Consider the following 228,155-nt stretch of genomic DNA (forward strand, 5'->3'; position numbering starts at 1 on the left):
TCGCTTTCCCTCGCGATGGTATCCTCGTCCTCGCACCACAACCTCAAGGCTGAAGGGCGCTCGCTTTGCGATAATACAGTCCGGTGAACTGTTTTAAGCCCGGAACGGTTCAAATCCTCCCCCCGAAACCAAGCTCTTCTAAACATCAATAGATCACCAAATGCCCGCAGCCAGCCGGCCGCGCTGCGTTCCAACGCCCCAATCACCACCGCGGATCTACGCATCTGTCGATGCGGATACGAGTATGGGCAAGTGTGATAAATTTCGAAACGTTGCATGGATCAGTAACTGATCTCTCGCCAAAGAATTGTATGCTCCACGACTACCTTTTCGCGCATATATTTGCTATTCTAATTTAGAAATAACAGTGATACCGTTCCATATCGGCCGCACGCAGCTTTGATCCTATTCAATTTTTGATCCCATTATTTTGGCCGACAGGTTCCCGCGATAGGTACGAAAAGTTTTTCTTTGGGGGGAAACAATGGGGAAATCAGTGTCTTTTCTGGCGGCCGTCCCGCGTGGAAGGCAATATCTCTTGCCGGCATATATTACGCTTTGCGCCTTGTTGTGTGTGCTTGGTCTTTTTGTCGGCGCCGCTCATTCACAACAGCCCACCGATGCGCAACGCAATGCCATCAAGTCGGCCTGCCGTTCCGATTTCATGGCGCAATGTTCAGGCGTGACGCCGGGCGGCATCGAAGCTTTGACCTGCCTGCAACAGCATAGCGCGACACTTTCTCCGGCCTGTCGAAACGCAGTATCGGCGGTGGACACGACCAAGCGGAAGTCCAGTGCCGTTGCGCCCGCCGAGACGCCCGGAACGGCGCCGGCCCAATCTGGCGCAGCCGCCTCCGGTGGAACGCAGGCGCGTCAGCCGACACAGGCGCAGCGCAATGCGGTCAAATCTGCCTGCCGTTCCGATTTCATGGCGCAGTGTTCGGGTGTGACGCCGGGTGGCTCTGAGGCGCTTACCTGTCTTCGCCAGCACAACGCAACCCTATCCCCATCCTGCCAGCAGGCAGTTGCGGCTCTGGGAGGGAGCGCTTCTGCGCCTGCGGCCGGGGGACAGACCCCGGGTGCGGGTGGTGCAGCGGCGGCGGTGCCAGGTGCGGGTGCCGCGATGCCGTCTTTCACGCCACGCGAAGAATTGATCATCCTGCGGCGGTCGTGCGGGCCGGATTTTCGCGCCTTCTGCCGTTCAGTGCCGCTCGGCGGAGGCCGGGGCATTGCCTGCCTGAGGGACAATCTGCAGCGGGTGTCTCCGTCATGCCAGAGGGTATTGACCAGCGGATTATAAGGTCAAGTGCGGGGAACCTCGGTTTCTTTCTGGGCGAAGGGGCGGGCGGCGAATATTTCTTGAGAAAATAGTTCTGTCGGCCGATAGCGAACCAGCCTCCCTCTGTGGTCTGCAGGCATCATCCGAAACTGACATTTCATGCGAGTTTGAGCGATACAGGCCTGCCGAAGCAGGCAGGTTGCATATTCGATGGATCAACGACGACCGGAACGAAAGGCATTGCAATGTCATCCATTTCCTACGTTCAGAAATTCAACCGATTGCTGATTTACGGCTCCATCGGCCTATGCTTCATCCTGCCTAGGGCGGCATGGGCGGATGATGCGACGCATCTTCTGAAAACAATGTCCGACTATCTCGCGGCGCAGAAGACAATGTCGTTTCGCTATCAGTCCTCGCTGGAGGCTGTGACACCGGATTTTGAGAAGCTTCAGTTCGTCAGCTCCGGTACTGCCAGTCTTGAGCGTCCCGACAAGCTCAGGATCACCCGGACGGGCGGGTTCGCCGATGTCGATGTGAGCTTCGACGGTTCGACCCTGACCGTGCACGGCAAAAATCTCGACGCCTATGCCAAGATCGATGCCAAGGGGTCTGTGGACGATTTGCTTGGCCGACTGATGGACGCCGGTGTCGAAGCGCCGGGCGCCGACCTGCTGTCGTCGGATGTTTTCGATCTGCTAATGTCGGACGTGACTGTCGCCAAGCATGTATCCAGTGCTTTCGTCGACGGCGTAGAATGCGAATATCTGACGTTCCGCACGCCTGAAATCGACTGGCAGATCTGGATACAGGCCGGGCCGAAACCAATACCGCGGCGCTACGTCATCACCAGCAAGCATGTCGGCCAGGCGCCGCAATACACGCTGGAGATCAACGATTTCAAGAGCGGACCGGAAGTCGCCGCCGTTTCCTACAATATCGAGATTCCAACCAGCGCGAAAAAGGTCGATCTCAGCGAACTCCAGTCGCTGGATGAGCTTCCCGCGCCTGCCGATACGGGAGAAGGCAAATGAGACATCCCAGATTATTGCTTGCTGCAGGATTGGTCGGCGCTTTCCTTTTCGCCGATGTCAATATCGAGCCGGGCGGATCGATACCGCTGTCGATAAATTTCGGCACACCGGCAGGCGCCGTCATCGGCCGGCCCTTGACCCCGCTGTCCTATGCGGGCGTTGCCCGCAGGACCACGCGCCGCGTTGTCGCGGGAACGACGGCTGCCATCGCTGTTTTGCCGGCGGGCTGCGTCTATGGGGCCTATTATGGCGGTTATTACTATCGCTGCGGATCCGGCTACTATGTCAGGAGCGGCGGTGGCTATGTTCGGGTCGTCGTGCCATAGGTCGGGTCGCGACCATCGAATGATCGTTTGCGGGGCGAAGGAGTGGGTCCCATTGGGCGCGTGGCGCCTGCGTGGAGATTACTTTCCGTGCCCTCAATCCGCAGCTTGCGAAACCGGCTGTGGGGCGGTGCGGCGTTTTCTGTATTCCTCGATGCGTTGCAACACGACGTAGAATGAAGGAACGAAGAGCACGGCAAGGCAGGTCGAGGCGATCATGCCGCTGAAGACCGATATGCCGATCGACTTGCGGGCGGAAGCGCCGGCTCCGGTCGCGAGCACAAGCGGCAGCACACCGAGGATAAAGGCAAAGGAAGTCATCAGGATAGGCCTGAAGCGCAAGCGCGCCGCCTCGACCGCCGCCTCGATAATGGCCATACCTTGCTCGCGTTTCTCCCGTGCATATTCGACGATGAGAATGGCGTTTTTCGAGGCGAGCGCGATCAGCAGGATGAGGCCGATCTGGGTATAGAGATTGTTCGCGACACCGGCAGCGCTCAGTGCGCCCACCGTTCCGAGCAGTGCGAGCGGCACGGCCAGCAGCACGGCTAACGGCAGAATCCAGCTCTCATATTGGCCGGCGAGCACGAAATAGACGAGAAGCATGGCGAGGGCAAAGACGAAATAGATCTGCCCGCCGACAGCCTTTTCCTGATAGGACAAAGCCGTCCATTCGAAGCTCGATCCGGGCGATAGCGTGCGGTCGGCTATCTGCTCCATGACATCAAGCGCCTGCCCGGAACTGAAGCCACTGGCGGCCCCGCCGACGATCGTCGCGGTCGGATAAAGGTTATAGAGGCTGATGAGGGACGGCCCCTGGATGCTGGTAACATCTATCACCGTGCCGAGCGGCACCAAGGTGCCGTCGCCGGCCTTGACCTTCAGGTTGCGGATGTCGTCGGGACGCACGCGAAAATCGGGAGACGCCTGCACATAGACCTGGAAGATTCGTCCGAATTTGTTGAATTGCGTTACGTAGCTCGATCCCACGTAAGCCGAGAGTGTCGAGAAAACCTGCCCAACCGTAATGCCGAGCATCTCCGCCTTGATGCGATCAACGGAGACATAGAGTTGCGGGACGTCGGCCCGGAAAGATGTGCTCAGCCTTTGCAGCGACGATTGTGCGTTACCGTTTTTGACGATGGTATCGGCCAGGCCCTGCAGCAGCGGATAGTCGAAATTCCCGCTCCGGATCTCGACCTGCATAGTGAAACCATTGGCATTGCCGATGCCCTGGATCGGCGGCGGCACGACCACCAGCGTCTTTGCCGCCAATATATCCCGCAGCGCGCCGTTCAAATGCTCGTAGATCGATAGCAGGTCCTGCCCCTTTTCCTTGCCGCGGATATCCCAATCCTTGAGCACGACATAGGCGACGCCGGCATTCTGCAAGCTTGCGCTGTTGTCGAGGATGGAGATGCCGCTAATGGTCAGAACCTGGTCGACGCCGGGCGTCTGTTGCGCAATCTTGCCGACCTGTTCCATGACCGCGTCGGTACGTTCCTTGGAAGCACCGTCGGGAAGCTGTGCGCTTATCAGCACGTAACCTTGATCCTCGACCGGCAGAAAGGCAGTCGGCAGGCGCGTGAGTCCCCACACGGCGACAGCGATCAACGCCAGAGCAACGAGAACGGCAATGCCGCTACGGTGAACCATGCCGCCGATAAGCCTGACATAACCACGTTCCGCCCGATCGTAGACCTTGTTGAAGCCGCGATAGAAAAAGTTGCGTCTCTCAGGCGGCACCGGCGGGCGCAGCCAGAGTGCGCATTGCGTCGGCTTGAGCGTCATTGCGTTGATGGCGCTGATCAGTGCGGTGGCGGCGATGACCAGTGCGAACTGCTTGTAGAGCTGTCCCGTCAGGCCCGGAAGGAAGGCCGCGGGAATGAACACAGCCATCAGGACGAGCGTGATGCCGATAACGGGGCCGAATAGCTCGTCCATCGCTTTCTCGGCCGCCTGTTTGCCGGGCATTCCTTCCTCAATGTGACGTGAGACACCCTCGACGATGACGATGGCGTCGTCGACGACGATACCGATGGCAAGAACGATCGCGAACAGCGTCGAGAGGTTGACGGTGAAACCGAGTGCCGCCATCGCTGCGAATGCGCCGATGATCGTGACCGGTACGGTGGTCGCCGGGACCAGCATTGCGCGCCAGTCCTGAAGAAAGACGAGAATGACGACAAGCACGAGGAGGCCGGCCTCCACCAGCGTTATGTAGACCTCGTTGATAGAAGCCGTCACGAACTTGGTGGTGTTAAACGGGACTTCGTAGGTGAGGCCCGGCGGAAAGCTTTTGGAAAGCACCGCCATTCTCGCGGCGACATCCTTCGCAACTGTGATGGCGTTTGCTTCCGGCAATTGGAAAATGCCGATACCGGCTGCAGGCCGCCCGTTCTGCATGAAGGATTGACTGTAGGTCTGGGCGCCGAGTTCGACGCGACCGATGTCGCGAATACGCGTGATGCGTCCGCCATTCTGCTGGTCGACCTTGACGATAATATTCTCAAAGTCGACCGCGTCGTCGAGCCGTCCGCTGACGTTGAGCGTGTACTGAAAATTCTGACCGGGCGGCACGGGTGGTATGCCCACCTGGCCTGCCGTCACCTCTTGGCTCTGTTCCTGCACGACGTTGATAACATCTTGCGGCGTCAGGCCACGCGCCTGCAGGAGGTCAGGATCCATCCAGATGCGCATGGCATATTGGCCCGCACCGAATACCGACACATTGCCAACGCCCGGCAGGCGAGCCAATTCGTTCTGCAGATTGATGACGGCGAAGTTGGACAGGAAAAGGCTGTCATATCGGCTGTCCGGTGAGGTCAGGCTGACGAATTCCAGAATCGACGTCGATTTCTTTTGTGTCGTGACGCCCTGAAGCTGGACGGCATCCGGCAGCGAGGACATGGCTATGGCGACACGGTTCTGCACAAGGACCTGCGCCTGATCGGGATTGGTGCCGATCGCAAAGGTAACTGTCAGGGAGTAGGTTCCGTCGCTGGCGCTCGTCGACTGCATATAGAGCATGTTCTGCACACCGTTGACCTGCTGTTCGATCGGCAGGGCAACGGTATCGATGAGGGTTTTTGCGCTCGCGCCGGGGTAACGTGTCGTCACCTGTACCGTCGGCGGAACAACGTTCGGATATTGCGCGACGGGTAATTGGAAGAGCGCGACCGCGCCGATGAGGACGAAGACAAGCGCCAGAACATTCGCGAGCACCGGCCGCTCGATGAAGAAGCGTGAAATCATGCTGTCCTCCTCGGATATTGGCGTGAAAACGGGAGCGAGTTCATGGTGTGTCAGACTTTGGTGTGCCGGGTTTAGGCGCATCTGACGTGGGTGCGGTGGCAGCGGGTGCGATATCGTTCGATGCGCTTGCCGTCGCGGCTGCGTCTAACGCGACTTTCTCCGGCGCAACCTTGCTGCCTGGGATGGCCTGCTGAATACCTTCCGTCACGACCCAATCGCCGGCGTCAAGTCCGGATTCAATGACGCGCAGAGGACCTTCGCGCTGGCCGGTTTTCACTTGCTTCTGCTCGATGATTTCATCTTTCCCAAGCACCAGTACATAGTTGCCCAGCTGGTTGCTGCCGATTGCGTCGTCCCTCACCAACAGCGCCTTGTCTTCATGTCCGACCGGCACGCGCACACGCACAAAAAGACCTGGCAGAAGGGCGCGATTCTTGTTGTCGACAATGCCCCGCACCGACAGCGTGCCGCTTGCCGTATCGATCTGCGGCGCGGCGTAGTCGAGATGGCCCTTGAAGGGATAGCCGGTCTCGCCCTGCAGGCCGATCTCAAAGGGAATGGTCGGAAGGTCGGTTTGCCTGAACGTGTGCCCTTGCTTTGCCATATCCTGCTTGATCATCAGCACCTGTGGTTCGCTGACGCTGAAATTGACATAGAGCGGATCCATCTGGACGATAGTTGCGAGCGTGGTTGGGCCGGATACCCCGACCAGGGCGCCCACATCGACGAGATGGGCAGTCACCGTGCCGTCGAACGGCGCCACTACCTTCGTATATCCGAGGTTGATCTTCGCAAGGTCGAGACTGGCCTGTGCGTTGAGGATGGTTGCGTTCGCCTGATCAAGCGTCGCCTTGGCACTGTCGACGGCCGTTTGTGTCGTGACCCTCTGCCTGCTGAGATTGAGCTGCCGCTGGTACTCCTGATCGGCGCCGACCTGCGATGCCTGCGCAGAGGCAAGTGTCGCTTGCGCCTGATCGACTTGCGCTTGGTATGTATCGCTCTGAATGCTGAAGAGCTGGGTGCCCTTCGTGACAGTCGTGCCGTCGCGATAGTCGATCGACTCGAGGAAGCCCTGAACGCGTGCCTCTATATCGACGGAATTGATTGCCGCAGTATTGCCGGTCAGCTCGAAATATCGGGTGACGGCCTGCTGCAGAGGAAGCGCTACACGCACCTTCGGCGGCGGTGGGGCGACGTAGGTGTTGTTGCTTCCGTCGCATGCCTGAAGAGAAATCGTGCAGAAAAGCACGACGCAAAATTGCAGACCTTGAGAAAATCCCCCACGCATTCCTGACGCCCCCATAACTTGCGAGTTCCAGTCTTCATGCGTGCCTCGTCGACAACCAAGCGGTACCGATGGATCAAGGCATGTGGCAATATGAAGCGGCATTGCTAAAAATTGCAATAGCCCGCGCCCTGCAATTAGCGTGGGCTGTATTGGCGGAGGCCAAACCTGATTAGGCAGGCCTCCTTTTTCTGAACGTCATCATAGCAAGAAGCAGGACAATAATAACACCGGCGGCAATCAGGACATGGTGATGGAGGGGGAGGTGGCCGAACGTCTGCTCGATACCCTGTCCGAACAGATAGCCTATTCCGGTGAAGAGCGATCCCCAGACCAAGGCGGCCACGGCGTTGATCGAGACGAACTTTATCGCTGAAACGCCTGACATTCCGATGGCGACCGGACTGATGGTCCTCACGCCATAGATGAATCGGAACGCGAAGATGAAGCCGGTGGGATAGCGCTCCAGAAGATGCGTGACCCGTGCGAAAGCCGGCTTCTCGATGATTTTCTGGATGCGCGGGTAGTGTCGGGCATAGCGACCAGCGAAGAAGAGGGTTTGGTCCGCGATAAAGGAACCGGCGCAGGCGGCTGTCGCCGCGCTCCAATAGGTCATGAGGTGGCGATGCGAAAATACACCGCCGAGGATAACCATGGTTTCTCCCTCGACGGCTGCACCCAGGAAGATCGCCAGGAGGCCATATCTTGCGATCAGAAGCTCGATGGTCATTGTGGGTGGCTCCGGATCGAGGGCGTGACCTTTACCGCTGGAAAATGAGCAACACGTAAGCCAGGAATAGCACAAGGTGAACGGCGCCCTGCATGAGATGGGTCCGGCCGCTGGCGAAAGTGATGATACTGACGGCCAGCGTCAGGATGAGCATCACGAGATCGCTGCCTTGAAGTCCCAGCGTAACGGGGTGTGCATAGATATAGCTGACGGCGAGCATAGCAGGGACGGTTATCCCGATCGTTGAGAGGACCGAACCCAGGAAGATATTGATTGAGCGCTGTAAGTGGTTGGCGCTGGCGGCGCGCACGGCACTGATGGCTTCCGGTGTGGCAACCAACACGGCCATGACGACACCGCCGAAGGCGACGGGCGCTTGCAATGTTTCGATGAAGTAGTCGATCGGCTTGGCGAGTTCTTCGACAAGGAACACCACCGGCCCCATATAGGCGAACAGCAGAATGGTATGAAGCCATATCGATCCGCGTACAGGGCGAGCGTCGTGCTTGACGGGCGGTTCGCTTTCGTCGGCGAAGAAATGGTGATGGCGACCGGCCTGAAGCATCAGGAATATACCGTAGAGGCCGATCGATATGATTCCGAGCACCATCTGTCTTGGCGCGGAAGGGTGCGGGCCTCCGGAAGTATACAGGAAACTGGGCATAATCAGGCTCAGCGTTGCCAGCGGCACGATAAGCCCGAGATAGGCATTGGCGCCCTGAAGGTTGTGCGACTGCTCCGGCCGGCGCCAGGCGCCGAACAGCAACGACAATCCCACCATGCCGTTGAGGATGATCATAATCACCGCGAAAAGCGTATCGCGGGCAAGGGTAGGGTTGTTCGCGCCATGGATCATCACGGCGGAAATAGCCATCACCTCGATCGAGGTGATAGCAAGCGTCAGGATCAATGTGCCATATGGCTCCCCAAGTCGTTCCGCCAGATGATCGGCATGCCGGACAACGGAAAGCGCAGAGCCAAGTACGGCGGCAAAAAGCCCGAGAAAAATGAAAGCGAGCCAAACAGGGTTGGACAATTGTTGAAACAACGAATCTTCAAAGCCAAGGACCACCAGGCTGGTCAGAATGCTGATCGCCAGAAACCATTCCTTGCGTAGAAGACGGGTCAGTCCGAAGGGACGAAATACCAGTGTGTCCGTCATTGGGATGACGGCCGCCCAGTGAACTGTAGCTGCAAAGCGATAACCAATGCCATCATATCATCCCCCCGTTGCCGGACGCCCGCAAACCGTCTGAATCCATCGCTCCGAGTCCAAAATTCTACACGCGTTCGCTGCTTCCCGCGAGAGCAGCCTTTGCTCGTTCGATCGAGGCGTGTACCGGCAGAGCGGTCGCACAGATAGATCGTGCCTTTGACGTGCTACCTCGTGTTAGGTTGCGCAATCCGTCGAGGTAGCCACGAACCATCGTGCCGGACCAGCCAGGTTCCGCCTTTGTGGAAAAGTGGCCGGATCTCGGGATCGCGCAGTCCCTCGAACTTTTTTATAAGCCCGGCTATGGCCGTTGTCTTCTCCGCAAAAAGGGCGACGAGCGGTATATTGCCTGATCCCATAGCCATCTGAAAACGTCCAGTCCATCGTTAGCCTGCCCGCCAACTCGAGCACTTCGCTCCGACCGCGCTGTCAATCGATAGGTATTACTCGCGGCCATAGGTTAGCTTTTTCGTGCATACCGTACCGCATTGGTCGGAACTGACCTCGTGCGGTTTAAACAGTCCTGATTTATTGCTGGCGCCCCCTCCTATTTGAGGGAGCTTTCCCCGCTTGCCCCGCCTTATTCATTTGGCGGGGCTTTTTCATGCGCGGCTTATTTTTGGTGTCTATCTCCATGTTAGAGATGGTGAAAAAAAACGCGAACGAAATTAAGCGGGTCGTTACCTTCGCGGTTTAGCCAAATTTTATTTAGCTATTGACGATATTTAATTATCGTTTAACTTCAAATCGTTGGATACTTGACGCCCGCCTGTCACCGCTTAGCAGGTGGGCGCTTTTTTGTTGCGCAAGCCAATAGATATACTATGATAATATCATAACATTTTAAAAGCCTCGCCATCCCCCCAAGTGGCGGGGTTTTCTTTTCCCAATCGCTGCGATTCTATTGTGCCGGTCGCTTCGGCAACAAGCGCTTCGGCTATGTTATTCCAAGTTCCGTTCAGCTCACCCTAAGTTAAGCGCGCTTTTTACGAGAGAAAATTAAAGCATCGGCGCGGTGCTAGCAACGCGGGGAAGCATATTTTCATGTTTAGCGTTGCCTAAATTATCAAAATGTACAATAAATATACCGAGGCAAAGAATCGATAACTGTGTTGTCTATGACGGAGGGGGCTATGACACTTGCAATCAATGATATTGCGCCGGATTTCGAGGCGGAAACGACCGAAGGCAAGATCCGCTTTTACGACTGGGCCGATAATTCCTGGGTCGTCCTGTTCTCGCATCCGAAGGATTTCACGCCGGTGTGCACCACCGAGCTCGGCTATATGGCGAGGATCAAACCCGAATTCGACAAGCGTGGCGTGAAAATTATGGGTCTGTCGGTCGATCCGCTCGACCGTCATTCCGGTTGGGTGAGCGACATCAAGGAGACGCAGGGGTTTGCACCGAATTTCCCGATGATTGCCGATGTCGATTACACCGTATCGAAGCTCTACGGCATGCTGCCGGCAGCGGTGTCAGGCGATCCGACCAAGCGCACCCCGGCTGACAATCAGACCGTGCGGAACGTCTTTGTCGTTGGTCCGGACAAGAAGATCAAATTGATTTTGGTTTATCCGATGACCACAGGCCGCAATTTCGATGAAGTCCTGCGTGTGATAGACTCGCTTCAGCTTACCGCGAAGCACAGGGTCGCTACTCCGGTGAACTGGAAGCAGGGTGAGGATGTGATCATCGCCGGTTCGGTGAGCGACGACGAAGCCAAGACATTGTATCCGCAGGGGTGGAACGCGCCTAAGCCCTACATCCGGATCGTTCCACAGCCGAAGGCGTAACCACGACGGCCCTTCGTCCGGGGCGAGATTTGCGCAAGGGAGTCGCCGATGATCTTCCGTCAGCTCTTCGACAGCGTGTCCGGTACCTATACCTATCTCATCGCCAGCCGCCGGGGCGGTGAGGCGCTCATCATCGATCCCGTGCTCGAGAAGGTCGACCGCTATCTTCAGCTCGTGGACGAACTTGACCTGAAGCTGGTCAAGGCCGTGGATACCCATCTGCATGCCGACCATATCACCGGATTGGGCGCGCTACGCGACCGCACCCATTGCATCACGGTGATGGGCGAGCAGACACTTGCCGATGTCGTCTCTATGCGTGTCACGGAAGGCGATCGTGTCGCGATCGAAGGTTTGAGCCTCGATGTGCTCTATACGCCGGGCCACACGGACGATTCCTATTCCTTCCTCATGGGCGGCCGGGTGTTTACGGGCGACACGCTCCTCATTCGCGGCACCGGACGCACCGATTTCCAGAACGGCAACCCGCTTCAACAATATGATTCGATCTTCAACAAGCTTCTGAAATTGCCGGACGAGACGCTGGTCTATCCGGCCCATGACTATAAGGGCGATACGGTTTCCACCATCGGCGAGGAGAAGCTATTCAATCCGCGCCTCAGGGTTCGGTCGGCGGACGAGTATGCCGACCTCATGAACAACCTCAAACTCCCTAATCCGAAGATGATGGATGTGGCCGTGCCGGCCAATGTTCATGTCGGTCTTCATCAGGATGAGATTGCACGTAAAGGCTGGGCTGTCTCGGCGGCCGAGGCGCTGGCGTTGCGCGGTCGTCCCGATATTGCGATCGTCGACCTGCGCGAGAAGGGCGAGCGCGAAAAGCATGGAACCATCCCAGGCTCGCTGCATGCACCCTATCCGGATTTGCTGGAAAACATCAGCGCGGGCGGCATGCTGCATGAGCTGGCGGCGGCCACCGGCAAACGGATCGTGTTCTATTGCGCCTTCGGCGAGCGATCGGCGATGGCGGTGCAGGCCGCGCAGGACGTTGGCCTGGCAACCGCCTGTCATATCGAGGGTGGCATCGCCGCGTGGAAGAAGGCGAACGGGCCGGTAGCCCATTGAGCTGTGCACCAGCCAATAGACCGGCAATGAATGGGTGCTCCAACTGACTGCAAGTACGGCGGATACAGGCGCTTGCCGTACAGATGAATGCAGCCGGCCTTACTGCGGAATTGACTGCATCAATATTTCGCTGCGCAGAATAGGTGCTTCATCCCCGAAATAGGTCTTCAGCAGCTTCGGAAAATCATCTGATTGATAAAAAGCCGTGAGCGCCTCATCTGCGAGAAGGCGGAAGGCGGAATCGTCTCGCTGCAAGGCGATCCCATAGGGCTCGTGCGTGAACAGGCGGTTGCCGATCGCAAGTGCGGCGGGATTGCGAGCACGAGCGGCGAGGCTGATGAGGAGAGCCCGGTCGGCGAAATAGGCGTCGATCCTATGGTCTTCGAGGGCTTCGAGCCCGTCCTGATGCGTTGCGAAATCTGCGACCCGCGTTTTCGGTACATCGGGCCCGAGTGCTTCGCGCAGTGTCGCGCCGGTGGTCGTATCCGAGCGGACGCCGATGATGCTGTTTGAAGGCGATTGTGCGTCCACCGCTCGCACCGGGCGCTTATCGAGGAAGAGTATCTGCAGGTATTCGGGCGAATCCTTGCGCAGCAGTGCGCTTGCTCCAGTCAGAAAGATCGGCTGAGAAAAATCGACGCTTTCACGCCTGTCAAGATTGATGGTGATAGCGCCGCACAGAAGATCGATCTGTCCGCTTTTCACAGCGTTGAATCCATCGGCGAGAGTGGTTTCGACATATTCCCGCTTCACGTCGGGAATCTTGTGGCCGATTTCGTCGGTGATCTTTCCGCAGAGATCGATGGTATATCCCGCCGGACTGCCGTCCTTTTTCTTGAAGGAAAACGGTGCCTCGTCGGCAATGTAGCCGATCCGGACGGTTCCCTTTTGAGCGATCTGGTCGAGCGTTTGAATGGCGGCGGCCATATATGCCGAGACGCAAAGGATGAGGCCTGCCAGAACCAACCGTCTCATGCATTTCGCCAGCATGATCTTCATCTCCGAAAGAATGGTGGCGATCGCAAACGCTTAGGCGAAGATTATGGTCTGGGCGTCATTTGTCAACGATGGATTGTTTTCGAAAAGTTTCGCGGAAAAAGAGAGGCGGCCGGCGTGCAAACTCGGTTGCATGCCGTTTGAGCTCCACGGCTGGTTTCATCAAGCGGCCTGGGTAGCCGGTGGCATCCGGCTCCATCAGATCCCCTAACGAAGCTTGTGGCGATCCGCCCATCGGGAGATGGCGGCGGCGATTGCCTCGGGTTGATCCTCCGGCACGACATGGCGGGCCGGGCCGCAATTTTCGATGTCTAGATTGGCGATGTTTGCCCGGCACCAAGCCGTCATCGCCTCACCGATCAACAGGGTTTCCGCCGGACCCTCGAAGGTCAGGAGCAGCTTCGGGACATCCGCGCTCGCCGCCAGCCAGGCATCGTAGGCTTCGATCCGGGCGACGACATCGGCCGGCTCGCCCTCGATCGGCATTGCGCGCGGCCATTCCAGCAACGGCCGCCGGCTTTCGCGGGTTGGGTAGGGTGCGCGGTAGACGGCATGATCCTCGTCGTTCAGCCCACTGAGTACGGTGGCTCGCAGCGCCTGCTCGATAAAGAAGTTCTCGTCAAGAACCTTGGCCTCGCCGCTGCCCGGCGAGCGCAGTGCCTCGTAACGCGGCCTCGAGTTCGGGAGATCGTCCCAGCTCATCGGTCGCATGATGGTTTCCATGAAGGCGATGCCGAGCACCCGGTCGGGATGGCGGGCTGCCCAGTCGAATGCCAGCGCGCCACCCCAGTCGTGGCCGACCAGCACGACGCTGGTGAGTTCAAGAGCGTCGAACCAGGCGTCGAGATAACGGGCATGATCAGCAAAGCGATAGGGAATGTCGGGCTTGCCCGAGCGGCCCATGCCAATGAGATCGGGCGCAAGGCGGCGGGTCGGCGCACCGATATGGGGAGAAACATGCCGCCAGAGATAAGACGAGGTGGGATTGCCGTGGAGGAAGACGAAGGGGGTCCCGCTCCCTGCATCCTCATAGAAGATTGTCGAATCCAGCACATCGATGGAGGGCATGGCGGGTATCCTTTCTTCGAAAGAAATGGTAAGGTACCTGTCTATCTAACACAATAGTCAGGTGCCTGTCTATATCCCATGGAAAACTGTGCTCCCTCCCGTCCGCCCCTAGGCCTGTTGTTGCGGCTTGCGCACCAGCACTGGACACAGGCCGTCGAAGCCGCGCTGGACGAAGCCGGCTTCGGCGACATCCGTCCGCCGCATGCCAACGTTTTCACCTTTGCCCGCCCCGAGGGCATCCAGGTCAGCGAACTCACCAAGCTTGCCCACGTGCGTAAGCAGACAATGACGCAGGCGGTCGAGGAGCTCGAGCGGTTGGGTTATGTCGAGCGCCGCCCAGATCCCAACGACCGGCGTGCTCGACTGGTGTTCCTCACAGAACGCGGCAAGGGTGTCCGACCGATCGCGATGGCGACCGGCCGTCTCGTCGACGAACGTTGGGCGGAAATTGCCGGCTCGGAGGAGATCGAGCAGATCAAGCATGCATTGCAAAGATTGCTCGGTCGGTTGCAGAGCGACGATCAGACCGGTATCGGGGCTGAAGAGCAGGCTGGTTCCTAAGCCGGCGCGTCGCTTTTTCCCGGCACCAATTCCATCGGCCATACTTCGTGGACGAAATCGCTGCGGCCGGTGACTTTTGTCGCGGCGTCCAGCTCGGCAATGATCATTTCGCCGAGGCGGGCGCCGTAGTGTTTGAGATCGATGCGGAAGCTTGTCAGCGACGGCGTCAGGTAGCGGCAGACGGGATTTTCGCGAAAGCCGATGACGGCGAGGTCCTTGCCGGGCTGCAAGCCGCCTTCGCCAAGCCGCTGGTAAAGGCCCATCGCCATTGTTTCCTGGATAAGGAGCACGGCCGTCGGGCGGTCGTCCATGGCAAGCAGCTTGGAGGCCAGTTCGTATCCGCCGGAAATGCGGTCGTGCAGGCGCAGCACCAGCCTTTCATCGAAGGCGAGGCCCGCTTTTTCCAACCCGGCCTTGAAGCCCGCCAGAAAGATGTAGTTGTTGTTCGTCTCCTGCGCAGTCAAGCCGAGCAGGATGCGTTTGTGCCCCCGCGATGCCAACCGCTGCACTGAGGTCTCGGCAACTCCGGCAAAATCGAGATCGAGCGCGGCATAATCGCCCTTGGTCTCGCTGCTGCCGAGCGCGACGAAAGGCATGTGCCATTTCCTCAGATAGTCGATGCGCGGATCGATGCGCTGGACATTGGAGATGATGAAACCATCGGCGAGCCGGCGGTCGACGGCGCGGTAGAGGAATTCGTTTTCATCCTGATCGGAGGCGCAGGGCAGGATCATCAGGTCATAGCCGACATTGGCAAGCGTGCTCTGCAATCCCTCGCTCAGCGCCATGAAGAAGGTTTCGCCTGACATGGTGCGGCCGATGTCTGTACGCATGGTCAGTGCGATCGCCTTGGTCGCGCCGCTACGCAGGCTGCGTCCTGACTGGTTCGGCCGATAGCCCAGCCGCTCGGCCTCGGCGAGAATGCGTTTACGCGTCTCGGGGCTAACTTCGCTGCGGTCGTTCATCGCTCGCGAAACGGTGCTGATCGCCATGCCAAGATGGGCGGCCAATTCCCGGATACCGACTGTCTGCGGTTTCTTCATGCTGCTCCATATCGTCGCGACTCGACGAGATCGTCTTGACATCCCCACATCGTCATGGCAATTCCCGGAAACGTTTCCGGGATTCGATCATCTGAATGCCCGGCGAAGACATAGGCGCTGGCGGGAGGGCCACGGTCCAAAGAGCCCGCAGCGCAAAGGAGATTTTCAGGAGGAGAAAATGGCTGTTTCCGAAGAAACCATTGTTCGCAAGCTGACATGGCGTCTGCTGCCGATTCTTATATTCTCGTATTTCATCGCGATCCTCGATCGTGCCAATGTCGGTGTCGCGGCGTTGACCATGAACCGGGATCTGGGTCTGTCGATGACCGCTTTCGGTTTTGCCGCCAGCATATTCTTCGTGCCATATGTGCTGCTTGAAATCCCGTCGAACCTCGCGCTTGAGCGATTTGGCGCGCGTTGGTGGATTGCCCGCATCATGCTGACCTGGGGACTTCTGGCCGCCGCCCATGCGTTAGTCTGGAATGCCGGCAGCCTTTATGTGCTGCGTGCGCTTCTGGGCGCGGCGGAGGCCGGTTTCTTTCCGGGCGTCGTCTTCTACCTGACGCTCTGGTATCCGTCGGCCTATCGCGGCCGCATCATCAGCGCCTTCATGGCCGGCATTCCGATCTCGCTGGTGATAGGCACGCCGGTATCGACGCTTCTGCTGCAGCTCGATGGCATATTCGGCCTGCATGGGTGGCAGTGGATGTATCTGCTGGAGGGCCTGCCGGCCCTGATTGTTGCGGTGCTCATTCCGTTCATCCTGCCGAGTGGCCCGAAGGAAGCGAAGTTCTTGGAGCCCGCCGAGCGCGACTGGTTGGTGGCGCGGCTCGACCGCGAACAGCGTGAACGCGCGGCGCTGAGCGGCGGAGGCCATGGAAAGCAACTGATGACGGCGTTGCTCAGCCCGCAAGTTCTGCTGTTCTGCCTTATGTATTACGGCCTCACCAATCTCAACGGCGCGGTCAGCACCTTCCTGCCGCTTATCCTGAAGGGTTTTGGTTTCAGCCAGGTGCAGACCGGCTTTGTCGCGGCAATTCCTTATCTCTTCGGCATCGCCGGCATGCTGCTGCTTGGCCGTCTCGCCGATCGCCCCGGCAAGCGCCGCCTGGCCAATTACACAGCGTTGATCATTTCGATCATCGGCCTCGTAGGCTCGGCAGCCAGTGCTGATCCGACGGTCAAACTTCTGATGCTCTGCATTGCCGCCTTCGGGGTTTTCGGCGCCATGCCGGTGTTCTGGGGTCTGCCGACAGCGATCCTCAGCGGGGCTGCGGCAGCTGGCGGCATTGCCCTTATCAATGCGCTCGGCAATATTTCCAGCGTAGTCAATCCCTGGGTGATCGGCATGATCCATGACTCGACCGGCAATTTCGACGACGGCCTCTATTGGCTGGCGCTGATGGCCGCCATGTCGGTCGTCACCCTCATCGTCATTTCAACGCTCTTTGGCCGCATCCCTGAAGCCGGTGCAGTCAAAGCGCGATAAGCCGAGGTACAGTCATGTTAATTACTGAAGTCCGTCTTCGTCGCCTGCAGGGCACGCTGCCGACCAACGGCGATCTTTGGGAGGAACGGCTCGTTCGTCCCATCGATATCTATCCGGAATACCGGGTCAGAAACGATCACGAAGGAGGCATTCAAACTGCCGACGGGTTCAAGATCACCACGCATTTCGTGGAGATCCATACGGATGAAGGCGTTACCGGCCTTGCCGGCCCGATCCCGGAAGGCGCCGCCTACATCATCGCTAAGCACCTGCGCAAATATCTGATCGGTCAGGACGCAATTGCCGGCGAGAAGCTCTGGGATCAGATGCATCGCGGTATGGTGCATGGCCGCCAGGGCGACGCGATGCTGGCGATCAGCGCCGTCGACTGCGCGCTGTGGGACCTGCGTGGCAAATGGCTGAATCAGCCGGTCTACCGGCTGCTCGGCGGACCAACTCAAACGAAGATCCCGGCCTATGCTTCGATGCTCGGCTTTGCCGTGCTCGATGCCGGCAAGGTTCGCGAGCGTGCCATCGAATACAAGGAGAAGGGCTACCGCGCCCAGAAATGGTTCTTCCGCCACGGCCCGATGAGCGGCACCGAGGGCATGAAGAAGAATGTCGAGCTGGTGCGCACGCTGCGTGAAGCCGTCGGCGAAGATTACGATCTGATGTTCGACTGCTGGCAGTCGATGGATGTCGGCTATGTCGTCGATCTCGCAGAGCGGATCGAGCAATACAAGCCGCGGTGGCTTGAGGAATGCGTCATGCCCGACCGCATCGACAGCTATCGGAAACTGAGCGAACGCATTCGTATTCCGCTCTCGGGCGCCGAGCACGAATATACCCGCTGGGGCTTCAAGCGCTTCATCGACTCGGAAGCGCTCGACGTCATTCAGCCGGATATCTACTGGTGCGGCGGTCTGACCGAGACGTTGAAGATCGCGGCCTACGCCACAGTGCATGACCTCATCACCATTCCGCATGGTCATTCCAGCTTCGTCACCGCACATTTTTCGGCGGTGCAGTCGCCGATTCATACGCCCTACCAGGAATATCTGGTGAAGTGGAATGCGGTGCATCAGCACTTCCTCGTCGATCCGCTCGATGTCATCGACGGCATGATCGAAGTGCCTGACAGACCCGGCCTGGCGATGGAGATCGACAAGAGCAAGATCGAGGCGGAAGACATCATCTTCGCGGCTTGATGCCGAAAAATCCCGGCCGGGTGAGCAGATCGTCCGGCCGGGAGTGTTTTATCGGATAACGCCGGGATCACGAAGAGTTTCGTTATCAATCTCCGAGGTTTGACCTATCTAGATTGCAACGTCAGGCCAATGGAACCTATGGGGTTCAGGAGAGCGATTTCATGAGACATATCGGTAGCATAGTGCAAAAAGCGGCCTTCGCTTTCGGCGTCGGATTCATTGGTTTGAGCGCGGCCATAAGTCCCTTCGGAGCTACGCCGGCGTCGGCCCAGACCATCATCGACGATTGGCAGAAGGTGAAGCCGCCGGCGGCACCGGAATTGAAGCCGGTGACGGTCGATCAGAAGACGACGGCACTGCTGATCCTCGATTTCAACGGCGCGCAGGACCCGACCAAGGGGCCGTGCAACAAGAATACCAAGCCGCGGTGCCTTGCCTCCGTGCCGAAGGTCAAGGCAATGCTTGACGAGGCCCGCGCCAAAGGCGTGTTCGTGGTCTACAGCTTGGCCGGCGTGGGCGAACCTCAGGACATCGCCACGGATATTGCGCCGCTAGCAAGCGACCCGATCGTAAAATCCGGCGCCGACAAGTTCATCGGTACCAATCTCCGCAACATCCTCGCCGACAAGGGCATCAAGACCGTGATCGTCACTGGCACGGCCGCCGAAGGCGCGGTTCTCGACACGGCGACCGATGCTGCACTGAACGGCATGAACATCATCCTCCCCGTCGACGGCATGTCGTCCACCGAACTCTACGCCGAGCAATATGTAGCCTGGCATATGGTCAACGCGCCCGGCGTTTCACAGAAGACGACGCTGACCAAGATCGACATGATCAAGTTCTGAGACATTGGCCAGCCAAGCCAAAACGACACCCCGCTTCAGATGGGCGCTGAAGAGGGGTGTCTTTGATATCGCGGCCTCTTTTAGTTCAGGGTCTCGTTGAAGAGGTTCAACAGGCGCTTCCAGTGCCGTTCGGCACCGGTCTCGTCGTAGACGCCGTGGTCGGGAACGGTCCAGCCATGGGCCATGCCGACATAGTTCTCGATCATATGGTCGACGCCGCCTATGCGGAGCGCTTCGGCGAGGCGGCCGGATTGCTCCGGCGGGAAGCTGTTGTCGACACCGGCGACGCCGATATAGACGCTGCCCTTGATGTCAGCAGCCAGGCGATGCGGGCTGTCTTCCGCGTCGCTGGCAAGATTGCCGCCGTGGAAGGTGGCGGCGGCTGCGATGCGGTCGGAATAGGCAGCCGCTGCCGTCAGCGCGCGGGCGCCGCCCATGCAATAGCCGATGGCGCCGACCGGACCGGTGGCGCCTGCTGTGGTCAGCGCTTCGAGGAAGGCGGCGCTGTCGCGCTTGGTCATCTCTTGCGTCGTGCCGCGCAACATATTCATGATCATTTCGCGCGAGGCCGGGTCACCGAAGGACGTGCCATTGAACGGGCCATAGGCGCCGAAGCGATAGAACAGGTCGGGCAGCAGGACGACATAGCCGGAATCGGCAAGCCGCTGCGCCATGTCGTAGAGCGCCTGACGTGGACCCATGGCGTCCATGTAGAAAATGATGCCACGCTCAGCGGAAACACCATTGTCGGGGCGGAAGATGGCGGCTTTCGCGACGCCATCGGCAGCATTGATTTCAATATCTTGTTTCATCGTCAAATTCCTTGCGGTCCTGGTTTGAACGTTCGTTTCCCCGAGACGGCACTCTGGCAAATGGCCGGAGGGCGCTCAATAGCATTTCCCTTTCAAAAAGATGCGACAGGTAAATCGGCGATCAACATCTCTTGAGTTCCCGCTTTTGCTGTCAGTGGAATAGTATCCGAGGCGAAGGCGTCGATGCGCGGGGCCGATGGAGGATACGTAGCATGTCTTTTCGCCAGATCGTTCCAGGCCTTGCGCTGGTCTTTTCCCTCGTCTCGACGCTGGCCTTTGCCGCGCCGCCGGAGCAAGGCCGCTCTTCGGGCGGCGGAGGTGGCGGAAGCGTTCTCTCCCTGTTGCCAGCCGATGCCGTTAGCGACCATGTGCTCAACGCCGATGGTAAGAGCATTCCCTATACGGCGACAGCAGGTACACTTGATCTCTTCGGCCAGGACGGCGAGCGCACCGCGGCGATCTTCTACACCGCCTATGTCGCCAAGAACCGGGATGCCGGCAGACCGATCACCTTCGTCTTCAATGGCGGGCCGGGCGCTGCCTCAGCCTTTCTCAGCCTCGGATTGGTCGGGCCGCGCATTCTCGATTTCGGCCCGAGCGGGCGCGACGGCGCCAACGCGAAGCTGGTCGACAATCCTCAAAGCTGGCTGAACTTTACCGATCTCGTCTTGATCGATCCGATTGGCACCGGCTGGAGCCGCACGGTAAAGTCTGATGATGCCAAAGAGTTTTACAGCGTGCGCGCGGATGCCGAGAGCCTTGCCAAGGCGATCGCGCTTTATGTTGCCCACAACGGACGCGCCGCCTCGCCGAAATATATTCTCGGCGAGAGCTATGGCGGGCTGCGTTCGGCAAAAGTCGCCACCAGCTTGCGGCAGGATCAGGGCATCCTGATTTCCGGCATCGTCATGCTGTCGCCGTTGATCGAAGGGCGGCTCGTCTTCGGAGCCAACGATCTCGCACTCGGCGCGGCGCTCGAATTGCCTTCGCTGGCCGCTGCCGAGTTGGAGCGGAAAAATGCCTTCAACGAGCAGGGGGTTCAGGACGCCGAAAAATTTGCGCTGAACGAATATCTGCCCAGTCTTGCCGGCCCGCCTCCGACCGGCGATGCCGGTCGTGCGTTCTACGACCGCGTGGCCAAGCTGACCGGCATTCCCGAGGATGTCGTTGCTAAGAATCAGGGCTTTCTTGGTGGGGTGTATCAGAAGCATTCCGATGGTGACGGCGCCGATATCGTCAGTTCCTACGACGCTTCGTTCCTGGCGCCGGATCCCTATCCTGAATCGGAGTCAGGCCGCAGCGACGATCCGATCCTCGATGGTTTCGTTCGCGCCTATGGCGGGGCCTTCTCAAGCTATGCGCGCGACGAGCTCGGCTTCCATACCGACATGACCTACAATCTGCTGTCGAGCTCCGTAAACGAGCATTGGAACTGGGGCGGCCGCAACGGCGGTTCGCGCCTGCATGCGAGCGGGACGGACGACATCAAGGAGATGCTGACCCTTGTCCCGTCTTTCCGGCTGCTGGTGGCGCAGGGCTATAGCGATCTCGTCGTGCCCTTCGGCGTCAACAAATATGTGCTCGATCACATGCCGCCGGCCTTTGCCGACCGCGTGGCGCTGAAGCTCTATCGCGGCGGGCATATGTTCTACACGCGGCCGACGTCGCGAGAGCAATTCACGACAGACGCCAAGGCGTTTTTCGCGGCGCAGCCAGCGACACCCCCGCTGCAGTCAAATTAGTCGTGCTGTAGCTGAAACAGATGCTTGATGCGTGAGGTCAGAGAACCGATTGGAGCGCCGTTGACCAGCATGTCGCTGGCGCCGAAAAGATGGCGTTCGGCTTCGATGCGCTTCGACATGATAGCCCCCAGCTCTTCGGCGATGGAAGGCCGGTCATGCAGGAGCGGCGCCAGGCAATCCTCGCCGATTTCATAGGTCACCACGAAGGTCAGCGCCTGGATCGTGCCGACTTCGCCGGCCCCCATCAGCAGACCGCCTTCGCCGAAATAGTCGCCGGGAGCAAGCCGCGTCAATTCGATCTGCCGCTGCGCCTCCCTGCGGGTAACGCTGACAACGCCTGAGCGCACGATGGTCAGCGAGCGCAACCGCGAATCCTGCTCGGCGAGGACGGCATCCTTGTGATAGGTGCGGCGCTGCATATGCGAGGCCAGATGCTCCTTCTCGTCCTCGGTCAGCGACGAGAACAGCGGGATATTGTTGAGCAACCGCCACGGCGTACCGGGATGCTGGGCGGCGTTCGCCGTCTCGGCCTGGGATTCCGACGGCATCGTGATGGCGTCGGGTGGACCCGCGAGCTTCAACCCGCCTGCTTTCGAATGACGATAGATAAGGTCGTTGATCTCATTTTTGGCGGCCGCCGTCTGGGATATGTCACGGATGCGGAAATTCAATTGCAATTCGACCGCCTGTCCGTCGATTGAATCGATCATTACGCTCGGCTCTGGCGTCTTCTGAATTGTGTTGCAACTGATCAGCACGTTGCGCATGACATCAGCGATGACTTTCGGCTGCGTGGTCGGCTGGACGCGGACGGTGATGGTGATGCCGTGGCTTTCGTCCGGGCTCGAGAGATTGGTGATCCGGCTTTTGGCAAGGGCGCTGTTCGGGATGACGACGAGGTCGTTGGTGCCGCTGAGCAAATGCGTGGCTCGCCAGTTGGTTTCGACAACACGGCCTTGAATGTCATTGTCGAGCACCACCCAATCGCCCACAGAATAGGGTCTGCCGAGATTGAGCGCGATGCCGGAGAAGACGTCGCTTAGCGTGCTCTGCAACGCAAGGCCGAGAATGATGGCGAAGACGCCCGAGGTCGCGATCAGCGTGCCGACCGGTACGCTGAAGACATCGGCGACGACGGAGAGAGCCGCGCCGAGATAGATGATGCCGACGACCAGATCCTGCAGCAGCCGGCCTTCGCGCGGCTTGCGCTCGAAGATCAGGAACAGGCGCACGAAAGCGACCAGCACCCAGGCGCCGTTGATCCACCAGACGATCTTGGCGAAGCCGGTGAAGACGCGCAGCGTCACCGTGTCCTGTGCCTGCGCCGGACTGGGCTCATAGGGCACGATGCCGTGATAGAGCAAAAGCGCGGTCAGGCTGACGAAAAAGGCGATCTGTCCGATCAGTCGCCCGGCGCGCCGGTGGCGAAGCAGGAAACGACTGACGAATGTGCCAATGACCACCAAGATGCAGAACTGGACGATCGGATCGGCGAGAAGCGCAATGGACATGAGGACTTGGCCGCGTTCAGTCTTTCGGATGGCCGGTAAATTGGCATGAACTTGGCCGCAATACCATATGGCTAGGTCCGAGCTTTCCTTAGCGCATCCGAAATCTCGGCGCGGGCAACGCCGATCAGGCGTTCCATGGCGCTGCGGGCGTCGTCGGGGCGGCGCATGCGGATGGCTTCCAACACCTCCTGGTGCATTGCGATTGCCTGTTCATGCGATTGGCTGGCGCGGTTCGTCAGGCGGAAGCTCGCGAGCAGTGCTGCGCGGATGGCGGTAGCGAATTGCAGATAGACCCAGTTGCCGCTGGCGCGGATGATCGCGGTATGGAATTCGAGATCCGCCCGGCTCCATGCCTCGTTATCGCGAGCATTGGCTTCTACCATCTCCTCGAAAGCCTTCGATATGCGGAAGAGATGATGAGCATTGGCGTTGGCTGCGGCCTGGGCGGCGGCGGCCGGTTCCAGCAATTGACGGGCCTCGATCAGCGAGGCGTGAAAACGGTCGTCGTTGCCGAGCCGCAGGGTGGCATCGAGGACGAGCGGATCGAGATAGTTCCAGTTTTCCCGCGGCAGCACGGTGGTGCCGGCGCGGGTGCGCGAGCGGATCATGCCGAGCGCCGCCAGATATTGCATGGCCTCGCGCAGGCTGGTGCGGCTGACGCCGAATTGCTCGGTCAGTTCCGCCTCGTTCGGCAACGTCGAACCTTCGACCATTTCGCCGGATATGATCTTGTCGATAAAGCGTTGCAGCAGCGCTTCACGCACGCTGCGCTTGCCGCCCTCGGAAAGGCCGGGCATCGCCGCAGTCAATTTTTTCCCCGTTTTGCCGCTTACCATGCCGTCTCCCTGGTTGTTCCCCACCGTGCACCTGTTGCAATCGTCAATGCAATCACCAAGCGCGGCCATCCCAGACCAACTGTATATAAATCCTACCTATGTTGACAATAAATATGATGAAAACTACCGTCCCCGCGGAATTGCTCAATGCGAACGGGAGGACAATGGCTGGACATGACGGTGGTGGAGCTCACGGGCAGCAGCCTGACAGCGCGGCTTTCCACGCGCGGCGGCCTCGTGCTCGGCCTCTGGTGGGAGCGGGGCGGCATGCGCGTACCGTTGCTGCGGGAAGCATCGTCTGACGACGCCGATGCGCTCTCCTCGGGCTGTTATCCGCTCGTTCCCTTCGGTAACAGGGTGAAGGACAATCGCTTTACCTTCCGCGGCAAGGACTATGCATTCGAGCCCAATACGCCTTGGGATCCGCATTATCTGCATGGTGAGGGCTGGCAGTCGGAATGGAAGGTTCTGAGCCAAAACAGTAGCGAGGCAGAATTCCGCTTTTCGCATGAAGGCCATGACACACCCTACGCCTATGAAGCGCGGCAGCGCTTTGCCATTCATGATGACCGCTTCGACATGCATCTCGAAGTCAGGAACATTGGAGCGGAGGCACTTCCTTTCGGCCTGGGTTGGCATCCCTACTTTCCCATGACACCGGCCACGACGCTCAAGGCACCGGCGCGGCAGTTCTGGACGGAAATAAAGGGCTGGCTGCCGGGGGAGGCGACGGACATTCCCGAGGACCTGGATTTTGCAACGGCCCGCGGGTTGCCGCATCGCTGGATCAACAATGGCTTCGAGGGGTGGGACGACTTTGCGGAAGTCGCCTGGCCCGAGCATGGAGTCCGCCTGCGTCTGACTGCGGATGAGCAGCTTAGGCACTATTTCATCTTTGTCTCCGATGCCGGCTTTGATCCGGACTATCAGCGCGACTATTTCTGTTTCGAGCCTATGTCGCATCTGGCAAACGGCCATAACCTGCCCGACCTCGGTGATCTCACCGTACTGGAACCCGGCGAGGAGATGGCGGTCAGCCTGCAATTGTGTCCGGAAGCGATTGCCTAGCGGCTCCCAGTTCAAGAAAGGATTCTCATGACCAACCGCCTTTCCGGCAAACGCATCCTGATCACCGGCGCGGCGCAGGGTATCGGCCTGGCGATTGCCAAGGCCTGTGCCAAGGAAGGCGCAGGCCTGTTCCTCATCGATATGGATGGCGCATTGTTGGCGCGCGAAGCCGAAGCGCTGAAGGCAGCAGGCGCGGTGCTCGGTTATGCCGCGGCTGACATTACCGATGCCGCAAAGATCGAGGCTGCAGTGGCGCTGGCGGCCAGTGAGATCGGCCGGCTTAATGCGCTGATCAATAATGCCGGAGTCAACGTTTTCTCCGAGCCGCTGGCGACGTCCGATGAAGAGTGGCAACGCTGTTTCGATGTCAATCTCAAGGGCGCCTGGAATTGCTGCAAGGCAGTGCTGCCCGGTATCATCGCCGAGGGCGGCGGTGCGATTCTCAACATTGCCTCCACCCATGCCTTCACCATCATCCCGCACACTTTTCCCTATCCGCTTGCCAAACATGCACTGCTCGGCATGACGAAATCGCTGGGGCTCGAATATGCAGCCAAGGGCGTCAGGGTGAATGCGCTAGCGCCGGGCTATGTTTCGACGCAGAAGGTCATCGACTATTGGAATAGTTTTGCCGATCCGGAAGCCGCCAAGGCGGAGACGATGCGGTTGCATCCCGGTGGCCGCATCGCGACGCCGGAGGAGATCGCGCTCGCTGCCGTCTTCATGATTTCCGATGAGTGCCCCTTCATGAATGCCGCCTGCCTTACCATCGACGGCGGGCTAAGCGTGCAGCAGCATCCTTGATTTCGAGGCGTGGCGGTGCATAAGGTCGCAGCCGTCTTATCTCCTGGGATAAGGCTTGATATTTAGATGACGATCATCATCTTACATTTGTCATTTCATCTTGCTATCTGCTTCTGACGGGCGCAACTCCCAGCGTCCTGGCATCATCAAGGAATACCCATGACACAGTCTTTTGTGATTAGCGGCGATCTGCTGATCGGCGCGGATTCGGCCGGCGACAACAAATCCGTGCGCGCCATCAATCCGGCGACCGGCGCGAACCTGGAACCAGCCTTTGCGATTGCTAGCGAAGCAGATGTTATCAGGGCTTGCGAGCTGGCAGGCCAGGCATTCGATACCTATCGCGCAACCAGCCCGGAAGCTCGCGCGACGTTCCTGGAAACGATCGCGACCAACATCATGGAGATCGGCGATGCGCTGATCGAGCGTGCCACGGAAGAGACTGGCCTGCCGACCGCGCGCCTGCAGGGCGAGCGCGCCCGCACAGTCGGCCAGCTCCGGCTGTTCGCGCAGGTGGTTCGTTCGGGCGAATGGCTCGACCTGCGTGTCGATCCGGCGTTGCCGGACCGCAAGCCGCTGCCACGTCCCGACCTGCGCTTGCGCCAGATTCCGCTCGGCCCTGTCGCCGTCTTCGGCGCCAGCAATTTCCCGCTCGCCTTCTCGGTTGCCGGTGGCGATACCGCCTCGGCGCTGGCGGCCGGTTGCCCGGTTGTCGTCAAGGGCCATCTTGCCCATCCGGGTACCGGTGAGCTGGTCGGCCGCGCCATCCGCGCCGCCGTCGTTGCCTGCGGTCTGCCGGAAGGCACCTTTTCGCTCCTGACCGGCGCGAATGAGACCGGTGCCGCATTGGTGCGCAATCCGCATATCAAGGCGGTCGGCTTCACCGGCTCGCGAGGCGGCGGTCTGGCGCTCGGCGCAATCGCTGCGGCCCGGCCGGAACCGATTCCGGTCTATGCCGAAATGAGCAGCGTCAACCCGGTCTTCTTGTTCCCGGCGGCGCTTGCGGCTCGCGCCGAAGCGATCGGTACCGGTTTTGTCGGTTCGCTGACGATGGGCGCCGGTCAATTCTGCACCAATCCCGGCCTGCTTTTTGCGATCGATAGTCCCGATCTCGATCGTTTCGTCGAGACTGCCAGTGCCGCGCTGACCGGTAGCGTGCCGGCGCCGATGCTGACGCCTGGCATTCATGCCGCATTCGACAATGGCGTTGCAGCCCTTGCCGGCCATGAGGCCGTGAAGACGGTTGCGCGCGGCGCTCCGGCGGAGGGCGTCAACCGCAGCCCCGGCGCCTTCTTCGAGACCGACGTCGAGCATTTTCTCGCTGACGATCGTCTTGGTCACGAGGTCTTCGGTGCCAGCGGCCTGCTGGTGCGCTGCAAGGATATCGACCAGATGATCGCTGTTGCCGAAAAGCTGGAGGGCCAGTTGACCGCGACCTTGCAGCTCGATGCGGGCGATTACGGCATCGCCGCGAAACTGCTGCCAGTGCTGGAACGCAAGGTCGGCCGCATTCTCGCCAATGGCTGGCCGACGGGCGTCGAGGTCAGCCATGCCATGGTGCATGGCGGCCCGTTCCCGGCGACATCAGACAGCCGCACCACATCGGTCGGCACACTTGCCATCCGCCGCTTCCTGCGCCCGGTGTCCTATCAGGATCTGCCGGAAGGCTTGCTGCCGGCGGAATTGCGTGACGAAGGCGTCAAGGGACTGCCGCATCTGCTGGATGGCGTGCGCAAGGGCAACTGAATACTGAGGAGCCCCCTCTATCCGGCCTAAAGGCTACCTTCTCCCCGTTCTGACGGGGAGAAGGGGAGAGACGCATCCGCAACGTTCCTCCCTGTTATCGAGACAGACTAAAAACTAAGCGAATTCGTGCCGTAGGCAGTTGGTGCAGGGGACCGGTTTGCGGTTCATCGATTGTAGGGACATTCAAAGACCAACAATCCCGGCTCTTCTAGAGGAAGCTGCGCCACGACTTGCCCCTTCGGGCTCAAGACAGCTGTTGGTCCCCACGCCACGCGGCCATCACGCTCGCCTGTCACATCAGATGATATTAGCCATAGACCTGTTTCACGGCACCTTTCTCCGCGAACTGCGTTATGCAGTTCCTTGAATGTTTGCGCCCTGTCTCGTCGCATCATGTTATTGGACGGGCATACGATCAAGGATGCTCCAAGGTCCGCAATCTTTCTCGCTGCTTCGGGGAAGTTCGTGTCGAAGCAGATGTTTATCCCAAATTTCAGGCCATCGATTTCAAAGATCGGGCTATCGTTGCCTGCATTGAAGGCCTGTTCGGCACTTAGAAGATGTGCCTTTCGATAACGACCGACAAGAACGCCACGCTCTACGACAATTGCAGTGTTGAATAGTCGTCCGTCTTCGATTTCGATCAGTCCTATGACCATCATAGGACCTGTTTTGGGTAATTGTTCCAGAACCATCCCGAACTTAGGTGATGTGATATCGAGAGCAACGCGTCGCGCCGATGCTTCTTCCGTCAGATATCCCTGAAGAAAACCTTCCGGGAAGACCAGCAAGGCTACACCCTGCGATCCAGCAAGTGCGGCGGTCTCGCATGCATAGTTCAAGGCTGCCCCAATATTCTCGCGAAATTCCGGGGTCTGTGCGGCCGCTATCCTGACACTTTCCACATTGGTCTCCGGGTTAGGGACGTCTCGTAAAGATCCAATCGGTCACCGTGCAGTGCTCTGCGTCGTACCGCAAAAATTCGAAAACGCCCCACTCCCGCGTGTCGGGAGAGGAGCTTTTTTTGACATGAATTCAGCTATTTCACTCAAACCACCGCGTAGACGATCCCCGTGAACGAACCGGCATGGTGCAACAGCTCGCGTTCGCCGGAACCATCGAGGCTTGCGGAATAGAGATTGCCGCCGATATCGGTGAAGAACATGCGGTTGTTTGGGAGGTCCAGCGACAGGCCGATGCCTTCGTCCAGGCCTTCAAGGACCACTTCCGATGTTGCTACCAGGTTGTCCATGCTGGCGCGGTTGACGGTATTGCCGCGCGGAAGATTGCCGCGGTCGGTCCAATAGACGGTGCGAGTGGCGAGATCGAGTTCGAGGTCGATCGGTTCCGGCAGCTTGTCGAGCAAGGTCTCGATATCGCCGCGCTTCGTTGCCGTCTCGCCCAGCGGAATATCGATGCCAGCGCGGAAGATGCGTCCGAGACCGGCATCCGGCGGTCCTTTCTGCGTCCAGTAGATCTGCCCGCGCGGCAGATCGAGGGCGATGCCGACGCACCAGCGTTCGATATTGGCGCTGTCGGCGGGGCTGTCGCCATTCTGGACGAGGGTTTCGATGTCGGAACCGTCGATATTGGCGCGCATCACCCGCATGCCCTCGCGGTCGCACCAGTAGAGCTTGCCACCATCGCGATCGATCTGGATCTGCTTGGGCGTCACCAGCGTGCTGCCCGGCGCAATCAGCGTCACATGATTGCTGCCGTCGAGATCGATGCGTTCGATCGAGCCGTCATGGGCATTGTAGTCCGTGCCCATTTCCGTCCAGTAGAGCCAGCCGTTTTCGCTGTCGACGAGGACGCCGTCCGGGCTGCGGCTTGGGCGTTGGATAATCAGCTTGAGGTCGGTTCCGTCGATGGCGGAGGAGAGAATTCGCCCGTCATTGATATCGAGGAAAAACAGCCGTTCGGTCTTTCCGGGAGAGGCGGCAGGCGTCCGTACTTCTGCTTCAGACATGAGAGCATCCTTTCAAGGATCGGATCTGCGGGTCGTCGCGAGAAGATGATGACATTGCTTGATGACAGCATCATTCGTCTCTGTATTCTCGTCGAGGATCTGCTGCAGCGCAGCAAAGATCAAGAGCCTAGATGTCGCGGATCGTGTCAGCGCGTCGGCGGGCTCTTGATGCCATAACGCCGATCGGGCAACGGCTGGTGGTCAGCATGAATCGGTCTCTCTCAATGCGATCGGTGCCATATCGAAAGCGGCTGATAGTTGTGATTCCCGCCACCGCCCCGGCGTGAGGCCGACGGATTGCGAAAAGACGCGCGTCAGGTGGCTTTGGTCGGAGAAACCACACATCAGCGCGATTTCGGCGAGGGGCGTGCCCGTCCGCATCAGTTCCTTGGCGCGGTCGACGCGGCGTTGCATCACCCAGCGATGCGGCGGGATGCCAGTGCTGCGTGCAAAGGCGCGGGCGAAATGGCTGGTGGAAAGGCCGCAGTCGCTGGCAAGTTGCGCCAGAGACACATCCTGATCCAGTCGGGCGTTAATCGTGTCGCGAGCGCGGCGCAACTGCCACGGCGTCAGGCCACCGATGACGGCGGGTCGCGCCATCTGCATGCGGCCGTAGCGCTGGGCGATATGTGCGTTGAAGGCTTTGCCGACGTGATCGATGAACAATGCGCTCATCCGGTCCGGTTGTTCGATGGCCGGTATCAGGCAGGAAAACAGGTTTTCGATAACGGTGTCGCCGGTAGCGATGCCGGGCGCGAGCGGAAGTTCGACGATACGGTCGGTGCCGAGCGTATCGGCGATCTGGTCGAAGGTCCGACGTGACAGATAGATACTGGTCGTTTCCTCGCGACGCATCTTGCTCGGCGGATCGAGGATCAGGCTGGCGAGCCCGATCGTGCCTTGCGGGAACGGAATGACGGGAACGAAGTATTCGCCGAGCTTCACCCGGTCCAGCGCAGGTTCCTGACGCTGCAGGCCAAGCACGAAACCGACTTCGGTGCGGCCTGAAGCCGTCTCGGGACATTCCAGGTTAATTCCGTTTTTGCATAGAACGGCTTCGAGCGCACACGCTGGCGTGCTCAGCCTGAAATAGTCTTCGGACCCCGCACCATGATGCATCGTTGCTACGCCCCAAGCCTCACAACAGCCGATCCCTCTGAGACCGATGCCAGCGACGATTACCAATTTTTGGAACGCTATCCTAGATAGTGCAGTGCGAAAGCAGCAAATATAGTCTAAATGTGATATAAATCTACTATTTCTAATGTAAGGTCTGCGTCAGCGCCTCACGTTAGGGGACGCTGACGCAATTGATTTTATAACATCGTCTTTTCAGTGGTTTAGGCGATTTTGTAGCGCGCCGCCGGCTTGGTGCGCGACAGATTGGGCATCATGGCCTGGCGCGCACTTTCATAGGCATTCCACTGTGCAATCTCGGGAAGAGCAGGCACGGTCGCGAATTCGCCTTGGTCGAAACCGGAAAGGGCGGAGTCCACCAGATCTTCGGCAGACATGACGATTTCGTTCGGCAGATGCTCGACGGGCGTGCCGGCGATACCCCAGAAATCGGTGGCGGTGGCGCCCGGCAGCACGACCTGGACCTTGATGTTCTTGTCGGCCAGCTCGTGTTTCAGCGACTGGCTGAAGGCAAGGACGAAGGCCTTGCTGCCGCCATAGACGCCGTTGAGGACTTCAGGCGCCACGGCAACGATCGAGGCGATGTTGATGATGGCACCGCCGCCGCGGGCGACGAAGCCGGGCACGACGGCATAGGTCAGCCGTGTCAGCGCCGTGACGTTGAGGTTGATCATCTGTTCCATCTTGTCGATGTCGGAGGCCACCAGCGGTGCGGTGCCGCCGACGCCGGCGTTGTTGACCAATAGGGTGATGCTGGCATCGTCGCGCAAGGTTTCTTCGACACGGGCGAGATCGGCCTTTTCGTTGAGGTCGGCCGAAATGACTTCGACCGTGCGGCCGGTTTCGCCAGTGAGGCGCTGAGCAAGCGTCGTCAGGCGATCGCGATTGCGGGCAACCAGGATCAGGTCATAGCCGCGCTTGGCGAGGCGGTGGGCGTAGAGGGCGCCGATGCCGGTGGATGCGCCGGTGACGAGTGCGGTGCCTTTGTGTTCGCTGGACATTGTCTCTTTCCTTCGTTTTGGTTCAGGGCGTTGGCGTCTGCCGTTCGCTTGGGAGGATTTATAGTCCGACTTGCTCGTGTCTTAAATGTCATATATACCACCTTTTAGGACATCATGGAGATTTCGACCATGCAACGCATCGCCTTTCTTTTGTTTCCCGAGTTTCAGGTCATGATTTTGGCCGCCGCCTCGGTGTTCGAATTCGCCAATCTTGAGGTGAAAGAGCCGATCTACGAGACGCTCTATGTTTCGGAGACCGGCGGAAAAGTTATGAGTTCGCTCGGGTTGGCGGTCGAAACTCAGGCGTTTGACGATCCGACATTCGACACGCTAATCGTCAGCGGCGCGCCGCAGGAAGCCGTGCCGACAGCGGGGGAGCGGCTGTTCATGCAAGAGGCGTTGACGCGCTCGCGCCGTCTCGCGTCCATCTGCACCGGCGCCTATTTCCTTGCCCATGCCGGCTTGCTCGACGGGCGGCGGGCGACGACGCATTGGATCGTGGCTCGCGATATCCAGACGCGGTTTCCCAAGATCAAGATGGAGGAAGACCGCATCTTCATCATTGATGGTTCTGTCTGGACCTCCGCCGGCATGACGGCAGGCGTCGATCTGGCTTTGGCGATGGTGGAGAAGGATCACGGTGCCGATCTGGCGCGTGCGGTGGCAAAGAAACTTGTCGTCTATCACCGCCGCGCCGGCGGTCAGTCGCAGTTTTCGGCGCTTCTGGAGATGGAGCCAAAATCGGACCGGATTCAAAGCGCTCTCGCCTATGCCAAACGCAATCTGCGCACGCCGCTGTCGGTGGAACAGCTCGCCGACGCCGCGCATTTGAGCCCCCGGCAATTCAGCCGCGCTTTCCGCTCGGAGACGGGTCAGTCGCCGGCCAAGGCGGTGGAGAACCTGCGCGTCGAGGCGGCCCGGCTGATGATGGAGGAGGGGCGGCACTCGATCGACGTGGTGGCGCAGGAAACCGGCTTTGCCGACCGCGAACGCATGCGGCGCGCCTTTCTGCGGGCTTTCGGGCAACCGCCGCAGGCGATCCGGCGGAACGCGCAGCGGGAATATGCCGCTTGAAGTAGGGATATCCTCGCTGTGGTGCAGGGATAGATGTCAAGCGGCGTGTGGTGCAAACAGCTCGATCTCTTCGTCAAATCCTTTCAGCGATCGACTGCCGATCGAGATGCAGTCTTGATAGCTGAGCATCTTCGCAAAATCCCGCGACATCAGCAGCGGTTCGCTGCTATCGCTGCATACGCCCTGTATCCGGCTGACGAGGTTGACGTCGGGGCCAATGACGGTGAAATCCAGGCGGCGGCCGGAGCCAATATTGCCGTAGCTGACTTCGCCATAGTGCAGCGCGATGCCCGCCTGCAGGTGTGCGTCGGGGAAATGCAGCGCTTCGAGGCGAGCGAGGATGGCTTTGGCGGCGGCGAGTGCGGCATCGCTGGAGAGGGTTGCGTCATAGCCGGGGAAGACGGCGAGAACGGCATCGCCCATGAATTTCAGGACTTCGCCGCCTTCGTGAGCAATTGCCGGCACGACGGCGTCGAAATAGATATTCAGCAGCTCCAGTACGCGCTCGCCAGGCAGGCGGTTGGAAAGCTCGGTGAAGCCGCGGAGGTCGCAGAGCATAAGAGCGGCCTCCATGGTCTCGATCTCGCCCTTGCGGATATGGCCGGCGAGGATGCGCTGCGCCGTCATCGGACCGATGTAAATATCGAGCAGGCTGAGCTCGACCTGCCGCAGCGTCCGGAGCTCGCAGGCATTGCGCAGCGACGGCATGATGCGTTGGATCACTTGCCGTTCCGGGAGTGTAAAGCCGCCCGGACGTTTGGTGCCGAAGGAAGCGGCGCTGACCGGCCCATCCGCATTGCAAAGCGGCACGATCATCAGCTCCACCAGATCACGGCCGGCGAATGTGTCGAGCTGTTCCCACTGGTCGTTATCGTCACCCCGGCCGGCGATGACGATATCGCGGGTGTTCATGGCCTTCCACAGTGCGCTGTGCAGGAATGTCTGGGTGATAGTGCCGTGCTCGCGGTCGCGGATCTGTATCGGTTCGTTCGGCGACCAGGAGACGGAACGACCGATGATTTCCGGATGCAGGGTCATGAGATGCAATGTCAGCCGGTCGACCGGGACGCCGAGGCTTCTTAGACGGCGGCCAAGGCCGAAGGTCAGGCCGGCCTCATCCAGCGCGTGGGCCTCGTCGCCAGACAGCCATTCGATGAGCGCGAGGATGGCGGCGGGGCTGATGGCGCCTCGCTCGGAGACGGGGTTTTCGATATCGAGAAGATCAGACAATGAAGGCGCTGCTTGGCGGGTCTTGACGGTGGTCATGATCGTAACTCCTTGGGCGAGGGAAGGAGCGGCGCTTAGTGAGCGCCGCCGCCTTCGATGTGGCTGGGTTTCTTGAGAAACAGGCTGGCAATGAGCGCGGCGACAAGGGCGACACCGAGCAGGTAGAAGGTGTCGCTGTAGGCCATGATATTGGCCTGTTGCCGCAGGCGCAGCGCGACGGCGACGATGGCCTTGTGCTGGGCGGTGGCGACATCCGAGACGCCGTGGTTCATGAAGTAGGCGGTCAGTCGCGCGATACGGGTCCGGGTGGCTTCATCGAAGACCGTGACGGAGTCCGTCAGGATGTTCGAGTGGAACTGTTCGCGCTTCTGGGCGAAGGTCTGCAGCATGGCGATGCCGACCGCGCCGCCAAGATTGCGCATCATGTTGAAGAGCGATGAGGCGGAACCGGCATTTTCCTTTTCGATGCCTGAGGTGGCGATGGCCGACAGCGGCGTGAAGACGAGGGCCTGACCGATGGCGCGGACGATGTTCGGCCAGAACAGTTGGTCGCTGGCATAGTCCGCCGTCATGTAGATGTTCATGAAGTTCGAGGCGGCGAAGAGGGCAAAGCCGACGACGATCATGATGCGAAGGTCGATACGCTTCATCAGGCGCGGAACCAGCGGGATCAACAATAGCTGCGGGATGCCGGTCCAGGCGAGTACCATGCCGATCTGCTCGGAATTATAGCCCTGGATGCGGGTCAGGTAGATCGGCAGGATGAAGACCGAGCCATAAAGCGCGATGCCAAGCAGGAAGTTGGCGACGATACCGAAGCCGAAGTTGCGGCGCACCAGCAGGCGCAGGTTCAGGAGCGGATGGGCGGCGCGCAGCTCGATGATCAGGAAGAGTGTCAGTGAGACGGCGGCGACAACAGACAGGCGGACGATAAAGGGCGAGCCGAACCAATCGTCCTTGTTGCCTTCTTCCAGCACGGTCTGCAGCGCAGCGAGGCCGATTGCCATGGTGACGATGCCGGGCCAGTCGCCCTTGGCGAGCAGGCCGAGGTTCATCGGCGCGCGGTCCAGCGAGGCCCACAGCATGCCGACCATGATCGCGCCGGGGACGAGGTTGACGTAGAAGATATATTCCCAGCCCCAGTTTTCGGTCAGGTAGCCGCCGATCGTCGGACCGATGGCCGGCGCGAAAGTGGCCGACAGTGCGAAGAGGGCAAGGCCGATCGGTTGCTTGGCCTTGGGCAGCATCGTGATGATGATGGTAAAGGCCATCGGGATCAGGACGCCGCCGGAGAAGCCTTGGATGGCGCGCAGGATGATCATCTGCTGCAGGTTGGCGGCGAAGGCACAGGCAACCGAGAAGACGAGGAACAGGATGGCGTTGACCAGCAAATAGGTGCGTACCGAGAAAACGCGGGCGAGCCAGCCGGTCAGGGGAATGACGACGATCTCGGCGATCAGGTAGGAAGTTGAAATCCAGCCACCGTCATCCGTGCCGGCGCCGATCGCGCCTTGAATGTCTGCCAGCGAGGCATTGACGATCTGAATGTTCAGGACCGCCATGAAGGCGCCGAGGGTGGAGCCGATGACGGCGGTCCACATCTTCAGCGGGCTCATGGTAGCCGCGCTGCTGGTAGCGGGCGCGGGCTTTGCGGAGGAATTGCTGTTTGCGGCGATCTGAAGCGTAGCCATGACGTTTCTCCTCTGTCTCTCTGGAAGAGACAGTCTCACGGGGAGGTCCGAGTGATAATCGAGGAAGGAAGGGAAGGATCATCCAGTCTGGCTGGATAATCCTACATGTATGAGCATGATCCGATCCGAAAACCGCATCACACTTTTCGGGATCATGCTTCAATGCTGACCTTGAACTGCGGCCTTGGTGTCGATGTCGGGTTCGACCGACATGCCGGAGCGGAGCAGGCCGGCAAGGCTTGCATCGTCGAGCGTGATTTTGACTGGAATACGCTGGACGATCTTGGTGAAGTTGCCGGTGGCGTTGTCCGGAGGCAGCAGCGAGAATTCGAGGCCGCTTGCCGGCGATACGCTGTCGACGTGGCCTTTGATGGCGGCGTCGGGGAAGCTATCAACCTTGATTTCGACCGGCTGGCCGGGGCGGACATAGGTGAGTTGGGTTTCCTTGAAGTTGGCGACGACATAAACCGCATTGAGCGGAACGACGGCCATCAACTGCGTACCCGCGGTGACGAACTGGCCGACGCGCAGCGTGCGGGCGCCGACAGTGCCGTCTACGGGAGCGACAATCTCCGTGTAGGAAAGGTTCAACTCAGCCTGATGGGCGGCGGCGGCGCTGCGGTCACGCTGGGCGACGGCCTGGTCGTGCTGGGTCTGAAGGACGGCGATCTTTTTCTGCTCTGCGACGAGAGCGGCCTGATCGCGTTGGAGATTTGCGGCAGCCTGGTCGCGTGCTGATTGGCTTTGTTCGGCGCGCTGCGTCGTGCCAGCACCATTGCGGATCAGGTTCTGCGAGCGCTGGGAGTCGGCCTCGGCAAAGGTCAGCGAGGCCTGTGTTGCGACGATGGTGGCCCTGGCCTGATCGATGATCGATTGCTGCAGGGCGATCTGGGCATCCAGATTATTGATGGCGGCCCCGGCGGCCTTGACGTCTGCCTGAGCCTGGGTCAGCGCTGAGCGATAGTCACGGTCATCGACACGGGCGAGTACCTGGCCGGCTTTGACGTGGTCGTTGTCGTTGACCAACACCTCGGCGATATAGCCGGAGATTTTCGGGGCGATCGTGGTGTAGTCAGCCTTCACATAGGCGTCGTCGGTCGATTCGATGAAGCGGCCGGTTGTCCAATAGTGGTGGCCATAGTCAGCGACGAAGGCAGCGCCGGCCAGCAATGCGGCGGCGATGATCGTGCGCTTGATAATCTTGCGGCCCGACTTGGGCTTCGAGGTTTCAGCGGCAGGGGTTCCGGTAACCGGAGCCTCGGCGACGACGGGGGTTTTGACATCTGCTTCCAGAGTGGTCTGGAACTGTTCCTTGCGCGGCAACTCAACCATTGTCTCTCTCCATGGTCTCGACCTCTGTGCGGAGGTCGGTGTTTCGATGGCTGGAGAATGCGCCGTGACGCGCCGCGTGATAATGTGCTTATATCGGGAAGGATCATCAACTCAGAGCGGATAATCGAGGGGTCAATATGGATAGGCTGACAAGCCTCCAGGTGTTTGGGCGCGTGGTGGAATGCGGAGGGTTTTCGGCAGCCGCTAGGCGTCTCAACATGTCGGTCACCATGGTCGGCAACCATATACAATCATTGGAGGATCGGCTCGGCGTGCGACTGCTGAACCGCACCACGCGCAAGGTCAGCCTCACCGAAACCGGCAAGCTTTATTACGAGCGTTCGAGCCAGATTCTCGCCGATCTGGAGGAGGCCGACAGCGCCGCGGGAGCTGCGACTTCGACGCCGCGCGGCACGCTGAAATTCTATACCAGCACGCATATTACCCGCTTCCTGTCACCCGTCATCAGCGAGTATTTGAGCCTCTATCCTTCCGTGACGGTCGACTTGAGCATCGGCGAGCGGATGATCGACCTGATCGAGGAGGGCTATGATCTCGCCATCCGCACGACGATGCCGCCCGATTCCAGCCTGGTGGCGCGGCGATTGACGCCCTGGCGGCATGTGCTGGTCTGCTCGCCGGATTATCCCCAGACGCATCCCGCGGTGATGGAGCCTGCCGATCTCGCGAGCCACAATTGGCTGCGCTACGCCTATTATCCCTATGGCGACGAATGGCGCTTTTTCACAGAGGCCAACGAACAGGTCAGCGTCAAGGTCGGCGGCAACATCGTCACCACCAGTGCCGACACCCTGCGCTACATGGCACAGAACGGGCAGGGGATTTTCCTGGCGCCAAGTTTTCTGATCATGGACGATCTGGTTTCCGGCGCCTTAGTGCGGATGCTGCCGGACTACAAGCCGGCGGAATTCTCGATCAACGCCATTTATCCCAACCGCACCTATCTGCCGACGAAAACGCGGATCTTCATCGATCTGGTCGCAGAGCGATTTGCCGAACATCGGAAATGGATGAGCTGAGGCGATAAGAATCCTTCAAACAACTGTCACGGACCTCGGATAAATAGCCGGCTACTCTGGTGGCTCGATATTTTTTTCGTTGCCGCCGGACCTGAAGCCGGAGGTGCGTGAGATCATGTCGACGCTCCAGCAAGTCGCCTTTCGTGCCGGCTGCTCGGTTGCGACTGCCAGCCGGGTTCTTAATCGCAACGGCCCGGTCAGCGACGAGATGGTGCGTCGCGTGCGCCGCGCTGCGGCCGAGATCGGCTACCGCACCAGTGGTCGCGCCGGCAATCGGCGGCCGGCGATCGGCGTGCTTATTCCCAGTATCACCAATCCGGTCTTTGCGTCCTCGCTGTCCAGCATCCAGAATCGGGCCCAGCATGCGGGGCACAGCGTGCTGATCGCGCAATCGAACTACGATCCGGCACAGGAGGCGGATGCGGTCGCTTCACTGCTCCAGCAGCAGCCGACTGGCCTCATCCTCACGGTTTGCGATCCCGAACACAGCCCTGCTCTTTCCTCCGCCCTGCCGCCGACCGTACTGCTCGGCAACCTGCCGACGGCACGCTTCACCGCTGCTGTCGCGACCGACAATTTCGGCGCCGGCAGGGATCTGACCGATCATCTCCTGCACAAGGGGCATCGCCGTATCCTGTTCATCGCCGGTCATTTTGCAGCATCGGATCGAGCCAGGCAGCGCTACCTTGGTTACATCAAGGCGATGGAGGCAGCTGGCTATCCGCCTTTCGAACCATTGGAGATTTCCTTCGTCAACAGTCTGGACCAGCTCGATCTCTCTGATGTCGTATCGCGCCTGAAACCGACAGCGGTCATAGCCTCCAATGATCTACTGGCCATCGGTGTCATGGGCGCGCTGCGGCGGCAGGGGCTTTCGATCCCGAACGACATCTCCGTCGCTGGTTTCGACGGCATCTCCCTTGGCCTGCTGATGGAGGTTTCGCTGACGACGGTGGAGATACCGGAAGTGACGATGGGAGCGGCCGCGGCCTCGTTGCTGCTCGATATGGCGGAGAATGCCGCGCCGCCGCGCCACCTCACTGTGCCCTATCGGTTGCGTCCCGGCGGAACGGTCCGCAATCTCAATGCTATCTCGTAACGCATCGGAAAACGAAAACGCCGCCTCTCGGAAGAGAAGCGGCGTCGGTTTTGTCGTCAAATAAAGTATCAGCTGCGCGGCAGCATGCCTTCGACGTCGGAAGCGGCGTCGTCGAGTGCTTCCTTCGGCGTGGCGGAGCCGTCGACGATGCGTGACAGGTTGTCGACGATCGTCTGGGTGACCTTGACGCCGTTGGCGCCCGGGAAGGCATACCACGGGATCATCAGCGGCATCTGTTCGAGGCTTGCCTGGAACAGCGGGTTCTTCTTGTAGAAGTCGCCGAGATAATCGGCCGACTTGGCGGCGAGTTCGTTGTTCGGGACATAGCCGGTGCCGGGAACGACTACCGATGCGCCATAGGGGCCGGCAGCGAACTTGGCGAACTTCCAGGCGGCGTCTTCCTTGACCGGATCATGCGTCAGGATGACGACGGCGTTGCCGCCGGTCGGCAGGCGGCCGTTGACTGGGTCGATCAGCGGAATCTTGGCGGTGCGCAGGTCGAACTTGGTGCCGACATTCTTGATCGTGTTGATCAGCGCACCGGTGGTCTGGAATTCGAAGCCCACTTTGCCAGCAGCGAATGCCTGTTCGCCGGCAGACTTTGTGAAGACCGGCATGCCGCCTTCCTTGACGAAACGCTCGATCATGTCGACGGCCTTCTGGCCTTCCGGACCATTGAAGGCGACCTTGGTTTCGTCGTCGCTCAGCATCTTGCCGCCGGCGCCGAAGAGGAGGGCGGAGAACATCCAGTCGTCACCCTGCCAGCGGAAATCCATGCCGTCGACGCCATTTCCGAGCGCCTTGATCTTGCCGGCGAGCGCGATGACCTCATCCCAGGTCTTCGGGGGGTTGTTCGGGTCGCCGCCGGCTGCCTTCACGAGGTCGGCATTGTAGTACATGATCGGGTTCGATGTCGCGAAAGCGAGGCCGACCTGCTTGCCCTTGACCTGGGCGAGCTTGAGAATGGTGTCGGAGAAGCCCTGCTCGGCCATGTTGCCGTCCTTCTGGACAAGCGGTCCGAGATCGACGGCGACATTGCGCTCATCCATCATGCGCAGGCGGTTGAGGCCGATGAAGGTGACATCGGGCATTTCATTCGTGCCTGCTTCGCGCAGGATGGTCTGGATGCCTTCCTCGTAGGTGGCCGAAGGAGCGGCGAACTGGATCTTGATGTCAGGATTTTCTTCCATGAACTTCTTCGAGATCGTGTCCATCACGTCCTTGAAGAAGCCGGGCATCGGGTAGTGAACCGTCAAGGTCGTCTCGGCATAGGCCGGGACCGACACGACCATCGAAATGGCCGCGGCGGCGAGAATCTGGGTGATATGCTTCATCGCTCGTTCTCCTGTTTCGAACCGGTCAGCCTTTGAGACCGGTCATGGTGATGCCCTCGACGAAGCGCTTCTGTGCGAGAAGGAATGCGACAACGAGGGGAAGGGTGATAATCAGCGTGGCGGCCATCAGCGCGCCGTAGTCGTCGCCGGCTTCGGCAGCGCGGAAATACATGAGGCCGAGCGGCGGCGTGGCGTAGTCCTGCTTGCTGATGACGATCAGCGGCCAGTAGAGGTCGTTCCAATGCGCCACGACCGAGAAGATCGCAAAGGCGGTGACCGCGGGCCAGGCGTTCGGCACGATGACGCGGGCGACGATGCCGAGCTCCGACATACCGTCGAGGCGGGCGGCATGGATCAGGTCGTCCGGCATGGCGCGGAAGAACTGCAGGAACATGAAGATCGCGAAGACCGAAATCGAGAAGGGCGCCACCAGCGCGGTGTAGCTGTTCAACAGGGAAAGACTGTTGAAGGCGACGTAGAGCGGCAAGGCCGTGGCGTGGATCGGGATCAGCAAGCCGAGCATGATCAGCACCATCATCGTGCGTGCAGCACGGAACTTCAGCTTGGCCATGGCATAGGCGCAGGGGATGGCGATCAGCACCTGGAAGAAGAAGATCAGGCCGCAGACGAGGACGCCGTTCCACAACAGCGTGCCCATCGGCACCTTGCTCAGTGCATGGGTGATGTTCTCGACGTAGAAGAGATGCGTCGGGATCAGCTTCAGCGCGGAGGTAAAGATATCGTCCTGCGCCTTGCCGGCAGTCGATATCATAAAAATGTAGGGCGCGAGGAAAACGAGGGCGCCTGATATCAGCAGCAAGAGACGCAGGATGCGGCCGGGGGTGAAGCCTACGGAGGTCATGTGTAGTGCACCTGCCGGTCGAGGACGCGATACTGCAGGAAGGTCAGCACTACGAGGATGGCGAGAAAGACCGTCGTCATCGCCGAGGCATAGCCCACTTCGAGATAGACGAAACCTTCCTGATAGATGGTGAAGAGCAGCACTTCCGAGGCATGGTTCGGCCCGCCATCGGTCAGCGTCTTGACGGTGTCGAAGACCTTGACCGCGTTGATGATGCTGATTGTGGTGACGAATAGCGTCGTCGGCCCAAGCATCGGCCAGGTGACCAGCCAGAAGCGGTCGAGCGCCGATTTTGCGCCATCCACCTCGGCGGCGGCATAGAGCTCGCGCGGGATGGCGGTGAGGCCGGCGAGGAACAGCACCATGTTGAAGCCGACCGACTGCCAGATGCCGATGATCGACAGGCTGTAGAGCGCCGTTGCCGAAGATCCGAGCCAGTTCGGGCGCGGCAGGCCGATTTCGCCGAGCATGGCATTGATCGGGCCGATGGTCGGATGGAAGAGATATTGCCAGACGGTCGCCATGGCGACGATCAGCGAGGCCACCGGCAGGAAATAGGCGGTGCGGAAGAAGCTGCGGCCAATATTCTCGCTTTCGATCAGCAGCGCCACGCCGAGGCCGAGCGCGATCGAGACGGGCGCGACGATGGCGGTATAGATCGTCGTGTTCCACAGCGATTTCTGGAACGTGCGGTCCCTGAGGAGATGCGCGAAATTCTCGAAGGCAACGAAGCGGAAGCTCTTGTCGCCAAGCTGGAAATCAGTGAAGCCGAGGAAGACGACGGCAACGATCGGCAGGAGAACGAAGAGCACGATCAGGATGATGGCCGGCAGCGCCAGCAGCAGGGCCGTGCGAGCTTCGCTGCGCTCGCGCGCCGCCACCGACTGCATCGGCAATGCCGTGGCGGCGATGCTAACCATGGGCCTTCTCCCTGGCGGCATCGACCGCAACAGGCACAGCTCGCAGGCGACGGCCGTCTTCGGCGAAGACCATGGCCCGTTCGGGCGCCAGCGTCAGTGCAACCGGTGAGCCGGCGGACAGGCCTGTGGCATCGGCAGGGGCGAGCTTGGCGACCATGCTTTCACCGATGGCGTCGAGCCGGGCATGCAGGATGACTTCGGAGCCGAGGAATTCCATTCGCTCGATGTGAGCGGCGAGCGCATCCTGCCGGCTGTCGGCCAAGCGTACGAATTCTGGTCGGATGCCGAGCGTGACGGCGGAGCCGGTAAAACCAGTTTCTTCCAGCGCCAGCCTTATGCCGCCGAATGCGACGGTGCCGTTTTCGGCCAATGCCGGCAGCAGGTTGATGCGCGGCTGGCCGACAAAGCGAGCGACCTCGATATGGGCCGGATCGTCATAGATCGCCTGTGGCGCGGCCAGTTGCAGCAACTGACCGCCGATCATCACGGCGACACGGTCGGCCATGGAAAGCGCCTCGGCCTGGTCATGGGTGACGTAGACCGTCGGTACGCCGGCGCGGCGATGCAGATCGACGATTTCGCCGCGGGCATGGACGCGCAGATTGGCATCTAGGTTGGAGAGCGGCTCGTCCATCAGGAAGACGCTCGGCTGGCGCACCATGGCGCGGGCAAGCGCCACGCGCTGCCGCTGGCCGCCGGACATCTGCCCGGGCTTGCGATCGAGCAGGTGATCGATCTTCAGCGACGTCGCCATCTCGCGGACATCGCGGATGATGCCGGCGCGGACGCTCTTCTGGCCGGGAATCAGCGCGCCGATGAAGGGCAGGCGCTGTATGCGCGTCAGGCGGCGCATGGCGAGCGGCACGGCGATATTTTCCGACGCCGTCAGATGGGGATAGAGCGCGTAGGACTGGAAGACCATGGCGATGTTGCGGTCAGCCGCCGCCACACCCGAGATGTCATTGCCGCCCACCAGGATTTCACCGCTGTCGGCATGATCCAACCCGGCGAGGATGCGCAAGAGCGTGCTCTTGCCGCAGCCGGATGGGCCGACGAGGGCGATGAACTCGCCCGGCTCGACCTCGAGGCTGACGCCTTTGAGGATGGCATTGGCACCGAAAGATTTGGTAAGGCCGCGAAGCGATAGCGCACTCATTCCGTCGGCTCCCGATGGACCTTGTGGGCCTCCTGCGGGTAAACTTCCTCCACGACATCGTCGAGGTAATAGGCGGTCATGCCGGGAACGGCGACGATCTCGGTGGTAACGCCGTCCCCGAGAGTGTGGACGGCGGCGCCGATCAGGCGTTCGCCCGGCATCGGGCGCTCCATCTTGTCGAGAATGAAGGAAGCGGGCGGCGCCCAAACCAACGCTGTGTCGTTGAATTGCCCCTTCCAGGTCCAATGCAGATGGCCGCTGCCGAAAAGGGCAACGTCATGGGCCGCGATCAGATCGTAGAGACGGCGGCGCTGCGCGGGGCGCACGCTCCAATAGCCGGTATCGCCTTCGTCGGACGCATCGACGAATAGCGGCTTGTGGGCGAAGAGCGCTACGCGCCGGCCGCCACGGCTTTCAAGCATATCTTCCAGCCACTGGAATTGGGCCTTCTCTTCGGCATCCTCGAAGCCCATCAGCAGGCTGTCGAGGCCGATCAGCCGCCAGTTTTCCAGATCCTCCGCCCAATAGTCCGGGCCGACCAGTCGACGCCAACGCTCCAGCCGCTCGGCGTTAACGGGCTGGTTGGAGCCCGGCAGATGGCCAACGTCATGGTTGCCGGGAACGATCAGCATCGGCACCGAGATCTGCCGCATCAGGTCCATGGAAAATGTGATATCCTCATCCTTATCGGCGCCGTCGACGCTGAGATCGCCGGTATGGACAACGAGATCGGCCCCGCTCGCCTCGATCCAGTGCGCCAGTGGCTCCCAATTGCCGTTGAAATGCGGCTTGCTCGGGCTGAAATGCGTGTCGGTGATCTGGATGATCTTCAAGGCGCTTCTCCGAAAATCCTAAAAGGAAAGCGCTTGGGGAGGGAATTTCCTTCAAAACCGGCGCTTCTCATAGCCCTGTTTAGAAGGCCCTGATGTCAGTTAGGTAACGGGTCTTTTCACCTGTTTTTCAGTTTTGTCACATCACCGTCAAATGGCGCCGGTGCCTGTCACATGCCTAATTGAGACACTGTACGCTGGCGGTTCGGGTGCTATAGATCGCTGGCGAAGGGGAACAGAGATGTCAGACGAACAAAGCCGCATCACCGCACTCGAAGAACTGGTGGCCCATCAGGGCAAGACGATCGAGGAACTGTCCGATCAGGTGGCGGAGCAGTGGAAAGTGGTCGAGCAGACGCGACAGAAACTCGACCGGTTGACCGAGCGGTTCCTGACGCTGGAGGAGCAGACCCTGGACGCACCGGCCATCACCAAGCCGCCGCACTATTGAGCGGTTCTATCGTCAGACCTAGGCACGGGACTCGTTGATCAGAGCCAGAAGATGACTGTGGCTGCGATGCAAGGCGATGAATGACCGATTGCGACTGAGGCGGTCATTCGGCCTTGGCCTGAGGTCGAGGGCCTATACCTTCGACAACAATCCGGACAATGCGCTTCATCTCGTCTTCATTGAATGCGTTGACGGAAAGGGCGGTCAGCATTGCCTGTCCATATATCCCGAGCAGAACCAGAGCCATGAAATTGGGATCTTCGTCCCTGCGAATGGCCCCCTGGTTCTGGCCGAGGACTAGAACATCCCTCACGATCCGCTGGAACGAAGGGCGATCTGGAGGCGGCTCAAGGCTCGGCCGCGTGTCAGGGCTGAGGGCCAGCCTTGCCAGCGAGGGATTGGCGAGGCACCAACCCGCGCTATCGAGAAGGATCGTTTCGAGCAGGGATAGCGCGCGCTCGTTGTCGGCAATCCGGGAGCGGTACCCCGCGTCATCAGCTTCCGTGCGGGCGATGATCTGCTGGGCGATTTCCTCCTTGGAGCTGAACAGATTGTAAACGGTCTTGCGGGTCAGACCTGCTCCCGTCGCGATATCTTCCATCGTCGTGTCGGCGAAACCCCGTTCCCGAAACGCGCTATCGGCAGCATCGAGGATAAGGCGTTTTGAGCGGTCGGTGCGTTTAGAGATTGCCATATTTATACATTTGTGTATTTTTACACATATGTAAATATTCTGGATTCCCGCCGTGCTGGAAGAATTTGGCTCTGACCTCTGGGTCGCCGACGGCCCGACGCTTATAGCTGCAGCAGGTTTTCACTACCCGACACGCATGGCCGTCATCCGGTTGTCTGGTGGTGATCTGTTCCTGTGGTCGCCCATCGCGATCTCGGACGCACTTCTCGCCGGGGTGAAGGAATTGGGGAGAGTTCGCCACCTTGTCGCCCCCAACATGCTCCACCACACCTATCTGCGCGACTGGCAGCGTGCCTTCCCCAATGCCAGTGTTTATGGGCCTCGCGGTCTTTCGGAAAAGCGCAAGGATGTCACGTTCAACAGCTTTCTCGGCGAATCTCCGGCTCCACCGGCATGGTCGGGGCAGATCGATCTTGTCGCCATTACGAACAATAGAATCACGACCGAGTTTGTTTTCTTTCACCGACAAAGCGAAACGGCGATTTTCACCGATCTAATACAGCATTTTGAACCTGGCTGGTTCACGGGATGGCGCGCGCTTGTTGCCCGGCTGGATCTTATGGTCGCCAGCGAACCTTCGGTGCCACGCAAGTTTCGGATAGCCTTTGCCGACCGGGCTGCAGCTCGCGAGGCGCTGAAGCGCATTCTCGCATGGCCTACGAAGAAGGTGCTGTTTGCCCATGGCGATCCTGTCACGGAGGACGCACAGGCTTTTCTCTGCCGCGCATTTCGATGGCTGTGAGGCCTGTGATCAATCTGCGCTTGCGGCGGATATGCTCGATGGCAGCTATGGTCGGCTTGAAGCGGTTTTGATGTCCGCCTGATTGGTAGCTCCTTACCCCTAGATCAACAGGCCTTGACCGCCGTCGACAAAGATCGGCGTGCCGGTGATGTGACGCGAGCGCTCGGAGGCAAGGAACAACACGGTTTCGGCGATCTCGTCGGCGCTGCAGGGCTGGCCATTGTTCAAGGGAATGTTGCCTTTCGGCCAGACGACGGGAATGGCGGCTTCTTCCTGGTTGCGCTTGACGGTGCTTTCGGAAATGTTGGTAACGACTCCGCCAGGGCAGATCGCGTTGATGCGGATACGGTGTCTGGCAAGTTCGAGGGCGAGATGCTGGACGACGGCGATCTGCGCGGCCTTCGTGGCGCTGTAAGCGGTGGCGCCCGCATTGGTAAAGGTGCGTGTGCCATTGATGGACGAGATGACCACGATGGAGCCGGCGCCCTGGGTTTTCAGATGCGGCACGGCGTAGTGCAGCGTCAGATAGGTGCCCCGCAGATTGACGGCGATCGTCCGGTCCCATTCCGCGGGCTTCAGATCGTCGATCGGTGCCCAGACGCCATTGATGCCGGCATTGGCGAGTACGATATCGAGCCGGCCGAAATGCGCGATCAGGGTGGCGAGGGCGATTTCCATGGCCGCTTCGTCGGCGACATCGGCGATCAATCCCAGCGCCCTACCGCCTGCCGCGACAAGCGCCGCTACAGTGTCGTGGACCTCGTCCGCCCCGTGACCGAGAACGCCGATGGCCGCACCTTCCGCGGCCAGCCGAAAGGCAGATGCTCGGCCGATGCCGGACGTTGCGCCGGTGATCAGAGCGACTTTTCCCGATAGCTCCATTCTATTCTTCCCCTGCCTGCTGCTGATGGCAAACCTGCCGGTGAGGCGATCGTTCCCAAGTTCTAATCCGTTCGATGGCGATTCCAGCTGCGACGCATCATCACGTTTCGGTGTTTCACACGCCTGTGTGTAACAAAAAGCCCTGTCCTCCCGTATCCCCTGGTGACAAGAGATTTTATAATTACTGCCGAGAGGAGATCATCATGAACGGTGCATCGAAAGATACGATCCGCAAGACCCTGTCGCGTGTTGCCCGTCCTGCTGCCTTTGCGGTTGGCGCTGTATTGCTCGCCGGCGTCGCGTTGCAATTCGTTACCAGGGCCTCGGCCGAGGATGCGCGCGTCATTCCGGCGCCGACCGTGGATGAAAAGCCGGGTTCGTCGAACTCGGAAACCGCCGTTCTGGCCGGCGGTTGCTTCTGGGGCGTGCAGGGCGTGTTCCAGCACGTCAACGGTGTGATCAGCGCCACGTCAGGATATGCCGGCGGCAACAAGGACGGGGCTCACTACGAGATGGTGAGCACTGGCGATACGGGGCATGCCGAATCCGTGCGCATCGTCTTCGATCCGCACAAGATCAGCTATGGGCATCTCCTGCAAATCTACTTCTCCGTCGCCCACGATCCGACGGAGCTCAACTATCAGGGGCCGGACAGCGGCACGCAGTATCGTTCGGCAATCTTCCCGACGAATGCTGAGCAGGCTGATGTTGCCAAGGCCTATATCGAGCAGCTCAATCACGCCAAGGTTTTCGATGCGGCTGTTGTCACCAAGATCGAGCCGGCACGGCAATTCTATGCGGCCGAGGACTATCATCAGGACTTCCTGACGACGCATCCCGATTACCCCTACATCGTCATCAACGATCTGCCGAAGATCAAAAATCTGCAGCGCATTTTCCCGAAAGACTATCGCGCCGATCCGGTTTTGGTCGAAGCGAGCGCCTCGGCGAAGTAGCGCCGTTCAGCCTGTGGATCTTCGAGCGATGCCGGACGATCACGGTCGGCTTTGCAGGAAATGCTCGTAACTCTTCCGTTGCCTGGTGTATTGCTCCATTACACCAGGCAATTATCAAGAGTGCTCTTCATTATGATCGTCCGCGACCGGCCAGGTCTCTTCCAGCTTTTCTTCATCGTTCGCGGTTCGATTATCCGACGGATACTGCCGCAGATCGTCGTGATCTTCCTACTGTCGGCGTTGATCGTCTGGGGGCATGAGGAGCGGCCGAACGTGATCCTCTCGTTCAACGGCTCGCCCTTTGCGCTGCTTGGCATCGCGCTTTCCATCTTTCTCGGCTTTCGGAACAATGCCTGCTACGACCGCTGGTGGGAGGGACGGCGTGATTGGGGCCAGCTGGTCTATACGGTCCGCGGCTTCGCCCGTCAGACGCTAATGTTGGAGGCGGCCGGAGAGACTGGTTGCGCGGCGCGAAGGGATCTGCTGCGCTTGACCATGGCCTTCGCACAGGCGCTGGTTTGTCATCTGCGGCCGGGGGGTGACGAGAGTAAGGTCTTGCGTCATCTGGCGCCGAGCGAAGTCGAGTTCTATCGCACGGCTCAAAATCGACCGGATCTCCTTCTGCGCCTTATGTCGGCCGACCTTGCGCGATTGAGGGCCGGAGGCGGAATTTCGGATATCCAATATCAGATGCTCGATGCCAGCGTCGGCCAGATGGGCGCGGTGCAGGCAGCTTGCGAACGCATCCGCAATACGCCTCTGCCCTTCGGCTATACGCTGCTTTTGCATCGCACGGCCTATCTCTTCTGTTTCCTGCTGCCCTTCGGTTTCGTGGATACGCTCGGCTGGGGATCGCCTTTCGTCGCGGCCCTCGTGGCCTACACCTTCTTCGGTCTCGACGCGCTGGGGGACGAGTTGGAGGATCCGTTCAGCAATCGTCCCAATGCGCTCGCAATCGGTGCTCTTGCCGATACAATCGAGATCAATCTGCGAGAAGCGCTTGGCGAAACCGATCTGCCGCCGCTGCCGCAACCGAAGGATTTCGTGCTTATGTAAGCAACCGGCAAAAATATTTGCCGGTCTATGGAATAAGATCGCCTCTGCTTCCGTATATTGGGGTATGGAACGCAAAGGACTGACATTCGATGTTTTGGGGCAGCTCGGTTCGCTGAGACGTTATGCCCGTTCGCTTGTCCGCAATGCGGATGAGGCGGAAGACCTGGTGCATGATGCGCTGGTCAAGGCCTACGAGCGAAAATCGTCCTTCCGGCGCGGCGCGAACCTGCGCACCTGGCTGCTCTCGATCTTGCATAATGCCCATGTCGACCGGCTGCGCCAAGCCCGTTCGCTCAATCGCCGCCATGAAGAGGCTGCTGCTGAATTCGATCAGGCATTGCCGGCTTCTCAGGACCATGCCGTGCGTCTGAAACAGGTGCGCGAAGCCTTCTTCAATCTGCCGGAAGAGCAGCGCGAGGCTCTGCATCTCGTGGCAATCGAGGATCTTTCCTATCAGGAAGCGGCGTCCGCACTGGGCATTCCCGTAGGGACGCTGATGTCGCGCATAGCTCGCGCCCGCGCCAGCCTGAGGAATTTCGAGGAGGCATCGCAGCCGATTTCGCATCTTCGACTCATCGGTGGAGGCGACAATGAAAACAATTGATCCGATCATCGATACCGATCTCGATGCCTATGTCGATGGCGAATTGACTGTCGCGCGCCGCGTCGAGGTAGAATCCTACCTCTCGGAACACCCCGCGATCGCCGCCAAGGTCATGGCCGATATGAGCATCCGCGGTGAGCTGCGCATGGCACTGGCCGGCGAAGGACTGGCGGCGAAAGCGGAAACCCGCGAGGCCGCACGGCGGCTGGAACGCGGGCTGGCTTATGGCCGGGTGCTGAGCTCTTTCCAGCGGGTTGCCGCCGTTGCCATTCTGATGGCGGCCGGCTGGGTCGCGCACACATCCTTCGGCGCCTTCACGGCGAGCGAAGTCAACGCATCCGTTCGAGCGCCCGCTTTCGTCGACGACGCGGTGCGGGCCTACCGGGCGACGGAAGTGCGCAGCCAGATGAAGTCGCAGTCGGCGCATGCAGCTTACAATCCGGAAGAAATCCGCGCATCGACGGCGATCGTCCTGCCGGAATTACCGGAAGGCTGGCGCGTCACCGATGCGCAGATTTATCCGTCCGAATTCGGTCCGAGCGTCGAAATGACGGTCAATGCCGGCGAAGGCCGGCAATTGTCGCTGTTTGCCGTTCGTCCAGGCAATTTCGCCGTCCAGAAGGTCAGTCATGTCAAGCGCGACGACGTCCAGGCTGCCTATTGGCAGATCGGCGAGGTCGCCTACGCGCTGGTCGGCGACGGCAAGGCAGCTGACCTCGACGGCGCGGCCGAAAAGCTCGCCCGTACCTTGTACTAGTTTGAATTAAAGGAGAACGACCATGAACCCGACCAATCCGCGATACGGCTACGGAGCCGCCGCCGGCTCGCAGGCGCTCTTCGACGAAGGCCTGCGCAAGCACATGCTGCGCGTCTACAATTACATGGGTATCGGCCTCGTGGTGACCGGCATCGTCGCGCTGATCGTCGGCACAACGCCCGCACTTTATGTGCCGATCTTCCAGACGCCGCTGAAATGGGTCGTGATGCTGGCCCCGCTCGCCTTCGTGCTGTTCTTCTCGTTCCGCATTCAATCGATGTCGGCGAGTACGGCACAGACGATGTTCTGGGCGTTCTGTGCGGTCATGGGTCTGTCGCTGGCTTCGATCTTCCTGGTGTTCACCGGCACCAGCATCGCGCGGACCTTCTTCATCGCTGCAACGATGTTCGGCGCGACCAGTCTTTATGGCTACACGACCAAGCGTGATCTTTCCAACATCGGCTCGTTCCTGATGATGGGCCTGTTCGGCGTGATCATCGCCAGCGTCGTGAATATCTTCCTGGGTTCGAGCGCGCTGCAGTTTGCCATCTCGGTCATCGGCATCGTCGTCTTCGTCGGCCTGACCGCCTGGGATACGCAGAATATCAAGGAGCAATATGCCGAGAACTACGACCAGGAGTCGTCACAGAAGCTGGCCGTTTTTGGCGCGCTGTCGCTCTATCTGAACTTCGTCAACATCTTCCAGCTGCTGCTGAATTTCACCGGCGAGCGGGAATAGTTTCGAGCTTTTTTGCTCGAGCATGATCCCGAAAACCGTTTCACACTTTTTGGGATCATGCTTCAGGATTGCGTCTCCCTGGGGGTTCAAAGGGACGCAAGACGCGCCTGCGGTATCTGCGCCGATACCGCAGGCGCAACCTTTTTGGGGCTCAGGAACCGGCGCGTTCGTCCAGCCTATCGTGCAGCATGCTCCAGGGGAGCAGCATGTTCGGCGCATGTTTGAGCAGGCTGTGAAACGGGATCGGCGCCGGCGGTGCGAAGGGGATCGGCAGATCGTTCGGCTTTGTGCCCGCAGCCCAGTCAGCCAGCACGCGGCCCATCGCCGTCGTCATCGCGATGCCGCGGCCGTTGCAGGCAAAGCCAGCAATGATGTCGGGGCCGAGATCCACCAGATGCGGCAGAAAATCCGGCTCGACAGCCGCGACGCCGGACCAGCTATAGGCGAGCGGCGGAAAACCCTTGAGATTCAGATGACGGGCGAGACGACGGTGGATGGCGCGCGGCACCCGCTCACCCGCGCCGGGGCCGATGACATGCATGCCGCCCGTAATCAGTCTGTTTTCAGCATCGAAGCGGAAGGTGAAAAGATTGCGCCGCGTATCGGAAACGCATTGGCCGCCCGGCAACAGGCGCTGACGCACCGAGGCGGGCAGCGGCTCGGTCGCGATCTGGAAGACCTTGAGCGGGAAATAGGTGCGCGCCAGCGTCGGATTGAGGTGGCCGCCATAGGCATTAGTGGCGATCAGGACTTTTCCGGCCCGGACTTTTCCGCCTGTGGTCGCCAGAACCCAGCCGTCATCCGCGCGTTGGATCGAACCAACCGGGGAATGTTCGAAGATACGTGCACCGGCCGCTTCGGCTTCGATGGCAAGACCACGGGCATAACCGACAGGGTTTAGCACGCCGCCGGACTTGTCCGTCCAACCGCCGAAATAGCCGTCTGCACCCGTCGTATCTCGGACCGCCTGTCGATCGAGGATTACGGCCGGGCGTCCTCGGCTTGCCCATTGTTCGGCGCGAGACTTGACCTTCTCGAAAGCGGCGGGCGAATGGGCCGGCTGAATCCAGCCGCTCTGCTGCGCATCACAATCGATACCGTGGCGCCTGATCAGATCGAAGACCAGATCGGCGCTCCCGGCTGCCATCTGGATCAGACGCGCGCCACGCTCTGGGCCGAGGAGAGCAGTGATATTGTCCGGGTCCATCTTGGCGAAATTCGGCACCACGAAACCGGCATTGCGGCCGGTCGCCCCCCAGGCGATGATTTCAGCCTCCAGAACAACGACCGACAAACCCCTCTCGGCAGCATGAAGCGCGGTCGACAGGCCGGAAAAGCCACCACCGATGATGGCGAGGTCGGCGTGGATGTCGCTTTCCAGCGGCGGTCTGTCTTTGCGGTTGCGGCTTGTGGCGTGCCAGAGCGATGGCGGGTCCTTTGTGGCATTCATGACGTAGCGTTGCTTTCATCCGCTACCGGCTTTTGTTCGCGCTTGCGGACGCGCGGGCGGCGGGGCATGTCGCCGAAGAGGCCGTTCGGCCTAACGAGCAGGATGACGCAGAGCATGACGCCGATGGCAACGATCTGCAGCGACGCGGCGCGGGCCTGTTGTTCCGGCGTGAAGAGCACGCTGGTCAGCGCACCGGAGCCGGCCCAGATCGCCCAGACGAGGATGCTGCCGATGACTGCGCCCTTGTTGCTGCCGGAGCCCCCGACGATCAGCATCACCCAGACCTGAAAGGTCAGCGTCGGCACGTAATTGTCCGGGGCGATGAATCCGATGAAATGCGCCTGTACCGCGCCCGCAAGCCCCATGATCGCCCCGCCGACGGCAAAGGCCTGCACCCGGTAGAAACGTGCGCTCTTGCCGAGCGAAATCGCGGCGCGCTCATCTTCGCGCAGCGCTTTCAGCACGCGTCCCCAGGGGCTGCGGGACAGATGTTCCAGGGCGAGAAAGACCACCAGCGTCACCACGACGACGACGGCGAGATTAGAGAGGTTGAAGAGCAGTGGCGTCTCCGCAAGAGCGGCAAAGGGGCGCGGAATGAAGCCAACGCCGAAGGGCCCCCCGGTCAGGCTCTGCGCATTCAATGCCACGAGCTGGACGACGACCGCGACACCGAAAGTGGTGATGGCGAGGTAGTCGGACTTCAGCCGCAGCGTGGCGATGCCGGTGATGGCGGCGGCGATGCCGGCGATCACCATGGCTCCGAGCCAGCCGATCAGGATCGGCATGTCGAAACCGCCAAAGCGGCCGGCCGTATCCGGCGTCGTCAGCAGCGCCGACGTATAGGCACCTATGGCGACGAAGCCGGCGAGGCCGACGTTGAAGAGACCGGTCAGGCCCCATTGCAGGTTCAGTCCGAGGGTGATCAGCGAGAAGATCAGCGCCGTGGTCAGGAAGAATGCGCCATAGCCGACAAGATCCATCATCGTTCCTTCACTCCGAAAAGACCGATCGGCCGGACGAACAGCACCGCCATCAGGATGATGAAGGATATGGCGGCTCGCCATTCCGCACCGATCAACTGCACCGCGCCGGCCTCAGCGAGGCCGATGATCAGTCCACCGAGAACGGCGCCCGGCACGCTGCCGATGCCGCCGAGGATGGCGGCGGCGAACATCGGTAGCAGCATGTCGAAGCCCATCAGCGGCCGGATCTGCACGAGAATACCGATCATGACGCCGGCGACGCAGGCGAGCGCGCCGCCGACCAGCCAGGTGACGCGCACCACCTTGGCGACATCGATGCCGACCACGCGGGCAAGCGCAGGGTTCTGGCTCAGCGCCTGCATGGAGCGGCCGGTCTGCGTCCGCGTGATCAACAGGTGCACGCCGAAAACCAGGAGCGCCGTCACCAGCAGCAGCACGATCTGATCGGGGGTGATGCGGATACCGAAACCAATGGGCATGGCGATCTGGATGGCGCGACTGAAATAGGTCGGCCGCGAGGTGAAGAGGAATTCCAGCAGGCTTCGCAGTGCCATCGACGCGCCGAAGCTCGCCATGACGACGATGATCGCCTGCCCCTTGGCTCGCAGACGCGCGAAGAGAACCATGTCGAGGAGCAGCGCCAGCAGGCCGGTCAGCCCCATGGCGATGATGACGGCTACGATCAACGGCCAGCCGAAGGAGAGCGGGCCGATCGGCGCGATCTTGCCGAACATGGTCCCGATAGCGCTGACGACGGCAAGGGTCGCATACGTGCCCCACGCCATGAAGTCGCCGTGGGCGAAATTGGAGAAGCGTAGGATCGAATAGGTGAGCGTCACGCCGATGGCGCCAAGGCCGATCATCGAGCCGGTCAGCAGTCCGTCGACGATGAATTGCAGGTTCATGCGGCGCCTCCTGGCTTGGCATGTAATGGACGCTGGCCGAGATAGAGTTCGGCGACGACAGGGTCGTTCCAGAGTTCGGAGGCAACGCCCTCATGCCGGTCCTTGCCCTCGACGAGGACATAGGCGCGGTCGCCGATCGCCAGTGCCGCCTTGGCGTTCTGCTCGACCAGCAGGATGGTGACGCCCCCTTTGCGGATCTCGGTCAGCATCTCGAAGACCATGGAAACGAATTTCGGCGACAGGCCCGCCGAGGGTTCGTCCAGCACCAGCACCTTCGGATGCACGATCAGGGCACGGGCGACCGCCAGCATCTGCCGCTGACCGCCCGACAGATTGCCCGCGGCAATGCGGCGGTGGCGGGCGAGATCGGGAAAGGTGGCGTACATTTCCTCGATACGGCCGGGGATCTCTCGCGGCTTCAGGACGCCTCCGGCCACTTTCAGATTGTCCTCGACGGACATCAGCGGAAAGACATTTTCCGTCTGCGGCACGAAGGCTAGGCCTAGACGCACCATGGTATGGGCAGGCGCGGCGGTAATGTCCTTGCCATCCAGCAAAACCGTGCCGCCGGAGACCGGTACGAGGCCGGCGATCGCCTTGATGAAACTCGATTTTCCGGCGCCATTCGGGCCGAGGACGACGACGATTTCGCCTTGATGAACCGTGATCGATGCGCCGCGGACGATCGGCACGCCGGGCTCGTAGCCAGCGATGAGGTCGCGGACAAGGAGGGCGGGTTCGCTCATGCCGCACCCCCGAGATAGGCTTCGATAACCCTCGGATCGCGCGCGACTTCATCGGCCGTGCCTTCGCAGAGCAACTGGCCGCTCGCCATGACAAGGACGCGGTGGCAGAGGCGGGTCACCATGTCGATATTGTGCTCGATCAGCAGGAAGGTGATGCCGCGGGCATTGATGTCCCTGATGCGGTCGATGATGACCTCGAGCAGCGTCGCGTTGACGCCGGCTGCCGGTTCGTCGAGCAGGATGATCGCGGGATCGGCCATCATCACGCGGGCAAGCTCCAGGAGCTTGCGCTGGCCGCCGGAGAGTATGCGGGCGGGTTCGTGCGCCAGCCGTGTCAAATTGACGAGCTCCAGCAGCTCCGTGGCCTTGTCGTGTGCGGCTTTCTCCTCAGCCCTGACGTGCCAGGGTTTCAGGAAGTTTGCCAGCAGTCCTTCACCGGCCTGGGCCTGCGCCGCCAGCATGACATTGTCGAGCAGCGTCAGGTTCGGAAAGGGGCGGGGGATCTGAAAGGTGCGGCCCAGACCTCGGCCGATGCGGCGGTGGGCGGCTTCGCCGGACACGGTCACGCCGTTCAGCATGATCTCGCCGCTCGTCGGCTGGACGCTGCCGGCAAGCAGATCGAACATGGTCGTCTTGCCGGCGCCGTTCGGGCCGATCAGTCCGAGAATTTCGCCGCTCAGGACGTCGAAAGACACGTCGTTGACCGCGGCAACGCCGCCGAAGCGTCGCACCACGTTTTTCGCCGTCAGAACCGGCGTTCGGGTGTCCTCTTCCCGCCGTTCGCTCAGTGCACTCATGGATCCCTCTGGCCGAAGACGATCGTTGCCGTCCTCTGATTTTTGATTTGTGATCACACTTGTATTGATCACGCTAATCAGCTTTAATCGCCTCTGCAAGTTAAAAGCGGGGAGGCCATGCAAAAGACCGCCGTCGAGAAAAGCAACGACCCCATCGCCGCTCAGCTCGCGCCGGTCGGTCGCGAGACCGTGCAGGACCGCGTCTATCTGGAGCTTCGCCGAGCTTTGATCGGGGGCCTGTTCGAGCCGAGCCAGGTGCTCACCATTCGCGGTCTCGCCGATGCGCTGATGACCAGCACCATGCCGGTGCGCGAGGCGCTCGGCCGGCTTATCACTGAAAAGGCGCTGGAGGCGCTGCCGAACCGCTCCGTCCGAGTCCCGCCAATTACGCTTGAGCGGATGGACGATCTTTTGCGTGCTCGCATCCTTATCGAGGGCGAGGCGATCGCGCTTGCGGCGACGCGAATGAGTCCGCGGCAAGTCTCCGTCATCGAGAGCATGCTCGGCGAATGGGACGAGATGCGGGCGCTGAAACACAAGAAGGATGTCGACCGCGAGGTTACCCTGAACCAGAGCTTCCATTTCGAAATCTACCGCGCTTGCGGCTCAGCCGTGCTGATCCCGATGATCGAGAGCTTGTGGCTGCAATCCGGCCCCTGCATCCGTGTGGCGATCTATGCTTTCTCCGAGGCCGGCGAGGTCGATACGGCCCATTTCCACCGCAGTATCGTCGCGGCTCTTTCGGTTCAGGATGCCACGGTGGCTCGCGAGGCGCTGGTCGCCGACATCAGCCGGCCTTTCAATTTCCTCCGCAACAAGCTGCAATCCGAAGCGGCAAGCAAAGGTACGTCATGAGCACGCTCGCCATCCGCATCACCGAGCCTCGCTCCACTCTTTCCGTCACCGCCGTGCTGCTCGACGGCAAGGCGCCGGACAATGTGGAATTCCTCTGGACCTATCTGGCCGAGCCGCGCATCGTGCCCGGTATCCATGCCATTTGGACGGGACCGGAAATCTCCTGCCCGATCCCGCCAGACCATCTCGTCGGCAGCGAATGGGCAAACCCCTTGCCGGCGGAAAACGCGACGCTGACGCCGCAGCCGGGCGATATCGTGCTGAGCTATGTGCCGGCGCGCGTTTGGGGCGGTAGCCCCGATCCGATCTTCGATATCGGCCTGTTCTACGGGCAGGGCGCGCGGCTGCTGTTTCCGATCGGCTGGCTGCCGGGCAGCGTCGTTGCACAAGTGCGGCCTGAAGAGCGGGAGCAATTCGCGGCCGCCTGCGGTGTCATCCGCCGCAACGGTGCCTGCGATGTGACATTCACCCGCACGGAGGTGTGAGATGAGCGCGGCAGACGATTCTTTCGAGCTGTTCGACCTGCGTGTCGAAGCCGTCATTCCCAAGGGCAAGCCGATCTATTGCGGCGCCAAGGAGGGCGACTATTTCGAGCTCAAGGGCGAAATGCTGTCGCTGCCGCCGGGGCAGGGTTTCTCCATCTATTCCATTTCCGCCGTATTGCCGCTGCTCGCGGCCAAGCAACGGCCCACCCACAAGAACGACTGGATGACGTCGGACGCCGAGATCGCCTGTCCTGACCCGAACTGCGCGAGCCGCCTGCGGATAGTCAGAACAGGCAAGCGGCGATTCAGCCATGCCGAGACGACGGCGGTGCTGTTGCCCGAGGAGACCAAATAGATGAATGCCAAGACATTCGAACTCAGCCCTGGCTATGCGGTCTCCCGCGTCATCCGCGGCGGTTGGCAGTTGGCCGGCGGTCATGGGGCGATCGACCGCGAGCAGGCCGTCACAGACCTCATCGCCGCTTTCGACGCTGGCATCATCACCTATGACTGCGCCGATATTTATACCGGAGTCGAAGAGCTGATCGGCGCCGCTCGTCTGCGGCTTGCCAAAGAGCGTGGGCTCGACGTCGCGGCCAAGATGAAGGTGCACACTAAGCTCGTGCCAGATCTCGAAGTCCTGTCACGCATCAGTCGCGACTATATCAGGGGCATTGTCGAGCAATCGCTACGACGACTGAAGACCGAGCGACTGGACCTGGTGCAGTTTCACTGGTGGGATTATGCGCTGCCCGGATATCTCGATGCGCTTGGCTGGCTGGATGAGCTGCGACGGGAAGGCAAGGTCCGCAGCGTCGGCACGACGAATTTCGACACGCCGCACATCGCCGAAATTTTGAAAGCCGGCATTCCCCTGGTCAGCCAGCAGCTTCAATATTCCGTACTCGATCAGCGGCCGGCGAACAGTCTCGCGGCGCTTGCGGCTGATAATAACGTCCGCTTCCTCTGCTATGGCTCCGTCGCCGGTGGGTTCCTAAGCAACAGGTGGCTGGGGCAGCCGGAGCCGGAGATGCCGCTCGAAAACCGCTCGCTGATCAAATACAAGCTGATCATCGACGATTTCGGCGGTTGGGAGCTGTTTCAATCGCTGCTTCGGACGCTGAAGGCCATCGGCGATCGCCATGGCGTCGATATCGCCACCATCGCCAGCGCCTGGGTGTTGGAGCAGCCGCAAGTGGCTACCGTTATCGTCGGCGCCCGCAACCAGGCGCATGCGCTCGCCAACGCGAAGATCATGGATATTGCTCTCTCAGTAGAGGATCGGTCTCAGATTGCCGCGATCATCGGACAGAGCAGCGGCCCACTCGGCGATGTCTATACGCTGGAGCGCGACCGTACCGGGCGGCATGGCTCAATCATGCACTACAATCTGAACGCGGGGAAAAAATGAGCACGAGCCCATCCCTCTTCGAGCGCGCCAAGACTGAAATCATCGGTCTGCATCGCTATTTTGCCGACTGGTATAACGCAGCAGACTCCGACCAGACCGATTTCAGCCGGTTCGAAAATGTCTTGGGCGAAGGTTTTCGCATCGTCACGCCTGACGACGGACGCATTATCGACCGCGATTCCATCATCAGCCATGTCCGGGCCAACCATAGCTGCTTTCATGGTGATTTCACTATCGAGATCGAGGATGTCAGGCCTGGCTGGGAGGCCGCCGGCGTCGTTGTCGTGACCTATATCGAGGCACAATGTCGGGCCGGCGTCTGGACCCGTCGGCGGGCGAGCGCCCTTTTTACCGAGAGTTCATCGATGCCGAACGGTGTCGAATGGCGGCATCTGCATGAAACCTGGCTGCAGGCGCCGGAGGCGAAACAGGCTTAACCACTGAAATAGAAGTCGTGTACCTAACAAGGGGAACAAAGATGAAAAAGACGATATTTCAAATCACCACCGCTCTGGCGCTCCTTGCAGCGGCTGGCGTTGCCAACGCGGCAGACTGCAAAATCACCGTCGGACTGGTGATGGAGCTGACTGGGCCTGCTGGCGAATATGGCCAAGCGGGCGCAAAATCAGTCGAAATGGCCTTCCGCGACATCAACGCCGCCGGCGGCGTGCGCGGCTGTGATCTGGTGACCGACACACGCGACAGCCAGAGCCAGGGCAACGTCGCCGTCGACGCTGCGACCCAGCTCGTGCAGGTGAAGAAGGTACCCGTCATCATCGGCGGCATCATCTCGTCGGTCTCGATCCCGATCCTGACGTCGGTCACCGCACCGGCCAAGATCGTGCAGGTATCGCCGGCCTCGTCTTCGCCGACGTTGACGGCACTCGGCCGCGACGGCAAGACCAACGGCATCTTCTTCCGCACCATCACCTCGGATGCACTGCAAGGCGTGGCGGCTGCGAAATACGCGATCGACAAGGGCTTCAAAAAGCTGTCGGTTATCCATGTCAACAACGACTTCGGCGTAAACATGGTGGCGGAGTTCTCCCGCGCCTATAAGGCGCTCGGCGGCACCATCGTTTCCGACACGCCTTATAACGAAAAGCAGTCGAGCTATGCCTCGGAAGTCACCGCCGCCATGGCCGGAAATCCGGACGGCCTTTATCTCGTCAGCACACCGGTCGATGGCGCAACGATCGCTCGCACCTGGATTTCGCAGGGCGGCGTGCAGAAATTCCTGCTCAACGATGGCATGAACAGCCCAGATTTCATTGAATCGGTCGGCGCCGACTACCTCAAGGATGCCTATGGCACTTCCTCGGGCACCAGCCCGACCGCGTCGACCGACTACTTCATGAAGAACTACAAGGAATTCTCGGGCATCGAACCGTCCAATCCGGCGGCTGACCGTTCCTATGACGCCGGTGCCATCGTCGGCCTCGCCATCGCAATTGCCGGTTCGGACGATCCGGGCAAGATCAAGGATGCGATGTTCAAGGCGGTCGATCCCCAGGGCACGCCGATCTATGCCGGGAAGGACGAGTTCGCCAAGGCGCTCGGTCTGATCAAGGACGGCAAGCCGATCCGCTACGAAGGCGTCATCGGCCCGGTCGCCTTCGACAAATATGGTGACATCACCGGCCCGTTCCGTCTCTGGAAGATCACGGACGGCAAGGTGACGACGGACGGTGAAATGTCGACCGAGGACGTCAACAAGCTGCAGGCGCAGTTGAACAAATAAGGCCTAGGGTTCGCATATTTTCGTTTCTAGGGGACGCCCGATAACCTGCTCGGTTGCCGGGCGTTTCTGTCCATGGCGCCCGGTCGGGGCGTGAAAATTTAGATCGTTCCAAATTTTAGCGATGATATTTCTGGAAACCGAAACTCCAATGCCGGGCCCTCTTTTCGTTCACAAAAGACCGGATAACCGCACGATTTCCGCGACGCATCTAGGTATTCTCGTTAAACCTTCATATTTACCCATTGACAAAATTTGGAACGTTCCAAATAATCATCGTCAACAAAGGGTGGAGGCCTCGGCGGAGATTCATGAGCAAGGAACGTGTTACGGTCATCGATATTGCGCATGCCGCCGGCGTATCGAAGTCGACCGTGTCTCTCGTTCTGCAAGGCAGTTCACTGGTCAATGAGGCGACGCGGGCCAAGGTGAACGCGGTGATCCGCGAGCTTGGGTACGTCTATAATCGCGGCGCCGCCAACCTGCGGCAGGCGAAGTCGAAGATCGTCGGCATCGTTGTCAACGATCTCACCAACAGCTTCTTTGCCGAACTGGCCGTCGGCGTCGATATGGTCGTGCAGTCGGCTGGCTATGTGCAGTTCCTGTCCAATACCGGCGAGAGTATTGACCGGCAGCGCGAGGTCGTCGCCTCGATGCGCGAGCACGGCATTTCCGGTCTGATCGTCTCGCCGGCGCGCGGTACGGAAGCGGCCGACTTCAAGTCGCTGACCAATGCCGGCATTCCGGTGGTGATCGTCGTGCGCAATATTCCCGGCGCAAAGGTCTCATCGCTGGTGTCGGACAATCTTGCCGGCGCATCGGCGGCGGTCGAGCATCTGGCTAGCCTCGGCCATCGCCGCATCGCGTTCATGGGCGGCTTCGCCAATACCGCCGTCTTTGCCGAAAGGCTCGGCGGCTATCGCGATGCGCTGGCCAAGGCGGGAATCGCTTTTGACGATGACCTCGCCGTTGCCACCGCCCCGTCGCGCGCCGGCGGCGTCGAAGCGGTCGGGCGCGCCATGCTGCTTGCTGACAAGCCGACAGCGGCGGTGTGTTTCAACGATGCGGTCGCCTTCGGTGTCTGCGACGGGCTGAGGGCACGGCGGCTGGAGCCGGGCGTCGATTTCGCTGTGGTCGGTTTCGATGATGTGATCGAGGCGGAGAGTGCGGTGCCAGCGCTGACGACGATTTCCGTCGATCCTCAGGGCATGGGCCGGCGGGCGGCACAGCTGCTCCTGAAGCAGATCAATTCCGGCAAGGTGGAGGCGGAGGCGATCGTCAGCGCCGTGCGGCTGGTGGTTCGTCAGAGCTCCGGAGCTGGGCTGGACACAACGGCAAGGAGGGCCGTGTCATGACAAATGGCGGTGTAAAATGGGGCCTGATCGGCGCAAGCACGATCGCCCGTGAATGGATGATCGGCGCCATTCGCGCAACCGGCGGCGACGTCATCTCTGTAATGAGCAGGGACGCAGAGCGTGGCCACGCCTATGCGGCTGAGAATAATATTGCCAAATCGGTGACGGATGTCGCCGATCTCGTCAACGATCCGGATGTCGATGCCGTCTATATCTCGACGACCAACGAAATGCACCGGGACCAGACCTTGGCGGCGGTCAAGGCCGGCAAGCATGTGCTTTGCGAAAAGCCGCTGGCGCTGACGCTCGAAGATGCGCGGCTTATGGTGCACGCTGCGAAGGGGGCTGGCGTGGTCATGGGCACCAACCATCACCTGCGCAATGCGGCCAGCCACCGCGCGATGCGGGAGGCAATCGCCGCCGGGCGGATCGGCAAGCCGCTGAGCGCCCGCGTTTTCCATGCCGTCTATCTGCCGCCGCATTTGCAGGGCTGGCGGCTGGACAAGCCTCAGGCAGGTGGCGGCGTCATTCTCGATATCACCGTTCATGACGCCGACACACTGCGCTTCGTGCTGAACGACGATCCGGTGGAAGCGATCGCCCTCGGCCAGAGCGGCGGTATGAGCAAGGCCGGACTGGAGGATGCCGTCATGGGCGCTTTGCGCTTCAAATCCGGCCTCATTGCGCAGTTTCACGACGGCTTCACCACGAAATATGCGGAGACCGGCTTCGAGGTACACGGCACGGATGGATCGCTGATTGGCCGCAATGTAATGACGCAACAGCCCGTCGGTCATGTCTTCCTGCGCAACAGGGATGGTGAGACGGAGCTACCGCTCCATCACCACAATCTCTACGAGACGGCGCTTGCCGCCTTTCATGCCGCGATCGAAGGCCGGGGAAAACCGTCAGCCACTGGCGAAGACGGCGTCTGGTCGTTGGCGGCGGGTCTTGCCGTCGTCAAGTCGGCTGCCACCGGCGAAGCCGCCAAGATCGAACCCGGACTTTGAGCGTCGCGATGAACAAGCACATCACTCCCGCCGAGGCGGCCGCCTTGATCCCTGACGGCGCCATTGTCTCAGTCTCGTCCTCGAGCGGTCTCGGCTGCCCGGACCTGATGCTGAAGGCGATCGGTGAGCGTTTCGACGCGACGGGCCATCCGCGTGACCTAACGACGCTGCATCCGATCGCCGCGGGCGACATGAGCGGCATCAAGGGTGTCGATCATATCGCCAAGAAAGGTCTGCTGAAAAAGATCATCGGCGGCTCCTATCCCTCCGGTCCGTCGAGTTCCGAACCGCCGCAGATCTGGCAAATGATCGGCGGCAACGAGGTCGCGGCCTATAACATTCCCTCGGGCATTCTCTTCGACATGCATCGCGAGGCAGCCGCCAAGCGCCCCGGCGTGCTGACCAAGGTCGGTCTCGATACCTTCGTCGACCCGGAACGCCAGGGTTGTGCGATGAATACGGCAGCCGAGGCTGAACCGGTGGTGAAGCGAATCCGGTTCGAGGATGAAGACTGGCTTTATTTCAAGGCGATCGCGCCGCAGGTGGCGATCATCCGGGCAACGACCGCCGATGAGCGCGGCAATCTCACCTATGAGCATGAAGGCGCGTATCTCGGCGGGCTCGACCAGGCGCTCGCCGCCCGGAACAATGGCGGCATCGTCATCGCCCAGGTCAAGCGCCTTGCCAAGGAAGGTTCGCTGAAACCGCATGACGTGCGCATTCCCGGTGTTCTGGTCGACTACATCATCGTCGATCCGGATCAGAAACAGACGACACAGACCCTTTATGATCCGGCGATCTCGGGTGAGATCTTTCGTCCGCTCGATAGCTTCCGCGTGCCGGAATTCAATATCCAGAAGGTCATCGCCCGGCGGGTGGCACAGGAGCTGCAATCCGGCAGCGCCGTCAATCTTGGCTTCGGCATTTCTGCCAATGTGCCGCGCATCCTGATGGAAGAGGGGTTGCATGGCGCCGTCACCTGGGTGATCGAGCAAGGGGCGGTCGGTGGCGTACCGCTGCTCGATTTTGCCTTCGGCTGCGCATCCAATGCTGACGCCTTCATGCCGTCGCCCTATCAGTTCACCTATTTCCAGGGTGCCGGTTTCGACGCTTCGCTTCTCTCCTTCCTGGAGATCGGCCGCGACGGCTCGGTCAATGTTTCCAAGCTCAGCTTCCGGCCGCATGTAACGGCCGGCGCCGGCGGCTTCGTCGATATCACGGCACGGGCGAAGAAGATCGTCTTCTCCGGAATGTTCAATGCCGGCGCGAAGCTCGCGGTCGAAAACGCCCGACTTGTGATCGAGAAGGAAGGCAAACTGAAGAAGCTGGTGAATGCTGTCGAGCACGTCACCTTCTCCGGGCCGCGCGGCATCGCACAGGGACAGGATATCACCTATGTCACCGAACGCTGCGTGATGAAGCTGACGCCGGAAGGATTGTTGCTGACCGAGATTGCACCCGGCGTCGATTTGGAAACGCATATTCTTGATCAGTCGGAATTCCCGCTGCTCGTCTCTGACCGGCTGAAGGTGATGGATGCGGCTTTGTTCCATGAAGCGCCTGTTGGCCTGACCCTGCCCGCCAAGGCCAAGCGCGTTCTGGAAGGAGCGCGCCATGGGTGAGGTCAAGGTTTCCGTTGAAGGTTTCGTCGCGACGATCACTGTCTCGCGGCCGGAGAAGCTCAACGCCTTCGATATTGATATGCTGAAGGCGCTGGCGGTTGCCTGTGACGAAGTGGAGGCGAACGGCTCCGTGCGTGTCGCGATCCTCACCGGCGAGGGCAAGGCCTTTTCGGCTGGCGGCGACATCAAAGCCTGGGGCGGTATGGCGGCCAATGAGTTCGGTCATGCCTGGGTGCGCTTCGGCCACCGCGTCTTCGAGCGGCTGGCAACGCTCCGCATGCCGGTGATCGCCGCATTGAATGGTCATGCGCTCGGCGGCGGGCTGGAACTGGCGGCCGCGGCCGATATCCGCATTGCGGAAAGCCAGATCAGGATCGGCCTTCCGGAAACCAGCCTCGGCATGGTGCCGGGCTGGTCTGGTACGCAACGGCTTACCAAACGGTTTGGCGCGCAGATCGTGCGGCGCATGGTGTTGGGCGGCGAGATGTTTTCCGCAGAGGAGGCGCGCGGCTATGGTCTTGTGGATGCCGTCGTCGAAACGGGAACGGTGCTTACCGCCGCCAGGGACTATGCTGCGCGCATCGCTACGCGCGGACCGGCGGCGCTGGAGATTGCGAAGCTGATGGTTGCTTCGGCCAATGGCGAAGACAACGGGTCTGCCGTCGAGGCGCTAGGATCGATCCTGGTTGCCAAGACCGGCGACCTCAAGGAGGGCGTTGCGGCCTTTGCCGGCAAACGCGCTGCCGAATTCAAGGGAGAATGGTGATGACGGTCCTTGTGAAGCCACAGGCGCTTCCCGATGTGAAGATACGCGAATTCAAGATGCTGATCGACGGCAAATGGGTCGAAGGCGTCGAGACCGGCACGATCGAGCGTGTCGCGCCAAGCCATGGCGTCACCGTCAGCCGCTATAAATCCGCGACCAAGGACGATGTGCATCAAGCCATCGCGGCTGCGCGCAGGGCGTTCGACCAGGGTCCCTGGCCGCGTATGACTGCGGCGGAACGCTCAAACATCCTGCTAAAAGCTGCCGACATGATCTCGACGCGGGCCGAGGAACTCGCCTATCTCGATGCGATCGAGGCTGGCAAGCCGATCACGCAGGTGCGCGGCGAGATCGCCGGTTCCGCCGACATCTGGCGCTATGCGGCCGCCCTTGCGCGCGATCTGCACGGTGAAAGCTACAATACGCTCGGCGAGGGCACGATGGGCGTCGTGCTGCGCGAGGCGATCGGCGTTGTCTCGATCATCACGCCCTGGAATTTCCCATTCCTGATTGTCAGCCAGAAATTACCCTTTGCGCTTGCCGCCGGCTGCACGGCGGTCGTCAAGCCGTCCGAGCTGACGTCGGGTTCAACGCTGGTGCTCGGTGAAATCCTGATGGAAGCCGGTGTGCCGGCCGGCGTCGTCAATATCCTCGTCGGCACGGGTGCCGATGTCGGTGCACCGATGACCGGGCATCCGGACGTCGACATGATCTCCTTCACCGGCTCGACCGGCGTTGGACGGCTGACGATGGCGAATGCGGCGCAGACGCTGAAGAAGGTTTCGCTCGAACTCGGCGGCAAGAACCCGCAGATCGTCTTTCGCGACGCCAATCTCGATGAGTTCGTCGATGCGGCGGTGTTCGGTGCCTACTTCAACGCCGGCGAGTGCTGCAATGCCGGCTCGCGGCTGATCGTCCATCGCGATATCGCGGAGGATGTCACGGCGCGCATTGCCAGCCTGTCGGAAAAGGTGAAGGTCGGCGACCCGCTCGACCCCTCAACACAGGTCGGGGCAATCATCACCCCGCAGCACCTGCAGAAGATTCAGGGCTATGTTTCCGGCGCGGCAAAGAGTGGTGCGACCATAGCGCATGGCGGCAGCCAGATCGACTTCGGCTTCGGCCAGTACATGGCGCCGACCATCCTTGCCGACGTCAAACCGGACATGGCGGTGGCGAAGGAGGAGGTGTTCGGGCCTGTGCTTTCGGTGCTGACCTTTGATACGGTCGAGGACGCAATCCGTATCGCCAATTCCATCGACTACGGCCTTTCCGCCGGCGTCTGGAGCCGCGATTTCGATACGTGCATGACTATCGGGCGGCGGGTGCGGGCCGGCACGATCTGGATGAACACCTTCATGGACGGCGCCGCGGAACTGCCCTTCGGCGGCTATCGCCAATCAGGACTCGGGCGCGAGCTCGGCCGACATGCGGTGGAAGATTATACCGAGACCAAAACCCTCAACATGCATATTGGCCGACGTACCGGTTGGTGGATGCCGAGGTAGGACTAGATCGATGGCGGTTTGGGCGCGAATGGCACATCAGAACAGCGGCGCGGCGGCGATATCAGCCCGTCGTCGCTGTGGGGAAGCCGATTTGTGGCGGCTGCAACAATTGCAGGTCGTCGGCTTCCGGATTGGCGATGCGCTTCAGCAAGATGCGGCCGAGCTGCTCGCCCGCCGCCGTGAGATCTTCGTAAATCGTGTCGACTTTCGGCTGGATCTGGCTGAGCAGCCGCGAGGTCTGCTTGGCAACGATATCGTAGTTCTTGCTCAAGATTTGCCCGAGATCGCTCAAGGCGCTGATGGCGGCGAGCGCGGAAACCTCGCCCGGACAGATGAAACCATCGGGCGCATCCGATGCTTCGGCCCGGCGGCGAAAATGGTCGCGCACCATGTCGGCCGGCGAATCGAGGTTAATATTCTCCGGGATTTCATAGGCGATGCCGGCTTCGCGAACGGCAGTCATGAAACCATGCAGCATGTGTTGATGAAAGGTGAGGCGCTTCGGCGGCAAGATGATCGTCACCTTGCGCCGGCCCTTGGCGATCATCCGGCGTGTGGCCTCGTAGGCGAAAGCGAAATTGTCGTAGTCGACGAAGGGATGCGGCATCGAGAATTCGGTGCGCCCGTGGCAGACGAAGGGAAAACCGTGTTCCAGCAATCGGCGCACACGCGGGTCGAGCGGCTCGGTTCGCGAGAAGATCAGCCCGTCAGCGAGATTGTTGCGAAGAATGTAGTCGACCGCCTCGACGTTGCTGGTCGCCATGTAGTTGGGCATGACGATCAGATGATAGGGTGTCCTCTGCAGCGCCTTGGTGATGCCGTACATGATCGAGGTGCCGAAGCCCACCACTTCCTCGTGGGGATCGAGGAGGATGCTGATCACATTGGTACGCCCCGTCTTCAAACGCTGGGCGGCTCGATCGGGCATATAGCCGATGTCGCGGGCGACCTGATGCACCCGCTGCCGCGTCTCCAGCGAGATCTGCGGCGCGTCGCTCAACGCGCGCGATACCGTGGTCACAGCCAGGCCGGTCAATTTCGCAATGGTGCGCAAGGTCGGCTTGGCGCTTCGCGCTTTTGTCGCGGAGGAGGGTAGGTCGGTCAAACTCGCGGTCCCGTCTTGAGTAAGTCCGGGCAACTTATCGCGAGTAGAGGCTGCATACAATCCACGAATGAAAACGTTTTAAATCGGGCATAGCTCACCGGAGGCCGAGGGAAAACAGCGCAACATACCTGATTTAAAGGGGTTTTTATGCAGATCAGTAGTTGAACTGAACTCTTGACACGGCCGATTTATAACGTTTTAAACTTGTGTATGACCGTGGGAGGTCATGATGCGTTTGTTCTTTGCAGGGAGTGAAGAACAGGGGGAAGCAGCAGGAGGAGGTCTTGCTGCTCAACTATCTAAAACCGGGAGGAAAATATGCGTAAATTGATGACATCGGTGGCTGCGGCTGCCCTTTTGATGACGGGTACCGTGACCGTGGCGCACGCCGCCGAAAGCGTCGAAGTCCTGCATTGGTGGACCTCGGGCGGCGAGGCGGCGGCGTTGGAAGTCCTGAAGAAGGACTTGGAATCGAAGGGCATAAGCTGGGTCGACATGCCGGTCGCAGGCGGTGGCGGCACCGAGGCCATGACCGTGCTGCGCGCACGCGTCACCGGCGGCAACCCGCCGACCGCCGTGCAGATGCTCGGCTTCGACATTCTCGACTGGGCCAAGGAAGGCTCGCTCGGCAATCTCGATGCGGTCGCCAATAAGGAAGGTTGGGACAATGTGGTCCCGACGGCCCTGCAGAAGTTCTCCAAATATGACGGCCACTGGATCGCCGCTCCCGTAAACGTCCACTCCACCAACTGGGTGTGGATCAACAAGGAAGCGCTCGACAAGGCCGGCGGCAAGGCACCGGCGAACTGGGACGAGCTGATTGTACTGCTCGACAACTTCAAGAAGCAGGGCATCACGCCGATCGCCCATGGCGGCCAGCCCTGGCAGGATGCGACGATCTTCGACGCCGTCGTACTCTCGCTCGGCAACGACTTCTACAAGAAGGCTTTCATCGATCTCGATCCCGATACGCTCGGCAGCCCGAAGATGAAGGAAGCCTTCGACCGCATGACGAAGCTGCGCTCCTATGTCGACGATAACTTCTCAGGCCGCGATTGGAACCTTGCCTCGGGCATGGTCATCGAAAACAAGGCCGGCCTGCAATTTATGGGCGATTGGGCCAAGGGCGAATTCCTGAAGGCGAAGAAGGTGCCCGGCAAGGATTTCGTCTGCATCCGCTTCCCGGGAACACAGGGCTCGGTAACCTTCAACTCCGACCAGTTCGCAATGTTCAAGGTCTCCGCCGACAAGATTCCGGCGCAGATGCAGATGGCGTCATCGATCGAAAGCCCGACCTTCCAATCGGCCTTCAACGTCGTCAAGGGCTCGGTTCCGGCCCGCACCGACGTTCCCGACACCGCTTTCGACGATTGCGGCAAGAAGGCGATCAAGGATCTGGCTGAAGCCAACAAGAACGGCACCCTGATGGGCTCCATGGCTCATGGCCATGCCAATCCGGCCGCCGTCAAAAACGCGATCTACGACGTCGTGACCCGCGAATTCAACGGCGATCTTTCGTCGGATGATGCGGTCAAGGAACTCGCCTCGGCGGTCGCTGCTGCAAAGTAGTGCAGTATTCGTCCGGAGCTCGCGAGAAGTGGGCTCCGGACCTCGAATTCAATCGCATCTCGCCAACGTTGGTGTTCGACCATGAACAGTCGCAGCCGAGTGCAGGAGCTATTACCCAAGCTGGTGCTGGCCCCGAGCTTCGTCATCATCCTGATCTTCGTATATGGCTTCATCGCCTATACCGGCTTTCTGTCACTGACCGACAGCAAGATGCTGCCGTCCTACAACATCATCGGCTTTGCCAACTACAGCAAGCTCTGGGCGCTGCCGCATTGGTGGCGGGCGATCACCAATCTCGGCATCTTCGCCTCGTTCTATATCGTCATCTGCTCGGTGCTCGGCCTCGCTTTGGCGATCCTGCTCGACCAGAAGATCCGCGCCGAAGGACTGCTGAGGCCGATCTATCTCTATCCGATGGCGCTGTCCTTCATCGTCACGGGGACGGCGTGGAAATGGTTTCTCGATCCCGGCATTGGGCTTGAGAACACCATGCATCTCTGGGGGTGGGACAGTTTTTCCTTTACCTGGATCAAGGATTCGAAAATGGCGATTTATTGTGTCGTCATTGCCGCCGTCTGGCAGTCCTCGGGCTTCGTCATGGCGATGTTCCTCGCCGGCCTTCGCGGCGTCGATAACGAGATCATCAAAGCGGCGCAGATCGACGGCGCTTCGGCCGTCACCACCTACCGCCGCATCATCATCCCGCTGATGCGGCCGGTGTTCCTCTCGGCTTTCGTCGTGCTCGCGCATCTTGCCATCAAGGCCTATGACCTGATCATCGCGCTGACCGGCGGCGGGCCGGGGCAAGCGACCGAACTGCCGGCGACCTTCATGTATTCCTACACGTTCACGCGCAACCTGATGGGCATCGGCGCCTCGTCGGCGATCATCATGCTGGCGATGATCTTCGCCATCATCATCCCCTATCTCTATTCGGAAATCGGCGGAGGGAAACGCACGTGAGCAACCCCAATCCGCAAAACGCCATCTCGCACGGCAAGCTGACGCGCGCGCTAATCTATGCGGCGCTGATCTTGTTTGCCGTCTACTACATGCTGCCGCTCTACGTGATGCTGGTCAATTCCTTCAAGCCGCTCGAAGAAATCCGCCAGGGCGGCATGCTGAACCTGCCGCAGACATGGACAATCGAGCCGTGGATTTCCGCCTGGTCGACGGCGCAGATCGGCGTGCAGCCGACAGGGCTCAAACCTTTTTTCATCAACTCGATCCTGATGGTCGTGCCGGCGGTGGTGATCTCCACCCTTGTCGGCGCGCTGAACGGCTATGTGCTGACGAAATGGCGTTTCCGCGGCGCGGAGATCTTCTTCGGCATGCTGCTGCTCTCCTGCTTCATCCCATTCCAGATCGTGCTGATCCCGATGGCGCGCATCCTCGGTTTCTTCGGTATTGCCGGTACTATCTGGGGGCTGATTCTCGTCCATATCGTCTACGGCCTCGGCTTCACGACGCTCTATTTCCGCAATTATTACGAGGCGTTTCCGACCGAGCTAGTCCGCGCCGCGCAGATCGACGGGGCGAGCTTCTTCCAGATTTTCCGGCGCATTTTGCTGCCGTCCTCCGGCCCGATCATCGTCGTTTCGGTCATCTGGCAATTCACCAATATCTGGAACGACTTCCTGTTCGGCGCATCCTTTTCCGGCGCCAATTCGACGCCAATGACGGTTGCGCTCAACAACCTCGTCAGCTCGTCAACGGGAGTCAAGGAATACAATGTCCACTTCGCCGGCGCGATCCTCGCGGCCCTGCCAACCCTCATCGTCTACATCGTCTCCGGTCGGTATTTCGTCCGCGGACTGATGTCCGGCGCCGTCAAGGGATAAGCCCATGTCCTTCCTAAAAATCACCAACCTACGCAAGTCCTACGGATCACTCGAGATCCTGAAGGACATCAATATCGAGATCGAAGAGGGTGGCTTTCTCGTGCTTGTTGGCCCATCCGGCTGCGGCAAGTCCACCTTGCTCAACACCATTGCCGGGCTGGAGCCGATCACCTCGGGCGACATCGCCATTGCCGGCCGCTCTGTCAACGGCTTGCCGCCGTCGCAGCGCGACATCGCCATGGTGTTTCAATCCTATGCGCTCTATCCGAACATGACTGTCGCCGGCAATATCGCCTTCGGCATGGAAATCCGCAAAGTGCCGAAAGAAGAGCGCGAGAAGGCGATCAAACAGGTGGCCGACATGCTGCAGATCGGCCATCTGCTCGACCGCAAGCCGAGCCAGCTTTCCGGCGGCCAGCGGCAGCGCGTCGCCATGGGCCGGGCGCTGGTGCGCGATCCGCAAGTCTTCCTGTTCGATGAGCCGCTTTCCAATCTCGACGCCAAGCTGCGCGTCGACATGCGCACCGAGATCAAGCGACTGCACCAGCGCATGAAGACGACGATCGTCTACGTCACCCACGACCAGATCGAGGCGATGACGCTGGCCACGAAGATCGCAGTCCTGAAGGACGGCGTATTGCAGCAATTCGGAACGCCGGCGGAGATCTACAATCACCCCGCCAATATGTTCGTTGCAGACTTCATGGGCTCGCCCGCCATGAACCTCCTGACGGCGAAGGTGGAGAGGGGGCCGCTTGGATTGCAGGTTTCGCTCGATCGGCCGAACGGCGCAGCCCCCCTGAAGCTGCCGGTCAACGGCAGCGGCGGCGGCCTTGGCGCCCATGCCGGCAAGGATGTGATCTTCGGCATCCGGCCGGAAGCGCTGACCGATCCTGACGGTGCGGACCGCAATGCCCATTCGATCGCCGAGGGTGATTGCCTCATCGAGGTGGTCGAGCCGGCGGGTTCGGATACTTTCGCGATCGTCCGCCTCGGCGGCAAATCCGTAGTTGCGCGATTGCGTGCCGACGCCCGGATCGCCCCCGGACAGACGGCGCGGCTTGCCTTCAATCTCGACAAGGCGGTGTTCTTCGATCCGCAGAGCCAGGTTCGGATAGCGTGAGCAGCGGCATGGCAGAACCGGATATCGTCATCATCGGCTCGGGGATTGGCGGCTCGACCATCGCTTCCGGCCTTGCGGCCTCGGGCGCCAATATCCTGATCCTCGAAGCCGGCGAACGGTTGGAAGACCGGCCGGAGAACCGCGACCAACGGGCGATCTTCCTGCGTGGCTATTTCCGCCCGAAAGAGACCTGGTACGAAAAGGACGGCAAAGGGTTCAACCCCGGCAACTACTACAATGTCGGCGGCAATTCGAAATTCTACGGTGCGGTGCTGATCCGGTACCGGCGCGAGGATTTCGAGGAGATGCGGCATCTGGATGGCGTGTCGCCGGCCTGGCCGTTTCCCTATGAGGAGCTGGAACCCTGGTACAGCGAGGCCGAGCAGCTCTATCAGGTGCGCGGCAGCCTCGGCGACGATCCGTGGGAGCCCGCACATTCGCGACCCTATCCTTTTCCACCGGTGCCCGAGGAGCCGGCGATTGCCAGTGTCCGCAAGCGGTTGAAGGACAACGGCATGCATCCGCATTCCCTGCCGCTCGGCGTCGACATCGACAAGTGGCTCGCCAAGGGGCGCACGCCATGGGATGCGCATCCGAACAGTGTCGACGGCAAGATGGATGCCGAGACGGTGGCGCTCGCCAAGGCTCTGCAATATCCGAACGTCAAGCTGAAGACCGGCGCGCGCGTTACGCGGCTGGAAACCGCCGGCGATGGGCGGGCGATCGCGGCGGTGCATTATTCCGCCTATGGCGAAGCGCGTGTGGTGCGGCCGAAACTGGTCATCCTCTCGGCCGGTGCGGTACAGTCGGCGGTGCTGTTGCTGCGCTCGGCTGACGACGCCAATCCCCGCGGGCTTGCCAACCGCTCCGATCAGGTCGGCCGCAATTTCATGAACCACAATTCCTCTGCCGTTCTGGCGATTTCGCCCTGGTACAGGAACGATTCGGTCTATCAGAAGACTTTCGGCTTCAACGACTTCTATCTTTCGGATGGCGCAGGCGGGCCGCCGCTCGGCAATGTGCAGCTTTTGGGGCGAGTTTCAGGCACGATCCTAAAGGCAAATATGCCGACCGTGCCGGAATGGCTGCTGAACAGCCTTTCCGCCCATGCCATCGATTTCTACGCCATGAGCGAAGACCTGCCGTCGCCGGAAAGCCGGATCATGGTCGATGGCGACCGCATCGTGCTGCAATGGGTGCGCACCAATTGGAAGGCACATCTCGATCTGGTGAAGAAGCTGAAGGGTGTGCTGCGCAAGGCCGGCTTCCCGATCGTGCTATCGCGTCCCTTTGACAAGCGTACGCCGTCGCATCAATGCGGCACGGTCAAGATCGGCAATGACGGTTCGAGCGCGCCGCTCGATATCTTTTGCCGGGCCTTCGATCACCCCAATCTTTTCGTTGTCGACGCTAGCTTCCTGCCGACCTCGGCGGCAGTGAATCCGGCGCTGACCGTGGCTGCTCAAGCACTGCGCGTCGCCGACCACATCGTGCGGGAGGAACTGCGGTCATGAAGGCAAGACGCCCGATCGCCGTCATCACCGGCGGCCGCAAGGGGATCGGTCTCGGCATCGCGCGGGCGCTGGCCAAGAGTGGTTTCGATCTGGCGATCACCGGCGTCGAAAAGGACGCTCCTGCAGCGGTGCTGGAGGAGCTGGAGGCGGCCGGTGGGCGGGCTATCTACCGGCAATCCGATCTCGCCGAGCTTTCCGGCCATGCTGCGACCGTCGATGCGATCTCGGCGGTTTTGGGTGGGATCGATTGCCTGGTCAACAATGCTGGCATCGGCCCCGTCGTGCGCGGGGATTTTCTCGATTTGGCGCCGGAGAATTTCGATCGGATCATCGACGTCAATCTGCGCGGCACGGTGTTTTTTACCCAAGCCGTCGTCCGTTCGATGCTCGCCGCGAAGACGGCGCCGGCGCCGCGTTCGGTGATCAACATCACCTCGGTCTCGGCAGCGCTGAGTTCGCCCGAACGGCTGGACTACTGCATCAGCAAGGCGGGGCTCTCGGCCTTCTCGCAGGGGTTGGCGCTGCGGCTGGCGGAGACCGGCATCGCTGTCTTCGAAGTCCGCCCCGGCGTCATCCGTACCGACATGACGGCGCAGGTCTCGGAGAAATACGACGCATTGATCGACGGCGGGCTGGTGCCGATGAAGCGCTGGGGGGAGACGGGCGATGTGGGCAGCATCGTCGCGGCGCTGGCCAAAGGCAGTTTCGGTTTTGCCACGGGGTCGGTGATCCCTGCTGATGGCGGACTGGGGATCGGGCGGCTGTAAGCCGATGATCCCTGTTAGATTTGAGGACTGGAAATGAGCTACGACTACATCATTACCGGCGCCGGACCCGCAGGCTGCGTGCTCGCCAATCGCCTGAGCGAGGACCCATCGGTGAAAGTCCTGTTGCTGGAAGCTGGCGGCGGTGACTGGAATCCGTTGTTCCATATGCCGGCCGGCTTTGCCAAAATGACCAAGGGCGTGGCCAGCTGGGGCTGGGAGACGGTGCCGCAGAGGCATATGAAAGGCCGTGTGCTGCGTTATACACAGGCCAAGGTGATCGGCGGCGGCTCCTCCATCAATGCGCAGCTCTACACCCGTGGCAACGCCGCCGACTACGATCTCTGGGCACGCGAGGATGGCTGTGAGGGTTGGGACTATCGCAGCGTGCTGCCTTATTTCAAGCGCGCCGAGGACAATCAGCGCTTTGCCGATGACTATCATTCCTATGGCGGGCCGCTCGGTGTCTCTATGCCGGTGTCGGCACTGCCGATCTGCGATGCCTATATCCGTGCCGGCCAGGAACTCGGCATTCCCTACAACCATGATTTCAACGGCAAACAGCAGGCAGGCGTCGGCTTCTATCAGTTGACGCAGCGCAACCGCCGTCGGTCGTCGGCCTCGCTTGCATATCTTTCGCCGATCAAGGATCGGAAGAACCTGACGATCCGCACCGGCGCGCGGGTGGCGCGGATCGTGCTCGAAGGCCGCCGCGCCATCGGCGTCGAGGTGGCGATGGACAAGGGCGTCGAGATCATCCGGGCAGATCGGGAAGTGCTGGTCTCCTCCGGCGCCATCGGCTCGCCAAAACTGCTCCTGCAATCAGGCATCGGCCCGGCCGATCATCTGACGTCGGTCGGTGTGGCGGTGTCGCACGATCTGCCGGGCGTCGGCGGCAATCTGCAGGATCACCTCGATCTTTTCGTCATCTCGGAATGCACCGGCGACCATACCTATGACAATGTCGCGAAGTTGCATCGTACGCTCTGGGCCGGGTTGCAATATGCACTGTTCCGCTCCGGCCCCGTCGCCTCGTCGCTCTTCGAAACCGGCGGCTTCTGGTATGCCGATCCCGATGCCCGCTCGCCGGATATCCAGTTCCACCTCGGCCTCGGCTCCGGCATCGAGGCCGGCGTCGCGCGGCTGAAGAATGCCGGCGTGACGTTGAATTCCGCTTACCTGCATCCGCGCTCGAGGGGCACGGTGCGGCTCTCTTCGTCCGATCCATCGGCTGCGCCGCTGATCGATCCAAACTACTGGAGCGATCAGCACGACGTGAAGATGTCGCTCGAAGGGTTGCGGATTGCTCGCGAAATCATGCAGCAGGATGCGCTGAAACCTTTCGTGCTGGCTGAGCGGCTGCCGGGCGACAAGCTGACGACGGAGGAGCAATTGTTCGACTATGGCTGCGCCAACGCCAAGACCGATCACCATCCCGTCGGCACCTGCAAGATGGGCACGGACGCAATGGCGGTGGTCGATCTCGAGCTGAAGGTGCGAGGCCTCGAAGGCTTGCGCGTCTGCGATAGCTCCGTCATGCCGCGCGTGCCCTCCTGCAATACCAACGGCCCAACGATCATGGTCGGCGAGAAGGGCGCGGATATCATCCGCGATCGCGACCCGCTTCCTCCGACAATTTTCTCTTGGGAGCGCAACGACACGCGGCCGCGAGCGCGGGCGGATGTTCGTTAAAAGTAAAACGCCCCGTGAGGGGCGTTTCGTTTACCGGATGAGAGCTCTTACCACTCAGCCACGCTGCCATCTTCATGACGCCAGACCGGGTTGCGCCAGCGATGGCCTTCCTTGGCACGTTCGATGACGTAGGCTTCGTCCACTTCGATGCCGAGGCCGGGGCCTTGCGGGATGCTGACGAAACCGTCGGCATATTTGAAGACTTCCTTGTTGGAGATGTAGTCAAGGATGTCGTTGCCCTTGTTGTAGTGGATACCGAGGCTCTGTTCCTGGATGAAGGCGTTATAGCTGACGGCGTCAACCTGCAGGCAGGCGGCAAGCGCGATCGGTCCAAGCGGGCAATGCGGCGCAAGCGCGACGTCATAGGCTTCCGCCATCGCCGCGATCTTGCGACATTCGGTGATGCCGCCGGCATGGCTGAGATCGGGCTGCAGGATGTCGACATAGCCGTCCGACAGAACCGACTTGAAGTCCCAGCGCGAATAGAGCCGCTCGCCAAGCGCAATCGGTGTCGAGCTGTGATTGGCGATTTCCTTCAGCGCTTCGCGGTTTTCGGAGAGCACGGGCTCTTCAATGAACAGCAACTTGTAGGGCTCGAGTTCCTTGGCGAGAACCTTGGCCATCGGCCGATGGACGCGGCCGTGGAAGTCGACGCCGATGCCGATATGGGGACCGATCGCGTCGCGGATGGTGGCGATGGTCTCAACCGCCTTGTCGACCTTGTCATAGGTATCGACGATCTGCATTTCCTCGCAGCCGTTGAGCTTGATCGCCTTGAAGCCGCGGGCGACCACATCCCTGGCATTGTTGGCGACGTCGGAAGGACGGTCGCCGCCGATCCAGGAATAAACCTTGATCTTGTCTCGCACCTGGCCACCGAGTAGCGAATGGATCGGCTGACCCAGTGCCTTGCCCTTGATGTCCCACAATGCCTGGTCGATGCCGGCAATGGCGCTCATGTGGACGGCGCCGCCGCGATAGAAGCCGGCGCGGTACATGACGGTCCAGTGGTCCTCGATCAGGAAGGGGTCCTTGCCGATCAGATAGTCTTCCAGTTCATGCACGGCCGCCTGGACGGTCAAGGCTCTGCCTTCGACCACCGGTTCGCCCCAACCCGTAATACCCTCGTCCGTCTCGATCTTCAGGAACATCCAGCGTGGCGGCACGATATAGGTCGTCAATTTGGTGATTTTCATGGGAATGCTTCCGTTTCGGCTTTTGGATCTTATCAGCGGCGCCAGGCCGCGGATTTCGGGATTTCAGGTCTTGTCTTTCTCCGCCCGCCTGATCGCCTTTTCGGCAGTGGCAAGGTCACGGGCGGCAAGATCGAGCATGCGGTGCGCGCTGTCGCGCGCAGCGGTGTGGTTGCGCAGGCGCAGCGCCTCCACCAGGTCGCCATGGACGGCGATTGCCTCGTCGCGGCTGTCGACGGCGACATTCGAAGCATGCAATGCATATTTCAGGCCGGCATGGATGGCGCTCGACAGGCGGCGGAACACCTGGTTGTGGCTGGCGCTCAAGAGCACCGTATGGAACATCACGTCGGCTTCGGTGAAGCGTTCGGGATCGTCGCCGGAATCGCGCATCTGTCGCCAAGCCCTGTCGAGATCGGCAATCTCCTGGGCGGTGGCGCGCTCGGCGGCATATTCGGCGGCCACTGGCTCAATGGCGCGCCTCGCCTCGAGTATGCAGCCGAGAATATCGAATTCGGCGATATAGGGACCCATCCACTCCAGCACGTCCTGATCGAGGATATTCCAGTCATCCTTGTCGCAGACCGTGGTGCCGATGCGCGGCTTGCCGCGCACCAACCCTTTCGATTCCAGGATCTTCAGGGATTCGCGAATGACGGTGCGGCTGACGCCGTAGATGTCGCAGAGATCGTTTTCGCGCGGCAGGGCTGAGCCGGAAGGGTAGTGTTCGGAACAAATGTCCTCGGCGATCGCCGCAGTGACGTTCTTGCGCACGCGCGGACGGCGCTCCGGCGCGCCGTTCAGCCTATGCTCTTGCCGTTCAAACGAATCCAATTGCCTTCTCCGCAGTCGCTCTCCCGCGCGGCCGAGCCTCCACTTAGCGGAATTCGTTCCGCATGGCGATAAGCGTCGGCGCGTTTGGCGGGCCATCCTTCCCAAAAATCACATTATTCGAATCATCATACATTGGCAATTGACTGGTATGATGATTTATCATACTCCAAGAACACTGCCTGGGAGGGCAGGTGCTCCACTTCGGATTTTTTGGGAGAGAATCATGCGCTTTTTCAAAGCAGCTATTCTGGCTGGTACGGTTGCGGTCATCGCCGCTACCTCCGCCTTCGCCGCAGATGTGAAAATCGGCTTCGTGGTCAAGCAGCCGGAAGAACCCTGGTTCCAGGATGAATGGAAGTTCGCCGACATCGCCGCCAAGGAGAAGGGCTTCACGCTCGTCAAGATCGGTGCGGAAGACGGCGAAAAGGTTCAGGCCGCGATCGATAATCTTGGCGCCCAGGGTGCGCAGGGCTTCATCATCTGCACGCCCGATGTCAAGCTTGGCCCCGGCATCGTCGCCAAGGCAGCCGCCAACCAGCTCAAGCTGATGACCGTTGACGACCGTCTGGTCAGTGCTGACGGCAAGCCCCTGGAAGACGTGCCGCATATGGGCATTTCCGCTACCAAGATCGGCGAGAGCGTCGGTCAGGCGATCGTCGATGAAATCAAGAAGCGCGGCTGGGACATGAAGAATGTCGGCGCGATCCGCGTTTCCTACGACCAGCTTCCAACCGCTGTCGATCGCGTCGAAGGTGCGATTTCGGTGCTGAAGGGCGCCGGCTTCCCGGCCGCGAACATCTATGATGCGCCGCAGGCCAAGACCGACACGGAAGCAGCGCTGAATGCGGCGACCACCGTGCTCAACAAGCACGCCGACGTGAAATATTGGATCGCTTTCGGTCTCAACGACGAAGCGGTGCTCGGCGCGGTGCGCGCAACGGAATCGGTCGGTATTCCCCCCGCCAACGTCATAGGCGTCGGTATCGGCGGTGCAGACTCGGCGATCAACGAGTTCAAGAAGCCGCAGCCGACCGGTTTCTTTGGCACGGTCATCATCTCGCCGAAGCGTCATGGCTACGAAACCGCAATCAACATGTACGACTGGATCGCCAACAGCAAGGAACCGCCGAAGCTGACGCTGACCTCCGGTTCGCTGGCGCTGCGCGACGATTATCAGAAGGTTCGCAAGGATCTTGGCATCGAATAATCATCTTCCCATAGATGATCGTATCCGGTGGCATTCGTGCCGCCGGATCTTTTCACAACGGGTTCACGATGACCGCTTTTCTCGAATTCAACGGCATTTCCAAGAGCTATCCCGGCGTTCAGGCGCTGTCGAACATCAGCTTCTCCGTCGTCAAGGGCGCGGTGCACGGATTGATGGGCGAAAACGGCGCCGGCAAATCGACGCTGATCCGCGTCCTTTCCGGAGATCAGTCCGCGGATGCGGGCACGATCGCCATTGAGGGACAGGAACAGCACTACCATTCGGTGCGCGATGCCTTTCACGCCGGCGTCACCGTCATCCACCAGGAACTGCAACTGGTGCCGGAACTGACGGTTGCCGAAAACCTGTGGCTCGGCCGCTTTCCGGCCAAGGCCGGCGTCATTAACGGCAAGATGCTCGTCGACACCGTTCGCGCCAAGCTCCAGGAGATCGGCATCGATGTCGATCCGGGGGCCAAGGTGTCATCGCTGTCGATCGGCGCGCGGCAGATGGTGGAAATCGCCAAAGCCGTCATGGTCGACGCCCGCGTCATCGCGCTGGACGAACCGACGTCGTCGCTGTCATCCCGCGAGAGCGAGATCCTGTTTTCCCTGATCGAGCGGCTGAAATCGAACGGCACCGTCATCCTCTATGTCTCCCACCGGCTCGACGAGATCTTCCGGCTCTGCGACAGCCTGACGGTACTGCGCGACGGCAAGCTCGCGGCGCATCATCCTGACATCAAGAAGGTGACGCGCGAGCAGATCATCGCTGAAATGGTCGGTCGCGAGATCAGTAATATCTGGGGTTGGCGTGAGCGGCCGCTTGGGCCTGTCCGGCTTGAGGTCAAGGGCCTTTCGGGGCCGAAACTGCCGACGCCGATCAATTTTTCCGTCCGCAAGGGCGAAATCCTCGGCTTCTTCGGCCTGATCGGCGCCGGCCGCAGTGAGATGGCGCGGCTGTTGTTCGGCGCCGACCATCGCCATCAGGGCACGGTCGCTATCGACGCCGTCACCGTCGCCCCGAACAATCCCAAGGCGGCGATCCACGCCGGCATGGTGCTCTGCCCGGAAGACCGCAAGCTCGATGGAATCATCCAGGGCCGCTCGATCCAGGAGAATATCGCCATCTCCTCGCGACGGCATTTTTCGCCGTTCGGCATACTGAGCCCCCGCAAGGAGGCAGCCCTTGCCGATCAATTCATCGCCAGGCTGCGCGTGCGCACGCCGTCGCGCAAGCAGGACATCATCAATCTTTCCGGCGGCAACCAGCAGAAGGTCATCCTCGGCCGCTGGCTGTCGGAGCAGGGCGTCAAGGTGCTGGTCGTCGACGAGCCAACGCGTGGTATCGATGTCGGAGCGAAATCGGAAATCTACGAAATCCTCTATGACCTGGCGGCCGACGGCATGGCGATCGTCGTCATCTCCAGCGAGCTGCCGGAGGTGATGGGCATTTCCGACCGGATCATGGTGATGTGCGGCGGCAAGGTCGCCGCCGATGTGGCGCGGGCGAATTTCAACGAGCACCAGATTCTCACCGCCGCACTGCCGGATAAAAACGCCGCAAGCGCATTCTGACTAGGGAAATCGCGACGATGTCTTCCTTGAAAAAAATCCTCCTCGGCGAACAGGGCCTGGTCGTCATCTTCGCGGTGGCCTTCGTCATCGTGTCGCTGACGGTTCCGAATTTCCTGACCGAGCGCAATATGATTGGCCTGCTGCAATCGGTGGTCACGATCGGCATCGTTGCCTGCACCATGATGTTCTGCCTGGCCTCACGCGATTTCGATCTTTCCGTCGGCTCGACCGTTGCCTTCTGCGGCATGATCGCGGTCATGGCCTCGAATGTCACCGGCTCCATCATTCTCGGCCTGCTGGCGGCACTGGTGTGCGGCGCGATCGTCGGCCTCGTCAACGGCGCGCTCATCGCCAAGCTGCGCATCAACGCACTGATCGCGACCCTCGCCACCATGCAGATCGTCCGCGGCCTGGCCTTGATCGCCTCGGACGGCCGCGCCGTCGGCATCAACGACCCGAATTTCTATCAACTGGCGCTCTCGACCTTTCTCGGCATTCCGACGCCCATCTGGATCATGGTGATCCTGTTCATCCTGTTCGGCTTCGTGCTGAACCGCACCATCTTCGGCAAGAACACACTGGCGATCGGCGGCAATCCGGAGGCTTCGCGGCTGGCGGGCGTCAACGTCGCCACGATGCGGATCTGGATCTTCACGCTGCAGGGCTTCATCTGCGCGATCGCAGGCATCCTCCTGTCGTCACGCATCACTTCCGGTCAACCGAATGCGGCAATTGGTCTCGAGCTGCTGGTCATCTCGGCCTGCGTGCTCGGCGGCGTCTCGCTCGCAGGCGGCCGGGCCTCGATGAGCGGCGTCATCGTCGGCGTGTTGATCATGGGCATCGCGCAGAACGTTATGAATCTTCTCAATATTCCGGCTTTCTACCAGTATCTCGTCCTCGGCTCGATCCTGCTGATCGCCGTGACGCTGGACAATATTCGTTCGGCCGCGGCCGGGCGTACGAGGGGATAGCCCAAGGCATTGGCCACGGCCTGCACGTTAATTGTTACGGCGCTGTCGTCTTCGGCGGATAGAGCATTATATTGCCGATTGAGGCAGCCCTAGAGCATCCCGCTTTCAGGTGGGATCACCTGCATGCGGACAAGATGCTCTAGATTCAAAAGGTGAGAGCGACTTTTGTGCGTTCACATGAACGCGCGGCGCTCTGGGGCTGCTTCCTATCGGTCATTACGGGGAGGGCAAGGGGCCCTTTCCGAAGCTCAATCAACGACAAGGAGGACGGCATGCAGATCAATCGTACAGGTTCGGCCCAGTGGTCCGGCGGTCTGAAGGACGGCAAGGGTCAGATCTCGACCCAGAGCGGCGCGCTCAATCACTATCCCTACGGTTTTGCCAGCCGCTTCGAAGGCGTTCCCGGCACAAATCCGGAAGAGCTGATCGGCGCGGCTCATGCCGGCTGCTTTACCATGGCTCTGTCGCTGATCCTCAATGAGGCCGGCTTTACCGCCGAGAGCATGGAAACGACCGCCAAGGTCACGCTTGAAAGCGTCGAAGGCGGCTTTGCCATCACCGCGATCCACCTGACGCTGACCGGTAAAGTTCCCGGCGCCGACGAAGCCAAGTTCACCGAACTCGCCAACAAGGCCAAGGCCGGTTGCCCGGTTTCCAAGGCGCTTGCTTCCGTTCCGATTTCGCTGGAAGTCCACGCGGCCTAAGCGGCCCATTTCGATATGAAGAGCGTCGTGCCGGTGGCACGGCGCTTTGTTTGAAATCTGTTTGAAGTGCTGGGTTTCTACCCCGCTGCATGAACCGGCGAATTTCCGCATATTCTGCCGTAAATGTACAATATCGCATTCATAGTTTGGACTACGCTTTCCGCGCAAAATGCATTGTGCAAAAGGGGATTGCCTGAATGTCCGGACTTACGTTGATTCACGTTATTATCAGCCTGATCGCTATTGTCACCGGTATTGCCGTGGCACGCGGCTTCCTGACTGCCCAGCGCTATGAGCGCACAACGCTGATCTATATGGTCACCACGATCCTCACCAGCCTGACCGGTTTCCTCTTTCCATTCACCGTAGTGACGCCGGGGATCATTGTCGGCACGCTTTGCGTGCTGATCTTTATCCCAACCGTGCTGGCGCTCTACAAGTTCCACTTGGCCGGGATTTGGCGGCTGGTGTACATCGTCGGCGCGCTCGCGCTGCTCTTCTTCAACTGTCTCGTGCTGATCGTGCAGTCGTTCCAGAAGATTCCGCCGTTGCACGCGCTGGCGCCCGCCGACAACGCCCCACCGGTCCTCATTTCGCAGGTGGTATTGCTGGTGGTCATCGTCATCATAGGCTTCCTAAGCGTGCGTCGCTTCCGCCCGCAGCTTCTGGGCGTCTGAGCCGACCAAATCCATCAACGATAACTTTTTTAGCCGCCTCGCTTCTCGGGGCGGTTTCTTGACATTTCTGCCTTGATGATTTACGACTGACGAAAATTGAAAATCGTCAGTCGTAAATTGAAGGTGCGCCATGCTCGATCTTTCTGATGTAAGCGCCGATCCTGCGCGTCAGGAAAACGTAACGCGGATCCTCGATTCCGCCGAAAAGCTGTTTCGCCACTACGGCTACAGCAAGACGACGGTCGCCGATGTCGCCCGCGATCTCGGCATGTCGACCGCGAATATCTACCGTTTCTTTGCTTCCAAGACGGAAATCCACCAGGCGGTTTGCGGCCGCATGATCGCGCAAAGCTACAAGATGGCCTATGACATCTGCCATCAGCCGATCAGCGCTTCCGACCGCCTGCGCAATTATGTGCATGCCCAATACAAGATGACCCTCGAGACCATGCTCGACGAGCAGAAGGTGCATGAGATGGTCGTCGTCGCTATCGAGCGCGATTGGCATGTGATCGAAAAACACATTGACAGCATTCATGACCTTCTTGCCGATGTCATCGCCGAAGGGATCGCCGCCGGCGAATTCCTTGAGCAGGACCCGGGGGTGGCGTCGAAATGCTTCGGTGCGGCGACGATCAACCTCTGCCATCCACAGATGGTCGCACAATGTCTTGCCAAGACGAACCGGGCCGAGGCCGACGATCTCGTCGAATTCGCTATCAGAGCCCTGAAGAAATAACAGTCCACACGCTGGATGATCCGCGTGCCCTTGCATTGCCGTTTGACTAAAGCTGTTTCATCAAGGAGAGCGACATGGTTTCGCTGACGACCACCACCATACGATCCGTTACCGGCGCTGCGCTCTTTGCCGCCATTGCACTCACGCTTTCGGGCTGCAATGAGAAGAAGGAGGAGACGGTGGAAGTGATCCGGCCGGTGAAGGTGGTCGAGATTGCCCAGGCGGATACGACGCGCAAGCTCGACTATTCCGGCTCGGTCAGGGCGCGGACGGATATGAACCTCGGCTTCCGTGTCAACGGCAAGATCGTCGAGCGCAAGGTGGATATCGGCGAGAAGGTCAAGCCCGGCGATGTGCTAGCCCGCATCGATTCCACCGACTATGTTTTGGCCGTGCGCCGCTCGCAGGCAGATCTCGATTCCGCCGAAAAGCAGGTGCAGACCACGGAGCTCGCCCGCAATCGCGCACAGCAGCTCTTCGACAAAAACGTCGCTCCGAAATCGCAGCTAGAACAGGCCGAGCTTTCCTATGACCAGGCCGTATCGACGCGGGATTCCGCCGTGTCAGCGCTGGCGGAAGCGAAGAACCAGGTCGCCTATACCGATCTGACGTCTGATATGAACGGCATCGTGACGACCATCAACGCCGATGTCGGCCAGGTGGTCGGTTCTGGCACGCCCGTTATCACCGTCGCCGTCGACGGCGAGAAGGAAGTGCAGATCGCGGTTCCGGAAATGGACATCGCGCAGTTCAAGGTCGGCAAGGACGTCAAGGCGCGCTTCTGGTCCGACGATGCGCTAGTGCTGGATGGCAAGGTGCGTGAAGTGTCGGGGAGTGCCGATGCGCAGTCGCGTACCTTTGCGGTCCGCGTCAGCCTGCCGAACGATCCGCGCGTGCTGCTCGGCATGACCGCGACAATCGAGGCTCAGGCCGACAATACCCAGCCTTACGTCTCCATTCCACTGAGTGCGCTTGCTGAGAAGGACGGCCAGCAGATCGTCTGGCTGGTCGATCGCAGCGCCGGCACAGTGCATTCCCGCGGCATCAAGGTTGCCGATTTTGCCGATGACGGCGTGCGTGTCGCCGACGGTCTCAAGACCGGCGACGTCGTGGTCGCCGCCGGGACGCAATTCATGACCGAGAATATGAAGGTCAAGGTGCCGAATGCGCAGCAGGCGTCGGCAGAGACAAATGGCAGTGCGGCGGCGGCCGCCGATATCGTGCGCTGAACGGATCGAGGGGCGGGACTATGACCATCAACAGCACCTCCGACGAGAAGAAGCGTTTTAACCTGTCGCGATGGGCGATCGCCCATCCGAGCATCGCGCGCTTCCTGTTTGCGCTGATCATCATCGCCGGCGCGTTTGGGCTCACTCATATGGGCCAGAAGGAAGACCCGGATTTCACCTTCCGCGTCATGGTGGTGCAGACCGCGTGGCCCGGCGCTTCCCTGCAGGACATGGAAGACCAGGTGGTCAACAAGATCGAGCGCAAGCTGCAGGAAACGCCGCATCTCGATTGGGTCAAATCCTATACCCGCGCCGGCTTTGCCATCACCACCGTCCAGATCAAGGGCGACACCAACACCGAACAGGTGAAGGATGCCTTCTATCAGGTGCGCAAGAAGGTCGGCGATATCGCCAATACGCTGCCGGCCGGCCTGCAGGGGCCTTATTTCAACGATGAGTTCGGCGACACCTTTATCACCCTGCATTCGATCAGCGGCGACGGCTACAGCTATCCCGAGCTGAAGAAATTCGCCATCCAAGCCCGCGACATGCTGCTTGCGACGCCCGGCGTCGAGAAGGCTGTCATCATCGGCGACCAGCCCGAGCAGATCTACATCGACGTCTCCTCCAAGGTGCTGGCCGAGCGCGGCCTGACGCTCAACGACCTCAAGAACGCCGTCGTCGGCCAAAACAATGTCGATCCGGCCGGTAATGTCGACACGAGCACGCGCTCGGTGCGCATCTCCGTCGAAGGCGACGTCAACAAGATCGAGGACATCAAGAATCTGCGGCTCAATGCCGGCGGCCAGATCACCCGCCTCGGCGACATCGCAACGGTGAGCGCCGGACTGCAAGATCCTTATACCGCCAAGTTCCTCTATAACGGCCATGACAGCGTCCAGCTTGGCGTCGTGATGGCCAACGGCAACAAGGTGACCGACGTCGGCAAGGCAGTGGAAGAGACCTACAAGCGCTTTACCGCTTCGCTGCCGGTCGGCGTGCAGGTCGATCAGATCTCCAACCAGCCTGAAGTGGTGACCGACGCGATCAGCGAGTTCATGCATGCGCTCGGCGAGGCGCTGGTGATCGTGCTGATCGTCTCTTTCCTGTCGATCGGCTGGCGCTCCGGCCTGGTGATCGCCATCGCCATTCCGTTGGTGTTGGCGGCGACCTTTGCCATCATGTACGAGCTCGGCATCGACCTGCAGCGCATCTCGCTCGGCGCCCTCATCATTGCGCTCGGCCTCCTCGTCGACGACGCGATGATCGTGGTCGAACTGATGGAACGCAAGCTGGAGGAGGGGCTAGTCAAGCTCGATGCGGCGAGCTTTGCCTATTCTTCGACGGCCTTTCCGATGCTGACCGGTACATTGATCACGACAGCGGGCTTCATCCCGGTCGGTTTCGCGGCATCGACTGCCGGTGAATATGTTCGCACGCTGTTCTACGTCGTCGGCATCGCGCTGGTGATTTCCTGGTTCGTCGCGGTCTATTTCACACCGTGGCTCGGCTATATGATCCTGAGGCAGCGACATCATGCCGGCGAGCACCACGATGTCTTCGACACGCGTTTTTATCGCCGCCTGCGGTCATCGGTGAGCTGGGCCGTGCGCCATCGCGTCATCGTGCTGCTTTTGACATTGGCCGCCTTCGTCGGCAGCCTGTGGTCCTTCCAGTTCATCCCGCAGAATTTCTTCCCGCAGTCTTCGCGTCCGGAAATTCTGGTCGATCTCTGGCTGCCGGAGGGCACCAGCATCAAGGAAGTCGAACGCCAGGCGCAGACGTTGCAAGCCCGCATGGCCGATGATCCCGACAAGCGGTTCATCGCCACCTATGTCGGCGAGGGCGCGCCGCGCTTCTTCCTGCCGCTCGATCAGCAGCTCACCAACCCGAACTATGCCCAGTTGCTGATCATGGCCAAGGACGAGCCGGCGCGCGAGCGGCTGATCGTCAAGCTGCGCAGCATGCTTGCCGCCGACTTCCCCTCGGTCCGCGCCAAGGTCGACCGCCTGTTCCTGGGTCCGCCGACCGGCTGGCCGGTGCAACTGCGCGTCATGGGTCCGGACCGGCAGGAGGTTCGCCACATCGCCGACGAGGTGAAGGAACGCTTCGCCCAGAACCCGCTGCTTGGCGCCATCCATGACGACTGGCTGGAGCCGGTGCCGGCAATGAAGCTGGTGATCGATCAGGACCGTGCGCGGGCACTCGGCGTCACGTCGCAGCGTATCCGGCAGATGCTGCAGGCCTCGATGTCCGGCGTCACGCTCGACAACTATCGTGAGGGTGAGGAGACCGTGGGCATCGTCGCACGGGAACCGGACGCCAGCCGTCATCTGCTGACATCGGTCAACTCCATCTATATTCCGACCGACTCCGGCGGTTTCGTGCCGCTGTCGCAGGTTGCCAAGGTCGAGCCCGTGATGGAGCAGAGCATCGAATGGCGCCGTGACCGTCTGCCGACGATCACCGTCAGGGCGACGCTTCCCGACGACGTGCAGTCGAACGACGTCACGGCCAAGCTCTACAACGACATGGCCGACCTTAGAAACAGCCTGCCGGCGGGCTATAAGATCGAGATTCAGGGCGGTGCCGAAGACAGTGCCGAAAGCCAGGCCTCGATCGCCGCCAAGGCGCCGATCATGCTCGTCATCATCGTCGTGTTGCTGATGGCGCAGCTACAGCATTTCGGCAAGGCGATGCTGGTGCTCGCCACGGGCCCGCTCGGTATCATCGGTGCAGCCGGTGCCCTGCTGATCAGCGGTGCCCCCTTCGGCTTCGTGGCGATCCTCGGCGTCATCGCCTTGCTCGGCATCATCATCCGCAATTCGATCATCCTCGTCGACCAGATCGACCAGGATATCGCGGCGGGCATGGACCGGAAGGAGGCGATCATCGGCTCGGCCGTTCGTCGTTTCCGGCCGATCATGCTGACGGCATTGACGGCAGTGCTGGCGTTGATCCCGATCTCGCGGGGCGTCTTCTGGGGACCGCTTGCCTACGCCATGATGGGCGGCATCCTGGTCGCCACTGTACTGACCATCTTCGTGCTGCCGGCCGGCTACGCGCTCTTCTTCGGCCGCGAGCCGAAGAGGAAGGGAGAGGAGCCGGCCGAACAGCAGGTGAGCAACGACGCCGTGGATCATCTACCACCGGCAATGGCAGCGGAATAACAAGCGCGGGCAAAGCGAAAAGGGGTCTCGGCATATGCCGGGGCCCCTTTTATTTTGCGGGATGGTTGCTCAGAAGATCTGCGTGAGGATCGTCTGCTGACCGTCGGCGATCTTGAGGACGGTCAGGCTTCCGCCCATTGCGGCGGCGGTGTCGATGCCGATGCGGTGGTTGCCGAAAACGGGCCGCATGCCCGGTGTATGGCCATGGACCACCAGCATTGGCAATTGCGGGCCTTCGGAGAGGAAGGGGTCGCGGATCCAGATCAAATCCTGGTCGGTTTGTTCGGCGAGAGGTATGCCGGGCCGGATGCCGGCATGGACGAAGAGAATGGGGCCGATGACGATAGCGATCGGCAAAGAGCGCAGCAATTCGACATGCGCGCGCGGGACAGCCTGCCGAACGGTTTCGCAGAGTTCTTCGATGCTCCGACCTTCTTCCAGAAGCAGGTATTCCGCGTCCACGCCATAGGAGGTGAGCGTCTGGACAGCGCCGAACTCCAGCCAATGGCTGTTGGCGCGCGGATCGTCCAGAAACTTCAGGAAGACGTCATCATGATTGCCGCAGAGTATGTAGCGGTCAAAGCCCACGGGCGGCGGCTCGCACAGATGCTGCAGCACTTCGTTCGATCGCGGACCACGATCGACATAGTCGCCGAGGAACATCAGCAGCTTCCGGCCGGGAATCGTGCCGGCATCCTCGACGATGCGCCTTTCCGCTTCGATCAACTCGTCGTAACAGCCATGGATATCGCTCAGCGCATAAATGGCTGCGTAGCCCTCTGCTGTCAGATCGATGCGGGGTCGTCGGTGTTGTTCCATGAACTTCGCCGTTCTCTTGCCGAAAAGCCGATAAAATAGTCCGGTCATGGACATCCGCATACGCCAACACAGCGGGATAATCTTTTGAAAATATTCTAATAATTCCGCGTTTTTGGGGCGGTGCTGCGACGGTAGTCCAGCCGATGGCTCAGCGCAAGATGCGCTGGCGGGCGGGACTTACGCTAAGGTTAAGAAAAACAAGGGGATAAGAGCGGTTACGCTTTGACACGGCCAACGCGGCCCTTGGCGGCAGCCGCGTTGGAGCGTTTTGCGACGGATGAATGCTTGTTCGCCGATGGTTCCGCGATCAATGGAATGTCAGCTATAGGCTCATCCTTCGATGCCTCCGCGACATCCCTTGAAATTGCCCGTGCGGTTGCGATCACCGTGCGGCGAATTTCCTCGATCCGGCGCTCATCGACCCCGGCAACGAAGGGAATGCTGACGGCGGCAATCACCGCGTTCGAGGCATCACGAACCGGGGCTGCAAAGGCATGGACGCCGACCATCTGCTCGCCTGTGTCGCGCGCCCAGTCGCGTTCGCGGAGGAGGGCGAGCTCCTCCAGCATGCGTGCCGGATCCGAGATCGTCTGGTTGGTCAGAGGATCGAGCTTGGAAAGACGCCGGTCGATATCCTCCTGCGGGGAGAATGCCAGCAAGACCTTGCCCGCAGCGCCCGCATGGATCGGCAGGCGCTGGCCGGCGGTCGCCGTCAATGCATATTGGCCGCGGCCCTGGCTGGCGGCGACGACGAGGATCTCGTCGCCCGACAGGACGGTTAGCTTGCCGCCTTCACCCGTGACATCCGACATCTGGTTGAGATGCGGCTGGGCGATCGCCAGGAGGTCGTAACTTGCGACATTCGGCGCCACATGGGCTGCGAGCGTCAACAGCCGCCGACCGAGTGTGTACGTGCCAGCGGGCGAGCGGTGGACGAAATCATGAGCGCTCAGTGTATTCAGCATGCGGTAGACGGTGGTTCGCGACAGCTTCACGGCTTTGACGACCTCACGGATCGTCGCACCTTCCGGTGTCCGTTCGAGCAGGGCAAAGACATCCACCATCCGCTCGATGACCGGAATGCGATATTTCTGCGATGCTTCTTCACTGATCTCAGCCATGCGAAATCCCTAGACGGATGCTGTGTGCGGGCATCCTCCACTCTTATCCCCTGCATTCCTTACGCAAAGCGCCGCTTCCACGCAATGCGCCGTCACCGCGATTGACTTTAGCAGAAAATTACTCCTAAATTCACACATGAACGCATCATAGTTCAAATAAAAACATCTGGCATCATATCCTCCGCAACATATTTGCGATGACGGTCCGATGCCGGCGCTGGAGACATCCGTGGGAGCGGATGCATCCGATGGCTGAGAGGAGATCGCCAGAGCCCAAGGCTTTGGCCGACGAGACAGTCCAAAGAGGAGGTACTGCACGTGAAGAATGTGAAATCGATTGGCCACGTCGCCGTCAGCGTCAAGGATATCGAGCGTTCGCTCGACTTCTACGTCAACAAGCTGGGCTTTGATGAGATGTTTCGCCTGGAGCGCGACAATCGTCTCTGGATCGTTTATCTGCGCATCACCGATACGCAATATATCGAGCTGTTTCCGGATGCGGTCGGCGACAGCGCACCGCCCTTCGCCAATGTCGGCTTCAACCATCTCTGCCTGGAAGTCGACGATATCGACGGCGCGATCGCAGAGCTGACCAGCAAGGGCGTGGTGCTCACCGCGGAAAAGAAGCTCGGTGTCGATCATAACTATCAGGCCTGGATCGCCGATCCCGAAGGCAACCGTATCGAGCTGATGCAGCTCGGTGAAAAGGCCCTGCAGTTACAGGCGATCGCCCGCATCAAGGCCGGAGGCTGATCGCGATGGATCTCTTCAAGCATCTCGGCCACATCGCGTTGCGCGTCGCCGATCTCGATGCGTCGCTCGCTTTCTACAACAAGCTCGGCTTTCGCGAGATGACGCGGCTGTTAAACGACAAGGGCGAAGCCTGGATCGTTTATCTGCGCATCAACGACGACCAATATCTCGAACTATTCCCCAAGGGCGTCGACAGGCCGGAAACCGGGCCGAACAGCATCGGCATCTTTCACATCTGCCTGACGGTCGAAAACATCGATACTACTTTCGCCGAATTGGCGAAAGTCGGCATCCATCCGAGCAAGCCGCGCCCGGAAAAGCCCGGCATCGATCACAATCGTGGCGGCTGGATCGAAGATCCGGACGGCACGCAGATCGAGGTCATGGAAATGGCGCCGAACTGCATCCAGCTTCAGGCGATCGAACGGCTGCGCAAAGAACCGGCCTGAGGGCAAATGTTTCTCCCGGACGCCGTTGTGGGCGACGAAAGTCGCTCCGGCGGTGACCGGGAGTTTCAAGTTCTAAACCTTTACTGACTACCCTTGATAGGCTGCCTGCAGACCGGCGATGTCGAGCTTGACCATCTGCATCATCGCCTGCATGACGCGTGCGGCCCTGACGGGGTCAGGATCGGACAGAAGCTTGCCGAGCACGGTCGGCACGATCTGCCACGAGACGCCGTAGCGGTCCTTCAGCCAGCCGCATTGCTCGATCGCGCCGCCGTCAGCGAGCCCGTCCCATAGCCGATCGACCTCCGCCTGATCCGTGCAATCCACTTCCAGCGAAATCGCATGGGTATATTCGAAGCGCATGCCGCCATTCAGCGCCATGAAGCGCTGACCGGCGAGGGTAAAGTCGACGACCAGCACACTGTCGGCCTTGCCGGCCGGCGTATCGACGATGTTCTTCTGCACGTGGTCGATGCGTGAATCCGGAAACAGCGAAACATAGAACTTCGCGGCCTCCTCGGCCCCGCGCTCGAACCACAGGCATGGCGCAATCTTAGACATGGGTGATCTCCTCTCTCGGGTTGGAATGGTCAGAGGACGGATGCGGAGAGGAAATACCGACAGGGGTGGAGAAATTTAATCAGGTCTGCGGCGGAGTAGCATTATTCGGAGCCATCCTGCTCCGGCATGGAATGTTCTAAAATGGGTATCCACCACCGGAGCAAGCCCCTAACTAAAATGTGGGAATGCTTACAGTAGCGAGAATCATCGTGACTTTTCATCGCGGGTGATTTTGTTGCGAAAGTTAGGGTATTTGCGATTTGGTCGGCCCGCTCACCATGTTCCGATGAACGCCGCACAGGCCAGCAGCGCCCCCGTCAGAATATTTGCCAGGAACAGGCCGAAATTCACCTCCGGGCGAGCAAGGTCAATCCGCCAGGTCTGCCAGGCGAGATGCGCGGCAATTACCAGCATTCCGATGGCGTAAGGCAGCGACATGCCCAACAGCCAGCCCCCGAGCGACCACGCACCGACCGTCAAAGCATAAAACAAGCCGATATAGGTCTTGCCGTTCGGCCCGAACAGGATCGCCGTCGATTTGAGGCCAAGTTGGGAATCGTCTTTCACGTCAACGTAAGCATAGACGGTGTCGTAGCCGATCTGCCATGCGATGGCTCCGGCCCACATGAGGACGGCACCCGCCGGGATATGTCCCGTAACCTCGGCCCACGCCATGAGCATCCCCCAATTGAACGCCGCGCGCAGGACTGCCTGCGGCCAATGGGTGAAACGCTTGCAGAGCGGATAGACGAACACGAGTGGCAGAACGCAAATGGCGACAAGGCGCGTGTAGGGCGTCAGGAAAAGCAGGAGCGAGGCCGCCAATGCGAGCTGGATGACCAGAAAGGCCAATGCTTGTCGCACACCGATCTGTCCGCTTGCCAAAGGCCTAAAGCGGGTCCGCTCAACGTGGCCGTCAAACTTTCGGTCTGCAATATCATTGACCGTGGAACCGGCACTTCTCATCAGCAAAGCGCCCAGAGAGAAGATAGCCAGTTGCCGGAGATCGGGAAGTCCATACGATGCCTGAACCAGCGCAGCCCAACAGGGGAAAAGCGTCAGCCATATTCCTACGGGGCGATCCAGCCGTGCCAACCGTGTGTATGGCCGCCATGCGATCGGCAACCGACGATCCACCCAGTCGCCCCGGTGAATGTCGCTTAAGTCTGGGCGGCCTAGAGTTGTCATGGCGTGATCCAAGTTCTTGTCGCGAAAATCCCAATTAAAGCGAGAATTTTGCGACTGAATTTCGCGGCATAGTAAAAATGGGCATCCTGCGACAGTTAGAATGCTTCACGAAGATATCTTCGGCAAGAAGACGCCCGCAACGCCCATGCCGCAAGCGGATTCGGCACCATTGTCTACTTTGGATCCACATTTCAGTTTGAGGGGCTGCGCGGCCAAAGGTGCTATTCGCCGAAGTACCTCCTGCGCAGCGGCAAAAGAAGGATTGCCGACGCAACTCCCAAAGCGGCGCCGACGAAGGTTTCCCAAACGCGGGCCGCCAGCACCCATACCGAATATTCGCCACTCGCCGCTAAGGTGACAACCAGCGCAAAGGCGAAAGCGGCACTTGCAATGTCGTAGCGTTCCGGCAGAGCCATGGCGTAGATGATCATTGCGATCGCCGCCATGATCCAGATGAGGATTTGGACGTCCGCGGCAATGGGCAGCCAAGCAAGGCCTAGAGGAACGCCGATCATCGTACCGATCAAGCGGCTGCGAGTACGCTCCATTGTGCCGGTGAATGAATTTGTCACGGTATAAGTGCATGCCGTGATGGCCCATGCGGATTCCTCGAGGCCGAACGTGTCGTTCATCGCGACGATGGCGATCGCGACAATCGCAGCCTGCAATCCCGTCATCAATTCCCGCGAGCACCAGCCCAGCTCGGCGCCTTTCGGCATCGCCATGGTGGGCGGAAGAACTGGTCGCTCGGCAGGTCCGCTCAGCAGACGAGGAACGATTGCCGCGACGGTCGCAATCAATCCTGCCGCGACGATAGCCTTTAAGTCCGACGCAGTCAGGCCTAGGCTGTAAGCGAGGAGTTGGCCGATATAGATCTGAGACCCGATTCCGCCGCCGAGAATACCAAAGCGTTTGAGATAGCCGACAAAAAAGGCACCGCTCGCTAATACGATCTCGACGCCGGGAAGTCCGGGTCCGTTGAGAGCGGGGGTACATACTGCCATTACAAACGCCCCGATCGTTGCAAACGCAGTGAGGAGCGCGATGTCCCGGCTCGATTCGAAACGCGACGTCCGCGCCTCCGAAACGCTCGCCCAAAGCGCGATACCGCCGGCGAGCACACTTATGGAAGCCGCGCCGGTAAAGTGCGTCAAATCGTGCAAAGTGCCGAGCAGGGCTGCTATCCCGTAGGCCGTGACAAGCCGCAGGCCTTTGATGCGGCGGTGAACACCAGGATCGATACGGTCAATCCATGAAACGATGCCTGCGGCTACCGTCTTGTAAGTGGGGACCGGATTTGAGTCGCGCGCATCGGCTGAAGCCGGGTGCTCCAGCATGCGGCCTTCGACGTTGGTTTCATCCGGAGTTCTGTCACGCATTGACAAACTCAATCTCAATTGCCCGGCATAACTATAACTATTAGCTGCTTTAAAGTCGCCATGACAATCGCAAAGCGTGGCGGAGTGAAGCCGCAGAGCTGCACCGATGGACACGCGGAAAAGGTCCGCACGAACCATTCTGGCGTCGTGCAGACCATGTATGAATGCCGAAGGTGTTAGACTGTCGGAAGCGGCGGAATAGGGCGTTCCGCAGCGGCATCTGTCGCTCTGGCGATGGCTTCCCAACGATCCGCGTCAGCCATTCTCGCTTCTTCGGCCCGACGGACCATTTGGAATGCATCGCCGCCGAGCACGATATGAGGCGGGAGCGACTCCGCTTCGGCAAGCTTCAAGACAACCTCTGCAACTTTGACCGGATCGCCGGCCTCGTTGCCCCAAATTCCGTCTATCTGCTTCAGGAACGCCCCGACCGACCGCTCATAGTCAGGCCATATCTCTGGCCGTTCCTTGTTGGCCGTCCTGCCAAAATTGGTGCGCATGCCGCCAGGCTCAAGCGCCGTCACCTTGACACCGAACGGAGCGACTTCGAGAGCGACACCTTCCGTGAAGCCGCCGACACCCCACTTCGCCGCAAAATAGGAAGCATTGGCGGGAAACGCCATGCGCCCGCCGATTGAGGAAATCTGGATGATGTGTCCGCTGCGCTGCCGGCGCATGAATGGGAGAACCGCCCTCGTGAGGTTGACGACGCCGAACAGGCAGGTTTCGACCAGCTTGCGGAAATCCTCGGATGGCGTCTGCTCGAAGGGACGCAGATCACCGTAGCCGGCGTTATTCACCAGCACATCGATCCGGCCGAATGTCTCGACCGCCGTCTGCACCGCGGCCTTGCCTTCCTCTTCATCCGTTACATCGAGCCTGACGGCGCGCACTTGCGCCCCATACCGGGCGACCAGATCGGCCAATTGACCGGTGTCGCGGGCCGTCGCGACAACGCGATTTCCGGCTTCGAGCGCCTTCTCGGCGATGACGCGGCGGAGGCCGTTGCCGCTCCCCGTAACGAGCCAAACTTTCGACATTTCATAGTCTCCTTTATCTTGACTGTCCAGTCAGTCATTTATTTCCGTAAGAAACAAACTCCCTCATTGGAGGGTATTCCACAGTGCTTCGAAGCCGGATTCGCAGAGGGCGCTCGCCTTTGCCGGATCGCGGATCATGAAGTCCATCGTCGTTGTCGCCATGGCTTCGACGAGGGCGCCGACATAGGGCGCCGGCGCGTCGTGCAACGCTCCATTGGTGCTCGCCCGCCGGATCAGCTCGAGCGTCGACGCTGCGGCCTCATAAGCCGCTTTGCGGCTCAACTCGGTAATCTGGTCGGAGACGCTGAGCTGCGCCAGCACGCGCCGCTTCAAGGGATGCGATGCTCCCCAAAACGTCCAAGTGAGCCAGAGGTGGCGGAGCTGGGCGCGTGTGTCGTCGCCCCCGGGCATTTCCGCCAGCACCGTCTCGGTAAGTTCTCTCTTCAGCTCCAGATAAAGCGCGTTGAGCAAATCGGTCTTGGTTGCGAAATAAGTGAAGATCGAGCCGTTTGGTACGCCGGCCTTTTTGGCGATTTCAGCGGTGGCCGCACCGAGCCCCTGTTCGGCGACGAGCTCGGTCGCTGCCATTAGTATGGCATTTCGTCTGTCCTCGCTGAGTGGTCTTGCCATGCTATCCCTTCTCGAACCAATTCGGTTATATAGATGACTAACTAGTCACTCATTATCAAGAGGGCGCTAATTTTTTTTTGAAAGCTCGTAGTCGGTGACGTCAAAAAAAGAAGCCCGGCCGAACTGCTCCTGCCGGGCTGCTGTCTGATATATCGAGGCGCAGATCAGAAGATCTGATCGTAAGCATCCTGCATTGCCTTGACGAAATCGTCCTCGGTGCGGTTCGGGTCGCTCCAATATTTGTCGGCCTCCTCCCAGATCGTCCGATACCAGTCGGCATCGGCGGTGTTGAAGGGGTTGGAGACCTGCTTGTTCGGGTCCTTCAGTGTGTCGAGGACGAGTTTGTTGCAGGCGTCGAGATTGGAGGTGTCGACGTCGGTGCGAACGGGGCTTGCGCCCTTCTTCGAGACGAATTCGGCGTTGATTTTTGGATCGACGTCGAGCTTTGCGAAATCCTCCTGCGCCTTTGCCGTATCGGCATTGTTGGTGTTCAGGAAGCCCCAGGAATCAACCGTCACCACCACGGCCTTGGTGCCGGGAATGTTGATGCAGTCGAAATCGGTACCGAGCTTCTGGTTGGCAGCGAGGAATTCGCCTTTCATCCAGTCGCCGTGGATCTGCAGCAGCGCCTTGCCGGTGATGACAAGGTTGGTCGTGTCGTTCCACTGACGGTTGGGTGAGCCCGGATCGGTGTGCTGCTGGATCTGGCGAAAGCGCTTCAGCGCGGTGCGCATTTCCGGCGTGTCGATAACGCTCTTGTCGGGCTTTTCGCCATAGAAGCGGTTGTAGATGTCGGGGCCTTCCTCGGCGGCGATCACCGCTTGCAGGAGATAGGCCTTCTGGAACTGGTCGCCGCCTTGCGCGATCGGGATGTAGCCCTTGGCTTTCACCTTGTCGAAATCTGCAAAGAGATCGTCGAGGGATTTCCAGGACTTGGGATCGACGCCGGTCGCTTCGGCCACATGCTTGTTATAATAGATCATGCCGTCGATATGGACGGTTGCTGGCGCCTTCATGATCTCGCCGTCGACGGTGATGTTCTTCAGCACAGCCGGCGGAAAATTCTTGGTCGCGCCGATGCTGTCAAATAGTTTCGTCAACGGAACGCCCATGCCCTGCTTGGTCAGGTCGCGATAGATGCCGGGGTCGGAGTTCATGAAGATCGCGGGCGGGTTGCCGCCAGTGATCATGTTCATCAGGCTGACATTGGCGCCGGAATCATGGGCGATCGACAGGTCCTTCCACTGGTGTCCGTCCTTGCCCCAGGCGTCCCGCAATACGCCGAGCGCGGCGATTTCAGAGGGTTTCGACCAGGTATGATAGACGACGACCTCATCGGCCGACGCCGTGCCGGCAAGCACCGTGCCCGCAAGCAATGCCGCGGCCAGGCCTAAAGCTTTCCACTTCATCATGCTTCCTTCCTCCCATCAGAATTATCTTCAGAAAATTAGAGGCCTCAAAGCCGCTGTCCCGTCTGCGCGTCGAAGACGTTCAGCTTGTCGAGCGGCAGATAGACCGGCAAATCCGTGCGGCCGCGATAGCGATTGGCATTGCGGCCATCGATGCGAACGGCGACCGTTCGTCCGGCAAGCGTCAGAAATACGAAGGCATCCGCGCCGGATTTTTCGAAATATTCGACGGGGCAGTCGAAGCGCACGGTTTCGCCGCCGTCCTCATGCGGCTCCGTGAAGAAATCCTCGGCGCGAAAGCCGACCTTGACCGCGCTGCCGGCGACGCCTTTGTTCTTCCATTTGTAAGCATTGAGATTGATCGAGACGGCGTTCGGCTCATCGACCGCGACAAGGCCGCTGCCGTTCTGCTTGACCGTGCAATCCAGCACGTTCATGGCCGGGGAACCGACGAAATCGGCGACAAACAGATTGGCGGGCTCGTTGTAGATCTGATCCGGCGTGCCGAACTGCTGGATGACGCCCTTGTCCATGACCGCGATCTTGGTCGCCATCGTCATGGCCTCGACCTGATCGTGAGTGACGTAGACGACGGTGTTCTTGAGCTGGTTATGCAGCTTCTTGATCTCGATGCGCATCTCGTTGCGTAGCTTGGCGTCGAGGTTGGAGAGCGGTTCGTCGAACAGGCAGACGCCATATTGCTTCACCAGCGCCCGGCCGATGGCGACGCGCTGGCGCTGGCCGCCGGAAAGCTGTGACGGCTTGCGGTCGAGCAGGTGCTCGATCTGCAGGAGTTTCGCCGCCCAGGCAATGCGCTTGTCCGCCTCTTCCCTGGATATGCCGCGCGAGGAAAGGCCGAAATTCATGTTTCCACGTACGGTCTTGGTCGGATAGAGCGCATAGGACTGGAAGACCATGGCCAGCCCCCGATCCTTGGGGTCAAGATAGCTGACGTCGCGATCGGCGATCCTGATCTCGCCGCCGTCTATTTCCAGAAGCCCAGCCAGCAGGTTGAGCAAAGTGGTCTTGCCGCAGCCGGAAGGGCCGAGCAGCACGAGGAATTCGCCGTCGCCGATCTCCAGGTTGAGATTTTCGATGACGGTGAGAGCGCCGAATTTCTTGACGATATTATTGAAGGCAATGGTCGGCATTAAGCTATCCCTTGATTGCGCCGGCGGTGATGCCCTGGACGAAGAACTTGCCGAGAACGAAGTAGATGACGAGCGGCGGCAGGGCAGTGAGCAGCGCCGATGCCATGTCGACGGCGTAGTTCTTGGCGCCGGTCGTCGTCACGGTGATGTTGTTCAGCACCACCGTCATCGGCTGCGTGTCCTGCGCGCCGAAGGTGAGGCCGACGAGGAAGTCGTTCCAGATGCCCGTGATCATCAGGATCAGCACGACGACCATGATATTCCCGGACATCGGCAGGACGATCTCGAAAAAGATGCGCCAGAAGGAACCGGAATCGATCATTGCCGCCGCGATAATCTGCGGCGGCAGGCCGCGGAAATAATTGCGGAAGATCAGGGTCAGGAAGGGCAGCGACAGCACGCTGTGGATGACGGCGATGCCGAAGGTGGTGCCGTAGATATGCAGACTGCCGGCGATTTTGATCAGCGGATACATGATGATCTGGAACGGCACGAAGGCGCAGATGAACAGCACGAACAGGAAGCCGTTCGCCCATTTGACGTTCCATAGCGCCAGGCCATAGCCGGTGACGATGGAGAGCGAGATCGTCAGCACCAGGCTCGGCGCCAATATATAGAGTGAATTGACGAAGCCGACGCGCACGCCGCTACAGTTCATGCCGGAGCAGGCCTGCGTCCAGGCATAGGACCAGGCATCCGTGGTCCAGGGCGAAGGCAGGGAGAAGATCTGGCCGAGCCGGATCTGATCCATCGTCTTGAAGGAGGTGACGATCACCACATAGAGCGGCACGGCGAAGAAGGCGGCTGCCATCAGCAGAAAGACGAAGATCACCACCCGGCTGGGGCGGATCAACGGCCGCCGCCGTGCCTTGACCGTGACGGGGGCCGACGTGTTGGCATTGGAACTGATCGCCGTCATGTCGCGCTCCTCTTCTGTCTCCAGACCGTGGCGAGAACGAGCGGCAGGAACAGGACCAGGGTGGTCAGCAGCATGACCGTGGCGCCGGCCGAGGCATAGCCGAGGTTCTGTTTCTGCCAGTAGGCGTCGATGACGAAATAGGCCGGCATGATCGAGGCGCCGCCGGGTCCGGCATTGGTCATGGCGACGATGATGTCATAGGCCTTCACCACGCCGATGCAGAGCAGGATGATGCAGGTGAAGAAGGTGAGCTTCATCATCGGGATGATGACTTCGATATAGAGCCGCCAGAAGGGCACGCCGTCGAGGCGCGCGGCCTGCCAGATCTCGGTATTGATCGACTTCAGCCCGGAGAGCATCAGCGCCATGAAGAAGCCGGTCGACTGCCAGACGGCGGCCAGAATGACGCCGAACATGACGGTGTCCTGGCTCGCCAGCCAATTGAACGAAGCGCTTTGCCAGCCGAACGAATGCAGCACGTTCTCGACGCCGAGGCCAGGATTGAACAGCCAGCGCCAGACAAGCCCGGTGACGATCAGCGATATGGCGAGCGGATAGAGAAAGATGGTGCGGAAGATGCCTTCGCCATGCACTTCCTTGTCGATCATCGCGGCCAGGATGAAGCCGAGGATGATGGAAAACAGGCTGCCGATCGCGAAGATCACCAGGTTCTGCAGGGATAGCAGCCATGACGCGTCGTGAAACAGCCGCCAATATTGCTTCCAACCGACCAGTTCGTAATCGGGAAAGCGCCGGCTCGCCGTGAACGACAGATAGACCGTCCAGGCAATGGCGCCGACAAAAAATACGAGCGTCATCAAGGCCGCTGGCGCAACGGCCAGATGCGGCGTGACACGGCTCCACCGGATTCCCATGAGCCTCCTCCCCAGGTCGTCGCGCGCTTACTCCTCAGAAAGTTCGCGACACCTGTTTTTATATGAACTTCCTCTAGTTCATAACGAATTAAATATTGGGGCGGGTTGCCGCTGTTGTCAATGACGTAAGGGGATTCATTTGTTGTGGAGGATGCAGGCTAGTTTTTATGTGAACAAGTAAGGGAGGTGCTGCAGATGTCGGGCGTGGAATTTGCGGAGAGTGCGTCACCCCCTCTGTCACTGTCGTGACATCTCCCCCACAAGGGGAGATTGATAACCTGTGGCGCTCGCTCGCCTTAAGCAAATATCGAATCCAATGAAACTGCAGGTCCTACTGCTGTGCGTGGAGAACACCCAACGCTCTCCCCCATTGTGGGGGAGATGTCGCGAAAGCGATAGAGGGGGTATCAGAGGCGCGGCATACGGAGAGGCTGCTTGCCAGCAACGAAACCCGCCTCAACCTCCCGTCGCCAACCGCTCCGCAAACTCGATCGCCTCGATCAAACTCCGCTCATTGGCAATCCCTTTGCCGGCGATATCGAAGGCCGTGCCGTGATCGACGGAGGTGCGGACGATCGGGAGGCCGAGGGTGATGTTGACGCCGGAGAGGTCCATCCATTTGCCGGTGGCGGGATCGATCTCGAAGCCCAGCAGCTTGACCGGGATATGCCCCTGATCGTGATACATGGCGACGACGGCGTCGTATTGGCCGGCGCGCAGCTTGACGAAGACGGTGTCGCCGGGGACCGGGCCGACGATATCGAACCCGTCTTCGACCGCCTTGGCGATCGTCGGCGCGGAAATATCGATATCCTGCCGACCGAACAGGCCGCCTTCGCCGGCATGCGGATTGAGCGCCGCGATCGCGATTTTCGGCCTGGCGATGCCGAGGTGCTTGAGCGCCTTGTCGGTCAAGTCGATGACGAGGCGCAGCCGCTCCGGCGTCAGCCGTTTGGGAACATCCTCTAGCGCGACATGGGTGGTGACGTGGCTGACGCGCATATTGCCATGGGCGAGCATCATGACGGAGCCGCGCGCGCCGGTGAGTTCGGCCAGCAGCTCGGTATGGCCGGCATAGTGGAAGCCGGCCTTGTTCAGCGCCTCTTTATTCAACGGCGCAGTGACGATGCCGCCGATCTTTCCGGATAGAGCGAGCTGCACGCCCTTTTCGATCGCCTTGAAGGCCATGCGGCCGCCATCGGCGGAGAGCACGCCCGGCAGGATCGGCTCGCCCTCAGCGTCGGCCTGGATGAAACAGAGGTTTGGCCAGTCGCCGTCCATCTGGGTCTCCGGAATTGCGGTATCGAGGCCGAGCTGTTGCTCCGCGAGCCGGAGCGAGGGGCCGCTGCCGAGGATGGCAAGGCGCAGATCGCAGGCCCCAAGCCTGTCCTTCAGCCGCGCCGCCGCCTTGACGATGATCTCCGGGCCAATGCCGGCGGGATCGCCCATGGTGATTGCCAGATGCCGCTTCATGCCTTGCTTCCTTCGACCATCAATCCGTTTTCGACCAGCAGATCGCGCCATAAATCCGGGCCGCCGAAGGCGCCGGATTTGGAGATGACCTGCACCTTATCCCAATGCCCGCCTGATATGACCGAGCGCGGTAGGCCCGGCGCCACCTGGCCGGTGACCCTGAGCGCCTCCGCGCCAAGCGATGAACACAGGCCGCGCAAAGTCTCGCCGCCGGCGACGATCACTGTGCCCGGCGCTGGCAAAGCTTTTGCGACGCTGCCCAGCGTTTTCCCGATCCGCGCCGCCGCATCGCCGCGATCGAGCCCCGCAGGAAGATCGACGCTGACGAGGGCGACACCGGTCTGATTGAGCCCGTGCTTTACCGCATCCACATCGCCGTCTTCGCGGATCTCCACCCAGGATGACCCGCAGGCTTCAAGCTGCGCCCGCGTGACCGGCTGGTCGGAGCCGAACAGCCCGAGCACCGGCCTCTCCAATATGCGCGAGGCGCCAACCTCGCGGCCACGCGCCAAGGCCCGCGCCAGCCCGCCGGTGCCGCACCAGAGAACCGGTCCGCGCGCCTGCCGGGCAAGCGCTACAATTCCATCGAGATCGGCATCCGTCTCTGCTTCGAAGATGCTGACGCCGTCCGCCAGACCATCTCCGACAGCCGCAAGCGACGCCGGCAATCCCTCAACTTTCAGCGTCTCGGCCAGATCGCCGCTGACGTCCCGCCATGACCCATCCGCCGTCCGCATAATTTGCCGCCCATTGCGCGTCCGCCGCCCATGATGCGGAAAGGCCGGCGCGACGATGCAATGCCGCCAATACCCCAGCCGGAAACAGGCAGCCAGCTCCGCCGCCCAAGGCCCGCGAAACAGGCTGTCCACCTTCTTGAAGGCGATATCCGCCCCCTTCAGCAGCGGCGCAAACCGTTCGACAATGGCGATAGCTTCGGCCGCCGAGCGCTCGCGCGTGCCGCTATCGATGGCAAGGCATGCCTTACCATCCGCTACCAAACCATCCCCCAACCCGATCTCGATCGGCCCGCACAGCCCGACGAATTCGACGGATGTATCGAGCGCGCCGGTGAGATCGTCAGCGAGGAGGCGGAGGATGGGCATGATCGGTGAGAGCCTTCGGCGGGCTTGCCGGGCGGGGGGTGGGGACATGAGAACGAGGCCTCGCGGAGGCGCTTCGTTGGGATGCACTCTTGAGCGTTCGCCGGGGCTTGTCAATGGAATTGCTCCGGCTTCGGGTTTCGCCTCTCCTATCCCGCCACGGCCATAAATAAACCGCCATGGCGCTCATTGCATTTACCAGCCGGTGCCTATGCGACTATGCTCGCATGACAGCGATAGGGCGATGGGGGTTTCATCGCTACAGGGAGAACAGAGTGAGCTACGATTTCCATGTGGGCCAGAAGGTCGTCTGCATCGATGACAAGTTCAAGCATGTCAGCATCGACCAATTGATCCGCAAGGGCACGATCTACACGATCCGCTGGGTCGGCGAATACACGCATTATGTCGATGGCACCTTCATCGGCGTGAAACTCGAAGAAATCCACCGCGGCAACGACGACGGGCCCGAAGGCTACGGCGCCGCAGACATGCCCTACCGCGCCAGCCGCTTCCGCCCGCTGGTGAAGGATAAGATTGCGTCATTGCGCAAGTTGCTGGCCCCGACGCCGGATGCACCGGTGGAGCCGAAGGTGAAGGTTAAGAAGACGGAGAAGGTTTGATTGGGGGTAGCGCGAAACTTCTGCCGCCCTTGTAAGCTAGGCTTTGCTGTGCTCTCGCAAGCCCATGCTCGATCAGTCGGTCGACGAGTTCCGGATAGGAAATGCCTGATGCGCCCATGGCCTTGGGATACATGCTGATATTGGTGAAGCCCGGCATGGCTTCGGAGCAAGCTCTTCTCGCCAGCGAGCATCGATGCTCTTGCGCCAATGGATAACGGAACGGGGTTGCAAGCGACATCGGCGTCCGATAGCACTCATCGGCATTCAGAGACCGTTAAACGCCTTTTGGCTAAACTGCCGCTCTCACGGGGTCGAAGCTGCAATGAAATTGAATGAAGAAGGTCTCAAGTGCCGTCTGCTGGCCAAGTTTCGTAGGGAGCGCACATTAAGGGCGTCCTCAGTTGTTGCTTCAGAGTTCGTTCTCGGACAGACCGGATGCCGCAGTGATCTAGCGATATGGAACGGTAGCTTCATCGGCATAGAGGTGAAGAGTGCGCGGGATTCACTTGCCCGGTTGCCGGATCAAATGAGAGCGTACCGCAAGTTCTTCGATAGCGTTATCCTGCTTTGTGACGAGGCTCACCTAGCAAGGGCCGAAACGCTTTGCCCAAGCGGCGTCGGAATCTATGTCTGGCGGAATAGTGAGCTTGGTCTTTTCCGTGATGCCGCGATCAATCGGGATACTGACAGACGCGAATGCGTAAGGTCGCTCAGTGTCAAGCAGCTTCACTCATGCCTCAATCTGAAAGAAGGGGGCAGGTACTCACGACCGCAACTTGAGGAACGTGTGTTCGCAGACACATCGATTGATGTCAGGTCGTTGGTAGTCGGAGCTTTTGAGGCCACCTACAGAACTACGACAGAGAGATTCTTACGGGAGATCAATGGGAAGCGTATCGCTCCAGATCACCTGACCCATTTAAGTCGGTTTGCCTTAAGCCGAGCTGGGTTGAGACACAGCCACAATGCGCGCGAGAGCTTCTGGAGGCAGTGGGAACAGCAAGCGCAGGCGGTATTCAGCTAGGTTAATCAGTCCAGCCGACTTCCTCGCTCCCGCCTTCGTCTCCGCCTCCGTCTGTAGCCTGCGTATGCAGATGAATATTTATCCTCGCAGCGGTGCATTTCGTGGCAGTGTCGATGATGTCCGTTTCGTCGTCATCACCTGTGCGCTTTATATATTCTGTTCCCCATATCCCCAGGTCATCCCAGCAGTCCGCCTCCATTGCGTTATTAGCCGCACGGCGGAAGCCTTCGATTTTGTCTGCCGCATCATCGACCCTGAAGAAATGCCATCTCGAAATATTTGCAAGGTCTATTCTGGGTGCAGGTGAACCGCCCCCTCCACCTAGGGCCTCGGCACGCGCGCTTCCTCGGTCGCAATAGATAATGTTCTCGGCGTGAAGAGCTTCACTTACGACAGCATGAAAGCGGCGCTCAAAGATGTCCTGATGGCCCAGCCCCACGAAACTCTCAGGGAAGGTTGAGGCACTTACTGAGACTGAACAATCAGGAAGGGCGTTTCTGATGTTCCGAATTGTCCGAAGCGATATTGCGGCCTTGACCAGAATGTCGCGGTTCTGCTTTTCGAAATCGAGGATGAAGTGAATTCGGTCAGAGGGGATAACTCCCTCGAATCGCGCTGCGATATTGCCGGCATATTGCAGCATTGGCTCGTGAAGGCGCACTGCGACATCGCGGTCAAGCTCAGCCAATCGCGCGATCTGGCGATCAATTTGAGTAAGGTCACTGAGTTGGACCGCCGGGATGAAGTTCTCGTTCTCTGCAATGAACTCCACATAATGCTGGTAGCCATCAGCGGAGTTCCGCAGTAGATCGAAGGCGTCATGGACTGGGCGGCGCTTTCCGCCAATCGGCATAGGTTCAGACATATCCGCGATAATCGTTCGGACACCCACAGCAGCGTTAACACGTGCAACTGCACTCGCAAGCTCATTAGCCGACAGCCAAGGTTGAAGGACGATATAAGGAAGCATTGCGTCCTTCGCGTTCGGGGCCAATTCTTCAAGCCCTTTCATCTCGGCCGGGCGGACTCCCAATATAGGAATGTAGCGGTAGTCCATGAACCCCATCGAAGCGACCTTATTTTATGCCGAGACGAATCTTCATTGCTGCTTCTGACACATTAAACTTATCCGCGAGAAATCCAACAATATCTTCGACCTGAAGTGCTCTAGCTTTGTCGATCCATTCGTTCACTAGCTTGTCTGGCATTAACAGGTCTGCCGCTAGCCTGTTGGCCTGTGCTTCACGCGCGTCAGACAACTTGGATCGATATAGAACATCGTCCTCGATGCCCCCACCTATCTGATCCTGATGAAGCAGATAGTGAGCAAGCTCATGCGCAACGGTGAAGCGCTGTCGACGAGCTGAGTCGTGCTTGTTGACCTTGATTAGGAAGTTGCCGGGGCTTTCAGGGTCTGGGCGAATTTCTCCGGAGATACCTTTTGGAAGTGGAGCGGCTACAATCCGCACGCCTCCCACGGTGTTAGCGACCTCCGAGAGTTTAATCGGAGGCTGTTGCATTAGGGGACCGAGGGTAACTCTAATCTCACTAGCGAGGGTGTCCCATTCGCGGCTTGTCACAGTAAACCTCGATTCCATTTATTCGTTGAACGGCGCTTCCATGTCTGCTTTGTCGGCCCCGGCTTGGCGCTTGGCCGCATCCGTGTAGATCATAGTCTCAATTTGCTGACGAAGAAGGTCGCGGAATGGACTGGTTTCTTTGGCTAGCTCGGCGCTCACGTGCCGGATAATCGTCTGATCAACTTCCTCACGGAACTTCCCTGATTGAAGCAGTAGTTCAAGGTGTCTGCTTGAAGCTTCCCTCGTCATTTTTTCGAATTGCGAATAACCCCATATCGCCAACACCGCGACAAATACGCCAAGTATGGTGATGATAGTTGACGTAGCAGTCAGCAAGATGGCGACCAAGTCACTGTAGCTCATGGACAAACCGTTCGTATCTTCCGGAGTTAGGTGGACCGTGAATAACGCGATAACGGCAGTAATAACGCCCGACAGAAGTCCTAACCCAAAGATAGGTAGGTAAGAAGGTTCCTGACGACTCAATTCGTTCCACTCCGCTTGTTCGCATTATGTTCTGCAATCTTGAAAATGGCAATGCGGAATCAACCATAGATAGCCGTCGCGGGGCTGCATAGTTTTGCCAAAAATTTGAGGGGAAAGGGCGGGGCGTTTGAAGAACCAATGGCCACCTCTGTGTACCACCCAGGGGCTTTCAAAACTCTGATAACAGCTAACTATTTGGAAATAAAACAAGGAAAACTGGTGCTGCTAGAGAGATTTGAACTCTCGGCCTCTCCCTTACCAAGGGAGTGCTCTACCCCTGAGCTATAGCAGCAAACCGTGGCGCAGCGGGTGCGCCGTGTTGGGCGAGGCGGCTATTGCCATAGGTCGGAGGTAAGTGCAAGCCGCAAATTTCAAGTTCGGTGAAAGATCGCGGGAAAAATTGTGTCGGTCTTTTGAAGGCCGGGGATTTCGGCTATGGGAAGGACATGGGTGCGGATAAGACGAAAAGTGGTGATGAGCTGATCTCGCAAGGCGGTTTGATAGCCAGCGAGGCGGGGGAGGGCGCGGCTGCGAAGCTGATCACGGAGGCGGACCGGCGGCGTGAGCGGGCGGCTGAGAAGCTGCGCGAAAATCTTGCCCGCCGCAAACAGCAGGTTAGGGCGCGCCGCGCGGGCCAGGCGGACGAGACGGATGGTCTTCCCGCTGCAAATCCAACACCTGAAAAATCCAACACCTGAAAAAACTGCCGCCGCAAAAATGGACGAATCGTAATGATTGATGTCGCCCATCATCAAACAGCCATCAAACGAATTGATGCGTTAATCTATTTCGTCTAAACAGCGCCTTCTCCCAGGCGCACGGAACTTCAGGAAAGGCGGGCCCCGCCCGTAGTCATATATGGATCGTATCAGGATTGTCGGCGGCAACGAGCTTAACGGTATCATTCCGATCTCCGGCGCCAAGAATGCGGCTCTGCCTCTGATGATCGCCTCGCTTTTGACCAGCGATACGCTGACGCTCGAAAACGTGCCGCATCTGGCCGACGTCGAGCTTCTGATGCGCATTCTCGGCAATCACGGCGTCGATGTCGCCGTCAATGGCCGCCGCGAGCGCCAGGAAGACGGCTATTCCCGCACCATCCATTTCACCTGCCGCACCATCGCCGATACGACCGCGCCCTATGAGCTGGTCGCAAAGATGCGCGCCAGCTTCTGGGTCATTGGGCCGCTGCTTGCCCGCGAAGGCCAGGCGCGCGTGTCGCTGCCGGGCGGCTGCGCCATCGGTACGCGTCCGGTCGATCTCTTCATCGAAGGCCTGACGGCGCTTGGCGCCACCATGGAAATCGATGGCGGCTATATCAACGCCACCGCGCCGAAGGGCGGCCTGATCGGCACCCGCTATGTCTTCCCGAAGGTTTCGGTCGGCGCGACGCATGTGATGATGATGGCGGCGACTCTTGCCCGCGGCACGACGGTCATCGGCAATGCGGCGCGCGAGCCCGAAATCGTCGATCTCGCCAATTGCCTGATCGCCATGGGCGCCAAGATCTCCGGCCAAGGTACCAGCACGATCACCATCGAAGGCGTCACCTCGCTCTCCGGCGCGCGTCATCGTGTCCTGCCGGATCGCATCGAGACCGGCACCTATGCCATGGCCGTCGCCATGGCGGGCGGCGATGTCCGCCTGGAAAACACCGACATGGCACTGCTCGATACGGCGCTCGAAAGCCTGCGTCGCGCCGGCGCCGAGGTGTCGGCGACCAACAATGGCATCCGCGTTCAGCGCAACGGCGGCGGCATCAAGCCGGTCGATATCGTCACCGATCCCTTCCCGGGCTTCCCGACCGACCTGCAGGCGCAGTTCATGGCGCTGATGACGCGCTCGTCCGGCACCTCGCACATCACCGAGACGATCTTCGAAAACCGCTTCATGCATGTCCAGGAACTCGCCCGTCTCGGCGCGAAGATTTCGCTTTCCGGCCAGACTGCCAAGATCGAAGGCGTCGAGCGGCTGAAGGGCGCGCCGGTCATGGCGACGGACCTTCGCGCGTCCGTGTCGCTTGTCATCGCCGGCCTCGCTGCCGAGGGCGAAACGATGGTGTCGCGGATCTATCATCTCGACCGCGGCTTTGAGCGGCTCGAAGACAAGCTGACGCGCTGCGGCGCAATGGTTGAACGCATCAGCGACTAGCGCATAACCCCTTAAATCGGAGTGGATTTAAGGGAAGGATTATGCGCCATTTGAAAGTGTTACTGCGTCCTTTGCGCGTCCTATCGGACGCGCGGCGCAGTAATATCCAGCGGTTCATGGGAAGAGACTGGAGAAGCCTATTTTCTCCGGTTGCGTCTTCCGCGCCCGCATCCTATTTCCATCACGGGGAAATGCCGCTATCGGCATTTCCGTGGCGATCGGGGATATCAGGCGAATGACCAATCTTAAGCTAATGGCACTCGACAACGAAGACTTGGGCGTGATCTCCGCGCATATGCAGGACAGTGTCTTCAAGGTTGGCGACATGTCCTATGCGCCGAAGCTCGGGCAGTTTTCGCTTGCCGCCAACCGTTTCGTCTGGGAACTGTCCGATCAGAAGGACAAGCCGTTCGAGCGCCATCGCTCGGCGCTGGTGTTCAAGCGGGTGCTGGCGGTGCGTTCCAACGGCGTCGATCGGCGCCGGCGCGACGAGGTGCTGTCGCTGCTCGCCATCCGCTTCGATCCGAAGGGGGAGGGGCCGGATGGCACGATCGAGCTGACGCTCGCCGGCAACGCGACGATCGCGCTCGATGTCGAATGTATCGAAGTTCAGCTTGCAGATATCGGCGGCGCATGGGAAACGGCTAATAAGCCCAGTCATCCGGATGAAGCCTATTAGCCGGGCGAGAAACGAGTTTCGGTCGCGTGCGGCGGCCTCGATGTAAAAGGATTATCAGCGTTGGCTATCTGGCTGGATCAGGCGTCTGAAGGGTTCGAGCAGCAGTTCGCTGCTTTCCTGACGACCAAGCGGGAAGTGTCCGAAGATGTGAACGCCGTCGTGCGGGCCATCATCGATGACGTGCGGGCGCGGGGCGACGCGGCTCTCGCCGATTATTCCAAGAAATTCGAGGGCATCGATTTCGCCAAGACGCCGATGCGCGTCACCGAAGCGGAGATCGATGCGGCTGTTGCCGCGGTGCCCGCCGAAGTATTGGGGGCGCTCAAAGTCGCCGCCACCCGCATCGAATCGCATCATCGCCGGCAGTTGCCGAAGGACGACATCTATGAGGATGAGCTCGGCGTCGGCCTCGGCTCGCGCTGGACAGCGATCGAGGCCGTCGGCCTCTATGTGCCTGGCGGCACGGCGAGCTATCCGAGTTCGGTGCTGATGAATGCCGTGCCGGCCAAGGTCGCCGGCGTCGAGCGTGTCGTCATCACCGTGCCGACCATGGGCGGTGCGGTCAATCCGGCAGTGCTCGCCGCTGCCCGCATGGCCGGTGTCGAGGAGATTTACCGCGTCGGCGGCGCGCAGGCGATTGCGGCGCTGGCCTATGGCACCGAGACGATTGCCCCGGTCGCCAAGATCACCGGCCCCGGCAATGCTTATGTCGCTGCCGCCAAACGTCATGTTTTCGGCACGGTCGGCATCGACATGATCGCCGGCCCGTCGGAAGTGCTCGTCATCGCCGACAAGCACAACGATCCGGACTGGCTGGCCGCTGACCTCCTGGCACAGGCGGAGCATGACGAGGGCGCGCAGTCGATCCTGATCACCGATGATCCGGCGCTTGGCAAGGCTGTCGAAGGCGCCGTCGAGCGGCAACTCAAGCGGCTTAGCCGGTCGCAGACGGCCGCCGCGAGCTGGCGGGATTTTGGCGCCATCATCTTGGTGTCCGACCTGAGGAAAGCTGTTCCGCTCGCCAACCGCATTGCCGCCGAGCATCTCGAACTTGCCGTCGACGATCCCGATGCGCTGCTTGCCGGCATTCGCAATGCCGGCGCCATCTTCGTCGGCCGTCATACCCCGGAAGTGATCGGCGATTATGTCGGCGGTTCCAATCACGTGCTGCCGACGGCTCGCTCCGCGCGCTTTTCGTCCGGCCTGTCCGTGCTCGATTTCGTCAAGCGCACGTCGATCCTGAGGCTGGGCCCCGAGCAACTGCGGGCGCTTGGGCCGGCAGCGATCGCGCTCGCGAATTCCGAGGGGCTCGATGCCCATGCGCGATCCGTTGCGATCCGCCTCAATCTCGAGGGGTAGGGCATGGCTGATAGCGTCTTCCGGCTGAGCGACGTGGTCCTGGACGACACGATCGGCCGTTCGACGCCCGACGTCGAGCATGAGCGCGCCGTCGCCATTTTCGATCTGATCGAGGAAAACAGTTTCGAGCCCGTCGGCCATGACGGTGGTCCTTACCAGTTGAACCTCTCGCTGGTGGATCAGAAGCTGGTCTTCGATATCCGAACCGAAGAGGGGGCTGTCGTCGCCACCCATATCCTGTCGCTGACGCCGTTTCGCCGGATCGTGAAGGACTACTTCATGATCTGCGAAAGCTATTATGAGGCGATCCGCTCGGCCACCCCCAGCCGCATCGAGGCGATCGACATGGGTCGCCGCGGCATCCACAATGAAGGCTCGCGGACACTGATGGACCGGCTGAAGGGCAAGATCATCGTGGATTTCGACACGGCCCGGCGGCTTTTCACACTCGTCTGCGTGCTCTACTGGCGCGGGTGACGGCAATGGAACAGCCGAAGGCTATCGAACATAGCGGAAAGGCGCCGGGCGCCATTCTCTTCATGTGCGGGCTCAACGCCATCCGCTCGCCAATGGCGGAGGCGATCGCGCGCGGAATGCTGCCGCAGGGCACCTATGTCGCCTCGGCGGGCGTCCGCGCTGGCGAACGCAACCCCTTTGTCGATGTCGTCCTCAATGAAATCGGCCTCTCGCTCGGCCGCAGGCAGCCACAGACCCTGGAGGAGCTGGAGGATGATTTCTTCGACGTCATCATCACGCTCTCTCCCGAGGCGCATCATGCGGCTCTCGAACTGACACGCGCGAATGCCATCGACGTCATTTATTGGCCGACCATCGATCCCTCGGTTGCAGGCGGCACGCGCGAGCAGATCCTCAACGCCTATCGTGAGGTGCGAGACCATCTTCTTGGCCTGATCGAGAGCCGGCTGGTGGAGCATCGCGGCTCTCTTTAGAGTGCCGCGTGAAACAAATGCAGAAAGCCTGATCAACGAGGTTCACAAAACCGCGACGATTGTGTAGTTTCCGCGCAAATTTACGGCGACCTTACTTTTTGTCATGGGCGCCGGCATCAACCCCACAGGAAAAGAAGCTTTAATGCCGAAAGAAGAAGTCCTTGAATTTCCCGGTGTCGTCACCGAATTGCTGCCGAATGCGACCTTCCGCGTGAAGCTGGAAAATGAGCACGAGATCATCGCTCACACCGCCGGCCGCATGCGCAAGAACCGTATCCGCGTTCTCGCCGGCGACAAGGTGCTCGTGGAAATGACACCCTACGACCTGACCAAGGGCCGCATCACCTATCGTTTCAAGTAGTCCGCAGCTCGCATCCGAGCCGGCCCTCCGTCTGCCGCCTGTCACGGTCGAGGTTTTATGGCGCTGAAACACAAGCTGATACTGGCCTCCGGATCGCCGCGCCGCGTCGACCTCCTGCATCAGGCAGGAATTGAACCGGCGCGTCTGATGCCCATGGATATCGACGAGGGCCCGAAGAAGTCGGAACATCCGCGCTCGCTGGCGCGCCGGCTTTCGGCGGAAAAGGGCGAGGCGGCGTTTGCGGCGGTTAAGGGCGATGTTGCCTGGCAGGGAAGCTATATTCTTGCCGCCGACACTGTCGTCGCCGTCGGCCGACGGATCCTGCCGAAGGCAGAGTTCGTCGACGAGGCGTCTTCGGCGTTGCATCTGCTCTCTGGCCGCAGCCATGTCGTCTATACCGGCATCTGCCTGATTACGCCTGACCGCAAACTCCGCCAGAAGGTCGTCGAGACCAAGGTTCGCTTCAAGCGGCTGTCTGGCAGGGACATTGACATGTATCTCGCCTCCGGCCAGTGGCGCGGCAAGGCCGGTGCTTACGGCATTCAGGGTCTCGCAGGCTCCTTCGTCCAGAAGCTGATCGGCTCCTATACGAATGTCGTTGGATTGCCACTTTATGAAACCATGCTGCTTCTCGCGGGCGAAGGATTCGATGTCTACGCGGAATGGCAGGAAGGATGATCGTCATGGCGGACGATGACAAGATCAAGGTGGGTGCAAAAATAGAGCCGCTGCGCAAGACACGGGCTTGTGCAGAATGCGGCCGGCCTTCGGTGCGCGAGCATTATCCGTTCTGTTCGGATCGCTGTCGTTCGCTCGATCTGTCGCGGTGGCTGAACGGCGCCTATGCCATTCCCGTTGCCGACGACGAGACCAAGGCAGACTATCCCGACGAGGAATAGGGAGCCACCGTCTTGGTGTTTGGCCAGGCGAAGCCATTCATTTTATTCGCAAATTGCCGAAAAGCCATTTCCTGTTAAAAAAGAGTCATTTGCGGCTGGACATGGGCGAACAAGATGCTATAACCCCGCTCGCTTCCGGGGCGAACCAACCGCCCAGGGTCTTCCAAGACCTCTCGATCCGCGTGAAGCAGGGATGCCCAGGTAGCTCAGTTGGTAGAGCAGCGGATTGAAAATCCGCGTGTCGGTGGTTCGATTCCGCCCCTGGGCACCATTTAATCTGCTCTCAAAAATGATCGGGATATGCGGAACCGCTGCGAGCCAAATGCGCGGCCCGGCAATGCGGCGCGGAAATTTCTGGCGAGCATCAACATCTGCCAGGGGATCGGCGCCGCGGTGCGAATTCCGCTAAGGTTTTCCGATCCAGAATTTCCCCTTTGTTTCGATCGGAATATCGTGACTTAGGTCGCCTGAAAGGGCAGGCTGGGGTCGCGCTTTCGTGGGGGCTGTCAAGCGCGTCTAATGGTGGAAATTGGGCGGATTTCGCAACTTTAGAGGTATTCATTATTAATTCCGGTGAAAGAACCTTTCAAGATATTGATGGCTGGTGCAATCAAGCGTACGAATTATTGAAGGATCACCTATTGATTCGAAGCGACTATTACCGCACCTTAGATACTAGCGGGGCGTGATCCCGTTAAGTCCGGCGTTTATTGCAATAGCAAGCTATCGAGGCGCCATGTTAAACAACGATGTGCTATTCAACACGTTCGCCCGTTCTTTCGAAGCACGGCGCGAAGTCGAGATGTCATTCTCTGAATACCTGGATGCGTGCCGGGATGACCCGCTCATGTACGCCAATGCGTCGGAGCGCCTGCTGGCCGCTATGGGTGAACCGCTGCTGATCGATACGGCCAAGGATACTCGCCTCGGACGCATCTTCATGAATCGGACGATCCGAACCTACCCGGCCTTTTCCGGCTTTTTCGGCATGGAAGAGACGATCGAGCGTATCGTCGCCTTCTTCCGCCATGCGGCGCAGGGGCTGGAAGAGCGTAAGCAGATCCTCTATCTGCTAGGACCTGTCGGCGGTGGCAAATCGTCACTCGCGGAGCGGCTGAAGTCGCTGATGGAAGTCCACCCCATCTATGTGCTGAAGGCTGGCAATGAGCTCAGTCCGGTGTTCGAAAGCCCTCTCAGCCTCTTTGATCCTGTGACCATGGGCCCAATGATCGAAGAGCGCTATGGCATTCCGCGCCGGCGTCTGACCGGGCTGATGAGTCCGTGGTGCCTGAAGCGACTGGAGGAGTTCGAAGGCGACATTTCCCGCTTCCGCGTGGTCAGGATACAGCCGTCCAGGCTGCGACAAATTGCCGTCGCTAAGACCGAGCCAGGTGATGAGAACAACCAGGACATCTCTTCGCTAGTCGGCAAGGTTGATATCCGCAAGCTCGAAAGTCTGGCGCAGAATGATCCCGACGCCTACAGCTATTCCGGCGCGCTGAACCGTGCCAACCAGGGCATTCTCGAATTCGTCGAGATGTTCAAGGCGCCGATCAAAATGCTGCATCCGCTGCTGACCGCGACGCAGGAGGGCAACTACATTGGCACCGAGAATATCGGCGCTATTCCCTTCTCCGGCATTATTCTCGCCCACTCGAACGAGTCGGAATGGCAGACTTTCAAGTCCAACAAGAACAATGAGGCCTTCATCGACCGCATCTGCGTCGTCAAGGTGCCTTATTGCCTGCGGGTCACCGAAGAGCAGAAGATCTACGAGAAGCTGATCGAGGAATCCGAACTCAGCGATGCGCCTTGTGCTCCGTCGACGCTGGAGACGCTCGCCCGCTTCACGGTTCTGACGCGGCTTGCCAAACACGAGAACTCGACGGCCTTCTCCAAGCTTCGGGTCTATGACGGCGAAAGCTTGAAGGAGACCGATCCGAGAGCACGCAGTGTGCAGGAATATCGCGATTCGGCCGGTGTCGATGAAGGCATGGACGGGGCTTCGACCCGCTTTGCCTTTAAAGTGCTGGCGGCGACCTTCAACTACGATACGACGGAGATCGGTGCCGATCCGGTACATCTGATGTACATGCTGGAGCAGTCGATCCGCCGCGAGCAGCTGCCGCTCGAAACCGAAAAGCTCTATATCGAGTTCATCAAGAGCGAGCTGGGGCCGCGTTACGCGGAATTTATTGGACATGAGATTCAGAAGGCCTATCTGGAATCCTATTCGGATTACGGCCAGAATCTCTTTGACCGTTACGTCGACTACGCCGATGCCTGGATCGAGGATGTCGATTTCAAGGATCCGGACACCGGCCAGCTTCTGGACCGAGAACTTCTCAACCAGGAACTGACCAAGATCGAGAAGCCGGCGGGTATCGCCAATCCGAAGGATTTCCGCAATGAGATCGTCAAGTTCTGCTTGCGGGCGCGGGCAAGCCACGGCGGTAAGAATCCGTCCTGGACGAGTTACGAGAAAATCCGTGAAGTCATAGAAAAGCGGATGTTCTCGCAGGTCGAGGACCTCCTACCGGTCATCTCGTTTGGGTCCAAGAAGGACGGCGAGACGGAAAAGAAACATGGCGAATTCGTCGAACGCATGATGGCGCGCGGCTATACTGAGCGTCAGGTTCGACGGCTTGTGGAATGGTACATGCGTGTGAAACAGGCAGGATGAGCCACCAAGGAAGAAGGAATGCACATTGTTGACCGACGCCTGAATCCAGGCGGCAAAAGTCTAGAAAATCGTCAACGGTTTTTGCGGAGAGCAAAAGCGCTGGTGCAGAGAGCGGTCTATGAATCCTCTCAAAATCGCGACATTCAGGACATTCTGAAGGGCGGCGAAATCAGCATCCCCATTGATGGAACCGAGGAACCTCGGTTCCATCGCGGCCCCGAGGGCGTGCGTGAGCATATCCTTCCCGGCAATAAGGACTTCCTTGAAGGCGATATTCTTCCGCGGCCGGAGAGCGGCGGCGGCAGGGGGCGGGCCGGCGGCGAGGGCAGCGGTGAAGACGCCTTCCGCTTCATCCTGACGCGCGATGAATTCCTCGACCTTTTCCTCGACGATCTTGAACTTCCCGATCTTGCCAAGAAGCGGCTGACGACGACCGATCAGCCCAATCCGGTACGATCGGGCTATTCGGTGACGGGCTCGCCGGCCAATCTTGCCATCAACCGCACGATGCGGCTGGCGATGATGCGGCGTGTGGCGCTGCATCGTCCGAAGCCCGAGACCGTTGCCGAGCTTGTCGCGGAGGCGGCCGAATGCAAGGACGAGGAGCGCCGTGCCGCGCTCGAGGCTGAGATCAAGGTTCTGGAATCGAAGGTCCGACGCATTCCCTATATCGACCCGATCGACATCCGCTATCGCCGTTTCGAGAACGAGCCGAAGCCGGTGGCGCAGGCCGTAATGTTCTGCCTGATGGATGTCTCCGGCTCGATGTCGGAGCATATGAAGGATCTTGCCAAGCGCTTCTACATGCTGCTCTACATATTCCTGACGAGGCAGTATCGTCGCGTGGAGATCGTCTTCATCCGTCATACGGACGTGGCCGAAGAGGTGGATGAAGAGACGTTTTTCCGCAGTCCCGCGACCGGCGGCACGCAGGTGTCGAGTGCTCTCGAAGCCATGCGGCGGATCGTCCATGATCGTTTTCCGCCATCGGATTGGAATATCTACGCGGCGCAGGCGTCGGATGGCGACAATGCCTATTCAGACAATGCGACGGCCGCGGCACTGCTCACCAATGCCATTCTGCCGGTCAGCCAGTATTTCGCCTATCTGGAAGTGGGCGAGGCGCGGAGTGTCGCGATCTCTTCTGGTTCCGCGCTCTGGTCGCTCTATGAGCGCATTCAGGTGGGCTGGCCCGTGCTGTCGATGCGGCGCGTCAGCGATCGCAGCCAGATCTATCCGGTCTTCCACGATCTCTTTCAGCGCCGGGCGGCGGAAACAAGGAGCGGATAATGGCGAAGGCGAAGGCATCGATGGAACGGCTTTTTGACGGTGCGGACTGGGATTTCGCTACCATCCAGCGGATCCACGATGCCTGCGAACGGATCGCCGTCGACGAGCTCGGTCTCAACGTCTACCCCAATCAGATCGAGATCATCACCGCCGAGCAGATGCTGGACGTCTATTCTTCGATCGGCATGCCGCTGTTCTACAAGCACTGGTCCTTCGGCAAGCATTTCGCGCATCATGAAGCTTTCTACCGCAAAGGTCTGCGGGGGCTTGCCTATGAGATCGTCATCAACAGTTCGCCCTGCATCTCCTACCTGATGGAGGAGAATACGGCGACGATGCAGGCGCTGGTGATTGCCCATGCCGCCTTCGGTCACAACCACTTCTTCAAGAACAATTACCTGTTCAAGCTCTGGACGGATGCTGAGGGTATTCTCGATTATCTCAACTTCGCCAAGGGCTATATTGCCCGCTGCGAGGAGCGCTACGGCCACGCCGCCGTCGAGAGGACGCTGGATGCGGCGCATGCGCTGATGTCGCATGGTGTCCATCGCTATGCCGGCAAGAAGACGCCCAGCCTGCGCGATGAGGAAACGCGCGAGCGGGAGCGGCGCGAATATGATGAGCGGATATTCAACGATCTCTGGCGGACGGTTCCGGTCGGAAAGGGCAAGGTGGCGCCCGACCTCGATCTGGAGCGCCGGCGTTCGCTCGCCGGCCTGCCACAGGAAAATCTCCTCTATTTCCTTGAGAAGATGGCGCCTCGGATGAAGCCGTGGCAAAGGGAGATTTTGCGTATCGTCCGGCATGTGGCCCAATATTTCTACCCGCAAAGCCAGACCAAGGTGATGAACGAAGGTACTGCGACCTATGTGCACTATCGCATCATGACGCGGCTGCACGAGCTTGGCGGCATCGGCGATGGCGATTTCCTCGAATTCCTGAAGTCGCACACCAATGTCGTCTTCCAGCCTGCCTTCAATGATCCACGCTATTCCGGCCTCAATCCCTACGCGATCGGTTTTGCGATGATGCAGGACATCGAGCGGATCGTGACGAAGCCGAAGGACGAGGACCGGCAGTGGTTTCCGGATATCGCCGGGAGTGGCGACACTATGGCGGTCCTGCGCGACCTCTGGGCCAATTACCGCGACGAGAGTTTCGTGTCGCAGTTTCTCAGTCCACACCTGATGCGGAAGATGCGCATGTTCCACCTTACCGACGATCCGGAAGAGGAGGAGGGCCTGCTGGTGGCGGCAATCCATGACGAGCGCGGCTACAAGCGTATCCGCCGCGAGCTAGCGCGGCAATATGATGTCGGCTGGATCGATCCGCATATCGAGATCGTCGATGTCGATCTCGCCGGCGACCGGCGGCTCATGCTCAAGCATACGGTGCTGAACGGCGGCCTTTTGGAGGATGTCGACGCCAAACGCGTGCTGCAGCACCTTGCCGATCTCTGGAGCTACGACGTCCTGCTGCAAGAGGTCGACCGCTCCGGTTCGGTGCTCCGCGACCATCTCGTCCATCCGCGTCCGTCTGCCATTGCGGCGTGACGGCGCGAGATTTTAAGCGGCTTCCTTCGATTGGCGATAGTGGCCACTGACCTGCCTGCCGTCTTCCGGCCGCAGCTTCAGGAAGCCCGGCAAGCCCAGCAGCGGGATCACCGCCATCAGCAGGAATGCCATGTGGAATTTATCCGGCGTCAGCGGCGAGCCATCCAGTGTGACCACGCCAAGCAGCATGGCGGCGATGGAGACACCGAAGCTGACACTCAACTGCTGCAGCACACCGCCGAGGCTCGTGGCGCGACTGAGCTGGGCGGCTGGTGTGTCCGAATAGGAGAGCGTGTTCGACGTCATGAACTGTGCGGCCCGCGAGAGGCCGAAGACGAAGACGTAGACGATGATGAACCAGTGTGGCGTCTCCGGCCCGATCAGGGCGAAGCCGGCGACGATGGCGGCGCCGAAAACGGCGCTCCAGATCAAAACGCGGTCGAAGCCGAAAAGACGCAGCGCCATTGATGATACCGGGCGTACGGCGAGAGAGCTCAAGGCGCTGACGAAGGTCAGTGTGCCCGAAACGATCGGGCTCAAGCCGAAACCGACCTGCAACATCAGCGGCAACAGGAAGGGCACTCCATTCAGGCCGACGCGACAGATACCGCCCGCCAATGTACCGACACGGAAGGTGCGCAGCTTGAATAGCGTCAGATCGACGGCCGGCGATTCCGCGGTCTTCGCATAGCGGATGAAGCCGACGAGAAGCAGGCCGGCGGCCGCAAGAACGACGATGATGGCCCAGACGGGAATGGTTGGCCGGCCGATATTCTCGATGCCGTACTGCAGCAACACGCAGCCGACGCCGACCATGATGAAGCCCGGAAAGTCGAATTTGATCGAGGTGTCTCGAACGGTATCTTCGACGTAGCGCAGCGCCATCACCATGCCGATGATGCCGAAGGGCAGGTTGACCCAGAAGATCCAGCGCCAAGAGAGATAGGTCGTGAGAAAACCGCCGAGAACAGGTCCGATCACCGGGCCGATAACGGCCGGCAAAGTCATGTAGGTCATCGCAGTCACCAATTGGCTGCGGGGGAAGCTACGGATCAGGATGAGGCGCCCGACCGGCGTCATCATCGCACCGCCGAAACCCTGCAGGGCCCGGGTGGCGACCAGCATCGGCAGGCTCGTCGCCAGACCGCACAGGATCGAGCCAAAGGTGAAGATGAAGAGCGACAGCGCAAAGATACGTCGCGCACCAAAGCGGTCGGCGAACCAGCCGCTCACCGGGATGAACATGGCGAGCGTCAGAATATACGTCGTGACCGCGAGGTTCATCCGCACGGGCGTGGTAGCAAGGCTTCTGGCGATATCTGGAACAGCCGTGACGAGGATCGTCGAATCGAGTTGCTCCATCAGGAATGCAACGGCGACCACGGCGGGGATGATGTAGCGCAGGCGGGGGTCGCGGTCGATCGCGAAGGTCTGGCCTTCTGGGGCGGTATCTGTCGAATCCATAGGAACGCAATTACTTTCCACGGCCGAATGGGAGGTCCGGCACGTCAATGCTGGCGCATGATCTTATCCAAGAACCGCTTTGCACTTTTGGGAATCATGCTGTGGTTGACCGGCGATTCACCGGCCATCGAGGTCGCATACATTTGACCACTATCGATGGCGCGGTGCAACAAAAAGCAGGCGAATAGTGACTGTTCATCGCAGGCGCGATGTAAAATTTTCGCGAGCGGTTTTGCTACTTGGCAAGCGGCGGCGATCGCAACGTCCATCGCGCCTGGTCGAAGACGATGGCCGTGCGGATCTCCTCCGGCGTTTTTCTCTCCAGCCCCAGCTGAAGGTTGAAACTCCTGTCGTTCCGGAATTCCCGGAAGAAGCTGAGTTTTGCGCCGAACGCTCTCTGCGTCACGTCCTGCAGTTTGCCGATCGCGTCGAGCGCAGTCTGGAAGTCCAGCCAACGGGTTTCGGTCAGCAGCATGACAACGGCGTCGATGAATGTCTCGCCGATTGCGCGGCCGTCGGCATTGTCGGGCATGATCACCTTGATACGGATATTATCGAGCTCTCCGGTTGGCGCGCCGCGGATGATGATGAAGAACGACGCCGCATTGGGGTCACCATTGCCGCCCTTCTGGATCTCGTAGCTGCATTCGAAAGTTCCGGCACCAAGTGCGCTCTGCCTCCATTCGCCGACTGGCAAACCGGATTTGGTGAGATCGGCGCACAGCGCCGGCCCTGTTATTCGCCAGCTTCTGACGAACGCGCCGCGCAAGGCGTCGACGGGCGTATCGAATAGATGAGAGAGCCGGGCGCGTGCGGCTTTCGCCGTCGCTGGGGCTTTGGCTGGTGTGGCCGGCGTTGGCGCGGATGCCTTTGCCGAGGTCGTTGCCGGATTGGCCGTTGTACTCTTCGGAGCGGCGATTTCGCCCGGCTTCGAATTGGCGATTTGGCCGGCGGTGATTTGCGGGGCGGCAGCCGTCACGGTCGGTGTTAAGGGCTGTTGCGCCGACCCGTTGAAAAGGTCGAGATGATACCGGGCATCCAGCGCCCTGAGATTGCGCATATCATTGGCAAGCAGCGCCGTCGCCAAAATGATCGAGCCGATGACGATCGCCGCAATCCAGAAGACAGCCCTGCTTTTCTTGCGAGGTTGCGCCACCGACATGGTTCAGATCTACAGCTACTCCAGAGGAAACCTGCTTAACTGCAATGGGTTGGCATTCCGCAGCCGATCTATAGCTACAGCACATGCGTTTATGAACGATTGATCATTCTACCGTTTCTTTGTCAAATCGCAGCCCGTGCTCATGCGAAATGCGATTTTAGCGCTTTCACGGTCGCTGCGTCGGTGCGGCGCACTGTCTGTGCAGAAAATCCGAAGGCAAGCAGGTGCTCATCCGTCTCCGTCTCGGCAACGGAACAGGAAGCATGGATTTCGTCGATTGCCAATCTTGGCCAGAGTTTGCCGATCGTCCTGGTGTTGACGCCCGAGCCGGGCATGATGGAGATGCGACCGGCGGCGACGGCGATTGCCTGCTCCAACACGGCGAGGCCCTCGACAGCCGTCTTCTCGCAGCCGGAAGTCAGGATGCGCTCGAAGCCGAGCGAAACGCCCAGTTCCACCGCTTCCTCGATGTCCGGAACGAGATCGACGGCGCGGTGCAATGTCTTGCCGAGGTCTTTGGCATGGGCGACGAGAGCGCTGAGCGTATTGCGGTCCAGGCGGCCGTCCGGCAAGGAGGCACCGAGCACGACGCCCGGCAGGCCAGCATCTCGGGCGGCGTCTATGTCGCTTTTCATGACGGCTAGTTCATCGGCCGAGTAAACGAAACTGCCGGCGCGAGGGCGGATCATGGCATAGGCGGGGATGGGCGCGCGCGCTGCTATTGCCATCAGCCCCGCGCTCGGCGTCAGGCCGCCGACCGCAAGGGCACTGCAAAGCTCGATGCGATCAGCGCCGCCGGCGATGGCGGCGTTGAGGCCGGCAATATCCTCGACGCAGACCTCAAGCAACATGGCTTCGCTCTTCGGCAAACTTCAGTCCGAGCAACGCTGCACCGATCAGGCCAGGCTCGACCTTGCATTCACTTGGCACGACGAGTGGGCGGTCGAACTTGCGAAGGATGCGGGCGCGCACCTCCGCGTCCAGCCGAGCCAGCAGGGGTTCGACATTGGAAAGGCCGCCGCCGACGGGGACGATGGTCGCGCCGGTGATATTGACGGTCAGCGCGAGCGGCGAGGCGACGAGATCGACGAGGACATCGATCGTCCGCTCCGCCTTGGCATCGCCATCAAGCCATTGGCTGATGATTTCCTCGCTGGAAAATTCCAGTCCGTGCAAGGTATTGTGCAGGCGCTCGACACCACGGGCGCCGCCCACCGTGTCGACGCAACCTTTTTGGCCGCAGCCGCAGGGATAGGCGGGGATGGCGACCGGCGGGTTGCCGGCAAAAGAGGCGATGATCGGGCCGTGGCCCCATTCGCCGGCAAAGCCTCCGGCAGCGTTGACGAGGCGGCCATCGGCGACGAGGCCGCCGCCGACGCCGGTGCCGAGAATGGCGCCGAAGACGATGCGGTGACCGCGTCCCGCGCCGGACATCGCCTCCGCCATGGCGAAGCAATCGGCATCGTTAGCGATCAGGACGGGATAGCCGAGTTCCGCTTGTAGCTCGGCAGCAAGGCGCCGGCCATGGATGCAGGGAATGTTGGCGCAGGTAAGTGCCTGCGTGTCAGGGTCCACGACGCCGGCGATGGAAAAGGAAATGCAATCCGGCTTCTCGCCGGTCTCGGCAATAACAGCCCGCAAAGCTGCGACGAATTCGCTGAAGTCGTGCTTCGGCGTCGGGCGTCGGGCGAGCGGCGTAATGTCCGTCATGGAGTGGGCGATACCGCCTTTGATGGCGGTGCCCCCGATGTCGAAGGAAACGATCATAAATATTGGCCTGCAGGAAACGTCTTGCGCTTGCTCGCACCCTTTGCCGGTCTTTGCAAGACCAATCCGTAAGCAGCGCCCGTCACGGCGCAATCAGGCCTCCGGCAGAGCGATCCTCGCCTCAAAACCGTCCGCTTGACCGGTTGCGGGCGACAGAAGATCGAGGCGGCCGCCGATCTGCGCGACAATGCGCTCGGCGATGGCAAGGCCGAGGCCGGAGCCGGAAGCTTTGGTCTTGCCGCGCCAGAAGCGCTTTTTCAGACCGGCCAGTTCTTCCTGCGACAGCACGTTGCCACCGTTCAGAACACGAACGACGCCGTCGTCGATCTTGACAGTCACTTCGTCATCAGTCGGGCCATGGATCAGGGCGTTTTCGATCAGGTTGCGCATGACGATGGCGAAGGCGTCGATATCGACGTTGCGGATCAGCTCTTCGTCCGCCCCGTTTTCCAGGAGAATGCGGCCGGCCGTGCCGCTGTCTCGGTCGTAATCGCCGATGATGGTTTCGATGACGGCAATCAGATCGGCGGGCTTGTCTCCGGCGCCAATACCGGCCTGGGCGCGGGAGAGTTGCAGCAGTTTCTCCGCCAGCCGGCCGAGATTGGAGAGCGAGGTCTCGATCCGTCCGGCACGTTCTGCAAGCGCCCCTTGTGGTAGTTCGGCGATCAGACGCTGTGTCTGGGCGAGCGCGCCCGCGATCGGCGTGCGCAGCTCATGGGCGCTGTTGGCGGTGAATTCCCGTTCGGCTTCGAGAGCGGAGCGCAGACGGCCGAGCAGCAGATTGACGGAACGGGCGATCGGTCGAAGTTCGAGCGGCAGCGTGTCGCTCTCCAACGGGGCCATGTTGCCGCCGTCCTTGGTGGCTATTTCCGACCGCAACCGGTCGATCGGCCGAAGAGAGCGGCCGACGATGAACCAGATGGCGATGATGCTGCCCGGAATGAGGGCGAGCAGCGGCCAGAGCAGGGCGACACCGCTCTCGCGCGATGCTTCCCGGCGGTTCTTGAAGGCGTCTGCGACATGCAGGAAGAGCGTGCCGTTCATCGAGGATTCGGTGTAGATCCGATATCGCGGCGTGTTGTGGAATCCGATCTTCAGCGGCACATCGTAGGGCGTCTTCGGCGCATCGTGGGAGTGCAGGATGAGCTTGCCGGTCGCGTCGAGCACCTGGTAGGTCAGGTATTCCCGGTTCAGCCCTCTCTCCATGTTTTCGAGGATTTGCGGATCGGCGGCAGGGTCGCGATCGGCGAGATCGTCGACCACCAGCGGCATCAGCCGTTGGGCGGTTTCCTGCAATGCGCCGTCGAAGGTCTCCGAGAGCTCGTGGTTTACCACGTAGACGCCGATCCCGACCGCGATTAGCCAGAACAGGACGACTGTGCCGGTAAGCGCCGCGATCAGGCGGCGGGTGATGCTGGTGCGGTTGAGGCTCCTGCGCTGCGTCATCTCTCACCCAGGCAATAGCCGACACCGCGAGCCGTGCGGATGCGGTCCCTGCCGATCTTCTTGCGCAGACGGCTGACATAGACCTCCACCGTATTGCTTTCGATTTCCGAGCCGAAGGCATAAAGCGCTTCTTCGATCTGGTCCTTCGAGACGATGGCGCCCGGCCGCGCCACCAGGAGATCGAGAACCGCCCACTCCCGCCCGGTCAGCACGACATCCTTGCCGGAGAGCGAAATGCGGCGCTGCGGCAGGTCGATTTCGAGATCGGCAAAACGGATGGTCGGCTGCGGACTGCCGCTGTAGCGGCGGGCCACGGCCATGATGCGGGCCGAGAGCTCGCCAAGATTGAAAGGCTTCACCAGGTAATCGTCGGCACCGCTGTTCAGCCCTTCGATACGATCGGAGATCTGGTCGCGGGCGGTCAGAATGATGACGGGTGTCTCATCCGGTTTGCGGCGCAGTTTCTTGAGGAAGTCTATGCCGGTGCCGTCTGGAAGCTGCAGGTCGAGCAGGATAAGGCCGTAATGTACGGCGCTAGTGACCTCCGTCGCATCGGCAAGGTTTTTCACCCAGTCAATTGCATGCGGGGTCGCAGCGATATGGTCGCGCACCGCGCCGCCGATCGTGTCATCGTCTTCGACCAGAAGAATCCTCACCTGTCCCTCGCAACTATCGCCGGTGCTTCAGTTAATGCCGCCGAACCTATCTGGTCAATAAAGGCCGAAATAAGCCACAATGAGAAGCACAGTTCTTAACCTTGGGTTCTCCGGCCGATAACGTTCACGGCGGCTATGGACAGAGACCGGAGCCGCGATTACTTCTTTGCTCCCAATGAAGAGCGCGGCTGTGGACTGCCGCCGATCAAAGAGCTGGAGGAGGCTTGTTCATGCTGAAGGGAATTTCGCCGCTATTGAATGCGGATGTACTGCATGCGTTGAAATCGATGGGGCACGGCGACATGCTGGCGATCGTCGACACGAATTTTCCGGCCGACGCAATTGCGCGCCAGACCAGGCTTGGTCACCTTCTACGGATCGACAATGTATCGGCGGCCGAAGCCGTCGCGGCGGTGCTGTCGCTGATGCCGCTCGATACGTTCATCACCGACGCGGCGACGCGTATGGAGGTGGTCGGCGCGGCGGACGAAGTGCCGCAGGTTCAAGGGGAAGTGCAGGCTGCGATCGATCGCGCCGAGGGCAAACATTGGCCTCTGACGCCGGTCGAGCGTTTCGCCTTCTATGAGCGGGCAAAAACCGCCTATTGCGTGATCCAGACCGGGGAGCGTCGCTTCTATGGTTGTTTCACCTTGACCAAGGGCGTCATCCCGCCGGAAACCAAGTAACGCACCGCTTCAGCTCCATCTGGAACAAGAGGTGCTGTTTTTGCAAAGGAATGTGATGGCCAGGAAGTTGGACTCCCAGGGGCGGCTTGACGACGCGGCGCGAGCCGGCTGGCTGTATTACGTTGCCGGGCGGACGCAGGACGAGATCGCCATTGCCATGGGAATCTCCCGGCAATCGGCACAGCGACTGGTCTCGCTCGCGGTTGCCGAACGGCTGATCAAGGTGCGGCTGGATCACCCAATCGCGGCTTGCCTGGAATATGCCGTGGCGCTGCGTGAAAAATTCAAGCTGAGGCATGTCGAAGTGGTGCCGAGCGATCCGGACGGGACATCCTCTACCGTCGGTATCGCCGAAGCGGGAGCTGCCGAAATCGAGCGTTGGCTGAAGCGCAGTGATCCGATCGTGCTGGCGATCGGCACAGGTCGCACGCTGAAGGCCGCGGTCGATCAACTGCCGGTCATCGAGTGTCCGCAGCACCGGATCGTATCGCTGACCGGCAATATCGGTCCGGACGGTTCGGCCGCCTATTACAACGTCATCTTCAGCATGGCCGACGCGATCAAGGCGCGGCACTATCCCATGCCGTTGCCGGTGCTCGTCTCCTCGGCCGAGGAACGCGAACTCCTGCATGCGCAGGCGCTGGTGCGCTCGACGCTCGATATCAGTGCGCAGGCCGACGTGACGTTCGTCGGTGTCGGCGAGATGGGCGTCGAGGCGCCACTTTGTCTCGACGGCTTTCTGGAGAAAGACGAGATGCTGGCGCTGATGAAGCGGGGAGCGGCCGGCGAAATCTGCGGCTGGGTCTTCGACGGCGATGGCAAGCTGATGTCGGACGCGATCAACGAGCGAGTCGCCAGCGCGCCGCTGCCGCCACGCGAAGCCTCATCCGTCATCGGAATCGCCAAGGGCAAACGCAAGTTCGAGGCCATCAAGGCGGCCGTTACTGGCCATCAGATCAATGGCTTGATCACCGACGAAGCGGTTGCTGAATTTTTGCTCAAAGTGTGAGCAAAAAATAACATCATAAAAACAAATAGATGAGCTGCATGTTCTGCAATGCAGCAACGAAACCGCATTGACATTTTGCAGGGAACGGTGAGTAATTGCTCACGAGCAAAGCGAATGCTCATATTTGATCTTCTGGGAGGAAGATATGAAATTGAAAACTTTCCTGCTGGGCGCATGCTCCGCACTGATGTTTGCTGGAATCGCGTCTGCCGAAACCCTCACGATTGCAACCGTGAACAATAGCGACATGATCCGTATGCAGAAGCTTACGGACGATTTCAAAGCTAAAAACCCCGACATTGACCTGCAGTGGGTCACGCTCGAGGAAAACGTATTGCGCCAGAAGGTTACGACCGACATCGCTACCAAGGGCGGCCAATACGACGTACTGACGATCGGCACCTATGAAGTGCCGATCTGGAGTAAGCTCGGCTGGCTCGCGCCGCTCGACAAGCTTACTGCCGATAAGAACTACGATGTGGATGACCTTCTCCCGGCTATCCGCAGCGGCTTGACCTCGGACGGCAAGCTCTACGCTGCTCCGTTCTACGGCGAAAGCTCGATGGTGATGTACCGCAAGGACCTGTTCGACAAGGCCGGCTTGAAGATGCCGGATGCGCCGACCTGGGACTTTATCGCCGACGCGGCCCGCAAGATCACCGACAAGGACCATGAAGTCTACGGCATCTGCCTTCGCGGCAAGGCAGGCTGGGGCGAAAACATGGCGTTCCTGACGGCGATGTCGAACTCGTTCGGCGCTCGCTGGTTCGATGAAAAGTGGAAGGCACAGTTCGATCAACCGGAATGGAAGGATACGCTAGACTTCTACGTCAAGCTGATGAAGGACGCCGGTCCTCCGGGCGCTTCGTCCAACGGCTTCAACGAGAATCTCTCGCTGTTCCAAACCGGCAAGTGCGGCATGTGGATCGACGCAACGGTCGCAGCTTCCTTTGTTTCCGACCCGAAGGAATCGAAGGTTGCCGACAAGGTCGGCTTCGCTCTGGCTCCGGACAAGGGCCTCGGCAAGCGCGGCAACTGGCTCTGGGCATGGAGCCTGGCCATCCCGGCATCTTCGAAGAAGACCGAAGCTGCTGAGAAGTTCATCTCATGGGCAACCGGCAAGGAATACACCAACGTTGTTGCTCAGAAGGAAGGCTGGCTGAATGCACCTCCCGGCACCCGCGCTTCGCTCTATGCGAATGCGGACTACCAGAAGGCAGCCCCTTTCGCGAAGATGACGCTCGACTCTATCAACTCGGCTGATCCGGCCCATCCGACCGTCAAGCCGGTCCCGTATGTCGGCGTCCAGTTCGTCGCTATCCCTGAGTTCCAGGGCATCGGCACTGCCGTCGGCCAGCAGTTCTCCGCTGCCCTTGCCGGCCAGATCTCCGTCGATGCCGCACTCAAGGCCGCACAGCAACTGACCACCCGTGAAATGACCAAGGCTGGTTATCCGAAATAAGAAACCTCCCAAGGTACGGAGCGGAGCGCCACGTAGCGCTCCCTCCCTTAGGTCGCCGAGTGCCCGAACTGCTCTTCGGCGGCCTATTTTATTTTAGCCGGTCCGGTCCACGGCCATTTCCCCCTGCTAAAAGATAGGTCGGTGCTTGCCATGGCAACGTTACACACTCGTTCCACCGCCCGCGTCATGATGGCGCCCTCGGTTTTGCTTCTCTTCGCGTGGATGATCGTCCCCCTGGTCATGACGATCTACTTCTCGACGCTGAACTACAATCTCATGTCTCCCGGTGCGCATGATTTCATCGGGTTTCTCAACTACGAATATTTCGTCACCGACCCAGCCTTCTGGAATTCGCTGCTGGTCACGCTTCTGCTCGTGGGCGGCGCGCTGATCATCACGGTGGTCGGCGGCATTGCTCTCGCGCTCCTTCTCGATCAGCCGATCTTCGGCCAAGGCATAGTGCGCATGCTGGTGCTAGCGCCCTTTTTCGTCATGCCGACGGTCGCCGCCCTTATCTGGAAACATATGTTCATGAACCCGGTGAACGGGCTTCTGGCGCATCTTTTCAAGTTCTTTGGGCTCGATCCGCTGACCTGGCTGGAGACGGTTCCCCTATTTTCGATCATCATCATCGTCTCCTGGCAGTGGTTGCCCTTCGCAACCCTCATCCTGCTGACCGCTTTGCAGTCGCTTGATGAGGAGCAGAAGGAAGCCGCCGAGATGGACGGCGCCGGCGCGGTGTCGAAATTCATCTACATCATCCTGCCGCATCTGGCGCGTGCGATCACCGTCGTCATCCTCATTGAGACGATCTTCCTGCTCTCGGCCTTCGCCGAAATCCTCGTCACCACCAACGGCGGTCCGGGCACGGCAACGACCAACCTCACTTACCTGGTCTATTCGCAGCTCGTTCTACAGCAGGACGTCGGCGGTGCATCGGCGGGCGGCATCATCGCCGTCATTCTCGCCAATATCGTCGCGATCTTCCTGATGCGCGCAGTCGGCAAGAATCTGGAGGCTTAAGATGGCACGCAATATCACTACTCGGCGCAAGGTGGTTGTATCGGTGGTCGCCTGGGTCATCGCGATCCTCATCTTCTTCCCGATCCTCTGGACGTTCCTGACGAGCTTCAAGAGCGAAGGCGACGCCATCGCTTCGCCTCCGCAGTTTCTCTTCTTCCATTGGACGCTGGAGAATTATTTCGAGGTCCAATCGCGCTCGAACTATTTCCTTCACTTCGGCAACTCGGTCCTCATCGCCTTCGGTTCGACGATCCTCGGTTTGATCGTCGCCGTTCCGGCTGCCTGGGCCATGGCATTTTCTCCGACCAAGCGCACCAAGGATGTGCTGATGTGGATGTTGTCCACCAAGATGATGCCGCCGGTCGGTGCCTTCATCCCGATCTACCTGCTGTTCCAGGCCTTCGGTCTGCTCAACAATCAGTTCGCCAGCCGTCTCGGCATGGTCGTCGTGCTGATGTTGATCAACCTGCCGATCATCGTGTGGATGCTCTATACCTACTTCAAAGAAATCCCCGGCGAGATTCTTGAAGCCGCCCGCATGGACGGCGCGTCGCTGGCGAAGGAGATCATCTACGTGCTGACGCCGATGGCGATCCCGGGTCTTGCCTCGACGATGCTTCTCAACATCATCCTCGCATGGAATGAGGCTTTCTGGACGCTGAATCTTTCCGCGGTGGACGCGGCGCCACTCAGCACCTTCATTGCCTCCTATTCCAGCCCGGAAGGTTTGTTCTACGCCAAGCTTTCGGCAGCATCTACCATGGCGATCGCCCCGATCCTGATTCTCGGCTGGTTCTCGCAGAAACAACTCGTTCGCGGCCTCACCTTCGGCGCGGTTAAGTAAGGAAGAGAAACATGGGTAGCATTGTCCTGAAGAAGGTTTCTAAGGTCTTCGGCGAAGCCAAGGTCATCCCTTCCATCGACCTGGACATTGATGACGGCGAGTTCGTCGTGTTCGTCGGCCCCTCCGGTTGCGGCAAGTCCACGCTGCTGCGCCTGATCGCAGGCCTCGAAGATGTTTCCAGCGGCCAGATTTTGATCGACGGCAAGGACGGCACCAATCTGGCGCCATCCGAACGCGGCCTTGCCATGGTGTTCCAGTCCTATGCGCTCTATCCGCATATGAGCGTTCGCAAGAACATCGCCTTCCCGCTCAAGATGGCGAACATGCCACAGGCGGAGATCGACAAGAAAGTGGCGGAAGCGGCCCGTGTTCTGAACCTGACGGATTATCTGGAGCGCAAGCCGCGCCAGCTCTCCGGCGGTCAACGCCAGCGCGTCGCCATCGGTCGCGCCATCGTGCGCCAGCCCGCAGCTTTCCTCTTCGACGAGCCCTTGTCGAACCTCGATGCGGCATTGCGCGTCAACATGCGTCTCGAAATCAGCGAACTGCACCAGCAGCTCAAGACGACGATGGTTTATGTAACGCACGACCAGGTCGAAGCGATGACCATGGCAGACAAGATCGTCGTCCTGAACCGCGGCAATGTGGAGCAGGTCGGCTCGCCGCTCGAGCTGTACCGCAACCCGCAGAACCTCTTCGTTGCCGGTTTCATCGGTTCGCCGAAAATGAACTTCGTCACGGGTGTCTATGCGCAGAACCTCGGCGCCCATACGATCGGTGTCCGTCCGGAACACGTGCTGCTGTCGACCACCGCCGGTGACTGGCAGGGCAAGGTGAATGTTGCCGAGCATCTCGGCTCCGACACGTTCCTGCATATCGATGCCGATGGCATCGGCACCATCACAGCGCGCGGTACCGGCGATTTCCCGGCTCGCGCCGGCGATACCGTCTATCTGACACCCGACAAATCCCGCATCCACCGCTTCAACGAAAGAGGGCTGTCGATCTAAATCGCACACCTTCGCCGAGCTCGACCCACGCAGGCACGGCGAGCGCCATTTAAGCCTGGGCCCGCATCTGCCCATACAGGTAGGCCCAGGTCATCCTAGCCGGAGAGGTATTCCCCAAACTCTCCGGAGCAAAAGACCTTTCAGAAGGACTTGAGACATGACGTGCAAATTATCGCTCGCAACCCTTCAGGAGGCGGCTGCAACGGCTGCTATTCCGGCCTATGATCCGAAGTCGCTGTCGGCGGGCATCGTTCATTTCGGCGTCGGCAATTTCCATCGCGCCCACCAGGCAATCTACCTCGACGACCTCTTCAACACCGGCCAGGACCACGATTGGGCGATCATCGGTGCCGGCGTGCTGCCCTCAGACGCTGCCATGCGCGAAAAGCTTGCCGCGCAGAATTTCCTGACGACGGTGGTCGAGCAGGACAACAATCGCACCGCTGCGCGTGTTACGGCGCCGATGATCGACATCCTGCCGGTCGGCGACGCCAAGACGATCATCGATAGGCTTGCCGACCCTTCGATCCGCATCGTCTCCATGACGATTACCGAAGGCGGTTACTTCATCGACGCTTCCGGCAAGTTCAATCCCCGACATCCGGCCATTGTCGCCGACGGTCAGAATCCGGATGCGCCGAAGACGGTGTTCGGCCTGATCGTCGCCGGTCTCAAGGCCCGCCGCGCTGCCGGCCTGCAGTCCTTCACCGTCATGTCTTGCGACAACATTCCGCATAATGGCGGCGTCACCAAAGCGGCAGTCGTCGGCACGGCGAGGCTTTCGGATCCAGCCTTTGCCGACTGGATCGCCGCCAATGTCGCCTTCCCGAACGGCATGGTCGATCGGATCACGCCGGCAACCGGTATGCGAGAAATCGAACTGCTGAAGGAAATCTTCGATATCGAGGACAACTGGCCGGTCTATTGCGAAGAGTTCAAACAATGGGTGCTGGAAGACAATTTCCCCGCAGGCCGTCCCGCGTTGGAAAAAGTCGGCGTCACCTTCGTTCCGGATGTTTCGCCCTATGAGCACATGAAGATCCGCATCCTCAACGGCGGCCATGCGGCAATCGCCTATCCGGCGGCGCTGATGGACGTACATTTCGTGCACGAAGCCATGGAGGAGCCATTGATCCGCGCCTATCTCGCCAAGCTCGAGACCGAGGAGATCATCCCCGTCATTCCACCGGTGCCGAACACGGTGCTTGCCGATTATTTCAAGCTGATCGAGCGGCGCTTCTCCAATCCGAAGATTGCCGACACCATTCCGCGCTTGGCGCAGGATGGTTCGAACCGGCAGCCGAAGTTCATCCTGCCATCGACCGCCGACCGTCTCCGCCGCAACGAAGATGTCGTGGGCCTGTCGCTGGTTTCGGCGCTCTGGTGCCGCTACTTCGCCGGCACCACCGACAGCGGCAAGGATATCGTCTTCAACGATGCCAGCGCTGACAGGCTGCATGCCGCAGCATTGAAGGCCAAGGACGATCCGAACGCCTTCCTCGTCTTCGACGATATCTTCGGCAACGTCGCCAAGTCGGATCTATTCCGCAAGCGCTTTGCCCATGCATTAAAAACGCTGTGGGAAAAGGGTACCCGCGTCACCTTGCAGCTATACCTCGATAACAAACTCGCGGAATAATTGTCCATCGGCCGGGGCGCCCAAGTTCCGGCCGAATTTTTATAGCCAAAGCCTGCGTTCGAAGTGACGCGGCTGAAAACAGGGTTCGGGTTGGATCTGCGATGACTGATGCGGAGAAGGGACTCGTAATCTTCGATTGCGATGGTGTGCTCGTCGACAGCGAGCCGCTGTCCGTCAGCGTGCTCATCCAGGCTATGCACGATGTCGGTGTGGACATGAGCGAGGAGGACATCTACAGCCGCTTCCTCGGCAAAAGCCTTGCTACGCTGGTCGACACGCTGGAGACCGAATTCGATGTCTTCATCGATCAGGATTTTCTCGATCGCATCCGCAACGACCTGTATGACCGCTTCCGGCGCGAGCTGAAGCCGATCGACGGCATTGCCGCGACACTGGATACGCTGACGATTCCGCGTTGTGTTGCCTCCTCCAGCCAGATAGAGCGCATTCGGTTGTCGTTGGGCGTTACCGGTCTGTTGGAGCGGCTGGAGCCGAACATTTTCAGCGCCAGCATGGTCAAGCGCGGCAAACCGGCGCCGGATCTCTTCCTTTATGCCGCCAAGCAGATGCAGGTCGCTCCGCAAGACTGTATCGTCGTCGAAGACAGTCCAGCCGGGATCACGGCGGCGAGGGCGGCGGGCATGACGGTCTTCGCCTTCACCGGCGGCTCGCATGCCCATTCGCCGAGTTACCGGGCGGAACTGGAGCGGCTTTCCCCCGAAGTGGTGTTTGACGCAATGCCGGATTTGATACACCTTGTCCGCAACAAGACATAAGTGGACGGGGCCCCTTCTGTATGCGTGATCACGTGGTTGCGGTCGATATCGGCACTGGCAGCGCACGCGCCGGCGTGTTTACATCACGCGGCGCCCTGCTGGGCAAGGGCGAACATCCGATCATCATGAACCGCCCGCGTGAGAATCACGCCGAGCACAATTCCGAAAACATCTGGGCGGCGGTCTGCACGGCCGTGCGCGCTGCTGTTGCGGCTTCCGGCGTCAATGCATCCGTCATCGGTGCCATCGGATTCGACGCCACCTGTTCGTTGGTGGTGCGCGACACGGACGGCAAACCGCTCACGGTTTCAACCGGCGGCGAAGACCGGTTCGACACCATCGTCTGGCTCGATCACCGGGCGCTTGCCGAAGCGGATTTCTGCACGGCGACCAAGCATCAGGTTCTCGAACACTCCGGTCACTTCATGTCGCCGGAGATGGAAATGCCGAAGCTGATGTGGCTGAAGAAAAATCTGCCGCAGAGCTGGGCCAGGGCCGGTTATTTCTTCGATCTCGCCGATTTCATGACCTGGAAGGCGACGGGTTCGCTTGCGCGCTCGCGCTGCACGCTGACGGCAAAATGGAATTATCTCGCGCATCGCAAGCCCGGCTGGCAGACGGATTTCCTCAACGTGATCGGCCTTGGCGATCTGCGCGAACGCGGCAGCCTGCCGGAAGAGACTGCACCCGTCGGGGAAAGCGTCGGCACGCTGACGGCCGAAGCGGCGGAGGCTCTGGGGCTCGACCGCGAATGCCATGTCGGCGCAGGAATGATCGATGCTTATGCCGGCGCGCTCGGCACGCTCGCTGGCCATGCCGGCGACCTCAACGCACTGGAGCATCAACTGGCGCTGATCGCCGGTACGTCGAGCTGCATCGTCTCCTTCTCGCGCGAACGCAAGCGCAGCACCGGCATGTGGGGACCCTATTACGAAGCTGTGTTTCCGGACACCTGGCTGGTCGAAGCCGGGCAGTCGGCGACCGGCGCGCTGCTTGATTATATCGTCGGCATGCATGCGGCCGGCGGCGAACCGACGGCGGCGTTGCACGACCGCATCGTGAAGCGCATCGCGGAACTGCGCGCCGTCGAGGGCGATGCCTTTGCCGAGCGTATTCATGTGCTTCCGGATTTTCACGGCAACCGATCGCCGTTTGCCGATCCCCACGCGGTCGGCGTCGTCAGTGGCCTGACACTGGATGCGTCCTTCGATGGCCTCTGCCGTCTCTATTGGCGCACCAGCGTCGGCGTTGCACTCGGTATCCGCCATATTCTCGAGAAGATGCACGACTACGGCTACGTGCCCGATACGCTGCATGTCGCCGGCGGTCATGTGAAGAATGCCGTGTTGATGGAGCTTTATTCCGACATCACCGGCTGCAAAGTGGTCGTGCCGAAGATGAACGAGGCGGTGCTGCTGGGAACGGCAATCGCGGCTTCCGTCTCCTGCGGCCTATACGACAGCCTCGCGGCGGCGGGCGCGGCCATGTATCCCGGCGGTCACGAGCGCTTGCCGGACAAGCGCAAAAAGGCGCTTTATGACCGCGACTACCGACGTTTTCTCGCCATGTATCGTCATCGCGCCGAACTGGACTCCATGGAATAAAAAACGCCGAAGGAATCTCCGGCGGCCATGGCATCGCTTGCCAATCGTTATCGAAGCGGCGTGTGTGCGAACATGCCTTCCAGCTCTTCGATCCTGCGGATGCGGGTCTCTGCCTCCTCACCGGCGGCGTGAATGACCGCTGTGGCCAAGAATTCCAGCAACGCCATCATCGCCGACTGGTTTTCGTGACCGCCGGTGCGCAGGGGTGGCAACGATAGCGTCATATTGGCGAATTCATGTGCCCATTCGGTATATTGGCTGGTGATCAGCAGCACTTTGTAGCCGGAGCGGCGGGCGGAACGCGCAAGCAGCCGTGAGGTGACGAAGCGGGGCGAATCGATGATCACCACCAACGCGTCGGTCGACTGATGGCCCAGCAGCTCGATGTAGCTGCCATTGGCGCCGTCGAGGAACTGCACATGGTCGCGGGCGAATGCGAGGCGGTCGCAGAGATGGCGTCCGAGGCTCGCGAGACTAAGATGTGCGGTGACGAAAACCTCGCTGGCCGACAGGATAGTTGCCACCGCATCCAGCCATTGCGGCTGGCTGGTGAGATTGTAGATATGCTGCAGCATCTCGACCTGCTCGGCGATCTGGCCGGCGATCGGACGTCCCTCGTTGGCATCCTTCTGCAATTGCTCAAGAACGTTCGGCAGTTGCAGCGTCACCGGCGCTACATTTTCTCTTAGGTGCACTTTGATGCCATCCAGGCCCTGATAACCGAGCGACCGCAGAAAGCGTCCGACGGTCATCGGACTTAGTTCCAGTCTGTCGGCGACGGAAGAGGCGGTTTCGAAGGGCAGCTCGTTCAAGTGTTCGGAAAAATACTTGGCGATTCGGCGCTCGGCGGGAGTGCCTGTTTTGATATATTGTCTAAGCTTCTGGCCAAGGTCTTCCAAATGTTACGCCTCGCTGACGGTCTATCCGAAGTGTGATCGCGCCGAATGCAGAAACAATCGGGGCGCTTGCAAATTTTAGATGACCGCTAATCATGTTTAGGTTGTTGTTTTTCGTATAACACTCACCATATATTAGTGGGTACTTTATTACAACAATTCAAATGGGTGATGGTTATTACGCGCTAGGCGTGAAGATATTGATATAAGTGCAATCACTACTTACATATCGGGCTACGACTAAGGAGATATCGGACGAATGATCATCCATGCCGCGCGTCTTTCCATCGCCAATCTCTTTGCAGCCGAAACGCGCAAGGTTTTCTGGAAGGTCCTTGGGCTGACATTGCTGGCGCTGATCGCTCTCTGGTTTGTGCTGCGCAGCACCTTCATCGCCTTTGCATTGCCCTGGTTACAGAGCTTCATGCCACCCGCACCGGACTGGACGAGCTGGCTCACCTTTCTTCTCGCGGTTCTGGCGAGCCTTGGTCTCGCACTGGTATTGGCGCTGCTGATCTCGCCGGTAACAGCGCTGATCGCAGGTCTCTTTCTCGATGATGTCGCCGAGGTGGTGGAGAAACGGGATTATCCGGCCGATGCGCCGGGAAAGGCCTTGCCGTTCGCACGGGCTATGAAGAGTTCGCTGAAATTTCTCGGCGTCGTTGTCGTCGGCAACGTCATCGCGCTGCTTCTGCTGTTCATTCCCGGCGTCAATCTCATCGCCTTCTTCCTGGTCAACGGTTATCTGCTCGGCAGGGAATTCTTCGAATTCGCCGCCATGCGCTTTCGTCCGCCCGAAGAGGCACGGAGGTTTCGCACCAAATATGCCTTCACCGTCTTCCTTGCAGGGTTGGTGATCGCCGCCTTCCTCGCCGTTCCCATCGTCAACCTTTTGACGCCGCTGTTTGCGGCGGGGATGATGGTGCACCTGCACAAGCTGATATCCCATAAGGAAGCGGCTCTCGGCACCTAGGGTTTCATGGATCGTTCAGGCGGGCAGGGCCGAGGTTTCATACATCGCGGCATAGGCGGCGCTCGGCGGAATCGGCTTGATGATATCGATCAACACGCCATTCGGATCGACGGTGATGAAATGCCGCTGGCCGAAGTCTTCATCGCAGAGGGCTTTGAGAATCGGCAGGCCGGCGGCGCGGCAGGCGTCATGTATCGAATCAGGATCTTCGACTTCGAAATTGAGGATCAGGCCGGAGACCTTGCCGCGACGCGCGACGGGGATCGTCTCATGACTGCCGTCGAGAATAGCCAGCGTCACTTTCTCGTCCGCCATAGATTGCAGATGGACATACCAGTCGCTGGTGAAGAGGGCCGCGAAGCGAAAATGGGCGCAATAGAAGGCGGCGGTGCCGGCGACGTCATCGGTCATGATAACGGGATAGTAGCTCGTCGATTTCATCTTTTCCTCCACTCGATTTTTACGTACAATCTGCATGTTTTTAACATGCGTACAGTCTGTATGTAAAGGGAGAATATGAGCCGTAGCAATCGCGAACGAACCGAAGCCACCAAACGAGCCCTGATCGATGCCGCCCGCGTCCTCTTCGTCGAGCGGGGGTATGCTGAGACGGCAACGCCTGACATCGTCCAGATGGCCGGGGTCACGCGCGGCGCGCTCTATCACCATTTCGAAGACAAGAGGGCCCTGTTTCAGGCGGTGGTGGAGCAGGAGGCGGGCGCTGTTGCCGCGACGATTGAGGAAAGATCGCTCCAGTCGGGTTCGGCCTACGACCGGCTTCTTGCCGGCGCCTCTGCTTATTTTGAAGCCATGGCCGTCGCTGGCCGTACCCGACTTCTGCTGTTGGACGGCCCGGCCGTGCTGGGTGTGGAGAGCATCGGTTCGATCGATGGTGAGCATGCAGAGGCGAAGCTGCGGGAGGGTTTGGCGGAATTCCTGGCCGAAGCGGATGGACCGGATGCGTTGCTATACCCGCTGACAAATCTGCTGTCGGCGGCTTTCGATCGTGCGGCGCTGGCGATCGAGGCGGGCGGGAGCCGCCAGGATTACGAACGAGCGATTGCAACCTTAATTGGCGGCCTCCGCGCCGATCAGTTGCGGCGGTAGCGGGACCAGTGGCGCGGGTATATCGCAGGTCTTTTCCGGCGAGCGACAGAGGTCGGCGATGACGCAGCGCTCGCATTCAGGTTTGCGGGCCTTGCAGACATAGCGCCCGTGCAGGATCAGCCAGTGATGAGCGTGGTAGAGATATTGATCTGGGATCACCTTCATCAGCCGCTGTTCGACTTCGTCCGGCGTTTTGCCGGGGGCAAGCCGCAGGCGATTGGCGATGCGAAAAATATGGGTATCGACGGCAAGGGTTGCCTGGCCGAAGGCCATGGAGAGCACGACATTGGCGGTCTTGCGGCCAACGCCCGGTAGCGTCATCAGCTGCTCGCGCGTCTGCGGCACTTCGCCGTCGAAATCCCGGATCAGTTTCTCCGATAGCGCCACGACATTCTTCGCCTTGTTGCGATAAAGTCCGATCGTCTTGATGTAGTCGCGGATGCGGTCCTCGCCGAGGTCGAGCATCTTCTGCGGCGTATCGGCGACAGCGAAGAGCGCGCGGGTCGCCTTGTTGACACCGGCATCGGTTGCTTGCGCCGACAGAGCGACGGCAACCACAAGGGTGAAGGGATTGATGTGCTCCAGCTCCCCCTTCGGCTCGGGTCGCTGGATGGAGAAGCGGCGGAAGATTTCTTCCAGTTCCGCCTTGGAATAGGGGTTCTTGAAAGCCGGCTTGCGGCTTGCCGTCGCATTTGACTTTTTCACGTTTTGCGCGCTGGATTTGATCTTGGGGTTTGCCATGAACGACCTATACTCAAGTCCTATGACCGAACGCAACGCCGACAGCGACATCGATAGCAACAGGCCGATTTTCGCCGCCGAATTGTTTCCTCATCGCTCATTGGGGCGAAGGGGATTCAAGGTGATGTTGGCGCTGATGGGCGTGTTCTGCCTGGTCTATGGTGCTTTGTTCATCATTCGTGGTGCATGGCCGATCGGCATCTTCTTCGGTGCGGATTTCACTCTGCTCTACGGCGCCTTCTGGCTGAACTATCGCTCGGGCAGGGTGCGGGAGGAAGTGACGGTGTCGCGCACCGATGTTTCGATCCGTAAATTCTCGCCCTCGGGTCGCATGGTCGAGCACCGGTTCAATCCGTTCTGGACACGTTTCCTCGTCCGCCGGCACAGTGAAATCGGTGTCGTGTCGATGCATGTCCGCGACCGAAGCCACCACACCGATGTCGGCTCCTTTCTCAATCCGGAGGATAGGGAGAGCTTTGCCAAAGCCTTCAAGCGCGCTTTGGCAACTGTGACGCAACGGATATAAGCGTCCACGCAAGAAACGGGTGGTTTTGCCGTTCTCTTCGTGGTGTTCTCCTTTTCAAGGAGAAAGATTATGAATGCCACTGCACAGTTGAAGACAGACATCACGCCGGAAGGACCGGACTACGATACCGTCCGCCGGGTGATCGAACTCATCACCGAGGACTACCGCGATCAGCCGTCACTGGAGACGATCGCCGAACGGCTTGGACAATCGCCGACCCAGTTGCAGAAGACTTTTACGCGTTGGGCCGGATTGTCGCCCAAGGCCTTCCTGCAGGCCGTGACACTCGACCACGCCAAACGGCTGCTGCGCGAGGAAGACCTGCCTTTGCTGGAAACCTCGTTCGAAGTGGGGCTCTCCGGTCCAAGCCGGCTGCACGATCTCTTCGTCACGCATGAGGCCATGTCGCCCGGCGAATGGAAGGCGAAGGGCGGCGGGCTGGTCATCCGCTACGGGTTCCACATCTCGCCCTTCGGCCTGGCGCTGATCATGGTCACCGACCGCGGCCTTGCCGGCCTTGCCTTCAGCGATTCCGGTGACGAGAAGGCCTGCCTGGAGGACATGACCTGCCGCTGGCCGAACGCGCAATATGTCGAGGACCTGCAGGCGACCATGCCCTATGCGTCGCGGATCTTCGAGCCGTCGAAATGGTCGAGCGAGCAGCCGCTGCGCGTGGTGCTGATCGGCACGGATTTCCAGGTGCGGGTCTGGGAAAGCCTATTGAAGATTCCGATGGGCCGGGCTGTCACCTATTCCGACATTGCCAAGGATATCGGCCAGCCGACGGCGATGCGGGCGGTCGGTGCTGCGGTCGGCCGCAACCCCGTCTCCTTCGTCGTCCCCTGCCACCGCGCGCTCGGCAAGAACGGGGATCTCACTGGCTATCATTGGGGCCTGACACGCAAGCGGGCGATGCTGGGGTGGGAAGCCGGGAAGGCTTGAGAGGTTCTACCGTCGCTGCAGGGGGAGAAGCTAAGAGAGTTAGGCCGCCTTCGCCATTGCCATCTGCAGCAGCGCCGTCGCCGCGCTTTCGTCCGTGATCAACGTATTGCAGCCGATGCGCTTGATGGTGGCGCGGATCGCAAGGGCACGGTGGGCGCCGCCGGAAGAGAGTACGATGTGCTTGGCCTTCTTCAGCGTGTCTAGATCGACGGACATGACGCGCTTGTTGATGGGATGATCGATGGAATTGCCTTCGGCATCGAGGAAATTGAACATGGTGTCGCAGACGCAGCCGGCCTCGATCAACTGATCCAATTCCTGCTTCGAGATGAAGCCCTCCGACAGCGAGGTCGAGCGCGGGCCGATGTCGCCACAACTGACGATGGCGAGGTCGAGGCTTTCAGCCAGCCGGTAGATCGCCTCAAGGCCGCATTTTTCGATCAGATTGCGCTTGGTCTCTATGGAATCGACTAAGAGCGGCGCCAGGAACATATAGCATTCCGCGCCGAGCTGGCTCGCCAAGCGCCATGTATAGTCGATCGGATTAGTCTGCTGGACGGCGACGATGCCGCCGAGTAGCGAGACCACTTTGCAATTGTCGCGGCGCGGCGGGCGGAAGCTTGCGAGCGAGGCCGTCATTGTCCGGCCCCAGCCGACACCTATAGTATAGTTGTCGGGGATCGCTTCGGTCAGAAATTGGCCAAGCGCCAGACCGACGCTTTTTGCCTGGGCGTTGACGTCTGCGCTTGCCGGCGAGGGAACGACGATCGCCTCGTCCAGCCCATAGGCGCGCTCCAGCTTGATCGCCAGTTCGACGCAATCGTCAATGCCTTCATTGATCCAGATCTGCACTTCGCTGCGACGCATCGCCTCGTCCAGGAGGCGGATGACGGTGGTGCGGCTGATACCGAGCTGTTCGGCGACATCCTTCTGTGTCAGGCCCTGATTGTAATAGAGCCAAGCCGCGCGCAGCCTTAAAGACGCCGTCTCGGAATAGGCGGTGTGTGTCCCGCGTCTAAGTTTGGCCACAGGTCCTCCGGCAAGATTTTTGCACGCCCTTTTTGTTTTAATGATCGCAAACCACAAAGGTTGCGGCGATTGCGCATGACAGGGGCGGCGAGATCAGCTCTTCTACTGCCGATATTCTATGGCCTGAAACTTATGTCAATTGAAATGCACAAATGTCCTTGACTTTTCGTTGCGAGATTGATGATAGTCGCCGTGAGGAAGTCGGTCTTTGTCCAGTCGAGGAGGACAATGTGCGAGCGCTGCGCCGTGGACGTGTCTGGCCGAGCAGAGAGCCATATAGGGCGCTCGGTTTCGGTGAAAAGCCTGTCTTTGGCAATTGCTTCGTCGCGGCTTTGACCGTTCACCGGGAATGGAACTTTCGCGCTTTTTCTTCCGTTACCGAGGCATAGGAAAGGAACGGCGCAATCCGCTTGCAGTCTTCGTGTCATCCATCGAACCGGACGGAATTCGCCGGTCAATATCTCCCAATTCCATGGGCCCAATTCAACAAGGATACGTATCATGACATCCAAGCTTGACCAACTCCGCGCTATGACGACGGTCGTGGCCGACACCGGTGATATCGAGGCGGTTGCCCGCCTGAAGCCGGTCGACTGCACGACCAATCCGACCATCGTCCTCAAGGCGCTCGGCACGCCGATGTTCGCCGACGCGATCAAGGAAGCCGTGTCTTGGGGCAAGAAGCAGGGCGGCGCGCCGGATGCTGTCGCCGCTGCGGTTGCCGACCGTCTGGCAATCTCCGTCGGCGCCGCGCTCTCCGGCCTCGTTCCCGGCCGTGTTTCGACCGAAGTCGACGCCGACCTGTCTTTCAACACGGAAGCTTCGATCGCCAAGGCCCGCGCCATCATCGCCGCCTACAAGGAGCGCGGCATTGGCCATGACCGCATCCTCATCAAGCTCGCTTCCACGTGGGAAGGCATCCGCGCTGCCGAAGTGCTGCAGAAGGAAGGCATCGACTGCAACCTGACGCTGCTCTTCAGCAAGGCTCAGGCTGTTGCCTGCGCTGACGCCAAGGTTTTCCTTATCTCGCCCTTCGTCGGCCGCATCCTCGACTGGTACAAGAAGTCGACCGGCAAGGATTATGCTCCGGAAGAAGATCCGGGCGTTCTCTCCGTTCGCGAGATCTACAACTACTACAAGTCCAACGACATCAAGACGATCGTCATGGGCGCTTCCTTCCGTAGCGCCCCTGAAGTCGAAGCACTGGCTGGCTGCGATCGCCTGACGATCAGCCCGAACTTGCTCGACGAACTTGCCAAGGACGAAGGCAAGCTGGAGCGCAAGCTTTCGCCGGAAAACAAGACCTCGGTCGCCAAGATCGCCGTCGACGAAAAGACCTTCCGCTGGATGATGAACGAAGACGCGATGGCAACCGAAAAGCTCGCCGAGGGCATCCGCGCATTCGCGAAGGATCTCGGCACGCTTCGCGCCATGGTCAGCAAGGAACTGCAGCTCGCTGCCGCCTAAGCGGTTGATGAAAACCTTCTCGCTCGCGGGGAGAAGGACGCGCATGGATTAGATTGAGGGGCGTCACTTGTTGGGTGACGCCCCTTTTTTGTTAGAGCCATTCACGCCTGAGACCCCCGTCCCGTCACCGGTTGGTTTCGCGTAACAACGGCGTAAATTTCAGCCATGTTACCGTAACGTACTTACCTGTGGATGCTTCCCTCCGCTATCTGGTTCGGGTTCGCGACACCCGCGACCGGACAGCAGTTGTTACTGAAAGCTGGAGGGGGCATGAACAGCAGACTCATTTCCGCATCGGTGGCCTTTGCCGCTGCCTTGGTGTCTGTCGGGGCCGCAGGCGCTGATGCGGCCGATATGGTCATCGCGATGCCGAATTGGCCTTCCGGGCAAGCGACGGCGAATATCCTGAAGGTCGCGATTGCCAAGGAATATAAGCTCGATGCCGAGGTCCGAGAGCTCGGAACGCTTACCGCCTTCAACGGTCTCGAAAGCGGCGAGGTCGATATCCACCCCGAAGTATGGCGGCCGAACCTCGATAGCCTGATCGAGAAATACGTCGACGAAAAGCATGTCGTCGATATCGCCAAGCGCGGTGTGGAGGCATGGGAGGGGCTTTGCGCGACCCCGGACGCGGTTGCAGCAGGCATCAAGGACATCAAGGATCTGAACGACCCTGCAAAGGCCGCGCTTCTGGATACCGATGGCGACGGGCACGGAGAATTGTGGATCGGCGCCGCCACCTGGTCGTCGACCGGTATCGAACGCGTTCGCGCCAACAGCTACGGCTATGCGAAAACCTTGACCCTGGTCGAGGCCGAGGAGGACGTCGGCATGGCAGCGGTCGATGCGGCAGTCGCGACCGGCCGGCCGATGGTGTTTGCCTGCTACGCGCCACACCACGTCTTCGAGCTGCACAAGATCGTGCGGCTGACAGAACCACCCTATGACGCCTCCAAATGGAAGATGGTGCCGGCGACTGATCCGGACTGGATCAGCAAGTCGAGCGCTCCGGTTGCCTGGCCGGCCACGAGTTTTCATATCGCCTATGCCGCCGCTTTTGCAAAGAAGCACGCCGACATTGCGAGCTTTCTCGAGAAGGTCGAGTTCACGCCCGAGGAAATTACTCACATGACCTATGCCTTGCAGGTGGAGCGTCAGCCGCCTCTCGAATTCGCGAAGAAGTGGGTAGACAGCAATGCATCTCGCGTCGACGGATGGGCAAAGCCATGAGAACAGACCAGACAAAGAGGGCCGAGGCCATGGCTCGGGTGAAAGCAAGACCGGAGCGAAGATGGAGGCGCAATGCAGCCGCCATGGCCATGGCAGCAGTCGTAGGCCTCGGTCCTCTCGTCGCCCTTGCGGCGCAGACGCAGATATTCGACCCGCAAACCCGTACCTGGGTCGACTATGATGCGAGGAAGGCGCGGCAATATTATGCCCGCAACAAGCAGGTGCCGGATGCCTTTCGGCGGCAGGTTGTTCCCTTCCGGACGGCAGAGCAGCCGGGAACCATCATCATCGACGGCAATCAGCATTTTCTCTATCTGATACAGCCGGGCGGCCAGGCGATCCGATATGGCATCGGCGTCGGGCGCGAAGGCTTCGGTTGGGCGGGTATCGTCCGTATCGGGCGCACGGCGGAATGGCCGACCTGGACACCACCCCCGGAAATGGTTGCTCGCGATCCCAATGCCGCGAAATGGGCGAACGGCATGCCGGGCGGTCCCGACAATCCGCTCGGGGCAAGAGCTCTCTATCTGTACGAGGGTGACAACGACACCATCTATCGTATCCATGGCACGCCGGAATCCTGGTCGATTGGCCTCGACGTCTCCTCCGGATGCATCCGCATGAACAACGACGATATTATCGACCTGCACTCTCGCATAAAGATCGGCGCAAAGGTGATTGTGCTGATGCAAGGCGCAGCACTCTATAAGGGCGTATGACCGAAAAATGGGGGATGGAGAATGACGAAATCCAATGGCTGGTCCGCGGCACGATTGCTTTTCCCGCTCGTGCTTCTTGCTCCAGTGACGGCATGTGTATCCTCACCGCCACCCGACCAGATGGCTCGAACGAAACTGCAAACGGCTCCCGCCGATCTGCAGCTTTTATGCGCCGACGCCACGGCGAAATCCGCCAGCCTTGATCGGAGCAAGGTGCTTCCGATGAATTCGCAGCAATTGGATGCAGCCACCTACCGTGTCGAGTTGAATGCGACCGGCCGCAGATTTAATTGCATCATCGACAACACCGGTAAGGTCGCTTCGGTGCAGCCGGCGTGAGGCATCTTCGGGGCCGCTTGCACCGCTAAAGCGGTTCAGCTTTTCACGGAAAAGCAGCACCGCTCTGTCTTTTGTTTGCTCGCAATTCCGGACGGAAAACCGCTGCGCACTTTTCCTGGAATCGCTCTGATGCAAACGGCGTCAGGCAAGGAATTCCGCCCTGATCTTCTCAGACTCGCTGCCGATCGTCGGGGCCGCGAGATCGTTCTTGTGCCTGACACCGTTGACGCGGATCGGACTTGCCGTCGTGCGAACGGAAACGCCGTCGCCACGGGTTACCGTCTGCAACATGTCGAGCTGGTGGAAGGCGGCGGTTTTCAGCAGTTTCGGCCAGTCCAGCACCTCAGCCGCCCAGATATCGGCGGGCTCCAGAATGGCGAGCCATTCCTTCACCGTCTTCTCGTGCAGGCGGCTGGCGATCAGGCTCTTGATCTCGTCACGGCGGGAGAAGGCCTCCTCCGGCGTGTAGTCGGCAAGCGCCGGAAGCTCGAAAAGAGGCGCCAGTTTCGGCAGCGGCGTCATCGCCAGCGCCAGCCAGCCATCGGCGCAGTGATAGACACCATACGGCGCCGAGAGATAGGCATGGGCATTGCGAACGGAGGATTTCTTCGGCAGGCGACCGCCATCGTTCAGATGGGTGGTCAGCACCTCGAACTGGAAATCGATCATCGCCTCCAGCAGGCTGGTTTCGACATGGACACCTTGACCGGTGACGCCGCGTCGCACGAGGCCGGCGAGAATGCCCTGGACGATGAGGTTGCCGGCCAACATGTCGGCAACCGCCAGGCCGAACGGCACAGGGCCGTCGTCGGCTTCGCCGTTCAGCCACATGGCGCCGGAGCGGGCCTGGGCGAGCAGATCCTGCCCGGGAAAGTGCCGCCACTCATTGTCCGGGCCGTAGCCGGTGATGCTGCCATAGACGATGCGCGGATTGATCTTGGCGACCGAGGCGTAGTCGAGACCCAGGCGGTCGATGACTCCCGGGCGGAAATTCTGGATGATGACGTCAGCCTTTCCGATCAGCGTACGCAGATCCTGCAGGTCACCTTTGTCCTTCATATTGACGGCAAAGCTTTCCTTGCCGCGATTGATCGCGTGGAACAGCGTCGAGTCGCCGCCGATCTCGGTATCGCTAAGATAAAGCCGGCGGCAGAGATCGCCGCCATCGGGACGTTCGACCTTGATCACCCGCGCGCCGAGATCACCGAGCCGGAGCGCGGCCATCGGCCCGGCCAGGAACTGGCTCATATCGAGGACCGTGATGCCGGCGAGCAGGCCGTCGTTGTTTCCTTGAGTCATCTCAGCCCTTCAATTCCGGAGCGTTAGCGGGCCGGCCATTCTTGTAGCGTACCGTCTGGATATGCTCGCAATAAAGCACCAGCTCGCCTTCGCCCTTGAAAACTTCGTAGGAAGAGCGGATCAGGCCGAGATCCTTGTATTTCGGCTGTTTGTCGAGATTGGTGCGGATGGTGTAGATCGTATCGCCGATGAAGGTGGGCTTGACGAAGCGCAGCTTGTCGTAGCCGTAGGAGAAGGCGTTGATGCAATTGGTGGCAACGAGCCCAAGGCCGGCGGAGAAGACGAAGGCGCCGGCAACGAGACGCTTGCCGAACAGGCCTTCCGTCTCCGCAAAGATCTGGTCGCTGACATAGGGGTGCATGTCGAGCACTAGGGCGTTGAACTGTTGGGATTCGCCTTCGGAGATCGTCCGCCGCAGCGAACGGATCTTGTGGCCAATCTCGAAGTCTTCATAGAACCAGTTTTCCGAGTTCCAGACGGGGATATCGGCATGGTCCGCCGGCATGGTCTTCGGATGGGTGCTGGAAATGCCGACGGTGGCAGTCATGGCATGGGCTTTCGATGAAAATATCCGGAGCGCTCAGAGAGACCAGAGGCGCTTGGCGTTGAGCTGATAGAGGCTGTTGCGTTCGTCGGCGCTCGCCCCTTGCGTCAGCGCATGCGTGGCAGCGACCCAGGTGGAGAGACCACCGCCCAGCGTGCAGACCGGCCAGTCGCTGCCCCAGATAACGCGATCCCAGCCGAAGCTTGCAATCGAATGCTCGACGAAGGGGCGCAGCGTGTCGACGGTCCAGCTATCGGGATCGGCATAGGCGACGACGCCGGAAATCTTGACGACGACGTTCGGCCGCTTGGCGATTTCGGTCATCCCCGACGTCCAGACCTCGCTGAGGCCGTCCTTGACGGCGGGTACGCCGCAGTGGTCGAGAATGAATTGTACCTCGGGATTGAGATCGGCGATCGCGATCGCCTTGGCGATCTGATGCGGCAGCACGCAGAAATCGAATGTGAGGCGAGTGCCGGCAATCCGCGTCAGGTTTTCCCTGAAAAGCGGACGTTCGGAGAGGTCGTCCGGCACCACATGCAGAACACGGCGGAAGCCCTTGACGAAGGGATCGGCGAGCACGCGTTCGAGATAGGCAGGAAAGCCCGCGTCTTCCGGGCGGCAGGCGGCGATGGCGCCGCGGATCAGGCTGCCGGGCCTTTGACTCAAGTCCTTGACGCAGTCCGTTTCCCGCTCGATATCGCCCTCGGCGACGTCCACTTCCATATGGAGCGTGTCGGTGATCCCCAGGCGGTGTGCCTCGCGGGCATAGTCTTCATAGAGGCTGTCGCGGTTCAGCGCGCCGGCCCCTTCCAGCCAGGGATATCCAAGTTTCTCGCGATCGACGATGTGCAGGTGGCTATCGAAAAGCATGGCGATCCTCCCATCATGCTGATCAACATATACTCACAGAAGAATAGTTTATTCAAATAAAAATTATAGCTCGGCGTTATCCAATGTGCCAGCAACGGTCTCCGACACGTCTTTGGCCGCTTCACGCACATATTGGATTACCTGCTCGTAGGTCGGTGCATTGGGATTGACCGGCTGAATATAGGGGCAGGTGAGCGCGGCCAGTGCATAGCCGTCCAATGCTAGCACAGGTGCTGAAATGTTGCGCACACCATTGGTCTGCAGGCTATCCATCGTCTCGAAGCCTTTCTCCTTGATCAACTGAAGGCGCTCATCAAGATCGGCGGGCATCGGCACATCGTCATCCTGTTGGCGCTGCTGCTCGTTGATCATCATCTTGCGCTGTTTTTCGTCACGGAAAGCCAGCAGGACGTGACCGGAGCCAGTGTTAAACAGGTTGATCTGAGCACCGACACGGATCGAGATGCCCCAATAGGTCGGCGAATCCTGTTGGGCGATGACCACGACCGAGCCGCGGTCGAAAATCGCCAGATGGCAAGCTTGCTCGGCGCGGTTGGAGAATTCGCGCATCAGCGGCGTGGCGAAGGAAACGAGCCGGCGCACCGGCGCGTGATAGTGCGCCAGGCCGAAGAGCTTGAGGGTCAGATAGAAGCGATCGCCATCCTGCCGCTGCACATAACCTCGCCGGACTAGGCGATCGAGCATACGGTAGAACTCGTTCGGGCTTTTGCCGAGCGCCTTGGCGATTTCGGCCTGTGTCAAACCGCCGTCGATTCGCGCCAGCAGTTCCAGGATATCGAGGCCTTTGTCCAGCGCCGGTGCGCGGTATCGGTCGCTATCGTCTTCTATGGTTACACTCATGGGAGGCGCCTCACACCAAAGAAATATAATTCATCATTCATATATGAATGAATACGATTTGCAAGCGCCTGCGATCCCGGCTTGACGGTCAATGAATAAGATGTTTACATATAAATCATTGATCCATATTTGGGTCGTGAGAGGGCGATCGGGCGGGGTGTCCGGTCCTTTAGGGAGGAAATTCAATGAGGAATTTGAAGGCCGGCCTCGCAGCCGGCGTGCTGGCATTGCTCGCGAGCTCCGCGGTCTTTGCTGCCGACCTGCCCGGCAAGTTCCCGGGTGTGACGATCGACGCCAAGCTGATCGGCGGCCAACAATACGAGCCGCTCTATGCGCGTATTTCCGAGTGGGAGAAGGAGACCGGCGCCAAGGTCAATATCCTCTCCAAGAAGAACCACTTCGAGCTCGACAAGGAAATCAAGTCGGACATGGCGTCGGGCGATATTTCCTGGTGCGTCGGTTCGAACCACTCGTCCTTCGCGCCCCAGTATCCGGACCTCTATACCGACCTGAGCAAGCTGTTGCCGAAGGAGGAGATTGCCCAGTTCGTCGATTCGACCATCGAGGCATCCACCATCGACGGTCGACTGATCATGCTGCCGCGCGCTCAGTTCGACGTTTCGGCTCTCTACTATCAGAAGAGCCTCTATAGCGACGAGACCAAGAAGACGGCATTCAAGGCGAAGTACGGCTACGATCTGGCGCCGCCGAAGACCTGGAAGGAAGTGTCTGATCAGGCGACGTTCTTTGCCAATCCGCCGAACTTCTTCGGCACACAGTTCCCCGGCAAGGAAGAGGCGATCAATGGCCGCTTCTATGAAATGCTGGTCGCCGAGGGCGGCGAATATCTCGACAAAGACGGCAAGCCGGCCTTCAATTCCGACGCCGGCGTGCGTGCGCTCGACTGGTTCGTGAACATGTACAAGGCAAAGGCGGTTCCAGCCGGCACGACCAACTATCTTTGGGACGATCTCGGCGCCGGCTTTGCGTCGGGCACCGTCGCGCTCGATCTCGATTGGCCGGGCTGGGCGACCTACTTCAACGATCCGAAGTCCTCGAAGGTCGCCGGCAATGTCGGCGTCGTCGTTCAGCCTGTCGGTTCGTCCGGCAAGCACACCGGCTGGTCCGGCCATCACGGCTTCTCGGTGACGGAAGCGTGCAAGAACAAGGATGCTGCCGCCTCGCTGGTTTGGTTCCTGACCAACGACGACTCGCAGAAGCTGGAAGCGGCCAACGGCACGCTGCCGACCCGCAAGGCGGTCTGGGAATGGGACATCCAACAGGCTGCTTCCGATCCCTATAAGAAGGAAGTGCTGAGCACGTTCCAGGAATCGATGAAGTATGCCTTCCCGGTTCCGCGCACGCCGCAATGGATCGAGATTTCCAACGTCGTCTATCCTGAGCTTCAGGCCGCCATCCTCGGTGACAAGACCTCCAAGGAAGCGCTCGACACGGCCGCGCAGAAGGCAACCGACGTTCTGAAGGACGCCGGCGCTCTCTGATCGCAGCAATCAAAGTCCCGCATCCGGTAGAGGGTGCGGGACTTCTTTGAAAAATGCTTATGACCTGTGCCTTTAGGGGCCGGTCTGTCCGGCCGGACGTCACTCCGGCCCCTCGGCCCCATGCAATCGCATTCCACGCAGTCCGGGCCATGCTGCTGAGGAATGCCGACAGGTGCAAACCATGTTCAAGAAAATATCCCCACCGGTCCTGCTGCTTCTTCCGGCGATCATCGTGCTTGTGGCGGTGGTCCTGTTTCCGCTGCTTCTGTCCTTCTATTCCAGCTTCACGCCGTTTCGCCTGACCCGGCCGGCGACGCTCTTCACTTTCATCGGCTTGCGCAATTATTCCCGCATTCTGACCGATCCGGTCTTCCTGGCGGCTTTCGTGCGCACCGTCGTGCTGCTGACCATCGCGCTCAACCTGGAAATGCTGCTCGGCCTCTGCTTGGCGCTCCTGGTCAACAAGGCGACCCACGGCAAGCGCATCCTGCGTACCCTGATGATGTTCCCGATGATGTTTTCGCCCGTGCTCGTCGGTTTCCAGTTCAAATTCATGTTCAACGACAATGTCGGCATCATCAACAATGCCCTGCAATCGCTTGGTATCACCAACAATGCCATTCCGTGGCTGATCGACGGCAATCTGGCATTGTTTTCGATCATCGTCGCGGAAGTCTGGTCGTCCACTTCCGTCTTCGCCATCCTCATTCTGGCCGGCCTTTTCGCCATGCCGCAGGAGCCGGTAGAGGCTGCGAAAGTCGATGGCTGTACGAGCTGGCAGACCTTCCGATACGTCACCTGGCCGTTCCTGATGCCGTTCGCCTTCATCGCCATGACCATCCGTTCGCTCGACGTCGCTCGTGCCTATGACATCGTCAAGATCATGACCGATGGCGGTCCCGCGCGGCGCACGGAGTTGATCTGGACGCTGGTCGGACGCACGGCCTATGCCGACGCGCAAATGGGGCTCGCCAACGCCATGGCCTATGTCTCGATCATCCTGTCGATCGCCTTCACAGTCTATTTCTTCCGTAAGCTGGCGCTTGCCCGCACCCAGATCGGAGCGGAGTGGTAATCATGGATCGCAACGCCGAACAACGCCTGCGCCGCCGCATCGGAAACGTCGCCTATCTCATCGGCCTTTTCATCGCGATGCTCATCATCTGCCTGCCGGGCTTCTGGATCATCCTCAGCTCGCTGCGGCCCACGGTCGAGATCATGGCGAAACCGCCGGTCTGGATCCCGCATGAGCTTTCGCTCGAAGCCTATCGCGCCATGTTCAGCGGCGCGGGGCAGGGCGGCATCCCCGTCTGGGACTATTTCCGCAATTCACTGGTGATCTCCATCACCTCCACCGCCATCGCGTTGATCATCGGCATGTCCGGCGGCTATGCCTTCGCCCGCTTCCGCTTCACCGGTAAATCGGCGGTGTTTCTCGGCCTGATGCTGACGCGCTCCGTGCCGGGCGTCGCCCTGTCGCTGCCGCTGTTCATGGTCTATGCGCGGCTCGGCATCATCGACACACATTTTGGCTTGATCCTCACCTATGTCGCGTTGAACGTGCCCTTCACCATCTGGCTGATCGACGGCTTCTTCCGGCAGGTGCCGAAGGATCTCGCCGAAGCGGCTCAGATCGACGGCTGCACGCGCTGGCAGGCCTTCTGGCAAGTGGAGTTTCCGCTCGCCGGTCCCGGCATCGCGTCCGCCGGCATCTTCGCCTTTCTCACCTGCTGGAACGAATATGCGCTGGCCTCGCAGCTCACGCGCTCGGTCGATTCCAAGACGTTGCCGGTCGGCCTGCTCGACTATACGGCCGAATTCACCATTGATTGGCGCGGCATGTGCGCTCTCGCGGTGGTGATGATCGTTCCGGCGCTCGCTCTCACCTTCATCATTCAGAAGCATCTCGTGTCCGGTCTGACATTCGGTGCGGTCAAAGGTTGAACCCATGGCTCAGGTTTCGCTCAAAAAACTCGTCAAGCGCTACGGTGCGCTGGAAATCGTCCACGGGATCGATCTCGATATCAAGGACAAGGAATTCATCGCTTTGGTCGGGCCTTCCGGCTGCGGCAAGTCGACCACGCTGCGTATGATCGCGGGTCTCGAAGAGATCTCCGATGGAGCCATCGAGATCGGCGACACCGTCGTCAACGACCTGCCGCCGCGCGATCGCAACATCTCCATGGTGTTCCAGTCCTATGCGCTCTATCCGCATATGACCGTACGTGAGAACATGGGCTTCTCGCTGAAGATCGCCAAGCAACCGCAGGCGGAGATCGACCAACGCGTCAATGAAGCGGCTGCCATCCTCAGCCTGGAAGCGCTGATGGATCGCCGGCCGGCGCAGCTTTCCGGCGGCCAACGCCAGCGCGTCGCTATGGGCCGCGCCATCGTCCGCCAGCCGGAAGTCTTCCTCTTCGACGAACCGCTGTCGAACCTCGACGCCAAACTCCGCACGCAAATGCGCACCGAGATCAAGAAGCTGCATGCCAAGGTGCAGTCGACGGTGATCTATGTCACCCACGACCAGGTGGAAGCAATGACGCTTGCCGATCGTATCGTCATCATGCGCGATGGCTATATCGAGCAGGTCGGCACCCCTGACGAAGTGTTCAAGCGACCGGCCACACGCTTCGTCGCCGGCTTCATCGGCTCGCCGCCGATGAATATCGAGGAAGCTACCGTCTCGGCAGGCGCACTCGTATTCAAGAACGGCGACAAGCTGCCGCTGCCGGGGCAATTTTCAGGCCGCGTCAGGGATGGCGAAAAGGTTGCCTTCGGCCTGCGTCCGGACGATATTTTCCCAAGCGGCCATGGCCTGCATTCGGGCGCCGAAACAGCGGTGCATGAGGTGACGTTGCCCGTCGCCATCACCGAGCCGCTCGGTAACGAGACCCTTGTCTTCGTCGAATTCGCCGGCCGCGAATGGGTGTCGCGCATGCTCAATCCGCGCGGCCTGAAAAGCGGCGAACAATTGAAGATGAGCTTCGACCTCAGCCAAGCGCATCTCTTTTCCGCCGAGACCGGCAAGAGCCTGGCGATCTGAGCGAGGAGACAAGAACATGGCCCGTATCGAAAAAATTGAACTGCGCATGGTCGACCTGCCGCCGAAGGTGAAGCGGACGGATGCGATCCAGAGCTTCGTCAGCCAGGAGACGCCGATCGTCACCATTACCGATTCAGACGGCGCCGTCGGTACCGGCTACAGCTATACGATCGGTACGGGCGGTTCGTCCGTCATGCGGCTGCTGTCCGATCATCTCGTGCCGCTGCTGATCGGCGAGGATGCCGAGTGTATCGAGGCGATCTGGCACAAAATGGAATTTGCCACGCATGCGACGACGATCGGCGCCATCACTGCCCTGGCGCTTGCCGCTGTCGATACGGCGCTCTGGGACCTGCGCGCCAAGAAACAGAACCTGCCGCTCTGGAAACTTGCCGGCGGCGCCAAGGATCGTTGCCCGCTTTACACGACCGAAGGCGGCTGGCTGCATATAGAGAAGGAAGCCTTGGTCGAAGATGCCCTGCAAGCGAAGGCCAAGGGCTTTTCCGGCTCGAAGGTGAAGATCGGCAAGCCGCATGGTTCGGAGGATTATGACCGGCTCTCGGCCATGCGTCTGGCGCTCGGGGCGGGCTTCGAGATCATGACCGACTGTAATCAGGGCTTTTCGGTCGACGAGGTCATCCGCCGTGCTGCAAGGTTGAGGGAACTCGATCTCGCCTGGATAGAGGAGCCGCTCCCTGCCGACGATCTCGACGGTCATATCCGCCTGACGCGCTCGACACCGACGCCGATCGCGGTCGGCGAATCCATCTATTCGATCCGGCATTTCCGCGAATATATGCAGAAGGGCGCGTGCTCGATCGTCCAGGTCGACGTTGCCCGCATTGGCGGCATCACGCCCTGGTTGAAGGTGGCGCATGCGGCGGAAGCCTTCGATATTCCGGTCTGCCCGCACTTCCTGATGGAATTGCATGTCAGCCTCGTCTGCGCGGTTCCGAACGGGAAATATGTCGAATATATCCCGCAGCTCGACGATCTCACCACCAAGGGCATGGAGATCGTTGACGGCAAGGCTATTGCGCCCGCCGAACCCGGCATCGGCATCGCCTGGGACTGGGAAGCGGTGAAGGCGCGCTCGATCGGTGAATTCACGCGCGAGATTCACGCTTAAGGGAGGATGAGGGCCATGCAGCGGATGGGGATGGTGATCGGTCTCGAGCCGGCAAAGGTCGAGGAATACAAGCGCCTGCATGCGGCAGTCTGGCCCGAGATCCTGGCGCTGATCTCTGAATGCAACATCACCAACTATTCCATCTTCCTGAAAGAGTCGGAAAACCTGCTCTTCGGTTATTGGGAATATGTCGGCACCGATTTTGCCGCCGACATGGCCAAGATGGCCGCCAGCCGGAAGAACCAGGAATGGTGGTCCGTCTGCATGCCCTGCCAGAAGCCGCTCGATACCCGTAAAGAGGGTGAGTGGTGGGCGATGATGGAAGAGGTGTTTCATCTTGACTGATCAATTCGACCCCAAGTCTCTTCGTCAGTGGTGGCCTAAACCGGCCACGTCGCGTCCAATCGTTATCTTCGGCGCCGGCAGCATCGTCGGCGACGCGCATTTACCGGCTTACCGGAAGGCGAGCTTCCCGGTCGCCGGTCTCTATGATCCGAACGGGGAAAAGGCAAAGGCCTTGGCGGATCAATGGGGCATCCAGGCTTTTGCGTCCGAGGCCGAGGCGCTTGCCGTCAAAGGTGCGATTTTCGATCTGGCGACCCCACCTGCGGCGCATGCCACTATCCTCGCCAAACTGCCTCGTGGCTCTTTCGCGCTCATTCAGAAGCCGATGGGCAGCGATTTGGCCGGGGCAACGGAAATTCTCAGAGTCTGTCGCGAGCGCGATATCAAGGCGGCTGTCAATTTTCAGCTCCGCTTCGCGCCGATGATGCTGGCGCTCTATGACGCCGTCGAGAAGGGCTATCTCGGCGAAGTGGTCGATTTCGATGCGTGGCTGGCGCTTGCGACACCCTGGGGGCTCTGGCCTTTCCTGAAGGGCCTGCCGCGCATCGAGATTGCGATGCACTCGATCCACTATCTCGATTTCATTCGCGGCCTGCTCGGCAATCCCAAGGGCTTGCATGCCAAGACGATCGGCCATCCGAACCACGAAGTGGCGCAGACGCGCACCGCCGCGATCCTCGACTATGGCGACAAGATCCGCTGCGTGCTTTCGGTCAACCACGACCATGATTTCGGTCGCAAGTTCCAGGCTTGCGAATTCCGCATCTCCGGCACCAAGGGCGCGGCCTATATCAAGCTCGGTGTCAATCTCGACTATCCGCGCGGCGAGCCGGACGAGTTGTGGATTCGTCCCGCCGGTGGCAGCGAGTGGGTCGAGGTGAAGCTCGAAGGCGCCTGGTTCCCGGATGCTTTCGTAAACCGCATGGCCAATCTGCAGCGCTTCGCCTCGGGTGAGGACGAGACGTTGGTCGGCTCCGTCGAAGATGCTTGGCAGACCATGGCACTGGTCGAGGCCGCCTATCAGTCGAGCGCGCAGCCGGCAACACCGATTGCCGAACTTCCAAAGGTGTGAGCCATGGCCGAACAGACGATTCACTTCGAAGACTATGAGCTTGGCCACGTCCGGACGACGACCGGACGGACGATCACCGAGACCGATTTCGTCGTCCATGCCGGCCATACCGGCGATTTCTTTCCGCATCATATGGATGCGGAATTCGCCAAGACCTTGCCTGGCGGTCAGCGCATCGCCCACGGCACGATGATTTTTTCAATCGGCGTTGGGCTGACGGCCTCACTCATCAACCCCGTCGCTTTCTCCTATGGCTACGACCGGCTGCGGTTCATCCGACCCGTGCACATCGGTGACACGATCCGCACGCGGGTGACGATATCGGCAAAAGAGGACGATCCGAAACGCCCGGCGTCCGGCCGCGTTGTCGAGCGTTGCGAAGTGCTGAACCAGCGCGACGAAGTCGTGCTCGCTGCCGACCACATCCTGATCGTCGAGCGCAAAGCGGCAAACTGAGAGAGAATGATGGTGAAGCTAAAGGGAATGACCTGGTCGCATCCGCGCGGCTACGATCCGATGGTGGCATGTTCGAAACTCTGGTTGGAAAAGACCGGCGTCGAGATCACCTGGGAGAAGCGCTCGTTGCAGGACTTCGAATCCTTTCCCGTCGAAGAGCTTGCCGCGGCGTACGACCTCATCGTCATCGATCATCCGCATGTCGGCCAGATCACCCGCGAGGACTGCCTGCTGCCGCTTGATGATGCTGCGCATGGGGATGAGCTTGCCGCGGTCGCTGCCGGCACGGTCGGCCGGTCCTATCCGAGCTATAACTGGCGGGGACAGCAATGGGCTTTCCCGATCGACGCGGCAACACAGGTTCAGGCCTACCGACCAGATCGATTGAGCGGGCCGACAAGCGATCTTGCCGAGATCATACCGCTGGTGGCCAAGGGAAAGGCGATCCTGCCGATGCGGCCGCCGCATTCGCTGATGACCTTCTTCACCCTAGCGGCCCATCTCGGCACACCCTGCAGCGTCGAGGGACCGGAGTTCATTGCCAAGGCGGATGGCGAAATCGTGCTCGACTGGATGGCGCGGATCGTCGATGCCATGGATGCCAGGTGCTACGAAATGGACCCGATCGCCGTCCTCGATCTGATGGGTGAGCCGGATTGCCCCTATGACGTCGCTCCCTTCATTTATGGGTATGTCAGCTATTCCTTTGCCGGATTCAGACCAGCGCGTATTGCCTTTGCCGACATGCCCGTGATCGATGGTCGCGCTCCCAACGGCTCGGCGCTCGGCGGCACAGGCATTGCCGTTTCGGCTAAGACGCAGGCGCCGGAGGAGGCCAAGGCCTTTGCGCGCTGGATCGCCGGCGGCCCGGTGCAAGCGGGCGCCTATGCCAGAGGCAACGGCCAGCCCGGCCATTCCGACGCCTGGGTCAACGATGCCGTCAACGTGGCGGCGCTCGATTTCTACCGGAATACGCGCGCCACATTGGAGGGGGCATATGTCCGGCCGCGTCACGACGGCTACATGGCTTTCCAGAGTGAGGCATCGGACATTATTACCCATGGACTGCGCACCGCCGAGCGGCATACAGTCCTGCTCGACAAGCTCAACCGGCTCTTCGCGCAATCGTTCGAAGGTTAGAGCACGACGGCTCCCGCAGAGGCGTCGCCTAGCTCTAGCTGTTTGTTTTCGCATGATCTTCCAATCGGCGGATTATCCGTTTGAAGATCATGCCATGGAGGAAAGGATCAGGATTATGGGTCACGGATTGGAAGGCAAGAAGGTCGTCATCACGGCGGCAGGACAGGGCATCGGCCGGGCGACAGCGGAGCGCTTCATTTCGCTCGGTGCGCATGTGTTCGCCACCGACATCAACGAGCAGACGCTCTCGACGCTGGAAGGTGCCAGCAAGCATGTGTTGAACGTGCTCGACAGCGCCGCGGTCAAGGCTTACGCGGACGAACTCGGCCCGATCGACGTGCTCTTCAATTGCGCCGGCTTCGTGCATGCCGGCACCATCCTCGACTGCGAAGAGAAGGATTGGGATTTCTCCTTCAACCTCAATGCCAAGGCGATGTATACGACCTGCCGCACCTTCCTGCCGGGCATGCTGGAGAAGGGCAAAGGCTCGATCGTCAACATGTCGTCCGTCGCCTCAAGCGTAAAGGGCGTGCCGAACCGCTTCGCCTATTGCGCCTCCAAGGCCGCCGTCATCGGCCTCACCAAGTCGATCGCGGCCGATTTCGTATCCAAGGGTATCCGCATCAATGCCATTTGCCCGGGCACGGTCGACAGCCCGTCGCTGCATGAGCGCCTGCGCGCTACCGGCGACTATGAGAAAGCCATGGCCGATTTCATCGCCCGTCAGCCGATGGGCCGCATCGCCGATGCCAACGAGATCGCAGCTCTTGTAACCTATCTGGCCGGTGACGAGGCGGGCTTCACCACCGGCCAGATCCACGTCGTCGACGGCGGCTGGACGGCCTGAATTCTCGTTCTCTCCAAGAATAGAGGCCTCGCATTGCGGGGCCTCTTTTTGTTTGCCACTTCCCTCAGAGAATCTATATCTGAGCGATGGTTAGCGATTGGGAGAGCGGTATGGATACGAACGGACAGCAGCATCGTTCCAGGGCCGCTGTGCTGCTACGCAAGCATCAGGTTATTCTTGTCAGCGTCGCGGTTGGCATCGCGGTCTTCATGCTTCTGACTTCGGGTACCTTCGACGCAAGCAATGCGCTTACTAGCTGGAACGCTACCGCCATCGTCTACATAGGGTACAGCCTGTACCGGATGCTGACGTCCGACGCGCATCGTATCCGAAAGCGTTCCGCCGATCTTGATTTTTCGGATGCATTTCTGCTGTTCCTCTCGATCGCGGCCGCACTTGCCAGCATCGGCGGCATCGCTTTGGAACTGCTCGGCGTCAAGGAGGCGCCGCCGGAGGTGGCGCTTTTCCGCGCGGCGACGGCGATCGTGACGATTTTGATTTCCTGGGTGTTCCTGCACATACTCTTCACCACCCACTATGCGCACCGTTTCTACGGCGATCTGGAAAAGGGGCAGGGGTTGAAATTCGCCGAACCGGTGGAGGAGCCCATCTATTGGGATTTCCTCTATTTTTCCTTCACTATCGGCGTCGCCGCCCAGACCGCCGATATCGGCGTCTCCTCCGTCAGCATGCGCAAGCTGGTGCTGTTGCACGCCATCCTGTCGTTCCTGTTCAATACGACGATCCTGGCGCTTGCGATCAATGTCGGGGCGAGCCTGGTGTAGCCCGCCCCTCGAAAGCTTCGTTGAAGTATCGTCTGTTTAAAGCACGGCGTTACCGGCCATCACCGCCATGATCAGGAACACCAGGAAGACGATCAGGAAGATCGCAAAGAGCACGCGGGCGATCGTCGCCGTTGCGGCTGAGACGCCGGAAAAGCCGAAAAAGCCGGCTATCAGGGAAATCACGAAGAATATTAAAGCCCACTTCAGCATTAGAAAATCTCCTCTGCGTTGCGCTTAACGAAGACGCAGGAAAGGGGAAATTGTTCCGATGCCGTTTCGATTGCAGCCTCCTCTCCGGAGAGAGGAGGCTTGAAACTCAAGTGTGGTTGATCATCACATGCCGGACAGCGGTGTAGTCTTCCAGCGCGTAGACCGACATGTCTTTGCCGTAGCCGGATTGCTTCAGGCCGCCATGAGGCATTTCGTTGACCAGCATGAAGTGGGTGTTGATCCAGGTGCAGCCATATTGCAGGCGGGCGGCGGTTTGCATGCCGCGGCTGATGTCCTTGGTCCAGACGGAGGAGGCAAGGCCGTAGTCGCTGTCGTTGGCCCAGGCGACGGCGTCGTCGGTATTGGTAAAACGAGTGACGGAGACAACGGGGCCGAAGACTTCGCGACGGACGATCTCATCGTCCTGCGTGGCGCCGGCCACTACGGTTGGGGTGTAGAAGAAGCCTCGGTCGCCGGAGGTTTTGCCGCCGGTGGTGATCTGCATATGCTTGTGTTCGGCGGCGCGCGTGACGAAGCTTTCCACGCGGTCACGTTGGCGCTTGGAGATCAGCGGGCCGATTTCGTTTTCGGTGTCGTCAGCCAGGTTGAACTTGATGCTGGAGACGGCGGAGGTGAGGTCGGCGACAAAATTGTCATAGACCTTGGCGTCGGCATAGATGCGGCAGGCGGCGGTGCAGTCCTGGCCGGCATTGTAGTAGCCGAAGGTCCTGATGCCTGCGACGACGGCATCGATGTCGGCATCATCGAAGACGATAACCGGGGCCTTGCCGCCGAGCTCGAGATGCGTGCGCTTCACCGTTTTGGCGGCGGCCTGCAGCACTTTCTTGCCGGTGGCGACATCGCCGGTAATGGAGACCATGCTGATTTTCGCATGGTTGATCAGCGCGTTGCCGACGCTCTCGCCGCGGCCGAGGATGACATTGACGACGCCCTCCGGCAGGATGTCCGTCAGCAGCTTCGCCATCTTCAGCGCCGTCAGCGGCGTCTGTTCGGACGGCTTGAAGACGACGGTGTTGCCGCCGGCAATGGCTGGCGCCAGTTTCCACGCCATCATCATCAGCGGATAGTTCCACGGCGCGATCGACCCGACGATGCCGATCGGATCGCGGCGGATCATCGAGGTGTGGCCGGGCAGGTATTCGCCGGCGACCGGGCCATGCAGGTTGCGCACCGCGCCGGCAAAGAAGCGGTAGCAGTCGACGATGGCGGGGATCTCGTCATTGAGGACGGCGTTGATCGGCTTGCCGCAGTTCAGCGCTTCCAGCGCTGCAAAGCTTTCGGCATCCCTCTCGATGGCGTCGGCGATCTTCAGGAGATAGGCGGAGCGCTGGCCAGGCGTCGTCTGCGACCAGCTCGCGAAAGCTTTTTCGGCAGAGTCGACGGCAGCATCGATCTGGCCGAGCGAGGCTTCCGGCAGCTTGAGTACGATCTCACCGGTCTTCGGGTTGAGGATATGCTCTTCCGTCTCCGTGCCGGCCTCAAAGCGGGAGCCGATCAGCATTTGGGTATCCATAATAATCTCCCTTTCATTTGCCGCCGCCGGCGATTTGGTCGCCGTCGCGGGTAAGATAGTAGGCTGCCAGGATCGGCAGGAAGGTGACGAGCACCACGACCATGGCGACGACATTGGTAACAGGGCGCTGGCGTGGCCTGATCAGCTCCTCAAGCATCCAGATGGGCAATGTCATCTGCTGGCCACCGGTGAAGGTGGTGACGATGACTTCGTCGAAGGAAAGCGCGAAGGCAAGCATGCCGCCGGCGAGCAGCGCCGTGCCGATATTCGGCAGGATGATATGTCGGAAGGTCTGGAAACCGTCGGCACCGAGGTCCATCGAGGCTTCGATCAGCGAACCGGAGGTACGGCGGAAGCGGGCGACGGCATTGTTGTAGACCACGACGACACAGAAGGTGGCGTGGCCGAGGACGATCGTCCAGACCGAAAACGGAATATCGAACAGGCTGAAAGCCGAGCGCAGCGCAATGCCGGTGATGATGCCGGGGAGCGCAATCGGCAGGATCACCAGCAGCGAGATTGCCTCGCGTCCGAAGAATTTCGTCTGGCTGACGGCGGCGGCGCAGAGCGTGCCGAGCACCAGGGCGATCGCGGTCGCGACGGTCGCCACCTGAACCGACAGCGCCAGGGACGACCAGACATCCGGCCGATTCCAGGCAATGCCGAACCATTGCAGCGTAAAGCCCGGCGGCGGCCACTGATAGCTCTTCTCCTCCGTCGTGAAAGCATAGACAAAGATCAGCAGGATGGGCAGATGCAGGAAGAGCAGCCCGCAGGCGGCTGCGATCTTCAGTGGCAGGGAAGCGTGTTGGCCGCGATCAGAGCGCATCGAAAGCTCCCTGTTTCTTGGCGATCCAGAGATAGATGGCCATGATGACGATCGGCACGACCGAGAAGGCGGCAGCGAGCGGCACGTTGCCGGCCGTGCCCTGCTGCGCATAGACCGCCTGGCCGATGAAGAGGCGCGACGAGCCGATGATCTGCGGAATGATGTAGTCGCCGAGCGTCAGCGAGAAGGTGAAGATCGAGCCGGCAACGATACCGGGCAGTGCAAGTGGCAGCAGAACGGTGCGGAAAGTCTGGTTCGGCGTGGCGCCGAGATCGGAGGAGGCTTCTAGGAGGTTGGCCGGCACGCGTTCAAGGGCAGCCTGGGTCGGCAGGATCATATAGGGCAGCCAGATATAAACGAAGACCAGGAACGTGCCGATGTAGCTCACCGAAAGCGAATTGCCGCCGACGATGGGCAGATTAAGCACGCCATCGAGCAGCCAGCCGAGATAGAGCTTGTCGAAAAGCCAGGTCAAAATGCCTTCCTTGGCGAGGATCAGCTTCCAGGCGTAGACCTTGACCAGATAGCTCGACCAGAGCGGCAACATGACACCGAGATAGAACAGCGCCTTCCATTTTCCCCTGGCATAACGTGCCGCATAATAGGCGATCGGGAAGGCGACGAAGGAGGAGGCGACGGTCACCAGCGCCGCCATCACGATCGTGCGGATGATGATGTCGAAATTGGCGGAATTCAAAAGCTGCGCGTAGGTCGAGAGCGTGAATTCGTAATTCACCATTCCGGAGAAATCGTCGATCGAAAAGAAGCTCTGCAGGAGCAGCGCGATCAACGAGCCGATATAGATAATGCCGAGCCAGAGCAGTGGCGGCGTCAGCATCAGGAAAAGCAAGAGTTTCGGACGACGCCAGAAGAGATCGGACAGGCGGCCGAAGAAACCGCCGCGGCTGGGCAGGATCGAGGTGGCCGCCGGCGCAGCCGTGGTGATAGCGGCTGATATCATGCGGCGTCGTCCATATAGTGTATGTCTGACGGCAGCCAGGCGATGCGCACGGAAGTACCGGTTTCCGGAATCGGCTGACCGGCCGGCACGGTGACATGCATCCGCGTACCATGGGCTTCCACCGAAAGGCGGGTGGCAGCGCCGAGAAAGCTGGTTGCTTGCACCGTCGCCGGAACACCGGCATCCTGGGTCAATCGGATTGCCTCCGGCCGCAGGCTCGCCCAACGCCGTTCTCCGCCGAGCGATGACATGGTCTCAGGGGCGATCACATTGGAGGAGCCGACGAAATCGGCGACGAATCTGGTCTTCGGCCGCTGATAGATGTCGTGTGGTGTACCCTCCTGGACGATCCTGCCGTTGTTGAAGACGGCGACGCGGTCGGCCATGGAGAGCGCTTCGCCCTGATCGTGGGTGACGAACACGAAGGTGATGCCGAGCGCTCGCTGCAGGCTCTTCAGTTCCTCTTGCATCTGCTCGCGCAGTTTCAGGTCCAGTGCACCAAGTGGCTCGTCGAGAAGAAGAACCTTCGGCTTGTTGACGAGGGCGCGGGCGAGCGCCACGCGTTGACGCTGGCCGCCGGAGAGCTGGCCGGGGCGGCGGGCGCCATAGCCCGGCAGCTTCACCAGTTCGAGCGCCTGTTCAGCGGCCCTCAGTCTTTCGGCCTTGCCGATGCCCTTGACCATCAGCCCGTAGGCGACGTTGTCGAGGATGTTGAGATGCGGGAAGAGAGCATAGTCCTGAAAGACGGTGTTGACGTTGCGGCGATAGGGGGGCACGCCCTCGGCGGTTTCGCCGAAGATCTCGATATGACCGCCGGTGGGTTGCTCGAAACCGGCGATGAGTCGCAGGCAAGTGGTCTTGCCGGAGCCGGAGGGGCCGAGCATGGCAAAGAATTCGCCGGACGCGATCTCCAGATCGACGTGGTCTACGGCGCGGACCTGGCCGAAATGGCGCGATACCTGCTGGAAACGAACAGCGGTCATGGGATGCTCCGGGGTATGCAGAGATGACGGCCATATTTCGTCGCGTCTCTCTGTTTGGAAAAGGGCGCAGTGAGGCGATGAGGGGATCTTGATGTCCTGTCCCCTCATCGTCCCATGATCGACGTGAGCTATCTGCCCCCAATCACGCCGATATAGTCGGAAACCCAGCGATGGTAGGGCACGCATTCGCTCTCGGTGGTGCACTTGGCGACCGGGGTTTTCCAGAACTTGATCTTGTCGAAATGGTCGTAACCGTTAGTGGCGCAACCGCTGTCGGTCAGCAGTTCGTTACCTTTGCAGGCAGCAGGGACAGAGGGTACGGCTCCGAACCAGGCGGCAGCGTCACCCTGGACCTTTGGCTGTAGCGAATGTTCAATCCACATATAGGCGCAGTTCGGGTGCTCGCTGTCGGCATGCAGCATGGTGGTGTCAGCCCATCCGGTCGTGCCTTCATCCGGGAAGGTCGAGCCGATCTTCTGCTTGTCGGCCTGCAGAAGATTGACCTGGAACGGCCAGGAGCCGGAAGCGACGACGCCTTCGTTCTTGAAGTCATCCGTCTGGATCATGGCGTCATGCCAATAGCGGCTGACGAGCTTGCGCTGGCCGCGCAAGAGGTCGAGAGCAGCCTTGTATTGGTCTTCGTTGAGTTCGTAGGGGTCCTTGATGCCGAGTTCCGGCTTGTGGGCCATCAGGTAAAGGGCGGCATCGGCGATATAGATCGGTCCGTCATAGGCCTGGACACGGCCCTTGTTGGACTTACCGTCCGGCAGGGTCATTTCTTCAAAGACGACGTTCCAGCTCTTCGGCGCTTGATCCTTAAAGGCATCGGCATTGTACATCAGCACGTTCGGTCCCCAGAGATAGGGAACGCCGTAGTGGACGCCGTTGACGGTATGCCATGGCGCATTTTTCAGGCGGTCGTCGAGGTTCTTCCAGCTCGGGATCAGGTCGGTGTTGATCGGCTGAACGCGCTTGCCGGCGACAAGGCGCAGCGATGCGTCGCCTGAGGCCGTGACAAGGTCGAAGCCGCCTTCGTTCATCAGCGCCACCATTTCATCGGATGTGGCGGCGGTCTTGACGCTGACCTTGCAGCCCGTGTCTTTCTCGAACTGGGTGACCCAGTCGTAATTCTTGTCGCTCTCGCCGCGCTCGATATAGCCGGCCCAAGCGACGATGCTGACGGCGCCTTCGCCTTTGCCGAGCGTTTTCAACGGCTCGGCAGCGATGACCTGCGTGGCGAAGCTTAAACATGCGAGCGCAGCAGTGCATGATTTCAGCAGATGCTTCATCGAATTCTCCCGGTTCTTGTGCCAGTTGGTGTTGGAGCCAGTTTCTGGCGTTTTGTTCCCGAAGAAAAAGGTGACGCGATTTTGCCGTATTCGCAAATTCATTTATCAGAAAGGCGATATCGGAATTTCCGATTGGTATTTAGAAACTTACCGCTGACGTCCCGAACGCATGGTTTCGGCGATGCCGACGAAATCGCGGGCGGCTTGCGGCAGGCTCGAGCCCTTGCGCCAAACCATGCCGACCTGCACGACTGGCAGCGACCCGGAGACATCGCGGCTTTCGATGCGGTCGCCTTCCAGCGACCAGGGTCGGTAGACGAGATCCGGCAGCAGCGCGACGCCTGCTCCTGTGGCAACCAGGCTGCGCACAGCCTCGACCGAACGGGTGCGAAAGGCGACATGTGGCCGGGCGCCAAGCGCCGTCAGCAGCTTGCCGGTGTTCTCCTCGATCTCGTCGATGGTCAGCATGATCAGCGGTTCGCGCGTGATGTCGGCAACGCCGATGATGTCGGCGGAGACCAGGGGATGCCCCATCGGCAACCAGAGGCGATAGGGCGATGTTTCGAGGATTTCGGCCTGCAGCGCCATGCGATCGCGCAGATTGGAAATGACCATTACGGCAACGTCGAGTTCGCCGCCGACCAGCAGATGTTCGAGATAACCGCCATTGTCCTCGATGGCGCTGACTTCGACACCGGGGCAGGCGCGACGATAGCGCGCCAGGAGGTCGGACAATACATAACCGGCAACCAACGAAGTGACGCCGATATTCAACGTGCCGCCGGGTGCATTCTGCTGGCTGGAAAAACTGGTGCGGGCATCGGAAACGGTCGCGAGGATCTTTGTGGCATGGCGCAGGAACTGATGACCGTTATGGGTAATGGACAGCCCGCGCGGATGGCGGTCGAAAAGCTCGACACCGAGGTCGCTCTCAAGTTCCTTCAGCGCTTCGGTGACCGAGGATTGCGAGATCGACAGATTCTGCGCGGCGCGGGTGATGGAGCCCTGTTCCGCCACGGCGACGAAATATTGAAGCTGTCTCAAAGTGAAGGCCATACCCTGTTAGAGCATGGGCGCGCCGTCCAAGGCAAGCGCCGCCATGGGTCTGAAAGGCTTGGACCTTTTTTGGTAACGGAAACGCGAGCGGCGCAAGAATCATCTCTTCTTTAAGTATTCCGAAACGCGATTTCCCTAACGTGAGAGTTGATCATTTTGTCGCGTTGGAGTGCTCTATGGTGGAGCAGTTGGCGTGAGCGCCTTACTGCACATTTTCCGGCCATCCCGGAAGCTTGTCGTCATCATCGGCGGAGTAGCCTTGTTGATAGGCTGCTCCGGCGTCTTCGCGCTTTATATCGGCAAAGACAGGCTTCTGGGTTTAGCCTCGACCTCTCCGAATGGCCTGAAATGCAGCGACGTCAACCTTGTCACCATCCATAAGGAGAACCGGTTCTGGGTGCGCAAATACATCCGCACCGATCCAACCGACGGCTTGACCCGCGTCAGAACGGCGCTTCGCGTTGCCAAGGCCGTCTATGAGGAGCAAAAGCCGGATCTCGTTCAGGTGGTGGTTCTCGATAAAAATGGCCCGACCTTGCGGTCCGATATTCGCGGCCGAGCGCTCGGCGCCGATGTCGTCTATGTGCCGCATCCCGACAAGGTTGCCGATGGCACCGTCGAGAAACCTGTCACGGCACGCTACTACAATGGCGGTGCGAGCGCCGAAGGTCTTTTTTACGGCGAACAGATCAACATGCTGCCCAAGGATATCGACGACGCGCTGGCGGCGCTGAAAGATCACACCGACTGCGACAATCCGCTGGCCGCCGAGAACGAAGCGGGCGGTAACGCGAAAAGCGACAAGCAGAAAGCGGCCGAAGCCGCCGAACAGAAGGCCGTCGCCCGCGAGGAAAAAGAGGACGCGCCCGCGACGCCGCCGGAACAGCATCCCCCCGCATCCACGGGCAACCTTCCGCCCGAGGGCGACAATACCGGCAGCTTCATTGGCGCCGACGCGGCCGACCCGAATGCAACGCCATCGCCGGGTCTCGACCCGACCATGACAGGCGCCAGCGACCGGCGATCGCCGGTGACGAACTAACTGCAGGCACCTTCGCCTTGCGGGACCGAGGTAATCCCTCAATCTGCCAAATGCTTCTCGCCGATGGCCTGATAAAGCGCAAATAATGCTTCGTGGACTTCGCCGGCCAAGCGATAAAACTCCGGATCGCCAAGGATGGCGGGGTGTTGCAGCAAATGATCGTCGGTCATGTCGAGCATGAGCGACGTCGTATGCATCGCCTCGTGGCAGCCGAATGTGCCCGGCACGAACTGCGCCAGATCGACATCGCCGATTTCAGCGAGATCTGCCATGCGCTGCTGCTCGAGATCGGCGTTCGTGGTCGGGATTTCTTTCTCAGTCATTTTCGTGCCTCTTGTTTCCGGATGGCGAGGATTCGCCGTGAGTTGGCAGGGCCTATAGGCAGCCGCAAGCAATGACCCAAAAAAAGGGGCCGCCATGGCTTAACATGGCGGCCCGTCGTTTTTGCGAAACCGGTTTCAGTCCGCCTTGCTGCGCCGCGCCGGGAACAGGATGATATCGCGGATCGACGGGGAGTTGGTAAGCAGCATGATCAGGCGATCGACGCCGATGCCGAGGCCGCCGGCCGGGGGCATGCCCTGGTCGATGGCGTCGAGGAATTCCTCGTCCAGTTCCTTCTGCTTTTCGCCGCGGGCGTGCGCCTGTTCGAGCTGTTCGACCATGCGGGCACGCTGTTCTTCCGGATCGTTGAGTTCCGAGAAGGCGTTGCCGAGTTCCCAGGCGTTGCAATAGGTCTCGAAGCGTTCGACGAGACGCGGCTCGCCCGGCACTTCCTTGGCGAACGGCGAGATGTCCTTCGGGAAATGCGTGACGTGCGACGGCTGGATCAGCGTGGCCTCGACTTTCTCTTCGAAGATGAAAGCCAGGCATTCGCCCCAGGTCGCGTCCTTCTCGACGGCGAAACCGGCTGCCTTGGAGGCGGCGCGGGCTTCCTCATCGGTCTTGATCGCCAGGAAGTCGATGCCGGTCGCTTCCTTGACGGCATCCGGCATCGGCACGCGGCGGAACGGACCCTTGAAGGAGATCTGCTTGTCGCCGAAAGCGAATTCGGTGCTGCCGTGGATCGACATGGCGAGCGTCGAGAACAGACGCTCCACTAGGTCCATGATGTCCTCGTAGTCGGCATAGGCCCAGTAGCACTCCATCATTGTGAATTCTGGATTGTGCCGGGTGGAGACGCCTTCGTTGCGGAAGTTGCGATTGATCTCGAACACTTTGTCGGTGAGGCCCGAAACCAGGGTGCGCTTCAGGAACAGTTCCGGCGCGATGCGCAGGTACATGTCGAGCTTGAGCGTGTTGTGATGCGTCTTGAACGGCTCGGCGGTGGCGCCGCCATAGACCGAATGCAACATCGGGGTCTCGACTTCCATGAAGCCGTCATTCTCCATGAAGCGACGGATGCCGGAGACGATGCGGCTGCGCTGCTGGAAGCGGAGCTTGGATTCCTCGTTGGTCATGATGTCGAGATGGCGCTTGCGGTAGCGCAACTCGATATCGGAAAGGCCGTGCCACTTTTCCGGCATCGGCAGCAGCGACTTGGTCAGCATGGTGATTTGCTGCGCATTGATCGTCAGTTCGCCGCGCTTGGTGCGGCGCACGACGCCGGTCACGCCGATGATGTCGCCGATGTCGATCATCGGCAGCAGGGCGCGGGCTTCTTCGCCGGTGACGTCCTTGTGGCTGAAGATCTGGATCTTGGCCGAGGCGTCATGGATATCCATGAACATGCCCGAGTTGCGCGAGGAATAAACGCGGCCGGCGACGGTGACGATATCCTGCGTTTCCGTATCCGGCTCCAGCCCTTCGTATTTGGCGGCCAGCTCGGCATTGGTCATCGTCCGGTGGAAATGTGCCGGATAGACATCGCCGATCTGCTCGCGCAGCAGCTTCAGCTTCTGCGCGCGGACTTCCGTTGCGTCGGAGGAGAGGGAGGCGGTTTCGGTCTTGTCGTTCATGGTTCTAAGTCCGGTTCAGTTCTTCGGGCCGACGAGGGTCGCAACGGTCTGGGCCGCGAGTTTCAAGCGCTGGCGCACAACGGAGCGACCGAGGATCGCCATGCTATCGAAAAGCGGCAGCGAGCGGGAGGAGCCCGAGACGGCCACGAAGAGCGGCGCCACGATAACCTTCAGCTTCTTGCCCATGCGGTCGGCGATGGCGCGCAGTTCCGCCTCGATCGTCTCGACATTCCATTCGAGGATCTTTTCGAGGTCCGGCTGTACCGTATTCAGGATTTCGAGCAGCTCTTCCGGCGTCGACTTGATCTTGGCGAAGGCGGCGGGATCGAGGTTGAGGTCGGACTTGAACAGGAAGCCGGTCAGGTCAGGCAATTCGCCGAGCTTGGAGATGCGCGACTGCGACAGCTTCAGACCTTCTTGAAGCCGGCTGTTTTCCATCGCCCAGGTCAGGACCCGATGCTGGAATTCCTCTTCCGACAGCTTCTCGCGGATCCAGCGGCCGTTCAGCCAGTCGAGCTTCTGGATGTCGAAAATCGCGCCGGCCTTGGAGAGATTTTCCGGATCGAATTTTTCCGCCAGCTCGTCCATGGTCAACAGCTCGTCGCCTTCGGCGATCTGGATGAAGAAAAGGCCGAGGAAGTTCATCAGCGCTTCGGGGATATAGCCGAGCGCGGTGTAATAGGAGATCGACGTCGGATTCTTGCGCTTCGACAGCTTCGACTTATCGGCATTGCGCATCAGCGACAGATGCATGAACACCGGCGGTTCCCATCCAAGATACTGATAGATGAGAATATGCTTCGGCACCGAGGCAAGCCATTCTTCGCCGCGTGCGACATGGGTGATCTTCATCAGATGGTCGTCGACGACGTTGGCCATGTGATAAGTCGGCATGCCGTCGGCCTTGAGCAGAACCTGCATATCGACCGCATCCCACGGGATTTCCACGTCGCCATAGACGCCGTCGTGAAACTTGCACGAGCCTTCGGTCGGGATCTTCATGCGCACGACATGCGGTTCGCCGGCGGCAACCCGCGAGGAAACTTCCTCGGCCGAGAGGTTCAGACAGTGGCCGTCATACTTCGGCGGCAGGCCGGCGGCGCGCTGGGCGGCGCGCATCTGCTCCAGCCGCTCGGGCGTGCAGAAGCAGCGGAAACCATGGCCGGCATCGACGATCTTCTCGACATAGGGCTTGTAGAGGTCCTTGCGGTCGCTCTGGCGATATGGGCCGTAGGGGCCGCCGACGTCGGGACCTTCGGCCCATTTCAGGCCGCACCATTTCAGCGCGTCAAGCACCTTCGTCTCGAATTCGGGCGTCGAGCGCGTCGCATCCGTGTCTTCGATGCGCAGGATGAACTCGCCGCCATGCTTTTTGGCGAAGAGATAGTTGAACAGCGCGATATAGGCGGTGCCGACATGTGGCTCGCCGGTCGGGGAGGGTGCGATGCGGACGCGAACGCCTGAAGTGGTCATCTTGTTTGCCCGTCAGAAAAAGCCAGGCCGCTGCTTGGGATAAGCGCTGCCCGGCGAGAGATGTTTATCTGGGTCAGGAAACTGGCCGGAAAAGGGCGTCTCGCCGCTTCAATCCCGCGTTTTCCGTTTGGCTGGCCTTAGGCCATATTCAATGAGAGACGTCAAGAGAAAGCGCTCGGCTGGGCCAAGCGCTTTCCTTTGGTCGAACGGTGAGAGTTGGCAAGCAGAGGTCGTTAATGCCCGCCAGCAGCTCTTTTTCGCCTATTCCGCGCCAGCATGTTCAGCGCCTCAACCGCGGCGGAGAAAGCCATGGCGGCGTAGACGTAGCCCTTGGGAACGTGGAAGCCCATGCCCTCGGCGATCAGCGTTGTGCCGATCATCAGCAGGAAGGCCAGCGCCAGCATGATGATGGTCGGGTTCTTCTCGATGAAGTTGGCAAGCGGCGTGGCGGCCACCAGCATGACGGTGACTGCGGCGATGACGGCGATGAACATGATCGGGAGATGCGGTGTCATGCCGACGGCGGTGATGATGCTGTCGATCGAGAAGACGAGGTCGAGCAGCAGGATCTGGCCGATGGCCGAAGCAAAACCGGTCGTGGTCGATTTGGCGATGAAGTCCTCGCCATGCTCTGCGGGATCGACATTGTGATGGATTTCTTTGGTCGCCTTCCAGACCAGGAACAGCCCACCGCCGATCAGGATCATGTCCTTCCAGGAGAAGCCCTGGCCGACGACTTCGAAGACCGGTTCCGTCAATTGCACGATCCAGGCGACGGTGCCGAGCAGGGCAAGGCGCATCACCAAGGCGAGGCCGATGCCTATCTTGCGCGCTTTCTCCCGGTGTTCGACCGGCAGCTTGTTGGTCAGGATCGAGATGAAGATGAGGTTGTCGATACCGAGGACCACCTCCATGACAACGAGCGTGACAAGCGCAACCCACGCGCTTGGATCCTGCACCAAACCAACAATGTCCATCGACGATTTTCCTCTGGTCAGCGTCTGCCGACGCTGACCCCCAGCTCCGGCTCCTCAATGATGGTCGCTAATGTAAGGAGCGAAATCGCCGGTGCAAGCGCCACCACTATTTTCGCGGGTGGCGCGCATAATTCTATGCCTTCAGGGGAATCCATATCTCCGTTAGGCCCATGCCGGTTTGGGGATCGAAACGGTCGTCGTAACGCTCCATCATATCTGGCACGCCGCCATGCTGGTGGCCGGATTGCGGCAGCCAGTCACCGAAGATCTGGTGCACGGTGGCGGAGATGCCGGAAACATGGCCGCGATGGGTGAAGACGACATAGCGCTGCGGCGGCAGCTTCAGGGTCGTAAAGCCCTCCGGCAAATTGTCGGCCTCAGCGACTTCGGCGGCGGACATATAGCGGAAGCTTTCCGTCTCGCCTTCGGCCTGGGTGCAGACGCCGTAGGCGACATTGCCGACCTGGCCGGGGATATGGCCGAAATGCTGGTTGAATTTCTGCCAGAGCGAGGGAATCCCCTGCGTGGCTTCATAGGCATAGGTTTCCGCAAGGCCGGCGAGCAGCATTGCGGGGCGGGTCTCGAAACGCGGCGCGTCGAGTTTGGGAAGGCGGGTGTCGTCCATTCTGATCGGCTCCAGCAAAACAAGGTTTCTGGCGTGCCCCTGTTTGCGCAAACTGTCCGGCGTCATGCCGAATTGCTCGCGGAAGGCACGGGTGAAAGCCTCGTGCGAGCCGTAGCCCGCATCGAGGGCAACCTCGAGAATGGTCGATGAACTGTTGATCAGCGCAAGGGCGGCCCCGCTGAGGCGCCGACCCCTGATATAGCCGCTGATCGAATGGCCGGTGGTAAGCCCAAAGACGCGCGACAGATGATAGCGCGACAGGCCAGCCGTATCGGCGATCTCGTCCAGCGAGATATCAGATGAGAAGTGGCTTTCGATGAACCATATCGCTCTTCCGATCGCGCTCATGTTCGATTCCCTGGTTGCCCGCCCATTGTTAGGCGCTGACCGGCTATCGGGTTTGATCGCGATTGCGGGATTGAGGCGGATATCCGCTGGTTATCGGAAGGCGGTCAGGCCTGATCTTTCCGATTGATACCATAAGCAGCCATGAAGACGCGAACGGCGCCGCGCACCACGTAATCGATCTCCTCTTTCGAGGGAGGGAAATCCATGTCGCCGAACAGTCTCAGCTTGAAGTAGCTGCCACTGGCCATGTCAAGGAAATGACGTGCGGCCATATCGAAGTCCTCGATGCAAAGACGACCGGCCGTCACCTGACGTTCGAGGAAGCTGCGCAGAACGGTGCGCAGGTTTTCCGGGCCGGTGAAAAAGCGTTGACAGAGAGATGGCATACGTTCGCGCACACCGATGACGGTGCGCATGGCGCTGATGGTCTTTTCCGATGTGACGTGGGTCACGAACACCATGCCGAATTCATAGAGGCTGGTGGCGACATCGGCATCATCAGCGAGGGCGGTGCGCACGGTTTCGACGAAACGTGCACGCTCACTGTCCACCATGGCGGAGAACAGATCTTCCTTATTGGCGAAATAGACGTAAAGCGTGCCCTTGGAGACACCCGCCTCGCGCGTGACATCGTTCATGCTCGCGGCATCGAACCCCATTTTCATGAAGACGCGTGTCGCACCATCCAGAATCTGCTGGCGCTTGACCGGGTCTTCGCCGGCGGCCCAACGTCCCCCTGAAGCAGGTGCGTTCAAGACGGCGGCATTTTGCGGTTCCTGTTTCATCGTCTCCTTCGCTCGATCACTTTTTCAGAATCTTAATCAGATTCATTAATTAAATCGAACCGAGTGGTTCGATATGACTTGATATGGAATGAAAAACGATCTATGTCAACTGAACTGAACCGTTCGGTTCGATTATTATACCCAGATTTCCGGTGGTAGGGCAATGTCGTCAAGTCATAGTAACAATGTAGCGCGCATCGTGGATGATTCCGCTGATGTCGAAGTGGAAGCGCAGGACGCGTCTGCTGAAGCTCCCGCCGCGGAAAAGCCTGGCAACCCACCCCCCGCCCAGGCTGCGCCTGCTGCTCCGGTCCAGGCGGCCCCACCGCCGGCCGAGAAGAAGCGGCGCAGCCTGGTGCTTCCGATCATTGTCGTTCTGGTGCTCGTTGGGGCCGGTTGGTACGGCTATGAGTGGTGGACGAACGGCCGCTTCCTGGTGTCGACCGACGATGCTTACATCGAAGGTGACATTGCGACCATCCAGCCGAAGGTGACTGGCTATGTCGCCAAGGTGGACGTCGTCGCCAACCAGCAGGTCAAGGCGGGCGATGTGCTCGCCACGCTCGACGACGGCGACTACAAGCTGGCGCTGGAGCAGTCCCAGGCTTCGCTCGACACCGAGCAATTGTCGTTGCACACCATCGATGCGCAGATTGCCGCCGGCCAGGCTGCTCTTGCCCAGTCGCAGGCGCAGAAGGTCGCTTTGGAAGCGACGGTACGCGGCGCGCAGATCACCCAGACACGCGCCGCCGAACTTCAATCGAAGTCGGTCGGCACCACGGCTTCCCTGGATAGCGCCAATATCGCCCTCGATCAGGCCAAGGCCAATCTCGTCGGCGGCGATGCGGCCATCGCGTCGGCTCAGGCCAATATCAATCTGCTGCAGGCGCAGCGCCGCCAGGCCGAAAGCACGATCAAGGGCCTGGAGGCCGCTCGCGACAAGGCCGCCCGCGATCTCTCCTTCACCGTCTTGAAGGCGCCCTATGACGGCGTTGTCGGTAATCGTTCGGTTCAGGAAGGCGATCTTGTCTCGCCGGGCCAGAAGCTGATGGCGATCGTTCCGACCAGCCAACTCTACATCGATGCCAACTTCAAGGAAACGCAGATCCAGCACCTGGTTCCGGGTTCCAAGGTCAACGTCCATGTCGACGCCTACAGCGACCATCCGATCGTCGGCACGGTAACATCGATCTCGCCGGCCTCCGGTTCGGTCTTCTCGCTGCTGCCACCGGAAAATGCGACGGGCAACTTCACCAAGGTCGTCCAGCGCGTGCCGGTTCGTATCGCCCTGCCGCAAGATGCGCTCGACAGCGGTCGGCTGCGCGCCGGTCTGAGTGTCGTCGTCGATGTCGATACCCGCACTGCGCCTGACCGTGCCGGATCGGCCAACAACTAAGTTCGGAGAGCGCCGATGGCCTCGACAGCCGCGACCGTAGGTTCGATAGCCGCTCCTGTCGCCCCAGCGGCGGACCACATGGACCCCCGTAAGCTCATCGCTTTTTTTGCGATGGTGCTCGGCATGTTCATGTCGATCCTTGATATTCAGGTGGTTTCTGCCTCCCTCAGCGAGATCCAGGCCGGTCTTAGCGCCGGCTCGGACGAAATTCCCTGGGTTCAGACGGCCTATCTGATCGCTGAAGTCATCATGATTCCGCTTTCAGGAACGCTGGCACGCATCATCTCGACACGATATCTCTTCGCGGCCTCCGCTGCCGGCTTCACCATCGCCAGCGGCCTTTGCGCAACGGCAACCAACATCGATCAGATGATCGTCTATCGTGCTCTGCAGGGCTTTATCGGCGGCGGCATGATTCCGTCGGTTTTCGCTGCCGCCTTCACCATTTTCCCGCCGTCGAAGCGCAATGTGGTATCGCCGATCATCGGCTTGATCGCAACACTTGCCCCGACCATCGGCCCGACGGTCGGCGGTTATCTCAGCCATGCGTTTTCCTGGCACTGGCTGTTCCTTGTCAACATCGGACCGGGGATCGTCGTTACCCTTGTCACCTGGAATTTCATCGACTTCGACAAGCCGGAGCTGTCGTTGATGAAGAAGTTCGACTGGTGGGGGCTGTTTTCCATGGCGCTGTTTCTCGGCGCACTCGAATATGTGCTTGAAGAAGGCAACACCAACGACTGGTTCAATGACGACTATATCGTGATTGCCGCAATTGCTTCCGCGATAGGTGCGCTCGTCTTCTTCTATCGGGCGTTCACCGTCGATTTCCCCGTCGTCGATTTGAAGGCCTTTGGTAATAAGAATTTCGCGTTTGGTTCGATGTTCTCTTTCGTCATGGGCATCGGGCTTTATGGTTTGACCTATATCTATCCCGTCTATCTCAGCCGTATCCGCGGATACGATTCGCTGATGATTGGCCAGACGATGTTCGTCTCCGGCCTGGCAATGTTCTTCACCGCGCCTCTAGCCGGCTTTCTCTCCGGCAAGATGGATCTTCGGATCATGATGATCATCGGCTTCTGCAGTTTCGCGACCGGCACATGGATTATGACGGGCCTGACGACGGACTGGGATTTCTGGGAGCTCTTCATCCCGCAGATTCTTCGCGGCTTCGGACTTATGTTGTGCATGGTGCCGATCAACAACATCGCGCTTGGAACCATGCCTCCCGCCCGCATGCGTGGTGCTTCCGGTCTGTTCAACCTAACCCGCAACCTCGGCGGTGCGGTTGGGCTCGCCGTCATCAACACGGTGCTCAGCACCCGTCAGGACGCCCACTACATGCATTTGCGCGAGCATGTAAATTGGGGGAGCCCTGCCGCCATCGATAAAATCAACAATATGACGGCCAATTTTAGTGCCAATGGCTTGGACGGTCCGCAGGCGGCGTTGCGGCAGTTGGTCAATATGGCGGAACAACAGGCGATCATCATGTCCTTCGGCGATGTCTTCCTGATGCTGACGGTATTGTTCCTTGCCATGATCTTTGGCGTATTGATGCTCAACAAACCGCAGGCTCCGCCGAAGGGCGCGGGCGGCGGCGGCCACTAGGCTGAAACGGTTTCACTCCTATCTCCCTGCAATTGAAGGGCTTCTCGATCCGAGAAGCCTTTTTCTTTTCGTAGCTATCGACAGGAAGTTTTAGGCGTCGAAAATTTCTGATTTACGTACATCAGAATTCGCAGTAAGGATTTCGTCAGGAGGAGCTGATGAGACCCACCGTTTACGACATCGCCGCTGCTGCAGGCGTCAGCCTTGCGACCGTGGATCGGGTGCTGAACCGGCGCCCGGGCGTGCGTCTCGTGACGCGCGAGAAGGTGGAAGCAGCAATCCGCGATATCGGCTATGTGCGTGATGTGGCGGCGGCCAATCTTGCCAAGGGCCGCGTCTATCCGCTGGTGTTCATCCTGCCGACCGGCGACAATTCCTTCATGCACGGGCTCTATACCGAGGTACGTCAGGCGATGACGCGCTCGACCTTCGAGCGCACAGCGATCCAGATCGTGGAGGTGCCCGCCTTCCACGCGCCGGCGCTGGTGGCCGCGCTCGACGCGTTGCAGGGCATGGACCTTGCCGGCGTGGCGTTGGTGGCAACCGACGCGCCGGACGTGCGCGCCGCCGTCGACCGGCTGGTGGCGGAGCGGATTCCCGTTGTCACCCTCGTTTCCGATCTCACCGGTTCCACACGGCATCACTATGCCGGTGTCGATAATATTGCTGCGGGCCGGACGGCGGCGCGGCTGCTCGGCCGTTTCCTCGGCGGGCGCAAGGGCGATATCACCGTTCTTGCCGGTTCCATGCTGGTGCGCGACCATCGTGAACGCCTGGAAGGATTTGCCTCCGTCATGGCCGCGGAATTTCCGCAACTGCGCCTGCTGCCGGTGCTGGAAGGCCGCGACGATCCGGAAATCGCCAACGCGCTCGTCTCCGAAGCGCTTTCTGGCAATAGTGATATCATCGGCATCTACAGCCTCGGCGCTGGTAACCGCGGTCTGATCCGGGCGCTGAACGCGACCAGGCAGGCGCGCGACCTGACTGTCGTCGTGCACGAACTGACCGAACATACCCGCGCGGCGCTGCAGAACGGCACCATAGATGCCGTTCTCAACCAGGATGCCGGTCATGAGGTGCGCAGCGCCGTACGCGTCATGAAGGCGACGGCGGATGGCCAGGATGTCATCGCCGGCCAGGAGCGCATCCGCCTCGACATTTTCTTGAAGGACAATCTGCCCTGACCATCAAAACCTGCGGCAGAGTATAGGGAGTTACATCTGATGTATTTAGGTCTCGATCTCGGAACGTCCGGCGTCAAAGCGATGCTGATCGACGGCAACCAGAAGATCATCGGATCGGCCAATGGCGGGCTCGACGTGTCGCGTCCGCATCCGGGCTGGTCGGAGCAGGAGCCGGCGCACTGGGTTCGCGCCACCGAGGAGGCGATTGCCGGCCTGAAGGCGGCGCACCCAAAGGAATTGGCAGCAGTGCGCGGCATCGGCCTCTCGGGCCAGATGCACGGCGCCACACTGCTCGACGCGGACGACAAGGTGCTGCGTCCCTGCATCCTCTGGAACGATACCCGCAGCTACCATGAAGCCGCCGCACTCGACGCGGACCCGCGTTTCCGGGCGCTGACCGGCAACATCGTTTTTCCCGGCTTCACCGCACCGAAACTCGCATGGGTCGCCAAGCACGAGCCGGATATCTTCGCCAAGGTGCGCTGGGTGCTGTTGCCGAAGGACTATCTGCGCCTATGGCTGACGGGCGAGCACATGTCGGAAATGTCCGATTCCGCCGGCACTTCCTGGCTCGATACCGGCAAACGCAAGTGGTCTTCCGAGCTGCTCGCCGCCACCAACCTCGATGAAAAGCAGATGCCGACGCTGGTGGAAGGCACGGAAGCCGCCGGCAAGCTGCGCGGCGAACTGGCATCGAAGTGGGGTATCGCCGGCGACGTCGTCGTGGCCGGTGGGGCAGGGGACAATGCGGCCTCGGCTTGCGGCATGGGCACGGTCAGCGATGGCGCCGCCTTTGTTTCACTCGGTACTTCGGGCGTGCTCTTTGCCGCCAACGGCTCGTACCTGCCGAAGCCGGAAAGCGCCGTTCATGCTTTCTGCCACGCACTGCCGAACACCTGGCACCAGATGGGCGTCATCCTGTCGGCGACCGATGCGTTGAACTGGCATTCGAGCGTCACCGGCAAATCCGCCGCCGAACTCACCGGCGAACTCGGCGATGCGCTGAAGGCACCGTCTGGTGTCACCTTTCTTCCCTATCTTTCCGGCGAACGCACGCCGCATAACGATGCGACCATCCGCGGCGCTTTCATCGGCCTCGGTCATGAGAGTGGCCGGGCGGTGCTCACCCAGGCGGTGCTCGAAGGTGTCACCTTCGCCATTCGTGATAATCTCGAAGCCCTGCGCTCTGCGGGTACCGATATCGCCCGCGTCACCGCCATCGGCGGCGGCTCGCGCTCGCGCTACTGGCTGGCCTCGATCGCTACGGCGCTCGGTATCCCAGTTGATTTGCCGGCCGACGGCGATTTCGGAGCGGCCTTCGGCGCTGCCCGTCTTGGCTTGATCGCGGCAACCGGCGCCGACCCCGTCGCCGTTTGCACACCGCCGGAAACGGCGGGCACGATCGAACCGGCAACAGCGCTGACCGGCGCTTACGAGGATGCCTACAAGCGTTACCGCGCGCTGTATCCGGCGATCAAGCCGCTGTCGGCGCATTGAGAATAATCAACTAAGATCAACGACTTCATTCCAAGGAGACAAGACATGAGCACCGGATTTTTTGGTGACATCAAGAAAGTGAAATACGAGGGCCCCGACAGCACCAATCCGCTGGCCTTCCGCCACTACAACAAGGACGAAGTGGTTTTTGGCAAGCGCATGGAAGACCATCTGCGTTTTGCCGTTGCCTACTGGCACACCTTCACCTGGCCGGGCGGCGACCCATTTGGCGGCCAGACCTTCCTCCGTCCCTGGTTCCAGGACACGATGGAAGCAGCCAAGCTGAAAGCCGATGTAGCCTTCGAATTCTTCACCCTGCTCGGCTCGCCTTACTATTGCTTCCACGATGCCGACGTGCGTCCGGAAGGCAAGAATTTCGCCGAGAATACCAAGAACCTCAATGAGATCGTCGACTACTTCGCCCAAAAGCAGGACGAAACGGGCGTCAAGCTGCTCTGGGGTACCGCGAACCTATTCTCCAACCGCCGCTACATGTCGGGTGCTGCCACCAACCCGGATCCGGATGTCTTCGCTTTCTCGGCTGCAACGGTGAAGACCTGCTTGGACGCGACGCACAAGCTCGGCGGTGAAAACTATGTCCTCTGGGGCGGCCGCGAAGGCTACGAAACCCTTCTCAACACCGACCTGAAGCGCGAGCTCGATCAGATGGGCCGCTTCCTCAATCTCGTGGTCGAGTACAAGCACAAGATCGGCTTCAAGGGTACGATCCTGATCGAACCGAAGCCGCAGGAACCGACCAAGCATCAGTACGACTACGACGTCGCGACCGTCTATGGTTTCCTGAAAAAGAACGGCCTCGAAAACGAAGTGAAGGTCAACATCGAGCAGGGCCATGCGATTCTGGCCGGCCATTCCTTCGAGCATGAACTGGCACTTGCCAATGCGCTCGGCATCTTCGGCTCGATCGACATGAACCGCAACGACTATCAGTCCGGCTGGGATACCGACCAGTTCCCGAACAACGTTCCGGAAATGTCGCTCGCATATTATCACGTGCTGGCAGGTGGCGGTTTCAAGACCGGCGGCACCAACTTCGACTCGAAGCTGCGCCGTCAGTCGCTCGATCCGGAAGACCTGCTGATCGGTCATATCGGCGGCATGGATTGCTGCGCCCGCGGCCTGAAGGCTGCTGCCAAGATGATCGAGGACAAGGCTCTGTCGCAGCCGCTCGCCAACCGTTACGCCGGCTGGGATTCGGCTGAAGGACAGAAGCTGCTCCGCGGCGAATATTCCCTCGACCAGATCGCGCAATGGGTCGAGAGCAAGGATGTCAATCCGCAGCCGAAGTCTGGCAAGCAGGAGCTGCTCGAAAACATCGTCAATCGTTACGTCTGATCGACGAAATCCGGGAGGCGATGGTCCATCGCCTCCCGTGCCTATCGCCTGAATGCGCGGCTCGAAATGGATATGGAATTTCCTGAGGGGTCCTTGGCATTGGCGAACACATAGCCGTCGGCTTGATGCAACGGCCCAAATTCAAGCCCCTGGCTGGCGCATTTGGTGCAAAAAGCGTCGACATGCTCGACGTCGAAGACCAGTTTCACCAATGATTGCCCCATCTTCTGGGCCTTTGCCGCGGGATGGATCATCAGATTGGCGCCGCCATCCGGTGCCAGCAGCTCGACAATTCGATCGCCGTCCTGTCGGAGCGGCTTGAACCCAAAATGTTTCTCATAGAAGCCGATCGTCGCTTCCACATCGCGCACATAGAGGACAAGTCTGCCGAGCGGCATGGCTAAGCGTCCCTATCGCCGGGCGCGCGATGGTGCCGAGACCGAGTTGCGCACCACAAGATCCGGCCGCAGCAGGATTTCCGTCTCGGCCGGCTGGCCGTCCGACAGGAGCTCGAGCAGGAGCGCCATCGCATGCTTGCCGATGGCGGTCCGTGGCTGCCGGATCGTCGTCAGCGACGGCGACATGAAGACAGCCTGCGGCACATCGTCGAAGCCGGTGACGGAAAAATCCCTCGGAATGTCGTAGCCGCGCGCCTTCAGCCCGATCATCACGCCGATGGCCGTCTGATCGTTGACGCACATAAAGGCTGTCGGCAGCGTGTCGCGCATGAAAAGCTGCTCGAGGGCCAGCCTTCCACTCTCGATGGTTCCGTCGCCCTCGAACACGATGCGGAGGTCGGTACCGATATCGGCGGCATCCAGTCCCGCCTCATAGCCCATGCGCCGCCGACTGTAGGCGAGGCGGGTGCGTGAATCGCCGATGAATGCAATCTTCCGATGACCCTCGGCGATCAGGAGGTCGACGGCCTTGCGCGCTCCGGCGATATCGTCCACGCCGACATAGGGAATGCCCCCATTGAAGACCGGCTCGAAAACGCCGACGCTCGGCGGAAGCCGCGCTGTCATCGTCTGGTGTCCGAAGGGCAGGATACCGGTGAATAGGATCAAGCCAGCCGCTTGGTTGGAATTCAGGAACTTCAGATATTCCAGTCCGCGCTGAGCATCGTTCTGGGTGTGGCCGATCAGAATGCCATAACCGTGCGAGCGAGCCTCATTTTCCAGCCCGATGAGAATATTGGAGAAGTTGGGATCGCCGATATCGGGTGCGACGACGAGAATCATGTTCGACCGGCCGAGCCGCAGGCTGCGCGCCATGGCATTGGTGGTATAACCGGTGATCGCAATCGCCTGGTTGACCTTCAGCCGCGTTGAGTTTGCGACCTTTTCAGGCATATGGATTGCCCGGGAGACCGTTGCGATCGAAACATTGGCAATTCGGGCGACGTCTTCGATAGTTGCGGGCGTGGAATTAGACACTGCGCTCTGCCTTGGGTCTCGTCTCGGACCGGGACACTACACAGACTTCCGCGGAGATCAAAGGCGACCGCGAAAAATTGTGCAACATGGAATGATGTAAACCTTTACACGCAATATGTAAAGGTTTACACAGCATGGAAGTGGGTGGAGCCACAGGGGAGGAAATGATGAGTTCGGAGGCCGTCGACGGTGCGGTGGTGCTGTCCGCGAGGCGAATTTGCAAGTCCTTCAGCGGCGTGCAGGTGCTGTTCAGCGTCAATTTCGATCTTCGGGCCGGTGAAATCCACGCGCTCATGGGCGAGAACGGTGCCGGCAAGTCGACGCTCGTCAAGGTTCTCTCCGGCTTCGAGCAGCCAAGCTCCGGCGAGATCCTGCTCGACGGCCAAGCCGTGAAGCTGCCGCCCAATGGCGCCGCAGAGGCGCTCGGCATCGTCATCATCCACCAGGAATTCAATCTCGCCGAACATCTGACCGTTACCGAGAGCCTGTTTCTCGGCCGTGAAGTCACACGTTTCGGTGTGCTCGACCGCAAGTACATGCGCGCCGAGACGCGGCGTGTCCTCGATCTCCTCGGTTCGCATGTCGACGTGAATGCGTTGATCGGCACGCTTTCCATCGCCGACAAGCAGATGGTGGAGATCGCCAAGGCGATCAGCCGCGATGCGAGGATCGTCTTCATGGACGAGCCGACCGCCGTGCTGTCGCGCGAGGAAACCAACTTCCTCTTCAAGCAGGTGCGCAAGCTCCGCGACCAGGGGACGAGCTTCGTGTTCGTGTCCCACAAGCTCGACGAGGTCATGGAGCTGACGGACCGGGTCACGGTCCTGCGCGACGGCCAATGGGTGAAGACATCGGAGACCTCACTGCTCGATGGCGAATCGATTGCCCAGCTGATGGTCGGGCGTGAGCTTTCCAGCCTTTATCCCGCCAAGAACGAGCCCGACGTCGATGAGAAGGTCGTGCTCGCCGTGAATTCCATTTCGACAGGCTATGTCCGTGATGCCAGCTTCGAGCTGCGCAAGGGCGAAATACTCGGCTTTTCCGGCATGATCGGATCCGGCCGTACCGAACTGATGGAGGCAGTCGTCGGTCTGCGCTCGCGGGCGGGCGGTGAAGTCATTGCCAACGGTCAACCCGTCCCGCCGCATGATGTGCATGCCGCGATCGACGCTGGTCTCGCCTATATGACCAAGGACCGCAAGTCCAAGGGCCTGCTTCTGAATTCCGGCATGACGGCGAACCTTACCCTGCAATCTCTCGATCGGCACGGCAAGTTCGGCTATCTCAGCGCCGCGAGCGAAGCGAACGCCTTGGCGCGGGCGCGCCGACGTTTCGATATCCGCGTCCGCGACGGTAACATCGTTGCCGGCCGCATGTCCGGCGGCAACCAGCAAAAGCTGCTGCTCGCAAAGGTCATGGAGACCGAGCCACAGATCATCATCATCGACGAGCCGACGCGCGGCATCGATGTCGGGACGAAACAGCAGATCTATCATTTCATATCGGCGCTGGCGCGCGATGGCCATTCGATCATCGTCGTCTCTTCAGAGATGCCTGAGGTCATCGGGTTGTGCACGCGGGTAGCCGTGATGCGCGAGGGTCGGATCGTCGGCATGCTTGAGGGCGAGGAGATCTCCGAGCAGGAAATCATGCGTTATGCGGCGGGCCTGAAGAAAAAGACAGCTGCTTGAGCGAGCGGCGAAAGCAAGGGCGTATTCCCAACAATATTGGGACGGGAGGTTGGTTTTGGATATGAGCGTGAGCGAGGATAGCAGCGAGAAGACAGGCGGACGGGGTCGGTTCTGGCGAGATGTCGATCTGCGGGCCGTCGCACCGTTTGCGGCGTTGGTGCTGCTTCTGATTGTCGGGGCATTGGTCAATCCGAATTTCATCGGCATTACCAATCTCACCAATGTCGCGACGAGATGCGCCTATATTGCGATCATCGCGGTCGGTGCCACCTTCGTTATCTCGGCGGGCGATCTGGATTTGTCGGTTGGGGCGATGGTCGCCTTCGTTGCAAGCCTTATGATTCTGCTGATGAACTCCGGCGTGATCGCCGATCCGGCGCTGATGTTGGCGGCCGCCGTTTTGTTCTCGATCATCGCTGGTGTCCTCTGCGGTCTGGCCAATGGTCTGATCACGACTATGGGCAAGATCGAGCCGTTCATTGCGACCTTGGGCACGATGGGCGTCTACCGCGGCCTGACGACCTGGTTGTCGCAGGGCGGCGCGATCACCCTGCGCTCGGCAGACGTGCAATCGCTCTATAAGCCCGCCTATTACGGTACCGTGTTCGGTGTGCCCGTTCCGATCGCCGTCATTCTTGCCGTCACCTGCGTTGCGGCCTTCATTCTTTATCGCACCCGCTACGGGCGGCATGTCATCGCCGTCGGCTCTAATCGCGACGTTGCACGTTATTCCGGCGTGGCGGTCAATCGCGTGCGTACCATCGCCTTTATCATCCAGGGACTTTGCGTTGCCATTGCGGTACTTCTCTATGTGCCGCGGCTCGGGTCCACGTCGGCGCAGACGGGTATTCTCTGGGAGCTGCAGGCGATCACCGCCGTCGTCGTGGGCGGCACGGCGCTGAAGGGCGGCGCGGGCAGGGTATGGGGCACGATCTGCGGCGCTTTCATCCTTGAGCTTGTCGGCAACATCATGCTGCTTTCCAATTTCATCAGCGAGTATCTGCTGAGTGCTATCCAGGGTGCGATCATCATCATCGCCATGCTGGTTCAGCGCTCGCTTGCTCGCAAATAGCGAATAACCGGGTTAGGGGGCGCCCGGTCATCAGGACAAGGCCCTGTCTCTATCTGGGAGGATACTACATGCGTAAAAGACTATTTGGCCTGGCTATTGTGCTGGCGGCTTTGGCCGGCACCGTGCATGCCGAGGATAAGAAGGTGACCATCGGCGTTTCCATTCCGGCAGCGGATCATGGCTGGACTTCGGGCGTCGTCTTCCATGCCGAGCGCGTCGCTAAGCTACTGATGGCGGAGCATCCTGGGCTGAACGTCATCGTCAAGACCTCGCCCGACGCGGCAAGTCAGGCAAATGCGGTACAGGACCTTGAGACCCAGGGCATCGACGCTCTGGTGATCCTGCCGTCGGATCCCGATCCGCTGGTCAACGCCATCAAGGAAGTCAAGGACAAGGGCAAGTTTGTGACGCTCGTCGACCGCGCGCCGAGCAACAATGACAATTCCGTCCGTGACCTCTATGTCGCCGGCAACAACCCGGCGCTCGGCCAGACTGCCGGCGAATATATCAAGGCCAATACGCCGAACGCTCAGGTTGTCGTCATCCGCGGCCTGCCGATCCCGATCGACCAGCAGCGTCAGGACGGCTTCGACAAGGGCATTGCGGGCTCCAACGTCAAGGTTCTCGACCGGCAATATGGCAACTGGAATCGCGACGACGCTTTCAAGGTCATGCAGGACTATCTGACGAAGTTCCCGAAGATCGATGTCGTGTGGTGTCAGGATGATGACATGGCCGTCGGCGTGCTTCAGGCGATCGATCAGGCCAAGCGTACCGACATCCAGTATGTCATCGCTGGTGCCGGTTCCAAGGATATGGTCAAGAAGGTCATGGACGGCGACAAGCTGATTCCGGTCGACGTGCTCTATCCGCCGGCAATGGTCGGAACGGCCATGGAACTGACCGCCGCCAACTTCTACGACCAGGTTCCGGTTCGCGGCAACTATATCCTGGACGCGACCTTGGTCACCAAGGACAATGCCAAGGATTTCTACTTCCCCGATTCGCCGTTCTGAACGGGCGATCCGCGGATTCCAACGAGGCGCCCGCCGGTTCCGGCGGGCGTTTTTTGTGCGCTCTGCCACAGAGTTTCGCACTGCACGACAATTTTTGCGGCACGTACCTCTTGCCGTCGACGGCGGGCCGTGATTAGGTCTCCATGCATTCGACTTTTGGCCTGACGGCCCTATTGTTTTTGAGGGAACGACGCCTTGTTCGCTCCGAATGAGGTGTTGAAACGCTTCGGAAACGTTTACAGTACACGACCAGGGAGGAATTACGCATGAAGACGATCAAGGGCCCAGGCCTGTTTCTCGGGCAATTCGCAAGTGACGAAGCTCCGTTCAACTCATGGGATTCGATCACCAAATGGGCGGCTGAGGCCGGCTATGTCGGCGTGCAGGTGCCGACCTGGGCAAGCCAGCTCATCGATCTGAAGAAGGCCGCGACCTCCAAGGACTATTGCGACGAATTCGCCGGCGTCGCCCGCGCCAACGGCGTCGAGGTCACGGAGCTTTCGACCCATCTGCAAGGCCAGCTTGTCGCCGTGCATCCCGCCTATGACGAGGCTTTCGACGGCTTTGCGGCGCCGGAAGTGCGCGGCAATCCGAAGGCGCGGCAGGAATGGGCCGTCGAACAGGTGAAGATGGCGCTGTCGGCTTCCAAGCACCTCGGTATCAAGGCGCATGCGACCTTCTCCGGCGCGCTCGCCTGGCCCTTCCTCTATCCGTGGCCGCAGCGTCCGGCCGGCCTCGTCGAAACCGCCTTCGATGAGCTCGCCCGCCGCTGGACGCCGATCCTCAACCATGCCGATTCCTGCGGCGTCGATGTCGCCTATGAAATCCATCCCGGCGAAGACCTGCATGACGGCATTACCTTCGAGATGTTCCTGGAGCGCGTCGGCAACCATCCGCGCGCCAACATGCTCTATGACCCGTCGCACTATGTCCTGCAGTGCCTCGACTATCTCGATCACCTCGATATCTACAAGGAACGCATCAAGATGTTCCACGTCAAGGATGCGGAGTTCAATCCGACCGGGCGTCAGGGCGTCTACGGCGGTTATCAGAGCTGGGTCAACCGCGCCGGCCGCTTCCGTTCGCCCGGCGACGGCCAGGTCGATTTCGGTTCGATCTTCTCGAAGCTGACCGCCAATGATTTCGACGGTTGGGCCGTGGTCGAGTGGGAATGCTGCCTCAAGCATCCCGAAGACGGCGCACGCGAAGGTGCCGAATTCGTCAAGGCGCATATCATCCGCGTCACGGAAAAGGCCTTCGACGACTTCGCCGGCAGCGGCACGGACCAGGCGGCCAATCGGCGCATGCTGGGGCTTTGATCCGAGCACCTTCCCCCACGCATTGCGGGGAAGAAGGTCAGCTGGAGCGATTGAGCGTTACGAAATCACGACAGGTGGGTGAGGGCCTTCTCGATATTCTCCGCGAATTCCGAACTTGCCGAAAGCTCGGCCCCTCACCCTAACCCTCTCCCCGCAAGCGAGGAGAGGGAACCATCACGCTTATAAATTTCTCAGGAGGAACATATGGCAATCGAAGGATCATCGGAGCAGACGCGTGAGCCGCGCATCCGGCTTGGCATGGTGGGCGGAGGCGCAGGCGCCTTTATCGGTGCGGTACACCGTATCGCCGCACGTATCGACGACCAGTTCGATCTCGTCGCCGGCGCGCTGTCGGCCTCGCCGGACAAGGCTATCGCTTCGGGCCGCGATCTCGGTCTCGATCCCGCCCGTACCTATGCGAGCTATCGCGATATGGCAATCCGCGAAGCCAAGCTGAAAAACGGTATCGAAGCGGTTTCGATCGTTACGCCGAACCATGTTCACTATGACGCCGCCAAGGAATTTCTGAAGCGTGGCATCCACGTCATCTGCGACAAGCCGCTGACTTCCAACCTTGCCGATGCGAAGAAGCTGAAGAAGGTGGCCGACGAAAGCGGCGCACTGTTCATTCTGACGCATAACTACACCGGCTATCCGATGATCCGTCAGGCGCGTGAGATGATCGCGAATGGCGAGCTCGGCGATATCCGCATCGTCCAGGCGGAATATCCGCAGGACTGGCTGACGGAGAATATCGAGCAGTCGGGCCAGAAGCAGGCCGCCTGGCGTACTGATCCGTCGCAGTCCGGCGCCGGCGGCTCGACCGGCGATATCGGCACGCATGCCTATAACCTCGCTTCCTTCGTCACAGGCCTGGAACTTGACAGCCTCGCCGCCGATCTCGACAGCTTCGTCGAAGGTCGTCGACTCGACGACAACGGCCATGTGTTGCTGCGCTTCCGAGCCAAGGGCTCGGAGAAGCCGGCCAAGGGCATGCTGTGGTGCAGCCAGGTGGCGCCGGGCCACGAGAATGGCCTCAAGCTGCGCGTTTACGGTACCAAGGGCGGCATCGAATGGACTCAAGCCGACCCCAACTATCTCTGGTACACGCCGTTCGGCGATCAGAAGCGCCTGATCACCCGCAACGGCGCCGGATCGGGTGCCGCGGCCGCACGCGTCTCTCGTATCCCGTCCGGCCATCCGGAAGGCTATCTCGAAGCCTTTGCGACGATTTACACGGAAGCTGCGCGCGCCATCAACGCCCGCAAGAAGGGCGTGGCGGTCGATCCGGCCGTGGTCTACCCGACAGTCGATGACGGCGTGAAGGGTGTCGCTTTCGTCGAGGCCTGCGTTGCCTCTTCGAAGCGCAATGGTGCCTGGATCAAGCTTTGATCTGTGGGTATGGGACGGCCGGGTTGTTTGCCGTCCCATCCTTTTCGACTTCTAACTGCAACGTTGCAGTTTTGTCATTTCAGGACTGTACAAGGACGTTTTCGTTGGTTTAAACCGCGCGCGGGCCCAATGTCATGAGCGCGGGTCGATCGCACCTAGCCGTCCCGCCGTTTGAAAGAAACGAGATTAGTCATGATTGATCCAAAGAGCTTCGCCGCCCGCTTCCCGGGCGATTTCACGTTCGGCGTCGCCACGGCCGCCTTCCAGATCGAAGGCGCCACCAAGGCGGATGGTCGCAAGCCGTCGATCTGGGATGCTTTCGCCAACATGCCGGGCCGCGTCTATCATCGCCATAACGGCGATGTCGCCTGCGATCACTATAACCGCCTGGAGCAGGATCTCGATCTGATCAAGGATATGGGCGTAGAGGCCTATCGCTTCTCAATCGCCTGGCCGCGCATCATTCCCGATGGCACCGGCCCGGTGAACGAAGCCGGTCTCGATTTCTACGACCGCCTCGTCGATGGCTGCAAGGCGCGGGGTATCAAGACCTTCGCGACGCTCTATCACTGGGATCTGCCGCTGACGCTTGCCGGCGACGGCGGCTGGACGGCGCGCTCGACGGCGCATGCCTTCCAGCGCTATGCCAAGACCGTCATGGCCCGCCTTGGCGACCGGCTCGATTCCGTCGCCACCTTCAACGAGCCCTGGTGCATTGTCTGGCTTAGCCACCTCTACGGCGTCCACGCGCCGGGCGAACGCAACATGCAGGCGGCGCTTTATGCCATGCACTACATGAACCTCGCGCACGGCCTCGGTGTCGAGGCGATCCGCGCGGAAGCCCCCAAGGTGCCGGTCGGCATCGTGCTCAATGCCGCCTCGATCCTTCCGGGCTCCGATAGCGCCGAAGATCATGCCGCCGTCGAGCGCGCGCACCAATTCCACAACGGCGCCTTCTTCGATCCGATCTTCAAAGGTCAGTATCCGAAGGAATTCGTCGAGGCGCTCGGCGACCGCATGCCCGTTGTCGAGGACGGTGATCTGAAGATCATCAACCAGAAGCTCGACTGGTGGGGCCTCAACTACTACAAGCCCGACCGCGTTTTCGATGATGCGACCAAGAGCGGCGAATTTCCCTGGACGACCGAGGCGCCGCCGGTCAGTGCCGCCAAGACCGATATCGGCTGGGAAATCTACGCTCCGGGCTTGAAGCACGTCGTGGAAGATCTCTACAAGCGCTACGAACTGCCGGAGTGCTACATCACCGAAAACGGCGCCTGCTACAACATGGAGGTCGTCAAGGGCGAAGTCGACGACCAGCCGCGCCTCGATTACTACATCGATCATCTCGGCATCGTCGCCGACCTGATCAAGGACGGTTATCCGATGCGCGGTTATTTCGCCTGGAGCCTGATGGATAACTTCGAATGGGCGGAAGGCTACCGCATGCGTTTCGGCCTCGTGCATGTCGACTACGAGACGCAGGTGCGCACGGTGAAGAAGAGCGGCAAATGGTACCGCGAACTCGCCGGTCAATTCCCGAAGGGGAACCATAAGACGGCTTGATTCATGTCGTCTTTCCGACCCCCTCAACAGGGAGAGGATGGGTCGCCCGAATCGGCAGCGCTTGATAGGTTTCGCACATGATCCAGCGTCCGCTCACCTTCTACGCGCTCTGCGGCAGCCAAAGACAAGCCTCCACCAGCCTCCGGCTGCTGGAGGCTCTGCAGCTGATATCTCCTGACGGAATTTCCGTCGAAATATGTGATTTGATCGGCAGTCTGCCGATCTTCAATCCGGATCAAGAAGGTGACAGGACGCCCGCTGTTGTCGAAACATTCGCCGCAAAGATCCGCAATGCGGACGGGCTGATCGTCTCCTGCCCGGAATATGCCCACGGCATCCCCGGCGGGTTCAAGAACGCGCTGGATTGGCTGGTATCGCGCGACGAGGTTCCGTTCAAACCGCTGATGTTTGCGCATGCGTCGCATCGGGGCGATCTTGTGCTGGAGCAGTTGACCGAAGTGCTGAAGACCATGTCGCTCCGTATCGTGCCGGAGGCTTTTCTGCGCGTGCCGCTCGCCGGCAAGAGCGAGGAGGCTCAGGCGACGGTGCTTGCGGAGATGCAACAGAACTGCGTGCTAAGAGCCGGCCTCGATCGTTTTGCGCAGGAAATCCGCGCATCTGTATGAATGCTTGCTGCGCCAATAAATATACAACCCTTTCACGCAATAATCATAGGTTCGCTTTAACCGTTTTTTGAAGACCTGACGGCACACTTCCCAAGCCAAGGAGAAGCGCATTGGGAGCAGTTTTCGGGTCATTCCAGCGGAGTACGCAAATCGGTCGTCATTCTATCGTGACGGCCGTTTTGTTTTCATTCGCTTTGGTCGTCACTGTGGTCACGCTGATGGTGCTGACGGCGATCGGCCGCGTCGCAGACTATTCCAATAAATTGGACGACGAGCGCTCCTGGGAAACCACTGCCGGGGCGCTGAAGACCTTTGAAGGCCTGCTCGACGCCACGCTGCATGACTATGCGGCGCGAAACGCTGCCGCCAGGAATGTCTATGAAGAAAACGATCAGGACTGGATCGCCGGCAACTATGGCGAAATGTCCTCCGATGGTGCCCTATTCGACATGGCGCTGGTCGTAGACGACAGCAACAAGCCCGTCATTGCCTATCGGGACGGCAAACCGATGACCGAAGGGATCGAGGATGTTTTCGATGCCTCGATGTGGGCCTTGGTGGATCAGGTACGCAAGACGCGGATAACCAGCGTGCCGGAGGCGAGCGGCTATGTGATGACCGATAAGGGCATCGCCGCCGTCGGCGTAGCGACGATCCGTGAAAAATCCGGGCATATCCCCGTGCCGGAAGGCAAGCGCCGTTATCTGATCTTCGTCCGGCATCTCGATGCGGCCAAGATCAAGATGCTATCCAATACCTATGTCATCAGCGGCCTCAGGCTGGTGCCGCCGGACACGAGCGCGCGCTATGCCGTCTCTATCGTCGATCCGCTCGGCAAGCCGCTGGGGCGGCTGGTCTGGACCTCGCGCGGGCCCGGGGACGTAAGCTATCAACAGGCTCGTCCGCTGGTGCTCGGCGCACTCGGGCTGGTCGGCATGTTCTTCGTGGTGCTGCTGATTCTGGGGTCGCTGGCAGGTCGCCGGCTGAGAGCGGAAGAGACGCTGGCGCGGCAGGGCTCGCTGCGAGACCGACTGAGCGGCCTTCTCAACCGCGAGGGCCTGCGCCTCGATGTCGACCGGTTGGTCGAGAGCGCTCGCGCCGACGGCAGCAATGTCCTGCTTCTCTATCTCGATCTCGACGGCTTCAAGGAGATCAACGACGCCTATGGCCATGGCACTGGGGATCAGTTGATCCGCGCCGTCGCGGCCGGCCTGAATGTGCTCATTCCGCCGAAGGCGGCGCTCGCGCGGCTTGGCGGCGATGAATTCGCCGTTGCCTTTCCGACCAAGGAACTGAACGACGCACCGGCGCTCAGGCTTGCCGAACAGGTGCTGGATTTCTTTGCCGAGCCGTTGGAGATCGGCCGTCGCGTGGTCGTGGTCGGTGCCAGCATCGGCATTGCCAGCTCGCCGGAGGGCCGGATTGGCCGCGAGGAGCTGGTGCGCCGTGCCGACCTTGCCATGTACAAAGCCAAGGAAGCCGGCCGTGCCCGCATGACCTGCTACGAGACGGCCATGGACGCCGATCGCGAGGAACGCAATGCGCTGGAACTCGATCTGCGCAATGCCATCGAAAAGGAAGAGTTGACGCTCGCCTACCAGCCGCTGGTCAACGCCACGACCCATGAGATTACCGGTGTTGAGGCGCTGGTGCGCTGGAACAGGCCGGGACATGGACCGATATCGCCTGACGCCTTCATTCCCGTTGCCGAAACCAGCGGTTTGATAGAGGCACTTGGGCTGCTCGTTCTGCGCAAAGCCTGCGAGGCCGCGCAGCAATGGCCGGATCTGCGGATTGCGGTCAATGTCTCGCCGGGGCAATTCCGCAATCCCGCCTTTGCCGACTATGTCCGGCATGTCCTGAACCAAGCGGAGATCGAAGCCGAACGCATCACGCTGGAAATCACCGAGGGCTATATCATCCAGAACCCGGAGCGCACCCGTCAGTCGATCGAGCGGCTGAAGGCGCTTGGCGTCAAGGTGGCGCTCGATGACTTCGGCTCGGGCTTCTCTTCGATTGGCTATCTCCGCCAATTCGGTTTCGACCGAATCAAGATCGACCGGTCGCTGACCATGAATGTGCTGGAGGATAGTCGCGCTCGCGAGATGCTGCAGGCGACAGTGGCATTGGCGCGTTCGCTCGACATTCCCGTGACGGCGGAAGGCATCGAGACGAAAGAGCAGGGGATTGCGCTGGAACTCTTCGGCTGCGACGAGCTGCAGGGTTATTTCTTCGGCAAGCCGCTGCCGGAAGGTGAGATCAGCAAGCGGCTGAGGGCGCAGATGGCCCGCGTACTCGACGGCGAGCGCGAGGCAGCCGCCTAAATTCAGCCCCCGATATGCTCCTGGCCGCGCTTGCGGGCGAGCGCGATCTGACGCTGCCGTTCACGATAGCGCTCGCGGTCTTCCTCGGTGCGGTCGTGATAGCAATGGCTGCAGGAGACGCCGGCTTCATAGAAGGGCGACGTGATCTCTTCCACAGTGATCGGGTTGCGGCAGGCATGGCAGAGCTTGTGATTGCCTTCCTTGAGACCATGTTCGACGGAGACGCGTTCGTCGAAGACGAAGCAGGCACCTTCCCACAGGCTTTCCTCTGCGGGCACTTCCTCGAGATATTTCAGGATGCCGCCCTTGAGATGGTAGACTTCGTCGAAACCCTGTTCCTTCATGAAGGCGGTCGCCTTCTCGCAACGGATGCCGCCGGTGCAATACATGGCGATCTTCGGCTTGTTGTGCAGGCCTTCATTCTCGCGCACCCATTCCGGAAATTCGCGGAATGTCTTGGTCTTCGGGTCGACCGCGCCCTTGAACAGACCGATCGCCGTTTCGTAGTCGTTGCGCGTGTCGATGACGATGGTGTCCGGGTCGGAAATCAGCGCATTCCAGTCCTTCGGCGCGACATAGGTGCCGACGATCTTGGTGGGGTCGATATTCTCGACGCCCATGGTGACGATCTCTTTCTTCAGCTTCACCTTCATGCGCACGAAGGGCATCTTCGACGCCCGGCTTTCCTTGTACTCCAGGCCTGAAAACTCCGGCTGGGCGCGCAGGAAGGAGAGCACCGCGCCAATGCCTGCATCCGTACCGGCGATGGTGCCGTTGATGCCTTCATGGGCGAGCAGCAACGTGCCCTTGACGCCGTTTGCCTCGCAGAGCGCAAGCAGCGGATCCCGCAGAGCTTCGAAGCGCGGGAAGGAAACAAAATGATAGAGGGCGGCAACGAGGAACGCGCCGCCTGCCTCATGTCGTGGGGTGGATAGGATGTCCGTCATGCCGCGGAAATACAATTTTGCGCGCCGGCAAGCAATCGCGATTTATATTTGGCATCAGGGCGTCCGCCATCCGACTCGTGCTAGCCTTCGCAAAGATCACGCGGAGGTGTTCCATATTCTGCGGTACATGCGGGAATTTGCGCGGGAATGATCGATAGGCGGCAAGAGGTTTGATGTGTCTAACAACATGCTGACTGTAAGGACATATGTTCCGGCGGATGCCGATCTGACCATGGACATATTTCTGAGAGCAATCCGGGAAGTGGCGTCGAAGGATTACAATCAGGCTCAGGTTGATGCTTGGGCGAAGATAGAAGACAGGGAAGCCTGGGCGAAACGACGGTCAAGCAGGCCGACCTGGCTTGTCCAGTGTGGGAGCGTATCTATCGGATTTGCGGATCTGGAGCCCGACGGGCACTTGGATATGATGTTTGTCCATCCCGATTATCAAGGCATTGGCGCAGCCAGTCTGCTCCTGATGACGGTCGAGACGGAGGCAAAAAGACAAGGGCTCGGGCGAATTTTTACCGAAGCGAGCCTTACCGCCAGACCGTTTTTCGAGCGAAGAGGCTTCACCGTCCTGACGTCGCAGACCGTGGAAAAGCGTGGGCAGATGCTCAAAAATTTCCGCATGGAGAAATCTCTTCGATAGATGGCCGCAGCGGGCAAAGCCTATCGTCAGTGATGATTGCTCTCCAAAAACGAGAGATCGCTTTCCCACGCTTGGCTCAGCGTATCCTGCGACAGATGGCAATTTGAAGGTTAATTGCCCGCCGGAGGGGACATCGATATCAATCTCCCCTCCCATCCGGCATTGTCTATGGCTGCAGCGCCACCTCAAGTTTTCCGATGCTTCCATTGAAGGGGAACGGCACCTGATAGTCGTTGTCCTCTACGCCCGTCCGCGTATCGATCCCCACATCGAAGGTTTCATCCCAGGGCATTAGCGCTGGAATTGTGTGCGGAATTTTTTCATTGGCAACCTCGATGCCATCCACCTTGAGGACACCGGTTCCACCCTTGCCGAAACCAGGGCCATCGGATTTGAAATCGAACACGAGGGTATGCTTGCCGACTGACAAAGCGTCGCTGCCTTCCCAGCGAAAGCGCTCCATATCGACAAAATTATAGAGGAATACCGGCTTGCCTTTGAGCAGATAGAAGCCGTATCCGCCGAAGCGTCCACCCGTGGTGACGAGCATGCCCTCACCACCGCCCTGCGGTATCTCCACCTCCGCGGTGATTGTATAGGATCTGTTCACGATGCTTGGAGCGTTGCTGGACGGAATACCGGATATGACGCCGGAATAGGTGAAGTCATTTCGCCCGGCCGTGGTACTCGGCCGTGGGGTGAGGAGGCGCTCCAGGATCGAGTTATCAAGTGGGAAGACGTTGTATTTCGCCGCTTCCATCAGAAACAGTTCCTGCATCTCGTGCAGCTTGTCCGGCATCTTGGCGGCGAGATCGTTGTTTTCCGAAAAATCCTCCGTGAGGTTGTACAGTTCCCATTTATAGCCATCGACGACGTCGGGCATCTTGGTCGTGCCCATCAGCCAAGGCGCTGCGGGCGGCGTCGTGGCGGCAATCCAGCCGTCGTTGTAGATCGCACGGTTGCCGAACATCTCGAAATACTGCGTCGTGCGCGCCGACGGAGCCTGGGCATTGTCCCAGCTATACGCCATGCTGACGCCTTCGATCGGTTTTTGCGCCACTCCGTTGACCATGACGGGAGCTTGGATTCCAGTCGCTTCGAGAATGGTGGGAACGATATCGATCACATGGTGGAACTGGCTGCGGACACCGCCGGCGTCCTTGATCCGTGCCGGCCAAGCCATCGCCATGCCCTGCCTCGTACCGCCGAAATGCGAGGCGACCTGTTTCGTCCATTTGAATGGCGTGTCAAAGGCCCACGACCACGCCACGGACATATGCGGGTATGTTTTGTCGGAACCCCAGACGTCATAGAACTTCATCTGATCCGCGACCGGAATCTGCATGCCCTCGATGGTGATCAATTCGTTGGGCGTGCCGCGAGTGCTGCCTTCGGCGCTCGTGCCGTTGTCGCCTTCAATGTATATGACAAGCGTGTTGTCGAGCTTGCCCAGGTCGTCCACTGCCTGGATCACTCTTCCGATCTCGTGGTCGGTATATGCGACATAGGCGGCGAATACCTCCGCCTGCCGCGCGAACAGCTTCTTGCTCTCGGCATCCAAGCTATCCCACTTCGGTAAATCATCGGGCCAGGGCGTCAATTGCGTGTTTGCCGGAATAACCCCGAGCTGCTTCTGGTTGGCGAAAATCTGTTCGCGCAACTCGTTCCAACCCATGTCGAACTTGCCCTTGAACTTATCGATCCATTCCTGGGTCGGATGGTGCGGAGCGTGGGTACCGCCCGGCACGTAGTAGACGAAAAACGGCCTTTCGGGTGCTGCCGCATTCAATTGTCTGATGTGGTCGATGGCATTGTCGGCCATATCCGTGGTGAGGTTATAGGCGGGCTTGCCCACCCAGGGAAAAACCTGAGTTGTGTTCTGGAACAGATATGGTCGCCACTGATTGGTGTCGCCGCCCAAGAAGCCGTAGAAATACTCGAAGCCCATCCCCACAGGCCATTGATCGAACGGCCCGGCACTGCTGTATTGGAAAGCGGGGGTGTTATGGTTCTTGCCGAACCAGGACGTTGCAAAGCCGTTCTGCTTTAGAATTTCGCCGATCGTGGCGTTGTTTATGCCAATGATGGAATCGTAACCTGGATAACCTGTTGCCTGCTCGGAAATGACTCCGAAGCCCGACGAATGATGGTTCCGCCCGGTGATCAGTGCCGCCCTCGTCGGAGAGCAGAGCGCTGTCGAATGAAACTGCGTGTAGCGCAGGCCCGCTTTCGCAACGCGATCCAGGGCAGGCGTCGGGATGACGCCGCCAAATGTGCCGGCAACACCATAGCCGGCGTCATCGGTCATGATGAGCAGGATATTCGGTGCGCCCTTGGGAGGCACAATCTGCGGCGGCCAATAGGGTTTGGAGTTCTGGGCGTCGAGGCCAATTTGCCCGCGGAACGCTTCAGGCGGGTTCGGAAGATATCTTCCGTCGATCGTCGTCGTTGCGCTGGGTGAACCAGGTTCGCCTGTGACCTGCTGGGCGCTCGCTCGGTCGAATGAAACGGCGGTCAAACTCAATGTGGCGAGAAATAATGTTCCAATTCTCAACATCGTCGTGTCCTCCCAACCCGATGAGGTCGAAACCTTGGCACGACGCTGAAAAGGAACAAGTACGTTACGGTTAATGAGACGTAGTCTCTGGTGCGTCGGGCTGTCACGACACCACAGGCAAGCGGAGGTAGTGGTTGGATGGTATGGGACTCAACGCACATCGTTGAAGTACCCTCGGCAAAACCGCGAGTCGACTACTATGTCTTCTTTGCCGGTGGTATTACCCATGATCCATCAAGTATGGAAGGCGATTTGTCGTCGGGCCAGTAAAGCCTCATCATCAGGATGAACTTGCCCTTCGGTGCTGGTAGCCAGTTGGACTCCTTGTCGACGCCGGGCGACTTGTTCTGGATGTAGATGTCGATCGATCCATCGGCATTGGGCTTCAGGTCCTGTCGTGCGCTGATGGAGTAGCGGTTGATCGGATTGTCGACGAAGAAGTACTTTTCGTTGTACATCGTTATCGACCAAAAGCCTTTTACCGGCGGCGTCTGTCCCTTTGGAAACGTCAGGACATAGTCCTCGGACCCCGCATAGGCACGAGAAAAAAGCCCGTCCTTGGACTTGGTCGACGTCGGATAGATGGCATCCTCCGGTCGATTCGCGCCAAGGCCGATAGCCGTAATCAGTGCCCGTTGCAGATAGTTTGTCCCATAAATGCCCGTCTTGGTGGTATAGCCCCAGCCGTTTATATCCGCGATATCGCCATCGCTGAACTTGAAGTGAAGCATTATGCGGGCGAAAGCGATCTCGGGGACGCGCTTGACGAAATGGGCGTCCAGTTTGCTTTTGTCGAAATCCTTCCCGGGGACGATTCCGATTTCAGCCATCTTCTCGACCATCGGCGCGTCCTCCGCGGTCGGCGGGTTCGTCTTCATGAGTTCGCTAAGCAGGGTGAAGTACTCGACGGCGTCCATGCGGTTCACCTGTTCGCGTACGGCCGTCTTCATGTCGATCTTGGGGTCGACCTTGCCGACCGATGGCTTCCAGTCCTTGCCATAGCTGCTCAAGGGCACCAGGTTGCACTGGTCTTGCAGCTCATGAACGGCCTTGTAGTCCTCGGGCGTTCCGGTGCAGTAGATACGACCGAGAATCCAAACGATACTGGTCGGGGATTTATACTCCGTGACACCGTCCGGAAGCTTGCCTTCCCAGCCGGGTCCGGTGATCGCATATGTCTGCGGTTCGCCGCCCGTCGTCCGTTTTCCAGGAACCTGGAATACTGTTGTCCAGCCGTCGAGCATCGGGAACAGGTAGTATCGATCCTTCATTTCCGGGATAGAGAAAACCCAGGGCTCCTTGCCGACATCGACGAACGCGGTTGTGTAAAGGGTATCTGCATTCGGTGCAGTAACGTCGGTGAACGACGCGTTCGGATATTCTCGAAGCTTGATGATCTGTCCCATCGGACCCTTTGTGCCAGCAACCTTGGCGACGTTGGTGATGACGCGGCGGGTCATCTCCATGGTGACCAGCGGGTAGCCGTAGATGTAAGCCTCGACCGCCAGCCAGAAATCACTTTTTCCCTCAAAGGGATCGAGGAGTGGATCATCTAAGGCGTGTGCGGGTGAGAGTGAACTAGCGGCAAGCAGACCGAGAGCACCGATCGACGCGGTGCGACGTGTGACTTTCATATTCCCCTCCACAGAAAATGGCCTCCCCAGGGCCTGAACTGTCCCTTTGCCATATCAGGCTATGTACGTAATACAATTAGAACGTACTAATATATCTTGATATCAAGTAGCAAGTACAACAAAAGGTTAATTTCGAGTGCGCAGATCAACTTCGACGTCCGGCGTCATCGCCGGATATTTCCCCGCCTGTATCTCGACGGCTCCGATCATGAAAATCTTACCGATGGGGCTGCGCCCCTGGCCTCCCCCTTCCGGCTCGTCTTTCCGACGGAAAGGCACGTTCGTCTCATCTATCTCGATCATGCCGGACAGCGGATGCCTGTCCGGGTCGACCATGGCCTCGGAGCAGGACACCCGCCATGCGCGAATGCTAAATGTGGTTAGTACCTGTGTGAACGGGATAAGCCATTTTCCTCAATCCCCCGCTTCCAGCCAAAGCCGCTTGATCGTCCGTGCTTCCTGCTCGGGCTCGTCGGCAAAAACCCAGCGGGCTTTGGTCAGCGCATCCTGGCGGGCGGTTTGTTGGCGGGAGATGATCGCCTCCAGCAGGCGGGCGCGGTCGTCGCTTCCGTTGAAGAGATGCGGCTCGCGATCGGTGACTTCGGAAAGCATCGACAGATCGAGATAGCGGCCGAGCACATCGACCAACGCCTTGGCCTCGAGCTGCTTTGCGTGCATGGCCGCCGGCCAGATGTCGCGCAGCAGCGCATGATGCATCCAGCAATCCTGACTGCGTTTGCGCAGGTCGTGAAACTGGTCGGTATGGGCTTCGGCATGGCATTCGGAAAGTGCCTTGGCGGCCTTGCGCCCTGTCCTTCGCCAGCTTTTTTGAAAAAGGCGCGCGGTCTCGCGCCGGCCGCTGTCGAAGGAGGTGGCCTTTAGTGCTTCCAATGCCTCGCGGCAGGTGGCGACTGCTCCTGCCGCCTTCTCCTCGAGATCGGTTTCTGTCTTCGACAACCGATCGCGCCGGGCCGTGAGCACATCGATGACGCGGGCAAGCGCCTGGGCTTCGTCCTCGGATGTCGCCGTCTCGTGCAGATGACGGCCGGCCTCGATCAAGGCCGTAGCGTCGCGAACGCTGGAGAGCGTTCGCGCCATCTGCCGCAGCCTGTCATTTTCCTGTTGTTGGAATTCTGGCGCGCGCCGGGCGACCAGCCGGTAGAGCGCGCGCACACGCTTGATATGTTTGCGCGCCGTGTGCACCGCCTCGTGCAGTCCCTCCGGCCGATCCGTCAATGTCGCAATCGCCTTGCCGAGCTGCTGCGCTGCTGCGGCATGCACCTCGTCATCGAGAGCCCTGTCAGGCCGAATGCGATAACTCATTGTATTCCTGTTCGAATTGCGTCGCGAGCGCCTGATTGGAGTAGCGGTATTCGCCGGTCACCTCGCGGCCGACCCAGTCCGGCAATTCCGGATCGTCACTTTCGTCCTCCATCTCGACCTCGGCGATCACCAGGCCACGATGTGCTCCACGAAAAACGTCGACTTCCCAGACGAAACCCCTAAAGGGCACCTTGTAGCGGGTCTTCTCGATGACGAGGCCGATGGCGTTGCCAAGCAGTTCCTCGGCATCGGCAACAGGGATTTCATATTCGAATTCGTCCCGCGTCATCGCCCTGCCGATCTTCATCGTCAGGGTCGCGACCGTGTCGTTCGTCAGACGAACGCGAACGGAACGATCGTCCATGGAGGCGACATAGGCCTGCCGTAAGGTGAGTTTCTCGGAAACGAGGTCGCGCCAATGATCGCCGCGGACCAGAAACTTTCGCTCGATCTCTTTTGCCATGCGCTCGACATGCTCCGCCAGGATCATATCTAGATAGACTAACGGAAGTTTTCGGCATTTCCTACCCGTTGTATTCAAACTTAGCTTTTGTCTCGACAAGGACCCTCGGGAAGGCTATTCGGAAACCGGATTTCAATCGTTTTAAGGGAGCACGCCGACCATGGGCGAGAAAACCGAAAAGCTTCTTTCCATCCTGAAACTGCAGCCCGTCGTCCCTGTCCTCATCGTTGAAGATGCGAAGTCGGCCGTGCCGCTCGCCCGTGCGCTTGTCGCCGGCGGCTTGAAGGCAATCGAGATCACGCTTCGGACTACCGGCGCGCTTGATGCCGTTCGCGCCGTGGCCGAGGAAGTCGAAGGCGCCGAAGTTGGTGCCGGCACGATCCTGAATGTCGCGCAATGGGAAGCTGCCGTCCAGGCCGGTTCGAAATTCATCGTCAGCCCCGGCACGACGCAGGAACTGCTCGACGTTGCCCGCGACTCCGACGTACCGCTGCTGCCAGGTGCGGCGACCGCGAGCGAAGTCATGGCGCTGCGCGAGGAAGGCTACAAGGTGCTGAAGTTCTTCCCGGCCGAACAGGCTGGCGGCGCCGCCTATCTGAAGGCGCTGTCCTCGCCGCTGTCAGGCACGCTGTTCTGCCCGACCGGCGGTATTTCGCTGAAAAACGCACATGATTACCTGTCGCTGCCGAACGTCATCTGCGTCGGCGGCTCCTGGGTTGCGCCGAAGGAACTGGTGGCGGCAGGCGATTGGGCGGGGATCACCAAGCTCGCCGCCGAAGCGGCCGCATTGAAGGGCTGAGCCTTCTGAAAAGTCGATTTTAGGGCGTGCATGGCTTCATGCGCGCCCTTTTGCTTTTCAGCGGATTTGTATTTGCGGTCCTGCCTTCCTATTTCCCTCTCGCCATCACAAAGGACGGAGGACCATCAACATGATCGACGCCCGTAAGCTTCTGGACCAATTCCTGGGATCGCAGGTTCCGGGAATGCAGGGAAGCGTGAGAGACAAGGCGAGCGAGGCCATCAATCTCGCCAGGGACAATCCGCTGGCGACCAGTGCGATCGCCGGCGTGTTGCTGGGCACGAAGACAGGCCGCCAGATTGCCGGCAATGCACTGACGCTCGGTGGTCTCGCCGCCATCGCAGGGCTTGGCTATCAGGCCTACAAAAATTATCAGGCCGGCAACACGCCGCAGCCGGCGCCGCAATCTGCCCAGCAGGCGGAGCCGCAATTCCTGCCGCCGCCTTCCAATTCCGGCTTCAGTACCGCGCCGGCGATCGCCAGCAACGATTTCGCGCTGACCTTGGTCCGAGCCATGATCGCCGCGGCCCGCGCCGATGGGCACATCGATGATGCGGAGCGGCAGCATATTCTCGGCAAGGTACACGAAGCAGGAGTCGGCGCGGAAGCGGAAGCCTTCTTCGAGCGCGAGCTTGCCAATCCTGTCGATCTCGACGCCATCGTCGCATCGGCACAGACGGAGGAACAGCGCGTGCAGGTCTACACCGCCTCGCGCCTGGCGATCGAGCCGGATTCGCGAGCGGAGCGCGGCTATCTCGATCTTCTCGCCGGCCGGCTCGGTCTCCCCGATGCGCTGGTGGACCATATCGAGGCAACGGTCGCAAGCGCCAAGGTCTGATCGTCGTCCGGAAAGGGCCGGTTGCCTTTCGCAGGCGGCTGGCCTAAGCCTTCGCCCGAAAATAGGCAGCGCTGCGCGAAGGATTGGCCATTTTGACGGATAAGAAAAGCGAAACCCGCTCAACGGCGATTGCCGCCGCCATCATCTTGCTGGCCGCCATGGCGCTGCTGTACCTGATGCCGGATATCATCGTCCGGCTCGGCAATGTTTCGCCGTGGCTCGGCACCGGCTTCGGTGTCCTCGTCATCCTGGCCTTCTTTTTAGTCTTCTGGCTGAGAGCCCGCTATCAGAGGCGCAAGAGCCGATAATTAGCCGGATCAGGTCTGCAGCGATGCACCGAGCAATATAACGCCGGTGCAAATGACCAGCAGCGCACCAAAAATTTCGATGCCATTGCCAACCCATGTCGAGAGCTTCGAGCCCCGACCAGTGAAATGCATGGCGGTCCCCTTGGCGAAGACGGCGATGATCGCGAGCAGTGAGACGGTCAACGCCGTGCCGACCGACATGGCGAGGACGGAGAGCAGGCCGCCGAGATAGAGCCCGTTCAGCATCGAGAAGGTCATGACCAGCAGCGCGCCGGAGCAGGGGCGCAGGCCGACGGTGATGATCGCCGACCAAGCTTCGCGGACGCTGAAATTTTCATTCGACAGCATTTTCGGATCCGGCAGATGGGAATGGCCGCAGGCTTCGCAGACCATGCCATTGCCGATATCATGTGTCGGATCGTCGCAATTATACCCGTTGCCCGCCTGCGGCGTGGTGCGGAGGCGGGAGAGTTTTTGCACAGGCCCCGAACCGTTCGAGGCGTCTTCGAACAGGGACATACTGATCGGGCCAGCCGATGTCGCGAGCTGCACCTGCTGGCGTTGTGGCTGGTTCTGCAGCATCGAGCGCAGCTTGCGGAACAACAGCCAGCCGCCAAAGATGATCACCATGACGAAGCTGGTGATCTCCATCGCATTGGTGGCCATCGTCATGGTGATGCCCGAGCCGCGCAGGACGAAATAGGCGGCCCCGACGACGAGGACGGCAACGAGGCCCTGGATGAAGGCCGAGATGAACGAGATGACGATGCCACGCTTCAGCTCGATCTCGTTGGCAACCATGTAGGAAGAGATGACGGCCTTGCCGTGGCCGGGCCCGGCGGCGTGGAAGATGCCGTAGGCGAAGGAGAGACCGATCAGTGTCCAGAGCTGCCAGGGATCCTGGCGCATGGCCTCGATCGATTTGTTGAGCGCCCGATAGAAGGCCTGCTGCTCGTAGTTCACATAGAGGAAGATCGGCGCCAGCGGTCCCCCGATCGGCTGGAAGCTCGGCTCCGCGGTGCCGATGCCGAGCGGTGATCCGGTGGCGTGGGCGAGGCTTGCTGCCGCGAGAAAGGCGAGGGCCGCCGCCGGGAGCAGCTTCGATATCCGCAAGGTCAGCATTGGACGTCTATCCGCGTTGCGAAGAGCTTCGACATGGTCGTTCCCGTCGGATCGTTGAAGAAGGCATCCGTCAATGTTGACTTGTTTTCGGCGATGACCTCGTCCGGATCGGGGCGTACGACCTTCTGCGTGCAGCCTTTGAAGGCATCGCCCTCGGTCACCAGCTCGTTGTCGCTGGGAAAATCGATCGAGGTGTAGAGTGTCGGATCGTAAATGCCGAAGCTGAGCTTGTTGCCCTTCAGCGGCATCGGCTCGGACGGCTTGACCGCGAAGAACATCAGAAGCTGGCCGTCCTTATAGTCGACATTGATGACGTCGGGCTTGTTCACCTTGATGGCTTTGCCGTTGAGCGTCAGGTTTGTGTAGTAGTCGTAGTCGACCAGCGAATCGCGCACCGTCTTGCCGACTTCCTTGAGCTCATCCGGGTCGAGCTTCAGATTGGTGTTCTTATCGAAATCCATCAGCACCGACGATGAGAAAACCTCGTCGAAGCGCCAGACATTGCGCAGCTCCTGCACGGCCCCGTCGGAGCCCGCCAGCACTTCCAGTCGCGCTTCCACGAAGATATGCGGATGCGCCGATGCCGCGACGGGCGCGAGCAACAGGCCTCCGGCAAGGGCGGCAGCGTGGATAGGAGTGGATTTTCTCATGCGTCCGATGTGCTTCGTGAGCATTGATTCACTTCGACTTCTGGTCAGGAAATGAGACGGAATTGGGACCGGCCGGCGGAACTGGTATCAAAACCAATTCGATGCGATTGAGTTAAGTATTTGATCTCGCAACACGCGCCACGAAGAAGTGATCCATTTTGCGAAGAACAAATGCGTCGACGCGTCGCTAGCCTGATAAGCGGGGGAGAATTAGGGTAACTCAAAGCAAGTTTGTTTGGTCAGGTTCTGTCTTTGCTTGACGTCCCTGGGGGCTATCGGGCGCCAAGCTTTCCGTCCGCCGCTTTTGCAAGAAGCGGCGGACCGCAGGATCTATTTCCAGCGCTATCGCTTGCTCATAGGCCTCGCGTGCAGCCACCATTTCCCCCGCTCTCGCATGAAGTTCGGCTCGCGCCGCCCAATAGGGTTGATACTCGATAAGCCGGCTGCCGGGGTCCAGCGTCGGCAGCGCCGCCAGCCCTGCGGTGGGGCCTCGCGTCTGCGCCACGGCGATCGCGCGATTGATGGCCGCCACCGGCGAGCCGGTAATTGCGCAGAGGCCATCGTAGAGACGTTCGATCGCCACCCAATCAGTCGTGCCTGTTCGGCGTCGCGCGACATGGGCCGATTGGATTGCCGCTTCCAATTGATAGCGGTCGAAGGCGTCAAACGCACTGGCGTGAATAAGCAACCCCTCAGCTTCGTCGATCAACCCTTCGTCCCACAGAGCAGGATCCTGATCGGCCAGCGGTACAAATTCGCCGGCCGGACTGCGCCGGGCGCCAAGCCGCGCATGTGAATAGAGCATCAGCGCAAGCAGGCCGAGCGCTTCGGCCTCCCTTGGCAAGAGCGCGACGATCAGCCGGCCAAGCCAAATCGCCTCCTCAGCCAGGTTGCGCAGGCTCACATCGGCGCCGGCCGGATCACTCCAGCCTTCCGTATAGGCCGCATAAACCGCCTCGAGGACTGCGCCAAGGCGCGGGCGCATGTCTGTCCTGTCGGGCACGCGTAAAGGAATCTTGGCGCGTCGAATCCTGTTTTTTGCCCGCGCCAGTCGTTGGCCCATTGCCGCCGGCGAGACCAGGAAGGCGGAACCGATTGTCTGTGCGTCAAACCCGAGGATCGTCTGCAGGATCAGCGGTGCTCTAATTCCAGGCTCTATTGCCCGATGCGCGCAAGCGAACATCAAAGCAAGGCGCTCGTCTGGAATTTCTGGCGCTTGGCTCGCGGTTGCCTCCAACTCCTCCGCCATGAGCCGAAGATGTTCGGAGGCGGCGGCGCTGACCCGTCCGCGCCTGATGGCGTCGATCATCTTGCGCCGGGCAACGGCAAGCAGCCAGGCCTCGGGGCTTTCCGGCGCGCCATTGACTGGCCAATCGGCCAGAGCAGAGGCAAAGGCCTCCGACAAGGCGTCTTCGGCGCCGGCCACATCGCGCGTGCGCGCCGCGAGAATGGCGACCAGTTTGCCATAGCTTCGGCGCGCAACCGCCTCGGCAGCTTTGGTGGCATTCTGGCCGTCTCCTCGCGGCATGGCATCAATAAACCATGAGAGGGCGAACCTCGACCGTGTCGTGCCGAGCGCCCGGACAACGCGCTGCCCAGACGAGGGCGCTGTCGAGATCAGCCGCCTCGATGAGATAATAGCCGCCCAACTGCTCCTTGCTCTCGATATAGGGGCCGTTGAGAACCGAGGGCTTGCCATCCGGCGCGCGCACCACGGTTGCCGTCGAGGAATCCTGCAATCCACTGCCCGCCAGGAACGCTCCGGCCTTTTTCAACACTTCCGTGTAGGCCGCGTAGGCCGCGAACGTCTCGGCCTTCTGTTCTTTTTTAGCATTCTTGTGTTCGGCTTCGTTCCAATACACCAACAGCATATATTGCATGACGCGTTCCTTTCTCTCGATACGCGGAGCTCCACGGCCCCGTGCAGCATTGACGTTTGAACCGGCGCGATTTTGACAGGGCGCGGGGAGAAATTTCAACCGAGACAGGGTGCGAAACATATCTGCCAATGATGTGCGGGACATGGGCGATCAGCCGCACGCCTCGCTGGTTTTGACAACTGGAATGCTCAGCCGTGTTTGCGGAACCAGTTATGCAGGTAGTCCACGAAGACGCGCACCTTGGCCGGGAGATAGCGGCGGTGCGGATAGACGGCATAAATGCCGCGGTCGGTCGGGATGTAGTCGTTAAACAATGTCAATAGTTCGCCGCTCTCGATCACCTTGCGGCCGATGAAATCCGGAACCACGGCAACGCCGAGGCCGGACAAAGCTGCGCGCAGGGTGGCGTGCGGGCTATTGACTTCGATCGGACCACTGATCGTGACGTTGAATGTGCTGCTGTCCGGATTGAAGAAGCGGATGCTGTTCTGCGAACGGTTATTGGTATCGATGATGAAGGGCACATTTGCCAGATCGTTGGGATGCTCCAGCGTCGGGTAGCGGTCAAGAAACTCTTTGGTCGCGCAGATATGAACGCGGAAATCCGAGATCTTGCGAGCGATCATGCCGGAATCCTCGAGCTTGGTGACGCGTACGGCGACGTCGAAGCCTTCCTCGATCAGATCGACGAACCGGTCATCGGCGGCGATCTCCAGCGCGAGGTCAGGATTTTCCCTGGCGAAGTCGATCAACGATTGCCCGACGTCGGCGTCGACGAAGGTGCGCGGCACGGAGACACGCAGCCGGCCCTTGAGCTGCTGATTGTTCTCCCGCACGAGGTCGGCGAGATTGTCGATTTCCTTCAATATGTCGGAAGCGGTGCGATAATAAGTGTGACCCGCTTCGGTCATTGAGAATTGTCGGGTCGTTCGATTGAGCAGGAGAGCGCCAAGCTCGTCCTCGAGTTCTCGCACATATTTGGAAAGCAGCGCCTTGGAGCGTCCGGTTTTCCTGGCGGCCGCGGAAAAGCCTTCCGCTTCGACCACGTCGATGAAGGCGCGAATCCGGGTTAAGGTGTCCATGGCGAAGCCCTCGTTAACTGTTGCAAGTTATTGAACAAAATGCGCCGACTTGTTCAATTATTTTTTTGAGCCATTGGCGAAAAAAATTCTTGATTATGACGGCGAATATTCCTATTTCCCGTTCAGCCCAAAGTCGCACGTGCCCGTGGGTGTCCGCCGATCCTCGATGTGGTGAGAAAATCGGTAAGGTACCTGGAATTAACCCCTCCAGTCGCTATTCCGGCCAACCGGAAAATGCGAGGACATCTGAAGCAACGACGGTGCGGGCCTTTTTGTTCTCTCCCGGCTTTCCAACAGCCGGGGTTACTGAAGAGGCACACCTTCATTGCCGGAAGTGCGGTTGGGATTTTCCCTCCAATCCATGGCAGACAAAGCCGAATTAGCGCTGCATTCGCAGCACTGGTTCATTATCTGCGCTTCGCGCGTTTGCACGGTTCCGGGGTCTCCACCGGCTGGTACCTGAGCGAATGAGCGTCGCCCTTTGTCCTCTGGGTCTTTCCCGGAGCTTTTGGAATTGAAAAGGGAATTGACATGACCACGCAACGTATTCGCGACTTTCTCGCTACCCGACGTCCGGACGGTCCCTGCCTGGTGGTTGATCTCGATGTCGTCCGCGACAATTTTCACGCCTTCCGTCATGCCATGCCGGACAGCGCCATCTACTATGCCGTAAAGGCCAACCCGGCTCCGGAAGTGCTGCGCCTGCTCGCAAGCCTCGGCTCCAACTTCGATTGCGCGTCCGTCGCTGAAATCGAAATGGCGCTCGACGCTGGTGCGACGGCCGCTCGCATCTCCTATGGCAACACGATCAAGAAGGAGCGCGATATCGCCCGTGCGCATGGACTCGGTATCAACCTCTTCGCCGTCGACAGCCACGAGGAAGTCGAGAAGATTTCGCGTGCCGCTCCCGGCGCCCGCGTGTTCTGCCGCGTGCTGACGGATGGCGAAGGCGCCGAATGGCCGCTGTCGCGCAAGTTCGGCTGCGTTCCGCAGATGGCCGTCGACGTGCTCGTTTATGCCCATCAGCTGGGTCTGGAATCCTACGGCGTGTCTTTCCACGTCGGCTCGCAGATGACCAAGGTCGATGCCTGGGATGCGGCTCTTGCCGATGCCAAGCGCGTCTTTGTCTCGCTTGCCAAGCAGGGTATCCACCTGCAGATGGTCAACATGGGCGGCGGTTTCCCGACCAAGTATCTGCGCGACGTTCCGTCGGCGGAAGCTTATGGCAAGGCGATCTTTGCGGCTCTGCGCGCCCATTTCGGCAACCAGATCCCGCACACGATCATCGAGCCGGGCCGCGGCATGGTCGGCAATGCGGGTGTGATCAAGGCTGAAGTCGTCCTGATTTCCAAGAAGTCGGACAACGATGCCGCTCGCTGGGTCTTCCTCGACATCGGCAAGTTCGGCGGTCTCGCCGAAACCATGGACGAGGCGATCCGCTACCCGATCCGCACGACGCGCGACGGCGACGAGATGGAACCCTGTGTCATCGCTGGCCCGACCTGCGATTCGGCCGATGTGCTCTATGAGAAGAACCTCTATCCGCTGCCGGTGACGCTCACCATCGGCGACGAGGTCCTGATCGAAGGCACCGGTGCCTATACGACGACCTATTCGGCGGTTGCTTTCAACGGGTTCGACCCGCTGAAGGCTTACATCATCTAAGGTCTGATATCGCCGGCCCCGTATTCAGCCGGGGCGGCATCCTCACAATCATTTTTCACCGCCGCTGATAACGGTATTGGGCACGGGAGGCCAAAATGGCCGCTGTTCTTGATTCTGTGCGCGCATTCTTTGCGCCGTCCACCTTCACCCTCGACCTGGAAAACGCAGGCGATGTCGTCGCTCGCGAAAATCTGCTCGATCGCGCCATGGGCGCCGATCGCCGTAAGAAGTCGTCCGAAAAGCTCCGCCGCGGCCGCGTTCCGGCCGAGGGCCTGGCGCTTGTCGCCCGCGATCGCGCCGGCCATGTCATCGGTACGGTTCGCCTGTGGAGCATCGAGGCCGGTGTCGACCGCGAAACTCGCCCGGTCGATGCGCTGCTGCTCGGCCCGCTGGCAGTCGATGGCGCCCATGCAGGCAAGGGTGTCGGTTCGGCGCTGATGCGCGCCGCTATCCTCGAAGCCAAGAAGCGTGGCCATGGCGCCATCCTGCTTGTCGGCGATGCGCCTTATTACGAGCGTTTCGGCTTCTTCGCCGAAAAGACCCGCCATCTCGTCATGCCCGGCCCGTTCCAGCGCAACCGTTTCCTGGCGCTGGAGCTGAAGGATGGTTGGCTCGACGGTGCCGCCGGCATGATCGTCGCCAGCGGACGTAAACTGGGTCAGCCTCCGGTCGCCATGGCCGCTTGATCTCTTCCTTCTCCCCTCGGGGAGAAGGCGCTTGATGCGGTGGAAGTTGTCTCAATTGAGCGCTTCCGGTTAAGAGAACCGCAAGTGCGTTGAGGTAGCCTCGGGATCCAGAAGGTTTGACAGAGGCGACGTCGACATGGTGCTGGATCTACGGACGATTTACGTTGTCTGTGCCGTCGCTTGCCTGGTACTCGGTTGCGTACAGCTCCTGGCCTACGCGACAGGGCGTTTCGAGCGCTGGCCACTCTGGTGGGGGGCCAGCAATCTGCTGCTTGGCTTCGGCTGTTTCGGCGTCGCATTGCGCGATATTGCCCCCGATTTCGTTTCGGTCGGTCTGGCGAATAGCCTGACGCTTGCCGGCTATGTCGCTCTTCTCATCGCCATCCGCGTGTTTGCTGATGAACGCATCAATTTCCTGTATTACGGCGTCTTCGTCATCGTCGGCTCCCTGCCCGCCTTCCTCATCTTCGATGGTGGCGCCAGCTATCTGCCACGCATTGCCTATCTCTCCATCATCTTCTGCTGTTGCGATCTCGCCATCATGCGCGAGGGTCTGCGATTGGTCCGACGGGAAAAACTGGTATCCGGTTGGATTCTCGTTGGTCTCTTCCTGCCGACTGCATTGATTTTTGCAGGAAGAGCGGTCTTGGCCCTTATGGGTCGGTTGGATGGCGATAGCCTATTTGACCGGGGAGGCCCGGATCAATGGCTGGCGCTCACGGCTGCCGTCTTCATCTGCCTGCGCGGCATCACCATTGTCCTGATGGCCTCGGAGCGTAGCCGCAACAAGCTGATCGAACTTGCTCATCACGATCCGCTGACCGGTGCGATGAACCGAAGCGGTCTCGCCGATGCTTTCGGGCGGCTGGAGGTACAGCCGCTGGCAACGGCAGCGTCTCTGTCCGTTTTCCTGATCGACATCGACCACTTCAAGACCCTCAATGACACGCATGGCCACGCAGTCGGCGACAGGATTCTGCTGCTGTTCGTGCAGGCGGCGAGGGCGCAGCTTCGCGCTGGCGATATTGTGGCGCGACAGGGTGGCGATGAGTTCGTCGTGGTGCTCGAACGCACGGCGATTGGTGACTCCGTGCATATTGCCGAGCGTATCCGCGCCGCCTTCCGCGACGCTGTGCGGCGAGAGGCTGGTCTGGATATTCTGCCAACGCTGTCGATCGGAATTACTGAAGGACGGGCGGGCCGGGACGGGCTCGAGACTTTGCTGCAAGAAGGCGATGAAGCGGTTTATCGGGCCAAGCGTGATGGCCGCGATCGTATCGAGGTCCGTCCGCCGATACCGGAAGGTGCTGCCGTAGCGGCCGCCTAAGGCGATTCAGCTATTCAGGGAATCGCTCTAGTTTGCTGCCTTCACCCCATCCTTCTTCGGATCGTAACCGTCCGTCAGCGTCTTCAGAAATGCGACGACATCGACAATCTCCGTATCGTTCAGGGCCGGCGCATCGCCCAGTTTGCGGTTCATTGGCGCGTCGATAACGTCGATATTGGCCTGATATTGCGCCGGCAGGTCGTTGTATTTCTCCACCTTGCCGTTGGCGTCCTTCGGATAGATCTCGTCGGGATTGGTGTCGCGCTTGACGTAGAAGCGCGTGACGTCTTCCAGCGATCGGTAGACGCCATTGTGGAAGAAGACGTGGCGTGTGGCGACGTTGCGGAGAGTGGGCGTCTTGAACAGCCCGCAGTTTTGCGGTTGAGCGGAATAGGTGTCGTTGCGCAGAGGGCCGCAGATACCGGTGTCGTAGTATTTTGCGTCCGCATTGGCCGGAATGTCCGCATTGCGCGGTGCGCCGAGCGCCTCGAACTCGAAATCGGTGAAGTTCGGCATCTGGCCGTCGCCCGTCATCTTGTCGAGATGGCAGGAGGCGCAATTGCCCTTGTTAGGGTCATCGAACAGCTTCAGCCCGCGCATTTCGGCGTCGGAGAGCGTTGCCTTCCCGCGCAGATAATAGTCGTACTTGCTCGAATAGGGGTGAAAGGACGGCTCTTCGATCTGGTAGCGGGCAAGCGCGAAGCCGACTTCGGCGATCGTCATATCCTGGTCGTTGAGAACATTGTTGCCAAAGAGTGCCGCAATGTCCTTGCCGTAGCCCTGCTTCAATTTGGCATAGACGGCGGCTGCATCGGCATTGGCCATCTCGAAGGGCGAGATCATCGGCTGCAGCGCCTGTTCCTCCAGCGAATCGACGCGGCCATCCCAGAACATGCCGCCCTGCGGCACCAGATCGGGCGCATTCGAATCCGCTTTGATAACCGCCTGCGCGGTCAATGGCCCTGCGACGGCCACGGGAGCATTGGCGAGCGCGACACCGGACGCCTCGGTCATCGGCGCCGCCTCGGCCGCCTCGTCGGCAGCACTTTCCGCACCGACGGAGAATGAAGGCGTCGACATCTTGTAGGCGAGGCTCGGCACGGCGCGAATACCCGGTTGGTCGAGATGCGGCCCGCCAAGCTGCACGGCCCGATCATTGGCCGGCGCATAGTGATTGTTCGGATCGTGGCATGTGGCGCAGGACATCTGGCCACTGCCGGAGAGCGAGGGGTCGTAAAAAAGCTTGTGGCCGAGCTGCGCGACGGCGCTCAGCGAGGCCGTATCGCCATAGGCGTCAGTAGTCGCGAGATCGGCTGCGGGTTCGTTCGCCATGCCGATGGTCGCCCCCGCGAGCGAGACGCCCGCGAGTGCGATGAGCGGCAGGAGACGGTGATTGATTTTCAAGGACATCGTCCGTCCCCTTTTCCGATATCAGGAAGCGCTGTTGCCGGTCTTCGTGTCGAGGATCAGCTTCTGCGTATCGCCCTTCGACCAGTCGAACATGTTGTTCAGCGAGCCGGAGATGGCATCGAACGAGCCGCCGCCGAGGCGCGCGCTGCCCATCCAGTTGTCTTCGATGAAGCGCATGACGGAGGTCTGGTCGGTCAGAGTGTGATCGACGAAGTTGACCTTCGAGTAGGGCGATATGACGAGCAGCGGCTGGCGCGTGCCGTAGCCGCAACGGCCCTGGGCCGGCTGGCCGTTGACTCCCGGCAGCGGCGTGCCCGTCGAGCAGCTGTCGCCGTTGAGCACGTCATAGCCCTTCACGCCGAGCTTCGACGGATTGACGACGGCGTGTGCGTGGTCATACCAACCGTCGGAGTCGTCGTAGAGGACGATGATCGCGGTGTCTTTCCAGTCCGACGAGTTCTGCACGGAATTGACCACCTGGGTGACGAATTCCTGCTCGTCGAGCGGATCGGAATAGCCGGCATGGCCGTCCTGATAGGCGGGAGCCTTCAGGAAGCTGACGGTCGGCATATTGCCGTTCTTCAGCGCCGCATAGAAATCAGTCATGTCGTACTGATGGTTGGCGGCGTCGGTGGTGCCGATCGCGGCGACCGAGGACGGACGCGCATGTGTTGGGTTGGCGGTCGAGGCGTAGTACTGGAACGGCTCATGATGCGGGATGTAGTCGGCGCTGTTGACCTGGGTGACCGTCGATGTCGTCGCGCGCTTGCAGCCCGTCGTGCCGTCGGCATTGGTCAGCGTCAGGTCGAAGCCGCCTTCGAAGAAACCCCAGGTGAGGTTGTGTTCGTTCAGCATGTCGCCGATGTTCTTGCCATACATCAGCGCTGTCTGGCCGGCCGAGCAGGCGTCGCCGGTCGGGTCGAAGTCGCTGATCGCGGTCCAGCCGCCGTTGCCGTCAGGCACGATGCGACCCTTGGAATAGGTGCCGTCCTTCTCCAGCGTATAGCCGGGCGGCAGGATAGCGCCGTTGGTCTGGCCGGAGATCAGGTTCAGCGCGCCGGGGGTTGATGGACCGAAATTGGTGGAGAAGGAGTTGTCGTTCAGCGCGTAGTGCTGAGCGTAGTTCCAGAGCGCCGTGACGGTGTTGCCGTCATAGTAGCCCATGACCTGGCCCTTGGTGCCGAACGCGCCGGCAGCGCCCTTGGTGCCCTTGCCGGTATTGGCTGGAAAAAGGTCCATGGCGAAATTGTTGTAGGCTGCCTGCTCGGCGGTATAGCCGTGGTTCTGCGACTGCGCGGCCGCTTGCGTGCGGTCGAGACGGAAAGGAGCCGCCGCATCCGCGCCATTGGCCGTGTTGGTCTTATTCGGGTTGTTGTCGATAAGACCGGCATTGGCGAGCGTGTTGATGTCGGTCGGCGTGTTGTCGGCGGCCTTGAATGCCGGCTCGCCGTCGACGTTTGCGGCCTTGGGGTAGGTCGCGAAATAGTGGTCGAAGGAGACGTTTTCCTGGAAGACGACGACCAGATGCTTGATCGGGGTCGCAGTATTCGGTGCGGCTGCATCTGCGGCAGCCGCGGCGGAACAGAGCGAAATCAGGGTAAGCGCGCTGCCGGCTGCAAGGGCGGCGCGACGCGAAAGACAGATCATTATCATATCCTCTCGAGTGGGGGTCCTCGCCCAGGCGCTAAGGTGCGCCGCGCCCAGGCAGAGGGAACAATGCCGGGCTATCAAGCGTATATGACAGTTCCGTGAAGGCATGGGTGAAGCGGCATAGGCGTCGCCTATGGGAAACGTTGCCAAACGGTTGATTTCGTTGAAACGAGCGCGAAGTTCGCGCGCAGGTCGGGTAGGCGCGTGCGTCCTGCTACCTTATGTCACGGGCACTTGTCCGCTAGATATTTTGATCCATCGTCTCAGCCGGTATTTCGTCGGCGCGGTGGATGCGGACGACCGTGGCCGGCACGCCGGCGACGGTGCAGTGGGCGGGGACTGGCTTCACCACGACGCTGCCGGCTGCGACCTTGCTGAAGGCGCCGATTTCGATGTTACCGAGGATCTTCGCGCCGGCGCCGATCATCACGCCATGGCGGATCTTCGGATGCCGGTCGCCGGTTTCCTTGCCAGTACCGCCGAGCGTAACATTCTGCAGGATCGAGACTTCATCCTCGATGACGGCGGTCTCGCCAATGACAATGCCGGAACCATGATCGAGCATGATCGACGAGCCGACCTTCGCCGCCGGATGGATATCCGGACCGAAGACGAGTGACGCGAGGTTGGAAAGCCAGCTTGCGATTTCACGTCGGTTTTCCGTCCAGAGTGCATGCGCGATGCGGTGGGTCTGCAGGGCGTGAAAACCCTTAAGGTTCAACAGCGCATGCAGATAGGTCGTGCATGCGGGATCGCGGGTACGAACCGCGATGAGGTCGGCCTCCGTCGCCTGCAGGATCGCGGTATGCCGCGTCAGTACATCATGAAACAGAGAGAAGAGATCGTCGGTTTCGATCCTGGCGACCGAAAGCCGGGCGACCAGGACATTGGCGAGGCTTTCGGCCTCCGACTGGGTCGCGATGATCTGCGCCGAAAGCAGCGGACGCAGGGTCGGTTCGCGACCGGCGAGGTCGGCGGCCTCATGGCGGATCACGTCCCAGACGCTGCCGGCTGCGGCAGAGGCATGTCCGGCGATCGCCGTTCCTGTCAGGGACATGGCTATGTCTTTCTCATCAAGCGGAAACGTCAACCACGCCGCAATCGCCGGCTTCGGAGGCAAAGGCGAGCAGCTTGCCGGATTTGCTCCAGCTCATCGAGGTGATCGCACCTTTGCCCGGCCGGCGCAAGAGCGCTTCCTTGGCATCGCCGATGCGCACCGCCAGGATCATGCCGTCAATAAAGCCGATCGCCAGGATGTCTTCCACCGGATGAAACTTGACCGAGGTCGTCATGATGTTGGCGCGCGTGCCGAGTTCCAGCGGCGCCTTGCCCATCGGGCCGTCCTTGCCCTGAAACGGCCAGACGATCGCCGCCGGTGCGCCGGAGGAGGCGAGCCACTTGCCTTTGTTGGACCAGGAAAGCGATTTCACCTTGGCGGGATATCCCGTCATGCGCATGTGGCGCGCCTCGGCGCCGGGCTTCGTGTCCATCTTCCAGCCGTGCAAGGCGTTTTCCTGCATGGTGGTGACGACGAACTGACCGTCCGGCGAGAAGGTGACGCCGGTATGCGCGCCCTTCCAGTCGAGATTGATCGGCTGCGCGGCCATGCCGACCCAATGCAGCGAGACGCCGTTATAGCGGGCAACGGCGATGCGCAGGCCCTTGGGCGCAAAGGCGATGCCTTCGACTGTGCGCTCCTCGGTGAATTCCTTGGTCGAGCCATCGGCGAGACGCACAAAGCTGCTTTTGCCGTATGCGTAGGCGACCGTGCCCTGCGGGCCGGCGGCCACCTGGGTGATCCATTTGCGCGGTGTTTCGGCAAGCAGGGCAACGCCGCCGTCAGCGGCGATCCGGAGAACTTTGCCGTCCTCGCCGCCGGAAATCAGGCTGTCGCTGTGGGGATCGCGAATGCAGGTGAGCATGCCCTGATGGGCTTCCGTCACCTTCTCGCCGCCTTCCAGCCGATGGATCGCGCCCGCAGCGCTGGCGAAGAAGGGGGTATCACCTAAAAATTCGACGGCCAGAACGTGGCCGTCGATATCAAGCGGAGCGACAGTTGGCATCAGGCAGCCGCCTCGCAGGCCTTGAAGCTCTTTTCCAGCTTTTCGCGGTCAAGCTCGCGGCCAATGAAGACCAGGCGGCTCTCATGCTTTTCGCCATCCTTCCAGGCGCGCTGGTGATCGCCTTCGATGATCATGTGCACACCCTGGACGACATAGCGCTCGGCGTCGCCCTTGAAGGCGATGATGCCCTTGAGGCGCAGAATGTTCGGGCCATCGGTCTGCGTGACCTTCTGAATCCACGGGAAGAAGCGATCAGGGTTCATCTCGCCGCCCCGCAGCGAAACCGACTGCACCGTCACGTCATGGATGGCCGACAGGCCGTGGTGATGGTGGTCGTGATCGTGATCATGGTGGTGATGATCGTGGTCGTGATGATGGTGGTCATGGTCGTGATGATCGCAGTCCGGGCCGCAGACATGATCTTCATGGCCATGCTCGAGGAAATGCGGATCGTTTTCCAGCGCGCGCTCGAGGTTGAAGGCGCCCTGGTTCAGAACGCGGGCAAGGTCGACGCCGGAGCGGGTGGTCTTGTAGACGCGGGCGGCCGGGTTGATGGCGCGGACGATGTCTTCGATCTGAGCCAGCTCTTCCGAGGAGACGAGATCGGACTTGTTGATGACGACGACGTCGGCAAAGGCGATCTGATCTTCGGCCTCGCGGCTGTCCTTCAGTCGCAGCGGCAGGTGCTTGGCGTCGACCAGTGCGACGACGGCATCGAGTTCGGTCTTGGCGCGGACATCGTCATCCATGAAGAAGGTCTGAGCGACGGGAACCGGATCGGCAAGGCCGGTGGTCTCGACAATGATGCCGTCGAAACGGCCCGGACGGCGCATCAGGCCCTCGACGACGCGGATGAGGTCGCCGCGCACCGTGCAACAGACGCAGCCATTGTTCATCTCGTAGATTTCTTCGTCCGATTCGACGATCAGATCGTTGTCGATGCCGATCTCGCCGAACTCGTTGACGATGACGGCGTATTTCTTGCCGTGGTTTTCGGAGAGAATGCGATTGAGCAGCGTCGTCTTGCCGGCGCCGAGGTAGCCGGTCAGAACCGTGACGGGAATGGGCTTTTGCGTGGCTGTTTCGGTCATGGGAGCCTCGAAATATGGGAGTTTGCCCCGAGGAGCGGAATTTGATCGGGTTCCATATAAGGAGTTGGCGGCGTCAGTTCAAAGGCTTTTGTATGTTATAAGATCACATTAGGTTTGGGACGGCGGATCAACGGCGCTTTACGTCAACATTTCCACTTCGAACTGGTCAACATCCTGTAAAAGCTCCGCCAGTCCTTTGACGGAGTGGGCAATCAATAGTTCACCTTTCGCCGCGGTCGCGGCACCTGCATTGCCAGCGACGCCCTTGCCACTCAGGTCCGACATTTTCCAGCCAAAAGAGTGCGGGCCGTAGGCGCGGAGGTGTTTGAAGCGCGCAATGAAATCGGATTGCCGGGAGGGAAAATCCGCGGCCTTGGTCATGTCGACTTTCTCCGGGTAGAGCGCCAGCATCACGGAGGTCTCGATATCACCACCATGAATGTCGACGGCTTTGTCCTGCGGCGCGATCATGCCGTCCGGCACGCCGAAGCGGGTCCAGCTCGTCGCGACCGCAAGCATGTTGAAGCGGATGCGTGCCTCGGTCGCGACGATAGTCATCAGGGGTGAATTGCCGCCATGGGCATTCAGCATGACGAATTTGCGGATACCCATTCCGCGGATCCGTTCGGCGATACCCAGCCAGCGGTTGACAGCTTCGTCAAAGGCGAGCGTTCTTGTCCCGGCAATATCCATGTGTTCAATGGAGTAGCCGATCGGTTCCACGGGCAGAAAGGTGACGGGCAAATCAGCGGGTAGAGCATGTTTCAGCCGTTCGACAACGCCTTCCGCAATCAGTGTGTCGGTCTCGAAAGGCAAGTGGGGGCCGTGTTGCTCATGGGCGCCAAGCGGCAGGACGGCGATCCAGTTTGCCCGGTCAACTGGCGTCAGCGTCCTATCATTGTCATCGAAACGCGCCATAGGCTGTGCCATCTGCGGATGTGCCTCTTGTTTATGTCAATAAGCTGCGCAATGTCATATCGTGATGCTGCAGCGGCGGAAAGATCAACGGAATCACGATGGGTAAGAAGAACAAGGACGGAAAAAAAGGTAAGTCAGGTAAGAAGAAGGATCATGGCGACTACACGCTTGCCGATTTGTCGCCGGCATTGACGCAGGCGGCGCGGTCGATGCGCACGGTTCTGACACGCAACCTGACGGCAAGCGGCCTTTATGCAGGGCAGGATGGAGTCATCCTTGCGCTCGCGGCGAACGATGGCCTGCCGGCGGGAACGCTGGCGCAGAAGCTAGGCGTCAAGGCGCCGACCATGACCCGCACGATCGGCCGCATGGAGGCGCAAGGCTTCGTCGAGCGGCGACCGGATGCCGCGGACGCCCGGTTGACCAAGGTCTATCTCACCGAGGCCGGGCGCAATAGCGTCACCGAGATCACAAGTTCAGCGGCTGCTTGCGACGAACTCGCGACCCGCGGTTTTTCGGAGAAGGATGTCCGCTCGCTCGTGCGCCTGCTAAAGGCGATCGACGGCAATCTTCAGGCCGGCGACGACCATGACGAAGATGATGGGGAATTCTGAGAATCCGCGAGGATTCAAGTTGCGCGGCGCGATTTAACCTTTTAATTAAAGTTTTTAAATTCCGGAATCGTAAAACGACCGGATGAGATATTCGGCTGCGTTTCGCGGGGAGGGGAACGTATGGCGCAAAAGATAAAACTTTCGACCATTGCGGAAACGCTGGGCATTTCAACTGCGACCGTATCCCTTGCCTTACGCGACAGTCCGCTGGTGGCGGCGAATACCCGCGAGAAGATCAAGGATCAGGCGCGCACGCTGGGCTATATCTACAATCGCCGCGCAGCGAGCCTCAGGACATCGCGGTCGGGGATCATCGGCGTCGTCGTCCACGACATCATGAACCCGTTCTATGGCGAAATCCTGAAGGCGATCGAAAGCGAGCTCGACCGCAGCCGCCACACTTTCATTCTTTCCAACCATTACGATTCCGTCGAGAAGCAGCGAACCTTCGTCGAAACCCTGCTGCAGCTTGGCGGCGACGGCATCATCATGTCGCCGGCGATCGGCACGCCGCCGGAGGATTTCGATCTGGCCGAGGAAAATGGCATGCCGGCCATCCTCGTCGCCCGTTCGATGGAGGGGCTGGATCTGCCGACCTTTCGCGGCGATGACAGCTACGGCATTTCGCTCGCGACGAATCACCTGATCAGCCTCGGCCACCGCACCATCGCGATGATCGGCGGCACGGATCAGACCTCGACCGGCCGTGATCGCTATCAAGGCTATGTGAATGCCTTGCGCAAGGCAGGCATTGAGGTCGATCCCAATCTGCGTATTCCCGGCGCCCGTTCCAAGCAGGGCGGCTTCGAGGCGGCGGTGCATCTCCTGTCGTTGCCGCAGAAGCCGACGGCCGCCGTCTGCTGGAACGATCTCGTGGCAATCGGTTTGATGAACGGCATTTCCCGCGCCGGCCTCGTGCCGGGCAAGGATATTTCGGTCACAGGCTATGACGATCTTGAGGAGGCGGCGATTGCGACGCCGGCGCTGACGACGGTATGGAACGGCCAGGCCGAGGTCGGAAGGCTTGCGGCGCGCGCGCTTTTGGATAGGCTGGCGGGCAGCCATGAGCCGGATGGTATCCATCTCATCAAGCCGGAAATGCGCATCCGTCAATCGACGTCTCCCTATCAGGCGCGCCAGTAGCGCCGAACCGCATCTTCAAGAGGAAAGATCATGTCCGATAACCGCATCGCCGTCCTCGTTCCGGGGAAGATACACCCGCGTGTCCTCGAAACGCTCAGGGGTCGTTTCGACGTTGTTGCGCTCGACCGTAGCGAGAACCCGAAAGTGGATGCTGAGACGGCGGCGCGTGTACGCGGCGTGGCGGTGGCCGGCGGCTTCAATGCCGCCTGGATGGATACATTCCCCAATATTGAAGTCATCGCGAATTTTGGCGTCGGCTATGACGGTATCGACGTCGGGCATGCCGCCTCGAAGGGCATTGTGGTCACGAATACGCCCGATGTGCTGAACGACGAGGTGGCCGATACGGCGATAGCACTGTTGCTGAACACGCTGCGGCAATTTCCAAAAGCGGAAACCTGGCTGCGTGAGGGGCGGTGGGCAGGCGAGGGGCCTTTCCCCCTTTCTCCATTCTCGATGAAGGGGCGGCGTGTCGGCATCTACGGCCTTGGCCGTATCGGACAGGAGATCGCCAAGCGCTTGGAGCCGTTCAAGGTGAAGATCGGCTATCATACCCGCTCTCAGCGCAAGGAACTGGCTTATGACTATTATCCGACGCTGAAGGCGATGGCGGAGGCGGTGGATACCCTGATCTCCATCGTTCCGAAGACGCCGGAGACGCACAAGGTGATCGATGCCGAGATTCTATCGGCACTTGGGCCGCAGGGAGTGTTCATCAACGTCGGACGCGGTTGGTCGGTGGACGACGACGCGCTGATCGCAGCCCTCCGGAACGGCGCGCTTGGCGCTGCCGGCCTCGATGTTTTCTACGACGAGCCGAGCGTTCCCGCAGCTTACCTCTCTTTGCCGAATATCTCGCTGCTGCCGCATGTCGCATCCGCCTCGGTGCCGACGCGCAACGCCATGGCCGATCTCGTGGCGGACAACATCATTGCATGGTTCAGCAACGGCAACGTGCTGACGCCGGTTCCGGAAACCCCGGTTAAATCAAAAGGTTGATCATATAGCCTGTTGGCGGAGGGGAGTGGCCGAGGGTTGCTCCTTGCCGGCCGCATAATCGCGCACGGCATCCCCGAAAGCCGCAAACAGCTTGCGCGACGGCGAATCCGTCTCCGCCCAATATTCCGGGTGCCACTGCACGCCGACGGCGAAGGCCTTGGCGTCGATAACGGAGACGGCTTCGATCGTGCCGTCTTCTGCGACGGCTTCCACCTGCAGCCGCGGCGCCGTATCGGCGATCGCCTGACGGTGCAGCGAGTTTACCCGCACCTCGCCGGGACCGACGACGCGGGCGATGCAAGAGCCTTCCTTGACGAAGACGCTCTGACGGATCGAATACATCGTGTCGCGGTCGACATTCGGCGGCTTGCGATGATCCCAGATGCCCGGCTGTTCCTGGATTTCACTGGCGAGCGTGCCGCCAAGCGCGACGTTCAGTTCCTGAATGCCGCGACAGATGGCGAGCATCGGGATGGCGCGATCGATGGCGCGGCGAATGAGCGGCAACGACGTAGCGTCGCGGGCCGGATCGAAGGGGCCGTCGCTCTCGCGCGCTTCCTTGCCGTAGAGCGAGGGGTGTACGTTGCTGGCGGAGCCGGAGACAAGCAGGCCGTCGACTCGATCGAGAATGGCGTCGATATCGTTGCCGTCTTCCATCGCCGGGACGATCAGCACCAACAGGCCTGCGGCATTGACGGCTGCGCGGATATATTGCTGCTGCACCGCATGCCAGGTTACACCATCGAATTCGCGGATATCGGCAGGAACGGCGATGATCGGTCTGGACATATGAGGCTCCGGAGAAATGCGCACTATGGGATCGGTTGAGACCCCAGAATGAATATGGTGTCAACGCCGGGGCTCGTCACCTATAAACAAATCTACGCGAAGAGCGACTCTTCGGCAACGCGGAATGGTTGCGGTCTGGCTTTGTTTCTGTTCGTCATGACGATGTACAGGAATCGCCATAATGCAGTGCAAAAGCAAACTTGAAAGACAATGCGCGGCGTGGTTAGCTCCATCGCTTGCGCCACGGTCGGGAGAGCATTTTTCCCGCAATGCTATCTATACGGGAGGTTTCGATGGATCGCCGTTCGTTCATCAGGCGGGCTGGAGCAGTTGGCGCGGGCGCCGCCGCCTCTGCGCTCGCCAGTCCCGCTGTGGCTCAGGAAAATCCGAAGATCACCTGGAAGATGACCTCGTCCTTCCCGAAGAGCCTGGATACGATCTATGGCGGCGCTGAGGACATTGCGGCGCATGTTTCAGACGCAACCGGAGGCAATTTTGTCATCCAGACCTATGAAGCCGGCGAGATCGTCCCCGGCGCGCAGGCCGCCGATGCGGTGAGCGCCGGGACCGTCGATGCCGCTCATACCTGTTCCTACTATTTCTGGACTAAGGACCCGACCTACGCCATCGGCACAGCTTTACCGTTCGGTCTCAATGCCCGACTCACCAATGCCTGGTTCTATCAGGGCGACGGCAATAAGCTGATGAACGAGTTCTACGCCACCCAGGGTATTTTTGCGTTGCCGGCGGGCAATACCGGTGCGCAGATGGGCGGTTGGTTCCGCAAGGAAATCAATACGTTGGACGACCTCAAGGGCTTGAAGATGCGCATCCCCGGCCTTGCCGGCAAGGTCATCGAAAAGATCGGCGTCGTGCCGCAACAGGATATCCCTATCAACGACGTCTACGCCGCACTCGACAAAGGTACGATCGACGCGGTGGAGTGGGTCGGCCCCTATGACGATCTGAAACTCGGTTTCCAGAAGATCGCCAAATATTATTATTATCCCGGTTGGTGGGAGGGAGGTGCCGTGGTGCACGCCTTCTTCAATCTGGAAAAATGGAACGCGCTGCCAAAGACCTATCAGACGATCCTGGCGGATGCCTGCGCCTTCGCCAATACCAACATGTTGGCGAAATATGATCTGAAAAATCCGCTCGCGTTGAAGGAGATCGTGCAGCAGGGCGTGACGCTGCGCCCCTTCAGCCAGGAAATTCTCGAGGCTTGTTTCCAGGCGGCGACCGTAATTTATGCCGATCTTTCTAAGTCGAACAATTATTTCAAGCGGATCTATGACGATCAGGTTGCTTATAAGAAGGATGCCTATCTTTGGATGCAACTTTCCGAGTACACTTTCGACACTTTCATGATGATCCAGCAGCGGGCGGGCAAGCTCTGATCGGCTATACGTTGATGTTTACTACCTTCTATTTTAGCAATTAATGATTGGTGAAATATAGTTTGGGTAGAGTCAGTTTTAACTGATTGCACGAATACGATGCAAAATACCACTCAAAATCGGCGTAAGTTACCGACATGATTAGAAAATCCGTCCAGATACCTCTTATTTGAGCAATCAAATTTTAAAAAGTTTCTTTTAGTGTGTCCGCCGCATCAGGGGAACTCTGAATGAAGCCTCAAAGCCCGGACACCGTGCCGACGGATGTTTATCTGTCGTTCGTAAGTTCGCTTTTCGGAAACCGTAAAACGCTGTTTACGGGTGTGTTCGTTCACATCCTGACTTATGTCATTGTGTTTCTGAGCACGGGCGCCGGCATCTATCTCGGCCTCTGTCTGGCTTTTGCCGCCGTTTTCGCTTTGCGCATGTATTCGTTCTGGCAGTTCGACGCCGCCGATAAGCATATGTTTTCGCGCGCCGATATCGCGCATTGGGAAACGCGCTATGTACTGGGCGCCGCAGGCACAGCCGGTATTCTCGGCATCGGCAGCGGCTACGCGATCCTGATCGTCCAGGATCCGCTGGCGGAATTCATCTGTATCGCCGTGACCATGGCATCGATGGTGTCGATCGTCGGCCGCAATTATGGTTCGCAGAAGGCGATCGACCTGCAGACCATGGCTTGTTGCCTGCCGATCATCGTCGCTTGTCTGATGTCGGAACAGCTTTACAAGGCCATTGTTTCCATCATGCTCGTGCCCTTCGGCCTGACGACGCGCTCGATGGCCAATGGCGTGCGCGAGTTCCTTTACAAGAATGTCATCGCGTCGCGCGAGATATCGCTGATTGCCGACCGGTTCGACACGGCACTCAACAATATGACGCATGGCCTGTTCATGCTGGATGCCGACAATCGCATCTTGGTCGTCAACCGCAAGGCCTGCGAGCTTTTGAACCTGACGCATCAGGAACAGCTCAGGGATTGCGAGTTCGATGTCGTGCTGCGTTATGGCGCCCGCCACGCTTTCATCGACGGGTCGCTGCCGGGCCTGATCCAGCGACAGATGGCGCAGCTCGTCAGCGGTTCGCTGTCGCGCACGCTGATACAGTTCAGTGAAGACTTGTTTCTGGAGTTTTCGGCAAGCCGGCGCGCCGACGGCGTCGTCATTCTGATTTTCGAGGATGTGACGGCGCGTATTCGCGCTGAGCGCAAGATCCTGCATATGGTGCGCTTCGATCCTTTGACGGGTTTGCCGAACCGCGAATATTTCGTCGAGATGGTCAAGGAAAAACTGGCCGCCCGCGCCCAGCAGGGCCAGATCGGCATTCTGGTTCTCGACGTCGACGACTTCAAACACGTCAATGACACCAAGGGGCATGTCATCGGCGATCGGCTGCTGGTCGCCATAGCCGCTCGACTGCAGGAGAAGGCCGGAAACATGGCGCTTTCCGCGCGTCTCGTCGGGGACCAGTTTGTGTTGTTTTTCCCGAATGAGGAAGACGAGCCCGATTTGGACAGCCGTGTCCGTACGCTGCATGCCGCCATGGCAGGCCTCTACGATGTGGACTGCAATAGCTTTCGCGTCACCTTCAGCGGCGGCTATGTGACGATGTCGAGCCGTGAGTTCCGTCCGGAGGAGTGGCAGATCAAGGCCGACCTGGCGCTGTTCGAAACAAAGTCGCGAATGAAGGGTGGCTGCTCCGCTTTCGAGCAGGAAATGGATGCCCGTTATGTCGAGCGGCAAAAATTGAAAGACGATCTGCGCGAGACAATCGAGGCCGGCAAGCTGCACGCTGTCTATCAACCGATGTTCACGCCGGACGGCAGTCGTATCGATTGTTGCGAAGCTCTGTCGCGGTGGGTGCATCCGGAAAAGGGCTCGATTCCGCCGAATATCTTCGTGCAGATCGCCGAAGAGATGGGCATCGTCACCGGCATCACCCGCTTCATGCTCAACCAAGCCTGCCGGGATTGTGCCACCTGGCCACAGTCGATCTCGGTTTCGGTCAATCTCTCGGCACAGGATCTGCGCAGCAAGGATATCGTCGCCATGGTCATGGAAGCGCTCGACGCATCGGGGCTGGAGCCGTCGCGGCTGCATCTGGAAGTGACCGAAAGCTGCTTGATGGATGAGCTCACGACCGTGCGATCCATTCTCGCCGATCTGCGCGCCAAGGGCATCACGATCGCTATCGATGATTTTGGCACCGGCTTCTCCAGCCTCAGCTATCTCGATTCGTTGCCCGTGGATATCGTCAAGATCGACCGTTCCTTCGTACGCGACATCACCAACGACAGCCGCCGTTTCAAGCTCCTGTGCGGCATCGTCGATCTCTCAAGGGCCCTCAGCCTCGAAATCGTCATCGAAGGTGTGGAGACGCCGGAACAACTGGCGCTCATCGAAGAATACGATTTGGCCGATATCATCCAGGGCTACGTGTTTTCAGTTCCGGTGTCGCGAGACAGCGTTATTGAGATGGTGAACAATCTCGATCGCAACCAACCGGCCATGCGGCAGGATAATGTGGCCTAGACTCGCGCTCCGCTCCCGATTCCGTCAAAGGAGCGAGGAGAAGTTGGTCAGTCTAGGACGCTCTCGGCGCTTGCGGAGGATGTTGAACCTGCCGAACTCAAGCTATCCAACCTAAACCCAACGATCCTAAGCGACAGGCGGAAATCTCTGCCGTCAACGTGTCTTGTCTGGCCTCTTTTCGCCGACGTACGCAGAGCGCGTCGTCCTATCCGCTTCCCCATAATAGTCATTAAATAAGAACCAATGAATATTCGAATCTATACCGGTATTCGCGATCGAAAAATTAACCTTAATGAACAATTAATTAATAAAAATTAAAACCAATATTGATCAATGTTTCAGTTAATACCAATAATGGTTCGTTAACATTATGGATTAACGGATCATGAACTATATTAGTACTTTGACAAATAGCTTTGCCGGCAAGCTTATGGAGGTGCTTGATCATGTCGAATATCGCCGGATCGAGAGCAGCGAGGACATGGAGGATGTCGCTCGGCTGCGTTACAAGGCCTACAAAGCGCGTGCTGTTTTGCCGGTTGCAGCCAAGACTATGATCGACGACATCGATTTCGATGAGCAGGCCTACATTTTCGGCGTCTATTATTACGAAGAGCTGGTGAGTACGGTGCGGGTGCACCATGTCACGCCGGATCATCGCGTTTGTCAGTCCACCGGGATTTTCCCCGATGAAATCCACGCCTTTCTCGATGCCGGCATGACGTTGATAGATCCGGCCCGCTTCGCCATCGATCCCGATTTCGAGCTTGAAATGCCGGCGCTGCCTTACCTGACGCTGAGGCCGGCAATCGTCGCGGCTATCTATTTCAATACCGACCGCGTGTTGCAGCATATCCGTCCGGCACACGCCGCCTTCTACAAGCGTGTCTTCTATGCCGATACGATCGTGCCGCCGCGCATGACGGAGACCTATGGTTTCGAACTGACGCTGCTTGCTTCGCGATCGAAAGAAATCCGCGGCAAGTTGATGCAACGGTATCCCTTCTTCGATTCGGAGCCTTATGAGCGGCGGATGATGTTCTCCCGCGATGTGGACGGCGGCACGCTTCCGCTGACCATCCTGCCGACGGCGCGATTGGCTGCAGGCGGCCGCATCGTTGTGCGAGAGCAATTCGGCTAAGCCCTCTCAAGCCTCTGCGGCGTTCTCGTGCATTGCATTTTTCGTCGCTTTGTGTAACGCCTCGATTGAGGAAATTTGGCCGCGGTGTCTCGTTGAGTTCTACCGCGGCTTTCGAGGCTGAACTCCAGCCGACAGGCGATTGCAAGGCCGGTCGGGGAGCGGATTGAGGGGAGATTTTTGAATGGCCGAACATCATACCGGACCGATCGAAACCGGTGCTCCAATGGACTACAAGGAGCATGAGAAGACCTATAATATGTTCATTTCGGGCGCCAAGGTCGGATCGGCGATCATCACCGCGCTGATGATTGCGATGGCGGCCGGGTTCTTCGGTCATGCCGGTTTCCTCGGCGGTCTGCTTATTTTCATCATTCTTTCAATCGTTGGCACCATGCTCGCGCGCTGATATTCGAGCGCGCTGATCGACGCAGGGCCGTCCGGCCCGCGCCTTTCCCGGAATCTCGGCCTGGATTCTGCAGGCTATTGCGCTCCTGGCATCCAGCAGCGCTGTCGTTTGACGTGAGGTGGTGTCGTTGGGCAATCTGGTTTTTGTCGCCAAGGAGACCGTGTCGGATGAGACGCGAGTCGCCGCGTCCGTCGAAACGGTGAAGAAAATGAAAGGCCTTGGCTTTGACATTGTGGTCGAGGCCGGCGCGGGTGCTCCGTCGCGCATTCCGGATAGCGAATACGAAGCCATCGGAGCGCGTATCGGCTCTGCACAGGATGCCACCCAGGCCGATGTCATCCTCAAAGTACGCCGGCCGACCGGTACTGAGGTCGCTGGCTATAAGAGCGGCGCGATCGTCATTGCCATCATGGATCCCTATGGCAACGAAGCCGCGCTTGTCGACATGGCACGGGCCGGACTGACGAGCTTCGCTATGGAGCTGATGCCGCGCATCACCCGTGCGCAGTCGATGGACGTCCTGTCGTCACAGGCCAATCTTGCCGGCTATCAGGCTGTGATCGAGGCAGCTGCGGTTTATGACCGGGCATTGCCGATGATGATGACGGCGGCCGGCACCGTGCCGGCCGCGAAAGTCTTCGTCATGGGCGCCGGCGTCGCCGGCCTGCAGGCAATTGCGACGGCAAGACGACTCGGCGCGCAGGTGTCGGCGACGGACGTTCGTCCCGCCGCCAAGGAGCAGGTCGCTTCCCTTGGCGCGA

The 228,155-nt window shown here is 60.0% G+C and carries 217 protein-coding genes, 2 tRNA genes and 2 pseudogenes (1 of these 221 running past the window's edge); 123 read left to right on the top strand and 98 right to left on the bottom strand.

Annotation, left to right across the window (positions count from 1 at the left end; genetic code table 11):
- The first annotated feature begins 484 nt into the window (after window positions 1-484).
- From FHT86_RS28375 to FHT86_RS28385, 3 genes are all read left to right on the top strand, one after another.
- Window positions 485-1,300, top strand: coding sequence for a cysteine rich repeat-containing protein (locus FHT86_RS28375; RefSeq protein WP_133710257.1), 816 nt, complete (start codon window positions 485-487; stop codon window positions 1,298-1,300).
- Between the two features lie 224 nt (window positions 1,301-1,524).
- Window positions 1,525-2,313 carry a DUF2092 domain-containing protein gene (locus FHT86_RS28380; protein ID WP_133710258.1) on the top strand — a complete coding sequence of 263 codons (789 nt, stop codon included), beginning with the start codon at window positions 1,525-1,527 and terminating at the stop codon, window positions 2,311-2,313.
- The gene (locus tag FHT86_RS28385; RefSeq protein WP_133710259.1) at window positions 2,310-2,639 is read left to right on the top strand and encodes a hypothetical protein; all 330 of its coding nucleotides are present in this window, start codon (window positions 2,310-2,312) and stop codon (window positions 2,637-2,639) included. The genes FHT86_RS28380 and FHT86_RS28385 overlap by 4 nt, the downstream gene beginning before the upstream one ends.
- A gap of 93 nt (window positions 2,640-2,732) precedes the next feature.
- On the opposite strand, the gene FHT86_RS28390 is transcribed toward FHT86_RS28385, so the two are convergent.
- The 4 genes from FHT86_RS28390 to FHT86_RS28405 form a co-directional block, all read right to left on the bottom strand.
- The gene (locus tag FHT86_RS28390) at window positions 2,733-5,891 is read right to left on the bottom strand and encodes an efflux RND transporter permease subunit (protein ID WP_133710260.1); all 3,159 of its coding nucleotides are present in this window, start codon (window positions 5,889-5,891) and stop codon (window positions 2,733-2,735) included.
- Between the two features lie 40 nt (window positions 5,892-5,931).
- Window positions 5,932-7,179 carry an efflux RND transporter periplasmic adaptor subunit gene (locus tag FHT86_RS28395; RefSeq protein WP_133710261.1) on the bottom strand — a complete coding sequence of 416 codons (1,248 nt, stop codon included), beginning with the start codon at window positions 7,177-7,179 and terminating at the stop codon, window positions 5,932-5,934.
- A 169-nt stretch (window positions 7,180-7,348) separates the two neighbouring features.
- Window positions 7,349-7,906 (bottom strand): DedA family protein, encoded by a 558-nt coding sequence (locus FHT86_RS28400; RefSeq protein WP_133710262.1) that lies wholly within the window; start codon window positions 7,904-7,906, stop codon window positions 7,349-7,351.
- A gap of 31 nt (window positions 7,907-7,937) precedes the next feature.
- Window positions 7,938-9,068: a calcium:proton antiporter gene (locus FHT86_RS28405; protein WP_133710263.1), complete on the bottom strand. Its 1,131-nt coding sequence runs from the start codon at window positions 9,066-9,068 to the stop codon at window positions 7,938-7,940.
- A 1,184-nt stretch (window positions 9,069-10,252) separates the two neighbouring features.
- On the opposite strand from FHT86_RS28405, the gene FHT86_RS28410 reads away from it, so the two are divergent.
- Window positions 10,253-10,915, top strand: a complete 663-nt coding sequence (locus FHT86_RS28410) for a peroxiredoxin (RefSeq protein WP_133710264.1) — start codon at window positions 10,253-10,255, stop codon at window positions 10,913-10,915.
- Window positions 10,916-10,963: 48 nt separating this feature from the next.
- Entirely contained in the window at window positions 10,964-12,001 is a 1,038-nt protein-coding gene (locus FHT86_RS28415) for an MBL fold metallo-hydrolase (RefSeq protein ID WP_133710265.1), read from the top strand.
- 99 nt (window positions 12,002-12,100) lie between these two features.
- Here FHT86_RS28415 and FHT86_RS28420 read toward each other — a convergent pair whose 3' ends face one another.
- Window positions 12,101-12,991 carry an amino acid ABC transporter substrate-binding protein gene (locus tag FHT86_RS28420; RefSeq protein WP_133710266.1) on the bottom strand — a complete coding sequence of 297 codons (891 nt, stop codon included), beginning with the start codon at window positions 12,989-12,991 and terminating at the stop codon, window positions 12,101-12,103.
- 213 nt (window positions 12,992-13,204) lie between these two features.
- Window positions 13,205-14,065, bottom strand: coding sequence for a haloalkane dehalogenase (locus FHT86_RS28425; protein ID WP_133710267.1), 861 nt, complete (start codon window positions 14,063-14,065; stop codon window positions 13,205-13,207).
- Window positions 14,066-14,185: 120 nt separating this feature from the next.
- Here FHT86_RS28425 and FHT86_RS28430 point away from each other — a divergent pair, with 120 nt between their 5' ends.
- On the top strand, window positions 14,186-14,626 hold the full coding sequence (locus FHT86_RS28430) for a MarR family transcriptional regulator (protein WP_246779721.1): 441 nt from the start codon (window positions 14,186-14,188) through the stop codon (window positions 14,624-14,626).
- Here FHT86_RS28430 and FHT86_RS28435 read toward each other — a convergent pair.
- Window positions 14,623-15,669, bottom strand: a complete 1,047-nt coding sequence (locus tag FHT86_RS28435; RefSeq protein WP_166656950.1) for a LacI family DNA-binding transcriptional regulator — start codon at window positions 15,667-15,669, stop codon at window positions 14,623-14,625. The genes FHT86_RS28430 and FHT86_RS28435 overlap by 4 nt on opposite strands.
- A 178-nt stretch (window positions 15,670-15,847) precedes the next feature.
- Between FHT86_RS28435 and FHT86_RS28440 the strand changes: the two genes are divergently transcribed.
- From FHT86_RS28440 to FHT86_RS28450, 3 genes are all read left to right on the top strand, one after another.
- Window positions 15,848-17,158 carry an MFS transporter gene (locus tag FHT86_RS28440; RefSeq protein WP_133710270.1) on the top strand — a complete coding sequence of 437 codons (1,311 nt, stop codon included), beginning with the start codon at window positions 15,848-15,850 and terminating at the stop codon, window positions 17,156-17,158.
- A 14-nt stretch (window positions 17,159-17,172) separates the two neighbouring features.
- Window positions 17,173-18,366 carry an enolase C-terminal domain-like protein gene (locus tag FHT86_RS28445; protein ID WP_133710271.1) on the top strand — a complete coding sequence of 398 codons (1,194 nt, stop codon included), beginning with the start codon at window positions 17,173-17,175 and terminating at the stop codon, window positions 18,364-18,366.
- 161 nt (window positions 18,367-18,527) lie between these two features.
- Window positions 18,528-19,214: an isochorismatase family protein gene (locus tag FHT86_RS28450; protein ID WP_133710272.1), complete on the top strand. Its 687-nt coding sequence runs from the start codon at window positions 18,528-18,530 to the stop codon at window positions 19,212-19,214.
- A gap of 80 nt (window positions 19,215-19,294) precedes the next feature.
- On the opposite strand, the gene FHT86_RS28455 is transcribed toward FHT86_RS28450, so the two are convergent.
- Window positions 19,295-20,026 (bottom strand): dienelactone hydrolase family protein, encoded by a 732-nt coding sequence (locus FHT86_RS28455; protein ID WP_133710273.1) that lies wholly within the window; start codon window positions 20,024-20,026, stop codon window positions 19,295-19,297.
- 212 nt (window positions 20,027-20,238) lie between these two features.
- Between FHT86_RS28455 and FHT86_RS28460 the strand changes: the two genes are divergently transcribed.
- A complete protein-coding gene (locus tag FHT86_RS28460) occupies window positions 20,239-21,768 on the top strand; it encodes a S10 family peptidase (RefSeq protein WP_133710274.1) in 1,530 nt (509 codons plus the stop codon).
- On the opposite strand, the gene FHT86_RS28465 is transcribed toward FHT86_RS28460, so the two are convergent.
- Window positions 21,765-23,279 (bottom strand): mechanosensitive ion channel family protein, encoded by a 1,515-nt coding sequence (locus tag FHT86_RS28465; RefSeq protein ID WP_133710275.1) that lies wholly within the window; start codon window positions 23,277-23,279, stop codon window positions 21,765-21,767. The genes FHT86_RS28460 and FHT86_RS28465 overlap by 4 nt on opposite strands.
- Before the next feature lie 71 nt (window positions 23,280-23,350).
- Entirely contained in the window at window positions 23,351-24,115 is a 765-nt protein-coding gene (locus FHT86_RS28470) for a FadR/GntR family transcriptional regulator (RefSeq protein WP_183868953.1), read from the bottom strand.
- Between the two features lie 147 nt (window positions 24,116-24,262).
- On the opposite strand from FHT86_RS28470, the gene FHT86_RS28475 reads away from it, so the two are divergent.
- From FHT86_RS28475 to FHT86_RS28485, 3 genes are all read left to right on the top strand, one after another.
- Window positions 24,263-25,183 carry an aldose 1-epimerase gene (locus FHT86_RS28475; protein WP_312862550.1) on the top strand — a complete coding sequence of 307 codons (921 nt, stop codon included), beginning with the start codon at window positions 24,263-24,265 and terminating at the stop codon, window positions 25,181-25,183.
- A 27-nt stretch (window positions 25,184-25,210) separates the two neighbouring features.
- A complete protein-coding gene (locus tag FHT86_RS28480) occupies window positions 25,211-25,987 on the top strand; it encodes an SDR family oxidoreductase (protein WP_133710276.1) in 777 nt (258 codons plus the stop codon).
- A gap of 159 nt (window positions 25,988-26,146) precedes the next feature.
- A complete protein-coding gene (locus tag FHT86_RS28485; RefSeq protein ID WP_133710277.1) occupies window positions 26,147-27,733 on the top strand; it encodes an aldehyde dehydrogenase (NADP(+)) in 1,587 nt (528 codons plus the stop codon).
- A 164-nt stretch (window positions 27,734-27,897) separates the two neighbouring features.
- Here the strand turns inward: FHT86_RS28485 and FHT86_RS28490 are convergent, their stop codons facing one another.
- The 4 genes from FHT86_RS28490 to FHT86_RS28505 all read right to left on the bottom strand — a co-directional run bounded on the left by FHT86_RS28490 (window position 27,898) and on the right by FHT86_RS28505 (window position 31,840).
- Window positions 27,898-28,638, bottom strand: a complete 741-nt coding sequence (locus FHT86_RS28490) for a carbon-nitrogen hydrolase family protein (protein WP_133710278.1) — start codon at window positions 28,636-28,638, stop codon at window positions 27,898-27,900.
- 143 nt (window positions 28,639-28,781) lie between these two features.
- Window positions 28,782-29,702 carry a 3-hydroxyacyl-CoA dehydrogenase gene (locus FHT86_RS28495; RefSeq protein WP_133710279.1) on the bottom strand — a complete coding sequence of 307 codons (921 nt, stop codon included), beginning with the start codon at window positions 29,700-29,702 and terminating at the stop codon, window positions 28,782-28,784.
- 201 nt (window positions 29,703-29,903) lie between these two features.
- Window positions 29,904-30,887, bottom strand: coding sequence for an AraC family transcriptional regulator (locus FHT86_RS28500; protein ID WP_246779722.1), 984 nt, complete (start codon window positions 30,885-30,887; stop codon window positions 29,904-29,906).
- Window positions 30,888-31,042: 155 nt separating this feature from the next.
- Complete coding sequence (locus tag FHT86_RS28505) at window positions 31,043-31,840, bottom strand: SDR family oxidoreductase (RefSeq protein WP_133710280.1); 798 nt, start codon at window positions 31,838-31,840, stop codon at window positions 31,043-31,045.
- A 129-nt stretch (window positions 31,841-31,969) separates the two neighbouring features.
- On the opposite strand from FHT86_RS28505, the gene FHT86_RS28510 reads away from it, so the two are divergent.
- The gene (locus FHT86_RS28510; protein ID WP_133710281.1) at window positions 31,970-32,914 is read left to right on the top strand and encodes a GlxA family transcriptional regulator; all 945 of its coding nucleotides are present in this window, start codon (window positions 31,970-31,972) and stop codon (window positions 32,912-32,914) included.
- Window positions 32,915-32,950: 36 nt separating this feature from the next.
- On the opposite strand, the gene FHT86_RS28515 is transcribed toward FHT86_RS28510, so the two are convergent.
- The 3 genes from FHT86_RS28515 to FHT86_RS28525 form a co-directional block, all read right to left on the bottom strand.
- Window positions 32,951-34,180, bottom strand: coding sequence for an adenylate/guanylate cyclase domain-containing protein (locus FHT86_RS28515; RefSeq protein WP_133710282.1), 1,230 nt, complete (start codon window positions 34,178-34,180; stop codon window positions 32,951-32,953).
- A gap of 35 nt (window positions 34,181-34,215) precedes the next feature.
- Complete coding sequence (locus tag FHT86_RS28520; RefSeq protein WP_133710283.1) at window positions 34,216-35,832, bottom strand: DHA2 family efflux MFS transporter permease subunit; 1,617 nt, start codon at window positions 35,830-35,832, stop codon at window positions 34,216-34,218.
- Window positions 35,833-35,991: 159 nt separating this feature from the next.
- The gene (locus FHT86_RS28525) at window positions 35,992-37,164 is read right to left on the bottom strand and encodes an HlyD family secretion protein (RefSeq protein WP_133710284.1); all 1,173 of its coding nucleotides are present in this window, start codon (window positions 37,162-37,164) and stop codon (window positions 35,992-35,994) included.
- Window positions 37,165-37,301: 137 nt separating this feature from the next.
- Between FHT86_RS28525 and FHT86_RS28530 the strand changes: the two genes are divergently transcribed.
- Complete coding sequence (locus FHT86_RS28530; protein WP_183868955.1) at window positions 37,302-38,204, top strand: LysR family transcriptional regulator; 903 nt, start codon at window positions 37,302-37,304, stop codon at window positions 38,202-38,204.
- A gap of 115 nt (window positions 38,205-38,319) precedes the next feature.
- Window positions 38,320-39,303, top strand: a complete 984-nt coding sequence (locus tag FHT86_RS28535) for a substrate-binding domain-containing protein (RefSeq protein WP_133710286.1) — start codon at window positions 38,320-38,322, stop codon at window positions 39,301-39,303.
- Window positions 39,304-39,371: 68 nt separating this feature from the next.
- Here the strand turns inward: FHT86_RS28535 and FHT86_RS28540 are convergent, their stop codons facing one another.
- The 5 genes from FHT86_RS28540 to FHT86_RS28560 are packed head-to-tail and all read right to left on the bottom strand — an operon-like array spanning window position 39,372 to window position 44,408.
- Entirely contained in the window at window positions 39,372-40,637 is a 1,266-nt protein-coding gene (locus FHT86_RS28540) for an ABC transporter substrate-binding protein (protein ID WP_133710287.1), read from the bottom strand.
- Window positions 40,638-40,662: 25 nt separating this feature from the next.
- Entirely contained in the window at window positions 40,663-41,499 is an 837-nt protein-coding gene (locus tag FHT86_RS28545; RefSeq protein WP_133710288.1) for a carbohydrate ABC transporter permease, read from the bottom strand.
- Entirely contained in the window at window positions 41,496-42,419 is a 924-nt protein-coding gene (locus FHT86_RS28550; protein ID WP_133710289.1) for a carbohydrate ABC transporter permease, read from the bottom strand. Before FHT86_RS28550 ends, FHT86_RS28545 begins: the two co-directional genes overlap by 4 nt.
- A complete protein-coding gene (locus FHT86_RS28555) occupies window positions 42,412-43,575 on the bottom strand; it encodes an ABC transporter ATP-binding protein (protein ID WP_133710290.1) in 1,164 nt (387 codons plus the stop codon). The genes FHT86_RS28550 and FHT86_RS28555 overlap by 8 nt, the downstream gene beginning before the upstream one ends.
- The gene (locus tag FHT86_RS28560) at window positions 43,572-44,408 is read right to left on the bottom strand and encodes a metallophosphoesterase (RefSeq protein ID WP_133710291.1); all 837 of its coding nucleotides are present in this window, start codon (window positions 44,406-44,408) and stop codon (window positions 43,572-43,574) included. Before FHT86_RS28560 ends, FHT86_RS28555 begins: the two co-directional genes overlap by 4 nt.
- Before the next feature lie 238 nt (window positions 44,409-44,646).
- On the opposite strand from FHT86_RS28560, the gene FHT86_RS28565 reads away from it, so the two are divergent.
- Window positions 44,647-44,856, top strand: a complete 210-nt coding sequence (locus FHT86_RS28565) for a SlyX family protein (protein ID WP_133710292.1) — start codon at window positions 44,647-44,649, stop codon at window positions 44,854-44,856.
- 103 nt (window positions 44,857-44,959) lie between these two features.
- Here the strand turns inward: FHT86_RS28565 and FHT86_RS28570 are convergent, their stop codons facing one another.
- The gene (locus FHT86_RS28570) at window positions 44,960-45,550 is read right to left on the bottom strand and encodes a TetR/AcrR family transcriptional regulator (protein WP_133710293.1); all 591 of its coding nucleotides are present in this window, start codon (window positions 45,548-45,550) and stop codon (window positions 44,960-44,962) included.
- A gap of 52 nt (window positions 45,551-45,602) precedes the next feature.
- On the opposite strand from FHT86_RS28570, the gene FHT86_RS28575 reads away from it, so the two are divergent.
- Window positions 45,603-46,292 carry a DUF4336 domain-containing protein gene (locus FHT86_RS28575; protein ID WP_133710294.1) on the top strand — a complete coding sequence of 230 codons (690 nt, stop codon included), beginning with the start codon at window positions 45,603-45,605 and terminating at the stop codon, window positions 46,290-46,292.
- A 99-nt stretch (window positions 46,293-46,391) separates the two neighbouring features.
- On the opposite strand, the gene FHT86_RS28580 is transcribed toward FHT86_RS28575, so the two are convergent.
- The gene (locus FHT86_RS28580) at window positions 46,392-47,174 is read right to left on the bottom strand and encodes an SDR family NAD(P)-dependent oxidoreductase (RefSeq protein ID WP_133710295.1); all 783 of its coding nucleotides are present in this window, start codon (window positions 47,172-47,174) and stop codon (window positions 46,392-46,394) included.
- 203 nt (window positions 47,175-47,377) lie between these two features.
- Here FHT86_RS28580 and msrA point away from each other — a divergent pair, with 203 nt between their 5' ends.
- The 5 genes from msrA (at window position 47,378) to FHT86_RS28605 (ending at window position 51,286) form a co-directional block, all read left to right on the top strand.
- Window positions 47,378-48,130, top strand: coding sequence for a peptide-methionine (S)-S-oxide reductase MsrA (msrA, locus tag FHT86_RS28585; protein ID WP_133710296.1), 753 nt, complete (start codon window positions 47,378-47,380; stop codon window positions 48,128-48,130).
- 132 nt (window positions 48,131-48,262) lie between these two features.
- Window positions 48,263-49,186, top strand: a complete 924-nt coding sequence (locus FHT86_RS28590) for a bestrophin family protein (RefSeq protein WP_133710628.1) — start codon at window positions 48,263-48,265, stop codon at window positions 49,184-49,186.
- Window positions 49,187-49,250: 64 nt separating this feature from the next.
- Window positions 49,251-49,790 carry a sigma-70 family RNA polymerase sigma factor gene (locus FHT86_RS28595; RefSeq protein ID WP_133710297.1) on the top strand — a complete coding sequence of 180 codons (540 nt, stop codon included), beginning with the start codon at window positions 49,251-49,253 and terminating at the stop codon, window positions 49,788-49,790.
- Entirely contained in the window at window positions 49,777-50,547 is a 771-nt protein-coding gene (locus FHT86_RS28600) for an anti-sigma factor (protein WP_133710298.1), read from the top strand. Before FHT86_RS28595 ends, FHT86_RS28600 begins: the two co-directional genes overlap by 14 nt.
- Before the next feature lie 22 nt (window positions 50,548-50,569).
- Complete coding sequence (locus FHT86_RS28605) at window positions 50,570-51,286, top strand: Bax inhibitor-1/YccA family protein (protein WP_104824422.1); 717 nt, start codon at window positions 50,570-50,572, stop codon at window positions 51,284-51,286.
- 151 nt (window positions 51,287-51,437) lie between these two features.
- On the opposite strand, the gene FHT86_RS28610 is transcribed toward FHT86_RS28605, so the two are convergent.
- The 5 genes from FHT86_RS28610 to FHT86_RS28630 are packed head-to-tail and all read right to left on the bottom strand — an operon-like array spanning window position 51,438 to window position 56,167.
- Window positions 51,438-52,736 carry an NAD(P)/FAD-dependent oxidoreductase gene (locus tag FHT86_RS28610; RefSeq protein ID WP_133710299.1) on the bottom strand — a complete coding sequence of 433 codons (1,299 nt, stop codon included), beginning with the start codon at window positions 52,734-52,736 and terminating at the stop codon, window positions 51,438-51,440.
- Window positions 52,733-53,719 (bottom strand): branched-chain amino acid ABC transporter permease, encoded by a 987-nt coding sequence (locus tag FHT86_RS28615; protein ID WP_166656951.1) that lies wholly within the window; start codon window positions 53,717-53,719, stop codon window positions 52,733-52,735. The genes FHT86_RS28610 and FHT86_RS28615 overlap by 4 nt, the downstream gene beginning before the upstream one ends.
- A complete protein-coding gene (locus FHT86_RS28620; protein ID WP_133710300.1) occupies window positions 53,716-54,624 on the bottom strand; it encodes a branched-chain amino acid ABC transporter permease in 909 nt (302 codons plus the stop codon). Before FHT86_RS28620 ends, FHT86_RS28615 begins: the two co-directional genes overlap by 4 nt.
- A complete protein-coding gene (locus FHT86_RS28625; RefSeq protein WP_133710301.1) occupies window positions 54,621-55,370 on the bottom strand; it encodes an ABC transporter ATP-binding protein in 750 nt (249 codons plus the stop codon). Before FHT86_RS28625 ends, FHT86_RS28620 begins: the two co-directional genes overlap by 4 nt.
- On the bottom strand, window positions 55,367-56,167 hold the full coding sequence (locus FHT86_RS28630; protein WP_166656952.1) for an ABC transporter ATP-binding protein: 801 nt from the start codon (window positions 56,165-56,167) through the stop codon (window positions 55,367-55,369). The genes FHT86_RS28625 and FHT86_RS28630 overlap by 4 nt, the downstream gene beginning before the upstream one ends.
- Before the next feature lie 117 nt (window positions 56,168-56,284).
- Here FHT86_RS28630 and FHT86_RS28635 point away from each other — a divergent pair, with 117 nt between their 5' ends.
- From FHT86_RS28635 to FHT86_RS28685, 11 genes are all read left to right on the top strand, one after another.
- Window positions 56,285-57,022, top strand: coding sequence for a GntR family transcriptional regulator (locus FHT86_RS28635; RefSeq protein WP_133710302.1), 738 nt, complete (start codon window positions 56,285-56,287; stop codon window positions 57,020-57,022).
- Window positions 57,019-57,507: a DUF3830 family protein gene (locus tag FHT86_RS28640; RefSeq protein WP_133710303.1), complete on the top strand. Its 489-nt coding sequence runs from the start codon at window positions 57,019-57,021 to the stop codon at window positions 57,505-57,507. The genes FHT86_RS28635 and FHT86_RS28640 overlap by 4 nt, the downstream gene beginning before the upstream one ends.
- 1 nt (window position 57,508) lies before the next feature.
- Window positions 57,509-57,862 (top strand): TIGR04076 family protein, encoded by a 354-nt coding sequence (locus FHT86_RS28645; RefSeq protein WP_133710304.1) that lies wholly within the window; start codon window positions 57,509-57,511, stop codon window positions 57,860-57,862.
- Window positions 57,863-58,918 (top strand): aldo/keto reductase, encoded by a 1,056-nt coding sequence (locus tag FHT86_RS28650; RefSeq protein WP_133710305.1) that lies wholly within the window; start codon window positions 57,863-57,865, stop codon window positions 58,916-58,918.
- Window positions 58,915-59,355: a DUF4440 domain-containing protein gene (locus FHT86_RS28655; RefSeq protein WP_133710306.1), complete on the top strand. Its 441-nt coding sequence runs from the start codon at window positions 58,915-58,917 to the stop codon at window positions 59,353-59,355. Before FHT86_RS28650 ends, FHT86_RS28655 begins: the two co-directional genes overlap by 4 nt.
- 41 nt (window positions 59,356-59,396) lie before the next feature.
- Window positions 59,397-60,659: an ABC transporter substrate-binding protein gene (locus tag FHT86_RS28660; protein WP_133710307.1), complete on the top strand. Its 1,263-nt coding sequence runs from the start codon at window positions 59,397-59,399 to the stop codon at window positions 60,657-60,659.
- A 308-nt stretch (window positions 60,660-60,967) separates the two neighbouring features.
- Entirely contained in the window at window positions 60,968-62,011 is a 1,044-nt protein-coding gene (locus FHT86_RS28665) for a LacI family DNA-binding transcriptional regulator (RefSeq protein ID WP_133710308.1), read from the top strand.
- Window positions 62,008-63,021, top strand: coding sequence for a Gfo/Idh/MocA family protein (locus FHT86_RS28670; protein ID WP_133710309.1), 1,014 nt, complete (start codon window positions 62,008-62,010; stop codon window positions 63,019-63,021). Before FHT86_RS28665 ends, FHT86_RS28670 begins: the two co-directional genes overlap by 4 nt.
- A gap of 8 nt (window positions 63,022-63,029) precedes the next feature.
- On the top strand, window positions 63,030-64,643 hold the full coding sequence (locus tag FHT86_RS28675; RefSeq protein ID WP_133710310.1) for an acyl CoA:acetate/3-ketoacid CoA transferase: 1,614 nt from the start codon (window positions 63,030-63,032) through the stop codon (window positions 64,641-64,643).
- Entirely contained in the window at window positions 64,636-65,409 is a 774-nt protein-coding gene (locus FHT86_RS28680; protein WP_133710311.1) for an enoyl-CoA hydratase/isomerase family protein, read from the top strand. Before FHT86_RS28675 ends, FHT86_RS28680 begins: the two co-directional genes overlap by 8 nt.
- The gene (locus tag FHT86_RS28685) at window positions 65,409-66,917 is read left to right on the top strand and encodes an aldehyde dehydrogenase family protein (RefSeq protein ID WP_133710312.1); all 1,509 of its coding nucleotides are present in this window, start codon (window positions 65,409-65,411) and stop codon (window positions 66,915-66,917) included. The genes FHT86_RS28680 and FHT86_RS28685 overlap by 1 nt, the downstream gene beginning before the upstream one ends.
- A 61-nt stretch (window positions 66,918-66,978) precedes the next feature.
- Here the strand turns inward: FHT86_RS28685 and FHT86_RS28690 are convergent, their stop codons facing one another.
- Entirely contained in the window at window positions 66,979-68,022 is a 1,044-nt protein-coding gene (locus FHT86_RS28690; protein ID WP_133710313.1) for a LacI family transcriptional regulator, read from the bottom strand.
- A gap of 318 nt (window positions 68,023-68,340) precedes the next feature.
- On the opposite strand from FHT86_RS28690, the gene FHT86_RS28695 reads away from it, so the two are divergent.
- From FHT86_RS28695 to FHT86_RS28725, 7 genes are all read left to right on the top strand, one after another.
- Window positions 68,341-69,591 carry an ABC transporter substrate-binding protein gene (locus FHT86_RS28695; RefSeq protein WP_133710314.1) on the top strand — a complete coding sequence of 417 codons (1,251 nt, stop codon included), beginning with the start codon at window positions 68,341-68,343 and terminating at the stop codon, window positions 69,589-69,591.
- Window positions 69,592-69,672: 81 nt separating this feature from the next.
- Complete coding sequence (locus FHT86_RS28700) at window positions 69,673-70,554, top strand: carbohydrate ABC transporter permease (protein ID WP_133710315.1); 882 nt, start codon at window positions 69,673-69,675, stop codon at window positions 70,552-70,554.
- Window positions 70,551-71,432: a carbohydrate ABC transporter permease gene (locus FHT86_RS28705; protein ID WP_133710316.1), complete on the top strand. Its 882-nt coding sequence runs from the start codon at window positions 70,551-70,553 to the stop codon at window positions 71,430-71,432. The genes FHT86_RS28700 and FHT86_RS28705 overlap by 4 nt, the downstream gene beginning before the upstream one ends.
- 4 nt (window positions 71,433-71,436) lie before the next feature.
- Window positions 71,437-72,555 (top strand): ABC transporter ATP-binding protein, encoded by a 1,119-nt coding sequence (locus tag FHT86_RS28710; protein ID WP_133710317.1) that lies wholly within the window; start codon window positions 71,437-71,439, stop codon window positions 72,553-72,555.
- A gap of 8 nt (window positions 72,556-72,563) precedes the next feature.
- Complete coding sequence (locus FHT86_RS28715; protein WP_166656953.1) at window positions 72,564-74,069, top strand: GMC oxidoreductase; 1,506 nt, start codon at window positions 72,564-72,566, stop codon at window positions 74,067-74,069.
- Window positions 74,066-74,836 carry a 3-ketoacyl-ACP reductase gene (locus FHT86_RS28720; RefSeq protein ID WP_133710319.1) on the top strand — a complete coding sequence of 257 codons (771 nt, stop codon included), beginning with the start codon at window positions 74,066-74,068 and terminating at the stop codon, window positions 74,834-74,836. The genes FHT86_RS28715 and FHT86_RS28720 overlap by 4 nt, the downstream gene beginning before the upstream one ends.
- A gap of 33 nt (window positions 74,837-74,869) precedes the next feature.
- The gene (locus FHT86_RS28725) at window positions 74,870-76,525 is read left to right on the top strand and encodes a GMC family oxidoreductase (RefSeq protein ID WP_133710320.1); all 1,656 of its coding nucleotides are present in this window, start codon (window positions 74,870-74,872) and stop codon (window positions 76,523-76,525) included.
- Window positions 76,526-76,572: 47 nt separating this feature from the next.
- Here FHT86_RS28725 and dgoD read toward each other — a convergent pair whose 3' ends face one another.
- Both dgoD and FHT86_RS28735 read right to left on the bottom strand, forming a co-directional pair.
- Window positions 76,573-77,721, bottom strand: a complete 1,149-nt coding sequence (gene dgoD / locus FHT86_RS28730; RefSeq protein ID WP_133710321.1) for a galactonate dehydratase — start codon at window positions 77,719-77,721, stop codon at window positions 76,573-76,575.
- A 63-nt stretch (window positions 77,722-77,784) separates the two neighbouring features.
- Entirely contained in the window at window positions 77,785-78,552 is a 768-nt protein-coding gene (locus FHT86_RS28735) for a FadR/GntR family transcriptional regulator (protein ID WP_133710322.1), read from the bottom strand.
- A 223-nt stretch (window positions 78,553-78,775) separates the two neighbouring features.
- On the opposite strand from FHT86_RS28735, the gene FHT86_RS28740 reads away from it, so the two are divergent.
- From FHT86_RS28740 to FHT86_RS28775, 8 genes are all read left to right on the top strand, one after another.
- Complete coding sequence (locus FHT86_RS28740) at window positions 78,776-79,759, top strand: arabinose ABC transporter substrate-binding protein (protein WP_133710323.1); 984 nt, start codon at window positions 78,776-78,778, stop codon at window positions 79,757-79,759.
- 68 nt (window positions 79,760-79,827) lie between these two features.
- On the top strand, window positions 79,828-81,336 hold the full coding sequence (gene araG, locus FHT86_RS28745; RefSeq protein WP_133710324.1) for an L-arabinose ABC transporter ATP-binding protein AraG: 1,509 nt from the start codon (window positions 79,828-79,830) through the stop codon (window positions 81,334-81,336).
- A gap of 17 nt (window positions 81,337-81,353) precedes the next feature.
- Window positions 81,354-82,307: an L-arabinose ABC transporter permease AraH gene (gene araH, locus FHT86_RS28750; RefSeq protein WP_133710325.1), complete on the top strand. Its 954-nt coding sequence runs from the start codon at window positions 81,354-81,356 to the stop codon at window positions 82,305-82,307.
- Between the two features lie 272 nt (window positions 82,308-82,579).
- Window positions 82,580-83,011, top strand: coding sequence for an OsmC family protein (locus FHT86_RS28755; protein ID WP_133710326.1), 432 nt, complete (start codon window positions 82,580-82,582; stop codon window positions 83,009-83,011).
- A gap of 197 nt (window positions 83,012-83,208) precedes the next feature.
- Window positions 83,209-83,688 (top strand): hypothetical protein, encoded by a 480-nt coding sequence (locus tag FHT86_RS28760; RefSeq protein ID WP_133710327.1) that lies wholly within the window; start codon window positions 83,209-83,211, stop codon window positions 83,686-83,688.
- 130 nt (window positions 83,689-83,818) lie between these two features.
- The gene (locus FHT86_RS28765; RefSeq protein ID WP_133710328.1) at window positions 83,819-84,427 is read left to right on the top strand and encodes a TetR family transcriptional regulator; all 609 of its coding nucleotides are present in this window, start codon (window positions 83,819-83,821) and stop codon (window positions 84,425-84,427) included.
- Window positions 84,428-84,501: 74 nt separating this feature from the next.
- Window positions 84,502-85,656, top strand: a complete 1,155-nt coding sequence (locus FHT86_RS28770) for an efflux RND transporter periplasmic adaptor subunit (RefSeq protein ID WP_133710329.1) — start codon at window positions 84,502-84,504, stop codon at window positions 85,654-85,656.
- A gap of 20 nt (window positions 85,657-85,676) precedes the next feature.
- Window positions 85,677-88,826, top strand: a complete 3,150-nt coding sequence (locus FHT86_RS28775) for an efflux RND transporter permease subunit (RefSeq protein WP_210298052.1) — start codon at window positions 85,677-85,679, stop codon at window positions 88,824-88,826.
- Between the two features lie 69 nt (window positions 88,827-88,895).
- On the opposite strand, the gene FHT86_RS28780 is transcribed toward FHT86_RS28775, so the two are convergent.
- Both FHT86_RS28780 and FHT86_RS28785 read right to left on the bottom strand, forming a co-directional pair.
- Window positions 88,896-89,645, bottom strand: a complete 750-nt coding sequence (locus FHT86_RS28780; RefSeq protein ID WP_133710330.1) for a metallophosphoesterase family protein — start codon at window positions 89,643-89,645, stop codon at window positions 88,896-88,898.
- Between the two features lie 215 nt (window positions 89,646-89,860).
- On the bottom strand, window positions 89,861-90,766 hold the full coding sequence (locus FHT86_RS28785) for an IclR family transcriptional regulator (protein WP_210298054.1): 906 nt from the start codon (window positions 90,764-90,766) through the stop codon (window positions 89,861-89,863).
- Window positions 90,767-91,084: 318 nt separating this feature from the next.
- Here FHT86_RS28785 and FHT86_RS28790 point away from each other — a divergent pair, with 318 nt between their 5' ends.
- Both FHT86_RS28790 and FHT86_RS28795 read left to right on the top strand, forming a co-directional pair.
- Window positions 91,085-91,519: a VOC family protein gene (locus tag FHT86_RS28790; RefSeq protein ID WP_133710331.1), complete on the top strand. Its 435-nt coding sequence runs from the start codon at window positions 91,085-91,087 to the stop codon at window positions 91,517-91,519.
- A gap of 5 nt (window positions 91,520-91,524) precedes the next feature.
- Entirely contained in the window at window positions 91,525-91,968 is a 444-nt protein-coding gene (locus tag FHT86_RS28795) for a VOC family protein (protein WP_133710332.1), read from the top strand.
- 87 nt (window positions 91,969-92,055) lie between these two features.
- Here the strand turns inward: FHT86_RS28795 and FHT86_RS28800 are convergent, their stop codons facing one another.
- The 11 genes from FHT86_RS28800 to FHT86_RS28850 form a co-directional block, all read right to left on the bottom strand.
- A complete protein-coding gene (locus FHT86_RS28800) occupies window positions 92,056-92,529 on the bottom strand; it encodes a VOC family protein (protein ID WP_133710333.1) in 474 nt (157 codons plus the stop codon).
- A 273-nt stretch (window positions 92,530-92,802) separates the two neighbouring features.
- Complete coding sequence (gene ubiA / locus FHT86_RS28805; protein ID WP_133710334.1) at window positions 92,803-93,717, bottom strand: 4-hydroxybenzoate octaprenyltransferase; 915 nt, start codon at window positions 93,715-93,717, stop codon at window positions 92,803-92,805.
- 221 nt (window positions 93,718-93,938) lie between these two features.
- Complete coding sequence (locus FHT86_RS28810; protein ID WP_210298056.1) at window positions 93,939-95,096, bottom strand: FUSC family protein; 1,158 nt, start codon at window positions 95,094-95,096, stop codon at window positions 93,939-93,941.
- Between the two features lie 176 nt (window positions 95,097-95,272).
- On the bottom strand, window positions 95,273-96,136 hold the full coding sequence (locus FHT86_RS28815; protein ID WP_133710335.1) for an SDR family NAD(P)-dependent oxidoreductase: 864 nt from the start codon (window positions 96,134-96,136) through the stop codon (window positions 95,273-95,275).
- Window positions 96,137-96,199: 63 nt separating this feature from the next.
- Entirely contained in the window at window positions 96,200-96,766 is a 567-nt protein-coding gene (locus tag FHT86_RS28820; protein ID WP_133710336.1) for a TetR/AcrR family transcriptional regulator, read from the bottom strand.
- 164 nt (window positions 96,767-96,930) lie between these two features.
- Window positions 96,931-98,178 carry an ABC transporter substrate-binding protein gene (locus FHT86_RS28825; RefSeq protein ID WP_133710337.1) on the bottom strand — a complete coding sequence of 416 codons (1,248 nt, stop codon included), beginning with the start codon at window positions 98,176-98,178 and terminating at the stop codon, window positions 96,931-96,933.
- 44 nt (window positions 98,179-98,222) lie between these two features.
- Window positions 98,223-99,326, bottom strand: a complete 1,104-nt coding sequence (locus tag FHT86_RS28830) for an ABC transporter ATP-binding protein (protein WP_133710338.1) — start codon at window positions 99,324-99,326, stop codon at window positions 98,223-98,225.
- A 4-nt stretch (window positions 99,327-99,330) separates the two neighbouring features.
- Window positions 99,331-100,245 carry a carbohydrate ABC transporter permease gene (locus FHT86_RS28835; RefSeq protein ID WP_133710339.1) on the bottom strand — a complete coding sequence of 305 codons (915 nt, stop codon included), beginning with the start codon at window positions 100,243-100,245 and terminating at the stop codon, window positions 99,331-99,333.
- Entirely contained in the window at window positions 100,242-101,120 is an 879-nt protein-coding gene (locus tag FHT86_RS28840; RefSeq protein WP_133710340.1) for a carbohydrate ABC transporter permease, read from the bottom strand. The genes FHT86_RS28835 and FHT86_RS28840 overlap by 4 nt, the downstream gene beginning before the upstream one ends.
- Before the next feature lie 456 nt (window positions 101,121-101,576).
- Window positions 101,577-102,593, bottom strand: a complete 1,017-nt coding sequence (gene pdxA, locus FHT86_RS28845) for a 4-hydroxythreonine-4-phosphate dehydrogenase PdxA (RefSeq protein WP_133710341.1) — start codon at window positions 102,591-102,593, stop codon at window positions 101,577-101,579.
- Entirely contained in the window at window positions 102,590-103,696 is a 1,107-nt protein-coding gene (locus tag FHT86_RS28850) for a four-carbon acid sugar kinase family protein (protein WP_133710342.1), read from the bottom strand. The genes pdxA and FHT86_RS28850 overlap by 4 nt, the downstream gene beginning before the upstream one ends.
- A 272-nt stretch (window positions 103,697-103,968) precedes the next feature.
- Here FHT86_RS28850 and FHT86_RS28855 point away from each other — a divergent pair, with 272 nt between their 5' ends.
- On the top strand, window positions 103,969-104,316 hold the full coding sequence (locus FHT86_RS28855) for a hypothetical protein (protein WP_041677988.1): 348 nt from the start codon (window positions 103,969-103,971) through the stop codon (window positions 104,314-104,316).
- Between the two features lie 43 nt (window positions 104,317-104,359).
- Here FHT86_RS28855 and FHT86_RS38955 read toward each other — a convergent pair.
- Window positions 104,360-104,473, bottom strand: a pseudogene (locus tag FHT86_RS38955) (D-alanine--D-alanine ligase A); the annotation flags it as partial.
- A gap of 165 nt (window positions 104,474-104,638) precedes the next feature.
- Here FHT86_RS38955 and FHT86_RS38960 point away from each other — a divergent pair.
- Window positions 104,639-105,340 carry a sce7726 family protein gene (locus FHT86_RS38960; RefSeq protein ID WP_166656954.1) on the top strand — a complete coding sequence of 234 codons (702 nt, stop codon included), beginning with the start codon at window positions 104,639-104,641 and terminating at the stop codon, window positions 105,338-105,340.
- Between the two features lies 1 nt (window position 105,341).
- On the opposite strand, the gene FHT86_RS28870 is transcribed toward FHT86_RS38960, so the two are convergent.
- From FHT86_RS28870 to FHT86_RS28885, 4 genes are all read right to left on the bottom strand, one after another.
- Window positions 105,342-106,397, bottom strand: a complete 1,056-nt coding sequence (locus FHT86_RS28870; protein WP_166656955.1) for a beta family protein — start codon at window positions 106,395-106,397, stop codon at window positions 105,342-105,344.
- Between the two features lie 19 nt (window positions 106,398-106,416).
- A complete protein-coding gene (locus FHT86_RS28875; RefSeq protein ID WP_208116685.1) occupies window positions 106,417-106,809 on the bottom strand; it encodes an ImmA/IrrE family metallo-endopeptidase in 393 nt (130 codons plus the stop codon).
- Window positions 106,810-106,938: 129 nt separating this feature from the next.
- Window positions 106,939-107,283, bottom strand: coding sequence for a hypothetical protein (locus FHT86_RS28880; protein ID WP_133710345.1), 345 nt, complete (start codon window positions 107,281-107,283; stop codon window positions 106,939-106,941).
- 340 nt (window positions 107,284-107,623) lie between these two features.
- Window positions 107,624-107,698 (bottom strand) — tRNA-Thr (locus FHT86_RS28885).
- 154 nt (window positions 107,699-107,852) lie between these two features.
- On the opposite strand from FHT86_RS28885, the gene FHT86_RS38690 reads away from it, so the two are divergent.
- The 13 genes from FHT86_RS38690 to FHT86_RS28950 all read left to right on the top strand — a co-directional run bounded on the left by FHT86_RS38690 (window position 107,853) and on the right by FHT86_RS28950 (window position 119,331).
- Window positions 107,853-108,104 (top strand): hypothetical protein, encoded by a 252-nt coding sequence (locus tag FHT86_RS38690; RefSeq protein ID WP_409527628.1) that lies wholly within the window; start codon window positions 107,853-107,855, stop codon window positions 108,102-108,104.
- A 160-nt stretch (window positions 108,105-108,264) separates the two neighbouring features.
- Window positions 108,265-109,557, top strand: coding sequence for a UDP-N-acetylglucosamine 1-carboxyvinyltransferase (gene murA, locus FHT86_RS28895; RefSeq protein WP_133710346.1), 1,293 nt, complete (start codon window positions 108,265-108,267; stop codon window positions 109,555-109,557).
- Between the two features lie 235 nt (window positions 109,558-109,792).
- The gene (locus FHT86_RS28900) at window positions 109,793-110,236 is read left to right on the top strand and encodes a DUF2948 family protein (protein ID WP_133710347.1); all 444 of its coding nucleotides are present in this window, start codon (window positions 109,793-109,795) and stop codon (window positions 110,234-110,236) included.
- A gap of 60 nt (window positions 110,237-110,296) precedes the next feature.
- The gene (gene hisD / locus FHT86_RS28905) at window positions 110,297-111,595 is read left to right on the top strand and encodes a histidinol dehydrogenase (protein WP_133710348.1); all 1,299 of its coding nucleotides are present in this window, start codon (window positions 110,297-110,299) and stop codon (window positions 111,593-111,595) included.
- Between the two features lie 3 nt (window positions 111,596-111,598).
- Complete coding sequence (locus FHT86_RS28910) at window positions 111,599-112,072, top strand: UPF0262 family protein (protein WP_133710349.1); 474 nt, start codon at window positions 111,599-111,601, stop codon at window positions 112,070-112,072.
- Window positions 112,073-112,077: 5 nt separating this feature from the next.
- Window positions 112,078-112,545 carry a low molecular weight phosphatase family protein gene (locus FHT86_RS28915; RefSeq protein ID WP_133710350.1) on the top strand — a complete coding sequence of 156 codons (468 nt, stop codon included), beginning with the start codon at window positions 112,078-112,080 and terminating at the stop codon, window positions 112,543-112,545.
- 142 nt (window positions 112,546-112,687) lie between these two features.
- Window positions 112,688-112,906 carry a translation initiation factor IF-1 gene (infA, locus tag FHT86_RS28920; protein WP_004117876.1) on the top strand — a complete coding sequence of 73 codons (219 nt, stop codon included), beginning with the start codon at window positions 112,688-112,690 and terminating at the stop codon, window positions 112,904-112,906.
- Window positions 112,907-112,963: 57 nt separating this feature from the next.
- A complete protein-coding gene (locus tag FHT86_RS28925) occupies window positions 112,964-113,584 on the top strand; it encodes a Maf-like protein (protein ID WP_133710351.1) in 621 nt (206 codons plus the stop codon).
- Between the two features lie 5 nt (window positions 113,585-113,589).
- Window positions 113,590-113,805, top strand: coding sequence for a DNA gyrase inhibitor YacG (yacG, locus tag FHT86_RS28930; protein WP_133710352.1), 216 nt, complete (start codon window positions 113,590-113,592; stop codon window positions 113,803-113,805).
- Window positions 113,806-114,000: 195 nt separating this feature from the next.
- Window positions 114,001-114,076, top strand: a tRNA-Phe gene (locus FHT86_RS28935).
- A 465-nt stretch (window positions 114,077-114,541) separates the two neighbouring features.
- Window positions 114,542-116,488, top strand: coding sequence for a PrkA family serine protein kinase (locus FHT86_RS28940; protein WP_133710353.1), 1,947 nt, complete (start codon window positions 114,542-114,544; stop codon window positions 116,486-116,488).
- 18 nt (window positions 116,489-116,506) lie between these two features.
- Window positions 116,507-117,778 carry a YeaH/YhbH family protein gene (locus FHT86_RS28945; protein WP_133710354.1) on the top strand — a complete coding sequence of 424 codons (1,272 nt, stop codon included), beginning with the start codon at window positions 116,507-116,509 and terminating at the stop codon, window positions 117,776-117,778.
- Window positions 117,778-119,331 carry a SpoVR family protein gene (locus FHT86_RS28950; protein WP_133710355.1) on the top strand — a complete coding sequence of 518 codons (1,554 nt, stop codon included), beginning with the start codon at window positions 117,778-117,780 and terminating at the stop codon, window positions 119,329-119,331. The genes FHT86_RS28945 and FHT86_RS28950 overlap by 1 nt, the downstream gene beginning before the upstream one ends.
- A gap of 12 nt (window positions 119,332-119,343) precedes the next feature.
- Here FHT86_RS28950 and FHT86_RS28955 read toward each other — a convergent pair whose 3' ends face one another.
- From FHT86_RS28955 to FHT86_RS28985, 7 genes are all read right to left on the bottom strand, one after another.
- Window positions 119,344-120,795: a DHA2 family efflux MFS transporter permease subunit gene (locus FHT86_RS28955; protein WP_133710356.1), complete on the bottom strand. Its 1,452-nt coding sequence runs from the start codon at window positions 120,793-120,795 to the stop codon at window positions 119,344-119,346.
- A gap of 44 nt (window positions 120,796-120,839) precedes the next feature.
- Entirely contained in the window at window positions 120,840-121,064 is a 225-nt protein-coding gene (locus tag FHT86_RS28960; protein ID WP_133710357.1) for a hypothetical protein, read from the bottom strand.
- Window positions 121,031-121,957 carry a DUF6030 family protein gene (locus tag FHT86_RS28965; RefSeq protein WP_133710358.1) on the bottom strand — a complete coding sequence of 309 codons (927 nt, stop codon included), beginning with the start codon at window positions 121,955-121,957 and terminating at the stop codon, window positions 121,031-121,033. The genes FHT86_RS28960 and FHT86_RS28965 overlap by 34 nt, the downstream gene beginning before the upstream one ends.
- 140 nt (window positions 121,958-122,097) lie before the next feature.
- Window positions 122,098-122,808: a copper homeostasis protein CutC gene (locus FHT86_RS28970; protein ID WP_133710359.1), complete on the bottom strand. Its 711-nt coding sequence runs from the start codon at window positions 122,806-122,808 to the stop codon at window positions 122,098-122,100.
- Window positions 122,798-123,724, bottom strand: coding sequence for an ROK family protein (locus FHT86_RS28975; protein WP_133710360.1), 927 nt, complete (start codon window positions 123,722-123,724; stop codon window positions 122,798-122,800). The genes FHT86_RS28970 and FHT86_RS28975 overlap by 11 nt, the downstream gene beginning before the upstream one ends.
- 93 nt (window positions 123,725-123,817) lie before the next feature.
- Window positions 123,818-125,170 carry an ATP-binding protein gene (locus FHT86_RS28980; protein ID WP_133710361.1) on the bottom strand — a complete coding sequence of 451 codons (1,353 nt, stop codon included), beginning with the start codon at window positions 125,168-125,170 and terminating at the stop codon, window positions 123,818-123,820.
- Entirely contained in the window at window positions 125,167-125,826 is a 660-nt protein-coding gene (locus tag FHT86_RS28985) for a response regulator transcription factor (RefSeq protein ID WP_133710362.1), read from the bottom strand. Before FHT86_RS28985 ends, FHT86_RS28980 begins: the two co-directional genes overlap by 4 nt.
- A gap of 230 nt (window positions 125,827-126,056) precedes the next feature.
- On the opposite strand from FHT86_RS28985, the gene FHT86_RS28990 reads away from it, so the two are divergent.
- The 9 genes from FHT86_RS28990 to FHT86_RS29030 all read left to right on the top strand — a co-directional run bounded on the left by FHT86_RS28990 (window position 126,057) and on the right by FHT86_RS29030 (window position 135,879).
- Window positions 126,057-126,512, top strand: coding sequence for an RbsD/FucU family protein (locus tag FHT86_RS28990; protein WP_133710363.1), 456 nt, complete (start codon window positions 126,057-126,059; stop codon window positions 126,510-126,512).
- Window positions 126,513-126,567: 55 nt separating this feature from the next.
- On the top strand, window positions 126,568-127,521 hold the full coding sequence (locus FHT86_RS28995; RefSeq protein ID WP_133710364.1) for a sugar-binding transcriptional regulator: 954 nt from the start codon (window positions 126,568-126,570) through the stop codon (window positions 127,519-127,521).
- A 145-nt stretch (window positions 127,522-127,666) separates the two neighbouring features.
- On the top strand, window positions 127,667-128,983 hold the full coding sequence (locus tag FHT86_RS29000) for an ABC transporter substrate-binding protein (protein WP_133710365.1): 1,317 nt from the start codon (window positions 127,667-127,669) through the stop codon (window positions 128,981-128,983).
- Between the two features lie 150 nt (window positions 128,984-129,133).
- On the top strand, window positions 129,134-130,006 hold the full coding sequence (locus tag FHT86_RS29005) for a carbohydrate ABC transporter permease (protein ID WP_133710366.1): 873 nt from the start codon (window positions 129,134-129,136) through the stop codon (window positions 130,004-130,006).
- 1 nt (window position 130,007) lies between these two features.
- Window positions 130,008-130,850, top strand: coding sequence for a carbohydrate ABC transporter permease (locus FHT86_RS29010; RefSeq protein ID WP_133710367.1), 843 nt, complete (start codon window positions 130,008-130,010; stop codon window positions 130,848-130,850).
- Window positions 130,851-130,861: 11 nt separating this feature from the next.
- Complete coding sequence (locus FHT86_RS29015) at window positions 130,862-131,860, top strand: ABC transporter ATP-binding protein (protein ID WP_133710368.1); 999 nt, start codon at window positions 130,862-130,864, stop codon at window positions 131,858-131,860.
- 157 nt (window positions 131,861-132,017) lie between these two features.
- Window positions 132,018-133,499, top strand: coding sequence for a mannitol dehydrogenase family protein (locus FHT86_RS29020; RefSeq protein WP_133710369.1), 1,482 nt, complete (start codon window positions 132,018-132,020; stop codon window positions 133,497-133,499).
- A 101-nt stretch (window positions 133,500-133,600) separates the two neighbouring features.
- The gene (locus tag FHT86_RS29025) at window positions 133,601-134,275 is read left to right on the top strand and encodes an HAD family hydrolase (protein WP_133710370.1); all 675 of its coding nucleotides are present in this window, start codon (window positions 133,601-133,603) and stop codon (window positions 134,273-134,275) included.
- Window positions 134,276-134,295: 20 nt separating this feature from the next.
- Window positions 134,296-135,879 (top strand): FGGY-family carbohydrate kinase, encoded by a 1,584-nt coding sequence (locus FHT86_RS29030; protein ID WP_133710371.1) that lies wholly within the window; start codon window positions 134,296-134,298, stop codon window positions 135,877-135,879.
- A gap of 47 nt (window positions 135,880-135,926) precedes the next feature.
- On the opposite strand, the gene FHT86_RS29035 is transcribed toward FHT86_RS29030, so the two are convergent.
- Window positions 135,927-136,778, bottom strand: coding sequence for a MurR/RpiR family transcriptional regulator (locus FHT86_RS29035; protein ID WP_133710372.1), 852 nt, complete (start codon window positions 136,776-136,778; stop codon window positions 135,927-135,929).
- A 256-nt stretch (window positions 136,779-137,034) separates the two neighbouring features.
- Here FHT86_RS29035 and FHT86_RS29040 point away from each other — a divergent pair, with 256 nt between their 5' ends.
- On the top strand, window positions 137,035-137,748 hold the full coding sequence (locus tag FHT86_RS29040) for a sulfate transporter family protein (protein WP_133710373.1): 714 nt from the start codon (window positions 137,035-137,037) through the stop codon (window positions 137,746-137,748).
- A gap of 15 nt (window positions 137,749-137,763) precedes the next feature.
- On the opposite strand, the gene FHT86_RS29045 is transcribed toward FHT86_RS29040, so the two are convergent.
- Window positions 137,764-138,189 carry a VOC family protein gene (locus tag FHT86_RS29045; protein WP_133710374.1) on the bottom strand — a complete coding sequence of 142 codons (426 nt, stop codon included), beginning with the start codon at window positions 138,187-138,189 and terminating at the stop codon, window positions 137,764-137,766.
- A gap of 75 nt (window positions 138,190-138,264) precedes the next feature.
- Between FHT86_RS29045 and FHT86_RS29050 the strand changes: the two genes are divergently transcribed.
- Window positions 138,265-138,855, top strand: coding sequence for a TetR/AcrR family transcriptional regulator (locus FHT86_RS29050; protein ID WP_133710375.1), 591 nt, complete (start codon window positions 138,265-138,267; stop codon window positions 138,853-138,855).
- On the opposite strand, the gene nth is transcribed toward FHT86_RS29050, so the two are convergent.
- On the bottom strand, window positions 138,817-139,596 hold the full coding sequence (nth, locus tag FHT86_RS29055) for an endonuclease III (protein WP_183868959.1): 780 nt from the start codon (window positions 139,594-139,596) through the stop codon (window positions 138,817-138,819). The two genes, FHT86_RS29050 and nth, sit on opposite strands and share 39 nt — an antisense overlap.
- Window positions 139,597-139,618: 22 nt before the next feature.
- Between nth and FHT86_RS29060 the strand changes: the two genes are divergently transcribed.
- Window positions 139,619-140,122, top strand: a complete 504-nt coding sequence (locus FHT86_RS29060) for a DUF2244 domain-containing protein (RefSeq protein ID WP_133710376.1) — start codon at window positions 139,619-139,621, stop codon at window positions 140,120-140,122.
- A 69-nt stretch (window positions 140,123-140,191) separates the two neighbouring features.
- Window positions 140,192-141,064, top strand: coding sequence for a methylated-DNA--[protein]-cysteine S-methyltransferase (locus FHT86_RS29065; RefSeq protein WP_133710377.1), 873 nt, complete (start codon window positions 140,192-140,194; stop codon window positions 141,062-141,064).
- Between the two features lie 39 nt (window positions 141,065-141,103).
- On the opposite strand, the gene FHT86_RS29070 is transcribed toward FHT86_RS29065, so the two are convergent.
- The gene (locus FHT86_RS29070; RefSeq protein ID WP_133710378.1) at window positions 141,104-142,093 is read right to left on the bottom strand and encodes a sugar-binding transcriptional regulator; all 990 of its coding nucleotides are present in this window, start codon (window positions 142,091-142,093) and stop codon (window positions 141,104-141,106) included.
- Window positions 142,094-142,594: 501 nt separating this feature from the next.
- On the opposite strand from FHT86_RS29070, the gene tal reads away from it, so the two are divergent.
- The 4 genes from tal (at window position 142,595) to FHT86_RS29090 (ending at window position 145,848) form a co-directional block, all read left to right on the top strand.
- Entirely contained in the window at window positions 142,595-143,560 is a 966-nt protein-coding gene (gene tal / locus FHT86_RS29075) for a transaldolase (RefSeq protein ID WP_133710379.1), read from the top strand.
- 270 nt (window positions 143,561-143,830) lie between these two features.
- The gene (locus FHT86_RS29080; protein ID WP_133710380.1) at window positions 143,831-144,790 is read left to right on the top strand and encodes a glycine betaine ABC transporter substrate-binding protein; all 960 of its coding nucleotides are present in this window, start codon (window positions 143,831-143,833) and stop codon (window positions 144,788-144,790) included.
- A gap of 83 nt (window positions 144,791-144,873) precedes the next feature.
- Window positions 144,874-145,509 carry a L,D-transpeptidase gene (locus FHT86_RS29085; RefSeq protein ID WP_246779724.1) on the top strand — a complete coding sequence of 212 codons (636 nt, stop codon included), beginning with the start codon at window positions 144,874-144,876 and terminating at the stop codon, window positions 145,507-145,509.
- Window positions 145,510-145,530: 21 nt separating this feature from the next.
- On the top strand, window positions 145,531-145,848 hold the full coding sequence (locus FHT86_RS29090; RefSeq protein WP_133710382.1) for a hypothetical protein: 318 nt from the start codon (window positions 145,531-145,533) through the stop codon (window positions 145,846-145,848).
- A gap of 141 nt (window positions 145,849-145,989) precedes the next feature.
- On the opposite strand, the gene FHT86_RS29095 is transcribed toward FHT86_RS29090, so the two are convergent.
- The 4 genes from FHT86_RS29095 to FHT86_RS29110 all read right to left on the bottom strand — a co-directional run bounded on the left by FHT86_RS29095 (window position 145,990) and on the right by FHT86_RS29110 (window position 149,425).
- Window positions 145,990-147,147, bottom strand: a complete 1,158-nt coding sequence (locus FHT86_RS29095; protein WP_133710384.1) for a CaiB/BaiF CoA-transferase family protein — start codon at window positions 147,145-147,147, stop codon at window positions 145,990-145,992.
- 1 nt (window position 147,148) lies between these two features.
- The gene (locus FHT86_RS29100; protein ID WP_133710385.1) at window positions 147,149-147,694 is read right to left on the bottom strand and encodes a MaoC family dehydratase; all 546 of its coding nucleotides are present in this window, start codon (window positions 147,692-147,694) and stop codon (window positions 147,149-147,151) included.
- 33 nt (window positions 147,695-147,727) lie between these two features.
- Window positions 147,728-148,564 carry an amidohydrolase gene (locus FHT86_RS29105; protein ID WP_133710386.1) on the bottom strand — a complete coding sequence of 279 codons (837 nt, stop codon included), beginning with the start codon at window positions 148,562-148,564 and terminating at the stop codon, window positions 147,728-147,730.
- A 63-nt stretch (window positions 148,565-148,627) separates the two neighbouring features.
- Window positions 148,628-149,425 (bottom strand): IclR family transcriptional regulator, encoded by a 798-nt coding sequence (locus FHT86_RS29110; RefSeq protein WP_133710387.1) that lies wholly within the window; start codon window positions 149,423-149,425, stop codon window positions 148,628-148,630.
- A 185-nt stretch (window positions 149,426-149,610) separates the two neighbouring features.
- Between FHT86_RS29110 and FHT86_RS29115 the strand changes: the two genes are divergently transcribed.
- The 11 genes from FHT86_RS29115 to FHT86_RS29165 all read left to right on the top strand — a co-directional run bounded on the left by FHT86_RS29115 (window position 149,611) and on the right by FHT86_RS29165 (window position 159,747).
- On the top strand, window positions 149,611-150,927 hold the full coding sequence (locus tag FHT86_RS29115; RefSeq protein ID WP_133710388.1) for a sugar ABC transporter substrate-binding protein: 1,317 nt from the start codon (window positions 149,611-149,613) through the stop codon (window positions 150,925-150,927).
- Window positions 150,928-151,108: 181 nt separating this feature from the next.
- Complete coding sequence (locus FHT86_RS29120) at window positions 151,109-152,002, top strand: carbohydrate ABC transporter permease (protein ID WP_133710389.1); 894 nt, start codon at window positions 151,109-151,111, stop codon at window positions 152,000-152,002.
- Window positions 152,003-152,004: 2 nt separating this feature from the next.
- Window positions 152,005-152,871: a carbohydrate ABC transporter permease gene (locus FHT86_RS29125; RefSeq protein ID WP_133710390.1), complete on the top strand. Its 867-nt coding sequence runs from the start codon at window positions 152,005-152,007 to the stop codon at window positions 152,869-152,871.
- Between the two features lie 4 nt (window positions 152,872-152,875).
- Window positions 152,876-153,973 (top strand): ABC transporter ATP-binding protein, encoded by a 1,098-nt coding sequence (locus FHT86_RS29130; RefSeq protein WP_133710391.1) that lies wholly within the window; start codon window positions 152,876-152,878, stop codon window positions 153,971-153,973.
- Between the two features lie 16 nt (window positions 153,974-153,989).
- Complete coding sequence (locus FHT86_RS29135; protein ID WP_133710392.1) at window positions 153,990-155,102, top strand: mandelate racemase/muconate lactonizing enzyme family protein; 1,113 nt, start codon at window positions 153,990-153,992, stop codon at window positions 155,100-155,102.
- A 15-nt stretch (window positions 155,103-155,117) separates the two neighbouring features.
- A complete protein-coding gene (locus FHT86_RS29140) occupies window positions 155,118-155,447 on the top strand; it encodes an L-rhamnose mutarotase (protein ID WP_133710393.1) in 330 nt (109 codons plus the stop codon).
- Entirely contained in the window at window positions 155,440-156,519 is a 1,080-nt protein-coding gene (locus FHT86_RS29145; RefSeq protein ID WP_133710394.1) for a Gfo/Idh/MocA family protein, read from the top strand. Before FHT86_RS29140 ends, FHT86_RS29145 begins: the two co-directional genes overlap by 8 nt.
- Before the next feature lie 3 nt (window positions 156,520-156,522).
- Window positions 156,523-156,975, top strand: a complete 453-nt coding sequence (locus FHT86_RS29150) for a MaoC/PaaZ C-terminal domain-containing protein (protein ID WP_133710395.1) — start codon at window positions 156,523-156,525, stop codon at window positions 156,973-156,975.
- 6 nt (window positions 156,976-156,981) lie between these two features.
- Window positions 156,982-158,115, top strand: a complete 1,134-nt coding sequence (locus FHT86_RS29155; RefSeq protein ID WP_133710396.1) for an extracellular solute-binding protein — start codon at window positions 156,982-156,984, stop codon at window positions 158,113-158,115.
- A 115-nt stretch (window positions 158,116-158,230) separates the two neighbouring features.
- A complete protein-coding gene (locus tag FHT86_RS29160; protein WP_133710397.1) occupies window positions 158,231-158,962 on the top strand; it encodes an SDR family oxidoreductase in 732 nt (243 codons plus the stop codon).
- A gap of 110 nt (window positions 158,963-159,072) precedes the next feature.
- Entirely contained in the window at window positions 159,073-159,747 is a 675-nt protein-coding gene (locus FHT86_RS29165) for a DUF1345 domain-containing protein (protein ID WP_133710398.1), read from the top strand.
- A gap of 36 nt (window positions 159,748-159,783) precedes the next feature.
- Here the strand turns inward: FHT86_RS29165 and FHT86_RS29170 are convergent, their stop codons facing one another.
- The 7 genes from FHT86_RS29170 to FHT86_RS29200 all read right to left on the bottom strand — a co-directional run bounded on the left by FHT86_RS29170 (window position 159,784) and on the right by FHT86_RS29200 (window position 166,609).
- A complete protein-coding gene (locus FHT86_RS29170; RefSeq protein ID WP_133710399.1) occupies window positions 159,784-159,957 on the bottom strand; it encodes a DUF1328 domain-containing protein in 174 nt (57 codons plus the stop codon).
- 106 nt (window positions 159,958-160,063) lie between these two features.
- Window positions 160,064-161,491 carry a gamma-aminobutyraldehyde dehydrogenase gene (locus tag FHT86_RS29175; protein WP_133710400.1) on the bottom strand — a complete coding sequence of 476 codons (1,428 nt, stop codon included), beginning with the start codon at window positions 161,489-161,491 and terminating at the stop codon, window positions 160,064-160,066.
- 13 nt (window positions 161,492-161,504) lie between these two features.
- Window positions 161,505-162,320: an ABC transporter permease gene (locus FHT86_RS29180; protein WP_133710401.1), complete on the bottom strand. Its 816-nt coding sequence runs from the start codon at window positions 162,318-162,320 to the stop codon at window positions 161,505-161,507.
- The gene (locus tag FHT86_RS29185; RefSeq protein ID WP_133710402.1) at window positions 162,310-163,281 is read right to left on the bottom strand and encodes an ABC transporter permease; all 972 of its coding nucleotides are present in this window, start codon (window positions 163,279-163,281) and stop codon (window positions 162,310-162,312) included. The genes FHT86_RS29180 and FHT86_RS29185 overlap by 11 nt, the downstream gene beginning before the upstream one ends.
- Window positions 163,278-164,264 carry an ABC transporter ATP-binding protein gene (locus FHT86_RS29190; RefSeq protein WP_133710403.1) on the bottom strand — a complete coding sequence of 329 codons (987 nt, stop codon included), beginning with the start codon at window positions 164,262-164,264 and terminating at the stop codon, window positions 163,278-163,280. The genes FHT86_RS29185 and FHT86_RS29190 overlap by 4 nt, the downstream gene beginning before the upstream one ends.
- Window positions 164,265-164,392: 128 nt before the next feature.
- Entirely contained in the window at window positions 164,393-165,553 is a 1,161-nt protein-coding gene (locus tag FHT86_RS29195) for an ABC transporter substrate-binding protein (RefSeq protein ID WP_133710404.1), read from the bottom strand.
- A gap of 147 nt (window positions 165,554-165,700) precedes the next feature.
- Window positions 165,701-166,609, bottom strand: a complete 909-nt coding sequence (locus FHT86_RS29200; RefSeq protein ID WP_133710405.1) for a LysR family transcriptional regulator — start codon at window positions 166,607-166,609, stop codon at window positions 165,701-165,703.
- A 193-nt stretch (window positions 166,610-166,802) separates the two neighbouring features.
- Between FHT86_RS29200 and FHT86_RS29205 the strand changes: the two genes are divergently transcribed.
- Window positions 166,803-167,651, top strand: coding sequence for a hypothetical protein (locus FHT86_RS29205; RefSeq protein WP_133710406.1), 849 nt, complete (start codon window positions 166,803-166,805; stop codon window positions 167,649-167,651).
- Between the two features lie 38 nt (window positions 167,652-167,689).
- Here the strand turns inward: FHT86_RS29205 and FHT86_RS29210 are convergent, their stop codons facing one another.
- The 6 genes from FHT86_RS29210 to FHT86_RS29235 all read right to left on the bottom strand — a co-directional run bounded on the left by FHT86_RS29210 (window position 167,690) and on the right by FHT86_RS29235 (window position 173,814).
- A complete protein-coding gene (locus tag FHT86_RS29210) occupies window positions 167,690-167,974 on the bottom strand; it encodes a hypothetical protein (protein ID WP_133710407.1) in 285 nt (94 codons plus the stop codon).
- Between the two features lie 135 nt (window positions 167,975-168,109).
- The gene (lysS, locus tag FHT86_RS29215; protein WP_133710408.1) at window positions 168,110-169,606 is read right to left on the bottom strand and encodes a lysine--tRNA ligase; all 1,497 of its coding nucleotides are present in this window, start codon (window positions 169,604-169,606) and stop codon (window positions 168,110-168,112) included.
- A gap of 15 nt (window positions 169,607-169,621) precedes the next feature.
- On the bottom strand, window positions 169,622-171,079 hold the full coding sequence (gene gltX, locus FHT86_RS29220; RefSeq protein WP_133710409.1) for a glutamate--tRNA ligase: 1,458 nt from the start codon (window positions 171,077-171,079) through the stop codon (window positions 169,622-169,624).
- A gap of 233 nt (window positions 171,080-171,312) precedes the next feature.
- The gene (locus FHT86_RS29225; protein WP_133710410.1) at window positions 171,313-172,056 is read right to left on the bottom strand and encodes a TerC family protein; all 744 of its coding nucleotides are present in this window, start codon (window positions 172,054-172,056) and stop codon (window positions 171,313-171,315) included.
- Between the two features lie 133 nt (window positions 172,057-172,189).
- Window positions 172,190-173,029, bottom strand: a complete 840-nt coding sequence (locus tag FHT86_RS29230; protein ID WP_133710411.1) for a GyrI-like domain-containing protein — start codon at window positions 173,027-173,029, stop codon at window positions 172,190-172,192.
- Window positions 173,030-173,133: 104 nt separating this feature from the next.
- Window positions 173,134-173,814, bottom strand: a complete 681-nt coding sequence (locus FHT86_RS29235) for a TetR/AcrR family transcriptional regulator (RefSeq protein ID WP_133710412.1) — start codon at window positions 173,812-173,814, stop codon at window positions 173,134-173,136.
- Window positions 173,815-173,977: 163 nt separating this feature from the next.
- On the opposite strand from FHT86_RS29235, the gene FHT86_RS29240 reads away from it, so the two are divergent.
- The 5 genes from FHT86_RS29240 (at window position 173,978) to xylA (ending at window position 180,861) form a co-directional block, all read left to right on the top strand.
- Window positions 173,978-175,210: an HlyD family secretion protein gene (locus tag FHT86_RS29240; protein ID WP_133710413.1), complete on the top strand. Its 1,233-nt coding sequence runs from the start codon at window positions 173,978-173,980 to the stop codon at window positions 175,208-175,210.
- A 15-nt stretch (window positions 175,211-175,225) separates the two neighbouring features.
- Window positions 175,226-176,824 carry a DHA2 family efflux MFS transporter permease subunit gene (locus FHT86_RS29245; protein ID WP_133710414.1) on the top strand — a complete coding sequence of 533 codons (1,599 nt, stop codon included), beginning with the start codon at window positions 175,226-175,228 and terminating at the stop codon, window positions 176,822-176,824.
- 158 nt (window positions 176,825-176,982) lie between these two features.
- Complete coding sequence (locus tag FHT86_RS29250; RefSeq protein ID WP_133710415.1) at window positions 176,983-178,008, top strand: LacI family DNA-binding transcriptional regulator; 1,026 nt, start codon at window positions 176,983-176,985, stop codon at window positions 178,006-178,008.
- 39 nt (window positions 178,009-178,047) lie between these two features.
- Window positions 178,048-179,505, top strand: coding sequence for a xylulokinase (gene xylB / locus FHT86_RS29255; RefSeq protein WP_133710416.1), 1,458 nt, complete (start codon window positions 178,048-178,050; stop codon window positions 179,503-179,505).
- A 45-nt stretch (window positions 179,506-179,550) separates the two neighbouring features.
- Window positions 179,551-180,861: a xylose isomerase gene (gene xylA / locus FHT86_RS29260; protein ID WP_133710417.1), complete on the top strand. Its 1,311-nt coding sequence runs from the start codon at window positions 179,551-179,553 to the stop codon at window positions 180,859-180,861.
- A gap of 41 nt (window positions 180,862-180,902) precedes the next feature.
- Here the strand turns inward: xylA and FHT86_RS29265 are convergent, their stop codons facing one another.
- Together FHT86_RS29265 and FHT86_RS29270 are read right to left on the bottom strand one after the other, a co-directional pair.
- The gene (locus FHT86_RS29265; protein WP_133710418.1) at window positions 180,903-181,259 is read right to left on the bottom strand and encodes a VOC family protein; all 357 of its coding nucleotides are present in this window, start codon (window positions 181,257-181,259) and stop codon (window positions 180,903-180,905) included.
- A gap of 12 nt (window positions 181,260-181,271) precedes the next feature.
- Window positions 181,272-182,297: a LacI family DNA-binding transcriptional regulator gene (locus FHT86_RS29270; protein WP_133710419.1), complete on the bottom strand. Its 1,026-nt coding sequence runs from the start codon at window positions 182,295-182,297 to the stop codon at window positions 181,272-181,274.
- Between the two features lie 167 nt (window positions 182,298-182,464).
- Here FHT86_RS29270 and FHT86_RS29275 point away from each other — a divergent pair, with 167 nt between their 5' ends.
- From FHT86_RS29275 to FHT86_RS29310, 8 genes are all read left to right on the top strand, one after another.
- Window positions 182,465-183,988, top strand: coding sequence for a sugar ABC transporter ATP-binding protein (locus FHT86_RS29275; RefSeq protein WP_133710420.1), 1,524 nt, complete (start codon window positions 182,465-182,467; stop codon window positions 183,986-183,988).
- 61 nt (window positions 183,989-184,049) lie between these two features.
- A complete protein-coding gene (locus FHT86_RS29280; RefSeq protein WP_133710421.1) occupies window positions 184,050-185,060 on the top strand; it encodes an ABC transporter permease in 1,011 nt (336 codons plus the stop codon).
- Window positions 185,061-185,128: 68 nt separating this feature from the next.
- Complete coding sequence (locus FHT86_RS29285) at window positions 185,129-186,076, top strand: substrate-binding domain-containing protein (RefSeq protein WP_133710422.1); 948 nt, start codon at window positions 185,129-185,131, stop codon at window positions 186,074-186,076.
- A 266-nt stretch (window positions 186,077-186,342) separates the two neighbouring features.
- Window positions 186,343-187,395: a sugar phosphate isomerase/epimerase family protein gene (locus FHT86_RS29290; RefSeq protein ID WP_133710423.1), complete on the top strand. Its 1,053-nt coding sequence runs from the start codon at window positions 186,343-186,345 to the stop codon at window positions 187,393-187,395.
- Between the two features lie 204 nt (window positions 187,396-187,599).
- Complete coding sequence (locus FHT86_RS29295; RefSeq protein WP_133710424.1) at window positions 187,600-188,787, top strand: Gfo/Idh/MocA family protein; 1,188 nt, start codon at window positions 187,600-187,602, stop codon at window positions 188,785-188,787.
- A gap of 192 nt (window positions 188,788-188,979) precedes the next feature.
- Window positions 188,980-190,353, top strand: coding sequence for a GH1 family beta-glucosidase (locus tag FHT86_RS29300; RefSeq protein ID WP_133710425.1), 1,374 nt, complete (start codon window positions 188,980-188,982; stop codon window positions 190,351-190,353).
- 77 nt (window positions 190,354-190,430) lie between these two features.
- Window positions 190,431-190,979, top strand: coding sequence for an NADPH-dependent FMN reductase (locus FHT86_RS29305; RefSeq protein WP_210298063.1), 549 nt, complete (start codon window positions 190,431-190,433; stop codon window positions 190,977-190,979).
- A gap of 110 nt (window positions 190,980-191,089) precedes the next feature.
- Window positions 191,090-193,303, top strand: coding sequence for a bifunctional diguanylate cyclase/phosphodiesterase (locus tag FHT86_RS29310; RefSeq protein ID WP_133710426.1), 2,214 nt, complete (start codon window positions 191,090-191,092; stop codon window positions 193,301-193,303).
- A 2-nt stretch (window positions 193,304-193,305) separates the two neighbouring features.
- Here FHT86_RS29310 and FHT86_RS29315 read toward each other — a convergent pair whose 3' ends face one another.
- Complete coding sequence (locus FHT86_RS29315; RefSeq protein ID WP_133710427.1) at window positions 193,306-194,250, bottom strand: rhodanese-related sulfurtransferase; 945 nt, start codon at window positions 194,248-194,250, stop codon at window positions 193,306-193,308.
- 187 nt (window positions 194,251-194,437) lie between these two features.
- Here FHT86_RS29315 and FHT86_RS29320 point away from each other — a divergent pair, with 187 nt between their 5' ends.
- On the top strand, window positions 194,438-194,902 hold the full coding sequence (locus FHT86_RS29320; protein ID WP_133710637.1) for a GNAT family N-acetyltransferase: 465 nt from the start codon (window positions 194,438-194,440) through the stop codon (window positions 194,900-194,902).
- A gap of 166 nt (window positions 194,903-195,068) precedes the next feature.
- On the opposite strand, the gene FHT86_RS29325 is transcribed toward FHT86_RS29320, so the two are convergent.
- The 5 genes and pseudogenes from FHT86_RS29325 to FHT86_RS29345 all read right to left on the bottom strand — a co-directional run bounded on the left by FHT86_RS29325 (window position 195,069) and on the right by FHT86_RS29345 (window position 200,879).
- Window positions 195,069-197,459 carry an arylsulfatase gene (locus FHT86_RS29325; RefSeq protein WP_133710428.1) on the bottom strand — a complete coding sequence of 797 codons (2,391 nt, stop codon included), beginning with the start codon at window positions 197,457-197,459 and terminating at the stop codon, window positions 195,069-195,071.
- A gap of 197 nt (window positions 197,460-197,656) precedes the next feature.
- Window positions 197,657-199,093, bottom strand: a complete 1,437-nt coding sequence (locus tag FHT86_RS29330) for a DUF1254 domain-containing protein (protein ID WP_133710429.1) — start codon at window positions 199,091-199,093, stop codon at window positions 197,657-197,659.
- Between the two features lie 192 nt (window positions 199,094-199,285).
- Window positions 199,286-199,432: pseudogene (locus tag FHT86_RS29335) on the bottom strand (IS1595 family transposase); the annotation flags it as partial.
- Between the two features lie 75 nt (window positions 199,433-199,507).
- Window positions 199,508-200,416, bottom strand: coding sequence for a CHAD domain-containing protein (locus FHT86_RS29340; RefSeq protein WP_133710430.1), 909 nt, complete (start codon window positions 200,414-200,416; stop codon window positions 199,508-199,510).
- A complete protein-coding gene (locus FHT86_RS29345) occupies window positions 200,394-200,879 on the bottom strand; it encodes a CYTH domain-containing protein (protein WP_133710431.1) in 486 nt (161 codons plus the stop codon). Before FHT86_RS29345 ends, FHT86_RS29340 begins: the two co-directional genes overlap by 23 nt.
- Window positions 200,880-201,039: 160 nt before the next feature.
- On the opposite strand from FHT86_RS29345, the gene FHT86_RS29350 reads away from it, so the two are divergent.
- The 3 genes from FHT86_RS29350 (at window position 201,040) to FHT86_RS29360 (ending at window position 202,824) form a co-directional block, all read left to right on the top strand.
- Window positions 201,040-201,678, top strand: coding sequence for a 2-dehydro-3-deoxy-phosphogluconate aldolase (locus FHT86_RS29350; protein ID WP_133710432.1), 639 nt, complete (start codon window positions 201,040-201,042; stop codon window positions 201,676-201,678).
- Window positions 201,679-201,808: 130 nt separating this feature from the next.
- Window positions 201,809-202,516, top strand: coding sequence for a tellurite resistance TerB family protein (locus FHT86_RS29355; RefSeq protein WP_133710433.1), 708 nt, complete (start codon window positions 201,809-201,811; stop codon window positions 202,514-202,516).
- Between the two features lie 92 nt (window positions 202,517-202,608).
- Window positions 202,609-202,824, top strand: a complete 216-nt coding sequence (locus tag FHT86_RS29360) for a hypothetical protein (protein WP_166656956.1) — start codon at window positions 202,609-202,611, stop codon at window positions 202,822-202,824.
- Window positions 202,825-202,833: 9 nt separating this feature from the next.
- On the opposite strand, the gene FHT86_RS29365 is transcribed toward FHT86_RS29360, so the two are convergent.
- The 5 genes from FHT86_RS29365 to FHT86_RS29385 all read right to left on the bottom strand — a co-directional run bounded on the left by FHT86_RS29365 (window position 202,834) and on the right by FHT86_RS29385 (window position 207,558).
- Window positions 202,834-203,946 (bottom strand): nickel/cobalt transporter, encoded by a 1,113-nt coding sequence (locus tag FHT86_RS29365; RefSeq protein WP_133710435.1) that lies wholly within the window; start codon window positions 203,944-203,946, stop codon window positions 202,834-202,836.
- Window positions 203,940-204,596, bottom strand: a complete 657-nt coding sequence (locus FHT86_RS29370; RefSeq protein WP_166656957.1) for a DUF1007 family protein — start codon at window positions 204,594-204,596, stop codon at window positions 203,940-203,942. The genes FHT86_RS29365 and FHT86_RS29370 overlap by 7 nt, the downstream gene beginning before the upstream one ends.
- A gap of 220 nt (window positions 204,597-204,816) precedes the next feature.
- Complete coding sequence (locus tag FHT86_RS29375) at window positions 204,817-206,124, bottom strand: RNA polymerase sigma factor (RefSeq protein WP_133710437.1); 1,308 nt, start codon at window positions 206,122-206,124, stop codon at window positions 204,817-204,819.
- Window positions 206,125-206,128: 4 nt separating this feature from the next.
- A complete protein-coding gene (locus FHT86_RS29380; protein WP_133710438.1) occupies window positions 206,129-206,476 on the bottom strand; it encodes a YciI family protein in 348 nt (115 codons plus the stop codon).
- 188 nt (window positions 206,477-206,664) lie between these two features.
- A complete protein-coding gene (locus tag FHT86_RS29385; RefSeq protein WP_133710439.1) occupies window positions 206,665-207,558 on the bottom strand; it encodes a LysR family transcriptional regulator in 894 nt (297 codons plus the stop codon).
- Between the two features lie 531 nt (window positions 207,559-208,089).
- On the opposite strand from FHT86_RS29385, the gene odc2 reads away from it, so the two are divergent.
- The 3 genes from odc2 to FHT86_RS29400 all read left to right on the top strand — a co-directional run bounded on the left by odc2 (window position 208,090) and on the right by FHT86_RS29400 (window position 211,236).
- A complete protein-coding gene (gene odc2 / locus FHT86_RS29390; RefSeq protein WP_133710440.1) occupies window positions 208,090-209,223 on the top strand; it encodes an ornithine/lysine decarboxylase in 1,134 nt (377 codons plus the stop codon).
- Window positions 209,224-209,318: 95 nt separating this feature from the next.
- Window positions 209,319-209,909 (top strand): GNAT family N-acetyltransferase, encoded by a 591-nt coding sequence (locus tag FHT86_RS29395; RefSeq protein WP_133710441.1) that lies wholly within the window; start codon window positions 209,319-209,321, stop codon window positions 209,907-209,909.
- A gap of 136 nt (window positions 209,910-210,045) precedes the next feature.
- Window positions 210,046-211,236, top strand: coding sequence for a diguanylate cyclase (locus tag FHT86_RS29400; RefSeq protein ID WP_133710442.1), 1,191 nt, complete (start codon window positions 210,046-210,048; stop codon window positions 211,234-211,236).
- Between the two features lie 27 nt (window positions 211,237-211,263).
- Here the strand turns inward: FHT86_RS29400 and FHT86_RS29405 are convergent, their stop codons facing one another.
- From FHT86_RS29405 to FHT86_RS29430, 6 genes are all read right to left on the bottom strand, one after another.
- A complete protein-coding gene (locus FHT86_RS29405) occupies window positions 211,264-212,646 on the bottom strand; it encodes a cytochrome-c peroxidase (protein ID WP_133710443.1) in 1,383 nt (460 codons plus the stop codon).
- Window positions 212,647-212,667: 21 nt separating this feature from the next.
- Window positions 212,668-214,293 carry a phospholipase C gene (locus FHT86_RS29410; protein ID WP_133710444.1) on the bottom strand — a complete coding sequence of 542 codons (1,626 nt, stop codon included), beginning with the start codon at window positions 214,291-214,293 and terminating at the stop codon, window positions 212,668-212,670.
- Window positions 214,294-214,537: 244 nt separating this feature from the next.
- A complete protein-coding gene (gene cysE, locus FHT86_RS29415; protein WP_133710445.1) occupies window positions 214,538-215,353 on the bottom strand; it encodes a serine O-acetyltransferase in 816 nt (271 codons plus the stop codon).
- 16 nt (window positions 215,354-215,369) lie between these two features.
- Entirely contained in the window at window positions 215,370-216,359 is a 990-nt protein-coding gene (locus FHT86_RS29420) for a WD40 repeat domain-containing protein (protein WP_133710446.1), read from the bottom strand.
- Window positions 216,359-217,450, bottom strand: a complete 1,092-nt coding sequence (locus FHT86_RS29425) for a GTP-binding protein (protein WP_133710447.1) — start codon at window positions 217,448-217,450, stop codon at window positions 216,359-216,361. Before FHT86_RS29425 ends, FHT86_RS29420 begins: the two co-directional genes overlap by 1 nt.
- Window positions 217,451-217,588: 138 nt before the next feature.
- A complete protein-coding gene (locus FHT86_RS29430; protein WP_133710448.1) occupies window positions 217,589-218,380 on the bottom strand; it encodes a creatininase family protein in 792 nt (263 codons plus the stop codon).
- A gap of 86 nt (window positions 218,381-218,466) precedes the next feature.
- On the opposite strand from FHT86_RS29430, the gene FHT86_RS29435 reads away from it, so the two are divergent.
- The 3 genes from FHT86_RS29435 to FHT86_RS29445 all read left to right on the top strand — a co-directional run bounded on the left by FHT86_RS29435 (window position 218,467) and on the right by FHT86_RS29445 (window position 221,124).
- Window positions 218,467-218,982 (top strand): MarR family winged helix-turn-helix transcriptional regulator, encoded by a 516-nt coding sequence (locus tag FHT86_RS29435; RefSeq protein ID WP_133710449.1) that lies wholly within the window; start codon window positions 218,467-218,469, stop codon window positions 218,980-218,982.
- Window positions 218,983-219,102: 120 nt separating this feature from the next.
- Complete coding sequence (locus tag FHT86_RS29440; RefSeq protein ID WP_133710450.1) at window positions 219,103-220,125, top strand: LacI family DNA-binding transcriptional regulator; 1,023 nt, start codon at window positions 219,103-219,105, stop codon at window positions 220,123-220,125.
- Window positions 220,126-220,155: 30 nt separating this feature from the next.
- Entirely contained in the window at window positions 220,156-221,124 is a 969-nt protein-coding gene (locus tag FHT86_RS29445; protein WP_133710451.1) for a 2-hydroxyacid dehydrogenase, read from the top strand.
- On the opposite strand, the gene FHT86_RS29450 is transcribed toward FHT86_RS29445, so the two are convergent.
- Window positions 221,125-221,913 (bottom strand): gamma-glutamyl-gamma-aminobutyrate hydrolase family protein, encoded by a 789-nt coding sequence (locus FHT86_RS29450; protein WP_133710452.1) that lies wholly within the window; start codon window positions 221,911-221,913, stop codon window positions 221,125-221,127.
- Between the two features lie 293 nt (window positions 221,914-222,206).
- Between FHT86_RS29450 and FHT86_RS29455 the strand changes: the two genes are divergently transcribed.
- The 5 genes from FHT86_RS29455 to FHT86_RS29475 form a co-directional block, all read left to right on the top strand.
- Entirely contained in the window at window positions 222,207-223,313 is a 1,107-nt protein-coding gene (locus tag FHT86_RS29455) for a TRAP transporter substrate-binding protein (protein ID WP_133710453.1), read from the top strand.
- Window positions 223,314-223,543: 230 nt separating this feature from the next.
- Entirely contained in the window at window positions 223,544-225,847 is a 2,304-nt protein-coding gene (locus FHT86_RS29460) for a bifunctional diguanylate cyclase/phosphodiesterase (protein WP_133710454.1), read from the top strand.
- 385 nt (window positions 225,848-226,232) lie between these two features.
- Window positions 226,233-226,988, top strand: a complete 756-nt coding sequence (locus FHT86_RS29465; protein WP_133710455.1) for an N-acyl amino acid synthase FeeM domain-containing protein — start codon at window positions 226,233-226,235, stop codon at window positions 226,986-226,988.
- Window positions 226,989-227,169: 181 nt separating this feature from the next.
- Window positions 227,170-227,394 (top strand): aa3-type cytochrome c oxidase subunit IV, encoded by a 225-nt coding sequence (locus tag FHT86_RS29470; RefSeq protein ID WP_133710456.1) that lies wholly within the window; start codon window positions 227,170-227,172, stop codon window positions 227,392-227,394.
- Window positions 227,395-227,521: 127 nt separating this feature from the next.
- A protein-coding gene (locus tag FHT86_RS29475; protein WP_133710457.1) for a Re/Si-specific NAD(P)(+) transhydrogenase subunit alpha crosses the window boundary here: on the top strand, window positions 227,522-228,155 show its 5' portion. The gene runs 530 nt beyond the window's last position; the window shows 634 of its 1,164 coding nt (coding positions 1-634); its start codon is at window positions 227,522-227,524; its stop codon lies off the right edge, out of view.

Origin of the sequence: Rhizobium sp. BK313 (genome assembly GCF_014193655.1) — a bacterium.
Taxonomy (GTDB): Bacteria; Pseudomonadota; Alphaproteobacteria; order Rhizobiales; family Rhizobiaceae; genus Rhizobium.

Bases quoted from the DNA above. Each gene is read 5' to 3' on its own strand.
- FHT86_RS29440 (WP_133710450.1), top strand. From the start codon at position 219,103: ATGGCGCAAAAGATAAAACTTTCGACCATTGCGGAAACGCTGGGCATT.
- FHT86_RS28785 (WP_210298054.1), bottom strand. From the start codon at position 90,766: ATGGCTGAGATCAGTGAAGAAGCATCGCAGAAATATCGCATTCCGGTC.
- FHT86_RS29105 (WP_133710386.1), bottom strand. From the start codon at position 148,564: ATGCTTTTCGATAGCCACCTGCACATCGTCGATCGCGAGAAACTTGGA.
- FHT86_RS29380 (WP_133710438.1), bottom strand. From the start codon at position 206,476: ATGCAATATATGCTGTTGGTGTATTGGAACGAAGCCGAACACAAGAAT.
- FHT86_RS28660 (WP_133710307.1), top strand. From the start codon at position 59,397: ATGAAAAAGACGATATTTCAAATCACCACCGCTCTGGCGCTCCTTGCA.
- FHT86_RS28590 (WP_133710628.1), top strand. From the start codon at position 48,263: ATGATCGTCCGCGACCGGCCAGGTCTCTTCCAGCTTTTCTTCATCGTT.
- FHT86_RS28530 (WP_183868955.1), top strand. From the start codon at position 37,302: ATGGATAGGCTGACAAGCCTCCAGGTGTTTGGGCGCGTGGTGGAATGC.
- FHT86_RS28635 (WP_133710302.1), top strand. From the start codon at position 56,285: ATGCAAAAGACCGCCGTCGAGAAAAGCAACGACCCCATCGCCGCTCAG.
- FHT86_RS29085 (WP_246779724.1), top strand. From the start codon at position 144,874: ATGGCCATGGCAGCAGTCGTAGGCCTCGGTCCTCTCGTCGCCCTTGCG.
- FHT86_RS29005 (WP_133710366.1), top strand. From the start codon at position 129,134: ATGGCAACGTTACACACTCGTTCCACCGCCCGCGTCATGATGGCGCCC.
- FHT86_RS29150 (WP_133710395.1), top strand. From the start codon at position 156,523: ATGGCCGAACAGACGATTCACTTCGAAGACTATGAGCTTGGCCACGTC.
- FHT86_RS29225 (WP_133710410.1), bottom strand. From the start codon at position 172,056: ATGGACATTGTTGGTTTGGTGCAGGATCCAAGCGCGTGGGTTGCGCTT.
- FHT86_RS28525 (WP_133710284.1), bottom strand. From the start codon at position 37,164: ATGGTTGAGTTGCCGCGCAAGGAACAGTTCCAGACCACTCTGGAAGCA.
- FHT86_RS28840 (WP_133710340.1), bottom strand. From the start codon at position 101,120: ATGGGAATCCGGTGGAGCCGTGTCACGCCGCATCTGGCCGTTGCGCCA.
- cysE (WP_133710445.1), bottom strand. From the start codon at position 215,353: ATGTCCCTGACAGGAACGGCGATCGCCGGACATGCCTCTGCCGCAGCC.
- FHT86_RS28595 (WP_133710297.1), top strand. From the start codon at position 49,251: ATGGAACGCAAAGGACTGACATTCGATGTTTTGGGGCAGCTCGGTTCG.
- FHT86_RS29385 (WP_133710439.1), bottom strand. From the start codon at position 207,558: ATGGACACCTTAACCCGGATTCGCGCCTTCATCGACGTGGTCGAAGCG.
- FHT86_RS29465 (WP_133710455.1), top strand. From the start codon at position 226,233: ATGAACTATATTAGTACTTTGACAAATAGCTTTGCCGGCAAGCTTATG.
- FHT86_RS28515 (WP_133710282.1), bottom strand. From the start codon at position 34,180: ATGACCACCGTCAAGACCCGCCAAGCAGCGCCTTCATTGTCTGATCTT.
- FHT86_RS29450 (WP_133710452.1), bottom strand. From the start codon at position 221,913: ATGTCCAGACCGATCATCGCCGTTCCTGCCGATATCCGCGAATTCGAT.
- xylA (WP_133710417.1), top strand. From the start codon at position 179,551: ATGAGCACCGGATTTTTTGGTGACATCAAGAAAGTGAAATACGAGGGC.
- FHT86_RS28795 (WP_133710332.1), top strand. From the start codon at position 91,525: ATGGATCTCTTCAAGCATCTCGGCCACATCGCGTTGCGCGTCGCCGAT.
- FHT86_RS29365 (WP_133710435.1), bottom strand. From the start codon at position 203,946: ATGCTGACCTTGCGGATATCGAAGCTGCTCCCGGCGGCGGCCCTCGCC.
- lysS (WP_133710408.1), bottom strand. From the start codon at position 169,606: ATGAACGACAAGACCGAAACCGCCTCCCTCTCCTCCGACGCAACGGAA.
- FHT86_RS29200 (WP_133710405.1), bottom strand. From the start codon at position 166,609: ATGGCCTTCACTTTGAGACAGCTTCAATATTTCGTCGCCGTGGCGGAA.
- FHT86_RS28455 (WP_133710273.1), bottom strand. From the start codon at position 20,026: ATGAAACAAGATATTGAAATCAATGCTGCCGATGGCGTCGCGAAAGCC.
- FHT86_RS28970 (WP_133710359.1), bottom strand. From the start codon at position 122,808: ATGTTGCTTGAGGTCTGCGTCGAGGATATTGCCGGCCTCAACGCCGCC.
- FHT86_RS28545 (WP_133710288.1), bottom strand. From the start codon at position 41,499: ATGACCTCCGTAGGCTTCACCCCCGGCCGCATCCTGCGTCTCTTGCTG.
- FHT86_RS28605 (WP_104824422.1), top strand. From the start codon at position 50,570: ATGAACCCGACCAATCCGCGATACGGCTACGGAGCCGCCGCCGGCTCG.
- FHT86_RS29300 (WP_133710425.1), top strand. From the start codon at position 188,980: ATGATTGATCCAAAGAGCTTCGCCGCCCGCTTCCCGGGCGATTTCACG.
- FHT86_RS29400 (WP_133710442.1), top strand. From the start codon at position 210,046: ATGGTGCTGGATCTACGGACGATTTACGTTGTCTGTGCCGTCGCTTGC.
- FHT86_RS29340 (WP_133710430.1), bottom strand. From the start codon at position 200,416: ATGAGTTATCGCATTCGGCCTGACAGGGCTCTCGATGACGAGGTGCAT.
- FHT86_RS28565 (WP_133710292.1), top strand. From the start codon at position 44,647: ATGTCAGACGAACAAAGCCGCATCACCGCACTCGAAGAACTGGTGGCC.
- FHT86_RS29245 (WP_133710414.1), top strand. From the start codon at position 175,226: ATGGCCTCGACAGCCGCGACCGTAGGTTCGATAGCCGCTCCTGTCGCC.
- FHT86_RS28465 (WP_133710275.1), bottom strand. From the start codon at position 23,279: ATGTCCATTGCGCTTCTCGCCGATCCGATCGTCCAGTTCTGCATCTTG.
- FHT86_RS28610 (WP_133710299.1), bottom strand. From the start codon at position 52,736: ATGAATGCCACAAAGGACCCGCCATCGCTCTGGCACGCCACAAGCCGC.
- FHT86_RS28425 (WP_133710267.1), bottom strand. From the start codon at position 14,065: ATGCCCTCCATCGATGTGCTGGATTCGACAATCTTCTATGAGGATGCA.
- FHT86_RS28655 (WP_133710306.1), top strand. From the start codon at position 58,915: ATGAGCACGAGCCCATCCCTCTTCGAGCGCGCCAAGACTGAAATCATC.
- FHT86_RS29170 (WP_133710399.1), bottom strand. From the start codon at position 159,957: ATGCTGAAGTGGGCTTTAATATTCTTCGTGATTTCCCTGATAGCCGGC.
- FHT86_RS28950 (WP_133710355.1), top strand. From the start codon at position 117,778: ATGGCGAAGGCGAAGGCATCGATGGAACGGCTTTTTGACGGTGCGGAC.
- FHT86_RS29325 (WP_133710428.1), bottom strand. From the start codon at position 197,459: ATGTTGAGAATTGGAACATTATTTCTCGCCACATTGAGTTTGACCGCC.
- FHT86_RS28815 (WP_133710335.1), bottom strand. From the start codon at position 96,136: ATGTCGAAAGTTTGGCTCGTTACGGGGAGCGGCAACGGCCTCCGCCGC.
- FHT86_RS29280 (WP_133710421.1), top strand. From the start codon at position 184,050: ATGAGCGTGAGCGAGGATAGCAGCGAGAAGACAGGCGGACGGGGTCGG.
- FHT86_RS28720 (WP_133710319.1), top strand. From the start codon at position 74,066: ATGAAGGCAAGACGCCCGATCGCCGTCATCACCGGCGGCCGCAAGGGG.
- FHT86_RS28710 (WP_133710317.1), top strand. From the start codon at position 71,437: ATGTCCTTCCTAAAAATCACCAACCTACGCAAGTCCTACGGATCACTC.
- FHT86_RS29235 (WP_133710412.1), bottom strand. From the start codon at position 173,814: ATGAAACAGGAACCGCAAAATGCCGCCGTCTTGAACGCACCTGCTTCA.
- FHT86_RS28740 (WP_133710323.1), top strand. From the start codon at position 78,776: ATGCGCTTTTTCAAAGCAGCTATTCTGGCTGGTACGGTTGCGGTCATC.
- FHT86_RS28580 (WP_133710295.1), bottom strand. From the start codon at position 47,174: ATGGAGCTATCGGGAAAAGTCGCTCTGATCACCGGCGCAACGTCCGGC.
- FHT86_RS29125 (WP_133710390.1), top strand. From the start codon at position 152,005: ATGGATCGCAACGCCGAACAACGCCTGCGCCGCCGCATCGGAAACGTC.
- FHT86_RS28510 (WP_133710281.1), top strand. From the start codon at position 31,970: ATGCAACGCATCGCCTTTCTTTTGTTTCCCGAGTTTCAGGTCATGATT.
- FHT86_RS28555 (WP_133710290.1), bottom strand. From the start codon at position 43,575: ATGAGTGCGCTATCGCTTCGCGGCCTTACCAAATCTTTCGGTGCCAAT.
- FHT86_RS28485 (WP_133710277.1), top strand. From the start codon at position 26,147: ATGACACAGTCTTTTGTGATTAGCGGCGATCTGCTGATCGGCGCGGAT.
- nth (WP_183868959.1), bottom strand. From the start codon at position 139,596: ATGGCAAACCCCAAGATCAAATCCAGCGCGCAAAACGTGAAAAAGTCA.
- FHT86_RS28380 (WP_133710258.1), top strand. From the start codon at position 1,525: ATGTCATCCATTTCCTACGTTCAGAAATTCAACCGATTGCTGATTTAC.
- FHT86_RS28410 (WP_133710264.1), top strand. From the start codon at position 10,253: ATGACACTTGCAATCAATGATATTGCGCCGGATTTCGAGGCGGAAACG.
- FHT86_RS29320 (WP_133710637.1), top strand. From the start codon at position 194,438: ATGCTGACTGTAAGGACATATGTTCCGGCGGATGCCGATCTGACCATG.
- FHT86_RS28715 (WP_166656953.1), top strand. From the start codon at position 72,564: ATGGCAGAACCGGATATCGTCATCATCGGCTCGGGGATTGGCGGCTCG.
- FHT86_RS28965 (WP_133710358.1), bottom strand. From the start codon at position 121,957: ATGTCGGTGGCGCAACCTCGCAAGAAAAGCAGGGCTGTCTTCTGGATT.
- FHT86_RS28670 (WP_133710309.1), top strand. From the start codon at position 62,008: ATGACAAATGGCGGTGTAAAATGGGGCCTGATCGGCGCAAGCACGATC.
- FHT86_RS29065 (WP_133710377.1), top strand. From the start codon at position 140,192: ATGAATGCCACTGCACAGTTGAAGACAGACATCACGCCGGAAGGACCG.
- FHT86_RS28415 (WP_133710265.1), top strand. From the start codon at position 10,964: ATGATCTTCCGTCAGCTCTTCGACAGCGTGTCCGGTACCTATACCTAT.
- FHT86_RS28540 (WP_133710287.1), bottom strand. From the start codon at position 40,637: ATGAAGCATATCACCCAGATTCTCGCCGCCGCGGCCATTTCGATGGTC.
- FHT86_RS28665 (WP_133710308.1), top strand. From the start codon at position 60,968: ATGAGCAAGGAACGTGTTACGGTCATCGATATTGCGCATGCCGCCGGC.
- FHT86_RS29190 (WP_133710403.1), bottom strand. From the start codon at position 164,264: ATGACCGCTGTTCGTTTCCAGCAGGTATCGCGCCATTTCGGCCAGGTC.
- FHT86_RS29370 (WP_166656957.1), bottom strand. From the start codon at position 204,596: ATGAGAAAATCCACTCCTATCCACGCTGCCGCCCTTGCCGGAGGCCTG.
- FHT86_RS29460 (WP_133710454.1), top strand. From the start codon at position 223,544: ATGAAGCCTCAAAGCCCGGACACCGTGCCGACGGATGTTTATCTGTCG.
- FHT86_RS28990 (WP_133710363.1), top strand. From the start codon at position 126,057: ATGCTGAAGGGAATTTCGCCGCTATTGAATGCGGATGTACTGCATGCG.
- FHT86_RS28495 (WP_133710279.1), bottom strand. From the start codon at position 29,702: ATGTCTGAAGCAGAAGTACGGACGCCTGCCGCCTCTCCCGGAAAGACC.
- FHT86_RS28940 (WP_133710353.1), top strand. From the start codon at position 114,542: ATGTTAAACAACGATGTGCTATTCAACACGTTCGCCCGTTCTTTCGAA.
- araG (WP_133710324.1), top strand. From the start codon at position 79,828: ATGACCGCTTTTCTCGAATTCAACGGCATTTCCAAGAGCTATCCCGGC.
- FHT86_RS28830 (WP_133710338.1), bottom strand. From the start codon at position 99,326: ATGCCGACCATTGCCTTCAATAATATCGTCAAGAAATTCGGCGCTCTC.
- FHT86_RS29240 (WP_133710413.1), top strand. From the start codon at position 173,978: ATGTCGTCAAGTCATAGTAACAATGTAGCGCGCATCGTGGATGATTCC.
- FHT86_RS29000 (WP_133710365.1), top strand. From the start codon at position 127,667: ATGAAATTGAAAACTTTCCTGCTGGGCGCATGCTCCGCACTGATGTTT.
- FHT86_RS38960 (WP_166656954.1), top strand. From the start codon at position 104,639: ATGAAATTGAATGAAGAAGGTCTCAAGTGCCGTCTGCTGGCCAAGTTT.
- FHT86_RS28570 (WP_133710293.1), bottom strand. From the start codon at position 45,550: ATGGCAATCTCTAAACGCACCGACCGCTCAAAACGCCTTATCCTCGAT.
- FHT86_RS28450 (WP_133710272.1), top strand. From the start codon at position 18,528: ATGAGACATATCGGTAGCATAGTGCAAAAAGCGGCCTTCGCTTTCGGC.
- araH (WP_133710325.1), top strand. From the start codon at position 81,354: ATGTCTTCCTTGAAAAAAATCCTCCTCGGCGAACAGGGCCTGGTCGTC.
- FHT86_RS28520 (WP_133710283.1), bottom strand. From the start codon at position 35,832: ATGGCTACGCTTCAGATCGCCGCAAACAGCAATTCCTCCGCAAAGCCC.
- FHT86_RS28550 (WP_133710289.1), bottom strand. From the start codon at position 42,419: ATGGTTAGCATCGCCGCCACGGCATTGCCGATGCAGTCGGTGGCGGCG.
- FHT86_RS29090 (WP_133710382.1), top strand. From the start codon at position 145,531: ATGACGAAATCCAATGGCTGGTCCGCGGCACGATTGCTTTTCCCGCTC.
- FHT86_RS29100 (WP_133710385.1), bottom strand. From the start codon at position 147,694: ATGACTGCCACCGTCGGCATTTCCAGCACCCATCCGAAGACCATGCCG.
- FHT86_RS28395 (WP_133710261.1), bottom strand. From the start codon at position 7,179: ATGCGTGGGGGATTTTCTCAAGGTCTGCAATTTTGCGTCGTGCTTTTC.
- FHT86_RS29405 (WP_133710443.1), bottom strand. From the start codon at position 212,646: ATGTCCTTGAAAATCAATCACCGTCTCCTGCCGCTCATCGCACTCGCG.
- FHT86_RS29425 (WP_133710447.1), bottom strand. From the start codon at position 217,450: ATGACCGAAACAGCCACGCAAAAGCCCATTCCCGTCACGGTTCTGACC.
- FHT86_RS28695 (WP_133710314.1), top strand. From the start codon at position 68,341: ATGCGTAAATTGATGACATCGGTGGCTGCGGCTGCCCTTTTGATGACG.
- FHT86_RS28880 (WP_133710345.1), bottom strand. From the start codon at position 107,283: ATGAGCTACAGTGACTTGGTCGCCATCTTGCTGACTGCTACGTCAACT.
- FHT86_RS29435 (WP_133710449.1), top strand. From the start codon at position 218,467: ATGGGTAAGAAGAACAAGGACGGAAAAAAAGGTAAGTCAGGTAAGAAG.
- FHT86_RS28770 (WP_133710329.1), top strand. From the start codon at position 84,502: ATGGTTTCGCTGACGACCACCACCATACGATCCGTTACCGGCGCTGCG.
- msrA (WP_133710296.1), top strand. From the start codon at position 47,378: ATGAACGGTGCATCGAAAGATACGATCCGCAAGACCCTGTCGCGTGTT.
- FHT86_RS28615 (WP_166656951.1), bottom strand. From the start codon at position 53,719: ATGATGGATCTTGTCGGCTATGGCGCATTCTTCCTGACCACGGCGCTG.
- FHT86_RS29420 (WP_133710446.1), bottom strand. From the start codon at position 216,359: ATGCCAACTGTCGCTCCGCTTGATATCGACGGCCACGTTCTGGCCGTC.
- FHT86_RS28600 (WP_133710298.1), top strand. From the start codon at position 49,777: ATGAAAACAATTGATCCGATCATCGATACCGATCTCGATGCCTATGTC.
- FHT86_RS28390 (WP_133710260.1), bottom strand. From the start codon at position 5,891: ATGATTTCACGCTTCTTCATCGAGCGGCCGGTGCTCGCGAATGTTCTG.
- FHT86_RS28440 (WP_133710270.1), top strand. From the start codon at position 15,848: ATGGCTGTTTCCGAAGAAACCATTGTTCGCAAGCTGACATGGCGTCTG.
- FHT86_RS28480 (WP_133710276.1), top strand. From the start codon at position 25,211: ATGACCAACCGCCTTTCCGGCAAACGCATCCTGATCACCGGCGCGGCG.
- FHT86_RS29160 (WP_133710397.1), top strand. From the start codon at position 158,231: ATGGGTCACGGATTGGAAGGCAAGAAGGTCGTCATCACGGCGGCAGGA.
- FHT86_RS29025 (WP_133710370.1), top strand. From the start codon at position 133,601: ATGACTGATGCGGAGAAGGGACTCGTAATCTTCGATTGCGATGGTGTG.
- FHT86_RS28820 (WP_133710336.1), bottom strand. From the start codon at position 96,766: ATGGCAAGACCACTCAGCGAGGACAGACGAAATGCCATACTAATGGCA.
- FHT86_RS28680 (WP_133710311.1), top strand. From the start codon at position 64,636: ATGGGTGAGGTCAAGGTTTCCGTTGAAGGTTTCGTCGCGACGATCACT.
- odc2 (WP_133710440.1), top strand. From the start codon at position 208,090: ATGACCACGCAACGTATTCGCGACTTTCTCGCTACCCGACGTCCGGAC.
- FHT86_RS28870 (WP_166656955.1), bottom strand. From the start codon at position 106,397: ATGGACTACCGCTACATTCCTATATTGGGAGTCCGCCCGGCCGAGATG.
- FHT86_RS29285 (WP_133710422.1), top strand. From the start codon at position 185,129: ATGCGTAAAAGACTATTTGGCCTGGCTATTGTGCTGGCGGCTTTGGCC.
- FHT86_RS29010 (WP_133710367.1), top strand. From the start codon at position 130,008: ATGGCACGCAATATCACTACTCGGCGCAAGGTGGTTGTATCGGTGGTC.
- infA (WP_004117876.1), top strand. From the start codon at position 112,688: ATGCCGAAAGAAGAAGTCCTTGAATTTCCCGGTGTCGTCACCGAATTG.
- FHT86_RS28375 (WP_133710257.1), top strand. From the start codon at position 485: ATGGGGAAATCAGTGTCTTTTCTGGCGGCCGTCCCGCGTGGAAGGCAA.
- FHT86_RS28760 (WP_133710327.1), top strand. From the start codon at position 83,209: ATGTCCGGACTTACGTTGATTCACGTTATTATCAGCCTGATCGCTATT.
- FHT86_RS28725 (WP_133710320.1), top strand. From the start codon at position 74,870: ATGAGCTACGACTACATCATTACCGGCGCCGGACCCGCAGGCTGCGTG.
- FHT86_RS28685 (WP_133710312.1), top strand. From the start codon at position 65,409: ATGACGGTCCTTGTGAAGCCACAGGCGCTTCCCGATGTGAAGATACGC.
- FHT86_RS29095 (WP_133710384.1), bottom strand. From the start codon at position 147,147: ATGACTCAAGGAAACAACGACGGCCTGCTCGCCGGCATCACGGTCCTC.
- FHT86_RS28835 (WP_133710339.1), bottom strand. From the start codon at position 100,245: ATGACGGCGATCAGTTCCAATGCCAACACGTCGGCCCCCGTCACGGTC.
- FHT86_RS28850 (WP_133710342.1), bottom strand. From the start codon at position 103,696: ATGCCCATCCTCCGCCTCCTCGCTGACGATCTCACCGGCGCGCTCGAT.
- FHT86_RS28810 (WP_210298056.1), bottom strand. From the start codon at position 95,096: ATGCGTGACAGAACTCCGGATGAAACCAACGTCGAAGGCCGCATGCTG.
- FHT86_RS29345 (WP_133710431.1), bottom strand. From the start codon at position 200,879: ATGGCAAAAGAGATCGAGCGAAAGTTTCTGGTCCGCGGCGATCATTGG.
- FHT86_RS28675 (WP_133710310.1), top strand. From the start codon at position 63,030: ATGAACAAGCACATCACTCCCGCCGAGGCGGCCGCCTTGATCCCTGAC.
- FHT86_RS28975 (WP_133710360.1), bottom strand. From the start codon at position 123,724: ATGATCGTTTCCTTCGACATCGGGGGCACCGCCATCAAAGGCGGTATC.
- FHT86_RS38690 (WP_409527628.1), top strand. From the start codon at position 107,853: ATGGGTGCGGATAAGACGAAAAGTGGTGATGAGCTGATCTCGCAAGGC.
- FHT86_RS29060 (WP_133710376.1), top strand. From the start codon at position 139,619: ATGACCGAACGCAACGCCGACAGCGACATCGATAGCAACAGGCCGATT.
- pdxA (WP_133710341.1), bottom strand. From the start codon at position 102,593: ATGAAGCGGCATCTGGCAATCACCATGGGCGATCCCGCCGGCATTGGC.
- FHT86_RS29110 (WP_133710387.1), bottom strand. From the start codon at position 149,425: ATGAGTGTAACCATAGAAGACGATAGCGACCGATACCGCGCACCGGCG.
- xylB (WP_133710416.1), top strand. From the start codon at position 178,048: ATGTATTTAGGTCTCGATCTCGGAACGTCCGGCGTCAAAGCGATGCTG.
- FHT86_RS29210 (WP_133710407.1), bottom strand. From the start codon at position 167,974: ATGACTGAGAAAGAAATCCCGACCACGAACGCCGATCTCGAGCAGCAG.
- FHT86_RS28900 (WP_133710347.1), top strand. From the start codon at position 109,793: ATGACCAATCTTAAGCTAATGGCACTCGACAACGAAGACTTGGGCGTG.
- FHT86_RS28825 (WP_133710337.1), bottom strand. From the start codon at position 98,178: ATGATGAAGTGGAAAGCTTTAGGCCTGGCCGCGGCATTGCTTGCGGGC.
- FHT86_RS29030 (WP_133710371.1), top strand. From the start codon at position 134,296: ATGCGTGATCACGTGGTTGCGGTCGATATCGGCACTGGCAGCGCACGC.
- FHT86_RS28405 (WP_133710263.1), bottom strand. From the start codon at position 9,068: ATGACGGACACACTGGTATTTCGTCCCTTCGGACTGACCCGTCTTCTA.
- FHT86_RS29330 (WP_133710429.1), bottom strand. From the start codon at position 199,093: ATGAAAGTCACACGTCGCACCGCGTCGATCGGTGCTCTCGGTCTGCTT.
- FHT86_RS29130 (WP_133710391.1), top strand. From the start codon at position 152,876: ATGGCTCAGGTTTCGCTCAAAAAACTCGTCAAGCGCTACGGTGCGCTG.
- FHT86_RS29395 (WP_133710441.1), top strand. From the start codon at position 209,319: ATGGCCGCTGTTCTTGATTCTGTGCGCGCATTCTTTGCGCCGTCCACC.
- FHT86_RS29040 (WP_133710373.1), top strand. From the start codon at position 137,035: ATGATCATCCATGCCGCGCGTCTTTCCATCGCCAATCTCTTTGCAGCC.
- murA (WP_133710346.1), top strand. From the start codon at position 108,265: ATGGATCGTATCAGGATTGTCGGCGGCAACGAGCTTAACGGTATCATT.
- FHT86_RS29080 (WP_133710380.1), top strand. From the start codon at position 143,831: ATGAACAGCAGACTCATTTCCGCATCGGTGGCCTTTGCCGCTGCCTTG.
- FHT86_RS29180 (WP_133710401.1), bottom strand. From the start codon at position 162,320: ATGCGCTCTGATCGCGGCCAACACGCTTCCCTGCCACTGAAGATCGCA.
- FHT86_RS28995 (WP_133710364.1), top strand. From the start codon at position 126,568: ATGGCCAGGAAGTTGGACTCCCAGGGGCGGCTTGACGACGCGGCGCGA.
- FHT86_RS28505 (WP_133710280.1), bottom strand. From the start codon at position 31,840: ATGTCCAGCGAACACAAAGGCACCGCACTCGTCACCGGCGCATCCACC.
- FHT86_RS28700 (WP_133710315.1), top strand. From the start codon at position 69,673: ATGAACAGTCGCAGCCGAGTGCAGGAGCTATTACCCAAGCTGGTGCTG.
- gltX (WP_133710409.1), bottom strand. From the start codon at position 171,079: ATGACCACTTCAGGCGTTCGCGTCCGCATCGCACCCTCCCCGACCGGC.
- yacG (WP_133710352.1), top strand. From the start codon at position 113,590: ATGGCGGACGATGACAAGATCAAGGTGGGTGCAAAAATAGAGCCGCTG.
- FHT86_RS28630 (WP_166656952.1), bottom strand. From the start codon at position 56,167: ATGAGTGCACTGAGCGAACGGCGGGAAGAGGACACCCGAACGCCGGTT.
- FHT86_RS28535 (WP_133710286.1), top strand. From the start codon at position 38,320: ATGTCGACGCTCCAGCAAGTCGCCTTTCGTGCCGGCTGCTCGGTTGCG.
- FHT86_RS28780 (WP_133710330.1), bottom strand. From the start codon at position 89,645: ATGGAACAACACCGACGACCCCGCATCGATCTGACAGCAGAGGGCTAC.
- FHT86_RS29410 (WP_133710444.1), bottom strand. From the start codon at position 214,293: ATGATCTGTCTTTCGCGTCGCGCCGCCCTTGCAGCCGGCAGCGCGCTT.
- FHT86_RS29020 (WP_133710369.1), top strand. From the start codon at position 132,018: ATGACGTGCAAATTATCGCTCGCAACCCTTCAGGAGGCGGCTGCAACG.
- FHT86_RS29350 (WP_133710432.1), top strand. From the start codon at position 201,040: ATGGGCGAGAAAACCGAAAAGCTTCTTTCCATCCTGAAACTGCAGCCC.
- FHT86_RS29455 (WP_133710453.1), top strand. From the start codon at position 222,207: ATGGATCGCCGTTCGTTCATCAGGCGGGCTGGAGCAGTTGGCGCGGGC.
- FHT86_RS29430 (WP_133710448.1), bottom strand. From the start codon at position 218,380: ATGGCACAGCCTATGGCGCGTTTCGATGACAATGATAGGACGCTGACG.
- FHT86_RS29470 (WP_133710456.1), top strand. From the start codon at position 227,170: ATGGCCGAACATCATACCGGACCGATCGAAACCGGTGCTCCAATGGAC.
- FHT86_RS28420 (WP_133710266.1), bottom strand. From the start codon at position 12,991: ATGCTGGCGAAATGCATGAGACGGTTGGTTCTGGCAGGCCTCATCCTT.
- FHT86_RS28755 (WP_133710326.1), top strand. From the start codon at position 82,580: ATGCAGATCAATCGTACAGGTTCGGCCCAGTGGTCCGGCGGTCTGAAG.
- ubiA (WP_133710334.1), bottom strand. From the start codon at position 93,717: ATGACAACTCTAGGCCGCCCAGACTTAAGCGACATTCACCGGGGCGAC.
- FHT86_RS29250 (WP_133710415.1), top strand. From the start codon at position 176,983: ATGAGACCCACCGTTTACGACATCGCCGCTGCTGCAGGCGTCAGCCTT.
- FHT86_RS29445 (WP_133710451.1), top strand. From the start codon at position 220,156: ATGTCCGATAACCGCATCGCCGTCCTCGTTCCGGGGAAGATACACCCG.
- FHT86_RS28915 (WP_133710350.1), top strand. From the start codon at position 112,078: ATGGAACAGCCGAAGGCTATCGAACATAGCGGAAAGGCGCCGGGCGCC.
- FHT86_RS28775 (WP_210298052.1), top strand. From the start codon at position 85,677: ATGACCATCAACAGCACCTCCGACGAGAAGAAGCGTTTTAACCTGTCG.
- FHT86_RS28625 (WP_133710301.1), bottom strand. From the start codon at position 55,370: ATGAGCGAACCCGCCCTCCTTGTCCGCGACCTCATCGCTGGCTACGAG.
- FHT86_RS28400 (WP_133710262.1), bottom strand. From the start codon at position 7,906: ATGACCATCGAGCTTCTGATCGCAAGATATGGCCTCCTGGCGATCTTC.
- FHT86_RS28620 (WP_133710300.1), bottom strand. From the start codon at position 54,624: ATGAACCTGCAATTCATCGTCGACGGACTGCTGACCGGCTCGATGATC.
- FHT86_RS29165 (WP_133710398.1), top strand. From the start codon at position 159,073: ATGGATACGAACGGACAGCAGCATCGTTCCAGGGCCGCTGTGCTGCTA.
- FHT86_RS29185 (WP_133710402.1), bottom strand. From the start codon at position 163,281: ATGATATCAGCCGCTATCACCACGGCTGCGCCGGCGGCCACCTCGATC.
- FHT86_RS29045 (WP_133710374.1), bottom strand. From the start codon at position 138,189: ATGAAATCGACGAGCTACTATCCCGTTATCATGACCGATGACGTCGCC.
- FHT86_RS28445 (WP_133710271.1), top strand. From the start codon at position 17,173: ATGTTAATTACTGAAGTCCGTCTTCGTCGCCTGCAGGGCACGCTGCCG.
- FHT86_RS29050 (WP_133710375.1), top strand. From the start codon at position 138,265: ATGAGCCGTAGCAATCGCGAACGAACCGAAGCCACCAAACGAGCCCTG.
- FHT86_RS29015 (WP_133710368.1), top strand. From the start codon at position 130,862: ATGGGTAGCATTGTCCTGAAGAAGGTTTCTAAGGTCTTCGGCGAAGCC.
- FHT86_RS29295 (WP_133710424.1), top strand. From the start codon at position 187,600: ATGGCAATCGAAGGATCATCGGAGCAGACGCGTGAGCCGCGCATCCGG.
- FHT86_RS29230 (WP_133710411.1), bottom strand. From the start codon at position 173,029: ATGAGCGCGATCGGAAGAGCGATATGGTTCATCGAAAGCCACTTCTCA.
- FHT86_RS29275 (WP_133710420.1), top strand. From the start codon at position 182,465: ATGAGTTCGGAGGCCGTCGACGGTGCGGTGGTGCTGTCCGCGAGGCGA.
- FHT86_RS29115 (WP_133710388.1), top strand. From the start codon at position 149,611: ATGAGGAATTTGAAGGCCGGCCTCGCAGCCGGCGTGCTGGCATTGCTC.
- FHT86_RS28980 (WP_133710361.1), bottom strand. From the start codon at position 125,170: ATGACGCAGCGCAGGAGCCTCAACCGCACCAGCATCACCCGCCGCCTG.
- FHT86_RS28910 (WP_133710349.1), top strand. From the start codon at position 111,599: ATGGCTGATAGCGTCTTCCGGCTGAGCGACGTGGTCCTGGACGACACG.
- FHT86_RS28385 (WP_133710259.1), top strand. From the start codon at position 2,310: ATGAGACATCCCAGATTATTGCTTGCTGCAGGATTGGTCGGCGCTTTC.
- FHT86_RS28435 (WP_166656950.1), bottom strand. From the start codon at position 15,669: ATGAAGAAACCGCAGACAGTCGGTATCCGGGAATTGGCCGCCCATCTT.
- tal (WP_133710379.1), top strand. From the start codon at position 142,595: ATGACATCCAAGCTTGACCAACTCCGCGCTATGACGACGGTCGTGGCC.
- dgoD (WP_133710321.1), bottom strand. From the start codon at position 77,721: ATGAAAATCACCAAATTGACGACCTATATCGTGCCGCCACGCTGGATG.
- FHT86_RS29375 (WP_133710437.1), bottom strand. From the start codon at position 206,124: ATGCCGCGAGGAGACGGCCAGAATGCCACCAAAGCTGCCGAGGCGGTT.
- FHT86_RS29355 (WP_133710433.1), top strand. From the start codon at position 201,809: ATGATCGACGCCCGTAAGCTTCTGGACCAATTCCTGGGATCGCAGGTT.
- FHT86_RS29290 (WP_133710423.1), top strand. From the start codon at position 186,343: ATGAAGACGATCAAGGGCCCAGGCCTGTTTCTCGGGCAATTCGCAAGT.
- FHT86_RS28800 (WP_133710333.1), bottom strand. From the start codon at position 92,529: ATGTCTAAGATTGCGCCATGCCTGTGGTTCGAGCGCGGGGCCGAGGAG.
- FHT86_RS29195 (WP_133710404.1), bottom strand. From the start codon at position 165,553: ATGAAGCATCTGCTGAAATCATGCACTGCTGCGCTCGCATGTTTAAGC.
- FHT86_RS28765 (WP_133710328.1), top strand. From the start codon at position 83,819: ATGCTCGATCTTTCTGATGTAAGCGCCGATCCTGCGCGTCAGGAAAAC.
- FHT86_RS29175 (WP_133710400.1), bottom strand. From the start codon at position 161,491: ATGGATACCCAAATGCTGATCGGCTCCCGCTTTGAGGCCGGCACGGAG.
- FHT86_RS28955 (WP_133710356.1), bottom strand. From the start codon at position 120,795: ATGGATTCGACAGATACCGCCCCAGAAGGCCAGACCTTCGCGATCGAC.
- FHT86_RS28945 (WP_133710354.1), top strand. From the start codon at position 116,507: ATGCACATTGTTGACCGACGCCTGAATCCAGGCGGCAAAAGTCTAGAA.
- FHT86_RS29315 (WP_133710427.1), bottom strand. From the start codon at position 194,250: ATGACGGACATCCTATCCACCCCACGACATGAGGCAGGCGGCGCGTTC.
- FHT86_RS29140 (WP_133710393.1), top strand. From the start codon at position 155,118: ATGCAGCGGATGGGGATGGTGATCGGTCTCGAGCCGGCAAAGGTCGAG.
- FHT86_RS29155 (WP_133710396.1), top strand. From the start codon at position 156,982: ATGATGGTGAAGCTAAAGGGAATGACCTGGTCGCATCCGCGCGGCTAC.
- FHT86_RS29265 (WP_133710418.1), bottom strand. From the start codon at position 181,259: ATGCCGCTCGGCAGACTTGTCCTCTATGTGCGCGATGTGGAAGCGACG.
- FHT86_RS29120 (WP_133710389.1), top strand. From the start codon at position 151,109: ATGTTCAAGAAAATATCCCCACCGGTCCTGCTGCTTCTTCCGGCGATC.
- FHT86_RS29305 (WP_210298063.1), top strand. From the start codon at position 190,431: ATGATCCAGCGTCCGCTCACCTTCTACGCGCTCTGCGGCAGCCAAAGA.
- FHT86_RS28475 (WP_312862550.1), top strand. From the start codon at position 24,263: ATGCGAACGGGAGGACAATGGCTGGACATGACGGTGGTGGAGCTCACG.
- FHT86_RS28650 (WP_133710305.1), top strand. From the start codon at position 57,863: ATGAATGCCAAGACATTCGAACTCAGCCCTGGCTATGCGGTCTCCCGC.
- FHT86_RS28925 (WP_133710351.1), top strand. From the start codon at position 112,964: ATGGCGCTGAAACACAAGCTGATACTGGCCTCCGGATCGCCGCGCCGC.
- FHT86_RS29135 (WP_133710392.1), top strand. From the start codon at position 153,990: ATGGCCCGTATCGAAAAAATTGAACTGCGCATGGTCGACCTGCCGCCG.
- FHT86_RS28640 (WP_133710303.1), top strand. From the start codon at position 57,019: ATGAGCACGCTCGCCATCCGCATCACCGAGCCTCGCTCCACTCTTTCC.
- FHT86_RS28470 (WP_183868953.1), bottom strand. From the start codon at position 24,115: ATGGTAAGCGGCAAAACGGGGAAAAAATTGACTGCGGCGATGCCCGGC.
- FHT86_RS28460 (WP_133710274.1), top strand. From the start codon at position 20,239: ATGTCTTTTCGCCAGATCGTTCCAGGCCTTGCGCTGGTCTTTTCCCTC.
- FHT86_RS28960 (WP_133710357.1), bottom strand. From the start codon at position 121,064: ATGGACGTTGCGATCGCCGCCGCTTGCCAAGTAGCAAAACCGCTCGCG.
- FHT86_RS28645 (WP_133710304.1), top strand. From the start codon at position 57,509: ATGAGCGCGGCAGACGATTCTTTCGAGCTGTTCGACCTGCGTGTCGAA.